The organism is Roseivirga echinicomitans (assembly GCF_001592935.1).
GTDB classification, from domain to species: Bacteria; Bacteroidota; Bacteroidia; order Cytophagales; family Cyclobacteriaceae; genus Roseivirga; species Roseivirga echinicomitans.
Window position 1 is genome coordinate 1 of the sequence record NZ_LRDB01000012.1, and the last position, 230,686, is coordinate 230,686.

The window sequence follows — 230,686 nt, forward strand, 5'->3', positions numbered from 1 at the left end:
AATGTCATCAGGGTTAATCCTATTAATGTTTCCGCTAAAAGGAACACCATCAACGACTATGAAAGGTTCGTTACTTCCGTTAACTGAACCAATACCTCTTAATCTGATGGCAGGGCTAGAACCAGGCTGACCTGTTGCTGTCGTTACTTGAATACCAGGGCCAGAACCACCAAGTGCAGAAATTGCACTAGTAATTGGTCTGTCTTTGATTTTCTCAGCTGAAAGCGATGTCACAGAACCTGTGATACTCTTTGCGTCTTGAGTTCCATAAGCAACTACTACTACTTCACCTGCGTCAATAATGTCAGGTACCATTGACACGTTAATTGTGGTTCTGTTACCTACAGGTTCTTCTTTGGTTTTGTAACCTAAGTACCTGAATACAAGAACTGCATTCTCAGCATTCACTGATAGTGAGAATTTACCGTCCGATTCTGTGGTTATTCCAGTGGTTGTTCCCTTAATGGAAACCGTCACGCCTGGAAAGCTAGAACCGAATTCATCAAGCACAGTACCCTCCACGGTACGTTGCTGGCCCATTACACTGCTACTAACGAGTAGCAAAATGAGCATTAATTTTAGTTTAAATTTTTGCATTTATAAGTAATTCATTTGTTTGCGCGAATAACACCTAAACGGATATTGATGTTGCTTTAACGTACGTATAAGGATACATCATTTTATAAATGGTGATAATTCTGTTTTATCGGTATATATTTTAATTGTCATATTTAAATTTTTATTGTTCATATATGACCATATATGGCTCATTATAAAATTGTAAATATCTATGACAATATTGGTTTTATTAAATTATTGACGGTTATTGAGGTGTATTTGGTTCATCTTCAAATAATTACAAAAAATATTACTTGTCTGATGTATTATAACGTTATCGCGAAATTTATAATTTTTACGATCTGTCGATTTTAGTGTGATAATTACGAGGGGATACACGCTAAAATATTTCTGGGTACGTTTTTGAGATTTTGAACAAAAAAAACAGCCCTTTCGAGGCTGTTTCAATGTTTAATAGAGAACTGGTAGCCCTTAACTCAGTCCAGCTAGTTTTTCTTCCAATACTTTTATTTTTCCTTCTGCATCGGCTTGTTTAGCCTTCTCTATGGCTACTACTTGCTCAGGAGCACCAGCCACAAAACGTTCATTACTCAGTTTTTTCATTACGGAGTTCAAAAAGCCTTTAGTGTATTCTAGCTCTTTCAATATTTCGGTCTTTTCTACTTCAATATCAATCGCGCCTTCTTCCATAGGAATAAAGAATTCATCAGATTTAATGACAAAGCCTAGCGTGCCGCTTACTTTCTCATCCGTATAGGTTAGTTGATCGATGTTGGCTAACTTCTTAATGATATTAATGAAAGGCTCGTAAGCCTCAGGGTTGCCTGATTTAATCGCTAAGTCCAAAGCCTTGTTCGGGGAAATTCCTTTTGACAATCGCAAGTTTCTAAGGTTAGAAACCAAGTCAAAAACGATTTCAGATTGCTTGTTCAGTGCTTCATCAGCACCGCCAATGATTGGCCAAGTAGAAACAATGATGTCTTGTCCTTCGGCTCTTTCTCTTAATTCACTCCATATTTCCTCGGTAATAAAAGGCATAAACGGATGAAGCACCTTCATGATTTTCTCGAAGAAATTAAGTGTTACCTCGTAAGTAGGTCTGTCGATAGGCTCTCCAAACGGAGGCTTAATCATTTCTAAATACCACGAACAGAAGTCGGTCCAAATCAGCTTATAGGTGGTCATTAGTGCATCAGAAATTCTGAATTTGCTGAAATGATCCTCGATTTCAGCAAGGGCTGCATTGAACCTAGAATCGAACCAACGCACTGCGGTTTGGTTTTCTTGACCGTTTGAACTGCCACCAACTTCCCAACCTTTAACTAAACGGAAAGCATTCCATATCTTGTTGGCAAATTTTCTTCCTTGCTCAACAAGCTTTTCATCGTAAAGCAAATCGTTGCCTGCTGGCGAAGAAAAAAGCATTCCAGTACGCACGGCATCAGCGCCTAGTTCTTTAATTAAGTCCAGTGGATCAGGTGAGTTACCCAAAGACTTCGACATTTTTCTTCGCTGTTTGTCGCGTACAATTCCCGTTAAATAAACGTGCTTAAATGGTTTCTCTCCAGTGTACTCATAGCCAGCAATAATCATTCTGGCTACCCAGAAGAATAAAATTTCTGGTGCGGTAACCAAAGTGGTGGTAGGGTAGAAGTAGTCTAACTCAGCATTCTTGCCTTTAATAATCTTACCTGTCTCTCTATCAAAGCATGAATCATCAAAGCCATTGAAAACTGCCATTGGAAACAACCATGAAGAAGCCCAAGTGTCGAGTACATCTTCATCTTGCTTTAGGTCACTGGCAGTGAGTTGAGCATTGCCTGATTTCTCTTTGGCCAATGCCAATGCTTCATCTGCCGATTCAGCGACAACAAAGTCATTTTCACCTTCACCATAGAAGTAGGCCGGAATTTGTTGTCCCCACCAAAGCTGACGTGAAATACACCAGTCGCGTACATTCTCCATCCAGTGGTTGTAAGTGTTTTTGAATTTAGAAGGAAGAATCTCCACTTCGTCATTCATCACCACTTCATGCGCTGTGCGCGATATTTCTTTCATTTTGATGAACCATTGCAAAGAAAGCTTTGGCTCTATCACTGTATTTGTTCTTTCTGAACGACCGATTCTGGTTGTAAACTCTTCAAAACCGATGTAATAACCAGCTTCTTCTAAGTCTTTCACCATTACCTTGCGCGCTTTGAAGCGCTCCATGCCCATATATTTCGGCACACCACAGTTTTCATTCAAATTACCATCAAAGCCGATGGTGTCAATCACTTCTAAATTATGACGCAAACCAATTTCGTAGTCATTCGGGTCGTGGGCAGGCGTTACTTTTAGGCAACCTGTTCCGAATTCTATTTCTACATAGTCATCCGCAATGATTGGAATTTCACGGTTAACGAAAGGCACAAGTGCAGTTTTACCAATCAAATGTTGGTAACGCTCATCTTTTGGGTTTACGGCAATAGCGGCATCTCCTAAAATAGTTTCAGGGCGCTGCGTAGCAATAATTACCTTTTCGTCTGAATCTTTAATGCTGTACTGAAATTTGTAAAGCTTCGATACTTCATCTTGGTCGGCATAAATCACCTCTTCATTCGAAACCGTAGTTTGGGCTTCAACATCCCAGTTGACCATGCGTAAATCGCGGTAGATGTATCCTTTATTATATAGGTCTACAAAAACACGGAGCACAGCCTTGTGGTAGCCTTCATCCATGGTGAACGCGGTGCGGTCCCAGTCGCATGAGGCACCAAGTTTCTTCAGTTGTTCAAGAATGATCCCGCCATATTTTTCTTTCCATTCCCAAGCATGGGTCAAGAATTCCTCCCGACTGAGGTCAGATTTTTTGATGCCTTTTTCGCGAAGCATCTTCACTACTTTGGCTTCAGTGGCAATCGAAGCGTGGTCGGTACCAGGTACCCAGCAAGCTTCTTTGCCTTCCATTCGGGCTTTTCTGATCAGCACATCTTGGATGGTATTATTCAGCATGTGGCCCATGTGGAGCACACCCGTTACGTTTGGCGGAGGGATGACAATAGAGTAAGGCTCTTTTTGAGGGTTTACCTTGCCATGGAAATATCCTTTATCCATCCAGTGGGCATACCATTTATCTTCTATCTCGTTCGGGTTATACTTCGTTGAAAGCGACATGTAATTGTTTGAATAAAATTAGGCTGCAAAAATAGGTGGAATAGTCGGAACACGGAAGTTAGAAGGCAGAAGAATGAAGCTAAGAAGAGGAAGTGCTTATTAATTCCTCAATGATCGCTGTCATTATACCTCTTCTCTAAAAACTAAATGCCGTAGTGTGTATGTTCTTGGAGAGCACAAATGAGCTTTGTACCTGTCCCAAATTTGCTGTGGTAGAGAGTTTGGTGAGAATAAAGGTTTCATATGATTCCATGCTCTTTACCACCACTTTTAAGAGGAAATCAAAGTTGCCAGCAATGTGGTAACATTCCATAACTTCAGGATAGGCCTTAATTTCATTTACAAACTTCTCTAAGTACATACGGCTGTGTTTCGTAAGCGAAATTGAAATAAACACAGTGAGCATTAAATCTAGTTTTTTTCCATCGAGTAGTGCCGCATATTTTTTAATAACTCCTTCTCTTTCTAAACGTTTAATCCGTTCAAAGATTGGTGTGGTGGAAAGGTTGAGTTGGTCGGCAAGGGCTTTTGTGGTGATACGCGCATCTTCTTGCAGAATCTCTAAAATGCGAATGTCGGTGGCGTCTAATTTCATAGAAGTGGAATTTTCTAAAGATACGTGTTTTTGGATAGCTTTTAAGTGGAATACTCTGTTGATTGATTATTATTAATTTGAATCAGCTAAACATGAAAATCATTTTGGGTGAAAGGTATTTTGAACAAATTGTAAAAAGTATATTTGTTAGTATTTGACCTTAGTAAAAAGAGATATGGAAGCGCTATTAGCGAAATTTGAAAATAAGAGACCTGAAATCGTTTTTGAGTGGAAAGATTCTGAAACCGAGGCCGAAGGCTGGGTGGTGATTAATTCGTTGCGCGGAGGAGCTGCTGGTGGCGGTACTCGTATGCGTGTGGGTTTGAATAAAAGAGAAGTAGAATCGCTTGCCAAAACTATGGAAGTGAAATTCACCATTTCTGGTCCGGCCATTGGTGGTGCCAAATCTGGCATCAACTTCGATCCACAAGATCCAAGAAAGGAAGGGGTATTGAAAAGATGGTTTGCTGCGGTAAGCCCACTTTTGAAATTCTATTATGGAACGGGGGGTGATTTAAACGTAGACGAAATTCACGAAGTAATTGCCATGACCGAAGAAGCTGGTATCTGGCATCCACAGGAAGGCGTTTTCAATGGTCACTTTAAACCAACAGAAGCACAGAAGATCAATCGTATAGGTCAGCTTAGGAATGGAGTCATCAAAGTAATTGAGAACCCGGAATACACACCAGATTTAAGCAGGAAGTACAAAGTAGCCGATATGATTACTGGTTATGGAGTAGCAGAAGCCATTCGCGGCTATTATCAAATTTGGGGTGGCGACTACAAAGTGAAAAGAGCTGTGATCCAAGGCTGGGGAAATGTAGGCGCTGCTGCGGGTTACTATTTGGCTCAAATGGGAATGAAAGTGGTGGGTATTATTGATCGCGAAGGTGGGGTGATGAAACAAGAAGGTTTCTCTTTGGAAGAGATTAAAAACTACTTTTTAAACAGGAAGGGGAACCAACTTGTTGCAGAAGATATGATCCCTTTCGATCAAATCAATGAAGAAATTTGGGGCTTAGATTTCGAAGTTTTTGTTCCTGCTGCAGCCTCTCGATTAATCACAAGGCCACAGGTTGATCGTATGATCGAATCGAAGTTGGAAGTGATTTCGTGTGGAGCAAATGTGCCGTTCAATGATCCTGAAATTTTCTTTGGGCCTACTGGTTTATTTGCTGATGAGAATCTTTCAGTACTGCCAGATTTTATTGCTAACTGTGGAATGGCGCGTGTTTTTGCGTATCTTATGCAGGGCGGAATTGCCTTGACAGATGAGGCGATTTTTGAGGATACTGCCAATGTTATTCGAAATGCATTGCAGAAAGTATATGACCTTTCTCCAGAAAAAACAGGCATCTCGAAAAGAGCATTGGAAAATTCCCTTAAGCAGTTAATATAGTAAGTCACCCTGCCCCGAGAATTCGGGGTGTTTCAGGGGCTGTTTATAGTAAGCTCTTAGGTTTACGGGAGCTAAATAATTAAAACAAAGCGATATGCCGTTTTATCATCAATTGGGAAAGATCCCACATAAACGCCACACTACTTTTAAAAAGGAAGATGGTGGCTACTATTACGAGCAGCTTTTCGGAACTGTAGGCTTTGACGGAATGTCGTCATTGCTTTATCATGTGCATAGGCCTACACAGGTCAAGGAGGTACTTCGTTCATACGATGTTGCACCCAAAATCGCTGTGGAAAAGAATATGCTTTCGCTTGGGTTGAAAGGCTTTTCGGTGCCTCCAAAAGTAGATTACTTGGAAAGCCGAACACCAGTCTTGGTGAACAGCGATTGCGAGATTATTCTGGCCGCACCTACAAAATCTCAAACGGATTATTTCTATAAAAACTCCGATTGCGATGAATTGATTTTCATCCATCAAGGTACAGGGCGGTTACGCACTTTGCTCGGTACTTTAGAGTTTGGTTATGGTGATTACCTGATGGTGCCACGTGGAATGATTTATCAAATCGAATTTGATGATGAGAAAAACCGCTTGTTCATTGTAGAATCACACCGCCCGATTTATACACCAAAACGTTATCGTAACTGGTTTGGTCAGCTTTTAGAGCATTCGCCTTATTGCGAAAGGGACATTAGAAGACCGCAAAATTTAGAAACGCACGATGAAAAGGGCGACTTTATCATTAAGGTGAAAAAGCAAGGTATGATTCACGAATATGTCTATGCCACGCATCCTTTTGATGTAGTGGGCTGGGACGGTTATAATTTCCCCTATGCCTTTTCAATTCACGATTTCGAGCCAATTACAGGTCGAGTTCATCAGCCGCCTCCAGTTCACCAAACTTTCGAAACCGATGCTTTTGTGGTATGCTCATTTGTGCCAAGGCTCTACGATTACCATCCAGATTCAGTGCCTGCGCCTTATAATCACAGCAATATCGATTCAGACGAAGTGCTCTATTATGTTGATGGCGACTTTATGAGTCGTAATAATATAGAGAAAGGACAGATTACATTGCACCCAGCGGGAATCCCTCACGGTCCGCACCCGGGAGCGATGGAAAGAAGTTTGGGTAAAACCGAAACGCAAGAATTGGCGGTAATGGTCGATACTTTTAAACCTTTAAAAGTAACCGAAGCCGCAATGAAATTATTAGTAAAAGATTATCATAAATCTTGGTTAGAAGAATAAAAAATTATGGCAACAGAGAACGCAAATTATCCTGGAGAAAAAATATTTAAGGAAGCAAAAGATTTCCTTCCGATCAACGGAACCGACTATGTAGAGCTTTACGTGGGTAATGCTAAGCAGTCGGCTCACTATTATAAAACCGCATTTGGTTTTGAATCAGTAGCCTATTCGGGTCTGGAAACGGGCAATAAGGAAAGTGTTTCTTATGTGCTTCAGCAAGACAAAATTAGATTGGTGCTTACTTCGCCTTTAAAGAAGGATGGACCAATTAACGAGCACATCAATAATCATGGCGATGGTGTAAAAGTAATCGCCCTTTGGGTGGAAGACGCTACGAAAGCTTGGGAAGAAACTACATCTCGCGGAGCAGTATCTTTTATGAAGCCTGAAAAAACAGAAGACGAACATGGTTATGTAGTTCGTTCTGGAATTCATACTTACGGTGAAACCATCCATATTTTTGTGGAAAGAAGAAACTACAAAGGTGTGTTTATGCCTGGCTTCAAAGCTTGGAAAACGGACTTTAACCCAGCGCCAACTGGTCTTAAATACATTGACCATATGGTGGGTAATGTAGGATGGGGTGAAATGAACAAATGGTGTGAGTTCTATGCCAAAGTAATGGGCTTTGCTCAATTGGTTTCTTTCGATGACAAAGACATTTCTACCGAATACACGGCCTTAATGAGTAAGGTAATGAGTAATGGTACGGGTAGAATTAAATTTCCTATTAACGAACCTGCTGAAGGAAGGAAGAAATCTCAGATCGAAGAATACATCGACTTTTATAATGGTGCTGGCGTGCAACACATCGCTGTGGCAACCAACAATATCATCGAAACAGTTCGCGATTTAAGAAGCCGTGGCGTTGAGTTCCTTTATGTGCCTGAAGTATATTATGATAATATTTTGGAGCGAGTGGGCGAGATCGATGAGGATTTAGAGCCGTTGAAGGAAATGAATATTCTGATTGACAGAGATGATGAAGGTTATCTGCTTCAGATTTTCACAAAACCAGTGTTGGACAGACCAACCATGTTCTTCGAGATCATCCAGAGAAAAGGAGCGCAATCTTTCGGTAAAGGCAATTTCAAAGCATTGTTCGAGTCTATTGAGCACGAACAAGAATTAAGAGGAACGCTATAATTTTTGAGAAAATATGATTAAAGCAAATAATCCGTCACTTCAATCTTGGGTAGAAGTGGCTAAAGATTCAGACTTTCCCATACAAAATTTACCTTTTGGTATTTTCAAAACAGAATACTTGCAGCCGGGCGCTGGAGTGGCCATTGGCGATTCTGTTTTGGATTTGACCTACTTATACGAAAATGGCTATTTCGATGGTTTAGCTCTTCCTGCTGGCGTTTTCAACCAAGCTTTCTTAAATGACTTTATTGCTTTAGGGAAGAAAAAAACAAGTGAGGTACGCAACCGAATTTCCGAGCTTTTAGAAAAAGGCAATGAAGAACTTCGAGACAATGTAGCTGCCCGCGAATTGGCCTTAATTCCAAAGGAAGAAGTGGAGATGCTGATGCCTGTTCGAGTGCCGAATTACACAGATTTTTATTCTTCTGAAGACCACGCCCGGAATGTGGGTACCATGTTCAGAGGGGCCGATAATGCCTTGATGCCGAACTGGAAACATTTGCCAGTGGCTTATCACGGTAGGGCTTCGAGCATTGTGGTTTCTGGAACAGAATTTCATCGTCCAAAAGGGCAAACCAAAGCCGATGATGCTGAAATGCCATCTTTCGGGCCTTGTCGTTTGTTGGATTTCGAATTGGAAATGGCTTTCATTACTTGTAAAGAAAATGCGCTTGGTGATCCTGTTTCGGCCAAAGCTGCGCCAGACCATATTTTCGGTTTTGTACTGTTAAACGATTGGTCGGCAAGAGATATTCAGAAATGGGAATACGTGCCATTAGGGCCATTTTTGGCTAAGAACTTTGCTTCGCATGTTTCGCCTTGGATCGTTACTATGGATGCGCTTGAGCCATTTAGAGTCGCTGGTCCAAAACAAGACCCTGAAGTTTTGCCATACCTAAAAACCAAAGGTGACTTACATTATGACGTGAAATTGCAAGTGGCTTTAAAACCAGAAGGAGCAGACGAAACTGTGCTGAGTAATTCTAATTACAAATACATGTATTGGAATGTGAGCCAACAAGTGGCACATCACACTGGTAATGGCTGTAATCTTCAAGTAGGAGATATGTACGGTTCAGGTACCATTTCTGGCCCAAAACCTGAAGAGTTTGGTTCGATGTTAGAGCTTACTTGGCGAGGCGAAAATCCAGTCACTATGAAAGATGGAACTCAACGCAAATTTATCAATGATGGCGATACCGTAATTATGCGTGGCCATGCTGAAAAGGATGGTGTTCGCGTTGGTTTTGGAGAAGTAAGTGCTTTGGTACTGCCTGCCAAATAGAAACTATTAGCAGCCAGAAGCGTAATGGAGTCGAATTCGGTTATTTTTACGAAATTAGACCACATGAGAAACAAGAAATCAAAGAAGATTGTATCGTGGACCCTTAGGCTTTTGGCTACTTTAATTATGCTCCAAACGTTATTTTTTAAATTTACTGGGGCTGAAGAATCCATTTATATCTTCACGCAAGTGGGGATGGAACCGTGGGGCAGGTATATGACAGGGACTGTAGAATTGATCGCTAGTATCCTTTTACTGACAAATCGTTACGAATTAGGGGCGCTATTAGGATTGGGTACAATTTCGGGAGCCATCTTTTTTCATTTAACCAAACTTGGTATCGAAGTGCAAGGTGATGGAGGTTACTTATTTGCGCTGGCCATTGTGGCTTTTATGAGTTGTGCGATTACACTATTGATGAATTTTTCAGAGATCAAGGCCAAGTATTTACCAAACAAATAGAGGCAGTGCCTGTTAGTAGGGTGTTCTTCTACTGAATGAATAAATTTTTATACTTCAAGAATGATGAGAATCGATCCTAAAGAAATCCCAACCGGGAAATTGCACGGTTTGATGTTAGGCACTATTGGCCCACGTCCAATCGCTTTTGCAAGTACCGTGGACAAAACCGGAAATGTAAACTTAAGTCCCTTTAGCTTTTTCAATGTATTCAGTGCCAACCCTCCGATTTTGGTTTTTTCTCCAGCAAGGAGGGTGCGCGACAATACGACTAAACATACGCTTGAAAACGCCATTGAAACCAAAGAAGTGGTTATCAATATTGTGAGTTATGATATTGTAGAACAAATGTCGTTGACGAGCACGGAATATGCGCAAGGAGTGAATGAGTTTGTAAAGTCAGGGCTGACTGCGGTGGACTCTGAAATGGTAAAGCCGCCTAGAGTGGGAGAGTCGATTGCAGCTTATGAATGCAAGGTAAACGAAGTGATTTCTCTAGGAGATGAAGGCGGAGCTGGAAACCTCATTATATGCGAGGTGGTTTTGATGCACTTGAAGGAAGAAATTCTTAACGAACAAGGCATGCCAGATCCAGTAAAAGCTGATTTGGTTGGGAGAATGGGAGCAGACTGGTATTGCCGGGCCAATGGAGAAGCTCTTTTTGAATTACCAAAACCCAATAAGAATTTAGGAATTGGATATGATCAAATCCCTGAGATAATTCGAAATAGTGTAGTACTTTCGGGGAATAATTTGGGGCGTTTGGGAAATATTGAAAAACTTCCTGACCCTGAGGCCGTTTCGGCTTTTGGAACTCGCCCTGAAATAGAAGAGGTGAAATTACGTTTCAAAAATGATCCAGAGTCGTTGGAGTATCATTTGCATACAATGGCGCAAGATTTTTTAAGGAGCGATGAATTAGAAAATGCATGGTTAACGCTGTTGCAAGTCAATTGAATCTATAAATTAAAACTCTAAATAATTGAAAATGAGAAAGTTATTAATAATGGGATTAATGCTGGGTATGGTATACAGCGTGTCCGCACAGGTAAATTTTGGTCCAAGAGTGGCGGTTATCTCTTCTAACCTTAATGTAAAAGAAGGTGTAGCTAGCGTAAAAGAAGGTGATGCCGAATTTGGTTACCAATTTGGTGCTTTTTTGAGAGTGAAAGTACCCGTGATAGGATTGTATATTCAGCCTGAAGCCCTGTTAAGCCAGACTAATTCTACCATCACTTCGGGTACAAGTAATGTTGACTTAAGTTTCAACAGAGTAGACGTGCCTGTAATGATAGGAGGTAAAATCGGTCCATTGAGAATAAACGCAGGTCCAGCCTTTAGTTTTTTAACAAAAGCAGAGAGTGATGTTAGTGGTGCCGTTGTAGATATTAAGGATAACTATAGTAATACAACCGTTGGTTTTCAAGCGGGCTTAGGTGTAGATGTCTTGAAATTCGTGATTGACCTCAAATACGAAGGAGCGTTAAGCGAGAAATTTGGTGAAACAATTACTGCAGGAGGTAACTCTTTTCAAACTGATGAAAGAAGCAGCCAAATCGTATTGGCCGTTGGATTCAAATTGTTCTAAGAACTGATAAGCTAAAGGATAAACCTCTGGTTGAGGTGTAAAGTAAAAAAGGAAGGAGGCTATAATGCTTCCTTCCTTTTTTTATTGGCCTTCTTAGTGGCATCAACGTTCTTTTCGATCCTGTGTCCTGGGCGTGACCATTTCGCTTTTTCGGCTTCAGACGGAGTCATTTCGTCTGGGTTCACAGGAGTAGGCTTGGCACCTTTAGCATAAGGCTTCATTGGGTTCAGACCTAAAATATTGAAAAGCTCCATGTCCTCATTTACATCAGGATTTGGAGTGGTTAACAATTTATCCCCTGCGAAGATAGACCCTGCTCCCGCTAGGAAACAGAAAGCTTGACCTTCTTTACTCATTTCTGTTCTTCCAGCAGAAAGACGCACTGTAGTAGAGGGCAATACGATTCTAGTTGTAGCCACCATTCTAATCATGTCCCAGATAGGAATCACTTGCTGATCCTCCAACGGAGTGCCTTCTACGGCTACTAATGCGTTAATTGGGACAGACTCTGGCTGTGGACTCAAAGAAGCCAAAGCGATCAGCATTCCTGCCCTATCTTCAATGGATTCGCCCATGCCTATAATACCGCCAGAACATACAGTAACATTCGTTTTTCGAACATTTTTCAAGGTTTGAAGACGGTCGTCAAAACCTCTGGAGGAAATGATTTCTTTATAATACTCTTCTGAAGAATCAAGGTTGTGATTGTAGGCATACAGACCAGCTTCAGCCAAGCGCTGTGCTTGATTTTCAGTAAGCATTCCCAAGGTGCAGCATACTTCCATGTCCAATGTGTTGATGGTGCGCACCATGTCGAGCACTTGTTCAAACTCTGGCCCGTCTTCTACATTTCTCCAAGCTGCACCCATACAAACCCTTGATGAGCCTGTAGACTTGGCCCTTAAAGCTTGCGCTTTTACCTGGCTAACGGTCATCAAGTCATTGGTTTCAATATCTGTGTGGTAGCGAGCTGCTTGCGGACAATAAGCGCAGTCTTCAGGACAACCGCCAGTTTTAATAGATAGCAGGGTACTGATCTGTACTTCTCTTGGGTTATGAAATTTTCTATGAACCGTTGCCGCCTCATATACCAATTCAAGCAATGGCCTGTTGTATATTTCAACAATTTCCTCTTTAGTCCAGTCGTTTCTGATTTCGCTCATTCTCCAAATTTATGAACTGGCAAATTAAGGAGGTTCACTATCAACTCCAATAAGCAAATAGTATATTTGCCTACTATGAGCGACATCTACTTATTGTTAGGTACGAATTTGGGGGATCGAGAATATAACTTGCAAATAGCAAAGGAGCAGATCACTGCTCACCAATTGACCATCAAGAAGGAATCTGCTATTTATGAAACGGCTGCTTGGGGTATTGAAGACCAGCCTAGTTTTTTAAATCAAGTGGTGATTGTAGAGAGCGATAAGAATCCTGAACGTATCTTGATTATCATCAATATCATTGAAGGCTTAATGGGGCGGGTGCGAAATATGAAATGGGCACAACGCTTAATCGATATTGATATCCTCTATTATGGAGATGCTGTGGTTGATAAGCCAAGATTGAAAATACCACACCCTGAGATTCAGAATAGAAGGTTTACACTAACTCCTTTGGTTGAATTGGCTTCTGACTTTAAACACCCAATTAATGGGAAAACGCAATTGGAAATGCTGGAGGCATGCCAAGATAAATTAAAAGCTAAAATTTTTCTGGCTGAACTTTAAGATACACTAATCTGACCTGAAAAGGGGAAGGTCGTTTAAAAGAACTGTTTAAACACTTTAATCATGTCTGCTTCATCCCCCCATTTGAGCTTATTCTCTTTGACAAAATCTTGAATCTCATCGTACAAGTCACCCGAAGTCATAGTTTTAAAGCCTTTCTTGTTTATTGAAACATCTTCATATAAGTCAGCTCCTTTTTTGAAAAAATAGTTAACATCTACTCTGTATTTGTCTTCTGGGACAGATACGTATCTCAACTGGCTGTCTGCGGGGATAATTCGTTTTGTTTCTTGCTTAAGTATTGAAAAGCTCTCACTTTCATATAGTATTTCAAAAAATAGGAGCTCGTTTTTTAACTCTTTAAAGTCACTTGTATACTTCCGAATGAAGAATCTGTTTTCTGCGCCATAGAGTGTAAATCCCGCAACTTTTTCGCTTTCAACTCTAAAAGGATTGTATTCTTCACTAAGCTTGAAAACCAATGCATTTATATTAGCATCGATATTTAGCAGCATTGAATCAGCTTTCTGGTCTGTTTTAAAGCTAATGGTTCCGAACTGCCATTCTTTATAGACGAGTGGGCTTCTTTCAAAGTCTAAATCATATTGTGTCATTCCAACTAGTTTCTGACCTTTTAATGCGGCATTTTGTTGTGAAATCAAAGTGTTTTCGAGCTGTATGGCCTTAACTTCAGATGTGTATTGCGCAGAAGCGCCAAAGGATAAACATACAATTGAGAGGGTTAATAAATACTTTGACATAGCCGTAATTTTTAGATACAGTGGTTTCTTCTCTAATCTAAGCAAAAGCCTAGGTTTTGGAAAGGCTTTGGGTCGGACAGGGTTTTAAACGAAAAATTCCTTCATTGGTTTAATGAAGGAATTTTGGTGACTCTGAAGACTTTAGGGTAAGTTTTTTGCTAAATGCTTGACACCTCAGCTTCTCTATATATTTTTTTGACTAAGCCTTGAAGCACTTTTCCTGGCCCTGATTCTGTAAAGTGTGTTGCTCCATCGGCAACCATGGCTTGTACCGACTGTGTCCAACGCACGGGTGCGGTTAACTGAATCTTTAAATTCTCTTTGATTTCATCAATGTCTGATGAAGCTTTGGCCGTTACGTTTTGATAAACTGGGCATTTTGCGGGATTGAAATGAGTAGCATCGATTGCTTTCTCCAATTCTTCACGAGCGGGTTCCATTAAAGGAGAGTGGAACGCTCCTCCAACAGGAAGGGGCAGTGCTCTCTTTGCTCCAGCTTCAAGTGCTGCGGCACAAGCCAATTCAATTCCTTTATGTGAACCTGAAATAACTAACTGACCAGGACAATTATAATTGGCGGCTACCACCACTTCATCAATCGAAGCGCATATTTTTTCCACTTTTTCTTCCTCTAAACCAAGAATTGCGGCCATAGTAGAAGGATTGATTTCGCATGCCTTTTGCATGGCTAACGCCCTTTTGGAAACAAGTTTTAAGCCATCTTCAAATGACAAAACACCATTGGCTACTAATGCAGAAAATTCACCTAATGAATGACCCGCAACCATGTCAGGTTTGAAATCTTCTGAAATTAATGCCAATACTACGGAATGTAAAAAGACTGCCGGTTGTGTTACTTTGGTTTCTTTAAGCTCTTCGGCAGTGCCGTCAAACATAATATCGGTGATTCTGAAACCAAGTATTTCGTTGGCAGACTCTAAAAGCGATTTTGCTTTTTCCGAAGAAGAATATAGGTCTTTGGCCATTCCGGGAAATTGGGCACCTTGACCAGGGAAAACGTATGCGTTCATGGATGATCTGATTTTTTAAGAGGGTAAAACTAATTCTACTTTGGTTGTCAAACAAAAAATGATTGAATTAAGCGCTTGAGCTTAAATAAACCTCTGCTTTAATTCAGGGGTAGGCATTCGACAGGAATCCTGCTTTCCAAACCATTTGTAGCGATTTTTACCAATAATATCGTACACTCCGTTTCGGATGAATGGAGGGATAGCAATGAAGATATACAGTAATGGCCAGAGTCCTTTTAACTTTTTAGCGATGCGTAATGCGGCCGAACTTTTTCGGTAAACTTTGCCGTTGCTTAATAATACTAAGCTATCGAACTCTTCTTGACTAAAACCCAGTTCCTTCAGTTTGGCTTGACCGAAATCAGATTGAAGTGCTGCAAACTTGAAATGTTTCTTTGGATCTCGGTCAATTATGAAATTGACTGAACTGTTACACAGGTTGCAAACGCCATCGAAGAGCAATATATCATGTTCTTGACTATTTGAAGTTGATTGCATGTGAACTAGACATTTAGATTGCCATAAAAGTTTCAGCCATTATCTCACAATTTTCACCCAGTTCTTAAACTCCATGGTTTCTTTCCTTGGATTGAAAACATCAAAAGTGACAATTGCTTGGTAGTAATAGGTGCCTTCTGGCAATTCTTTCCCATTACTATCTCGTCCGTCCCAATCAATAAAGTAGTTTGGTTCAATGCTACTTTTGGTGCTATAGCTATAAATTTCTTTGCCGCCCCAACGATTGAAGACTTTAAACTCAATAGCTTTTACAAAGCGTGGACATTTTCCATTTGGTCTGTCAAAGGCCCTAAAGGTGTCATTTAATCCATCTCCATTCGGAGTGAAAGTGTTTGGCAATTCATAATTAGGGCAGTTATCGAAACAGACTGCTGCACTCAAACTACTTTCGTTATTGGAGCGATCAATAGAACTAATCTTGTAACAACCTTTGAATGAGCTTAGGCCAGTATGCGTGAAAGTTGCATCTCTTGAGTTTCCCACCAGTTTGAATGTGCCTTCTGCTCCAGTTGGAGAAAAGTAAATGTTATAACTGGCAATATCACCGTCAACATCATCTGCCGTCCAACTCAGTGTGTTTGAGAAATTAACGAATGCACAACCTAGATTTTCTAGGGCGGCACAGTTAGGACTATCCAATATAATTAAGCCGTTTACCTGCTCAGCACCATCAGGTATATCTATTTCTGGCGTTTCTGGTGCTACACTGTCGTTAGGCTGAACACACAGCTTTTGCGAATCATTAATAAGGGGGGTAGGAATAAGGTCGTTACCATAACTCCCTTGAGTAGTTACTATGTAGCAATATTCCCGATCATCGAGCAATGGTGTATTGTTAAAGCTTCCATCGTCAAAATAAATAAAGCCATGGTCAGTAACTTTTACGCTGTCAATCAAGACGAAATTATTTTCATCATTTGCCGCTGCATCGGTGCGGTTTCTCATAATATAATGGTAGGGGTATGCTTGCACCTTGTTAGTCCAAGGCACACTGGCTTCCCATTTTAATTCAACAGCCTTTACTAAGCCTAGGGCACTAAGCCAAACAGATGAAGCTACAGCGGAGCTATCAATTAGATTGTCACCAGAATCATAAAATCTAACTTGGTAGTGATAAGGGATATCTCTAGTGTCTAGTTCAGTATCGGTGTAAGATGTATCAGTTGTAGAAGTTACAAGTGTGCGCCCTGCGGTACCCGTATACCCCTCGTATCTTACTAATTCGTACCTGAATGGAGGTGGGAAAAGGGCTTGGTCTATCTCAAGTGGCGATGTCCATTTCACGAACATTTCGCCATTGGTTGCATTGGTTTCTTTTACAGAAACATTTGTGATGACAGGCACATCAATGGGGATTAAAGTACAAGTTTCAAAAGAGGCGTAACTCGTGCCTCCCTTTGGGAGTGGAAATTCAGCAACAATTCTATAGCAATAGTTTACGCCAGGTCTTACATTATTAGTGTCAACATAACTGGTTTGATTGATAGGTACCTGATCAATTAGTTCATAACCCGATCCATCTGGGATTCCAAGGTTACAATTCTCTGGATCAAAATCAAAGGTGTCTACCCGTCTATAAATTTTCATAACAGGACTCAAGTTTCTTCCTAGGTAATTATCCCAAGTCAGTTGTATAGATCGAGCATCTGCAATTGCAGATTTTAACCCTGTAGGAGCCGGAGCCACAACGGTGACATACCAAGTTGCATATTCGGTTAACGAAGGGGCATCAGGGTCTGTAGGTTTGTCTGATACTTTAAATTGAATTTCATATGGTCTTTCTCTTACATGAGAAAAATCAGTTTGCCATCTGAATAATTGATCGACTGGTTGAGTTTTAAAGGCTGGCTCAGGAGTAAACTGTGCAGCATTTGGGTTGAAATCAAAAACACCACCAAAGGCTTCCACTAAAACTTTGTTATTATCAGGGTCTGTTCCTCTGATCACAGCCTCCAATAGAGTACCCGCCTCAATGCAGGTGTCTGCTGGTATTTCTAATTCTGGCCTTTCATTATCACAGTCTTCTATAAGAATCTGCATGTCACGGGTCACATAGCCAAGTAATTCATGCTTCCCGGTGATTTCGGAAAAACGCCATTCTTCTACTATAAATGCAGCATTGTATTCTCCTGCAATCATAGGAGCATCCCAAGTGAAAGTACCGGTAATCGGGTCAATCTCGAACTTGGCTGGGCTCCCCCCATTTTCTCTCATTGTAGATATTGATGGATCGTTTAGGGGCACATAACCGTTCACCTCCACGCCCCTGTCTTGTAATAAAGGAACCATTCTGTAAGCAAGGCTGTCTCCATCAGGATCATATGCTCCTGGGTTATGAACAAATCTGAAACCTATACATCCACGGTCAATTGGGGGGACTGTTAACTGAGGTGTAGCGTTGACATCTAAGCCTGGGTCTATCCTAAGTACGGTCTCAATATGAAAAGGAACCTGTTTAGAGCTTCCTCCATTGATATTTAAAATTTCATCATTTCGGTTTTGTTCAGTGTAACTGACCACATAAACTCCAGGCCCATCAAAAGTGTGTTCAAATTGGAAGATGGTCATGGCTGTTTTATTCCCTATGAATTTTTCTTCAAAGAAAACTGCGGCTTCAATAAACTTCTGGCGATTTCCGCCTTTCAATGAACCAATAGTCCGACCTTGTCCAAAATCAAGCATCCCTCCGTCTGCTACTTGTACCCCAGAATCAGTGTCGGAATAAATTACTATTGTGAACCTAAATTTTAAGCTAGTTTGTGAAATTCTAACGGCTGTAATCTCACCCGCTCTAATGTGTGTTGCCCAAGCTTGGGCTCCTGCCAGCAATAAAAACGAAATAATAAAGAATGACTTTCTCATTAACCCCATGCAATACCTTGGTTTCTGCTTTAACGCAATATCACGAATAACTTATACTTACGAACAAAAAAACTTTACAATCTGTTTAATCCGTGACTTTCTAATTTAGAATGCATTCAAATAAAAGAGCCATTTGATTACTAACGATTGCAAACTTAACTTTGGCTACCAAATTTAATCTTTAATAAATTAATGAGCTGGTTAAAACAAACCTTTACGAGTTCCATCGGTAGAAAATATGCCATGGCACTCTCAGCCCTTTTTCTTGTTGTCTTCTTACTTCAACACTTCATTATCAATTTCACCTCAGTTTTGAGTGAAGAAACTTTTAATGAGATTTCTCATTTCATGGGAACCAACGTGTTGGTGCAGTTCGGTCTTCAGCCGGTACTTATTTTCGGTGTGATTTATCACTTCGTAATGGGCTTTGTCTTGGAGATTCAAAATAGAAATGCACGTGCGATTAAGTATGCGATGAATAAAGGAAGCGAAAACTCTACTTGGTTTTCGAGAAACATGATTTTCTCAGGCCTTGTAATCCTTGGTTTCATAGGACTTCATTTCTATGATTTCTGGATTCCTGAAATTTCACATAAATATATTGAGGTGTTGCCCGAAGATTCTACAAGGTACTTTGGCGAAATGGTAGAGAAATTTCATGAGCCATGGAGAGTAGGAGTATACGCTTTGTGTTTCGTATTTCTGTCACTCCATTTAATGCATGGTTTCCAATCTGCATTTCAGTCGGTGGGAGCAAGGCATAGCAAATACACGCCTACCATTAAGAAATTGGGTACGCTATACGCTATCATAATTCCTGCGGGTTTTATCTTCATTGCGCTGTATCATCATCTAACTGCTCTTTAATTCATAAGTAGCCATGACGAAATTAGATTCTAAGATTCCAAAAGGTCCTATTAAAGACAAATGGACGAATTATAAAAATAATATTAAGCTTGTAAACCCTGCGAACAAACGATCTATCGATGTGATTGTAGTGGGGACTGGGCTTGCTGGTGGTTCTGCTGCTGCAAGTTTGGCCGAACTGGGTTACAATGTAAAAGCATTCTGCTATCAAGATTCACCTAGAAGAGCACACTCTATTGCGGCTCAGGGTGGTATTAACGCAGCAAAAAACTATCAAGGCGATGGTGACTCTACTTACCGATTGTTTTACGATACCGTTAAAGGTGGAGACTACAGATCGAGAGAGGCTAACGTTTACCGTTTAGCAGAGGTTTCTGCCAATATTATTGATCAATGTGTGGCCCAAGGGGTTCCTTTTGCAAGGGATTACGGTGGGTTGCTTGATAACCGATCTTTTGGTGGTGTTCAGGTGTCAAGAACATTTTATGCCAAAGGTCAAACAGGTCAGCAACTACTTTTGGGTTGCTACTCTGCCATGTCTCGCCAAATTGGTAAAGGAAAAATCAAAATGTACAACCGTCATGAGATGTTGGACATTGTGAAAGTAGACGGAAAAGCCAGAGGTATTATTGCAAGAAACTTAGTGACAGGTGAGATCGAAAGACACTCTGCTCACGCGGTGGTAATTGCTTCTGGAGGTTACGGAAACGTATTCTTCCTTTCTACCAATGCAATGGGCTCTAATGTTTCTGCAGGTTGGAAAGTACACAAGAAAGGAGCATTCTTCGCTAACCCTTGTTATACTCAAATCCACCCAACATGTATTCCTCAGCATGGAGATCAGCAGTCTAAATTGACTTTGATGTCTGAGTCGTTGAGAAATGATGGAAGAATTTGGGTGCCGAAAAAGAAAGAAGATTCCGAAGCGATTAGAGCAGGCAAGTTAAAGCCAACTCAGATTGCTGAAGCCGATAGAGATTATTACTTAGAAAGAAGATACCCTTCTTTCGGTAACCTAGTGCCAAGAGATGTAGCTTCAAGAGCAGCGAAGGAACGTTGCGATGCTGGTTACGGTGTTGGTACAAACGAAACAGGTGAAGCAGTTTACTTGGACTTCTCTTCAGCCATTATGCGCTACGGACAGGAACAAGCCAATATTCAACATATCCACAATGCTTCTGATGCAAAAATCAAGGAGCTTGGTGTTGATGTGATCGAAAAGAAATACGGTAACCTTTTCCAAATGTACGAGAAGATTACTGCCGATGATCCATACAAAACACCAATGAAAATTTACCCAGCGGTACACTATACCATGGGTGGTGTTTGGGTTGATTATAACTTAATGACCACGATTGAAGGTTGTTACGCCATTGGTGAAGCAAACTTCTCAGATCATGGAGCTAACCGACTAGGAGCTTCGGCCTTGATGCAAGGTTTGGCTGATGGTTATTTTGTATTGCCTTACACCATTGGTGATTATTTGGCCAATGACATTAGAACAGGCGAGATTTCTACGGACTTACCAGAATTTGTAGCGGCAGAAAAAGAAGTAACCGATCAAATTGAATTCTTTATTAATAATAAAGGAACAAAATCGGTGGACTACTTCCATAAGCGCTTGGGTAAAGTGATGTGGAATAAAGTAGGGATGGCCAGAAATGCCAAAGGCTTAACTGAGGCGATTGCTGAAATCAAAGAAATCCGTGAGGAGTTCTGGAAAGAAGTGAAAGTACCAGGTAGTGCCGACAGTATGAACCCTGAGCTGGAGAAAGCAGGTCGTGTGGCCGATTTCCTTGAACTGGGTGAATTATTCGCTAGAGATGCGCTGTTGAGAGAAGAATCTTGTGGAGGTCATTATCGTGAAGAGTATAGCACGGAAGAAGGTGAAGCGATGCGTGATGATGAGCACTTTACTCATGTTTCGGCTTGGGAGTTTAAGGGAGAACCAGCAGACGCTGTGTTGCATCAAGAAGCTTTGAATTACGAGAACATCGAGCTCAAAACCCGTTCATACAAATAATTAAGAATTTAAGAATCAGAAAATATGTCAACAGCAAACGGATTGAATCTAACACTGAAAGTTTGGCGACAAAAGAACGATAAGGCAAAAGGCCAGATGGAAACCTATCAGGTATCTGATATTTCTCCAGATAGCTCTTTCCTTGAGATGATGGATATTCTCAATGAAAAATTGATCAACGATGGGGGCGACCCTGTTGCTTTTGATCATGATTGTAGAGAGGGTATTTGCGGTAGCTGCTCAATGTTCATCAATGGCGAAGCCCACGGACCAGGTAGAGAAATTACTACTTGCCAATTGCACATGCGTGAGTTCAAAAATGGAGAAACGATTTATATCGAACCATGGAGAGCAAAGGCATTCCCAGTAATCAAGGATTTGGTGGTGGATAGAGGTGCTTTTGATCGTATTATGGCTGCTGGTGGTTTTGTGAGTGTGAACACTTCAGGGAACACCCAAGATGCCAATGCGATTCCAATTCCAAAGGCAGATGCTGATAAGGCTTTTGATGCCGCTACTTGTATTGGTTGCGGAGCCTGTGTAGCGTCTTGTAAAAACTCTTCAGCCATGCTGTTTGTTTCTGCCAAAGTATCGCAGTTTGCGCTATTGCCTCAGGGTAAAGTAGAAGCGAAAGAGCGTGTACTGAACATGGTACAACAAATGGATGATGAAGGTTTTGGTAACTGCTCTAACACAGGAGCCTGCGAAGTGGAATGTCCTAAAGGCATTAGCCTAGAGAATATCGCCCGCATGAATCGTGAGTACATGAGTGCCAGCTTTACAGCCGACAAACAATAAAAGATAATTTATAAAATCATTAATCCCCAGTCTAGCAATAGGCTGGGGATTTTTGTTGTGTCCTAATGGAGTCTGTATTGTATTTATTGCGCTCTAGTTGAAATCCTTAAATTTCACCCACATTAAAACTGGGTTTTCATTTGACTCCAGCCCTTCAAGTGTTGTTCCTGTTCTATATTCAACTTGCCCTGGCGCTAACTTCTCAATGATCTCAACAGCATCATAGGATGCCATAGAGGCAAGCAGTTTGTCGCCTTCCCATTTTATAGGCGTGAACGTATAGAGCTCCTTTTCTGATTTAGAAATATTCAAAGCAAATTGAGCCCCAGTTTCACGGTCGACAATACTCCTAAGATCGCCTCCGATTCTAAAACTAAGGCTCGACCATAGATATAAATACCTTTCGCCCACCAAATGAGAATAAAGCATCCATACTTTTTCTTCGGTATTAAGCAACCCCATTGCTTTATCAAAGTCAGCTAATGATGCTGGGTCTTTCCAAAGCCAATTATCGCCAAAATCCAATTTAATCAGAGGCCTTACTTGGCCTCCCTCTACCAAAAAAATAGTATCACTCATTACTGTCCTATAATCTACGTTTCCTTTATACTCATTGAAAGTGTTGTAAGTGAATTGCATAAAATCTTGTCTCGCAAAATGCGGAAGCGCAGTGGATCTCCTTTTGAAATTTTCATCCAGAAATACGAGCCTGTCATCTAGGTCATCCGTATTGAGGTTTGCGACATAGCCATTCTTTTGAGGGAAGACATTAGTGTAGGGATACTCCATTTTGAAAGAAGAAATAAAGTTTCCTTCACTATCATACTTTAAGGCTCTATTATCTATACTACTGTAAACAACAATATGATCTCCTTCTTGCCATAAATTTAAAATAGGCTGATATTCTTCTGGTCCATTCCCCTTGTGATTAAAATCCCTAATAAACTTACCTTGTTTATCAAAAATAAAAACTGTTGAATAACCCCTACTTACAATAACGAAGTGTTCGGCAGACTCACTCAATAGATTGACCTGATCTATAAGGCCTTCGCTTCCCTCTTCAAACTGCATTATTTCTACGGCTTCAATGGCCGAAGCTAATTTCACCTCTTCTGCATCAAGGTGGATGGGGATCGATTTAAAATCGTCAGAAGGAATGTTTGTTGCTTTTGACGATTGTCTTTCTTGTCCTGCTGAGCAGGAGCTGAGCAGGACAGATATTGCGAAAACATATATGGTATACTTCATGGATTTACATTAAGAATTATGGCTTTATAAGATTGACTAAAAATTGAGTGACAAAAAATCACATCGGATTGATTGTTTTTGAAAAGCCCTAGAGCGGGCCAATAAACGAGGCGTCTGATATATTATTCAGCGGACGCTTTATTAGCCTGTGCCCTTAGAGAAAGATAAATGAGTAATGACAAAGCGTAAATCATCAGTCCGTAGATAGTCGGGATGAAAGTGAGTTTCAAACCTCCAGCCAATACAGCTGGGTGAATATCTCCTGCCGCCTCAATGGCCTGAAATGCACCTGTTAAATCAAGAGCGCTGGCGAGTAAGCCTATAATGAGGGCAAATAAACCAACCTCTTTTATAAGGCTTATCTTTCGATGTGAATTCTCATTCACCTGATTTGCTAAAACGTTTTTAGCACTAAAAATCGACATAACGATCATGATTACGGCAACGGTCGTTTGTATGCCCATGAACAGCTTACTTCCTAAAAAAAATAACTCTAGCATAATTTGAATATTTAAGGGTTAAAACTTGCTTTCAAAGCTATTAAGGAAGCTCTACAATGTGTAAGTCATATCCATCTGTATACCTGTCGTTAGTCGATATTTGGGTTAAAATAGTAAGAAAGGAGTGGAATTAGTTAAGGTTTTACTTAATCTTGGATAATGATCAAGTATTCTCGTCAAGTCATATTCTGGGTATTGGTGTTCTTTTTCTTGAACCTCCTGTTTGGTTTAAAATGGAGTAATTATCTCGATTCCTTTTACTTCACATCCATGCTTATGCCAGTAGCAATTGCCACTTCATATTTTTTTAACCTGTTTCTTGTGCCTCGGTACCTCGAAACCAAAAAGCACTTTTGGTTTGTACTCTATACTTTTTACACGGTTGTGGGCTCTGTTTTTTTAACTGGGCTAATTGCCATGGGGGCATTTATTTTTCTAACTGACTTCGATAAGAATCGGATGAGCCCAATTGCTGGCGATGTAATGCAGCTAGGAGTCATTATTTATTTTATTGTGATTTTATTCTCTTTCATACGGGTATATCGATTAAACCTTAAGCGTGAGGCTAGGATTACTGCCTTGGAAGAAGCAAACCAGAAGAACCTCTTGCAGACCATAACAGTAAGGTCAAATCGCGAAGCTGTTTCAATTTCAATTGATGATATCCTCTATGTGGAAAGCCTCGCGGATTACGTCAAAATCAACACCGATGCTGGAGTGGTCATTACCAAGGAAAAGATAAGTGGCTTAGAGAAAATGCTTCCAGAATGGTTTATTCGAATTCACCGTTCATTTCTGGTGAATAAAAATAAAGTTCAAGCCTTCGGTCATGATTATGTTAAAGTTCAAGCCCAACAAATCCCTATTGGAAGGAAATACAAGAAAGAGGCCTTAGAAGGTATGAAGAGTGACAATATACTGTCGCAGTAAAAATGTCAGGTTTTAGAACTTAACACGTTTTTCTTCTTCCAAGAATGAACCATTCAAAAAATCAAACGTCTCTTGCTGCGAGTTATTTATAATTTATAGAATAATGGAAGCAGATCACAATCAGGGAGGTAACGAAATCCAAGAAGAGTTTTGGGTTTTACGTTGTCAGGCTGGTGATGAGACAGCTTTCCGACAATTATATTCCCGATACAAACCCAGAACCTTTGCTTTTTTAAAGGGCTTGGTGAAGAGTGTTGAGGCGGAGGACTTGAATCAAGAGGTGTGGTTGACGGTTTACCGCAGAATTGCTTCCCTGACCAATGCGACAGGCTTTAGAATGTGGCTGTTCCAGATTGCCAGAAATAGGGCATTAGACTACTTCAGACAAAACAAAAAACTAAGCGAATTACAAGAGGCCACCCAAGTGTCACCAGAAGTGGGGAGTGAAGGGCAGCCCTTTGATGCTGGTGAAGATCAAGAATTAAAAATGAGGTTGAGGGCATGTTTAGAAAAGCTTTCTCAACGGCACAGAGAGGTTTTGATCCTGAGTTATTTAGAGGGAATGGATTATGAAGAGATCGGACTGATTACTGGTTGTTCGATCGGAACAATAAAGTCTAGAATGCACCATGCAAAAATGAAACTCAAATATCTGATAAACATAAAAATAGAAAGCTATGACAAAGATGAATGAACAATCAAAGGACGCGATCTGGGAAATGATTGACCGCGAAAAGAAGAAAGATGTTTTTGTAAAACGCATAAGCAAAATAGGATGGACTGGTACAGTAGTCATGCTGCTTTTTTTCCTCACAATTACCTTAATTGACCTGAGTAGAATGGTGGGGCTGTACGGTCAAGGCGTAGTGTCACGCCAATCTGTAATCAATACTGTGGTACCATTTGCTATAGTATTAGGAGGCTTATGTCTCATTATAGCCATACTTAGTACAATAGGTGTGTTCTTAAGAATGCGAACTACAAGTTTGCTGGAAATTCAACAGCGATTGGCCAATCTTGAGCAGATGGTAGTTGCTAAGCAGTAGTAGTTCTCTACTGTCATACTCAACGTGTCAGATTTTCAAAACCTGACACGTTTCTGCTATTTAATCGTTTTTTCAAAATGGGATTAATGTCTATTCTTCCACTTTCACACCTCGCCAAAAAGCCACGTAGTTCTTTATGCCTTTGGCCATTTCTTTGGTTTCTGGGTAGAACCAAGCTGCATCTGGATTTTCGCTGCCATTTACTTGAATGTTGTAATAACTGGCAACCCCTTTCCATGGGCAGGTAGTATGTGTGTCCGTTTGGGTAAAGTATTCTTTCTTGATTGAATCGTGGGGGAAATAATGGTTTCCTTCAATCACAATGGTGTCGTTACTTTCTGCAATTACTTCTTCGTTCCAAATGGCTTTCATAGGCTTAAAATTAAAATTGAGGTAAGCTATTCCAGTTTTAGGAAGCTTACCTCAATTTAACCCAGCATACTGGCTGCTGGTTCAAAGTTTATTCATCAAATGTCGGGGAGTGAACAATCGCACAAATCCCGCTACATAGGTTTAGCCTTTCAATTTGGCTTCTTCTCTCTCAATTTCTGCTTCTAACTCTCTTTCATGATATACCGCTTGCTCTACCGCATTGGCGACAACATCAGCCAAAGAAGTATCTAGCGCAGAAGGAATCACCTGATCTTTGGTAGGATGCTCAACACTTTTTGCAATAGCAAAGGCAGCCGCTAACTTCATTTCGGTACTAATGGTTTTTGCACGTGCTTTTAACGCCCCCTTGAAAATACCGGGGAAAGCCAAAACGTTATTGATCTGGTTAGGATAATCACTTCTGCCTGTACCTACAATGGCTGCTCCACCTTCAAAAGCTTCTTCTGGATGAATTTCAGGCTCAGGGTTGGCCATGGCAAAAATGATAGGGTCTTTGGCCATGTTCTGAATGTCTTCTTTGGTAAGTACATCTCCTTTACTTACCCCAATAAATACATCGGCACCCTTAATGATTTCATGAATATCTCCTTCAACATCTTGGAAGTTGGAGTACTTCAAAAGTTCAGTTTTGGCTGAGTTCAGTTCGTGTCTTCTTCTGTGAATAGCACCTTGGCTATCGGCAACAATCAGCTGTTTAATCGAAACACAAAGTTCAGACTCTACATTATAGCAACGCAAAAGCTTGGCAATCGCAATTCCCGCAGCACCAGCTCCGTTAATCACCACCTTCATATCTTCTACTTTTTTACCCACCACTTTAGCGGCATTAATTAAGGCAGCAAGGGTTACAATGGCGGTTCCATGCTGGTCATCATGAAAAACAGGAATGCCAAGATCTTGTAATTTCTCTTCAATAATAAAGCTTTCAGGTGCCTTAATGTCTTCTAGATTAATACCTCCAAAAACTGGCGCTATTCTTCTAATGGTCTCTATGATCTCATCAGTATCATTGCAGTCCAGACAAATTGGAAACGCATTAATTCCTGCAAATTTTTTGAAGAGCATGGCTTTTCCTTCCATTACAGGAAGCGATGCCAATGCGCCAATATTGCCTAAGCCTAAAACTGCTGTTCCGTTAGTAACCACGGCAATGGTATTGCCTTTAATGGTCATGTCGTAAGCTAATTCTGGATTTTTCTCTATTTCTAAACAAGGTTGGGCAACTCCTGGAGAGTATAGCAAAGAAAGATCTTCCTTGCTATTTACATCCATTTTATTTGTGATTTCGATTTTACCTTTAAGGTCGTTATGTAGGGTGATGGATTTTCTATAAACTTCTTTCATATTCGTGTTTCCGCTTTTTCATTTGTTTACCCCCATTGGGTAAACGGTCGCAAAGTTAGGGATATCATCGCGATTAGCAGCCAAATATTCTTCTTCTAATTTATTAAATATTGACTATTGTTGATTTTGGGAGCACCTTATTTGGGTTTTGCGTTTGGGTACCTAGGTTGCGTTTTAGAGATAAGATCAGTTCAAAACATGACGTACATCATCAAAATTATCTAACCATTTTCGGTAATTCATAGTTGTGAATAAGTAATAAATAAAACCTAAAGCCATGAAAACCATTCTAGTACCCATAGATTTTTCGGAACAATCGAAACACGCTTTGAATTTCGCTGCTCAGCTGGCCAGAAAAGGCAAGCTTCAAATTCAAGCCATTAATATTATTGAAGGGCCTCAAAACCACACTTTTAATACCATGGGCGATGGCTTTGCAAATGAGTCAGAGGATTATTTTTTTCTGAAACAGCTGCTTGAGAGAACCAAGGAAAACATGGCCAATCTAATAGGGAATGATGCTTATTCCGGGATTGATATTGCCGGATCTGTGGAGATTGGTAATCCATACCAGAGTATTTCAAAGGCCATTGCTGACCATAAGGCGGATTTGGTTGTGATGGGCTCCAAAGGGGCAAGCGGAATCGATGAAGTTTTAATTGGGTCGAATACAGAAAAAGTAGTGCGCTATGCTAAATGCCCTGTAATCACCATCAAGTCAGAAGTGAAGCTACATGCCATTCAAAATATAGTATTGGCCACGAGCTTGCGTGAAGAGCAGTCAAGGTTGTTTGTAGAACTTAAAAAACTGCAAGCTTTAACGGGGGCAAAATTACACTTGGTTAAAATCAACACCACCAATGATTTTCATACACAACGTCAAATGCAAGATGAATTTGTGAGGTATATCAACGACCACCAATTGGCCAATGTGCATACCGCAATTTATAATGAGACTTCTGAGGAAGAAGGAATTTTGGCCTATGCAGAAGACGTTAATGCGGACATGATAGCCATTGGCACACACGGTCGAACTGGCTTACTACATTTATTGAGCGGGAGTATTGCTGAAGATTTGGTGAATCATTCTCAAATTCCAGTATGGACGCTCTCTAGAAAGAAATAGAGATGAACTGATTCAAAATCAGAATTTTAATACATAAAGCCCGAAATTGCTCGGGCTTTCTTATTTTTGAAAATGGCCAAGAAAAGTAATCGAGATAAGGGACGTTCTGGTGTGGTATATTCTACCAGCGATGATTTTCAATACGAATATGACAATGACTCCACCCAAGAAACCCTAGAGATCAGTGCTCAAAAGTTGAAGGTGATGTTAGACAAAAAAAGCCGTGGAGGTAAGCAAGTAACCCTTGTGGAAGGCTTTGTCGGAACAGATGAGGATTTGAAAGAATTAGGCAAACTGCTCAAGCAAAAATGTGGTGTAGGAGGGTCGGCCAAAGATGGTGAGATTCTAATCCAAGGTGATTTTAGAGATAAAATACTCCAGTTGCTCCAATCGGAAGGCTACAATGTCAAAAGGGTAGGAGGTTAGCAGAGAATTGTATTGTTAATTGACCAAGGAACTCCTAGCTTAAATATTATTCAGGAAGTTTGCGCTCACCGTTTTTCATCCTGAGGAACGAAGGATCTAGTTTTAATGATTTTTTTATGAGAACCCTACTTTTACTCGCTATTTCTTCTGTATTGCTTGGCTGTCAGCTCAGTAAAACGGAAATCCCCACTACCTCAGGCTTTCTAGAAATCAACGGTTCTCAGGTGTATTATAAAACCATGGGGCAGGGCGAACCACTGGTGATTGTGCATGGCGGTCCTGTGATGGATCATTCTTATTTACTCCCTCATTTAGAAGAACTCGCCAAAGACTACCAACTTATATTTTACGATCAAAGGGCTTGCGGTCAGTCTTCCGTAGAGGTGCAAGTTGCTACCATGAACTTAGCAGGATTTGTGGAGGACATAGAGCAAATCAGACAAGCGCTGAAGCTAGAGAAAATCAATTTGTTCGGCCATTCTTGGGGTGGGTTGCTGGCCATGAAATACGGAATCAAGTACCCAGAAAATTTAAATTACCTTATACTCTCCAACTCCATTGCACCCAGCGTGGCCGATTGGGAATTGGAAGGAGGACGTGTTTCAGAAAGGGCCACCAATAAAGACCGTGAAGATAGGCAAGCCATCATGGAGTCTGGGGCATTGCAAAACGCGAATCCGGCTAAGGCAATTGAAAAGCTCTTGCGCATCTCATTCCGTCCGCAAATGTACGACACCATGAACTTGAATAAACTAAACCTCTATGCGCCAGAAGATTATATGCAACGTAGTCAAATTTTTGGCTTACTAGGGCCAGATTTAACGGACTTCAATCTTTATTCAGACTTAAAGAAAATCAATTGCCCTACACTTATTCTTTATGGCAGTGAAGAACCAGCCGCAAGCCTCCATGCTCAAAGAATGACGGAAAGCTTCCCCAATGGTCAACTGTCCATCATCCAAAAATCTGGTCACTTTCCTTTTATAGAAAACCCATCAACTTTTAATAAAGAGATAAAAGAATTTTTGAGGTAAGCTTAATTAGAATGAAAGCCGGCTTGATTGATTTCAAGCTGGCTTTTTTATAGGGGAAATTGTTCTGTCTCTTGAACACAATCAGTTTTGGTTAGGCTTACTTATTGAGAGAAATTATTTTTTTATCAATCTCTTTATCTGTGAGTTGGCTTTCTTCTTTTACTATAATAACTCCAGAAGCTCCTATTGAACCACCGAAATCATTATAAATCATTTCTTCAACGGGTGAGATGTTGTTGAAGCCGTTTTCGATTGGATGTATAAGCAAGTAAATATTACTCATCTTGATATTGGAATTACAAACCTCTTGTAAAAGCAATTTCCCAGAGTTGATTGCTATATCGGAGTTGGCAATAAGGAGTCTTTCTGAACTGAAATTAGCTACAGCCTTCCTTGACTCTTGTGAATAAGCGTTCATTCTATTGTGAAACTCCAATTGGTTATGTGAAATGAGACAATAGATATATGTTCTGGGCTTAAGCCTTCTTATGATCCAGAAGAATACAGAGGCAAGGTCTTGGAAAATGGGGCTCAAAATTATTTGTTTGTCAGTTATTGTCGGGCTATTGAAGACTTCATTCAAGTGCCTTGTGTAATCACCATGTAAGTTAATTGAAAGCTACTTCAAAACACTAATAGAGTAAATCTTGACCTTCTCTACTAGGTATTGATTCTTGTCTTCTTTTTGTTGAATTTTTTTAACGATATCCATGCCTTTTGTCACTTTGCCAAAGGTGGCAAAACCTTGTCCATCAGGGTTTCTCTTTCCTCCGAAATCCAGTGAAGGTTGGTCTCCAATACAGACAAAAAATTCGGCAGTAGCTGTGCCTGGCCCAACGCGTGCCATGGATAAAACACCATCAGTATGTAGAATGCCAGTTTTCTCAGTGGTTTCGTGCGCAATGGCAGGAAAAGAAGTCACCGAACGATTGTATGAAATTCCACCTTGGATTACTTCAATCTTCACATCATTATTGGGTTGATTGTCCATTCTTACCGTGCGGTAAAAACTGGCGCTATCAAACTTATGGTTCTCAATGTACTTAATGAAATTCGCTACAGTAATAGGCGCCTTGTCGGGGTAAAGCTCTGCCATAATAGACCCCAATTCCGTTTTGATTTCAATATTCACCACTTGGGCCTTAAGACCGAAAAATGAAGTCAGCATTAGAAATGCGAAGAGGAATGTTCTTTTCATGATACTATCGTTTGATAGTATGAAAGATATGTTTTTTAATAATTAACCTACCTAAGAATTTGGCCAAGCACTCACTCGGCCATTTGAATGGCGAAGAAAACCTAAATACAATTGGCTAAAACCTCGGCAGCCTTAGGGTTCAACCTAAACCAAAGCTCTGGCTCAATCATTTCTAATTCGATAATGGCCAGTTCATCATTGTTATCGCGAATAATATCAACACGGGCTAATGAAGGGCTTGGGCTACAAACCGACACCGCTTTTTCAGCGAAATCCATTTCGGCTTGAGTGGGCTGGTAGTTGTGGACACTGCCGCCAAAATCATCCTGCACGCGGAAATCACCCGGTTTGGCGACTTTCAGCACCGCATGAGTAAACTCACCACCCATGACCATTAAGGATATTTCGCCTTTAAAAATATTCTTCTGAAAAGGCTGAAGCATAAAGGCTTCGTTCTGAATTAATCCTTGAAAAATAGCCTCGTGTGCTTCAATATTGCCCGCATTGAGTTTGTAAGTGTGGCGAGATGCACCCGATACACAAGGTTTTAAAATGGTTTCTTCCCAACCCGTTAGTGTATGCAGTTCTTTTAAAGAAGTGGCAGTGCCCTTTTCAATGTAGTGCGTTTCGGGAATGTTAATGCCACGCTTTTGCAGATCTCCCAAATAATGCTTGTCCATATTCCAGCGCACCAAGTCTACGGGGTTGATCAGTGTGCTTTTCTCTGAAACCAAGTCTAACCACTGCTGCCATTCCTCGAAGCGCTCAAAGTAATCCCATGTAGTTCTGATCAATACCTTATCCGTGCTGTTCCAATCAAAATCAGGATCTGACCATGATTTACGCACTGCTTTAAGCCCTTTCTTTTCGAAAGCAGAAAGCACGAGTTGATCTTCGGTAAGCACATTCTGTATGTAAGGGGTAATGTTTTCAGGAGTTACATACTTATCGCAGGTAGCGATTACAATATCGAATTGAGCCATGGTGATTATTTGGGGCAAATATAATTTCATTCAGTACACCGCAAAGGTTTTTCTACTGTAAATTATATGCCTCTGCAACTAGAGAAAACCTTGCTTTCGAGTTTGATAGCACAGCTATTGCCGAATGATTTAAGGGATTGTGGTGACTGTTTTTGTGGAGGGTTAATTACTCTTCCTTTTCAGGATTAACGAAAGTAAAACCTCGAGCATCTGCTCCTTCATAAAAATCGACTTCTAAACCTAGCAAGTACATGGTTTGTCGCTTTTCAACGTGCACATTCACTCCGTCTACTTGATAAGTAATGTCTCCCTCTTTGGGCTTGTCGAAGCCCAGTAAGTAGCCCATGCCACCGCAGCCAGAACCGCCTTTAACGCCAATCCTCAGCCCATATCCTTCAGGAATACTCTTAGTTGACATAATGCTTTTCACCTCTTTCAAGGCTTTGGGTGTAATGCTAACGGGTTCTAACACTTGCGACATAATCAATCGTTGTTTGAAATGTAAACTTAGTCAGAATTGAGAATGTTCCATTCCTTCCTTTAAGTTGTTGAATATCTTTTTGATTTAAATTTTCTCTTGTTCATTAGTGTTCGGATTATGTCAATATTAGTGCTTTTGAGCCTTTATTTCGGTAATTTCAATTTTCCTGAATTCGGCACTCACAAAACCCGCTGAAAATAAACATGCATTCTAATCACTCAAATAGCCTTGGCACTTCGCCATTGGTGTCCATTATTATGGCCGTCAAAGATACTGCACCCTACTTACACGAATGCATAGATTCTATCCTTGCTCAGTCATACACGAACTGGGAATTGATTGCGGTAAATGATCATTCTTCTGATGATACGCCTGAAATTTTGGAGGCTTATGCTCAAAAAGATGAACGCATCAAGCTCTATCATAGCGAACGCAATTTCTTGATCCCCACCTTAAAGCATGGCTATGCTTTTGCACAAGGTGAATTAATCAATCGGATGGATTCGGATGATATTATGCCTGTCGACAAACTTCAGGTTTTGGTGGAGGAATGGCAGAAGTTTGGAAAGGGAACCGTGGTAGCTGGAGGCACTGCTCACTTTGTGGATGAAGGCCAAGTGGGCGAAGGTTTTCTGCGTTATGATCGCTGGTTAAATGAAATTGCGACAGATGACAATCATTATCAGGAGATTTATAAGGAGTGCTCTATCCCTTCTCAGTGTTGGTTAATCCACAAGGACGATTTTGATGCTGTCGGGGCTTTCAATCCAGAGGTTTACCCAGAGGACTATGATTTGTGCTTTCGCTTTTACAAGCATGGATTAATAGTAATTGGCTTAAACAAAGTGATGAATCATTGGCGAGATCGACCAGACCGGATTTCAAGAACTTTGGAGGTGTATAAAGATAACCGCTACTTCGACTTGAAACTGCGCTATTTTTTCGAGCTCGACCGTGACGAATCTAGGCCTTTGGTGCTTTGGGGTGCGGGTACTAATGGAAAACAAATGGCGAAGCTTCTTCAGGAAAGGAATCAGCCATTTTATTGGGTGTGTAACAATCAGAAGAAAATTGGTTTAGAAGTGTATGACGTGCTAATGAGGCATGTAAGTTTTATACAAGAACTAGAGAACCCTCAGATCATGGTGGTTGTAGCCTCACCGAATGGTAAAGCTCAGATCAGAAAGCGATTAGCGGACTATGAAAAACAGCCAGTGACCGACTTTTGGTTTTTCCTTTGACAGGATGACCGTTGTTTCGGGCAATGAAAAAATGAAAATCTAGTTAGATCAATGGCTTTGGATAATAATCTCATTATTTTCACTCACAATTTCCGACAGCCTAACAGAATGTCGCTTTAAAAATGAATATGGAATACCTCACCGATTTAATTCAAATTTTAGTCCCAGCAGGTTTAGTGCTTTATGCTGTATACTTAATCGTCAGAAGTTTTCTGCAAAAGCAGTTTGATGCTCAGCTGATTGGACTTAAAATGAAGACCACGGACACCCTTCTGCCTATTCGACTTCAAGCCTACGAGCGCACCTGTTTGTTACTGGAGCGCATTTCACCTAATAATATGTTGCTTCGCTTGAGCAACCCAGACATCAATGCTTTCGAGTTCCAGCATTTATTGTTGAATGAAATTGGGGAAGAACTAAACCATAACCTCTCTCAGCAGGTTTACATGAGTGATGAGGCGTGGAAGCGAGTACGAGATACGGTGAACATTATCATTGCGGTTGTTCAGGATGCTTCCCAAGAAATGAAGGCCGAAAACAATGCCATTGATTTATCGCAGGCAATTTTTGATAAAATGATGAAATTAGAGCGTGACCCTGTGGGCGATACGCTCTCTTTTGTGAAAAATGAAATTAGACAAGTTTTTTGATCGTGTATGAGTAAAGAGAAGGATTTAAACGAAAGAGAAGAGCGATTTTTTGGCAAAATGAAGGCCAAAGCGGGCAAGATTGTGAATGACCGCGTAAAGCTGAAGGAGCTATTGGCAGACACCCAGAAAAAGATGGAAGCCAGTAGTAGTGATGATTCGTTGAAAGATAAAATCGTTGAATTTCTTTCCTTGATTATGCGTATGATTTCAAGCTATGTAAAAGGTGTTTATACCGAAACCCCATGGCAAACCATTGTTATGTTTGTGGGTGGCTTGATTTACTTCATTACCCCAATCGATGCGATCCCCGATTTTATTCCAGTTGCTGGACTTATCGATGATGCTACTGTACTGGTTTGGCTGGGAAAAAGCTTTAGAGATGACGTTTCTCGCTTTAAAAAATGGGAAGACGCGAACGATTCTGAATAGCCTTTGGTTTCCATATTGTCATTCAAAAATCATGACTTATGGAAGCTGTTATTACCAACCAATTACTTGAAAATGCGATCAGCTACGAGCAATATTTAGGCTTGCTCAGTGGCTTATTAATGGAAGAAAAAACGACTGGAGAAAATCAGTCGGAGGCCATGCTTAATTATGCGCGAATGAACGATAAGCGCATGAAAAAATGGACGAAAATTGGAAAGCTAAGTCCCGAAACTCAAGAGCGCCTGCTCAACATTACTTCTCCGCTTACTTTATTGGTGATTACTGAAGGCTGGTGTGGCGATGCCGCTCAAAATTTACCATTTATCTACAAAATGACGCAGTTGAATCCGCTTTTAGAAATGAAAGTGATTTTGCGCGATGAGCACCCAGAAGTGATTGATCAATTTCTTACCGATGGCGGTCGCTCAATCCCGAAAGTTATTGCGGTGAACCCTGAGGATTTAACCATATTGGGCGATTGGGGCCCAAGACCCACCGTAATTCAGAACGAATTTTTAGAAAATAAGAAGACGCAAGAGCGTACTTCGGATGAATTTGCAGTGTATTTACATTTATGGTACGCTCAAGATAAAGGCATAACTCTACAGAATGAATTTTTGGCTAAATTAGGGTTATGGAACAAAAAACAGCAATCGTTGCCGGTGCAAGCGGACTGATTGGCCGGTCACTCACTCAGAATTTATTGAACAGCAACCAGTATGCTAAGGTCATAGCGCTGGTTAGAAAACCCTTGGGAATTTCGCATGAGAAATATGCCGAACTCAACATTGATTTCGATCAGCTAGAAAGTATGGGGGACTTTCCGAAAGCAGATGATATTTTCTGCTGCTTGGGAACGACCATAAAGAAAGCGGGTTCGAAGGAAGCTTTTTACAAGGTGGATTTCACTTACCCTTACAATTTGGCAGAAAGGGCATTAAAGTCTGGTGCCGAAAGGTATTTCTTGGTGTCGGCCATGGGCTCAGATAAGAACTCAAGTTATTTTTACAATCGAGTGAAAGGAGAGTTGGAAGACAAGCTCTCCTTTCTCGCTTACCGAACCATCTACATTTTTAAACCAAGCCTACTTCGTGGTAACCGCAGTGAAAGCCGTCCGGGAGAAAAGTTTGCACAGCTCATTACCCGCATCATTCCTTTTGTCGGCCCATGGAAAAAGTACCGCCCCATCCATGCCGATAAAGTAGTGGACGCCATGATGAAAGTAGCCCAGCAGCACGATAAAGGCTGCTATTATTACCAGTCTGAGATTATGCAGAAGATGTGATGAGCAGTAGTTTAGGCGTTTTGAAGCCAGGAAAGTCTTGGCCTTTCTATGTGACCTTGTTCTGTACACTGGTTTTATGGGCAGCCGCTTTTGGTATCTATGGTGATACTTTAGATTTTCAGCTTTATGACACCTATTTTGTGATGAGTTCAATTTCATTTGGACTTATAATGGCCATAATCATAAGTCTGATTTTAGTAACGATATATCAGGTAATTCATAAATTCAAACCGTTGGTATCTGCCATCTTTATACTCGCTGTGGTGGCTTTTTCCATTATTCGAATTGCTCAAGTTTCAAAGTCATTAGAATTTTTTGTGAGCGGATCAGAAGAACCATACGTTTCAGATAATCCGATTTTTCAATACCTGGATTACGCTCTAATTCCTCTTTTTGTTTTGCTCATGATTAACCTATTCATTGTTGTGAAAAGGGTCTTTCTTCGAAAGAGAATTTAGTGGTATGAGGTTTCTATTTTACTATATCTCAGTCCCATCGGGACGACACTTTTGTAGAATAAAGGATTTTAATAATCATGTTTAGAGCTCCGTAGGAGCGGTCTGATTAAAACGATATGCAATTAATGTCGCAATGCCCCCATAGACCAAATACATCAACACAATGCTGATATTGGCAAACTCAGGGTACCAGCTTTCCCATAATTCCATTTGAAAAGCGGGGTCGGGGATGTGCTGGTGAAGCATCATAAGCGGAAGGGATAAAAGCCCAAGAATCAACAATGACTTGGTTTTTATTTCGCGAAGCTCATACATGATCCAAGTGGTAATGAAAGGAAAACCGAGATAGATAATGCGCGTCATATCGCCACCCGCTAAAATCCCGAAAGCTAAATAGGTAAGTGTAAAGATCAGAAGCACATTTCGCTTGTTGTCATAACGATTGGTCAACGCATATTTCCTTCCAGCCAAAAACAAAGCAGGGCCAAAAGCCACGAACATGGCCACCAACCAGCGCACAATCTCAAAAGGGTGGAGAATGGTTTCTTTGGCATGGTAAAGCAAGGTGATGATGGCTCCCTTTCCTTCTTCAATGGGAGGGAAATAGTGAGCAATGGAGAACTTGGCGATCAAGGAAAGCGCAACAGCCGAAATTAATATTGGAATCGGATAATAGCCTTCTTCTGTTTTTCTGTTGTGCCAAATGCCATAAGCCGTGAGTATAACAACTAAGGCCAGGAACGATTCTTTTTGAGCCGTTGCAAAAGGAGCCAGAATCAGTAACCACACGAATTTTCTTTTCAGAATAATGAGTAATAGCAAGGCCTGAAAAAGGTAGAGCGGAAGATCAACGGTAACCGGATCGAAGGCATTCAGGCGGATGATACCCGTCCAATGGAAGAGCAGCCAGAAAAAGCCAGCGATAAACCATTTTAGCTCAAAACCCATTTGGCGCCAAAGTGCAAATAGCGCGATTATGGAAGCCAGCGTAAAAAATAAGTTCACCCATTGGAAATCCTGAATCATATCCCCAGAGTCAATTTGGGCGGCCAGCCAAGGCACTAAAATTCGTCCGTTAAAAGGAAAAGGAACTTGATAATTTTCTTCTAAACCCACAAAATAGTGGTAAATATGCGTGTAGTCGTTTCCGTCAAAAGCAGGCGCTAAACCATAAGTGATGGGCGCTTGTGTGTTTTTATAGAAAAGGAAGGCAGCCACAGTAATGCTTAAAAAAATGGCCAGCCAAAATAACCTAATTCGCATAATTTGAAATTTAACTAAATTACTTGAATCCTATTTTATTAATGGGGTTTTTTGCATTGATATGATCGCAGTTATACAACATGTTTCCGAATCATCGGTAACCATAGACGGCCAAGTGAAGGCTGCTATTGGAAGAGGTTTAATGATTTTAATTGGCATAGAAGAAGCCGATAATCATGAAGATATTGAATGGCTCAGCCGTAAAATAGTGAATATGCGCATTTTCGAAGATGAAGAGGGCGTAATGAATAAAAGCTTGATTGATGTAGATGGAGAAGCTTTGGTGATTAGTCAGTTTACGCTGCACGCCAGCACTAAAAAGGGCAATCGACCATCTTACCTTAAAGCGGCTAAACCGGATGTAGCCATTCCTCTATACGAAGCGTTTAAGGAGCAATTGGCAATGGATTTAGGAAAACCCATTGGCGCTGGTGAGTTTGGTGCAGATATGAAAGTGGCCTTGGTAAACGATGGCCCGGTAACCATAATAATTGATACTAAAGACAAAAAATAATGACTGAGCAATCGAAAGGAATTACTGCCCTTCAAAAAGAAGTTGACAATTGGATCAAGGAGTTTGGTGTTCGCTATTTCAATGAGCTCACCAATATGGCACAGTTGACCGAAGAGGTAGGGGAGGTTGCTCGCATTATTGCACGTAGGTACGGGGAACAGTCTGAAAAAGAGTCAGATAAGAATAAAGACTTGGGCGAAGAATTGGCCGATGTAATGTTTGTGTTGGTCTGTTTGGCCAATCAAACAGGAACTGATTTACAGGCCGCTTGGGATTTGAAAATGGCTAAGAAGACAGAAAGAGATAAAGACAGACATAAAAACAATGAGAAATTAAATTGATAAATGCTAAGGTTGAACAATTGAAGGAGAAATAGGGTTGAACTTTTTGTAAGATGCCAGTGTAGACTGGTTGAGCTTTAACTACTTTTTTAATTAAAATCACTACTAAGTCATGATCGTTTTACAGATTTTGGGCATAGTTATATTGGCCTTTATTTTTTTAAATGTGATTCTCTATTTTGTAGAGCCCAGCCTTATCGCTGTTACATTTTCATTGGTGTTACGTGTTTTTAAAAAAAACCCACCCATTGTTGATCTGGATGAATTCTTTCCCGATCACCAAATTTTAAAAGACAACTGGAAAGTGATTCAGGAGGAACTTATGGAAGTGTTGAAGAATGAAAATAACATCCCTAAGTTTCATGAAGTAGATAAAATTCAGCGGTTTGTTTCCGACAAAGACAAGGCAGCGTGGAGGGTTTTTATGTTTAAAGCCTATGATAACTGGCAGGCAGCGAATTGCGAGAAAGCTCCCAAAACAGCTGCGTTATTAAAGCAAATCCCAAGCATTACTACTGCTATGTTTTCTATCATTGGCCCAAGAAAACACATTCCGCCACACAACGGCTTTTATAAAGGCGTATGGCGCTATCATTTGGGGCTGGTTATTCCTAAAGAAGGGGAATGCTACATCATTGATGGCGGGCAGCGCTACGACTGGAAAGAAGGGGAGGATGTGCTCTTCGATGATACCTTCCAACACGCAGTTTGGAACAAAACCAATGAAACCAGAGTGGTATTGTTTTGCGATGTTTTCCGTAACGACCTGCCGAAGATTTTCCAACCCATCAACCGTTGGGTATATGGCTTGAGAGAAAGAAGCAACAGGCTTAAAAATGTACTCAAGAACGCAGAAGTTCAAGTGGACCTAGACCCTGAAGAAATTGATAAGCCTTTGGCCAAACAGGCCTAGTCAGTGCTTACACAGTGAGTTCTGAACCGATTAACTTCGGAACAACATTGAACTCGTTCAGTCTTGCGCAATACTCAATGTCTTCTTTTACATTGAATTTAGAGAGCCTTGCCGCGTGATTACTTCTGTTGATGTAATAAGCAAGATCGGTAGCCATCGACTGATATAAGAAAAAAGCACATAATGCTGAATCGCTTTCGAGTTCAGCATTTTGCTTTAATGCATTACAAACCGCTCCGGCAAACAGCGTATCCTCCAAATTGTACCTTCCTTTCCAACCTGCGCAGAAAAGCAGTACATCATTTTCTGATTTCATCATGTGACTAACCAAAGCATTGAGGTTTAGGAAAGACCCAATTACTACTTCTTTCGCGTTTTTTGAAAGCTCAATAGCATGTGTGCCATTGGTAGTGGTGGTGGCTACTTTTTTACCTTTCAATTCAGGTTTCATGTAGTCGAATGGAGAGTTGCCAATATGGAATTGCTCTACTTTCTCTCCACCGCGTTCACCCGCCATGATATAGCCTTGTTTGCCCAGTGCCTCACATTCTTCAATGGTGGCGACAGGGGTGATTGATTGTATACCCGAACCCAATCCGGCCACCATACACGAAGTAGCCCTGAGGATATCAATGACTACTACGGTTTTATTTTCAACCTCAAATTGATGGATAAGGTCAGGGGTATAACAAACGTCTAATTTCATGTACGGGGGCTAAATGGAGCTACAATTAAGCTTTATAAAAGGGAAGTTTAATCACTTCGGCCTTAAGCTTTCTATTTCTTATCGCTACAAAGATTTCAGTTCCTACTTTTGAGTTTTCGAGTGTTACATAGCCCAATCCAACTCCGTAACCTAAAGAAGGTGACATAGTGCCAGAAGTTACTTCTCCTATGTTATTTTCGTTGGCGTCTTCAAGTGCATAGTGGCTTCTTGGAATACCCTTGTCGATCATTTTGAAAGCAACCAGTTTACGTGTAATGCCTGCTTCTTTTTGCGCTTGAAGGTTTTTAGAATTGGTAAACTCTTTGGTGAATTTAGTTACCCAACCCAATCCCGCTTCTAATGGAGAAGTTTCGTCTGTAATGTCGTTTCCGTAAAGGCAATAACCCATTTCTAAACGCAAAGTATCTCTAGCGCCTAAGCCAATTGGCTTAATGTCATAAGCAGCGCCTGCTTCGAAAATGGCATTCCAAACTTGCTCTGCGTGGTCGTTACTCACATAGATTTCAAATCCTCCAGCGCCAGTATAACCGGTAGCTGAAATGATTACGTACTCTACGCCCGCAAGAGGCCCAACTACGAAGTTGTAAAATTTAATATCAGATAGATTTACCGAAGTAAGTGATTGAAGTGCTTCAATGGCTTTAGGGCCTTGAACAGCAAAAAGTGAATGACTGTCCGACACGTTCTTCATAATCGCGCCTTTCGTATTGTACTTGCTGATCCAGTTCCAATCTTTTTCAATATTGGAAGCATTTACGACCAGCATATACTTCTCGTCCTTGAACTTGTAGACCAAAAGATCGTCAACCACACCACCATCTTCATTTGGCAAGTAAGAGTACTGCGCTTGGCCATCTACTAGCTTAGAGGCATCGTTACTCGTTACGCGCTGAATAAGGTCAAGGGCTTCAGGGCCTTCTAAAACAAATTCACCCATATGAGAAACGTCAAAAACGCCAACGCCATTTCTCACAGTGTTGTGTTCCTCTAAATCAGATGAATAACGAACAGGCATGTTATAACCTGCAAAGGGTACCATTTTAGCTCCAAGCTTTTCGTGGAGATTGTTAAGGGCGACTTTCTTCAATTCCATTTCCATAAGGCGATTTAATTTGTTGGCAAAAGTAACAATTAGAAGATAAAAACAACGCCAATAATAGAAGGTATCGTGGGTTTCATCCTTCGATGGTAAGTTGATGATATGATTGGAAGCAACCTTTGTTCTGGTTTGCGCATCTTCAAGTCACTCAAAACAAAACTCAAGGTCATGTTCAAGAATTTTTTCAAAGTAACCCTTCGCAGCTTACTCAAAAGCAAGCTATTTGTCTTCGTTAATATTTTAGGGCTGGGTTTAGCATTGGGCTGCTGCATTGTCGCGTACCTTAATTATGATTTTGCTAAAACATTCGATGATAATCACCTAAATAAGGATGAGATTTATCAAGTCAGCATGAAGCGGCAGATTCAAGGAAATCAGGTGCCCTATAACTTTGTGCCCATGATGGCGGGAGAAGTCATTAAAAGTGAGATTTCTGGCCTCAAAGCCGTTACTCGATTTGAAGGCAGAGGAATTACCGTAAAAAGAGGTGACCAAGTTTTCAACAGGGGTATTTCATTCGCAGATGATAATTACCTAGATGTTTTTACTTATCCTCTCAAGTGGGGTAATAAGGAAAGTTTAAAGGACCGCAGTAAGGTCATGCTCTCTGAACCTACCGCCATTGCCCTTTTTGGAGATGTGAACCCCGTAGGTGAGACTGTCGAGTTCATCAATAATAACGGTGCTAATTGGCTATATACTGTGGGCGGTGTTTTCGAATCTATTCCAGAGAATACGCTGATGCAGTTTCAAATGCTGATGAATTTCGAAAATATCTATACCATGTTTCAGATAGATAGAACGGATTGGGGTGTTTTTTTAGATGCCATTTTTATCCAGTCTGAAGATCCCGCAGTGGCAAATTCTATCCCTAACGCCATTAATAAATACGTTGCGGTTCAGAATGAAAAGCGGCCAGATTTTATGATCTCTGATTTTTGGATTCAAACAATGGCCGAAGCACCGGAAAACCAAAGAGATTTGAACGGTGGGGGATTATGGCAAGCCATGAACCCTGCTGCTATTGTTGCGCCTAACGTTATGGCTATTCTGATTTTGCTTTTGGCCTGTTTTAATTTCACCAATACAGCCATCGCCATGTCGAATAAGCGGCTTAAGGAAATCGGAATCCGAAAAACAGTAGGGGGTAGCAGAGGTCAGTTGGTATTTCAATTTTTGGGCGAAAACCTTATTCTCTGTTTTCTGGCTTTGATTGTTGGTTTGACTGTAGCCACTTGGCTCGTGCCCATATATAGTGATTTATGGCCTGGAATTACCCTTGAGCTGGCTTTGTCTCAGAACCCAGGACTAATTCTGTTCTTAGTTTTAGTGTTGCTCATTACAGCCTTTATGGCTGGTGGTTATCCTGCGTTATTCGTGAGTGGTTACAAGCCTGTTTCTATTCTTAGAGGTACTTTGAAAGTGGGGAGCTCTTCCGTTTTGGCCAAAGTGCTACTTTCATTTCAATTCTTGATTTCGGTAATGGCCTTGGTGTCAGGAGTCGCTTTTGTTCAGAATGCACGGTACCAAGAAGGTCTGGATCAAGGTTATGATAAGAGCAATTTAATAGTGGTAGCCACTGCCAGTAATACCGAAGCGCAGCAACTTAAAAATGCCATTGCATCCAATCCAATGATCGAAAATATTGGAGCCATGAATAACCACATTGGCTGGGGCTATGGTGAAAGGCCGGTGAAAAATGGAGATACTGAACTGGAGGTTGGAATCTTAGATTTTGGAACAAACTATATAGAAACCACAGGTATAAAAGTATTACAAGGGCGAAGTTTTAATTTGGAGAACCAAGAGACAGACCGTCAAAACTCAATTTTAGTCAATGAGAAAATGGGCTCTTCTTTCGGCTGGGCACCAGAAAATACGGTAGGGCAACAAATAGTGCTATACGATACCATACGCTATACCGTGGTGGGGCTGATCAAGGATTTCTATCTCAACGGAGTTTGGGGTAGTATAGAGCCTGCGATGATCAGGTACAGAAAAGATACAGAAGTGACTAACCTGATCGTAAGGTCAAATCCTAAAAACGTGAGCGCTGTAAATGCATTCATTGGCGAAAAATGGAGTGAAATCATTACTGATCGCCCTTACGAAGGTTTTTTGCAGGAAGAAAACGTATTGGGCGAAGCGCGAGAAATCAATGGAAATATTGTGAAAATTTTTCTATTCCTTTCTGTCATTGCCGTAATTCTATCGGCCGTGGGCTTATTTACGCTGGTGTCTATTAATATTCAAAGTCGGACTAAGGAAATGGGCATTAGAAAAGTATTGGGGGCCTCAGTAGCACGTATTACCACTATCATCAATAAACCTTTCCTGATTATAGTATTTATTGGGGCGATAATTGGTGCTGGAGCAGGGTATGCTGTTACTGAACAAATGTTGATGCCGATGATCTACACCTATTACATTAAAATGAATTTCTGGTCATTCTTTATTCCAATAGCCTCTATTCTAATCATCTCATTACTTTCAGTATCTAGCAGAGTGATCAATGCGGCAAAAAGAAATCCAGTGGAGTCATTAAGGTACGAATAGCAGCAAATAATTTGTGTTAGAGAAAATAGTGTAACCTAAAACTATAAAATCAGTTATAGTTAGGTAATCACTAACGCAAATTACAACTATGAAAAAAGGTCATTACTTACTGGTTATTATTTGTCTCTTGAGTTTATCATCTTTTGCTTTTATTACACATGAAGCAAAGGACAGGGCTGAAGAAGAGGCAATCAAAGATTTAGTACTCAAATCGTATGTGCATGGAGCATTCAATGAATTGAATGCGGAAGCCATGAAAAAGGGCTTTCACGAAGACTTTGCTATCTATTCAGCCAAAGGTGAAAGCATAAGCAAATATCCCATTGCTGTTTGGGCGGATGGTGTTGCTAAAAGAAAAGCCAATGGCTATGATGCCAAGGATCCAAAGAACAAATGGGATCATAAGTTTGCTTCTGTGGATGTCACCGGTGGGGCTGCTCAAGTGAAAATAGAGCTTTTTAACCAAGGTAAGCAGGTGTATACAGATTACCTCAGCTTATTGAAGTTTGATAGTGGTTGGCGTATTGTTGCCAAGGTGTATAACCAACATTAGAAAGCGCATATAACCCGAATCTACAAAGGTTCGGGTTTTTCATTACTTCTCTGGCCCAGCAATACAAGTGTAAAAGCTGTCTGGTTGAAGGTGGGTATTTACCATTTGGGAAATGTCTTCGCTGGTAACTTTGTATACCGAGTTTAAATACTGCTCGTAAAAACTCATGTCCATACCTTGAAAATAGACTGCCTTGAATTTCTCCATAATGGCAAAAGGCGAATTTACAGAGCCAGCAAAAGAGCCTGCCATGTAGTTTTTTACTGTTTCCAATTCATTTTCGCCAACAGGCTCTTGTTGTAGCTTTACAATTTCTTTGAAAATCTCGTCAATAGTCGCTTGTTCGTTTTCGCCATTTACATCTGTACCAATACTGAAGTAGCCTTCCTGATTAAGGGAATAGAGATGTGAATGAATACCATAAGTAAAGCCTTTTTCTTCACGAATATTCTTCATCAAGCGCGAGCCAAAGAACCCTCCAAAAAGCTCGTTGGCTACCGTGAACTTCATATAATCAGGGTGGGTACGGTTGAAGAGTACTTTTCCGATTTTTATTGAAGACTGAACAAAAGCCGGTTTACGGATTTCATTTAAGTGACCTACCGTGTTTGTGATTTTGTACTCAGGTAAGCTTACTTTTTTTACTTGGCTTTTGCCGAAGTTCAATTCAAGCACTTCAAGGAAATTACTTGGTAGTTTTCCAGAAACCATGATATCGAAATCGCTGAAATTTGAAGCGAAAAACGCTTTTACTTCTGAGAGTTCAACGGCCTGTATTTTTTCTACACTGTTACTTTTTCCATAAGGATGATCAAGTCCAAAAAGTGAGCTTCTTAAAGCTACAGAAGATAAGTAACTGCTTTTTTCGAAGTTCAATTTTAAACGTTGAACCTCTTTTTTCTTTAACGTTTCAAACTGCTGTTCATCAAAACTAGGGTTGCTTATTACTTCGGAAAGAAGGGCTAAATTCTTATCAAAGAACCTAGAAAGGCCATAAAATGAGATTGTGCTTTGGTCGAAACTAGGAGAGAATTCAGCAAAACTTCCAATGAAGTCAATGGCTTCGGCCAACTGATGAGCGTTACGCTTTGTGGTACCCTCATTCAGCATTTTAAGCGCGAATGAGATCAGGTTATAATTTTCGGTAAACCAACTTCCGCAAGGAATTACCAAATCAATTTTAAATACCTCTACAGCTGGATCATTCAAAAAGAAGATTTTCCTTCCATTTGAAAGTACTGATGAATCAACTTGAGGAATAGTAACTTTTTTGATGGGGTTAAAACCCGGAGCGATTGTTCTATCGAGCATTCGGTTTATTTGGCTTTTTTGTCAAGGTTGTAAGTAAGTCCGAAACGCAAGGTTTCGGCCAAAGGGTGCTCCTGAAGTGTTGGAACTAAATAAGCAAAGTCGATTCCTAATTTTTTAACTTTAAAGCCTACGCCCATGGTGAAATACTTTCGGTTGCCTTTGTTTTGGTGCTCTGAAAAATACCCAGCCCTTAATGCAAAAGCTTCTTTGTATTCGTATTCAGTCCCAAAAGAAATCATAATCTCTTGAAGCTCCTCATTAAAGCCATTTGGCGCATCGGCAAAGGAACCAAACATACCTCCAATCAAGGACTTATCTCTGTGACTACCGTCTGCCTGAGGGGTTGGTACCATCAATTTATTAAAGTCTAAGGCGAAAGTGATTTTGTTGTAAGGGTCAAGGAAACTGGCTAGTGCAGCTCCTAGTCTTAAATTAGTTGGAATAAAATCTTCTTCATCGGCTGTGTTGTAGGAGATTTTCGCACCAATGTTTGAAATAATACCACCAAACGAAAGCTGGCTTTGCTTGTCTAAAACATTCATTTCCGTTTTATAATATACTCCAATGTCAGCGGCAATACTGGTGCCTGGCTTAGGGTCCATTACTGGACTCGTGGTTATGTTTCCAGAAAGGTTAGAGTGAATGAATTTACCTGTAACCCCAATACTTAAATCGTTACTTAATTTTCTTGAGTAGGTTCCAGCAATGGAAAACTCTCTCGGGTTAATTACCTGAAGATTATTACCTACTCCATCAGTAAGCTGAATGTCTCCCAAATCAAAATAGGTAAGGGCCATTCCAAAAGCCTGATTGTCATCTATCTTTTTGTAGCCTGACAAGTAAGAAATCGACATGTCGTCTACAAACTTGCTTAACCAAGGCGTGTATGAAAAAGCAAAACCATAATCATTGTTAATGAAAGCAAGTTTTGCGGGGTTCCAGTGGATAGTATTGGAATTAGGCGCAGTGGCTGCTCCAACATCCCCCATCGCTCCCGAAATTGGGTCTGGCGCAATAGTTAGAAAAGGAACCGCGGTAGTGATTACGTTCTTCTTGGTGTCCTGTCCTGAAATTACCCCAGAGTTTTGGGCGGTAACTGGAAACGAAAAAATGACGGCTAATACCAGGATTGCTACGATCCTAATGTTAATTTTCATGTAATTTTTTTTCAAAGATACTATTATAAAACTAATATGAAATAATAAGTTTTTTGCGCTTGGTGTACGTTTTTCCGTTGTTTTTAGACATTAAAACAACATTGTAAACGTAGATTCCTTTACCCAATTTAACCCCTGAATTGTCTAAACCATTCCATGAAATACTTTCTGTATTTGAGCCCACTTCAATGTCTGAATGGATTGAAATAACTTTCTCTCCTTGAGCATTTATGATTTCAATCCGTAAATCCAATGGTTCGCCTGCGCTGTTATGCGAAATATTGAAAGTGGTATTCTCTATCAACGGGTTAGGGTAGCTGTTTATTTCTGTAATGATTGTAGAATTTTCATTTGTCACTGTAAATTCGATCATTTTCTTAGTCAGGTTATTGTAGTTGTCCCAAGCTCTAACCTCTAAGATGTTGATACCTAAAGGTAAGTCTCGCATTTGAAAGAGGACTCCTCCTTTTCTGAAATTATCTTTATCAGCATTATAAAGACTATTTAAATTGTAAGTCACCGAATCGTTTAGCGTAACCGAAAGGTTTTGACCAATACCATTTTCTGAAATATTGATGCCGCTTTCATCGAATAATTTAAGAATGAGCGTTGCATCACGTTTTACCACTGGTGTTGTGACACGGGTGGAGTCATTAATAAAAGTCCTGATACTAGGTGGAATATTGTCTTCGTAAAGATTTTTGGCTGTACCTCCGAGTATGAAATCGATTTTAGCACCGAAAGCATCTTCTGGATTACTGTTATTCAAGGCATACATGCTCATTTTCCCACTTCCATATTGATAGTTGATGTTTTTCGGTACCACAAATTCCACGGTGAATGTCCCATTAATTACTGATGCTTGCCCATTAAAAAGTTGACTATTACGCTCCAGATATACAAACTTATCACTTTCAGTACCAATCGTTTGTAAAGGGTTTCGCTTGTCGAAAAGACTAAAAGTGAGTTCACCATTAAAGGGTTCTATTTTCTGACCATTGGATTCAATTTGTCCTTGAATTCTCACCCTTTCTAGCGCACTTAGCGTATCTGCTTTGGCAGCAGGTGCTTTTCCATTGATACTTGTGATTGTGATTTCATTTTTAGGGTAAGCCAAGCGCATGCTTGGGTCGCCTAAAAGGATGAAGTTTCGGTTGTTTGCTCCATTCAGGGCATTATTTTTTGTGAATCGAATGATATCGCCAAGCCTTTGAAAATTACCATTAGGCTGTTCCAGAATGGTCTTGTAGAGCGCAAGATTCAAGGCGTAATTGGAAGAAGAAAATACGGGACGCGCGGTGGCTACCAAAGCAATAGCACCACCATCTTCTTTGAACATTATCTTTTCAGCACCAGAAAAAATGGTGGGATCATCGTTTCTAGCAAATTCACAAGTAGCGGTTACTAATAAAGGTAGTCGGTGAATGTTTTTCCAATCGTCAATGGACTGGGTGGTTAGAATTCGCTCTTGCATCCATCCCGTTTCTGCGCCATGGCCTGTGAAGTTCATAATCAAAACGCCTTGCTCAACAGCGTCTAGTAAGGCCTTCTCAGCTTTTGGCGATGACTCACCATTGGGCGATCTGATTTGCTCATAAGCATCGAGGTAAATTTTGCGCACATTAAAGCCCGCATAAGTAGTGTCAACCAATGTAGCCAATTGGTCTGCATCGCGCTGGTGTAAATTGTTATCACCATCATCGGCAACAAAAACCAACCTGCGCCTCCAATCTCCTATGCTTTCTGCGGAAGTTTGATAGTTAATAATTTTATCAACCGCGGTTTTGGCTTGCGCTAAAGTGGTGCTCGGAATTCGACCTATTCCAATGTCTGAGGTGTGATCACCTGCTCTGCTTTCAGTCCACTCTCCTTCATCATCTTCCAAAAAGCCAAAATAGTCATCTGAAGAATATGAGGTTAATGGGTGGATCGAACTTCTGGATTCATAAGTGGGAACCAAGTTAGAGTTGCCTTCAATTCTACTTTTGTAATCATAAGAGCCTTTACCAAAAAGAAGTAAATACTTGAGTTGATCATTTTGTAACTTTAAGTGACGCATGAAATCACGGATGGCCGTTATGTCTTGCCTGCCTGCTGAAAACTCGTTGTATACCTGTTGTGGAGTGGCTACTAAGATTGTAAGATTATCTTCACTTCTTCTAAAGGCTGCTAGTCTTTCCGCTTCGGTTAAAAACTCTGGAGCGGAAATTATTACCATATCTGGCGTTGAACTTCCTTTTAAATCTTGATTGGCCAAAACCTCAAATTTTGTTGGAAGGGGTTGTAATGCTGCCTCAAACATAACATATTCATGAAGTTGATCTGAAAAAGCACCAAATCGAATTTCTGAACCACTTAAACTATACGCTTGACTTTGAACAGCCAATGGGGTGGTAATGTCCCAAACCATCAGGTTCTGATTCGCTTCAGAAATTTTGAAAGTGGTTAAGGCTTGATCTAAGGACTTTGTACTTCGAAATAAAATGGAGCTGCCTGTATATTGAAGTTTGGTTGGAATATCCAATAGGAAACGATCCAAGTAAGCCACAGCTTTATTGGAACCTCCTTGGTTGAAGGTGAGCTTTAAGCTAAGCTGATCTACCCCAGAGAAATTAGAAGAATTGATTTCGAATACGTCCGATGCTTCATTCCCCTTAATGCCATAGCGCGTATCTTGAATAGCCGAAAAGTCAAGTTGCCCTATGGATTGACTATTGAGGCTTGCGCTGATCGAAGTAGTATTGAATGCTTGGGTCAAAGCATCTAACTGCACTTTGATTTGCCCGTTGGCAGTCAAGCTAGAAAGCGGGAAGTCGAAGGTTAACTCATTATTTGTATTGAAGCTTTCTCCAAACCATTGTCTTCCAGAACCAAGAATGTTTTTGATATCCGTTTCGTGCCGAATAATTTTGTTGTAGATGCTTACCTCTGGCAGACTGATGCCTAAGCTCGGAAGGTTAGTGATTCGCAGGCCTTTGCCATTATTTTTAACTGTGATAAAGTAATGAACTTCATCTGCATAGAGGTTTTGAATAGATTCAAAGTTCTTCGTTGCTGGGTTGAACTGGAGTTCATTGACTCGATCTACATAAAAGAGAACGTAGTCATCTGAGTTGAAAGTAGCATCGGCCTCCCCCGAAACAAAAATGGAGGTTTCTTTAAGTCCTTCTCTTTGAATCGAAATGGCTTGAGGAAGCATTCCTCCCTTACTTCCATAAATAGCAATGTTCTGAGGGTTTATAGAGCCGATGTCAAAACCCATTTGGCTTAGGGTATTCTGATCAATGCGGTAAATGCCTTCCTTCGCAAAGCTCATTTTCACCCATTTGCTGGTGGCTAAAACGCTAGAGGTTTGAGCAATCGCGTTCCCAACAAATACCTGAATAAGAAAGGCAATGAGCAAGATATGTTTTGATCGTAATCGACTGGCCATTTCTTGGAACTCAACGTTATTTAAGCAATTTTCTTATGTGCGGGCTGAGTGAGCAGCGAAAGCAAAAGATAAACAACAATGATTAAGGGGACTGCAGCAGTTTTGAAAATTACAATGAGCACAATGCTCAATAAGATAAGTAGAAAACGCTGCCAGTTGTCTTTTACGGTAAAGTTTGAAAATTTGAAAGAAAGTAAAGTAACGGGGGCTACCATGAGTAAGGAAAAGACGATGGCACAAGTGAAAAGCACCCATTCGTTTGCCAGAGAGCCACTCATAAAAGTATCTCCCACAATGATTAAAGGAAGTGTGCTGGTGAATATTCCGTTTGCTGTGGTGGTTAAGCCCGTAAAACTCGTAGTTTGATTTTCGTCAACATTAAACTTAGCCAAGCGCAGGGCAGAAAAAACGGCAATGAGTACCCCCGCGTATTCTAGAGGCGAGTCTATTTTACCTACAAGCATATGGTAGTACAAAATGGCTGGCAGTAAACCGAAAGTGATCAAATCAGCTAAAGAATCCAGTTGCTTACCTATTTCGGATTGTGCCTTGAGGATTCTAGCTAAAAAACCATCGAGGAAATCGAAGCCAGCAGCCAGCCAAATAAGATAACATGCAGTTTCAATTTCTCCCTGAAAAGAAAGAATAATACCGACTGTTCCACAGCTTAAATTAGCGAGGGTAAACAGGTTTGGGATGGCTTTTTTGATGGGTTCCAATGGTTATTTTTTAATAGCACAAAATGGGTTGTTGGCTTTTTCATCTCCAATGGTTGTTGGGCCGCCATGCCCAGGGTATACCACCATATCGTCATCCAATTTAAAGAGTTTGGAATGAATGCTGTCAATAAGGGTATCCAAATCTCCACCGGGTAAATCTGTTCTTCCAATACTCCCTTCAAAGAGCACATCGCCACCAATACAAATGTTTTCTTCTTCGTTTACAAAAACAATATGGCCGGGGGCATGGCCTGGAGTGAAGTATACTTTTAGTGCACTTTTGCCAAATTTCACGGTATCTCCTTCCTTTAAGAATTTGTTAGGTTGAGCAGGCGTATAATTCTGGAAACCATAATTGGCAGCGTAGACACCTACAGATCTAAGTGTTTCTTCATCATGTTCACCGATAACGAGATCAACATTGAATTTCCTTTTCACGAAATCATTGCCTAAAACATGGTCTATATGACCGTGAGTGTTTAGGAGTGATTTCACCTTGAGACCTTCGCTTTCAATAAATTTAACCAATTCGGCCTCTTCCTCCTTCTCATAACATCCGGGATCTATGATTACCGCTTCCTTTGTTTCGTCAAACAAAACATAGGTGTTTTCCATAAAGGGATTAAAGGTGAATGGCTTGATCTTGATCATAAAATACTGTTTTGCTCAAATTTCATTTAATAATAGCCATTATTCAAAAAATGTTGGTTTAAATTCGGCCAATGTTAGTGGATTATATTCTGGTAGGGCAGGGGTTGGCTGGAAGTATCTTGGCCAATCACTTGATAAATGCGGGTTGTAGTGTGATGGTTTTTGACGATCCATTGCTTTCCAATTCATCAAAAATTGCAGGAGGACTTTATAATCCCGTGACTGGTCGTAAGATGGTCAAAACTTGGAATGTAGATAACCTATTCGGTTACCTGACAGACTATTACCCTAAATTTCAACAGCAGTTAGAAGCCGATTTTGTCAATGATATCCCTATTTATCGACCATTTATTTCTCCTGAAGAACTGAATGAATGGATGGGTAAAAGCGCTGACATTGATTATTCTTCGTATGTAAAGGCAGTTCATAATAGTTCGGCCTACGGAAATCAAGTCAACGATGACTTTGGAGGAATTCTGTTAAATCAATCTGGCTTTGTGGATACGGGTAAACTTTTGGATGCTTCAAGAATATTTTTGGAAAAGAAAAAGAGTTTAACACAAACGTATTTCAATCCTGCCGATTTAAAGTTGAATGAGGGTTTCGCCAGTTATCAGGGTATAAAATGTAAGTCAGTGATTTTCTGCAACGGTCATAAATCGCTTGAGCAACAATATTTCGGGTGGATGCCGTTAAGGCCTGTAAAGGGCGAACTCTTGATGATTAAGACAGAGGAAGATTTAAGGGTAATTCATAACAGAGGTGTTTTTGTTATTCCTTTAGGAAACGGAATTTGCAAAGTAGGCTCAACCTATGATCATCAAAATTTGGATGAAAATCCAACCATTGAGGCAAAAAATGTGTTAGTACATAAATTGAACGAGCTGGTCAAATTTCCTTATGAAATTGAGTATCAGTTGGCTGGCGTCAGGCCCGCGACAAAAGATAGAAAACCAATAATTGGTCAACATCCTGAATTTAAAAATTTGATTTCTTTTAATGGATTTGGCACAAAAGGGGTTTCTCTCATTCCGTATTATGCTATGCAGCTCACGCAGCTTTTAACAGAGGCTGGCAGTATAGATGATGAGGTCAATATTGAGCGATTTTTTTCGTTATATTAACAGTCTTTTCTGAAAAGAAGATATATGCTTAAATCTCTACGTTACCCAATCATATTAGCCTTTTTAACCATTGGCTTTTTATCGACTCCTTTTTCTTCTGAGGCGCAGGTGTATCGTGAAGAGTATGGGCAGAACAGAATTCAATACAAATACTTCGATTGGCAATATCTAAAGTCGAATAATTTTGAAGTTTATTTTTATGAAGGCGGAGAAGACTTAGCCAAGAAGTCGATTGCCTACTTAGAGTCTGATTTCAGTCGAGTGACCGAAACCATTGGTTTTTTTCCATATTCTCAAACTAGGGTATTTTTATATAATTCCATTGCAGAAAAACAGCAGAGTAATGTAGGTGTAAGAGGAGACGATTTTACGATTGGTGGTCAAACAGACTTTGTTAAATCTCAGGTTGAGATTGCTTTTTCGGGTGATTACACTTCATTTAAAAAGGAGTTGACCTTCAATTTTACCAAAATGTTGGTGGAAGAGATGTGGTTTGGAGGAAACCTTGCGGAGATGTTTCAATCTTCTTTTTCATCACCAATTCCCAATTGGTTTATCGATGGTATTTCCGCCTATGTAGCTTATGGATGGACGAAAGAGGCTGACGACATGGCCAGAGAGTATGTCTCCCAAGATCAGCCAGTCAAATTTTCAAAATTGAGCAAGGAGGTTAATTTACTATTGGGCCAGTCCATTTGGAGCTTCATCGCCCAAACCTATGGTAAAAGAGATATTTCGAATATTCTGAACTTAGCTAGAATAGTTAAGGACGAAGAGAGCAGTATTTCCAAAACATTGGGAGTTCCTTATAAAGATTTCATGACAGGGTGGAAAGCCTATTATTCCCAAATGAATACTCGAATTTTAGAGAGTTATAAAAGGCTTCCAGAAACACAAGTCATTTCTAGCAGTCGATCCAAAACATCGGTTATTAGTCATTTGAAATTTAACAGTGAAGGCTCGTTGTTGGCCTATGCTGTCTTTGACAAAGGGAAGTATGAAGTTCGAGTGATCAATATGGATTCTCAAGAAGAGGAGGTGATTTATAAAGGAGGGATTAAACTATTAAGCCAAGAAGTAAACGATAATTACCCCCTCTTGAGTTGGGTTGATGAATTTACTTTGGGCATTGTGGCCAATACTGAGGGTAGGAATACAGTAACAATTAAGAGAGTTGGTACAAAAGGACAACAGGTTTTGGCCATTCCTACTGTGGGGCAAATTCAAAGTTTTGAATTTAAGCAAGGAGGGAGACTGGCCGCTTTAACTGGAGTGGTCAATGGCAAAAGTGACGCTTATTTGTTTTTAGTGAATAGAGGCACAATCAGAAGAATTTCCAATGATAGCTATGACGATCGAGATATTAGCTTTCTGCCTGAATCCAATGTGGTATTATTTGTTTCAAACCGACCTAGTGACAGTGTCTATGTAGAAGGGCCAAGTGCTTTAAAAGATGTTGAATCCAACCAGTTTAATGTGTTTACTTATGATTTGGACTTGGTAGATAGTGTTTATGGTAAGTTAACCAATTCTCTTTCGGTTGAATCGAATCCTGTTGCCAAGAGCCTAAATGAAGTTTATTATTTGAGCGATCAACAAGGAGTCAATAACCTCTATTTACATACGATCAACGATTCGATCAGTAAGCAAATGAGTAATTATAGCTTGGGAATTAAGGAGTTCTCTCTCGACCCCAATAATAATCGAATCGCTTTTATTTCTACTATTGACTCTAAGGATGTTATTTACCTTGAAAACTTGAGTAATATTCAGCATGTATTTACGCCTGTAACTCCTAGAAGAGAACTTGAAAGTATTCGTATACTTACTGAAATCAGGAGAAAGAGATTGTTGAATACAGAAAATATTGATAGTCTTGAAAAGACCCTAAAAAGTTCAGAAATACCAAAACAGCCACAAATTGATTCTTTAAAAACTGGGGCAATTGATACAGAAAACTATGTATTCAAAAATGAGTCTAAGGTAAATTCTAAGGATTATAAGTTTGAAACACCAGTGTCTGATGACCAGGGATCGAGTAGGTCTTTTTTGAGCCTTTACCAAAATAGGGGAGTAAAAAATACAATAGAGGGTCCAAATGTGTACGAATCACGCTTTCAAACCAATAATATAGTGACATCATTTGTAATTGATGAACTGAGGGCTTTTTCTCAGCTATTGGAAATTCAAATGAATGACTATCTAGAAAATCATAGGTTTCATGGAGGAGCATTGATTCCATATAATTTTAATAGTGGATATGATGTTTTTTTGGAATATGATTATCTCAAAGAAGCCATTGACGTAAAAGCTAAATATTATCGAAAGTCTATTGTCCTAAGGGACAATACTACTCCCCAGTCGCAACGCTATAACCTCAATAGGTTTGAGCTTGGAGCCGCTTTGCCTTATAGTCCTTACCTAAGGTTTGAAGTCACTCCATTTTTTGAACAGACTAGGTATATTGATTTAGATTATCTGTTGTTACTTAATGCACCTGCCGGAATTCAGGCAGAAAAAACAGCGAATTATTTGGGATTGAAGACGAGTGTTGTTTTTGATAATAGCTTAACAGGAGGTGTCAATATACACGAGGGGACAAGAGCTAAACTTAGCTTTGAGTCTCATTCAAAGCTGAATAAAAATGCGGTAGGCTTTAATAAAATTGAAGTGGATGTTCGCCATTATGAAAGAATTACCAAGGGAGTTTATTTGGCAGGAAGGTTATTCTTTGGACATTATGGTGGAAATGCACCTAAGGCTTACTTACTAGGCGGGGTAGATAACTGGGCGTTTAATAAACGTGAAGCTGTAGAGGGTACCGAACCTGATCCTTTTATTCTACAAAGTCTTAATGACAACAGCGATATTCTATTTAACCAATTTACTAACCTGAGAGGTTATTCCTATAATACGTTTCAGGGAAGTACCGTTTTGACTTTCTCAGGAGAGCTTAGGCTACCTGTAAATCAATTTTTAGCTACAGCTGAGACAAAATCAAGTTTTATTAGGAATCTTATGTTTCTTGGCTTTTATGACGTTGGGTCAGCTTGGTACGAAATTTCTGCCTTTAACGCCCGAAATGATGTGAACACCGAGGAGATAACACTTCCTGGCTCTCCTTTTTCTGGCGTAATTAATGATTTTAGTAATCCATGGTTGCAAAGTACTGGGGTAGGAATGAGAACTATGCTTTTTGGCTTTTTCTCAAGGCTGGACGTGGCTTGGCCGATCCGAGATTTCGAAGTAGGAAATCCTAAACTTCAAATATCAATAGGTTACGATTTCTGATTCCTTTTTGAGATTGACTGAATAGCTTTAACTTCGCGAGTTGTTTAAAACAAATTTCCATGCTTAAATCAATGACGGGCTACGGCCTATCTAAGGCGCAGAAGGGCGCTATGCAAGTTTCAGTTGAAATTCGCTCACTCAATTCTAAATTTCTTGATGCACAAATTCGTTTACCACGACATTTGCAAGACAAGGAACTTGAAATCAGGAATATGCTGAATTCGGAGTTGGTTAGAGGTAAAGTGGCGGTGAGTATCGAAATGAGCTCAGATGATGCTGAAGCCTCAAAACAAGAAGTGAACCATGTCTTGTTTAAATCATACTATAATGAGTATGACCAACTGGCTACTGAAGTTGGTGCTGAAAAAAGAGATCTTTTTAGGTTGGCTTTGCACAGCCCAGAAGTGATGTCTGGCTCTGGTGTTAGTGAAGAACTCATTGCTGAGCAATGGGATTTTACCAAAGAGAATATAATTGCTGCCATTGTGCATTGTAACGAATTCAGAGAACAAGAAGGTGCGAAACTTCAGTCAGAGCTTGAATCTTATATCAAGAATATTGGGAGTTACTTGGATAACATCAAGGCAGTAGAAGCTGAACGATTGGTGTCTATTAGAGAGAGAATAGAAAGTCACCAAAAGGATTTGGTTGGCTCTGATCAGTTTGACGTGAACAGGTTTGAGCAAGAGATGATCTACTTTATTGAGAAACTGGACGTAAGTGAAGAATTTGTTCGTTTGAACGCGCATCTTGATTACTTTTTAGAGATATTAAAGGAAGCCAATTCGCAGGGGAAAAAATTGAATTTCATTTCTCAAGAGATTGGAAGAGAAATTAACACCATTGGCTCTAAGGCCAACTACGCGCCTATGCAGCGTTTCGTGGTATGCATGAAGGATGAGTTAGAGAAGATCAAAGAACAGCTCTTAAACATCATCTAAGCCTTGATGTAACAGCGTTGTATGAGTTATAGACAAAAGGCCTGCTTTCACAGCAGGCCTTTTTCGTTGTTTGAGGTTAATTGAGTTTGAAATTAATGGTTACACGCCTTGGTGATTTCACTGGAACCCCTCTCTGTTGACCAGGATTCCAGCGTGGCGATTTGCTGAGTACACGAATGGCTTCCGCATCGCAGTCTTTACTAATGCCTCTCAATACTTTTAGATCAGAAATATCTCCATTGGCGGCTACAAAGAAAGTCAATACTACCTTTCCTTCTATTCCCATCCTTTGAGCGTTTCGCGGATACTTGAAATTCTTATTTAGGAACTTACCCCATGCTTCGGCTCCCCCAGGAAAGGAAGCTTGCTTTTCCATTACAATAAATGGGTCCTCAGCTTTTTCTGGTTTTTTGGCAATAACTTCAGTGGACTCAATATTTAGAAAATCTAATGGGTGTACTTCATTAATAAATATGACTGTTTCATTGAGTTCCTCTTCATTTGGAATCTCTAACAATACTGGCTGTTGAATAATAGGCTTTGGTGGTTCTATAATTGTGATTGGAGGCTCATCAAAACCATGTAGACTATCTGTTTCGTATGATATGACTGGAGGCGCTGCTGGTATGGTCTTGTACTCAAAAGCGGCTAGGCTAAGTCCCGTGCTAATGCACAATCCAATGAAGAGGAAAAGAGGTCTTTTTTCTTGAGTATCTAATTGTGCGTTTTTTTTCACTTCCATGTTATGACTGTTTAAAATTAAAATGAGTACAAATTCTATAAATGGGTTTATAGTTTACTTTAAACCAAACTTGATCTGAATGGCCATTCTTGACTTTACTGCAACCCCTCTTTGTTTTCCAGGGCTCCATTTTGGCGATGATTGAAGTACTCTTATGGCTTCTTCATCACATCCGCCTCCAATGCCTCGGGTTACGACTATGTCGGAAATGACACCATTTGCATCAACTACAAATGATAAGTGTACAGTACCTTCAATCCCCATTTTCACTGCTTGACGAGGATATTGAAAGTTCTTGTTTAGAAATTTACCCCATTCACCCCAACCACCAGGGAACTTGGCATTCTCTTCGACAAACAGAAAAATTTCATCAGCCACTTCTGCTTCGGGTTCCGCATCAAAAACTAGGTTCTCGACCTCTGTATCTTCTGTAATGTCTACATCTAAGTTGATTTCAATGGTTTCATCGATTTCCTCATCGTCTGGAATGGGAACGATTTCTGGTTGTTGAAGAGGAGGAGCTTTCGGAGGTGGCTGTTCTGTAGGTGGAATCTCTATTAAATCGTCAAAATCAGTCATGGCCATGCCCAGGTCCATTAGTTCACCTTTTTCATATACCCTCCATTCAAATGCGATAAAGGTAAGGCTGAGACTAATGAGCAGGCCGATGGCTAAGAATAGAGTGGACTTTTTATTCAAGTCAGCCGAAGGAGTCTTTTTTGTTTCCATAATTTATTTGTTTTTCATTAGTTAAAACTAAAAGCGTAGTTATTAATGATCTGAAAAAGCCCAATGTACTTGGGCTTTAAGTTATTTTAGTCTGAACTTAATTCTGATGGCCATTCTTGATTTAACCGCTACACCTCTTTGTTTTCCTGGAATCCATTTCGGAGAAGCTTTAAGTACTCGAATGGCCTCCTCATCACATCCACCCCCAATGCCTCTTATTACTTCAATATCTGAGATCGCACCATTAGCATCAACTACAAAGGCAAGGTCTACAGTCCCTTCGATTCCCATTCGTTGTGCTTGACGAGGGTATTTCAAATTGTCATTTAGGAATTTGTTCCATCCATTTCCTGGGAATGTGGCTGGGTCCTCTACGATTAAGAAGGGCTCATCTGAAACTACCTCATCAGCTTGATCTTCAAAAACGAGGTCCTGGATTTCAGTTAGTTCCGTAATATCCACATCGATATTGATTTCAATATCCGCATCAATTTCCTCGTCATCTGGTATTGAAACAATGACTGGTTGTTGAATAGGAGGGGCTTTTGGTGGTGGTTGTTCGGTGGGTGGGATTTCGATTAGGTCATCAAAATCGTTTAAGGCCACACCTAAGTCCATAAGGTCACCTTTTTCGTGCTGCTTCCATTCGAAGGCAGCAAATGTGATTCCAAGGCTGGCTAACAGGCCAATAGCAAGAAACAGGCTTGATTTCCTGTTGATATCTGCCGAAGGAGATTTTTTAGCTTCCATAGTTTTATAATTTAAGATTGAACATGTCTTCTCACTTTTCTTAAAAGAGTAGCCTTTCAAGAACAACTAACTAAAGATACTCAATATAAAACTAAAAAACTAGTTAATAAATAACTAAAAAAGCCCAATTAGATTGGGCTCTTTAATATTATTTAAGTTTGAAGAGAATTCTGATTGCCATTCTTGACTTCACAGCTCTTCCTCTTTGTTTTCCAGGTGTCCATCTTGGAGATGATTCCAATACTCGAATTGCTTCAGCATCACAGCCTCCACCGATTCCTCTTGTTACAGTAATATCTGACAGTTTACCTTCCTTGTCCACAACAAAGGATAAGAATACTGACCCTTCAATTCCCATTCTTGAAGCTGAACGAGGGTACTTCAAATTTTTCTGTAAGAATTTATTCCACTCAGCATCTCCGCCAGGGAATTCAGCATTGTCTTCAACGATTAGGAAAATTTCATCTCCTACTTCCTCTTCAGGCTCTTCTTCAAAAACAATTTCTTCTACCTCTTGCTCTTCGGTGATTTCCACATCCAAATTGATCTCGATTTCTTCTTCGATCTCCTCTTCATCAGGAATCTCAATAATTTGAGGTTGCTGTTTTACGGGAGGTGGGGGAGGTGGTTGTTCGGTTGGTGGGATTTCAATTAAATCTTCAAAATCGTCAGTTGCCATACCCAGGTCCATCAACTCACCTTTTTCAGTTTTCTTCCATTCAAAGGCAGCGAATGTTACACCAAGGCTCACAAGCAGGCCTATTGCTAAGAATAGGCTGGACTTTTTGTTCAAGTCTGCTGACGGAGTCTTTTTAGCTTCCATAATCTCTTTTAGTTACACTTTTTAAAACTATAGCATTAGTTTGGTATTCGCAAACTAATATCTCATAAAAGTAGAAAAAACTACGACACCTACAATAGCTCCAATTGTATTTGCGAGCAAATCGTATATATCTGTCATTCTACCAGGAACAACGGACTGCAATGATTCCAAAATCAATCCATAAACTACGCATATAGTTAACGAATTCCATAGGTATTTGTTTTCAAGTCGAACTTTGCCCTTGTTATTTCTTTTACCCCAAAGGACTAAAAAACTTAGAATTCCAAAGACACCCAAATGGGCTATTTTGTCATAGGAAAGTAATTTAGACTCGGGAAAAGAATCTTGTGGCAACAACATTAATACTGCCAAAACTATGGCCCAAGATACGCTGGCCCAATATTGTTTTATAAACGAGCGCATCAGGCAAATTGGATCTATTGACCAATTAATGCTTTATAACTAGCGGCATCCATCAGGCCTTCAACTTCCGAAGGATCACTCATGGTGATTTTGATCATCCAACCTTCTCCGTAGGGATCAGAATTCACTATTTCCGGAGCATCTTCAAGCTGGCTATTAAATTCTTTTACTTCACCCGAAAGCGGCATGAATAAATCAGAAACGGTTTTTACAGCCTCCACTGTACCGAATACTTCTTCTTTGTCAAGCGAATCTCCTTCTGTTTCAATTTCAACATAGACGATATCGCCTAGTTCGCTTTGCGCAAAATCAGTAATCCCAACTGTTGCTTCATTTCCTTCAACCTTTATCCACTCGTGATCTTTGGTATACAATAAGTTTTCTGGTATGTTCATTTCTCTAAAATAAATTCGATCAAAAATAAACGGAATATTGTGAAAAGTAAGCGTTTATTGAGACAAACTAAACCTAACTCTTCCACCAAAGGCAGTTCTAGCATTTAAGAAGCTCGTAGTCACTCTTGGTTCGTTTATATTTTTTTCAAAATAGAAGGCAACTTGAAGCGCATCGCTCACACTGTATTCTAATGTTGGACTTAGTTGGAAGATTTTTATTCCTTCGGTAACAATGCTTGATTCGCCAATTCTTCGCTGAACGGTTTTGTTATCGCGTAAGCTAAAAGTCATGTTAAAGCGCAATTCGTTAGGAAGGGTTTCTTTTCTTCCTCTAATCCTGAAAGGAATTTTTACCCCGGCTTTGGTATAGCCCAAGGTTACACTGATATCATTTGCCGATCGTTCTGTAACTTGAATATTGGACAGGTTAAGCGCAATGTTTCTTTCTTTGGAGTAATTGACGTCTAGGTTCCAACTACTGGTAGTCTTCAGGTTTATTCCTACAAGCGGAGAGAATTTCTCTGTAAGCACCACTTGCTGCGAAGTGAAAATAGGCACCAAATTACCGTCTTCATTGAACTGATCTGCCAAACCATAATCGTTGAGTTGATTCTCCAAAGTAAGGTTGGATGTATACAGGGCTGAGTTGATGTAATTACTCACACTGTACTGACTGCTGTAGGAATGGCTAATACTCACTGTACTGAAGAGTTCTTTTATGGCATCAATTTTTGTTAGACCACGGTAGTTCAAGGCCCAGCCTGGAATGGGAAGCCGAGGGAAGGCTGAGGTCTTGATTTCATCTGGGCTTTGGCCTGAATAGGCCGCTAAAAATGCTGGAATCACAACGTCCTGCGAATTGACATCATAATTTCCTGTATCATTAGATTGATCTAATCTCGATTTTAAAATATTCCTGTAGGTTTCAAAATTGGCAAATAGAGGTGAGTCATCATTGTTATTATCTTTTTCAAAAGATGTTTTGAACATATTGTAAGACACAATATAAGTACCTGTTCGATTTGGATTGATGCTTAAGAACTCACCTGCTACATCATCACGCCTAAATATTTCCTGATAGTTTTCGGAATGTGTTTTTCTTCCTGTTAGCGTCACCCTAAAATCGCCAAAAGGTTCTAATACCGTAGAGTAGTTGAAGCTCATGTTTTTATCTTGGGTGAATGGAGCGGTCAGGAATGTACTCTGAGCATATAGTCCATCTCTAGCAAGTTGTGTACGAATGGCAGCGTCTTGGCTACCTACAATGAAGCCGAGACTTGGACTCGTCATCTCTTTATCTAGCCCAAAAAGGAAAACATCAGGCATATAACCAGGCAAAACCGTTCCTTGGGCTACTGAGTAATCAAATGTGGCACTTCTCACCATCATTACTGCCCTGAGTAAGGCCTTGAGCGCGGGCATCTGATCAATGGTCTTTTTTTGTTTGATTGAGTCGTTTGTTGCTAATCCAGTAGGGCGGGACCTGCTTCGGGTAGGGGAGTTGATTTTCTTTAACAGCCCAATGTTGTTGTATATCTTCTGAAAATCAATCTTACCATTCAACTTGACAACGCGTGTGTTACCTGCGTAATTGCCTAAAGTATCGGCTTGACCAATGGCGCCAGCTTTCCAATTGTAAGTGGAAGCATAACTTAGGGTAGAGTTTAGCCAGTTCGTGACTGGAATTTTCTCAAAGGGTAGGGTATAGCTTGAATTGATGGTGTGCGTGTAATTCTTTATTCTTCCAAAGTTTTTGAAGTTGGTCCAAACGGAGTCCTTTTTTATGTCTGTATTAATATCACCCTCTGGTTCATCAATAATGGCATTTACGTTGGCAAAGTAATCCAATGTTAAAGCTTTAGTCAGGTTCCAGTTTACGGCATAACTTCTATCAAAAGTGAATGATTTTTCAAAATATGGGTCTATTCCGTCCGTGTTGAGGTCGGAGTTTCTTAACTGGGTTTTGAGGAAGCTTCGGTTTACATTTCCATTGACGGTAATAGAGTTTGGTACCACATTGAAATTGACATCTTTAATAACTTGAAGCCATTTGGAACTCAAGAACCCTATGTTTTTAAACGGTTCAATAAACCACTCTTTAGGTTGATAACTGTAAGTGACAGCTCCCCGGTAGTTTTTGTAATCATAAGAAGCGGTGTTGATATTGCTCCTAGTTATTTCATTGTAGGCGTAAGTGAAACTCAAGTTTTCTATATCATAAATGCGCTTTGGTGCATCTGCGTCTACTCTTCTTTTTCGGACATTAGAGAAGTTGAAACTCCTTCGTTTAGATTGATCCACCACCTTGTCATAGTAGGTGTCTCGTTCTTCCTTAGACTCAAAAGAGTTAAGCACATCTTCAAGAGGCAAATCAGGGTCGAGAGGGTCGTATTGTGGTACGGCCCGTGAATTCTCTAAACTGAGATAGGCAGGAAGCTCAATTCCCCAATTTTCTGGAAAGAACTTGCCTAGTTTAAGACTAGTAGAGATATCATACTGCGTAGTGTTTTCTCTACTTCTTTCAGAAATTTTATCTGCGATTCCGCCAAAGCCAATAGATGAATGTCTTACTGATGCTGAGACGTTCCCGAAATCGGCCAACTGAGCATCGAACCTTGCATTAGCTGCGATTCCTGATTTTGAGTCAAAATCTGTTACCCGAAGTTCGTTGGCCCAAATACAGAAACTCTTTGGTTCCAAATCTGGTGAACTTGGGTTTCTGACCCCAATCATTAGGGTTTGAACAGAACTTAAATCTGGTCGGCCAACTACTGTAATGTTATAGCGATCTACCATTTCGGTATAGGGCAAACTTAGGTTGGCATTGCTGGCATTTCGTCTTGACTTCACTTCGTATAGGCTACTGAAGGCTAAGTCGATTTCATTTTCTTCTGGCCAAATATCGAGTGGAGAGAGCATTCCTGAAGGTGTCATCGTCAAAGGCACTTCGATTTCATAGTAGTTTTCAGTAAAGTCAGTGCCTAGTCTTAGGAAGGCGGTAACTTCTCCTGGCGCAAGGTTGTCTTGGCTATCTGCATGAAGGAACATTTTGATTCGTCCGTAGTTCACCATGTCTTGACTGACGTTTTTGAATACGGCTCTCGCATCCTTATCTCTCAAGTCTTCCACGCAAAGCTGTAATGACTGCTCATTACGTCTTCTTTCTACGGCAGAGGTATTATCTCTATCGCGCTCTATACCAGGAGGCAACACATAAGGAGGTCTGCCCTGACTGCCTTGGCTGTTTTCTTCAATTCCAACTACAGAAACCGTGAAGTTAGGGTCTGATGGTTCTGGAATTTCATTCAAACCTTTTTCGAATAGGCTTTCTTGGAATGTTCTCCACTGGCTTCCTACCAATCTGAAATTCACGAACCTAAGGACCACAGGTTCTTCAAAATCCGTAAAATAAGTTCGCATATAGCGAATAGACTTAAATCCATTGATATTTCCTTGGACATAGTCTGGTTTCCTTACAGGGATCCTGAAAAGATACCAATTTACAACATCTCCATTGTCTCCAACAGCATTCGAAACCTTGTCGACAATATTGTTTTTGCCCACTTCCAGTTGGCCAGGTTTTAAGTTTAGCTCATACCCATAATATTCTTCAAGGTCGTTTAGGGTATTGTCTCTATTCAAATCCTCGTTATCGGGTAAATTGGTGGATGATGGGGTGTAAAGTTGGCTTCCGTTGTTTACGGGGCTGTTACCTTCAAGCCCGTTGAAATTTTTATATCGTTCCAGCACTTTGGCATCTCTTACGTCCAATTCGTCTCCCAAGTAATATTGAAAATTATCGGCCGAGGGATCGGCTTCAATTTGCTGTTTGACGTTTCCATTGACATTCAGCGAACTCAGATAATTAGCGAAAAAATCAAGTTCATCTGAAGATTTTAATCCGTCAAGCCCTACGTCTTGGTTGGCCCTAGCGTCCCCTGAGTTATCAAAGGCGGGGTTCAAATAAGGCTGGCGTGTTACTCGGCCCCATTCATTTTCCACCACGTTTTCAATGCTTGGGTCTCCATTGGCTGGAAGTCCTTGCTCAAAAGCGTGTCGCTCATCTTTCATCAAATCCTCAGAAATACTACCGAGGTTCAGAATGAACTTACCACCCGTTGTATTTGCCTTAGGAGCATTTATCCCGTCATCAATAAGTCCTCTTGGGTTACCTGGCGTACCATTCGTTGAATTAATAAAAGGATCCATCATCCAGAATTCGATGTACTCAATGTTGGTTTTATCAAAATCTACTTCATTAGAAATGGCACGGGTAATGGCACCAAAATTCGACTTCGGGTCAGGTAGAAAACCTTCTGAGGTTAAGTTTGGGTTATAGTTGTAAATACCTCTTTCCGATGGGTAGTAGGCCAGATCGAAAGAAGGTTCATTCACAATAATTTGTTGGGCATCTCTTTTAATTACCTCATTCTGACCAACAGAACGTACATAATGGTTCTCTAAATCTATTGCGGTAATGTTCTCTGGTCTCGATCTCCCTGTGTTCCTGTAGATCACATTGTCAATGGTGTACCAAGCCACTTTGGCCCTTTTATAGTTGGCGCCAAGTCGATCGGCCGTTTCATTGCTTTTGTCGAACCTGTTGTCATCTGTTTTAGGAGTGGCTCCGAATTTCCAACTTGTCGGGTTATTTAAACTGAATGGTGTGACAGTGGATTCAAAATCGTCAATATAAGAAGTACCCACTCCGTCCACTTTGTTGGAAGTGCCTGGGATAAGCTGCGCCATTTCACCACTAAAGGTAATGGTAGAAGGGGCTTTGGTGTCAATAAAGGGTAACGCATCCACCATTCGGGTAAGAAAACGAGATTCATCACTATAGTTCACGTCAAGTCCCCAAACAGTGTTGTTTACAGGCTCATTACCAATGCCTACTCTGGTCATTTGCGGACGCTCATTTAGGTTGAGGAAGGTAAATCCAAAGTTGGTTTTTGGATTGAGTACATAGTCCAAGCGTGTACCTACCAATGTGCGCGACTGAAAATTAAACAGGTCGGCTTTTTCATAATTCACTCTAATTTTCTTTCCTGAATTTAAAATGGAAGGATTAATAATATTCACTTTCCCCAATGAGTAATCTACAGTAAAGTCAGTGTTTTCTTGCAATGGCGTGTTCCCAGCGGATACCTGCACACTACCGGGTGCTATTTGGAAAGCATTGAGATTGATTTCGTTTGAGGAGCCCGATTGTAGACTTCCTTTGATGTAAAATTTATTGAGTCGAGAGACCAATTCAGCATCTGCTTTTGTCGTGCGATAAAGGGTGTCATAGACATATTTATCTACCAAAAATTGCTCCCCTGCTGCGAACTTACTCTCTAATGTTCGTCCAAAAGGCTCCAGTACCGGGAATAGCATATAGCCACGATCCGTGTTGATTGTAATGTTTTCGACAAAATCAAAATTGGCATCTGGCTGAGGGTCTCCACTTTGATTGAGTTTGTCCAACCCAAATGTTCTGATGAGTGGAACATCTTTGGTGTTCGCCCCTTCATGAAGACTAGGGTTGTCAATTCCCGTTTTGTCGTCACGGTAAATTACCCTGAGTTGAAAAGCTTCCTTGCTAATATTAGAAGCATTGAGGTTATAGATATTTTTCATCATCAGATCCCATGTGGGTACTCGGGTATTGATTTTACTTGGACGAAGTAGCTTCAGAAAGATGGCTTCGCTTTCTGGTCTGTTTTGGTAGTCTTCCGTCAGTTCTCCAACTTTATACCTTCTCCCTTGGTAATTATATTCGTAAGAAACGGCCAATACTTCATCACTTTGTAATTGCCTGCTCAATGAAATAAAGCCTAGCTGACTGTTAAAGTAGTATTCAGATGGATCAAGTTTTCTTGCACCTGTCACCCTTTCAAAATCCAGCGCTTTCTCAAGTCCTTTTTCATTTTCTAACACAGAACTCAGTTGGTCGGCTTGACGCAAACGAGGGTCGGTTACTAAGTTTTGGTACAAGCCGTTGGCCGCGTTGGTAGTAGGAGAGTTTGGGGTGCCATTTCCAACAAATGCATTATTTTCTCTATAGACCCTGTCACCTTCCCCCAAATCCATGAAAGCAGCAAAATTTCTAAGTGTCTGTGTATTGTTGGTTCGGTTGAGTACATAAACTTCAACCCTTGTTACTTGCAGGCCAGAGATTACCGAAGGAATACTTCGCAGCCAGTTTTCATAATTATCTCTAAAGAACTGACCTAAGAAGAAGTGTCTGTTTTCATCATAGTCTGAAGCCCTGATTTCAAATTCATTTCTTTGAATTCCTCCTTCAATTTCGATAGACTGAGATTGGCCACGCTGTGTGGCTGCCAAAGTTGTGACATATAACCGTCCAAATTGTAATTGGGTTTTAAAGCCAAAAAGGTTTTGAGCGCCACTGATCAGACTGTTGGCTACTGGTAAACTCACATCACCTAGCTCAATGGTTTTGATAATATCAGATTCTAACCCCGCGAACTCTACTTTTAGCTGATTTTCAAAATCGAAGGAGTTACTGTTATCAAAGTTAGCTCCGATTTTTAGCTTGGAACCGATTGTTCCTTGCAAGCTCATTTCAATATTCTGGTCAAATTCGAACCCACCCGTTCGCTGTTGTCTGATGGGGATTGCCGGGTTATCTACTCTTTGGAACTGCCCGCCAAAATCTAACTGCACAAAGCCACTGGTTTGAATATTGATTTCGTCCCCGCCAAACAGCCGATCAAAAAACGGACTTAAGGCAATAGGAGGGATGAGTTGTCCTCGGTTGCTTACTGCGCTTTCTCCATCCTGTGCCTTTGCTTTTTCGGCCAGAAATTCTCTTGTCCCCTGTTCTTCTCTTTCTTGTAGCGCAACATTAAATGGAATGAGTGTAGGAGGACCTAAGAACTGACTGCCAAATTTTTCACTATACATTAAAGATTTACTTGTATCTAATTTGTATTCTCGATTGTAAAAATCGAGGTTGTTAAAAAATAGTGGCGATTTTAATCTCCTCTTAGTGAGTGGATCACCAACTCGGAACCTTAATCCAAAGTTAGGGTATGATATTTTTTGGTATTGAGTGGTGTCTGAGCTAATTCTAGTTGTATCCTGAGTTTGCTGTTCATAGGCATAGGTTTGAGTAGCGCCACCTAAAAAGGGGACCCCAATAACGATCAAGAGTAATATTTTGATGGTTTGGTTGATCAAGTCTTCCTAAAAATCAGGCAGCTTTCAGTGCCAATTTGATCAATTCTTCAAGTGAAATTTGGCCTTCGGAATTTTTCAAAATTTTGTCAATACTTTTTTGTGCAGCCACCTTGTTGATGCCTAGAGTTACTAACGCAGCCAAAGCTTCATTTCTTATAGTATTAATGGAGGAAGAAGTAATATTTCCGCCACTCATATCGGTCGACTCTTTTCCGACTTTATCTTTAAGTTCTAAAATGACCCGTTGAGCCGTTTTTGCACCTACACCCTTCACACTTTGAATAGTGACCACATTCTCAGTGGCAATGGCATTCACGATTTCAGTTGGGCTTAATGATGATAGAAACATGAGGCCTATGGATGGGCCAATACCTGAAATGGAAATCAATTGAGTGAATAGTTTTTTTTCAGCCTCATCGGCAAAGCCGTAAAGCACTTGAATATCTTCTTTTACATGGAAATAAGTAAAGAGTTTGCACTGTTCTTCATCCTTAATGTGGGAGTAGGTATTCAGTGATATTCTAATCTCATAGCCAACTCCTTGAATATCAATGATTACAAAAGTTGGGTCCTTATAGGCAAGCTTACCTTTTATATATGCAAACATAGATTCTGATTGTACTTGAGTATAAAAAAAGGCAAGTTGAACCTGCCTTCGCTTAAATTTAAGAATATTCAAGTAAAATCAATGTCGACAATCCTAAAATAGCCGATTTAAGCTGGATTATCTATCGCTCTGAATGTGGTCAATATCGATTCCATTTGGCGAATCAGTTCACGGTGCTCTTCGTTTGGATGGATGATAAAACCCTCGATGTAATACAGTCTGTTCGTCTTCTCGTCCACAAAAGTGTAACTGATAAAAGTACCTCCAACAGAATAATTATTTGTTTTCCATGCACCACGCATCTCAACAGTGTATTTTCCATCGAAAGTAATGTCTCTGAAAACCGGTCTCATGAATTCCGTTTCGGTAATCATGAAGGATTCTTTGTTATCAGGATCTCCATAGATGTACTTCTTTCCAACTTCGTTTCGGAGTTTTATGACGTTTTCATGGGTGAATTCATCCTGAGATTTGTAGTCTTTAAAATAGACGAAAATATTTTTACTTGGCCCTCTGGAAGGTAAATAACGCGACCACATAAAGTCATCAGCGGTTGTGGCTAATTCAAAACCAACAGGGATTTTAATGTAATAATTAAATTTGTTTTTAATTTGATCAGAAATGGCCCTTGAATCAATTGAAGCACGAATGTCAGTGGCCAATCTTTCTCTTTCGGCCATATTGAAATAATTCCTGATAATTTCTCCTTTTTCTTTCAAATGATTGATCAAGTCCTGATCAGTCTTACCGAAAAGGTTAAGTACTTTTTGTCCCTTGGCATACTGGTTGTCGGATGTATTCATGAACAATTCTGGTTCATTCGCAATACGCTCTTTGAAACTATCGGGAAGAATGCCTTTGAGGTATTTGTCCGCAGGGGTGGTGCCATCTAAGGTGGTTATATACACCACATTTCTAGAGAGCTGAAAAATTCTATTGTACTGAAAGGGCTCAATTACACGCGTAGTGAATGACGGCTCATTTCTGTTTAAACCTGGTACAGGGGCATGAAAAACTTCTTGTAAGGCTTCTCCGAGTGGGCCTTCCCACTTCTCTTTGTTCATCACAATCACCAATTCCCCAGCTTGCCCTGTAGCATCAGGTAAAAGGTTGGGGTTCATTTTCTTTGATTCCTTGTCTTCTTGATCTGATTTGCTACCGCAACTCGATATAGAAAGGAGAATCAGTGCTAGAAATAAGAGCTTTTTCATAAACTATTAGTTTAGTTGTTTGTGTCAAGAAAGGTAATATGAAATGGATTTGCAAACAATATCTACTAAATATTTAGTTGTTAATTCACTTAGCCTATTTTCAGCTTCATTCCAGGTTTTAGGCTGCTAGTGTTTAGATCATTTAACTCTTTAATCCGCTCAATTGTTAAGCCTTCATACATTCTTGATATATCCCACAATGTATCTCCTGGCTCAACCGTATACTCCTTCGAGCTAGGGATGGGCTGATTCAATACTCTTTTTGAAGAGATTACTGTGTTGTCTGAAAGAAAATCTGGACCTGTGTAGATGTCCAGTCTTTGGCCCACTTTGATCATTGACCCCCTAATATTGTTCCACGCCCTGAGGTCTTCAATCCGAACTTGGTGTTTTCTGGCAATCGTACCCAATACATCACCACTCGATACTCTGTAGCTCACTTTTTCTTTACCAAAAGTACTACCTGGCATATTTGAAGCCATTTTTTCGAATTCCTTTCGCCCTTCTTCAGCCTTTACTAAGATGTTTTCACGATTGGTTTCGTATAAAGCCATTCCATCTCTAGGGATTTTTAGTTTAAAGCCTTTCGCATTGGCGGGAAGGGCTCCTTTCTTGATGGCTGGATTTAGTTTTTCTAAGGTATTCAAATCCATTCCGCTTTCTTCTGCGAAGGCCTTCAAATATACGAATTGGGTTACTTCAACTTCTTCAAAGTCAATAGGGTATAGCATGTCGTCAACAAATAAATTATGTTCATCTGCATATTCCATGGCATATAGGATGGCTGCAAACTGTGGTACATACGATCTTGTTTCTCTTGGTAAGTATTTATAAACTTCCCAAAAATCGTCTTTGTTAGATCGCCTCATGGCCCTTTGCACATTACCGATACCACTGTTGTATGCCGCTAAGGTCATTTTCCAATCTCCTAAAATGCCATATAACCATTTGATATACTGACAGGCGGCCTCGGTTGATTTTTCTGGGTCCATTCGCTCATCAATGTACCAGTCAATCTGTAATCCTTGCTGTTTTGCTGTAGGGGACATAAACTGCCATAAGCCAACAGCCTTAGGGCCAGAAGTAGCTACAGGGTTTAGGCCTGATTCAATGATTGGCAGGTACTTTAGCTCTTCTGGGAGGTCGTATTTTTTAAGGTACTTTTCGAAAATGGGGAAGTAGATTTCTCTGCGTCTAAGCATTTCACGCGTGTACTCTCTGTTTCTCACCGTAAAGTAATTAATAAAGGCCTTGACCTGATCATTGAAAGAAATGTCGATTTCAAGGTCTAGGTTGTCATAACGGCTTTGTAATTCTTCATAAGAAAAATCAGGAGCGTAGTCATAGCTAGGCTTAAATTCTTTGGGTATGGTATCGTTGGTTGCATGGCTCTTTTGCACAAAGGCAAATGAGGTGATCAGCAGTAATAATGCCCAGTATATTCGCTTCATTGTATAGCGTCTGTTCAAATGTTTTGTATCAAGTTTTTCGAAAATGCAAAAAGTTTAGCTTCTTGAAAAGCCGCGGATATAATTTGTAGCCCAATGGGCATTCCATCTTCATCTTTTCCAATAGGAATAGATATCGCTGGAAGCCCAGAAATGGAGGCTTGTACAGTAAATAAATCGGCCATATAGACTTCAATCGGACTTTTAGTGTGTTCTCCCAATTTGAACGCAGTAGTCGGTGTTGTTGGTATGATAATAAAATCATATTCCGAAAGAATTTTTTCGGTGGCCTCTTTTATTAGTTTTCTTGCCTTTTGTGCTTTCGTAAAATAAGCATCATAATAATCAGCACTTAATACAAAAGTACCTAGCATAATTCTTCTTCTTGCCTCTGCTCCAAAGCCTTCCGTTCTAGAGTTTTTATAGAGCGATTCTAGGTTAGAAACGGCTGAACTCCTATGCCCATAACGAACGCCATCATAACGGCTCAAGTTTGAACTGACTTCTGCTGTAGTAAGAATATAGTAGGTCGGCAAAATATAATCGAGTAAAGAGAAGCTCACGGGCTCCACCATATGTCCCGCTTCTTTGAGACTAGCAATTTGGCCTTCGAAAGCAGCTTTAATTTCTGGCTGAAGTGCTTCCGTTTCAAGTGCTTCTGGTAAATAGGCAATTTTGAATGTGCTTTTGTTTCCTAAGTCTTGGCTATAGGCTGGTACTTCTCTGGAAGAAGAAGTTGAGTCTTTTTCGTCTTTTCCAGCAATAACCTCCAATACTCTAGCATTGTCTTCAATACTTTTCGAGAAGATGCCGATGCTGTCGAATGAAGAGGCATAAGCCAATAATCCCCAACGCGAAACTCTTGAATAGGAAGGCTTGAGCCCTACAATACCACAAAATGCTGCGGGTTGCCTTACAGATCCTCCTGTATCAGTGCCAAGGGAAATATGGCACATGTCGGCTTGAACAGCAACAGCAGAACCTCCTGAAGAGCCTCCAGCCACTTTGTTTTGATCAAGAGCGTTTTTAGTGGGGCCATAAAATGAATTCTCATTGGATGATCCCATTCCAAATTCGTCACAGTTTTGACGGCCTATTAAAATGGCGTCTTCCTGCAGGAGTTTTTCAACGGCTGTGGCTGAAAATTGAGATTCAAAATTTTGGAGAATTTTACTTGCGCCACTGATTTTGTGGTCTTGGTAGCAGATTAAATCTTTAATGCCAAAAATTAAGCCGGCAAGTTTGCCGGCTTTCTTTTCTTTAATCCTTAGATCTATAATATCTGCCTTTTGCAAGGCTTGTGTACCGTAAACTTCTATAAAAGCATTTAGATCCGAATGAACCTTAATGTTACTTAAATAGTGTTCTACAAGCGCTTTGCAAGAAGTTATTCCAAGTCTAATGTCTTTTTGAATCTCATCAAGGGTATGATAAGATTTCAATTTTTAATTAGCTTGTTTGTCGATTTCTTTACCTGCATCGTCTACCTCTTTCTTAATTTCTTTGGTAGCATCTTTAAATTCTCTGATGCCTTTTCCCATTCCTCTTGCGAGATCTGGAATTTTCTTAGCACCGAAAAGAAGTAAGATAACAAATACGATGAAAATCATTTCTGGAGTTCCTGGCATACCTAGTGCGAAAATTGTTTGCATGATTACCTACTTTAAAATTTAGACTTCAAAGATAGCTAAAAACTATCTAGGAAGTAAAGGGATTCGTGTTTGTTGTGTAAACGGAATTTAATTGCTAGGGTTAAAATCTGTCAACTCTATTTTTTGATACGCGAGCAAGTTCTATTTAAAAGGACATTATGGGCGCTTTATTTTGTTCGTTTTTGAAGCCAAATTTCTGGGTTTACAGTGCCTTTTTTATCATGCACCCTGAATTTGACCTGAGAAATATTGTCTTTATCAGTAAGTACTTGTCCTAGCGTTTGTCCAATCTGAACCTGTTCTCCTTTTTTAACAACGACAGTTTTTAACTTCGAGTATACAGTGAAATATTCTCCGTGCTGAATCAGTACACTGTTTCCTAAGCCGGGGATAGACAATACTTGGCTTACCTTACCTGGGAATACAGCTTTTACTGATGCATTTTCAGAAGTTTGAATATCTACTCCGAGATTGTTGATGGTAATGGTTTTAATGGTAGGGTGGCGATGTTCACCAAATTTAGAAGAAACAAAACCTTCATCTACAGGCCAAGGTAGTTTCCCTTTTTCTTTGGTAAAGGCCTCAGTTAGTTTGGTCATATCGACCGAACCCAGCAAAGCAGCCTTTCTTTCTTCCTCTATAATGGCCTCGATACGTTCTGAAAGTTGTTTTTCAGCCTTTTTTTGTTCTTCTAGTTCCTTCTTAATCCTTTGCTCGTCTTGAGTAAGCTTGGTAATTAAATCTTTTTGATCTCCTCTGAGCTCCTCTAGTTTATTGCTTTCTGTTAGCTCATCGTTAAGCAGAGATTGCTTGCTTTTTCTTTGGTCTTCAATTTCCGCGATTTGCAAACCGATACTGCTTTGAACAATCAGAATTTGTTCAGCTTGTTTCTTACGAGCTTCAGAATACTGTTTTATGTATTTCATTCTCATAAACAGCTGATTGAAGGTGGAAGAGGCAAAAAGGAAAGTCATCTCATTAAATCCTTTGCTGGTTTTTTGAGTGGTGTAGATCATTTCCGCATACTCTTTTTTAAGCTGAGAGAGGTCATTTTCCATCGCTTGGATAATCGACAGATTTTCAGAAATTTCGCTATCCAGTAAACTCACTTCGCCTTTGATGGCTCCAATTAAGGAGGAGCGGGTTTGGATCTGCTCATTAAGTGCTCTTAAGCGTCCTATACTGCTGTTTTTCTTGGTGGAAGTTTGAGAAAGAATACGCTCGGTTTCCTGTATTTTCTTTAAAATTTCACTCTTCTGGGTTTCTAATGTCTTTCTCTGGTCTTGAGCTGTGCTGTCAAAACCTGTAAATAGAAAAAATATAGAAAGGGTTAAAAATACCCTATTTACGCTCATAGCTCTCTGGTATACTAAAGGGAAAGGTAAGTGGTTCGTTTTCAATTCTGGCCCTGTTGTGCTCAATATCTATCGTAATTTCGCCTTTTTTATTGTCTTTAAAGTATTGTAATACCATATCTGCCTTAAAGGCAAACACAAATTGCTCTAACATATTGAAGTCAGTGTATTTCAATTCAAGAGTATTTTTACTCTTTACTGTACTGGCTGTTAGTTTTTCTAGCTTTTTGGTTTTGTTACCAATTTGGTTCATTAGAGTAAGTTCTCCAATTCTTTGAACAATGGTGAACTGATTGGCTTGGGCAACAATATCGTCTTCTGCACTTTGGGCAATTGGCATGTCTCCAATGAGTACCGATTGAAAAAGGTCGTAATTTAATTCGAAATTAAATTTTTCGCTTAATCCTTGAAAGCTGAAAGCATAATAGCTTTTGTTTACCCTGTCGATCATAATGAGCGAATCTTGGGTAATTATTCCTCTGGCACCTTCAATTCCCAAGCCTGGTGTTAGCCTGAACCATATCAAACTGTCTTTTTTTACACGAATATCTGCAGTGGCTTTGGTCTTCGATTCCCCATCCTTAAACTTAAACTTAGTTTTGGTAGAAAAGTATTCAAAAGGGATTTCAGCTACTTGAAATTCTTCTTTAACGCGTGTATTTGTGCCTAAGAAAGTGCTTTTACATGACTCCAAAAAGAAAGCCGAAAACACAATGAGAAAGAGCAATAAGGCTCTGTTAGTAGTACTTTTTGTCTGCAATTTTTTTATCGATTTTATCGGAAGTGTTCCCAGTGTTTTTTGCTTTTTTCCATTGCTCAACAGCCGCATCAATTTGGTTTAACATAAAAAGGTTATCACCATAAACTTCTAGAAGCCCCCCTGAAATATTAGCTGGTTTTTGCCTTATGAAATTCTCAATCAGCTGTTTTGCATCTGCAAATCTACCTAATTGAAACAAAACCTTTGCTTTCAGATGAAATAAATCACCATCTCTTGGATATTCCTTGATTAAATCATCTACAACTACAAGTACATCTTTGATGATTTCCTGCTCTCTATGGTCATTGAGATAACGTAGCATAAGATTAATTGCTTCACTATCAGCTTTACCTGAAGCAACGGGGATTTCAAATGCTGTTCGAATTTCTTTCGTGTTTCCTTCCTCCAAAGCAAACTCTAGTTTCTTAGATTGGATCTTGCTCGTCAAGAATTCGTCATTTCTGGCCAATTTTAAAGCCTGATCAAAAGCCATGTTTGCCTCTTCTTTATCACCATTGCTGCTGTAAAGTTGAGCGTTTCCGTAGTAATAATAAAATAGGCCTTGGTTGGGGAAGTAGCTCAAAGCATCTTCACTGTTGGTGAGTAGGGTTTCCCAAGATTTCTGATTGTAAGCCCTTGTCAGTAGTTGGTTCCAAACTTCGTAGTCAGATGGATTAAGGTCCTTTAGCTGATTTAATGCAGTGAGCGCTTGCGTTTCATAGGCTGCCTTATCTTGCGAATTCGCCTTTTCAGCCAAAGTGCTATAAACCTTCTCTCCGGTTTTAATTACTTCAATATCGTTGGGATAAATGGAATACAGCGTTTTTTGCTGCTGATCTAAAAAGGAGAGTGAAATTTTGTCTGATCCAGCTGCTGATAAATTAGACATTAGTAGAAGCTTTGCCCCAAGGTCTGCTTCTTTGTTTGTCATGATTTCTGTAATCATGGGTTTGGCCGCTTCAAAATCACCTTCCTCTAATTTTAAGTTGATTAAGAGGAAGTTGGAGGATGAGGACGTAGCTGTCGATTTAAGAATGTCTGCCGCTTCTGTTTTTTGACCTGTTGAAGACAATAAATCAGCGTATTCTAATTTGTAACTTTCATTTGTAGGAAAGTCTTCGGTTAGCTTTTTTAGCATGTCCAATGCTTCTTTTTTCTTTCCTGCCTGAATTAGCAATTCCTTTTTTTGCGTGGTGAATTTATTTGGAATGTTGTATTTGTCTTCCGTTAACTCAAGCATTTTGATGGCTCCATCATAATTGCCCAAGCCAACATATACGTCTGCGAGGTCTAATAAATACTCACGGTAGTCCGTGGAGTTTTTAAGCATCAATTCATATTCTGAAGCAGCTGCTTGGAGATTGCTCTGCGACTTATGCAGTTGTGCTGCAAGGATATAATAGAATTTATTGTCTGGCTTGATTTCTTGCGCCTTCTTAATCGCCTTCAAACCCTTGTCGTACTTTCTTTGGATGAGATAAATTTCCCCCAATTTGAAGTGAGCGGCATGGTTGTCTTTATCGACTTCTAAAGATTGTTCTAGAAAGGCGATGGCCCTTTCATAGTCTTCTAATAGGTAGAATTTTTGGGCATCAATCATCAAATACTCAGCATTGGCCCTCTCATATTTAGAAACCTCTTTGCTCTCTTTTTCCTTTTTTTCTTGGGCAATCGCTTCCGTACTGCTGCAAAACAGCAAAAAGGCAAAAATGAAAGGGGAAAGCTGGAGATATTTCTTCACGAGATTCTTCAATTATTCAAGAAACGCATTTTAAGCGGGCTATGTTTAAGCTTTCTGATGAATGTAAGAACAGTGATTTCATTGGCGTTTTTCAACGGTTTTGTGTCTAAAATTCCTTCCTTCCAAAAGATAAATAGCAACAAAAAAGGCTGCTGTGACAAACAGATCAACGCCATACTGACCCCAAGCATTGGAAATTGAAATTAGATTTGATCCATAAATCACCCCTACTGCAATGATCAAATACAGAAATAATTTCTTGAAATTGTAAGGTACTGGGAAGACTTTTCGGCCTTTATAATAACACATAGCGCACATTACGGCATAACAAACCAAGGCTGAGATGGCCGATCCGAAATAGCCTATGGATGGAATTCTAACTAACCACAAATGCCCGACAAGCGTGATTATTGCCCCAATGGCCGTAAAATAAGTGCCATAGATAGTTTTGTCTTTGATCTTAAACCATACGCTGAGGTTTACATATACACCAAAAAAAAGTTTTCCAATGAGTAATACTGGTAATACATACAACGCGGCTTTGTACCCTGGCCGGCCTAAAAAAACATCTGCTATTAGTTCAATATTTACTGCAATGGCCACCATAATGGCGATATTGAATACCACAAAATAGTGCATGACTTTGGCAAAGAGTGTTGGCGCTTCCTTATTTTCAGCATGAGAGAAGAAGAAAGGCTCACCAGCATAGCGAAAGGCTTGAATTCCAAGCATCATCAATACACTCAGCTTGAATGCACTTCCATATATTCCTAACTCTGTTTCCGGATCATCGAAGAGGAAACTAAAGAGGATGGTGTAACCCTGATCATTGAACATGGCTGCTAAACCCATTAAGAAGATGGGGAAGGAGTAAGCCAGAATAGGCTTGAATGCCGACCATTTAAATCGGATTCTGATTTGCCCCAATTCTTTGAATAGCATGGGGATGTACAAGCTGTTGGCAATGAGGTTGGCTACGAAAATATAACCAATGCCCATCTCTGGATTGTATATTTTTTGAACTATGGGTTGAAGGGCACTTAAATATTCTCCTTCAGCAATAGCGGGGAAGGCCAGTAAAAACAACAAGTTCAAACCAATAGTCACCGCAATAACAGTGAGTCGGATGACCGCAAATTTTATTGGGCGATCATCCAGCCTCAGTTTTGCAAAAGGAATGGAGACAATAGCATCTATAAATACGATGGCGGCCAAATACTGCAAATACTCTGGATGTTCGGAGGCTGCAGTGAAATTGGCCAGCGATGCAGCATCGAAATAGATGAAACCAGAGAAAAGGATACTGGTGAAAAGAATAGCTGTTGCCGTATAATGGTAGGCATCAATGGACTTGTTTTTCGTGGTAAATCTGAAAAACGAAGTCTCTAAACCATAAGTGTAAATAATATTCAAGAAAGCGGCAATACCATACAGGTGGATGACCACACCATATTCTTGTTCTGGAAGAATTCTGGTATAGAACGGCACCAAAGCAAAATTGAGCACTCTGCCCAAAATGCTACTGATGCCGTAATAAGCCGTTTGGCTCGCCAATTTTTTGATTTGACTCATAAAGCGAAGCTACAAGGATTTATGCTTTGAGCCATAAATGAATTTACGATTTTGGATTTTTTATTGAACGCCAAATCATGTGTAATGTTATGGCTTCGTGTTAAACCCTCTATTTTGAATTAGCCTCTTATTCTCCCTTAAAATCTGGCTTCCTTTTCTCTAAGAATGCTTTTGTACCCTCATTAAAATCTTCGGTTTTCACGCAGTTGGCAAAACTATTGGCCTCAGCCTGATAGCCATCAATTTCATTCGTATAAACTGCGTTAATACACTCGATCACCATGCCAACAGCTAAAGGGGCTTTGCTTGTGATTCTGCCAAGAAGTTCTTCTGCCTTTTGAAGGCCAGCAGCTTTACTTTCAACTACATGATTTACTAAGCCCAAGGTTTTTGCTTCGTCAGCTTTAACCATGTCGCCAGACATAGCAAGTTCAAACGCCTTACCCTTACCCACTAATTGAGTAAGTCTTTGTGTTCCTCCAAAGCCAGGAATGATACCAAGATTTACTTCTGGAAGTCCGAATTTCGCGTTTTCAGTGGCAATGCGGATGTGACAAGCCATGGCCAATTCACAACCTCCGCCTAAGGCGAAGCCATTCACTAAAGCAATAACAGGCTTATGACAGTTTTCGATACTGGCAAAAACCTCTTGTCCTTGTTCTGAGAATTTTCTTGAGTTTAATTCTGAAAGTTCAGCTATTTCTGAGATGTCAGCGCCAGCCACAAAGGCCTTTTCACCCTCTCCAGTAATGATTACAGCCTTAATATCGACTGAATCGTAAATTTCCTGGAAGGCCTCTCCAATCTCTTCAACAGTCTGGATGTTGAGTGCGTTTAGCTTGTCGGGCCTATTGATGGTGAGGTGAACGACCCCGTCTTTATTTTCGAATTTTATATTCTGGTATAAGTCCATTGCTTAGTTGAGTAAGGTGCAAAGATAGTAGCAATGTGAGAAAACTAAAAAGACTAAAGCAAGGTTAAGTGTTCGGCTCAAAATATCTGATGAGTGGAAGGCGATAAATTTGGCTTTTAATTCCTTTTAAAACCTTCCTTTAATACCTTTGCAGCCATTCAAGAAAAATACATTCAAGCACTTATGGAAACACAAAATAGAATTACAGTCGCTTATGGTGATGGAATTGGTCCAGAAATTATGGACGCCACCATTCGTATTATGGATGCCGCCAATGTTGGTTTGGGCTATGATGTGATTGAAATCGGTGAAAAAGTATACAAAGCAGGACATAAATCAGGCATCAGTCCTGAGTCTTGGGATACACTTCGAAAAAATAAAGTTTTACTTAAAGCGCCTATTACCACACCTCAGGGTGGAGGTTATAAGAGTTTGAATGTAACCATCAGAAAGTCACTTGGTTTATTTGCCAATGTAAGACCATTCAGAGCTTACCCCCCATTTGTGCCGTCACACTTCCCTCATATGGATTTGGTGATTGTTCGTGAAAATGAAGAAGACCTATACGCTGGAATCGAACATCAGCAGACGAGTGAAGTTGTTCAGACTTTGAAATTGATTTCAGAGCCGGGTTCTGAAAAGATTATCAGATACGCTTTTGAGTACGCCAGAGCATACGGTAGAAAGAAAGTGACCTGCATGACCAAAGACAATATTATGAAGCATACCGATGGTATGTTCCACAGAATATTTAATGAAGTAAGACTTGAATACCCAGAAATTCAGTCTGATCACTGGATTATTGATATCGGGTCGGCTGTAGTAGCGGCTCGTCCAGAATCTTTGGACGTAGTGGTGACTTTGAACTTATACGGAGACATTATCTCTGACATTGCTGCGGAAGTAGCAGGTTCAGTAGGGATGGCAGGTTCTGCCAATATTGGAACGAATTATTCTATGTTCGAAGCCATTCATGGCTCAGCACCAGACATTGCTGGTCAGGACATGGCCAACCCATCTGGTTTGTTGAACGGTGCATTTATGATGCTCGTTCAGTTGGGTAAAGCCGATAAAGCTGAGTTAATCCAAAATGCTTGGTTGAAAACTTTGGAAGACGGAATTCATACAGGTGATGTGTACCGACTGAATCGTAGTGTGAAAAAAGTAGGTACCAGAGAATTTGCCGATGCGGTCATCGAAAGGTTAGGTCAAGTACCTGAGAAGTTGAAGCCTGTAAAGTATAACCAGAATGTTAAAATTCAAGTGGTGGTACCTGAAAAACCAGCCAAGAAGAAAGAGCTGGTAGGGGTTGATGTATTTATTGATTGGAGAGAAGGTACACGTGACGCCAATGAAATTGGAGATCGATTATTGAAAAACGTTTCTACCGATCAATTAAAATTAGACCAAGTGTCGAACCGCGGTGTGGTGGTTTACCCAAATGGAATGGACGAAATTTTCAAGTCTGATCATTGGAGGTGTAGATTTACGCATCCAGAAGGAGGAACGTTAGATAACGCGGATATTATTAAAATTTTAGAGCGTGTTCAAAAAGAAGGTTTTGACTTTATTAAAACAGAACATTTATATCACTTTGATGGAGAAAGAGGTTACTCTTTAAGCCAAGGTGAATAAGAAGATTTTATCTTGATTAATTTTCACAAATGTCTTGGGCCTGCTTTTGGCTCAGGACATTTTTTTTGAACTCCTGCCTTATTAGAAATACTCATCAGTATTTATGTTGTATTTGCCATTGTCCTTTAGTGGGTATAATTGGTCGTGCTGACCTTTGAAGATGACATCGAAAGAAATGTGCCATTCGCTTTCATTGATTTTTGAAGCAGAGATAATGGCTTTTTCTAAAGTGTATTCACTGAATCCACAAAAACAAGACCTGCGATAAGCCGCGTTGATCGACCCATTCTCATCTGTATTAGTGCCGTTATAGGTATATGAGGTACTGCCCTTAGGTATTTCTAAATAGAACATTTCTGCCAGTTCATCATCAGCGATGTTTTCATCCTCTTCGTGTGCATAAGTGTATTTAAAAACAAGGTTTTCTCCATCCGAAACCACAGGCACTTTAGGATCATCTACATTATCCGAAATAAATTCTAGTTTACGTCCCGCCTGGAACGCTCTGTATATTTGTGATGGGTTTTCGTTTCCACAAGAAGAAAGAATAAATACGAGTAAAGAGAAGGCGATTAGATTTTTCATACCTGTTTAGACACAGAGAGCTTGGATTAGGTTGTCCGTAGGAGTCCTCTTGTGTTTTTTAGTCAATTCATTTACCTAACTAAACTAGCGTTAAGTCATCCCGTAGGGATCTTTTTCAGTTGAGCAGATAATGGTGTGGTTCTTAATAAAACGGACGGAGTCCTTGTGTTCATAGGTAGTCACAGGTCCTGCCTAAGGGCAGATAAATCAGAGAACCTGCGATAGTGACTTTGGGTAGATAAACCGGAGGGTCTGCTACAGTGGTGACCAATTACCAATTAACTAATGAACGAACCCCTAAAACTTATCTAAAATTGGAGGTAGGTTTTCAAGGATGTCTTCAGTCATGGCGTCTAAGCTGAAATCGTGTTTCCAACCCCAGTCGCCTCTCGCTTGAGAATCGTCAATGGTGTTTGGCCAGCTATCGGCTATGGCCTGACGGAAATCTGGCGCATAATCAATTTCGAATTCAGGCATTTGCTTTTGAATAGAAGTTGCCATTTCTTTAGGCGTAAAGCTAATGGCTGAAAGGTTGTAGCTAGAACGTACTTTCACTTGCTCTGCGGGTGCTTGCATTAGGTCGATGGTGGCCTTAATCGCATCCGGCATATACATCATTGGCAAGGCCGTGTCTTCCTTTAAGAAACAGGTGAATTTCTCCCTTTTTAATGCTTTGTGATAAATTTCTACTGCGTAATCCGTGGTCCCACCACCTGGCAAAGATTTGTAACCGATAAGTCCTGGGTATCTGATACTTCGAACGTCCACTCCGTATTTGTCGAAGTAGTATTCGCACCATCTTTCGCCAGCAAGTTTACTGATGCCATATACCGTGTTGGGGTCTTTCTCACAGAACTGAGGAGTATTGTCCAGAGGCGTGTTGGGTCCGAAAACGGCAATGGAACTTGGCCAGTAAATTTTGTCTAGTTTTTTCTCTTTGGCCAATTCCAACACATTCAATAAGCTGGTCATGTTCAAGTTCCAAGCCCACTGAGGGTTAGATTCGCCTTTGGCAGAAAGGATGGCCGCCAAATGATAAATCTGAGTGATCGAATGTTTTTCAACAACTTCCTTCAGCTGAGCCGCATTCATTACATCTAGTTTTTCGAAAGTAAAACCAGCAATGTTGGCGTGAGGTGAAGAAATATCAGAAGCAATGATGTTTTCGTTTCCAAAAACCTCACCGAGCGCAATAGTCAGTTCCGATCCTAATTGTCCACTCGCTCCGATGATAAGTACTCTAGTCATTTGCTTCTTAGTTTTAGTTGTAATCGTTGAATCAGAAATCTATTCTTCTTTTTCTGCTTAAAGAACAGAAAGTTTCTGAACGGTAGGAACCTCTTGAGGAGGTTAAGTCCTCAAAAGGCGCTACCATTTTGTGCTGCAATATTAGCGAATGCAATAGAATAAGTAAAACCTTTGCCGACACGAATAGTCGTTCGGAACCCATATTTTTTATATTTGCATTGCAATGGAAATCAAGGACTTTGAAACTTATTTAAAAGACAAGAAAATTGACTCGGCTGCCTTTCAAAAAGGGGAGCCAGAACAATGGGGTAAATTCAAAGCTTTGTATGACCAAATGCATCCAAATAGCTTTACAGCTCAGAAATTATACCTGATCAATCCTATTAGGCGAGCATTTCCATTAAAGGAAGAAGTGCTGGAAAAGGCAGCGCCAACAGCGCAAGCCCGACCTAAAGTGATGATGAGACCCAAACCGAAAACAAATTAATTATGTTCGATACACTCCAACCCAAACTTCAGGCTGAACTAGCAGAAATTAAAGAAGCCGGACTTTATAAAAAAGAAAGAATCATTACCACTCCCCAAGCGGCCGACATCAAAACTGCTGATGGAAGAGAAGTAATCAACTTTTGTGCGAATAACTACTTAGGCTTATCATCTCACCCAAGGGTGCTTGAGGCGGCCAAGAAGGCCATTGATACGCATGGCTTCGGTATGTCTTCTGTTCGTTTTATTTGTGGAACACAAGATATTCACAAGGAGCTAGAGCAAAAGATTTCAGAATTTTTGGGCATGGAAGATACCATTCTTTATGCCGCGGCTTTCGATGCGAATGGTGGTGTTTTTGAGCCATTGCTGGGTGCTGAAGACGCCATTATTTCGGATGCGCTAAACCATGCTTCTATTATTGATGGTGTACGTTTGTGTAAAGCGATGCGTTTCCGTTATGATCATAATGACATGGACAGCCTTGAGCAGCAATTGAAAGATGCTGACGCTAAGGGAGCGAAGAATAAGATCATTGTGACTGATGGTGTTTTCTCAATGGATGGCACTATTGCACAATTAGATAAAATCTGTGATTTGGCCGATAAATACAAAGCTTTGGTAATGACAGACGAATGTCATTCAACAGGTTTTATGGGCAAAACGGGTAGAGGCGTTCATGAATTCAGAAACTGCATGGGTCGTGTAGATATTATCACTGGCACATTGGGTAAAGCCCTAGGTGGTGCTTCTGGTGGGTTTACCTCAGCTAAAAAAGAAGTGATTGAAATCCTTCGTCAGCGCTCAAGACCTTATTTATTCTCTAACACTTTGGCGCCTTCTATTGTGGGTGCGTCCATCGCGGTATTCGATATGCTTTCTGAAGCCACCACCCTTCGCGATAAATTGGAGGAAAACACCAAGTACTTCAGAAGTAAAATGACTGAAGCTGGCTTTGATATTAAGCCGGGCGAGCACGCTATTGTGCCTGTAATGCTTTACGATGCTAAATTGGCCCAAAAAATGGCCGATGCACTTTTAGAAAAAGGCATTTACGTAATTGGCTTCTTCTTCCCTGTAGTGGCGAAAGGCCAAGCCAGAATTAGAGTTCAAGTTTCTGCGGGGCATGAAAGACATCATTTAGACAAAGCCATTCAAGCCTTTACCGAAGTAGGTAAAGATTTAGGGGTGATTTAATAAAATCAGTCCGTTCATCACTATTTGAATATGCCCTATAGTCTGTTGTAGATTATATTGGTATATGAAGAAATTTTATGATCAAATAAAGCTAATTCGAAGTATACAAACCTTAGTGATCATGTGCCTTTTCTCTGCTCAAGTTATTGGGCAGGGAAAAGTCTCGGACTCCTTCGTGTCCTATGACCTGAGCAAGAATGACAGAAAAATTAAGCTCACGAACCTTATTGAAGAAGTTGAATTTATTCGACTAGAAGAAACATCAGAGTCTTTATTAGGGAGTGTTGGAGATGTCCATGTAGTCGGAGATAAGTTCGTCTTTATGGGCAATAGCCTCAAAGGCGATATCTTCGTATTTAACGATCAGGGTAAGCTCATTAATCGAATCAACCGACAAGGAATTGCTCCAGAAGAATATCCTGCTATCAAAGACATTTGGATAGAAGGCAACTTAATAGCTGTCCATACTTCATTAAATGACATCAAACGCTATCGGCTCAACGGTGATTTCGCGAGTAGCAATAAACTAAAATTGACTACGGGGCATGCTTTGGGTAATTCTGAAAACTATTTCCTCGATATGAACTTCAACAGTCTTGAAGATCAGTCCAAGTATAAAGTGGTAAGACTTGATGGGAATATGGGCATTACTGGAAAGTATTTGCCATTTACGAAAGCTCCCGTTGCCACCATGTTTTCACCAAGTCCACTGTTTGAGTATAAGAAGTCAATTGGCTACTATAGAGCGTATTCTGATACTGTCTATTTTTATCAGAATGATAGATTCGTTCCATTTATACATTTCGAATTTGGCAACAATTGGCATTGGGACGATTACGATCCATTTGGCCCTGATGTGATCAAAGGCTTAAGAGAAGGAGAGAAGGTTTGGTCAATTAAGCCTAAAGTAGGTTCACGGTATATTATTACCTCATCCCTTTATGGTAAAAGTGGCAAGCTAAGGCTGGAACATGTCATTGACAGAAGGGATTCTGAAATCATTCTCATTGATCTTGAAAGGTCCTCAAAAAAAGAACCCTTCGATTTACAGGTGAGCCATTGGGAGTCTGATGATACATTTTATGCCTTTCTTCCTGCACTGGATGCCGTTGGATTGGTGTCTGAAGCCAGTTCAAAGTTTTGGTCTTTCCGTGGAGGTACCAGTTTAGAAGAAATAGCATCGTCCGAAAACCCAGTTTTGGTGCGCATCAGTATCAAAGACTTTTCAAAAAAATGAAAATCTCTTATGGTTTTTAGTGAAGAAGCCATTGGGTTCAATCCAATGGCTTTTTTATGTTACTTTTTTGCTGGACAGGTATTGATTCCCACAAGCGTATAAAGTGGGCAAAAACTCAACAAGCTGGTCAGAAGAAATACTGCAGCCACCACCAATAATACAATGCCCAAAGTGCCCGTCACTATGTTGCCAAAATAAAGTATCGCAATAGCAACGATTAGTAAAATTCTTACTGCTCTGTCTGCACTTCCCATGTTCTTTTTCATAATTTCAATAGTTAGATGGTTTCGAATAAAAGCACAATCCCTGTGATGATTATCAGACGCAATCCGCAAACGATCAGCAGCTTAAAATGCTTTTGCTTTCATATCATGAAGTTAGTGGGTATCCCTTTACCGAATACTGATATAAGTCATGTTGAAAGGAGATTTAATCACTGGTTTAGGCCTTGCGAGAAAATGACAATGGGCGTCATTTGGCTATAATGTCACTTGGGGTCGCTGTTGTGTTTTTTTTCTTATTCCAAGCTGAAAACTATAGAATACACAAAATCAAATTTGATCTGTTATTCTTTTGAAACGACTATTCTTTTAGTTATCCTTGTTAGTGAATGTTTGATTTATTAATCAAGCTCAAACTTCCTTCAATCTCAAAAAAACTATGAAGCAGTTCATCCTATTTTTGTTTATTCTGTTGGTCGCATTTTCATGCTCAAAAAACACGACCAAAAAAGAAAGTGAATCCGTAGTGGTTACGGATGACTTTAAGTCTTACCGTTTGGATATTGACCTCCCTGTAGAGCGTTTTTCCGATTTAATTGAATCGGTGGAGTTGGTGCGGATGGAGGAAACCGATAACTCATTATTGTCTTATATCTATGCCATCGATCATACGAAAGGCGAATTGGTGTTCACCAGTGGAAGAGAAGATGATGTATTTGTTTTTGACTTGAAGGGAAATTTTGTTCGCAAGATCAATAGGAAAGGAGAAGGCCCAGAGGAATACTTAGACATTACCGACCTGTGGCTTGAAGGTGATACTTTGGTGATTTATTCGAAGAATCAACTTACGGTTAAGCGCTACAAGTTAGATGGTGATTTTATCCGGTCTGAAAGGTTGCCGTTGTCTCCTGGTCACATCTATAGTTATAATGGGGGTTATGCAATGGAGATGAATTACAGGTTAATAAACGACTCTTTGCGCTTTAGATATGCCACACTGGATAAGGACTTAAAACCAGATGGCATGTATTTAACAGTGGACAACCGACTGTCAGTTGGTCTTGCATTAAGTACCAACGCGGTAGTCCCTTACAAGGATGGGGTGACGCTGCATAGAGCAATGAGCGACACCGTGCATTATTTGAGCGATAAAGGCTTTACTCCACTCTTACACTTGAACTTTGGTAACGATTGGTACTGGAAAGAGAGCCGAGATGTTACAGAGCAGTTTGTTTCAGAAATGGGAAACACTGAGAAGGTTTGGTCTGCCGATGCCAAGATTGGAGCAGATCGAATTTGGGTGCTACCATATACAGGTTCCGTTGAAGGGAGGGTATCACCAAATTTTTTTATTGACCGTGGCACAGGAGCTGTTCATAATGTGGATATGAGAAAGGCAGATAAGTCTAACAGTGTGGCAATCGCCCTACGTTGGGACAATGAGCAAATGATATTTACCATTCAATCTCCAGACGTAGCCTCTTTTCTCTCCGAACTTAACGAAGACCAAATCAAATACCGCCAAGGCACTACCTTAGAAGAAATAGAATCCTCTGAAAACCCGGTGCTGATGTGGGTGAAGTTTAAGGAGGAGTAGTTAGTACATAGTATTTAGTAGCTAGTTTTTAGAAATGAAGAATAAATTATTCGGCTTTTTGATGCTTGTGATTGTTGTTTTAGGCTGCGCTGAAAAGGGAGGTACTAGCGACAAGGAAGCTGTCAATCTGGATGAATTCAGGTCTTATCATTTGGATATAAATCAACCCAAAGAGCGCTTTTCAAACCTAGTAGAATCGGTCGAAATTGTAAAACTTGAAGAAACGGACAATTCACTTTTGTCTGACGTGTCAAACCTTAAAAAAACTGATGACTATTTGGTGTTTTTGAGCGGAGGAGGGGCTAATGCCTATGTATTTGATTTGGCTGGAAACCTAGTTAATAAAGTAAATAGAAAAGGAAATGGGCCTGAAGAATATACTGGAATAGATGATATGTGGTTGGTGGGTGACACACTATCAATTTATTCTAAAATTGACACCAAGGTGAACAGGTATACCATTGATGGAAGCTTTATTGATTCGAAAAAATTACCATATCAGGTTGGTCATGTTCTTGGTCATGTTCTTGGTTATGAAAATGGTTATGCCATGGATATGAACTATGAGTTGATAGATGATTCTGCTAGGTTTAGATATGCATTTTTAGACGAAAATTTAAAAGTAGATGCAACCTATTTACCTTATAAAACTTCGCCTTCCTTCACTATCTACAAAAACTTTCAGACCGTCTCTCCTTATAATAATGGGGTGCTGTTTTTTCGAATGCTAAGTGATACAATATATTTTTTAAAGGATCAGGAGTTTGAGCCTATTGCTCATTTAGATTTTGGTAAAGAATGGTTTTGGAGAGGTAAGGGGGAAGTTAGCGCTAAATATATTGAAGAGCTTCAAAATCATGATGGCATATGGGATGCCATTATGTATATGGGAGAAAAGTACATTTATGTCATGGGACTAGGGAGTTTTGGAAGCACAACTAGCTCACCATTTTTTTTGATCAATAGAGCTACAGACGAAACACATAATCTTGATTTTCGAAAGCAAGGAGATACTAAATTTAGCATAAAGGCCGAAGGCTGGGATAAAGAAAAAATGATTTTCTCAATTCAATCTACGCAAATAGCCTCCTTTCTCTCAGAACTGGAAGACAGTCAAATCAAATTTCGCGAAGGCACCACTTTAGAAGAAATTGAGTCTTCAGAGAACCCGGTATTGATGTGGGTGAAGTTTAAGGAGGGGTATTGAGAAGAGCGTATTTAGTACATAGTATTGAGTAACTAGATTTTAGAAAGATGGCAAGTCATCGAATATAGAGGGCATCCTGAAAATCCTTCCAAATTGAGTTTGATGATTAGATAAATGACAATGAGAACGAGCAACATATTTTTACTTCTTCTATTAGCTGTGTGGAGCTGTTCTGACGGGAAGTCAGAGGGTTTAGATGAATCTGGCTTGGACATAGATGAGTTCCGGTCTTATAAAATAGACATGGATATGTCTCAAACTAAACTGGCCGACTTAATAGATACCGTTGAAGTGATGAGGCTTGAAGAAACGCCAGGATCACTGCTTGGTTATGCAAGTCGTTTACAAGAGTACAGCGATGGGTTCGTCATGGCCAGTGAAAAGGTTGGAGTCCTTTTTTTTAATAAGGATGGTAAATTTAAGCTCGGTTTCAATCATAAAGGATCAGGGCCAGATGAGTATGCTGACATTTATGATTTTTGGATTGAGGGAGATACCATTGCCATTTTTTCTAAAGCAAGTCAGCATATTAAACGATATGATTTCAACGGTAACTTCATCAGTTCAATTAGAATTCCCTATTACGCTCATCATGTTTATCCCATAAAAAATGGTTTCGTGTATGACTTGAATTATGGGGTCATTGAAGATTCACTCAAGTATAGGGTAGTAGTGGTCAATTCAGAACATAAGTTGGGAAAAGCACTTTTGCCCTTTAATGCTTTTCCCAAAATGCATTACTTCTCTAATTCTCCTTCATTAAAGCCCTATGATAATGGGGCTACTTATTTAGGGGTAATGAGTGATTCGTTGTATCTGGTCCAGAATAATCAAGTCAGACCACTGGCTCATTTTGATTTTGGTGAGCAATGGCATTGGACTGAGGAGGCTAAAATGAACACTAGCATGTATATGGCGAGCAAGGGTAAAAAGGTGGATAATATTAACTCGTTCATTGGAGAGGGGCATATTTGGCTAAGTGCCACTTATATAATGACGGATATTCAGTCATTTCTCATAGATAGACTTACTGGGGCAGTCGTTTCAATTGACCTGCGGAACCAAGGCGATGGGCGATATACAATTTCTCCGATAAAATGGGAAGGCAATTCTTTTTTTGGCTCAATTCAATCTAACGACTTAAGTACTTTGATCAGTGAGCTGGATCAGTCTAGAATAAAGTTAAGAAGGGGTACCACCTTAGAAGAAATTGAATCCTCTGAAAATCCAGTGTTGATGTGGGTGAAGTTTAAGGAGGAGTAGGTAGTACATAGTATTTAGAAATTAGACATGAAACGTAATTTATTCAGTTTGTTGATCCTTACACTTGTTTTTAGCTGCGCTGAAAAGGGAGGCGTTAACGACAAGCAGGTCACTAATTTGGATGATTTCAGAACCTACGCCATAGACGTTGAGAGCAAAGCCACTCCTGTTTTTGACTTGATTGAAGAGGTGGAGGTAATGCGATTAGAAGAAACGGAGGAATCTCTTTTGGGGGATGTCTATAAATTAGATGCGCTAGAAGGGGAGTATGTTATTACATATCCGCGAACGGGGGATAACCATTTCTTTGATCGCAATGGAAAGTTTTTGAGGGCTTTTAATAATTCTGGTGGTGGTCCAAAGGAATATAACCTGGTTTTGAATTCATGGATTGAAAATGATGACCTCTCAATTTTTGATTCCCAAAGCATGCGCGTCCATAAATATACCAAGTTTGGCAATTGGATTGAATCTAAGCGCATACCCTATTCAGCATTTTCCTTGGCTTATTATGATAGCAAGTATTTTTTGGATGTGAGTAGAAATCCCGTTGAAGATGATTTTCATGCCGTTGCTGTACTCAATACTAAAATGGAATTGATAGAAACAACCGTACCTTTTAATGACAGAAAGGCGATTTCCCTTTCGTGGGGAGTAGATAATTTTAAGCCTTATAAAGATGGATTGGTCTACAATGATGTCATAAATGATACCGTCTATGTGTATGAAAACGATTTATTTAGGCCACTGCTTTCAGTAGACTTTAGGGATAAATGGATTTGGAGTGATAGGGCAGTGTACAGTGATTTTCAAAAGGCTCAATCCATGATGCAACGAAATGATGTTGTGTATTCTTTTGGGTCATTTGTTGGCGAAAGATATGTCTATGTACAACACATTTTAAACTCCAGAATCTTAAACTATTTGATTGACCGAGAAACTGGAGAAGTTCAAAAGATTAAATCGGTTAGGAATGGCGCTGATAAAAACTTGCTTATTCCCATTCGTTGGGAAGGTGACAGGCTGCTTTTCAGTATGCGTTCTACTGCTGTTAAAGAATTTCTAACAGAGTTAGAGGAAGGGCAGAAAGAATTTAGAGAAGGCACCACTCTGGAAGAAATAGAGTCTTCTGAAAATCCGGTGCTGATGTGGGTGAAGTTTAAGGAGGAGTAGATAGTACATAGTATTTAGATTTTAGAAATGAAGAATAAATTATTCAGTTTTTTGATGCTTACACTTGTTTTAAGCTGTTCTGAAAAGGGAAGCGTTAATGACAAGGAGGCCACGAGTTTAGACGACTTCAAATCATATCATCTCGATTTGAACTTGCCTAAGGAGAGTTTTATAGATATGATTGAATCGGTAGAGTTGATGCAATTTGAAGAAACCGATGAGTCGCTTTTATCTACAATCCGCAAAATCAATAGGCTCGATGATGGCTTTGTCTTTCATACAGATAAAAAGATGGGGACGAATGAACATACAACAATCTACTTTTTTGATAAAAATGGAAATTTTAAGAATAAAATAAACCGTCAAGGACAGGGGCCAGAAGAGTACATTTCAATCGAAAGTTTATGGATGGAGAACGGTTTGGTCGCAGTGTATTCAATGCCCAAATCGGTGATTTATCGGTACACCACTGAAGGTGAGTTTGTCGACTCACGTAAATTACCTGATCAAGTTCGCGTTGGAGATATTCGGCCTTATAAAGATGGCTACGTTGCTGAAATGAATTACCTCCCTATCAATGACAGCTCTTATTACAAATTCGCGAAGCTGGACAAAGATTTGAAACTGGAAAAAGCATTTCTGAAATATAAGGATGCACCTAATGGAATGTGGAGGCCTACTAATTACTCCACTGTGATTCCATATCAAGATGGAGTGCAGCTTTTCAGGGTTTTTAGTGACACCATTTACGCCTATACAAATGATAAACTCGCCCCTTTGGTGCATTTTGATTTTAAGGAGAATTGGTTTTGGGCAGACAAACCTGAACCTACTTCTGAGGTTTGGCAGAAAGTAGAAGCCGAGAATAAAGCTTGGGTAATAGGCATGGCGATTGGTCAAAAACACATTTATGCAGATGCCTTGATCGGCTATTCACATTGGGAGTATTTTTTAATTAACAGAATGACTGGTAAGGTCAAGCGAATGGGAATGCCGAAGGGCAAATCAGTGAGTGAAGAGTTTTTATACTTGGGCTGGGAAAAAGATCGGCTGATGTTTTCTGTCACCACAGCCGATGTTCCTAAACTCTTATCAGCGCTGGATGAAAATCAAATCAATTACCGTGAGGGCACTACTTTAGAAAAAATTGAGTCCTCTGAAAATCCATTGGTGATGTGGGTGAAGTTTAAATAGTGTTTTACTATCTGATTTTGAGTACAGGAAAACAAGGATTGAATACATCAATTATGTTGTTGAAGGCATACAATTATAATGTTGAGCTTTGAGTACTTATTTTAAAGTATGAAAATATTCTATATAAGACTTACCGCTTGTTACGCCTTGTTTTTTTTCGGTTTGATGTCCTGCTCAAGTAATAGGGAAAAGGAGAGTGTTTCCACTTCTGATATTGATGACTTTAAATCTTACAGTATAGATCCAGAGAAAGCACCCACCTCTTTTTTTGATTTGGTTGAAGAAGCGGAGGTGATGAGGTTAGAAGAAACTCCTGAATCTTTATTAACGAATGTGGCCTTTATTGGCCATTCTCAAGGTCAGTATGTTTTGGCTGGAATGTCTAAGCCGGATATTCATGTTTTTACAAAAAAAGGAGAGTTGGTCAGAAGGATCAACCATAAAGGGGAGGGGCCCGAGGAATATCCAGGGTTTAGTAATTTTTGGGTGACAAATGGGCATATTGGGTTATATTCTGTAGGTCGTTTTATTATTCAGTATGATTTAGAAGGGGCATTTTTAGCCAAAGAGAAGCTCCCAATTTCTCCCTTTCACGCTTACGCTTATGAGGGAGGTTATGCATTGGACTTAAGTCAAACGTTTACGGAAGGGCCTACACATTATAGCATTATGTTGCTTGATTCAGCCATGAGGCTTAGGTCAATGATGAATCCATCAAAACGGCATGAAGTTGGCCTTATTGGAGCCAATAGTTTTGCGGACTATAAAAATACAATAGTCTACCATGACCCATTCAGTGATACTGTTTTTGTTTTGGAGGATAAGGATGCCAGACCTCTGTTCAACCTTGATTTTGGAAGTAAGTGGGGCTGGAAGGATGACGCTGATCGTTTAGATCGGGTTAAAAATAGGGAAGTAATGAGGAACAAAGAATTGGTATGGACAATTAAGCCTTACGTGGGTCCAGAAACTATATTAGCCTCTTATAGAAACCGCACAGGTTATGTATGGATTGATCGAAAAACTGGTCAGTATGAGATCATCGATTTTTCAATGGCGAATCAAGAAACACTTGGCCTAAGGCCCGTACAATGGGATGGAGATAGAATACTTTGCAGCTTACCATCTGAAAGTGTAGCCAGTATGATTGAAGAATTAGGAGAGGGTAAGGTCAAATTCCGCCAAGGCACTACTTTAGAAGAAATAGAATCATCAGAAAACCCGGTATTATTGTGGGTAAAGTTTAAAGAATTGAAATAAGAAATCAGAATATATGAAACGAGTTTTTCCAGCGCTACTTGTTGCTGCATTTTTTACGGCCTGTGGCAGTCAAAAAGAGAGTATTACTGAAGAGAAAAATCAAACCAATGACGAGTTTAAGGTCATTTCTCTGTCTATAGAATCAGAGAAACGAAAACTCTCCGACATGATTGAGTCCATTGAAATAATGGGCTTGGAAGAAACGGATGAAGGATTGTTGAGTGGGGTTTATGGTCTTTCTGAAGTAAAAGGCAGAATAATTTTCCCCAGCGGGTCGGAAGGGAATGTGTTTGTTTATTCCGATCAAGGAAAGTTCATTTCGACTTTCAATAGACAGGGAGATGGCCCGGAAGAATATGGTCGTATACAGCATCTTTGGATAAAGAAAGATACATTGTTCATCCATGATGGCCAGAGGGGAAACATAAATAAGTATGATTTTGAAGGAAAATACCTTGGACAGATAAAACCAAGTATTAAGCCCACCCATTACTATCCTTATCATGATGGTTATGTTGGTGATATGAACGGAAGGCCAATAAACGACTCACTCAAGTTTAATGTTGTTTTTTATGACGATCAGCTGAAGATGACCGGAATGAAAAACCCTTATAAAAACGTGATCCCTTTTCCGATTGTCACTACCGTAAACAGTTTAGCGCCTTATAATGATGATTTGTTGTACAGAGAGATCTTCAGTGACACCGTTTTTCTCATTCAGGATAATACCGTCAAGCCATTGTTAAAGCTAGATTTCGGTACTGAATATTTATGGAATGATGAAGAAATGAGGGCTGATGGGCAAAAGGCGATGAATAGTATAGAGAAGAGTGGTTTGGTATGGATTTTTAATTCTAAAGTGGGGAATTCAAAAATTTATATGAACTTCAATACAAGCTTCTCGGAGGCGTTTTGGCTGTTGATCGATAGAAATTCAGAAAGTTATTATCAAATAGACAATAAAAAGAATGTGGAAGAAAGTTATGCTTTTGCACCTATTAAATGGGAGGGAGACGTATTGCTTGCTAGTTTGAATTCTTACGATTTGGCCGAATTAATTAAGGAAATTGGCCCAGGGAATGCCACTTTCAAGAAGGGGAGTACGCTAGAAAGTATAGAATCTTCAGAAAACCCAGTATTATTGTGGGTGAAGTTCAAGGACTTTAACTAGTCAGTACAAAGAATTTAAAGATGAAATTGAAAGTAAAAGCAGTAATAACATTCGTTTTAGTTGGCCTGTTAGCCATTTCGTGTTCAGATAACAAGTCTGAAAATACCACAACAGTTGCGGTCAATGATGACCAGTTTCGCGCCTATCCGATTGATGTGGAAAACAAACCCACCGCATTTACAGATTTAATTGAGAATGTTGAAATCTTGGCTTTGGAAGAAACTGAAGAGGCTAAGTTGAGTGATATATTATCGTTTGAAAGAGGAACGGATGGTAAGCTTCACTTCTCCACCGCTCGTAAGGGAGAAGTGTTTACATACACGAAAGACGGGGAGTTCATTAGTGAATTTAGCCACAAGGGTAATGACTTAAATGAGTATCTGTTTGTTCAAAATTTCTGGACCAATTCTGATTCGGTTACCATCTATTTCAACAAACGATTGTTATCATATGATTTTGAAGGCAATGGGCAGAGCAAAAGAGACCTTTCCTTTAGACCTACACATATATACCCATACCAAGATGGGTACGTGGTTAATATGAATTTCTACCCCTATCAGGATAGCCTTTTTTACAACGTGCTTTTCTTAGATAAGGAGTTTAATGTTGAAGCCATGGCAAACCCAAACACTGGGCTTTTAAGAGTACCACTGCTCTTGTCGATCAACAGTTTTAAACGCTATAAGGAGGACTTGACATACCACTCTATATTGAATGATACTATTTTCTATTTGAAGGACAAGAAGAGTAAAGCCATAGCCCAAATTGACTTTGGCAAGGATTGGCTTTGGGGTGGAAAAGATGTTGCAATGCAAGATCCAAGTGTGATGGGACGTATTCACGAAGAAGGGTCCGTTTGGGCTATGAACCCTTTTGTGAGCAATGAATTGATTTACCTTACCTACTACACTGCTCCAGGTAAATATTCTCAATTGGTGCTCAATAGAAGAACAAGAGGCTATGAGATTTTGGATTTAAACATGGAGGGAGGTAAACAATATTCTCTATACCCTTTGGCTTGGGAAGATGATAGAATGCTGTTTAGTATTCTACCTCAGGATATCCCCCATTTGCTTAGCGGACTAGGTAAGAAGCAATACAAATTACATGAAGGCACAAGGCTTGAAGAAATTGAGTCTTCTCAGAATCCAGTGCTTCTTTGGGTGAAATTTAAAGATTTTTAGTAGGGAATTTAAACCAAAGTAATGTAACAGTCTCTATGCATTACTTTGGCCTGATTAAGAAACGGCTTCCAAGTTTTCTTTTTTGTCGCTTTCTGGAGCTTCCTCTTCTTCCTCGCTTAGGTATTTGTTTAGCTTTTTTCGAATTTCAGGCGCTGAAAGGTTACTGTAGATCTTGCCATTTCTAGCAATGGACATTTGTCCGGTTTCTTCAGAAATGATAAGAATAAGTGTATCGGTAGCCTCAGACATTCCGAGCGCAGCCCTGTGTCGCAAACCATATTGAGCAGGCAGGTTTTCGCTTTCGCTTACTGGTAAAAGGCAACGTGCGGCCTTAATTTTCCCTTCATACAAAATCACAGCTCCATCGTGTAGTGGGCTATATTTATTGAAAATTGAAATCAATAATCTTTTAGAAATAAAGGCGTCTAGAAGATCACCCGAATCGGCATAAAATTTTAATTCAGTATTTCTGGAAAATACCATCAAAGCTCCAGTGTTTGAACCTGATAGATTTTTTGAAGCCTCAATAACGGCAGTGAGGTTCATGTTAATCTTGGGCTTCTTCTTTCGCCATATCAAAAGCGATTCAAAGACTCCATTTTTTCGGAACGAAGTTTTACCTAGAATAAGTAAGAATTTTCTGATCTCTTGAGAGAAAATAATAATGGCAGCCAAAACCCCCACGCCCATAAACTGGCCTAAAATACCAGCGAGCAATTCCATTTGGGCAGCCCTTACGACCAGATAAATAAGGTAGAGTGAAAGAAAACCTATTAGAACCCGCACAGCGACACTTCCTTTTAAGAGCTTGTAAACCTGATATAGCAATACGCTTACAAGCAGGATGTCAATAATGTCGACATAGCGTACGTCCAGAAATCCTATTTTAAAGGCGTAAATCAAGGATATATTGCTTTATATAATTTAACAGTTTCTACAGCGGCTTTTACATCGTGTACTCTGAGCATAGAAGCGCCATTCATAAGGGCGACCATGTTCAAAGCTGTTGTGCCGTTGAGTGCTTCCTTAGCCGTAATGTCTAAAGTTTTATAAATCATAGACTTTCTGGATAAGCCAGCGAGTAAAGGTAACCTCATTCCTTTAAAATAATCCAAATTTTGGAGAATCTCATAACTCTGTTTTGAAGTTTTTGCAAAACCAAAACCAGGGTCAAGAATAATGTCCTTCACACCCAGAAATCGCAGTTTTTCAACTCTTTCACTAAAAAATATAGTAATGTCTTTTAATAGATTCTTGTAGTTGGTCTGTTGGGTCATGTTTTGAGGAGTACCCTTCATATGCATCATAATGTAAGGCACATTTAGTTCTGCTATTGTGTGAAACATTTTAGCATCCAAGGTTCCTCCAGAAATATCGTTGATGATACAGGCGCCTTGGTCGATAGCCACACTTGCTACGGAATTTCTAAAAGTGTCGATGGAAATATAAGCTTCTGGAAATTCTTTAATGACAAGCGCTATGGCTTTACTGATTCGCTCTGTTTCTACTTCGATACTTATATCTTCGGCATTAGGGCGAGAAGAGTAACCGCCAATGTCAATAATGAGGGCGCCATCTGCTAACATGGTTTCCGCAGCATATAGAATTTCTTTTTCACTGTTCTGCCTGCTAAGCGAGTAAAAACTATCTGGGGTGATGTTTAAAATACCCATTACTGCTGGCGTATCGAGCGAAACTAGATTTCCACGTAAGTTCAATGTCTTTTTAACCTGAAATATTTTATCTTTCGCTTTCAAAAATTCCCTTTAGCAATTAAAATCACTCAACTTGAAGGAGCAAACGGTAGGCGAATATAAGCAAGTTATAGAGGCCTGTAAAGACATATTTCTTAAGAAAACCAAAGACTACGGAACGGCATGGAGAATCCTCAGGCTGCCATCTATCACCGATCAGATTTTCATCAAGGCCAAACGCATTCAATCTATTCAAAACAAAGGAAACCAGAAAGTAGTGGATGATATCGCTGGAGAGTTCATTGGGATTATAAACTACTGTGTTATTGCCTTGATCCAAATGGAATTGGGAGAGGATGAGCCTTTCGAAGTAGCGGTAGAAACTTTGGAGCCACTATATGATGAAAAAGTAGAAAGTACTTTTAATCTGTTAATGGACAAAAACCACGATTATGGTGAAGCTTGGCGCGACATGCGCGTAAGTTCTATGACGGATATTATTCTAATGAAATTGCTTCGGGTGAAGCAAATTGAGGACAATCAAGGACAAACCATTATTTCTGAAGGAATTGATGCCAATTATCAAGACATGATCAATTACGCAGTGTTTTGTTTGATCTTAATGAAATTTTCAAAATCATGAAACTATTGACCACAATTTCTAGGTATTTGGTAGGCGCACTTTTTATTTTCTCTGGCCTTATTAAGATTAACGACCCCGTTGGCACACAAATAAAGTTGGAAGAATATTTCACCGTTTTCTCGGTCGATATCGCTCCATTTTTTGAAACCCTAAAACCAGCGGCACTGTTCCTCTCGGTTTTGCTTTCCACTCTTGAAATTGTACTCGGACTGGCTGTTTTGTTAAAGTATAAACCACAACTTGTAACCAAGCTGCTTTTCGCGATGATCGTGTTTTTTACCTTCCTTACTTTTTATTCTGCGTACTTCAATAAAGTAACCGATTGTGGTTGTTTTGGAGACGCCATAAAACTTACCCCTTGGGAATCGTTCACTAAAGATATTATTCTGTTGGCCTTAATTCTAGTGCTATTCTTTAATCGGAAGAAAGAAGAAATTACTTTGGCCTTTAAGAATAAGTCGATAGTCCTGGCTGGAACGCTTGTGTTTTGCTTGGTAGTTTCATTTTTGGCCATTGCTCATTTACCTTTTATCGATTTCAGGGCCTATAAGGAAGGTACTCATATTCCAACCGAAATGCTCCCCCCACCGAACGAGCCAAATGAGGTGCCTAAGATTTCCAACTTTGCCATGTGGAGTGATACCGCAGATGAAACTCAGAGTATCTTGACTGGAAGGAAATTGTTGGTGGTAATTCATGAAGCTGAAAAAACTAATGATAAATCGTATGTCGATTTAAACTCCTTGATCAGTGCGTTAGGAAATCAAGTGGAGGTAATAGCCCTTACCTCATCATCAGGTGAACAGTTTGAAACATTAAGACACAGCGTTCAGTTGGCCATTCCTTATGTTTATTCTGATGCGACTTTACTTAAAACTATGGTGCGTTCAAACCCAGGTTTAGTGCTGGTGGAAAACGGGACTATATTGAAAAAATGGCATTATAACGACATCCCATCGGCCAGCGATTTAATGTCGAACTTTAGATAAATGGGTCAAGTCCAGCGAATTTACTTAGTGGGATTGCCAGCCTCCGGCAAAACAACAATAGGTAAGCAATTGGCCGAACACTTAGGTGTCCAGTTCATAGATTTGGATACCGAAATTGAAAAAGTGGTGGGTCAATCTATTCCCGAATACTTCAGTTTTCAAGGAGAAGGGAATTTCAGGATTATTGAGAAAGAAACCCTCAGAAACCTTGGCTCAACAAACGACCAGTTTGTGATGGCTACTGGAGGAGGAGCGCCTTGCTTTCACTTTAATATGGATCACATGAATGAAATGGGGATTACTGTATTTTTAGATGTGAGTCCTGGAGATTTAGCCTTAAGAATAATAGATCAGGGCGTTGAAAAAAGGCCATTATTCAAAAGTTATGATCAGCAAGACTTGATTCAGGAAGTACGCGATTTGGCTGAAGGTAGACTCTCTTTTTACAATGAGGCTAAAATAAAAATGCGAGACAATCGAATCACATTGGATAAGATTGTCTCGCATTTAGAGCCTTAAACTGAGTTTAGAAATTCAATCCGAAAGTCAGTTTAGCATTTGTGAAATTATGTTTGATTGTTGTTAATGGCGAATCCTCAAGTACCGCCATTCTGTAGCTTCTAAATGACTCATCGTATTTGGTATTGACAAGAGCAAAGTCAAAGAAGTATTTGCCCATATTGATCCCTAATCCCCCTGAGACGATCTTTTTTGATCTATCTAAATCTACTTCGTCAAAATTACTTTTATAGGGGTCACCATAATTTGCATAGCCCACTCTAAACCTGAACATTTCATAGCGGTATTCACCGCCTAGTTTGACATTAGTTACAGAGTTGTAAATATTTTCTATTGTTCTGTTGTCGTTTCCCGAAAAGAAATCACTTGACGATACATTCGCATTTGCATAATTTAAGTGCTCAATATCGGCAGTGATAAAGCCATTTTTGTTGAAGAAAAAGGCCAACCCAGCGTTAAGCTTTGCTGGTGTTCTCAAATTGAAGGTGGAAATGAAGATGTCGGTGGCCGTTTGTAAGGTGTTCAACACGGTGTCCTCCAAGATCAAACGGTTATTCTGATCATCTCTGAAATTTGAAACATCGTAATTGTTCCATTCGGAAGTGTAAACATTATCTCCTTCCTCATTGAAATTATAAAAAGTAGGAGAGGTATAAGACAAACCGATTCTTAATACATCTACTGGACGAACAATAGCGCCAATATTGAAATTTATTCCGGTGCCATTTAATTCAAGTCTTTCATCAATTTTAAAGGTAGAAAGTGGTTCATTATTGAAGCTTTCAGTATAAATTCTACTGTTCGAATAGCTAGAAGATGTAATCCCCATTCCGGCACCTAAATATATTTTATCATCAAAATTGGTTCCGTAAGCGATGTTCACTTGATCGGTGTAACCTTTGGTTCTAATCGTTTCAGTTTGTGTTGGGAAGCCCAGTACAGGGGAGTGGTAAAGTGTCTGATCATTTGGGTTGGGATTAATGATGTAATGATCGTATCCGGTTTGTGCAATACCATTGAGCTCATCAGGAAAAAAACCGTCCGCCTGCTGAAGCATATTGTCGATAATGGAGTTATCCCCATTGTAGCCACTCGATAGCACATTTCTATTAAAGTCGTTGATTCTATTATAAGTGATGGCCAATGAACCACCTCTAAATGAACCCGGGATTAAATCTCCTTTATTGAAATTGATCACTACGCCTAAATTGGCAATGGAGAACTTATTGGCTTCATCTTTATTCGTGGAGCCAAAGGAGTTTCCTTCTGTTTGTAGAGAAGAAAAGCCAGGGGTGAAAGTAAACTGTGACCTATTAAATACACCTAGCCCTGCGGGGTTATAAATGGCGGAACTAATATCGCCCCCTAACACCGAGCCTGAACCAGCCAAAGCTGAGAACCGTGCCGTCCCGAAATTTTGCAACTGACTATACCTTAAGGCATCATTATAGTAGCCAAAAGATCCTTGTTGAATCTGTGCCTGAGAGGTTTGAAATAGGCAAACCACGCCCAGGCTTATCATAATAAGCTTTATTCCAAGTTTCATGTTTTGTGAGTTTTTTGTGAGTATTATTAATTACCTCTTCCGCTTCTTGATGAACTACTTTTAGTTGAGCTCGAGCTTGAACTGCTACTATTACCAGATCTACTGCTAGAGCTTGAACTTGAATTTCCACTTCTTGAAGAAGAACTGCTAACCGTTCCAGATGACCTACTAGAAGAAGAGTTATTGCTGCTGCTTCTATTGGATGAGACACCACTACTTCTACTAGATGAGCTTGAAGAAGACCTGCTGCTTGAAACGCCTGAATTTCTACTGCTGCTACTTGATGATCGGCTATAGCTTGGTGTAGCAGACCTTGTAGAACTGGATCTACTAAACAGGTTACTGCTTGAAGAACTGCTTCTTCCTGAAACAACACTAGAACTGGATGCTGACCTTGAATCTGCATAAGTCTGTGATCTGCTGCTTCTCGCGTTACTACTTCTTACTACGTTTGACCGTGTTAATCGGCTATCATTTGAAAACTGATAAGCATTAGTGTTTACTCTAGAGCTTCTTGCGTTACCAGATGAAGTAGCTGTTGAGCTATTTCTTCCACCAACTACTTGGAAACCATCTGCCCCCCCTGCTCTTGATCCTTGGGCCCCTAAATTACTTGCATATCTAGACGAACGTGTATTAGGAGTTGAGCCATTGATAGCATCAGTTCTCACGCTGCTTACAGAAGTTGAACTTATCCTACCGCCTCTCGTGATATCTCTGTCATCTCTACTTCCTTCTTTATTGTAGTAATAATTGTGGTAATAATTACCAGTGTAATATCTGCCAGGGTTTCTATTGTTTATATCCCACCACCCGTAATAATTCACGTAGTATGGTGAATAAAAATCTCTATAACTCCATGGCGAGCCATAATATGGTGACCTGATGAAGAAATTTGATGGTCCGTAGAAGTTGTTTAAAGTAACATAAGACATACTTACATAGAAGCCAGGGTAAAAAACACTCGACCCAAATATATCTAGGCCAACTCTAGGGACAGTCAATCCATTCCTTCTCTTACCATATCCTCCTGATAGGTAGGTGTTCATTCTAGAATCTCGGTTTAGATAATATTGTTCGTACCAAGCCAATTGAAACTGAAAGTCATTTACCATTATCTTATTAAAACTCCATTTATCCCAATCTGTATTCCAATCCAAGGGAAGTTCATAATAGGCCAAATTTTCGTTTTCATAATCATAAATAAAGTCATCGTAGTTCAAGTCTCTAGCTTGCTTAACAATGGGGCCTTCTTCAAAATAAACTACTTCTCCATCTTGGCTATTGTTGTATTTACTTACCAATGTAGGGTCTACCGATTCGCTTGAATAATCGCCTAACGAAAATGCTTTTTCGTTAGATGACTCAATTTCTTGTGTCGATTCAATAATCGTTGGTTTACTAGTCCTGTCTGCTGATGTAAAATATACATCATCATACTCTTGAGAAGATTGAAATTGGTCTGGTGCGCATGCAAACACGGCAAGCATACTGAGTGGTGCCATTAAAATTCGGATGTAGTCTCGTTTTTTCATGATGTTTCCTCCTTGGCTTTTTTAAGTTAACGTGTATTTATCAAAATGGGTCGATAAAATAATCGAATGATATATCTTTGTAAGAACTATTTTAACAACCGTTAACAAACAAGATTCATACCAAACAACTGATATGAGCAAAGGATTACCAAAAAGAAGTGAAGATTACTCATTGTGGTACAATGAACTGGTAAAAAAAGCAGATTTAGCTGAAAATTCACCCGTTCGTGGTTGCATGGTGATTAAGCCCTATGGCTTTTCCATCTGGGAGAAAATGCAGGCTGAAATTGATAGAATGTTTAAAGAGACAGGGCATGTGAATGCATACTTTCCTCTTTTCATTCCGAAATCATACCTGAGTAAGGAAGCAGATCACGTAGAGGGGTTTGCCAAGGAATGTGCCGTAGTCACTCATTATCGATTGATGAAGGACCCTAATGGAAAGGGAGTGGTAGTTGATCCTGATGCTAAATTAGAGGAAGAGCTCATCGTGAGACCGACTTCTGAGACGGTGATATGGAGCACTTATAAAAACTGGGTTCAGTCTTACAGAGATTTACCGCTCCTTATTAATCAATGGGCAAATGTTGTTCGTTGGGAAATGCGTACACGCCTTTTCTTAAGAACTGCCGAATTTCTTTGGCAAGAAGGTCATACGGCTCACGCTACTAAGCAAGAAGCCATTGACGAATCTGTTCAAATGATGAATGTTTATGCTCAGTTCGCTGAAGAGTTTATGGCCATGCCTGTGGTAAAGGGTATAAAATCCGAAAGCGAAAGATTTGCGGGTGCTGTAGAAACCTATTGTATCGAGGCTTTGATGCAAGATGGAAAGGCACTTCAAGCAGGAACTTCTCACTTTTTAGGGCAGAATTTCGCAAAGGCTTTTGATGTAAAGTTCGCCAGCAAAGAAGGAACACAAGAATACGTTTGGGGTACTTCATGGGGCGTGAGCACTCGATTAATCGGAGCACTTATCATGGCCCATTCAGACGATCAAGGCTTGGTGCTTCCGCCAAAATTGGCTCCAATTCAGGTGGTCATTGTGCCTATATATAAAGGAGAAGAGCAGCTTCAAACTATTTCCGATAAAGTAGCAGAGTTAACTAAATGCTTAAAGGCCAAAGGTATTTCTGTCAAATTCGATAACAGAGATACTTACAAACCTGGTTTCAAGTTTGCTGAATGGGAATTGAAAGGTGTGCCTGTAAGGTTGGCCATTGGTCCGAAGGACCTAGAGAACAATACTGTTGAAATTGCCCGAAGAGACACCGGTGTCAAAGAGCTTTTTAACTTAGAAGGTAACTTGGCTGATAAACTAGAGGCTTTGTTGGACGAGATTCAGAGTTCTATTTATCAAAAGGCATTCGATTTCAGGGCAGAAAATACCACTGAAGTTGATACTTATGATGACTTCAAAAAGGTACTTGAGGGGCAGGGTGGTTTTGTTTCTGCCCATTGGGATGGCACTTCTGAAACGGAAGATAGAATTAAGACAGAGACCAAAGCGACTATTCGTTGTATTCCTTTAGATAGAAAGGAAGAAGCTGGAGTTTGTATCTATTCTGGGAAACCATCAACAGGCCGAGTACTTTTTGCAAAGGCTTATTGATGTGGTTAAATAATAGTATATTCGAACAAGTTTAAACAGAGTTCATGAGCGATTGGATAACAATAATATTACTTGTCGTAATTGGGTTAGCATTAATCTATGTGGAACTACTTTTTGTTCCCGGAACTACCATTGTTGGAGTTGTAGGTTTTTTGTTGACTTGTGTGGGAGTGTATTTAACCTATGAAAATCATGGGTCAACCGCTGGAAATTATGTGCTTGTTGGCTCTTTTGCCGTATCAGCTATAGCTATTTACTTTAGCTTTAAGTCAAAGGCATGGGAACGCTATTCACTCAAAGGTTCAAACAACACAAAAGTGAATGATGGTTATTCTGAGGGGCTTGCACTAGAAATGGCTGGTGTTGCCATTTCGGATTTGAAACCCATTGGTAAGGCTGAATTTGGCGAAAAAACTTATGAAGTAACTTCTCCAGGTTTTTACATTGAATCAGGAAGCAAAATTAAGATCATCCATTTAGTGGGTAATCGTATTACAGTAGATTTATTAAATAATAACTAGATATGCAGGATTACATTGTTTTGATAGCGGTTGGAGCGGGCATAATTGTCTTCTTCTCCTTTTTTTATTTTGTACCAGTTGGACTCTGGATTACTGCCAGATTCTCTGGTGTAAGAGTGAGTTTATTGGCGTTAGTGTTAATGCGAGTAAGAAAAGTGCCGCCAAGAATTATTATTGATTCAATGATTACTGCAACTAAAGCAGGGCTTGAATTGACAACTGATGAACTGGAAACGCACTACTTAGCAGGAGGTCATGTGCCATCAGTAATTAAAGCATTAATCTCTGCAGATAAAGCAAATATTACATTAGGCTTTAAACAAGCCACAGCAATTGATCTTGCTGGTAGAGATGTATTTGAAGCAGTTCAGATTTCTGTAAACCCTAAAGTAATCACTACCCCTAAAGTAGCTGCTGTAGCTGCCGATGGTATTCAGTTGGTGGCAGTGGCAAGAGTAACGGTGAGAGCAAACATCCAACAATTGGTGGGGGGGGCTGGTGAAGACACGATCCTCGCTAGAGTAGGAGAAGGTATTGTAACCTCAATTGGTTCTGCAGCTTCACATAAAGAAGTATTGGCCAATCCTGATAAAATCTCAAAACTGGTATTGAGCCGTGGTTTGGATGCTGGAACAGCATTTGAGATCCTTTCAATTGATATTGCAGATGTAGATGTAGGAGTGAACATTGGAGCGATACTTCAAACGGACCAAGCACAAGCTGACTTGAAAGTAGCTGAAGCTAAAGCGGAAGAGAGAAGAGCAATGGCTGTGGCCGAAGAACAAGAAATGAAAGCCAAGTCGCAAGAGGCAAGAGCTAAGGTAATTGAAGCAGAAGCGGAAGTACCTAGAGCGTTGGCCGAAGCTTTCAGAAGTGGTCGTTTAGGAGTGATGGATTATTATAAAATGGAAAATATTCAGGCCGATACTGACATGAGAGAATCCATAGCTAATCCAGAGCAAAAGGCGACTACAAGAAGAAAGCCAGACGATAAGGATAAAAAATAAGAACTTCCTTAAGAGAAAATTTAAATGGGCTGTCCTTTCGGGTGGCCCATTTTTGTTATACGCTTATCAAAACAAGGGCTACGATAGCGAGAACAATCCCTATAATATTAAGCTTGCTGGGGTATTCTCTGAAAATGAATGCGGCTAAAATTGTTGAAGTAATGATGATTCCGATGTTCAATACAGGGTATAGTACTGCGCCATTGTTGTCGAAAGCAGAAAGGGCTTTGATTTGGAAGTAAATGGAAAAGTAATTGGGAATACCGAGATAAAGACCTCCCATAATCTCTTTTTTAGTCACCTTAATTTTCTTTACCAAAATCACAATGCTGCCAATAATAAATGCAGTACCAAAAGTGATTATAGGGTAGATACCTTCTATATGGACTTCAATTAAGTTTTCACTGGCGTAATTTAACCAAGTGTCTAATGCGCCTCCCATTAAGAATACAACAAAAGGTAGGGCTACATAGCCAATAGATAAGGGTTCTTTTACTTCTAGTGATACCTTCTTCTTAGACACCAAGAATATGGCCACAAAAGCGGTAACAATACCGATGTAGTTCCAAGGGCCTAGTTCTGAAGTGCCAATTTTCAAAATGAACAAGCTAAACAAAACTGGAATGGCCAGCGACATTTTGGTCGCTACCGTAGCTACTGCAACACCCCTTAATTGGGTAGTTAAAGCCATGAGGTAAAATGTCCCTATAAATAATAAACCCAATGCTGAAGCACTATAGAACCAAGGTTGGTCGAAAGCGATGTTTGACTTTATATTTCCAAAACCAACATAAATGCTTCCAGTGATTACGCAAATCAAGTAATTGGTAACAATGGCGGGGAAGGTGTTAATTTTAAACCTTGTAAACGATCTAAAAGATAGAAAAACTGCAACGTTGCCCAGTATAGCGAGTAGAAGGTAAAGCATAACGCGCGAAGATACAGAATAGATTAATTGTTACTTTAGTGATTAAATAACTGCCGTGAAAAAACCTGAAGTGTATACGTTCGATTCGAATCCTGATTTAAGGGGCAATCTTACTTTTTTAGAAGAGTTGAAAAGCATTCCCTTCGAAATAAAGCGAGTGTATTGGCTGTATGATTTGCCAGAACAACAGGCGAGAGGCGATCATGCTCATAAAACGGGTGAGCAAGTCATTGTTGCGTTAAAGGGTAAAATCGAAGTTCTGCTAGAGTCGAAAAAGGGAGACTTATTTAATTGCACTTTAGACAAAGCTGATAAGGCACTTTACATTCCGCCCATGTGGTGGGGCCGAATGATTTTCAGCAAAAATGCCATAATGATCGGACTTGCTTCTGATGAGTTCGATGAGAATGATTACATACGAAAACGCTCTGAGTTCAAATGAGAAACCTGAAAGTGGTTGAGGAATTTTCAGAGAAGTCCAAAAAGGGATTTTCTGAATTACTTTATACACAGCCTAATTTTCTTATTGGCAACAATCAATTGCCGCAAATTCATTTCTATTTACTTGACACCACAGCGAATATTGGATTAGGCCATATTGGTTTTTCTTTGGAAGAAGGAACTGTATTCAGCCCTTATCGAGCTCCGTTTGGTGGCTTTGCTTTAGCCGATGATTTGACTAGCCTAGAAATCACTTTCTTTATTTTTGAAGTACTTAGAAAACTCCAAGTGCAAGGAGTGAATTCCATCCAAATGAAATTGGCTCCCAATTGCTATTTCAGCAATACATTCTTGCTCAAGGAGAACTTAGTTTATGCAGGTTTTGACTTGGAAGAACAGCTAGAATATCAAGCTATCTCGATTACTGACCAAGCCTTTGAGTTAAACTTAGCTTCAATGGAAGTCCGAAAATTGAAGAAATGTAAAGAGGCTGGTTTTGAGTTCAGTAGGCTTCCAAAACATAAGTTGGCCGATGTATTTGACTTCGTTAAAAAGCAACGCCAGGAAAAGGGCTATGAATTGTCAATGGAATGGCCTCAAATGAAATTGGCACAAAAGGTAAACTCCGAAGCATATATTCCCTTTGTAGTGAAAGATGGTAAACGAATTATTGCGGCCACCATCGGTATTTTAGCCTCTGACTGTGTGCTTTATAATTTCTCTCCTGCACACCATGCTGAATATGACCCGTTGAGTCCCAATGTATTGCTTACAGAAGGCCTTTATGACTTTTGCAGAGCGGAGGGATTAAACTACCTTGATTTAGGTACGTCTTACCTCAACGGTGAGGTAAACGAAGGGCTTTGGCAGTTTAAGTCGCACTTAGGTGGACAAAGCTTTTTGAGCTACAGTTTTAGGAAAGCCGTATCTTAGCATTAAATCTTTTGCTGTTGGCGTCTCAATTCTTTAAAAGTTCTCGGTGGTCGTTTCTTGCGGTGGTGTTTCGCGCCATTGGTGGCCTAACCATTAATAAACTCTTTGCCGTTTTCTTCGGGACCAACGGTATCACCCTACTTTCTCACTTTCAGAATCTAACTTCATTATTTACACTGCTTCCTTCAGAAGGAGTTAACAGAGCGGTAATGAAACATTGGTCCGACCCTAAAGCCAGTGAAGAGAGCAAACACAAGTTATGGCAAACTGGCTTTTGGATAAGCAACCTGATTTTCATAGTGATTTTTGCCATACTCTATTTTTGGTGGAAGGATTACTTTTTTGGTCGATTTGTGGAACATTACAGCATTGGTCAGTTCCTGATAATTTTTCTGCCCGCCATTTTTTTAATGCTGATGACGGGTTTGCTTAATTCAGTGATTCTTTCGTTTCGTGATGTAAAGGGCTATGCCCTTGTTAGTATTTCTGGAATCCTACTTTTAGTAGCAGTAGTGTTTTGGTCGGTAAATTTGGGAAACCTCGATCAAGCACTCCTTAGTTTTGTGGTGGGTTACGCACTTATGTTCTTTTGTTCGTTGGTCTACTTTATTCTTAACAAGGATAAGATTAAACTTTCCATAGGTGTTCCTGATAGCGCTTCGTTAAAGAAAATCAGCCAATTTGTACTTATGGCCATCAGTTCCATTGTCTTTGGCAAACTGTTGGATTTTATGGTTCGCGATTATGTAATTGAACTCTATGGTTTAGACCGAACTGGTCTTTGGCAGTCCGTGACAAAAATGTCGAGTAGTTATTTGCTTGTGTTTAGTGGGACTGTGGGTGTAGTATATTACCCTAAAATGGCTTCGCTCATTCATGATGAAATAGCCTTAAGAAGCTACGTACTTAAAGTAATGGGCTTTGTCGCGTTTATAACAGTTATCTGTTTAGGTATTTACTATCTAAATAGTGAGTTTGTATTGAATCTATTTTTTGCCAAAGGTTTTGATAGAGCCGCATACCTGGTTCGTTTTCAAGCAATTGGTGACTTCTTTTGTGTTCTTTCTTATCTCTTGGCGTATTTGCTTTCGGCTCGGGTGCAAACCGTAAAATACATTGTGGCACAGCTATTCTCAGCACTCATATATATTATATTGATCTATGCACTCATGGACAGGTTTAATTTGGAGGCCCTTACATTAGCTTACTTATGGCGCCATATTGGCTTCTTTCTTATCCTCATTCTGCTTAACAGGAAATTCTTATTTAAATGAATCCACTCGTTTCGGTAATATGTATTTCCTATAATCATGCTCCTTATATAAAAGAGGCTTTGAATTCGGTTTTTGGTCAAATCCATACCGAAATCGAAGTGATAATTTTGGATGACGGAAGTTCAGACGCTAGTGTTGAAGCAATCAAAAAGAGCATTCAAGATAAACCAGAAGTAGCCTTTATTGCCAATACTGATAATGAAGGCTATACTTGCACTTTCAACAAAGGTTTGAGGCTTGCAAAAGGGAAATACATTGTGGATTTTGCCTTAGATGATGTCATGCATCCCAATTTTTTAAGTGAAAGTGTAAAGCGGCTGGAGACTTTGGATGAAGAATACGGAGTAAGTTTTTCTAATGCTGACTATATCAATTCCGAGTCGAAGATTATCGGTAATCATAATAAAACGCTACTTGAAAAAAAGTTGATTCAAAAAATTCCTCAAGGCGATATTTTTGAAATGGTGCTCAAACGATATTTTATTTGTACGCCAACCATGATTGTCCGCAAAAGTGTTTTTGATCGAATGGGAGGTTATGATGAAAGCTTGGCTTATGAAGATTTTGATTTTTGGCTGCGTTCTTCCCGTCATTATAAGTACACTTTTATAGATGAGGTATTGATACAAAAACGCAAGCTGAAAAGCAGTATGTCAGCTGCGCGATATAAGCACAAAGAGAATGAATATATGCAATCGGTACTATCCGTTTGTAGAAAGGCATTCAGCTTATGCAAAAGTAAATCAGAGTTAGATTCACTCTATGAAAGACTGTCCTACGAACATCGTCAGTGCATTCGCTATCAAGCCTACGATATGGCTGACCAGTACATATTTTTGGTAAAGAATATCGGCAGAAGTGTTTTGAAGCTACAGTTTCTTGGTCTTTTAATTCGGTTAGGGCTCGACCGAAAGCGAGTGTAAATAGGTCTAATCTTATGGGTTTAGATCGAGATGGCTTTTATGATTTTCAAAATCATAATGGTCTATTCATAGCCGTTTATCACAGATTCTCTTATCTTACCTCTTAAAGACCACCCCTTATCTTTATGGATCCCAAAATCAATAAAATCAAAAAGCTGCTAGTCGCTAACCGAGGCGAAATTGCAATCCGTGTTTTACGTGCTGCTTCTGAACTGAAAATCAGAACGGTAGCCATGTATACCTATGAGGATCGATATTCTTTACACAGGTACAAGGCAGACGAAGCATACCAAATTGGAGATAATGAAGAGGCGCTTAAGCCTTATTTAGATATTCAGGAAATCATTACTTTGGCCAAAAACGAAGGAGTAGACGCTATTCACCCTGGTTATGGTTTTCTTTCAGAGAACGTACATTTTGTAAGGGCTTGTAAGGAAGCTGGAATCATTTTTATTGGGCCGGAACCAGAAGTAATGGAAAGGCTGGGGGATAAAGTTCAGGCTAAAATTATTGCTCGAAAAGCCCAAGTGCCTTTGATTGAAGACAGTCACGAATTGCTGGACTCATATGAGGTAGTACTAAAAGAAGCACGAAGGGTTGGTTTTCCAGTTATGGTGAAAGCTGCGGCAGGTGGTGGAGGTCGTGGAATGCGGGTAGTGCGTGAAGAAGTTGAATTAGAGAAATCATTTAACGAGGCTAAAAGTGAAGCCTCAAAAGCATTTGGTGATGACACGATGTTCATGGAAAAATTCATCGATAACCCTAAGCATATCGAAGTGCAGATTATGGGTGATAACTATGGCCATTTGGTGCATTTGTACGAGCGCGATTGCTCGGTACAACGGAGGTATCAGAAAGTAGTGGAGGTTGCTCCTTCCATTAATTTAAGTCAAGCCACTAGGGATAAATTGTATGAATATGCACTAAAAATCACCAAAGAGGTTAATTACAATAATGTTGGTACGGTTGAGTTTTTGGTGGATGCCGATGAGAATATTTTCTTTATTGAAGTCAACCCAAGGGTTCAAGTAGAGCATACCATTACAGAAGAAATTACAGGGATCGATATTGTTCGTTCTCAAATTGAAATTGCACAAGGCTATCCACTTTCCGATCCTCGAATCTTCATCAAAGATCAATCCGATGTGCAATGCAATGGTTTTGCCATCCAATGCAGGATTACTACTGAAGATCCAGAAAATGGATTCAAACCGGATTACGGCACCATTATAGCGTACCGAAGTGCAGGTGGTTTCGGAATCAGGCTCGATGCAGGAAATTGCTACGCAGGTGTAACCATATCGCCATTCTTCGACTCCATGCTGGTGAAAATTTCAGCGAAAGGAAGAACATTGAAGGGGGCTTCTCAAAGGTTACAAAGAGCACTTTCAGAATTCAGAATACGAGGCGTTAAAACCAACAAGGGGTTTCTGGAAAACGTACTAAAGCACCCTACATTCTATAATGGAGAGGCTACGGTGAAATTCATAGAATCTCACCCAGAACTCTTTGAAATGCCACGGTTTATGAACCGAGCAACACGCTTGTTGAATTATTTGGGAGAAGTAGCGGTAAACGGAAACCCGAATGTAAAACGGATCGACCCTTATGTTCATTTTAGAGAGCCAAAAGTACCTACCAGTGACAGGCTTGCTCCTCACCCAAGAGGCACCAAGCAGGTATTGACAGAAAGCGGCCCAGATGGCTTGGCGAAATGGATCAAGGAACAAAAACAGATATTATTCACAGATACTACTTTCCGTGATGCGCACCAATCACTTTTGGCCACTCGAATGCGGACTTTGGATATTCTAAAAGTGACGGATGGTTTTGCCAAAAATCACCCAGAGATTTTCTCTTTAGAAATGTGGGGTGGAGCTACTTTCGATGTTTCCATGCGGTTCTTAAATGAAAATCCTTGGGACAGGTTGAAGCTTATTCGCGAAGCAGCGCCTAATATCCTAACTCAAATGTTATTGCGTGGTTCTAACGGAGTTGGCTATGCGGCTTACCCCGATAATCTGATTGAGCGTTTTGTCGAAAAAACTGCTGAAAACGGCATGGACGTTTTCAGAATATTTGATTCGCTGAACTGGATTGAGAACATGAAGGTGAGTATTAGAACCGTGCGTGAAAGAACTAACTCTGTTGCCGAGGCTTGTATTTGCTATACGGGAGATGTGCTGGACCCGAACTCAAAATATAACCTTCAGTACTACCTTGATATGGCAAAGGCTTTAGAGGATGAAGGAGCGCATATACTTTGTATCAAAGATATGGCGGGCTTATTAAAACCAATGGCCGCCACTAAATTGATTACGGCACTAAAAGAGTCAGTGGACATGCCAATTCATTTGCATACCCATGATACCTCATCGATGCAGGCAACGACCTATTTTCAAGCCATTGAAGCTGGGGTGGATATTGTGGATGTGGCGGTGGCATCAATGTCTGGTCTTACCTCACAACCTAACTTTAACTCGTTGGTAGCCTGTCTGGAAGGTCATGAAAGGGACCCAAAAATCAACTTGATAAAACTCAACGAGTACTCCAATTATTGGGAAGATGTTCGTGAGTATTACTATCCATTCGAGAGTGGTTTAAAAGCGGGTACTGCTGAAGTGTATGATCACGAAATTCCAGGGGGGCAGTATTCTAATTTGCGTCCGCAGGCAGCAGCTTTAGGTTTGGAGCATAAGTTTGAAGAAGTAAAAAAGAATTATGCTGTGGTTAACGAGCTGTTTGGTGACATCGTAAAAGTAACACCATCATCCAAAGTGGTTGGGGATATGGCCATTTATATGACTTCAAATAACCTCACAGTCGAAGATGTCATGACCCGTGGCGAATCTCTTTCTTTTCCTGAATCTGTGGTAAGCTTGTTTAAGGGAGATTTGGGGCAAACGCTTGGAGGTTTTCCTCAGGCATTGTCGAAGATTATTCTTAAAGGAAAAACAGCCTATACTGATCGACCGAATGCTCACTTAAAGCCAGTGGATTTTGAAAAGGACTTTAAACAGTTTCAAACCGATTTTGATCAATACTGTGATGAACTGGACTTCCTATCTTATAAACTCTACCCAAAAGTATTCAGAGATTTCTATGAGCACTGGCTGACTTATGGAGAAGTACGTCATCTTCCAACAAAAGCCTTCTTTTATGGTTTAAAAGAGAATGAAGAAGTTTTTGTCCAAATAGGAAAGGGCAAGCACATTATTGTGAAAATGTTGCACAAGTCTGAAGCTGATGAAGATGCCATAAGGAAAGTGTATTTTGACCTGAATGGACAGACTAGGGTCATTGAGGTGAAAGACCTAAATGTGAAAGTGACTAAAGTTGCGCACCGTAAGGCGGTATCAGAGAATGAAATTGGGTCTCCATTACAAGGACGATTGGCCGAAATCAAAGTAAAGGAAGGCCAAGAAGTAAAAGTGAATGCTGGCTTGTTTGTCATTGAAGCAATGAAAATGGAAACTACCGTTTCAGCTCCCAAGGCAGGTAAAGTGAAGAGAATTCACCTACAGCCTGGAACAATGCTAGACCAAGAAGACTTGGTAATAGAAATGGAGTAGCTAGGCCAAGATGGCTGATTAAATAGTTTTATACCAAAATGTGTACTAATATAATAGGGTTGGGGAATAGCTTTAAGTTATTCCGCCAGTTTATTATGTTATTTTTGCAACAAAATATTTATTCAACCTGTTCGTCTCTTTTTGAGAGAATTGGACTTACAGGGGATGAAATCTTTCAACCTATATGCCCATTAAGAAGAAGGAAAAAATCAATGTACTCCTAATTTCAGAAGGTACCTATCCGTTTTACGGTGGTGGGATTTCTACTTGGAGTCACATGCTCTGTGACAGGGTTTCGAATGTGGATTTCACTCTTTATTCTATCAATGCAGGATTTGAAAAAGAACCCATTTTTGAGTTGAGTGAAAATGTAAAAAAGATAATTCAAGTCCCCCTTTGGGCACCAGACGAACCTCAGGATTATGTGAGCTTCAGTAAGGAATATTATAAGGTGGTGAGTAAGAAGGAGAATACTTCTCCTGAAGTTATTGAAGAGCATTTCGTTCCAGTTTTTAGAAAATTTCTTGATCTGCTATACAGTGGCTCCGAGGATATGAAAGCCTTGGATTTCGTGTTCAGAAGTATGTGGGAATATTTTAAGAATTACGATTACAAAGAGACCATGAAAAGTGAAGAGGTTTGGTTAGTTTTTCAGGAAGCTGCCATTCAAGAGGCTGATAATAATGGTATAGATGCTACTCTCTTTGATTTGACTGTTGGTTTACGTTGGTTATATAGGTTCTTGATCCCTTTTTCTATTCCAATCGAAAAAGTAGACGTCTCTCATATCACGCTTTCAGGCTTTCCTTTAATTCCAGCTTTGGTTTCAAAATACAGGTATGGTACTCCGCTGATCATTACCGAACACGGTGTTTATGTAAGGGAGCGCTTGTTGTACATCAACCGTTCTGACTACTCTTATTTTATAAAAGTATTTTTAATAAAGCTAACAGAATGTATTACTCGACTTTCCTATTACAAGGCGGATAAAATACTCTCTGTAAATAAATTCAATATCACTTGGGAATTGATGTATGGGGCTGATAGAGAAAAAATTGAGATCACCTACAATGGTGTGGACCATGAGAGGTTTGTGCCTAGAGAAAAACCAGAGCATTTGAGAGGTATTCCCACAGTAGTAGCTGTTGCCCGGATATTTGAGCTTAAGGATGTACTTACCATGATTCGTTCTTGCGCTGTGGTAATGAAAACGATACCAGATGTTCAATATTTGGTTTATGGGGATAAGAATGCCGTACCAGAGTACACTGAAGAATGTGAGGCTTTGATCGAAGAGTTGAGTTTGGTAAATAACTTCTTTTTAAAGGGGTTTCACAGTCAGCCGCATCTGATTTTTAGTGAAGGAGATATTTCAATTCTTACTTCCATTTCTGAAGGCTTTCCATTTACGGTTCTGGAGTCTATGAGTTGTGGCATTCCAGTTGTAGCTACTGATGTTGGAGGAGTTAGCGAAGCAATTGATGAAGAATCGGGTTTTGTATGTAAACCGAGGGATCCAGAGGCCATTGGATCCAAGGTGATTGAATTGTTGACCAATGACGAATTGAGAGATGAAATGGGGAAAAGTGCCCGTCAACGTGTGATAGATAATTTTACACTAGATATTTTCATCGAGTCTTATGAAAATATATATGAATCCGTTTACACAAAGAGTTTAAAGAAGAAAAAACAATCAAGCTAGATTGTAGTGATTTGATGAAGGAATTTGAAAGTAAAATAGAGCGACTAGGCTTGGATGTTTACGACAAGGTGGGTAAGCCTGTTAATGTAAATGTAGCCAGAGCTATGCTCGAATCTATGAGTATCAGGGCAATTGATGCCAAAACCGATTATGGTGTGGCTGATTTACAGGATTTGGCCAAAATGGTTTATGCACAAATTACAAACCCCGATTTTATAGCGGCTCATCCAAGTAAATTGAAGGTCAATGATCAATTTAAGAGTGAGGTTACTTCAGCGTCAGATTACCTTCGTATCAAGACAAAATATTTCTTTTATTACTATCCATTGGGGCTTATTCTAGGGCTTCCGGTTTTTAGTCAAATCCTGACGATTATACTTTTTGGATATTCATTATGGACCTATGTAGGCTTTAATCAACTGCAATCAACAGCCGTAGTACTTGGCGTTATTTTTGGACTGGTGGGAACAGGAGGTTTTGTTCAGGTCATTGGCCGGCAAGTGTCACATTATTGGTCTCATAATGATTTTGTGATGGCCAAAAAAAGCACCATCAAGGTGATTAAGGATGGATTATTGTTTATGTCGGTACTCAGTGTGCTGTTCCTGGTGGTTAACTTTTTCGCCAATATTTACCCCTATCGCTTCCTGTATATTGTATATATCTACTCTTTCTCCATTGGTATTTTGTTATTAATTTCTTCAGTATTTCACCCTTTAAAACGAAGATGGATGATAACCGTGGCATTTGTTGTCGCCACAGCGCTGGCCGTCAGTTTAAAGCTTTTTACTACGATTAGTACTTATTTAACCCACTGGATAGGTATTTGGGTAGCCATTATATTATTGGTGATTTATTTGAATTATTTCTTCAATAAGAAAGTAAAAGCGACAAAAAACGTGAGTAGGGCTACCTCTAAAACCGTGGTGATGATCTACCGTAATTATCGCTATTTTTTTTACGGTCTGTTGTCTTTCGTTTTTATTTTCATCGACCGGATTTTAGCATGGTCTACCTCTGCTGATGGCTTGTTGCCGTATGCAGTGTATTATGAAAAGAATTATGAGGTTGGCATGGATATCGCAATTCTAATTTTCTTTCTGCTGGTAGGAGTCTTAGAATTTAGTATAGCCTCTTTTAGTACATTGAGTGATTTATTACAAAAACAGATTCCTTACAACCAGCCCGAACTCTTTAACCGTAAGTCATTGGCAACCTATTGGCAACATGTACAAATACTTTTAATCACAGGGGTAATAATGGCTGCATTGCTCTATACTGTGATATGGGTTTGGTTTGGCTATGAAAAGGCGTTTGGTCAGGTACTGAGCCCTATTAGTATTAGGGTGAGTATTTTGGGTGGTTTGGGGTATATTCTATTGGCTTGGGGAATGCTTAACTCGCTTTATCTGTTTACATTAAACAAGCCTACAAAACCATTAAAGGCAATTATGATTGCCTCGGTTGTAAATTTAGTAGTGGGGCTCTTTATGAGCAGACTTGTTTCTTATGAGTATAGTGTGGTAGGAATGCTGATTGGTTCAACAGTCTTCATGCTTCTGACTTTGAGGTCAGTGACAGAGTTTTTCAAAAACCTAGACTATTACTATTATGCGGCTTATTAAAACTTTATCCCTTATCATGGCTATGTTCTCATTTTCGGGGCTATTCGCTCAAAAAAATCAGCAGAGTACAGTCCTTATTTGCTATGGAAAGGTTAATCCTGATCAAATCAGAGGGTATAAGTATGTGATTTTAGAGTCAGAACACTATACCGCCTTCGATGTAAAGTTGATTAAAGAAAACAATGAAAATGTGATTGGCTACATAAGTGTGGGGGAAGTGAGTGATGGTCGCTTTTACTATGATGAATTAAAGGAAAGTACGCTAGGAAAGAACAAGATTTGGGAAAGTTATTACCTGAACCTTGAGGATAAAACTACTCTGGATGTATTAATCAGTTTTGTTGATAAAATGGTTGAAAAAGGATTTGATGGTCTATTTTTGGATACAGTAGATACTTTTGCAAAATGGGGTCCTTATCCCAATATGGGTGATGATTTGGTTAATTTATTGAAGCGAATCAAGGATAAATACCCAGAAATTCACCTGATGCAGAACGCTGGGCTTTCCCTAGTTCCAAAATCGGCCAAATACATTGATTCAATTGCGATTGAATCAGTTGCCACTAATTATTCATTCGATAATTCTGAATATCGCATGCACAGATGGGACGAGTTTTATAAAAGGGTAGAAGAACTGCAGGAGATTAGAAAGAAATATCAATTACCTGTAATTCTCATAGAATACGCAGACAGTAAAAAACTGTATCAAAAAGTAATGCAGCAAATAGCCCCATTAAAGTGGGATTATTTTATTGGCAGTATTGGTTTACAAAGCATTCCAAAGTTTAAATAGGAATAGAGGAGATGAGCATTCCATATACCGACTCTATATTTACAGGCCTCATCAGGCTGTTCCTTTGGATTTTCTTCTTGTATGCAATGAAACGGTTGTTTTTCAAGGGGAAAGGGTCCAAAAATCAAGTCAATTCCATGGCAGGAATGTGGGCTTTCTTTGTGAGTATTATCATCGTTGGAATCTTCCTTTTGGTTCAAATTAATGGGTATGACCTAATGACTTGCCTCTTCATTATGGTTATTTTTTTTGGGGTGAGGTTGGTGGGTATTCAGAATGTCCTTTCCGACTCGGCTAAGTTTAGGCGACAAAGGAAAATGATTTTATTGAACGTTCTTGAGAAGTCAGAAGATAAAGAACTCTTGATCGATACGGTGGAAGAGAAGCCAACCAAGAGGCTATCTATCAATTTTCCTTTCGTAATAATGGCCCTTACTGGTTTTGTCGCCATGGCGGTGAGGTTTTATTTACTCAAGTATGACAACTATCAACTCTCCGAATCGTGGTTTAATGAAATCGCTATTCTTAAGGGAGTTTCACAACAAAATTGGTTGAGTAATGATACCGGAGTAGTTGGACAATATGCCCTAATGACTTTCTATGAAAAAATGACGGGAATCAGTCCCGAAATCACCCTTGAATCATTCGGGATTCTTCAGGCTTTTGTTTTAAGTTTTATTATTTTCTGGTTTATGAATACGATGACGGGGTCTAAGATTACCGTTCCGTTGATGACCACCTTGAGCTTTGCTTTTTTCTTCAATTTTGTGCCTATTAACCTTTCTCAAATCACCCATGGGAAGGAAACATTAATGGCACTTACCTTAGTGTTGCCAGTCATGGTCTATATAAAGAAACCATGGCTGCTTTATGCTAGGTCTACCCGAAGCTATCGCTATAAAATTTTTGTCATTTTTACCGCCATCGCACTGATCGATGTCTATTCACTTCTTGTCCTAATCCCCCCATTTTTTTTGGTGGCTCCTTTTTTTATTAGTAAGAAACGCATGCGTTTTTACTGGCTTGCACTCAAGGCATATCTGTTGGCAACAGGTATTGTGTTGGGGATTTATGCCTTTTATTTATATCGGGAAGGTGCAGATTTTCTTCAGTTTATTATGTCTAATCTCTTGTCGGTAACTTCCTCTACCTATACAAGCAATATGATGCTTCCATATGATGATCTAATGAGGATTATTCAGATTGTTTCCTTGGTTGCTGTTTTGGTAATGTTTCTAATGATGAAGAAGAAGGACAAATGGGCAAGTTTAATAGCTTTTATAGTCTATGTAAACGTCTTAATTCTAATCAGTTTTCAGGATTATCGGTATTTTGATCATGATCTGTTAAATGAGATATTACCAGTATTTATATCTATCGTTTTGGGGATCACTTTTTATTTGATCATGTATTTATTTGTGACCAAGGTGAAAAAGGTGTTTATGCCAGAGGGCTTTGCTGTTGTGCTAATTTTCGTGCTTTTTGCCTCAGCCGCTTTCTTTGGTCAAAAGGATCTTTTTAGTAAGGAAGAACCCACTTCAAGGTTATCTAAAGATGTAATTGCGGCCTATCAAGAAATTTCATCTGGCTTTTTACCCTATTCTTATGCGGTAGTAAATAGTAATACACTCCGACCACTCAGTACCGATTCGCATAACTTTCTTACTTATCGAGATTTTCTTGGTGAGTATGCGGTTCGTGATTCTGTCTATTTTGCTAATAAAGAGGATAAAGAATTTTTGAGGGCCAATACCCAGTATATCATTCCAAATAGTCTACTCGTTTTTATTTATGACTTAACAAACGAAGACGATTTTATTCAGCTTGCCGTGTATTTAGACTTGACGGACGAAGTAACAGAGCGGATGGAAAAACTTAGAAGCGAAGGAAGAACGATACGGGTGTTTTTCCAGAAGGGAGACCTTACTGTGTACGAAATTGTAAACAACCCAGGGCAGGCGAAAATTAACGAATTACTATAGTTTGAATTACGGAAGAAACACATATGGCCCGAAGGTATTATTGATCATAATGTTCATGATCACTCTTGTTGGATGTGGTGACTTTAAAGAAAATAAGAAGGAGTTGGAGGAACCACCAACTGAATTTAACCCCATTATCGAGCCTTTGGTGGTATTTATCCATCTGGCAGGAAGCGAGCTTAGCGACTCTTACTCAGGCCATATTGGAAAAATTATGGACTATACAAAAATACCCTTTAAAGAGGTAAGTTTAAAGAGCTTTAATAATGCGCCTACTTTCAAATCCACTCCTAAAGTGATTTTGATTGATGGTACAGGGACCAGTCGGTTAAACGGGGAGGCAATTGATTACTTGGTTAAATTTGTCGGGCAAGGCGGCACACTTATTTTCACAAGTGTTAATGAGGACCAAAGAATGGGCTTCCTTTCAGGTTTGAAACAAGATGCCTCTTTTGCCTACGATTTGGAAGCTAAAGGCTTTGATTTTATAAAGAATGTGCTTCCAGGCCTGAGCAGTGTTAAATTATACATCAATAGGAACCATACTTCATTAGCCAAGGAAAATTTTAAACCTAATTTAAATGTACTGGCTACGGCAGTGAGTGATGATGAGCTTCCAATTATTTTTGAAAACATGGTCGGCAATGGCAAAGTTATAAACTTTAATACAACCATCGAACTAGAGAGATCAGATAGAGGGTTGTTGTTTGCTGCGATTTTGAGTGCATTAGAAGGGGTACCTTATCCAATTGTGAATACGAGTACTATTTTTATTGATGACTTCCCTAGTCCTACGTATGATATTAAGTCAGAGCCCATTAAATCTGAATTTGATATTTCCCAGTCTGAATATGTGACGGATGTTTGGTGGCCTGATATGCTCAAACTCTCAAAGAGGTTTGGCATTGAATACTCCGCATATCCAATTTTTAACTACAACGAAATAAAGGATTCTCCATTCCTTTTCAATGAATGGGACTTGCAGAAAACCGTGAGAAATGGGAGGCAATTAAGTACTTCTGTTTGGATGAGTAAGGAAGTCCTTCGGAATAAATTTGAATTGGCAATTCACGGATACAACCATGAGTCATTATTGAAGGAGGTTTGGAGAGACCCAGAAAGTATAGAGTCATCATTTAGGGCGGCCAGGAAAAAATGGACAGTGGATCGACTTGGAGACTACCCTACAAGTTATGTGGCACCATCTAATTATATTGATAGCACGGGCTTGGTACACCTAAAAAGAGCTATGCCTGAGGTAGAGTTCATGAGTACAACTTATGGAGGAGAACTTATAGAAGGAGGGGGGAGAGATTTTGATCCCGACCCATTTGAGCCTAGCCTTTTTGATTATCCAAGAATAACTAGTGGATATGTATTTACCGATAGAAAGGAGTATTTCCATCAGTCCCTCTATTTATACACTGGAATTTGGACACACTTTATTCACCCAGATGATGTTTTTCAGCTGCCAACTGAAAATAATAATTCAGCAGGTGAATTCGCTTATAGAAACCAAGAGAGGCTTAACTGGTATAGAAACTCAGATAATACACAAGGGATGTATTCGCGCTGGACATCCTACCTTGAGAAAGTAAAGACCATACATCCTACCACAAGATTTCTTACCGCTACGGAAGGAGGAACAATTACTAGAAACTGGAGAAATTCTGATTATGAATATGGCAAAAGTGGGGATTTTTATTCAGTAAGAAAAAGTAGTGCCAACAACTGGAATGACAAAGAATTCTACTGGTTTGTTTTTGCCAAAGAGGAAAATGCAGAGGCTATGGAAAATGCTTTTTCAAATGTGGTAGATACCTACACCAAGACGGCTTTCTTTGGAGGAACTTTGTTCACCCTTAAAACCTCAAAACCTGAACTATTATTTGAAGATATAAAATGGAAACAAGATCCCTTGTTTGATCTATCAGAGGTGAAGGCGATAGTAACAGAAGACTACCAGAACTATGTACAAGAAAGAGCAGCCATAGCCAGTGGTTATTTGGCCGAAGATAGTGAACTAGAAATCTCAGAAGAGGAGGTTTTAGCCCAAATGACAACAGCTGAGGACTCGGTGGCTTGGTTTGTGGCTAATGATCAGTTGGGTTTAGCAACGGACATTTTGCTAAAAGAACTAATGAGGGGAGATGTTCAAGATACCAGTATTTTCAATAAGTATGTTTTGTACAAGGGTTATCAAGATCGGTCTATGGATGTTTGGACTTTTATGGAAGAGATCTACCAAGACCGATCGAAATCTTTGGCCTTGGATTATTTGAGTTTGTATTTAAAGAAAGAGACCTTCCCAAATGAAGAACTCACGGAAAAATGGCTCAACAGAAGAATCTTCTTCGATGCCAAAGATGAGACCGCTATTAAAGATTACTTCACCTTCTTTTATTCAACAGAATATGTTTCTCAAGTCAAAAGGGTATTGGCTGAGCTGAATGAAAAGAATCCTACTCCAGAAAATTATGCTAGATACATTCAGTTCATAATTGATTTTGAGCTCGAGAATCTAAGTGAAGAACTGAAAGGAAAAAACCCGGAAGAGCTTCCTTTGCTTTGGCCAAAGGCCACCACAATTGCCTACACATATTCAGATGAAAGCAGGATTCAAGAAGCATTGTTATGGTCTGATTACTCAAATGAAATCCCAATGATTACAGTGTTGCAATGGTGGATTGAACTGGAGGCCTTCAATAAAATGGAAAGCGTTTATGCTGAATACATTAAGGAGCACCCAGAAGATCAAGCGGTAAAGGCATTTGTGAGCTCCGCTTGGTATGATATAGCAGAATATGAAAGGTCGGCTTTGGTGGCCAATCAATTACCAGAGGGCGATGAAAAGAAAATTGAAATTGAGAAACGCTTTAATCCAGACGTGATTTACTTCGATGCGGATGTCCAAAAGTTTTTGATTGATCGAACCCCAGAACTTTTTAGTTCAGAAACACTTCATATCCTAAAGAAAGAATTGCGCTACAACGAAAACAATTCTATTGAAGTAAATACGGCCTATGTGGAGGATAACTTCAGTCAATCTGTTTGGGAGAGTGATGCTACGTTTAATCTAAGAACCGCAAAAGGAAGTCAGCATAGTTTTTCGATCACTCATGCAAGCGTGTCTGACTTGGTACTCACCGACATAGATCCGCAGAACTTGGCACATGAACTTTATGGTTTGCGATACCGCTATCAAACGGCTAATAACCCAGAAAAGCCATTGTTTAGTATTGGAGCAGGCTTACAGCAGGATAATTTCAACAAAATGTTCGTGGATTTGGCCGCGAGTATTTCGAAGTCAAAGGAGAATGTATTTAAGTCTTTGTCCTTTGATTTTGCGACTGTGAAAACGGGTGTGGGTATTTCGAAAGAAGTATATAAGTCTGAAATTATAGGCTATTACGAACGTGGTTCAACCAAGTTTTGGCAGTCCAGCTTTGCACTTGTGGGCAGTTACTATACCGATGGAGGTGCGGAAGCCGCTTTGACTTCTCGTCTTTTTGCAAATTTCAAAATAGAGAATAAATCAAGGTTTTCACCTTTTGCAGAACTGTTTGTGTCTGCCGCCAATAGAAGTCAAGAGAACGGAAATCCATACTGGATGGTTGACAGTAGGCTTTACGGTGGAGGAGGTTTGGCTTGGACTTATGGAAAGGACGAACGAAAACTAAAGAGCAGGATAGAAGCTGGCTATTTCTTTGATAGCTATACTGAGGGGTTCTTAAGGGTAACAGGTAACGTATCCTTCCCAATCAAAGAATTTACCTATGTGACCACCCAATTTGAGCTGTTCAACCAGTCACTTTACTATTCTAATGGCATTCAATTCGGCATCAAGCATTTCTTAGATCGAAAGAGAAAATACACTTACAAGCCTAGATCTTATTAACCAATTCATTTCCTTTCCTGACTCCGAGACTTCGGAGGAAGGATCTAAGCTATTTTGAGTCTCGTCACGCGCTTATTTGTTTTACAAAAATAGATGTTATAGATTTGATCTATGTTTGTAGATTAAATCTAAGTCATATGAAGGGCGATAACATTGGTGAACTAGAAGAGATTGTACTGCTACTCGTAGGAGTGCTATACGAAGACGCTTACGGGGTTTCTGTTTTGAAAGAAATGAAAGAGCAGATCGGACGTGAAGTCAACATCAGCGCCATTCATGCGGTTTTGAATCGCTTAGAAGAGAAAGGGCTGCTCACTTCTGATATGGGAGGGGCGTCACAAGTTCGGGGCGGGAGAAGAAAACGCTACTATACACTTACATCAACAGGTCGTGCCGTTTTGGATCAGGTCAAATCCATGCGCGACAAACTCTACAATCAATTACCTGCACTCAATTTTTCAGCATGAAAGATTTAGAGCAACCAAAACCACCACGCTGGGCAGACCGCTTTCTGGAGTGGTATTGCAGTCCTAGACTATTGGAGCAAATTCAAGGCGATGTGCATGAACTATTTTTCTGGCGATTAGAAGAAAAAGGAGTGCAAAGTGCCAAACGCGCTTTCGCTTGGGACATTATTCGCCTCTTCAGGTGGAAGAATATCAAAAGAAAGTCAAGTCAAACAACTCAATTTAACAACATTGCTATGTTCAAAAACTATTTTAAAATCGGTTGGCGAAATATTCTTCGTCAAAAAATGCCCTCGTTTATCAATATCACTGGGCTGTCTTGTGCCATAGGCTGCTGTTTAGTGGCCTTCATGTTCATCGAACCACGTGTCATCAAGGATCAATTTCATGAAAACGGTAAAAACATTTACCTGGTCGCTCACGAAGCATTTGTGGAGGGTGAGCTGGGCAAGTATGGAACTTTTGATTCCGGCTTGGCGGAAGACTTGCTTGATCATTTTCCTCAAGTAAAGCGCATAAGCCGATATAAAGGAGCTCAGAATGTTTTTCGGATTAAGGATAATATTTTCAGAAGCTATGTCAATTATGTGGACCCCGATTTCTTAATGTCCTTCTCTTTTCCTATGGTTCAGGGAAGTAAGAATGTACTGGAAGATCCCTCCAAGATTGTCATAGACCAATCCACTGCTGTTAGGTTTTTCGGAGATGAATATCCGATTGATAAATTAGTAAAAGTCATTTTTGGAGAAGAGGAAATAACCTTTGCGGTTGGTGGAGTGATGGAGGATGTCCCAACCAATTCTAGTTTGAGACCTAGTTTTCTGTTGAATTATGAAGTGTTGGAGGGCCGAGGGGTGCCAACGCAAAACAATGATGTAACATTTATAGAATTGAAGGACGGAGTAGATGCAACCGAGCTGGAAAGTTCGTTTCAGTCAATGGTCGCCCTGCAGAATGGATTGAAACCAGATGCACAATATGAGTCCATTTTTCTTGTGTCTTTAGAGACTATGTCGAATCGAGACTTGTTGGGTGCGCCAGGAGGGTCTCTGCCAATGGCTCCAATGATTCTTCTAATTTCAATTGCGACATTTATGTTGTTGCTGGCTGTTTCTAACTATGTGAATATTGCCATTCTGATGGCAACAAAGCGTGTAAAAGAAATAGGGATTAGAAAGACAATAGGTGGTAAGCGACAGCAAATAATCATTCAATTCTTAACAGAGAACCTAATTCTCTGTTTTATTTCTATTTGCCTTGGCCTGTTTCTTGCAAAAGCCTTTTTTCTCCCTTGGTTCAATGAAATATCTGGCGGAACAGTTGCAAACGATCCATTTTCAAACTCAAATATCTGGTTATTCTTAAGTGCACTTTTGGTAGTGGTAACACTATTTTCAGGATTCTACCCGGCATTTTATATTTCGAAATTTAAACCTTCTATAATTTTTAGAGGTAAAGAGAATTTGGGACGCGAATGGGGCTTTTCTGGCACCCTGATTACATTCCAATTGGTACTATCAATTATCACAATAGTTGCAGGTATTATGTTTGTCAAAACGAACAGCCTGATTGAGAATTTAGAGTGGGGTTTTGAAAAAAACGATAGAATTTTAGTGAATATACCTGAATCTGGTACATATCGATCTATTGTAAATCAGATGACTGCGTTATCGGGGGTTGAAGAAGTGGCTGGTACATCTGATATTTTTGGAGACGCTTATGAGAGCATTTCTTTCTATTTGGATGAAAACGGAAATAATGCAAATATTATTCGCTCAAGCGCGATCTATCCAGAGTTTATGGGTTTGAAACTGAAGGAAGGAAGGTTTTTCGATTCTGAATTAGAAAGTGATGTCCAGTCTTCGGTGATGGTAAATGACTACTTCATTAGAAGATATGAATTGAGCGTGGACGATTATATTCAAATTGACAGCTTACCCCATAAAATTGTTGGTGTGCTTGAGGATTTTCATTACCGAAGTTTAGAAGACAGGATTGAGCCGGTCATTATAAAAGCTATGCCCGATTCCGTTATGAAGTATCTTACGATTAAAGTAAGTAATGGGAACGAGGCTGAGATGGAACCAAAGATTAAAGAAGCTTGGTTGGGAATAGTTCAAAACAGGCCATATAATGGACAGGTTCAATCGAGAATTTTTGATAGAGGCTTTGAAGATAGCAGAGGACTAAGAAATACGCTTCTATTTACCGCTACTTTGGCCACCTGGCTTGCGGCCATGGGTATTTTTGGATTAGCATCTTTAAGCATGTCAAGCAAAATGAAGGAATTCGGAATAAAAAAGGTGCTAGGGGCTAATCTGATGCAGCTTACTAAGTCGGTCTATATTAGATTTATAATTATGCTGTCCATAGCAATTGTCATTGGAAGTGCCTTGGCTATACTGGTGATAGGCGCTTTGCTTGATCAAGTTTATGGATATCACGATCCTGTCAATTTGGTGCCATTGGTGTCTGCGTCTGTAATTCTTGCTGTGGTGGCTTTTACAACGATAACTTCACAAATAGGAAAGGTAAAAAAGATGAACCCTGCTGAAACCTTAAGAATGGAATGATGTAACAAAAACGAGCTTTGACCAGTGTATGATCAAAGCCCGTTTTAATTCACCTGTTAAGTGAAGTAAGTTATTAACCCTCAATAATTAAACATCAAAACGAATCGTCCCGATAATTTATTTGTGCTATTTTTTCTGATTCATGCAATAAATTCATCTTTCTTAGTTATCTATTTGGAGCGGTAATTTTTATATTGAGCCATCAGCGTTCCGATCTCTTACTGTCTTAATTAAATTGAAATGCCATTGTCCAAAACTTCACTTTTGGGTGCCTTATTGTGCCTCGTGTTTATCACTTCCTGTGGTGATAAGAAAACCCCAATAGATCAGCTAAATAAGCAGGCCGATGAGGCCTTTTCGGCTTATGTTTCATCCTATACATCTGGTAAAGTCTCCACTCGTTCGACCATTATGGTTCGATTGGTTGAGTCTGTAACCGATGCTCAATTGAACACGGATCCAACTTCACTTTTCCAGTTTACGCCAGATGTTTCTGGGAAGGCCCGTTGGGTGGGGAATAATGTAGTGGAGTACCAGCCTTCATCTCCTCTCAAATCAGGCACTTTGTACAACGGAACGCTAAAGTTGAGCAACCTGAAAGAAGTAGAAGAGGAGCTCAAGAATTTCAATTTTGGTTTTGAAACCCTCAGTCAGAATTTCGACCTAGACATAGAACAAATTGCCTCAGATGCTGAAGATGCCATGCGCAAGCAAGTTATCGAAGGGCAGTTCAATACTGCTGATTTTGTCGATTCTGCTGCTGTGGTAAGAGCGGTGTCGTTCAAACAACCGGGCAGTAATCTTTCGGTACAATGGGAAATAGACAAATTAAACGGAACGGCTCACAAATTTAAGGTACAGGGAATTGAAAGAAAGGAGAAAGCTTCGGGCGTTGAAGTGTTCGTTGATGGCAGCAGTTTAGGGGTAGATCGTGATGCACGCACTGTGGTGCCGGTGGCTATTTTGGGCGATTTCAACGTGTTGGATGTTAAAGTGGTGAAAACAGGTGATCCGTATGTTCTCGTGAGTTTTTCAGATCCACTGAAAGAAAATCAAGACCTGACGGGCTTAATTACAGTAGAAGGCCAAAATAACCTTCGCTATTCGATTGATGGTAATAACGTAAAGGTATTTGTGACATCTGATATTTCTGGTGTCAAGGCGGTAAAAGCATATCCTGGAGTTCGTAATCTCCTAGACTTTAAAATGAAGGAGCTTTATCAGAATGTTGTCAATTTTGAGCAATTGAAGCCTTTATTGAAGCTCAATGCAAAAGGTACAATTCTTCCAAGTACCGATGGCCTCATCCTTCCCTTCGAAGCGGTAAATTTGAATGCGGTTGATGTAATCGTCATCAAAGTATTTGAGCGCAATGTGCTCCAATTTCTTCAGGTAAACGAATTCAATGGAAATCAGCAATTGCGCAGGGTTGGGAAGCCAGTTTTGCAAAAGCGTATTCCGCTCAACGAATCAGGAGTATTTGATTTAGGGAAATGGAATCGTTTCACTTTAGACTTAAACGAACTCATTCAGACCGAACCGGGAGCAATTTACCAAGTGCGAATTAACTTCAAAAGAGCATATTCCACTTTTGGTTGTGCTGCACCAATGAGTGAAGCGCCAGCCTTAATTGGAGAAATTCCTGAAGATAATTGGGATGCTTATTCTGGCGACAATGACGGTGAGTACGATAGTTATTATGACTATAACTACGGAAGAAACTACAACTGGCAGGACCGTGATGACCCCTGTACGGATTCCTATTATGTGGGCAATAACAGGACGGTAAGCAAAAACATTTTAGCATCGGATTTAGGGATGATCGCTAAAATTGGGAATAACAGAAAACTGACGGCTTTTGTCACCGACTTGAAAACTACTAAGCCTGTTTCTGGTATTTCAGTAGATGTTTATGACTTTCAAGAAGAAAAAATCGCAACAGTTACAACTGATGGTCAAGGTAAAATAGAAACTCATTTATTGAGAAAGCCATTTCTATTGGTAGCCAATAGAGGTGCGGAGCGTGGCTATTTAAAACTCTCTGATGGTCTCTCACTCTCTATGAGTAATTTCAATACAGGCGGTGCACGAGTAGAAAGAGGGTTGAAAGGGTTTATGTATGGCGAAAGGGGCGTTTGGCGTCCGGGGGATGATATTTATTTGAACTTCATTTTAGAGGATAAAGAAGACAATCTGCCAAATGACCATCCTGTAGTTTTTGAACTGATTGACCCATCTGGAAATACCAAGCAGCGCATCGTAAGAACGCAGTCCGTAGATGGTTTTTATGATTTCAAAACCCAAACTGCCGACACCGACCCAACAGGCAACTGGACAGCAAAAGTGAGTTTAGGTGGTGCAGAGTTCACCAAACGCGTAAAGGTGGAAACAGTCAAGCCAAACCGCCTCAAGATTGACTTAGATTTTGGAGTAGACAGGCTAACTGCTGCCACTACGTTTGTGTCGGGTGATTTGAATGTAAAATGGCTCACGGGTGCTGCTGCCAGAAACTTGAAGGCCGAATTCGACCTCTATTTGAATCCAGTCACGACCACTTTCAAAGACTTTCCTAACTATTCATTTGATGATGATGCGAAGAACTTCAACCAACAACCCACTCAGGTTTTTTCAGGTGAAGTAGACGCTTCTGGTCACTCAAAAGTGAACTTGAAAATTGGTTCAGAACTAAATTCTCCGGGGGCTGTGATGGCCACCTTTAAAGGTAAGGTATACGAGCCAGGAGGTGATTTCAGTATCGATCAATTCAGTATTCCTTTCTATCCCTACACTTCATTTGTGGGCGTGAAAAAGCCCGATGGCGACAGAAGAGGCCAGCTGGTGACGGGCAAGTCACATCAGTTGAGTGTGGTTACTGTGGATTCCAAAGGAAATAGCATCGACAGAAAGGGGTTGATATTTGAAGTGTATAAACTCGGTTGGCGCTGGTGGTGGGACGGTGGTCAAAACGATATTGCCAATTACATTGGTGCCAACTACAACAAACCAGTAACGACCAAAACGTTGAGTACCACGGGCGGTAAAACTACCGTGGATGTGAATATTGGTGATCGTGAATGGGGACGCTATTACATTCGTGTGACAGACCCTGTTTCTAAACACTCCACTGGGACAATAGCCTACTTTGATTGGCCAGGTTGGGCAGACGATAATAACCGTCCAGGAGGTGCATCACTTTTGGCCTTTTCAACCAACAAGGAGGATTATAATATTGGTGAAAAAGTGAAAATCAATATTCCATCAAACTCAGAAGGAAGAGCATTGGTGAGTGTGGAGAATGGCAGCAAGGTAGTTACTTCCTATTGGGTGGAAACCGGTAAAGGAGAAACAGCATTTGAATTTGAGACCACGGAAGAAATGGTGCCAAATGCTTATGTGAATACCACCCTTTTGCAGCCCCATGCACAAACCAGAAACGATTTGCCGATCAGGCTTTATGGGGTGGTTCCGATCAATGTAAGCAACCCAAAAACCAAACTGAATCCTGAAATTTCATTGCCAAACGTTCTCGAACCAGAATCGGATGTAACGGTGAAGGTGAGTGAAAAGGATGGCCGTGCAATGACTTATACCATCGCAGTGGTAGACGAAGGCTTGCTTGATATCACGCGTTTTGGTACACCAGACCCTTGGTCGAATTTCTATGCACGTCAGGCTTTGGGTGTGAAAACTTGGGACTTGTTCGATGATGTAACAAATGCTTACAATGGAGAGCTTACGCGTTTATTGGCGCTTGGTGGTGATGGCACGAATGCTAAACCGGAAAGTGCCAAGGCCAATCGTTTCAAGCCAGTGGTCAAACACTTGGGGCCTTTCAGGTTGGAAGCCGGGAAGACCGCTTCGCATACTTTTAAAATACCAAATTATGTAGGTTCTGTGCGTACCATGGTGGTGGCAGGAAAAGATGGCGCTTACGGGAAAGCAGAAAAAGCAACGCCAGTACGTAAACCGTTGATGGTGTTGGGTACGCTGCCAAGGGTAATTGGTCCAGGAGAAAAAGTGAAATTGCCAGTCAGTGTTTTTGCCATGGAGCCATCGGTGAAAGATGTGAAAGTTTCCGTAAAGGGTAACGCCTTATTGAAAACCGTTGGTGCCACACAACAAACTTTGACCTTTAATGAAATTGGTGATAAGATCATCGATTTCGAACTAGAGGTAAGTGAAACACTAGGCATAGGCACGGTTGAAATAGTGGCTACATCAGGAAATGAAACCGCAACTTATAAAGTGGAAATTGATGTGCGCAGTCCTAATCCACCTGCTACCGATGTAATTGCCAAGGCACTTCAGGCGGGCCAAAGCTGGAATCAGTCTTTTGACCAAATGGGAATGGCAGGCACGAATAAGGTACAACTTGAGCTTTCTGTAATTCCTCCTATCAACCTTGGGAAACGCTTGAATTACTTGATTGGCTATCCGCATGGCTGTATCGAACAAACCACTTCTGCAGTTTTTCCTCAACTCTTTTTAGGAGATATTATGGAATTGACGGCTGATAGAAAAACTGAAATAGAAAGAAACATTAAGGCGGCCATTGACAGAATGTCGAAGTTTCAAACGAGTGAAGGAGGATTCTCTTATTGGCCGGGCCAAAGTGATGATAACGATTGGGGTACAAATTACGCTGGTCATTTCTTGATGGAGGCCATAGATAAGGGCTATAATATTCCTTCCAACTTACTTAGAAACTGGACGAAATTCCAAAGTAAAAAAGCCAAGAATTGGATGCGCTATGATCGATACAATGATGATTTGATGCAGGCTTATCGACTCTATACTTTGGCTTTGGCGCAAAGCCCTGAGTTAGGTGCTATGAACCGCTTGAGAGAAGATAATAGCCTTTCGCTGGAAGCGAAATGGAGATTGGCGGCAGCTTATGCAGTGGCAGGAAAGGTAAATGTGGCGAAAGAGTTAATTGCTTCAGAACCTAAGGTGTCTAAAGCAAAATCGAATTACTACTATTACGGTTCTCAAACCCGAGACAATGCCATGATATTAGAGACATTGGGCTTACTTAAAATGCAAAACGAAGGCATGACTTTATTGAGAACTGTAGCTGATGATCTCGGTGCCGATCGTTGGATGAGCACACAAACAACGGCTTACTCGCTGCTTTCAGTCATCAAGTTTTCAGGAGTGGATAAAACCTCAAAGGGCTTAGAAGCCTCTTATGTTTTGAATTCAGGTTCGAGCCAAAGTATAGAGACGGCCAAGCCTGTGAAGTTAATCGATGTGCCTGTGGATGGAGCAAAAGCTGGTGCCATTAAGGTGGAGAATAAGGGCGAAGGAGTGCTCTTTGCCAGAGTCATTAAAACGGGTCAACCTTTGGCTGGAAATGAAACTGCTGCCTCGAATGGTCTGACAATAAAAGTGACCTACGTAGATAGAAACGGGCAAAGTGTAGAGCCGAGCAGTTTGAGCCAAGGCACCGATTTCTTTGCTGAAGTTTCGGTATTCAATACTGGAACAAGAGGGATTTATGAGAACCTCGCTTTGAGTCAGGTTTTCCCTTCAGGTTGGGAAATCTTGAATGATCGATTGAATGAAATCCCAGGTGCTGCCACTTCGCAGAACTATACTTACCAAGATATTCGGGACGATAGGGTTTATACATATTTCGATTTAAAACCGAACGAGAGAAAGCTGTTCAAAGTAGCCCTGAATGCCACTTATGCGGGACGTTTCTATCTGCCGGCCGTTGGAGTTCAGGCCATGTACGATAATACCATCAGTGCACGTGTTCCTGGTCAATGGGTGGAGGTTAAGCGCGTAAATTAGAAAGAATAGCAGACCTGACAGGTTTCAAAAACCTGTTAGATCTTACCACACCGAATGAAAAAACAGATCAAGAAATATCGTTATCCAATCGTGGTGCTTTTCGTGCTATTGTCGGCTGCGTATTATGTCTGCTTGCCCGAAAATCTATTTAAGGACCCATATGCCACGGTGCTGAATGCCGAAAATGGAGAAATGCTTTCTGCCCGAATTGCCAGAGACGGCCAATGGCGTTTCCCAGAAGCGGACTCTATTTCGGATAAATACGAGAAGGCCTCACTTACTTTCGAAGATCAATATTTCTATAGCCATCTCGGAGTAAATCCTTTAGCCATGGGCAGGGCCATGGTTCAGAATTTAAAGGCAGGGTCTGTTGTGAGTGGAGGCAGTACGTTGTCCATGCAGGTGATTCGCATGTACCGAAAAGGGAAGTCGCGAAACGTATATGAGAAGTTGGTGGAGATGATTCTGGCCACGCGACTTGAACTTCGATATTCCAAAAAAAGTATTTTGAAACTGTATGCTTCACATGCCCCTTTTGGAGGAAATACAGTGGGGATTGAAGCCGCTTCTTGGCGCTACTTTGGCCGAAGAGCCAACGATTTAAGTTGGGCCGAAGCTGCATTGTTGGCAGTGCTTCCCAATCAACCTTCATTGCTGTATCCCGGAAGAAATACGGCTCCCTTAAAAGCCAAACGCGATCGTCTTTTGGATAAAATGTATGCGGAAGGCTTTTTTGATGAAACAAGCCTTGAATTAGCCAAAGAGGAACTCATTCCTTCTAAACCCAATGATATTCCAATTGAGGCTTTGCACTTGCTGGACAAAGGCGTCAAGGATGGAAAGGAAGGCCGAAGATTACAAACTACGCTAGATGCACACTTACAGAGAAGAGTAGATCGAGTAGTGAAAAACCATAATGCACTATTGAGACTCGATGGAATTGAAAATGCTTCGGCCATTGTGTTGGATGTTCGCAGCAATACGGTGAAGGCCTATATAGGAAATGTGTATGAGGAAGGTACATCGTCAAACGGGCAGCAAGTAGACGTGATTCAAGCACCAAGGAGTACAGGGAGTTTGCTCAAACCCATACTCTATGCTTCTTTATTGGATGAAGGATTGATGCTGCCAAAGTCACTTTTGCCCGATGTGCCGGTGTATTTCAAGAACTTCGCCCCAAAGAACTTTACACGCGAATACGATGGAGCTGTACATGCTGATTTGGCCTTGTCGAGGTCGCTCAATATACCTGCGGTACATATGCTTCAAAACTATGGCTATCCGCGTTTCCATGAAAAACTGAAAGATTTTGGAATGACTACGCTTACCCAGCCCGCTAGCTATTACGGTATATCTATGATCTTAGGGGGCTCTGAAGGCACACTTTGGGACTTAACAAACATTTATGCGGGTATGGCTCGGACACTCACACAGTTTAATGGGCGGGCTCCAGAAAAGCGCTATGACAAGAGTGATTTTGACTTTGCGAATTATGATGTTGCAACTTCAAAAGTTCAAGGTTCATTGTTGAGTGAAAAAGATGTTTCTAAAAAACAGCCTACTGAAAACATTGAACTGAAGAACAATAAACAGTTGAGCGCTTCTTCTATTTGGTTCACCTTCAAAGCTATGTTGGAAGTCTATCGCCCGGGCGATGATGCTCAATGGAAACTGTATTCTAGCGCCAAGAAAATTGCTTGGAAAACAGGGACAAGCTTTGGTTATAGAGACGGATGGGCAATAGGAGTAACTCCTGAATATGTGGTAGGTGTTTGGGTGGGAAATGCCGATGGCGAGGGTCGTCCCGGCCTCACTGGAATTCAAGCAGCCGCACCAATTCTCTTCGATATTTTTGATGTGCTTCCAGAAACGACTTGGTTTAATCCGCCCATGGCCGAAATGGTTTATGCCCCAGTAGACCGTCAAAGTGGTTATTTGGCCTCACCTTATTCTATTCAAGTGGATACCGTTTTAATTCCAAAAGCTGGGCTGAATACCATGGCAAGCCCTTTTCACCAGAGGGTACACCTAGATAAAACTAGAAATTACCGCGTAAACTCAGATTGCGAACTAGTGGTAGATATGATCAGCACCAATTGGTTTGTGCTTCCGCCTAAACAAGCGCTGTATTATAAAAAGCGTAATCCAACCTATGAAGAACTGCCTCCTTTGCGAAGCGATTGCTTTGGTGAAAGTTTAGACATGGAAGTGATGGACATGGTATACCCAGAGCCTGATGCGCAGGTATATATTCCAATAAACCTAGAATGCGAGAGGGAACAAGTAGTGTTTGAAGTGGCCCATCGAAAACCCAATAGCGAATTGCACTGGCATTTGGATGATGTCTATTTAGGAACGACCACAGGCACCCACGTTTTAGGGCTTACTCCACCAGCCGGAGCACATATCATCACTGTGGTTGACGAAGAAGGACATCGGCTTTCACGGAATTTTACGGTGTTGGAGAAGGTAGGGGAGTAATAAAGGCTTCACTCGATAAAGTGAAGCCTCGGTATTTATACTTCTTCTTTCAGCCTGTCTTTAAACATGCTTCTCAATTTCTGAACTTTTGGGTCTATGATAGCCCTACAATATGGCTGCTGCCTATTCTCATTGTAATAGTTCTGATGATCTCCTTCGGCTGGGTAATAAGCTCCAAGCGGACTAATTTCTGTTACCACAGGGTCGTCAAAGTAATCTTTCATTTCTGCTTTTACAGCTTCTGCTATTTGATTTTCTTCTTCGTCTTGGTGGAAAATTACCGACCTGTACTGTGTCCCTTGGTCATAACCCTGTCTGTTCAATGTAGTAGGGTCGTGGGTAGAAAAGAAGATGCGCAACAAGTCGGCATAGGGTAGAATCTCTGGATTGTAAGTGATTTTAATCACTTCCGCATGTCCCGTTCTTCCCGTTCCAATTTCTCTATAGGTTGGGTTTTTAATGGTTCCACCTGAATAGCCCGACTCTACCTTTTCTACTCCTTTTACACGTTGAAAAACAGCTTCGGTACACCAGAAACAGCCACCACCTAAAATGGCAGTGGCCTCGGTTTTGTCTTCTTCAATCAATTTCATGGAAGCCGAATTAATACAGTAGCGCAATCCGCTTGGTGCAGGGCCATCTGGGAACACATGGCCTTGATGTGCATCGCAAGTATTGCACATCACTTCTACGCGCACCATGCCATAGGCAGTGTCTTTTTCGTACTTAATGGCGTTTTCTTTTACTGGCTGTGTAAAACTTGGCCAGCCAGAACCTGATTCGAACTTTAATCTGGAATCGAATAGGGGAGTGCCGCAACAAACGCAGCCGTATAATCCGGGTTCGTGGCGTTCACAGAATTCACCTGCTCCAGCCCTTTCGGTACCTTTTAATCGGGCAATTTGAAATTGTAATGGAGTTAAAATGGCCTTCCATTCTTCCTCTGTTTTTTCCACCCTTCTGTCGGGTGCTGGGCTGCCGTTGTTGGCAAATTTGATTACGTCAATCCAAGTAAGCATATATTCCTTTCTTATTTCGGGGGTAGAACACAAATGTCTACTGCGAGGTTTCAATATACTTCATAAGTTCTGCTTTTAGCACTTTGCTTTGGCTTGGCCTTGGCGCATTGTTGTTCACCAGTTTGCCTTTGGTGCCATATATCATGTACCGAGGAATTGAAGGAATATTGAGTTCTTCCATTTTAGAGGTATAGCCTGCGTTGTCTATTCTGAAGTGTAAACCTTCATTTAATTCAAGTCTTTCCATGGCCTTTTGCCAAGGCCGATCGGTTCTATCACTTGAAAGGTAGACGTAAACAATGTTTTCATTTGCTAAATCCTTTTGCAATTGCTTTGAACTTGGCATTTCGTTAATGCATGGCCCACACCAGCTTGCCCAGTAATCTATGTAGAGCACTTTGCCTTTATGTGATGCAATTAAAGCTTCTAGGGAAGTAGCCTTTCCTGCTTTGTCTACTAGTTCAAGATCGTCATCAATTTTGAATTTGATGTTGAACTTCTCCACCAGAAAATCAAACATTGCTGAATCTTGGTAATCGTTGTTGAACTTGTCCAGGTATTCCCAACGCTTTTCGATGGGAAAGTAACCGGCATCTTGAAACAGTTTTTCGATGTAGACGAATTGAAGTTTTTTCTTTTCGATGGGAGTTAGGCTGACCATCATTTGAATAGAGTCGTAGGCCTGTGGGTAATTCATGATGCTTCCACCCGAGACGCCTGTGTTATAATTATAGGAGCTCACTTTTTCTCTGACGTCTAAGCTGGTAGTATAGAGTAAGTACTTTATGTATGCGTTATTATAGACCAAGGAATCGCTTCTTTCAATGCCAATTTTTGGATAACGCTTGACTAAATTATCCATTGAGTTTTTTAGTGTTGAAGCTTTTTCATCTTCAACCTTGTTTTTGAGCAGTGGTGAAGCTTTTAACTTGGCCAATTGAAAGTAGATGTTTTGAATTCTATAATCTAGTTGCTTGTTTGTGATTTTACCTTCTATTTTTAACTGTTCAAGTAATTCATATTGACTTGCTAATTCTTCAGAGATATTTCTTAAGGCTGTTTCCCCAATTTCATCATAGAAGCTATTATATTGCTCACGGTCTAAATTCCTTCCCTTATAAGTTAGAAGTAATGGAAGGTCAGTTATGTGTAAAGCCGTATACTCATCAAGAGCTAAACTATCTCTTTCGACCAAACTGAAATTAGTCACTGTATAATCTTCTTGACGGTTTATGACCTTAGCAGTCGGTTTAATACCTGAATAATTAAAGACTACGGAATCTCCATTTTGAAATAAGTATTTCAGTTCGTCAACGCCTTTGTACATTAATCTTATTTCAACCAAATCCCGTTTACTTTTAACAATCACAGTGTCTGACTCTACCCCAATGTTAAGGTGAAGCAGTTGCTCAATCATATTGTCATCTAAGAATTGAATTTCGTCACCGTTAGGATTCCTTTCTTGTGATCTACCACCGCCATCTGGTATCAAATAATAACCATTTTGAACAGGCTTATGAAAAATAAGGACTATTTGATTCGTTGGCACTATCTCACCTTCCTTGGGGGTATTGGTAGGTGAGCAACCTAAAAACACAAATAGAGCAGAGAACAGTATGAGTTGTTTCATACTACAATATATGTAATATATTATATTATAGAATGCAGGTGTATGATTGTAAATAGATTATATTATTCTGTTTAATTATGAGTAGAGATAGAGAATAGTCTAGGAATAGTAGGGAAGAAATTGAATGTTTTAGTACGGATTGGGCTAATAGGTTCTTCAAGTGCTTCGAGAATTATTGTTTTATTCAGATTCATCCATTGTCTAAAGTCAGTTGACGCTGCTTTGTTTGTAGATAGGTGTTTTAGGAAGGGATCTAATACAAACTGATGGTTAGCGATTCCGGCACCGGCTTTTACGGCATCAAGTGCGTTACAGGCTTGCTCATATTGCTTTTCAACGGGCACCATCATTACTGGCTTACCCAAGTACATTGCCTCGCAAATGGATTCAAAACCTGCGGTAGAAACGTAGCCCAAACAGTCTTTCATAAAGCTCAAAAACTTTTGGTCATTAATATGGTGGAAGGTGATGTTTTTCCAAGGTGACCATTCGTCTTTTTGCGCTAAGTTGTCCCAAAAACAATGGAGGCGAATTTTCTTGTTCTGCTTGTGCCATTCCATTAAGTCATAAGCATAGCCGGGGTTTACTACATAGGCCAAAATGAAATCTCCTTTGCCCGGTGTCAGCTTGAAAATTTCTTCCCTGAGCAGTGGAGGAGCAATGGTGAGCGTTTCTGAATCAGGTTTAATATTTCGGAAGGATAAGGCAATTTTCTTATGTGTATTAAGTGATGTCAACTTGTTTGTTAGCAGAAAACATCGTTTTTGAAGTGGAGAGCCTTCGGCAAAAGGAAACGAACTGTCCTCGGCCAAATACTGGTGGCCAATACAGATTCTTTTCACTTTGGGTTTATATATCCCAAAGTACATGCCAGCCAGTATATCATAGAAATTAATGATTACATCTGGTTGATCGCTTTTTACAATCCTATTGATCTTGCTCAGTTGACTAAAGAACTGCGGAATGTTTAAGGTATTTACTAGCCCAGTTTTCCACAGATTGATGGACTTCTTTCCTTTATCATAAAAGAAATTTGGACTGACAACTGAATGGACTTTTGTGTCGGATTTTTGTTTGAAATAGGCAGGTACTTCACGTCTTTTGTTGGTGCCTATGATCATGGAGGTTACTTCATGGCCAGCCTCTGTCAATTTTTGCGATAAAGCCAAAGCTTGTGTCATATGGCCTCGGCCTTCACCTTGTATTATAAAGAGTGCTCTCATTTAACCAATTTCAGTTTTTGGGTTAAGCTCTACGGGTCCAAATAGGCCGTTTGTTTCTATAGACTTGCTTTTTAATGGCTTAGATTCTTTCTGTTTATTTTCTGCCTTTTGAGTTTCAGAGTAATAAACAAGGCTCCATTCTCCATTAAAATCTTCGATCAGGGCGGTGAGGGATTCTACCCAATCTCCAGAGTTGAGGTAAGAGATGCCGTCAATTTCCTTAATAGCTGGTTGGTGAATGTGGCCACAAATAATACCATCACATTCACGATATTTGGCCATGGTAGAAAGCTGCTCTTCGTAATCATCAATGTATTTAATGGCTTGTTTTACTTTTCCTTTTATCGCCTGAGAGAGGGAGAAATAGGGAAGCCCCTTTTTCATTCTACGAAAATTGTATTGGCGATTTAACCACAAAAGAAAGGTATAGCCCACATCGCCAAGTTTGGCGATCCACTTAAATTGGCGTGTTACAGAATCGAAGATATCTCCGTGAACGATCAGAAATTTTTTCCCAAAGGACTCATAGATCATTTCCCTCTTAATGGTCAAGTTGCCCATTGTGAAGGGAAGGATTTGATCTAGAAAATCGTCATGGTTACCACGAAGGTAGGTCACTTTAGTGCCTTCATTTTCAATCATTTTGAGGATGCAGGTAAAAAAGCGGGTGTGCTTTCTCTTCCATTGACCTGATTTTTTGAGTTGCCAGCCGTCAATAATGTCTCCGTTGAGTATCAAGTTTTCACAATGATACTGTTTTAGGAATCTGACGAGTTCTTTAGACTTTGAGCCTTTGGTGCCTAGATGAACATCAGAGATAACAATGGTTTTGCAATTATTCTTCACGGTTAAAGGGGTATGACTCAATTAACAAATTGAGTTTGACTCTATCGTCACCGTGGTTTTACTTAATTAATATTTAAAGGAGGGGTATGAAGAATTTCGGTAATACAGGCTTAATCTAGCTATAGATTAATTCTGATTTACCTTTTTGGTAATGTATTCTACGGCCTGCCCTACGGTTTGTAGTTGTTCAGCATCGCTATCCGGAATTCTAATTTCAAAAGTCTGTTCAAATTCCATTACAAGTTCTGCATAGTCCAAAGAGTCTATACCTAAATCTTTAATGAAGTTTGCGTCAATTGTAGCCTCAGTAGACGCTATGCCTATTTTGTCAACTAGAATTTTTGTGATTTTATCTTGAATCTCACTCATTGGTTGGTCTCTAAAGGAATATTTTCGGAAGATAGTCGATTTAGCTAAAATTTAAAACCTAAGGGTGAATTCAGTGCCTTCATTCATTACAGATTTTACTGTAATTCCGCCTCCGTGTTTTCTCATAATTTGTTTTGATAAACTTAAGCCAATTCCTGATCCTTGTTTTTTTGTGGTGAAGAAAGGAATGAAAATCTTGCTCAATGCTTCCTCGTCAATACCACAGCCGTTGTCTCTAATTACAATTGTAGGCCGGTTATATTCATTAACAAAGGCCCGAATTATGATGTGTTTTTCTTCTGTGTTTTCTTCCAGCGCATGAACCGCATTTTGGAGAATATTAATCAATACCTGATCAATCAACTCCTTGTCTATACTGATGGCTAGGTTGATAGGCTCAATGCTGCAACTAATTTTGATGCCTTTAGCAGCCAGCTCATAATTGAATAAGACTTGAATATGCTCTAATACCTCGGCTACACTTTCTGTGGCTACTTTTGGCTGAGGGATTTTGGTTAAGTTCCTGAAGTCGGAAACAAAGCGAATTAGACCTTGGCTGCGTCTTTCAATGGTTTGAACTGCCAAATAGATATCTTCCAACTCCTCCTTTTCAATAGGGACGTCATCTTCAATATTATCTACCAAGTTGTCTTTTACTGTTGCAGCCAAAGAGGAGAGTGGAGTTACGGAGTTCATGATTTCATGTGTTAACACACGAATCAAGTTTTGCCATGCATCCATTTCTTTTTCCTCAAGTTCAGATTGAATGTTTTGAACCGAAACGAGTTTAAATTCCTCACCTCTGAGGACCAGTTCAATAACATAAATGGAGAGTTGGATGTGCGTTCCGTCTTGCGTGAATTCAATAAGATCACTCCCCCCGGTTTTAAGCTTGACCAAGGATTCAACCAGTTTGGGGCTCACCTTACTGAGCTCAAAAATATTCTGAATGGCTTCTACACCGATCAATTTTTTTGCAGAGCTATTGATGATTTGGATGTCCCCTTTTTTATTGAAAGTGATGAGTCCAATTCCAACATGTTGAACTATCGTTCTGAAGTAATGATAATTGGCTTCTTTGTCTGCTCTGATTTCTCTGAACTTCTTAATTACATTATTGAATTCTTGGTACAGCCGATCAACCGATGCTGAATGCCCTTCGGTAGGATAGGTTGCGGTAAAGTCATCGTATTTTATGGAATTAAGAAAGCCAGAAATCTCTCGATTTGTTTTCTCAATTGCACGAATAAGCAAATAGACTTGAACGACAATTGCCATGCTAACAAAGAATATGTTGACTTGATTTTGCGAGCCATAGATCAAACTGGCCAGTAGCAAAGCACTGGCCGTAAGAAGTATTACTCGAGCAATAATGGCAAATCGTAGATTCTTAAAGCCCATGTTTTTCTAATCTGCGATAAAGCGAAGCTCTTGTGAGCCCAAGCTCTTTGGCTGCTTTAGAAATGTTACCCGAATGCTTATTCACCGCTTTTAGAATCACATTCTTTTCTACCTCATCAAGGTTGAAGTTTTCTGCTGCGTCATTTACGGAGTCTTGCTTCTGAACTAAAAAGAAGAAGTCGTCTGGCATTAAAGTATTGCCTTCCCCCATAATAATAGCCCTTTCAATGGCGTGTTGAAGCTCGCGAATGTTGCCAGGCCATGAATATTTCTGAAGCTTCTTCATAGTAGATGAAGCTACCTTCTTTCTGTCCTTGCGGTATTTGTCGCAATACACTTTAACAAAATGTTCTGTAAGAAGAATAATGTCATCCTGCCTTTCGCGAAGCGGAGGTAAATGCACTTCTACCGTATTGATTCTATAGAGTAAATCCTGTCTGAAGGTATTTTCGTGTACCATTTCATACAGCGGCATATTAGTCGCACAAATCAAACGGATATCTATAGGCATCGATTTATTGGAGCCAATCTTCGTTACTTCTCTGCGTTGAATGGCAGTGAGGAGTTTTGATTGAAGAGGAAGACTTAGGTTTCCGATTTCATCCAAAAATAAAGAGCCGCCATTGGCTACTTCAAAACGTCCTACTCGGTCTTCTTTGGCATCCGTAAAAGCCCCTTTTTTATGCCCAAAAAGTTCACTTTCAAAGAGGGTTTCGGTAATGGCCCCCATGTCGACCCCCACGAATACATTGTCTTTCCGCAATGATCGTTGATGAAGTGCTCTGGCGACAAGTTCTTTACCTGTTCCGTTTTCTCCTAAAATCAAAACATTGGCATCCGTTCCAGCCACTTTATCGATGATGGAAAAGACATTCTTCATGGAAGGACTGTCTCCAATAATGTCTTTAAAGGGCTTACTTATTTCGTCTTCAAGCTGTTTTTTAGCACTCTTGAGTTTGTCGACTTCAGCATAAGAGCGTTTTAATTTAACCGCTGTCGAGAGGGTCGCAATTAATTTTTCGTTCTGCCAAGGCTTAAGTACAAAGTCGGTAGCTCCTTCTTTTAGTGCCTTAACTGCCATCTCCACATCACCAAAAGCGGTGATTAATACCACCACAGCAGATGGATCGGCATCTAATATCTGTTCTAACCAATAATAGCCTTCCTTACCACTAGTAATGTCTTTGCTGAAATTCATGTCGAGCAAAATGACATCATAGGTGCCGTTGTTCATAAGAAAAGGAATTTTTTTAGGGTTCTTTTCTATAATGACCTCTTTGGCGTGTTTTTTAAGTAAGAGTTTGGCGGCAATGAGTACATCCTCATCGTCATCTATGATTAATATTTTACCGAGTTCGTTATCCACTAGTGTCTAATTTAAAGTACTTAATCTTCCTTGCTGCCTATAATAGTGCCAACTAACATTGTGGCCGCTGAGGCAACTATTTGGGTATTTGTGTGTCCGCTATCGTTCTGAAAATGTACTAAATACGGACAGTATAAAGCTAGTGACATTTTACCTTTTTACTAAGAAATTTGGGTAAACCCTTTCAAAGGGAGGTTTAAATGTTGGTCATCTGATGTTTCTGATACCGCTTAAACTAAAATTATGTCACACCACAAATTATTGGTGCCTTGGCTTTGTGAAATTGATTTATGTATCATATATTGCATACGTTGTTTTGAATTAATTTAAACGTTAATTCAGATATTTTGAGTTTTTGACCTTTGGGCTCGATTCTGACCAAATCGAGCCTTTTTTTATGCCCAATCCTCTGGGCTCAGTAATTACAAAACTGTTCGATTCCGATCAAGTCCTGTTCTAATATTGTACACCTTTACGCTTCTTGGTATATGTTAATAGTTGTTAAATGTCTATTATTCAGGTTATTGTGTTTGTGGCATCTTTGTTGGTAAAAGCAGGCCGGATAAGAAAACATCACTCAAAATGGCAATGGACAGAAAGATTAAAAAGAAGGTATGGACCGCAAAAAGAATTTTTACAATACTAGGTGTCACTGGGGTTGTCGCCCTAATCGCTTATGTATTCTTTTTTGCTGATAAATCCTCAAAACTCAATGTTGAGTTAGATAAAATTAATGTAGCCGGAGTAACTGAAGGCGCATTCCAAGAATTTATTCCTGTTGAGGGCACGGTCAACCCGAAAACAACCATATATCTAGATGCCATTGTTGGCGGGAATGTGGAAGAGAAATTTTTAGATGGAGGTGTTGAAGTTGAAGAAGGAGATACTATTCTAAAGCTTGTGAATGATAACCTTCAAATGAATTACATCCGAGAGCAAACGCAGGCTAACTTACTAAGAAATGATATAGAGAACACAAACCTTAATCTTCGTCAGCGGCTGTTTCAATCAAAGTCGAACATTATTAATTTGGACTTTGATATTGAGCAAGCAAAGGATGCTTATGCTAGAAACAAGCAGCTTTGGGAGGATAAAGTTATCTCAGAGAAGGAGTACTTTGACTCTAAAAGAGCTTACGAAAAGCTAGAAGCGAGAAGGGTCAATGAAATCGAATCAATGAAATTTGATTCACTAAATGCAGTGACTAGTACCAAGCAAAATGAAGAACGACTGGAATCTACGAAAGAGAGTTTAGAAATTGTAAAAGGAAACTTAAGCAATTTATGGGTAACGGCCAGAATTTCCGGATTGCTTTCTACTGTGAATTTTGAGGTTGGGCAAAACGTTAGCCCTGGTGTGACCATTGCTCAAATCGATGATTTGGATGGGTTTAAGATTGTCGCTCGCGTAGATCAACATTACTTAGATAGGGTGTATTTGGGGTTGAGAGGTAACTTCGACTTCGGTGGCTCAAACTATGGTTTAGTAATTCGAAAAATATTTCCTGAAATTAATAGTGGTCAGTTTAATGTCGAAATGATGTTTGAAGGGGAGGCGCCTGAGAATATTCGTAGAGGCCAAACTGTGCCAATCAAACTTCAGTTGAGCGAGGAGCGTCAAGCAATTATGATTCCTCGAGGAGCCTTCTTCCAAACTACTGGGGGTAACTGGATTTTTGTAGTAGATGCTTCAGGAGAATTTGCAGAGAGAAGAAGTATCAGCATTGGTAACCAAAACACAAGACAATATGAGGTGCTCGAAGGGTTGAAGCCTGGGGAGCAAGTAATTACCTCATCTTATGATGGTTATGAAGACAAAGATAAGCTAGTAATAAAAAAATAGTATAAATTAATTCACAACAACCTTTAACTTTTATTAAAATGGAAAACAGTAAGAATCTTATTACCACTAAAGGTCTTAAAAAATTCTATTACACTGATGAGGTAGAAACTACAGCATTGGGTAATGTGAACCTTGAAATCAAAGAAGGCGAATTTGTAGCCGTAATGGGCCCTTCTGGTTGTGGTAAGTCCACACTTTTGAACATCATTGGTCTTTTAGATAATCCTTCTGAAGGAGAGTTTTACTTCTATGAGGAGGAGGTTTCTAACTACTCTGAAAGACAAAGGGCAGAATTGAGAAAAAGAAACATCGGTTTCGTTTTCCAAAGCTTTAACCTTATTGATGAGTTAACAGTATTTGAAAACGTAGAACTTCCTTTGATCTACTTAAAATACCCAGCGGCAGATCGTAAGAAACGTGTTGAAGAAGTACTTGAGCAAATGCAGATCATGCACAGAAAAGATCACTTCCCTCAGCAATTATCAGGTGGACAGCAACAAAGGGTAGCGGTAGCCAGAGCGGTTGTAGCTAAGCCAAACCTAATCCTTGCGGATGAGCCTACTGGTAACTTGGACTCTACCAACGGTCAGGAAGTAATGACACTTTTGACTAACCTTAATGAGAGCGGAACTACCGTAATTATGGTGACGCACTCTGCAACAGATGCAGAATACTCACACAGAGTAATCAATCTATTTGATGGTCAGATTGTTTCTGAGAACATCAATTCGAAAGAAAACTCACTAGTTTAAAAATATAACTCAAAGTGTCTGAAAGGGCTCTGGATTTTTCCAGAGCCTAATTAAAAACATGCTTTAAGGCAGCATGATTGGTCAATAATGCCTTGTGGATAGAAAACTCGAACGATGAAAAAATTATTTTACACCCTTTTCTTCACTGTGTTTTTGGTTACTTCTCTAAGCGCTCAGCGAGTACTTACCTTAGATGAATGTATTCAAATAGCACTTGATAACAACTTGGATATTAAAAGAGCCAGAAACGAAGCTATTAGTGCTAGGGCTGGGTACACACAAAGTAAATTTAATTTTTTACCCGACTTAAGTGCTGGAGCAAGTCATCGATGGAGCGAAGGATTGTCTTTTGACCAAACTTCGGGAACCAGGGTTAATACAACCACGTTGGGCGGAAGCGCATCAATTGGTGCTTCAGTGACAATTTTTGGAGGCTTTAGTAAAAACTTAGAATTGAGTAGGAGTAAGCTCTTGTTAGAGGCTAATGAGCAAACAATAGAGAGTAATATTCAAACGATTGAAGGGAGTGTAGTAGGAGCTTTCCTTCAGGTTGTTTCTACTCAGGAAAACCTTAAGATTGCTGATCAGACTTTCGGTTTACTAAAGGAGCAGCTTGATAGAGAGGAAAAAAGAGAGAAGGCAGGTGTAGGTGATATGGAGCGCGTTTACAACTTCCGTTCGCAAGTAGCACAGCAAAACTTAAGGATTGTTGAGTTGAATAATCAACTTAAATCCAGTGAGTTGGTCTTGGTACAACTACTTCTTTTGGATCCCACTGAGGATTTTCGTTTTCAAGGTATCTCTGCCGAAGATGCCGATTTGGAAGCTCAAATCACAGATTTCGAGGAGGTTTCAGGGAAATCTTTAGCATATTCACCAGCAATTAAAGCTTCAGAGCTGAACTTAGAAGCTACCAAGAAATCATTCAAAATGGCTCAATACGCGTGGATGCCAAGGCTTAGTGCTTCTGCTAGTTATAGTTCTGGCTGGACTTCCAACTTGAGAAATCAAGATGGTAGCGTTGTGGACGTATCTACTCAAATGGAGAACAACGTAAATAAAGGGGCTGGTTTAAATTTGAGTATCCCCATTTTTAGTAATTTCCAAAACCGTACGAGAGTTCAACAAACCAAGATTCAGGTTTTAAACTCAGAGATTGGTTTGCAGCAAGTAAAGAATAACCTTACCAATCAGGTGCAAAGAGCATATTTGGATTTAGTGAATGCCAAAACTTCGTTTGTCGCTGCTAAAGAAAGCTTGGTGAATTTGGAAATGGCATTTGAATTTGCAAAAAGCCGTTACGAGAATGGGACAATTGATTTTGTAACTTATTTAACGAGCTTGAATGGAAAGAATACTGGGGAGCTACAACTGGTGCAGGCCAAATACAGTATCTTATTCCGCCAGTTAATTCTAGATATCTATACTGGCGAAATGAATAACCAAAACTAGTTTATCTCAAAAATATCGAGTGTAGTACTTGTAAAAAGAAACACTCGTTTGTTTTCCATTAGAACAAAAGTGTAAGAGGGGTCAGGTAAACTGACCTCTTTTTTTTGTTTAGTGTAGATATCAAAATATAGGACGTTCCCATTTTGAATACTTATTAAGGCGGAGTCCTTAAAGCTGAAGAAGTTGAGGCCGAATAGAGGAAGTGTTTCTAAGTAATTACCAATATTGTCGAAGACAAGCACCCCATTTTTATTGTCGCTAATGAAGAGTAAGTTTTGGTATTCCCTGATGTAGGAAAAGTCATGATTCTTGTTTTTAAGAACTAAGTTCAAATTGGTATCTGAAATTACTTCATTATTATTAGTATCTACTTTCTTTAAGCTAAGCGCCTGGGCGTCTAGTACCCAAATGTTATTGTCTGCTGCTATGGTAGAAAGACTGGAGTTGCTAACGACTTGCTGATTGCCAAATTTGTATCGCTCAGATTCAACAAGGAACCGGTTAAAAAACGAGTATTCTTGAAAGTCCTTATAGAAGGCAAAGACCCTAAGCCCTTGCCACGCTTCTATGATGCGGGGAGTAGACCTCTTGGTAGGAGAGTAGTGTGATTGAAACTCACCATTTGAGTTGTACTTGTCTATTGACCCGTTGAGAGAAGACACATAGAGGTTACTCTGGCGATCAATTGAAACTAGGTTTGCCGGATTTTTTAGTGTGACCGATTCTAATTTCTTCCAATCTTGCGTGTATGCAAGAGGGTGGGAAAAGATTAATATGAATAAGGTAAGCTTAAGCTTCAAAAGTATTGAAGTTGAAATTTTGGCCATCAAACTCTCCATAGGTATAGTTGTTGATCCATTCCCCCAAGTTAACATATCTACTGTTTTCTCCTACCTTTAGGTCAAGAGGTAAATGCCTATGTCCGAATAGGTATAGGTCTCGGTGTTTTTGCGCTTCTTTCTTTTTAGCATAAGCCCAAAGCCATTCTCCTTCTCCTAAGAACTCTTGCTCTTTCTCATGCCCCTGTGCTCGACTTTTTCTAGACCAGTAATTAGCCAAACCAATACCTAAATTAGGATGAAGTCTGTGAAAGCACCATTGAAAGAAGGGGTTAGTAAATATCTTCTTCAACGATTTATAACCTTTGTCATGAGGCCCGAGTCCATCGCCATGGCCAATGAGCATCGAATAATTATTGATCGTGATGTCGATGGGGTCTTTAACTACTTTAGCATTCAGCTCTTGCTCTAAATAACCAAACATCCATAAATCATGGTTGCCGGTAAAAATCACAAGCTCAATGCCTCTATCACTAAGTTCAGCCAATTTGCCCAAGAATCGGGTAAAGCCTTTTGGAACAACGGAATTATATTCAAACCAAAAATCGAAAAGGTCACCTACCAGAAATATTACTTGTGCATCTTTCGAAATAGAATCGAGCCACCTTACAATTTTTCGCTCCCTTTCAAGGCTCTTTTCAAATGAAGGAACCCCTAAATGGAAATCGGATGCGAAATAAGCTTTTTTGCCTGTGGCTAAGTTGATGTTCATGGCTACGTTAATGCAACTTCAAAATTGCAAAGTATTCATAAATAAAAAAATCAGGCACTATTGGCCTGATTTCAATTTCAAATTTTCTATAAAAGACTAATTCTTGTCTTCAGTACTTGGAGCGTCATCACTTTTATTTGAGTCTGCTTCAACCTCAGAGCTTGCCTTCTCAGGATCTGGGGCTAGTTTTTCTTTTTCCTGACCATTAGGAGAAGTATAAGCAGCATAAGTAGTTTGCTTTTCAAAAGGCCTTTTGCCTATCAGTCCCTCCAAATCGGATTGGAATATAATTTCCTTCTCGAGTAATTTTTGAGCAATGATTTCAAGTTTATCCTTCTTCTCTGTCAATAATTTGATTGCACGTTGGTAAGCCTCATCAATAATTTTCTTAACCTCTTCGTCAATTGTTTTGGCCGTAGCGTCAGAGTATGGCTTGCTATAGTTGTATTCCGATTGCTTTGAATCATAGTATGAAACATGACCAATTTTGTCATTCATGCCATACACGGTTACAATGCTGTAGGCCACTTTGGTTACGCGCTCTAAATCGCTCAGTGCTCCCGTTGATATTTTGTTGAAAATAATTTCTTCCGCAGCTCTACCACTTAATGTCATACACATTTCGTCCATCAACTGTTCAGTTTGATATAAGAACTGCTCTTTTGGTAGGTATTGGGCATAACCCAATGCGGCTACTCCTCTTGGTACAATACTTACTTTCACCAATGGATCGGCATGTTCCAAGAACCAGCCTGCCACGGCATGACCAGCTTCGTGGTAAGCCACAATTTTCTTTTCTTCTGGAGAGATAAGCTTGTTTTTCTTTTCTAAACCTCCAATCACACGGTCAATCGCATGCTGGAAATCATCCATATCAACAGCTTTTTTATCTCTTCGTGCCGCAATCAAAGCTGCTTCGTTACAAACATTGGCAATTTCTGCTCCTGCAAAGCCTGGAGTTTGGGCTGCTAGCTTCTTAGCATCAATGTCTTTGTCCATTTTGATTGGTGCGAGATGCACTTTGAAAATGGCTTCACGGCCCACCAAATCTGGCTTATCTATGCTTATCTGTCTATCAAAACGGCCTGGTCTTAAAAGGGCTTGATCGAGTACATCTGGCCTATTGGTGGCTGCTAGAATAATTACGCCTGAATCTGTTGCGAAACCATCCATCTCAACCAAAAGAGAGTTTAATGTATTCTCTCTTTCGTCATTAGAACCAGGCATCTGACCTTTACCTCTAGAGCGACCAATGGCATCAATTTCATCTATGAAAACAATACAAGGTGCTTTTTCTTTGGCTTGTTTGAAAAGGTCTCTTACTCTTGCTGCTCCAACTCCAACGAACATTTCAACAAAATCTGAACCTGAAAGCGAGAAGAAAGGCACAGCTGCTTCGCCAGCTACCGCTTTTGCCAATAAAGTTTTACCGGTTCCTGGAGGGCCAACAAGCAATGCTCCTTTAGGTATTTTACCTCCTAGCTTGGTAAATTTGGAAGGGTTGCGAAGGAATTCTACAATTTCTTGAACTTCTTCTTTTGCTTCGTCTAGTCCAGCTACATTGTCAAAAGTGATTTTTACTTTGTTATCGGCATCGAATAAAGCAGCCTTTGATTTGCCAATATTAAATATTTGTCCACCAGGGCCAGAGTTGCCTGTCATTCTTCTCATCATTAACCAGAAGAATAATACAATAATGATAAGAAAACCATAGGACCCAAGAAGTTCGAAAAACGTTGTTTTTTCATCAAACTGAACCCTAACAACTTCGTCTTCAGGGATTTTTTCTTTCTCAACAAAAGATATATAATCGTCCTTAAAATCTTCCGCTGATAGAATGTTTTTTATTATGTAGTGAGGTCCTTGATTTCCAAAACTGAAGAAATCTTGATTTTCTAATTCAGTTTTATATTTGGCATTTTGAAGGGCCTCATTCTTTAGAGTGACTTCAACTGTTTTTTGATTGGTAATAACCACTACGCTTTGGACATCCTTGCTCTTCACCATGTCCTCAAAGCGTTTCATAGTAATGATAACGCCTGTGCTTTGGTTACTGAAAATGGAAATGGAAAATACCACAATAATCAAGGAAATGAATATCCATACTTGATTGTTTGGCTTTTTGCCTCCTGCTTTTGGAATGATGTTCTTCTTTCTTGGACTATCTGGCATTTCTATTTTTTATAAAATTAAAATCTTTCTTTAAACGAGGACTAACCTATAAAGTTAAAACAACTTTTGATTATCCGATTGAGGTCACTTTTGCGTCACCCCAAAGATCTTCAAGTGCGTAAAAATCTCTTTTCTCTCGCTTGAAAATATGTACAACATTGCTTACGTAATCGAGAAGAATCCATTCTCTGTTAGTAAATCCCTCTTTGCGCCACGGGCGTTCGCCATGGGCCTCTTTAACCTCTTTTTCAACAGATTCGGCTATGGCTTGTAGTTGGGTATCAGAATTGCCTGAGCAAATAATGAAAAAATCGCTAATCGAGCCTTTCACTTCACGTAAATCAAGGACCTTAATGTCCTCTGCTTTACGTTCTTCCATTCCCTTTATAATAATCTGGCTCAGTTCTTCTGAAGTCATTCAGTTTTTTGTGTCTAAATTGTTATTTATTTGCAGTCAAAACTACGAAAATCTGTTGTACAAAATCCTTGCTAAAACTTTATTTCTAGGGAAAGAAGTGATTTACATGCCAAGTTGTCATTCAACGAATGATATTGCCTTGCAAATGCTAAAGAAACCTGACAATCGAGAAGGGTTGATAGTGATTACTGACCACCAAACTCAAGGCAGAGGGCAAAGAGGAAACAACTGGAAATCTGACTCGGGGTCTAATCTAACACTGAGTATTATTTTAAAACCTAGTTTTCTTCTGGCTTCTGATCAATTCTATTTGAATATCATCACTTCATTGGCCGTGAGAAGAATGATAGAGTTTTACGTGAATGAGCAAGGTGCAAAAGTAAAGTGGCCTAATGATGTACTTCTGAATGAGAAGAAAATTGCAGGGATATTGATAGAAAACACTTTGCAAAGAAGTTCTATTCAATGGTCAGTTGTGGGAATGGGTATAAATATCAATCAACAAGGTGTAGGCTTAGAAAAGGCAACCTCGCTTTTTGAAGTGACTAAATCAATGAACTCCTTACCTGAGCTTTTTGAAAAGCTAATCGAATCACTTGAGTATTACTATTTGAAACTGAAGTCTGGAAAGAAGGAAGAGTTAAAGGAAGAGTATTTGCAGCATCTTTTTGGCTTTCAGAAATTTAGAAAATATAGAACAGAATATCTCTTTAATGGTAAAATAATAGATGTCGAAGAAACTGGCAGGCTAGTAATGGAAACGGCAAAAGGGGTACAGTCCTTTGACTTTAAGGAGGTTGAATTTTTGTATTGAGTGCCATTAGTTTTGAAATTTATAAAGGCATGTGGTATCTTTGCAGCGCAAATAAAAAAACGATATGTTAGAAACGGGATTAGAGTACAAAGTAAAAGATATTTCCCTTGGTGATTGGGGTAGAAAAGAAATTGGATTGGCCGAGGCTGAAATGCCTGGTTTAATGTCATTAAGAGAAGAATTTGGTGCTTCACAGCCTCTAAAAGGTGCAAGAATTGCTGGTTGTCTTCACATGACAATTCAAACTGCCGTTCTGATCGAAACTTTGACTGCACTTGGTGCCGAAGTAACTTGGTCTTCTTGTAATATTTTCTCTACACAAGACCATGCTGCTGCTGCTATAGCGAAGTCAGGTGTTCCTGTTTTTGCTTGGAAAGGCATGAATGATGAGGAGTTTGACTGGTGTATCGAACAAACTTTGTTTGCATTTGAGGGCGGAAAACCTTTGAACATGATTCTTGACGATGGTGGTGATTTGACTAACATGGTATTGGATAAATACCCTGAATTGGTAAAGGACATTAAAGGCCTTTCTGAAGAAACAACTACTGGAGTTCACAGACTTTACGAAAGAATGAAAAAGGGCACATTACCAATGCCTGCTATTAACGTGAATGATTCTGTTACTAAATCTAAATTTGATAACAAATACGGATGTAAAGAATCATTAGTAGATGCCATCAGACGTGCTACTGATGTAATGCTTGCTGGTAAAGTTGCAGTAGTAGCAGGTTACGGTGATGTTGGAAAAGGTTCTGCAGCTTCATTGAGTGGAGCTGGTGTTCGTGTTATTGTTACTGAAATTGACCCAATTTGTGCTCTTCAGGCGGCTATGGATGGTTATGAAGTGATAAAAATGGCGGATGCTATTCCAAGAGCTCAAATCATTGTAACTGCCACAGGTAACTACAATATCATTCAAGGCAAGCATTTTGAAGCCATGAAGGATAAAACCATTCTATGTAATATCGGTCACTTCGATAATGAAATCGATATGGCATGGTTGAATAAAACTCACGGTGCCAACAAAATCGAGATTAAGCCACAAGTTGATTTATACAATATCAATGGAAATGATGTTATCGTTTTGGCTGAAGGACGTCTAGTAAACTTGGGTTGTGCCACAGGTCACCCATCGTTTGTAATGTCTAACTCTTTTACGAACCAAACTTTGGCTCAGTTAGAACTTTGGACAAACTCAGACGCTTACGAAAATGCGGTTTACACATTGCCTAAGCACTTGGATGAAAAAGTAGCAAGACTACACTTGGCGAAAATCGGTGTTGAACTTGAAACTCTTTCTACTGAACAAGCTGAATATATTGGTGTAACGGTTGAAGGGCCTTATAAGTCTGAACAATACAGATACTAAGTAAAATTTATATAGAATAAAAAAAAAGCTAGTTTTATACTGGCTTTTTTTGTTTCTGGACGGGTCAGAAGATTTTCATCTTTAAAAAGTAGCTCAATGGGTAAGGTTGGAAGTAAAGTTAGAAGGTATAGATCCCTTATCGGTAACTTTAAGAACTGGAAAGAATTTCTGGTTTTTAAATCATCTAAAAAGCCTGAGTTCAATTTTAAAATGAGAAATGGTTTTGATATAAATGTCAAGCGCCAAATGCTTCCTCCTTTTAAAGAGAGCTTTTTCGATAATATTTACTTTGATGGATTCCCGATAGATAGAGGACTCAAAAAATCCCCCTTAGTAATTGATATTGGAGCTAACGTGGGTTTTTTTAGCCTTAATATATTCTCCAAGTACCCTCAGGCCAAAGTGATAGCATTTGAGCCAATGCCTTTTAATTATGCTCAATTACTTACGTATCAACAGGAATATAAGAATGTGAATTGGGTAATTGAGAATAAAGCAATTGCCGACCATTCAAATGGTTTAACCTTATATACAAGTACTTTAGATGGGTTTTCGACCATGGCAGGTGTTTTTAAAGAGGGGGGAAAAGCCAGCGAAATTAATGTTGAAACTCTTACTTTATCTGATGTGATTAAATCTAACGATCTTGATAAGATAGATCTGTTGAAGTTAGACTGTGAAGGGTCTGAGTATTCTATTCTGTATACTATGCCCGATCAAGACTTAGCGAAAATTTCGATGATGAGTATTGAGACTCACTATGGCAATGACTTCTCAGAAAACCATGGCTCATTGGTTAAGTATTTGAAATTAAAAGGGTGGAATTTGAAAGAGGAAAGTAAGAAGGATACCGGTTACATTTGGGCCTGGAATTGAAATGCTCTTTGCCACTACTGGCGATAGATTAATTTGAAAATAGCAAAGTCAGAGTAGTCACCTTTTTCAGCCTTTAAGCTCGCTTTTATAAATTTGGCAAACTGAGACTCACTCGCAAAATCATATATATAGCCTTCCCAAAGAATTTCTGCGTCTGTAAATTCATTCATGTGCTCTTCCCTTATTAGGGCTAGAGTTGGTTTGGCATATTGAATAATATTATCCAGAGTGTCTTGTCTTATTATCTTACGCTCCGCATAAAATGGCATGTTGTGAATGAGTGTTCCGTCAATTTGAAGTGGAGTTTTTTCATCAATACTCTCATTTGATCTTATAATTTCCCCTATGCTTTTGTAAGGCCTAAATGATTCTAGAGGCTTTAAATAAGCACCTAAAAGAATATAGACCCCAATTATAGCATAGAATGGTATGGCAATCATTTGAGACTGAACCTTGTCTTCTCTTTTATTTCTTAAAAGATAGAATATGAGAATAGAGACTAATAATGGTACGATGTACCAGGCTACCGAAAGCGAGAATAAATAAACTAGAACAAAGGAAGCTCCTAAAATCAGCAGACTGGGCAGAAGAAAGGAATAGAGTCTTATAAAATTGAATGGCTTGCTGAGCTGAGGTTTGTTAATTAAAAAGGCAGTTAATATCAATGCCATTGGCGGATGAGCCTGAATGAAATAGGTAGGAATTTTGCCTTTTGCTGCAGTGAAAATAATGAACATCACTATGAACCACGAAAAGGCAAATCCAATTTCCTTTCTCATGCTCCTATAGTTGAAAAGATAATAGCCAAGCGCGACAAAGAAGGCCAAGGAATAGGGTAGAATGCTCCAAGAGATCACTTCGAGGTAAAAAAATGGGCGCATACTTTTTTCGTTTCGAGTGAAAGCGCGCTCAAACGTTTCATGTTGAAAAATTTCCCAAAAGTCTTGACCATAGGTGAAGTACATATAAATTACCCAGCTCAAACCTATTATTAAAACAATCGGGATACCGATGTGAAGCTTGATTTGAAGCAGTTTTTTAAACCATACTTTTATGTTGAATTGGCTGTCTAAAAGCAGATAAAGCCCTACAATACCTCCAATCACCACAATATATGGATAGCCTTTGGTGAGTGCTGTTAGGCCCAGCGCTACATATGCTAAATAATAGTATTTATTCCTTTTTTCAGTGTGGGCCCTAATGAACCAATACATAGTTAGCGTGAAGAAAAACGTTAAAGGCACTTCAGGTGAAGCGTACTGTTTAACTGCAATTAACTGTACACTAACACCCATTATACACATCGCGTAAAGCCCTGCCTTTGGGCCATATATTTTTTTCCCTAAAAGATAGGTGAGCCAAATGGAGCCTAAGGCCATGAGTATCATGGGTAGTCTAATTCCAAATTCATTTAAACCGAAAATGGATGAGCTTAAAGCTATGGCCCAATAGGTAAGAGGTGGCTTATTATACCTTGGTCGGTAGTTGTATTGAATGTCAACAAAATCCCCACTTTCAAACATTTCTCTTACCGATTCCGCGTAAAAGCTTTCATTTGGAGTCCAGATATCATTAACACTGAAATTGTAAAAATAGAACAGGGCAATTACTGTGATAAGAAATCGTAATTGTTGTTTGTGACTAGCTTCAAAAAAGAGCAAAGAGGTTATTTTTTTCATGCTAATCAATCTTTTTCCCCAAGTTGAGTTGTCTAAGGTATGCGTATTTCAAGAAAGTAGTGTAGCTATTTGTTGAGCAAATAATCAGACCGTAAAACCCATCCAGTATTCCCAATTTTAAAAAATAGTCTCGGGTAAACCTGAACAGAGGGCTGAAAATCATTTTATATGATGAAGGATTTTTACCCATTTCATGAAATGCCTTAGCTGCTATTTTGGCATACTTCGCTGACCTGACTATATGCTCTTCAATTGTATAATATGAGTAATGAAGCAAATCGCCATTGATGTGTTCAACCTTAACTCCATTTTCTAACTCGACTGAATCATGGGGATTAACTCCTCCCCATGCTCCTTTTTTCTTATTCCACAATCGTATTTTTGTGTCAGGATACCAACCAGAATGTTTTATCCATTTCCCACAATAATTAGTGAACCTGTTGAAAGATAACGCTTCATTATTCCAATTTGAAAGCGCTTGCTTGATCGACTTTTTTAGTTCGCTACTTAGCTCTTCATCCGCATCCAACGATAATACCACATCATTATTAGCTTGTGACACTGCGTAATTTTTTTGTTGAATGTGGCCTTCGAAAGGGTGTTCTATGAACTTGATATCAAAGGATTGACATATTGATTTAGTCTTATCAGTTGAATAAGAGTCGACAACAATGACTTCATCACATACTTCAATAAGCGACTCTAAGCATCTTGCTATATTATGCTCCTCGTTATAAGTGATTACTAAACCGCTGACTTTCGTATTACTTTCATTCATAGACTGCACAAAAATAGTGAATTGAAGGCTAATTACTTTCCTTGTATGGAAAATCAGGGAAGTTAAGTGTGAGTTGTCTTCTTATTATTTTGACTAAATTTGAATCTTGATTCTAAACCATAATTGATGCTCGATTTTTTCAAGAAGCGTAAGGCAAAAAAAGCTATTAAATCTACCTTCAAGGAGTATGGCCATAAAATAAAACAATTCGATATTGATGAATATGGTCGTGTCGAGTATGCTCAATGGCTGCACCCTTTTGAAGGACCGAAGTCTGTAACTAAATCTCAGGTTAATTTTTATAAGGAGTTTGCTGAGGAAGGGCAAATGATTATTGATATAGGTGCTCATACTGGTGATACCACAGTTCCAATGGCTTTGGCGGTTGGTCAAAAGGGTATTGTTCTAGGTTTGGAGCCCAATCCATATGTGTATAAGATACTAGAGGAAAACTCTAAATTGAATCAAGAAATCACCAATATTGTTCCGTTACCCTTTGCAGCAACGATAGAGGATGGAGAGTTTGTATTTAACTATTCAGACGCATCATTCTGTAACGGGGGGTTTCTCTCTCAAATAAAGAACAGAAAGCACAAACACAATTACGAACTGAAAGTAGAGGGAAGAGATCTCCAGAAGTTTTTGAATGAAAACTATGCTGATCGATTATCTCAACTGTCTTTATTAAAAGTAGATGCAGAAGGTTATGACAAGGATATCCTAAATGGCTTGAGTAATCTGATATCAACCTATAGGCCGAATATTATGGCAGAGTGTTATAAAAGATTAACCAAGGAAGAAAGAGAAGAACTGTATGACGCTATGGCAAAACATGGTTATACGGTTTACATGAATGATATTCATTATTTGTCGGATGGCTTTGTAGATACTGCAAAAAGAGTGAAGTTAACAAAAGACACCATGAGTATTAAAAAGCATTTCGAAATAATAGCCATTCCAAATTAATATGATCCTAGTAGAGAACGCGGTAATTAGTGACGACATAAAAGAACAACTTTTTGTATGTGATCTTGATGCCTGTAAGGGTGCATGTTGTGTAGAAGGAGACTTAGGTGCGCCACTTGAAGATCATGAGTTGAAGGAATTAGAAGATGCTTTTGAAGCGGTTAAGCCTTACCTAAGTGAAGAAGGTTTGAAAGCGATAGAAAAGGAAGGGCCATACATCATGGATTTTGAGGGTGATTATTCTACCACAACCATTGGTAATAAAGAATGTGCCTTTTCTATTTATGATGAAAAGGGAATTCTGAAATGTGGAATAGAGCAGGCTTACCGTGATGGAAAAACCACTTTTAAGAAGCCGATTTCATGCGAACTTTACCCAATAAGAATCACTAAATACGATCATTACGAGGCACTCAATTATGATCGTTGGTCTATTTGCTCTGCAGCATGCACATTGGGCGAAAAGCTCGGAGTACCCGTTTATAAATTCCTCAAAGACGCCCTTATAAGGAAATATGGGGAAGCTTGGTATAGGGAGCTCTGTGGAGAAATTGAAGGAAAATAAGCCCATAAAAAAGGTCACTTTTGAGAACAAAAGTGACCTTCAATAATACTCTTATGTTATACTGTTCCTACATTCCTGTAAAATCGAAGTTCTCTAAGAAGCTCGTAGTGAATTGACCTGATTTGAATTTAGGGTCGTCCATTAGTTTGATATGGAATGGAATGGTGGTTTTAACACCTTCAATTACATATTCTTCCAAAGCCCTCTTCATTCTCACCAATACTTCTTCGCGTGACTGGGCCGTTACGATTAGCTTGGCAATCATTGAATCATAATTAGGCGGAATAGTGTAGCCAGCGTAAATATGGCTATCAATTCTTACGCCATGCCCACCTGGGGTATGAAGGTTGGTTATTTTACCTGGGCTTGGTCTGAAGCCATGTGCAGGATCTTCAGCATTGATTCGGCATTCCATCGCATAGAGATTAGGGAAATAGTTTTTTCCTGAAATTTTTTCACCTGCTGCTACTTTAATTTGTTCTTTGATCAAATCAAAGCTGGTTACTTCTTCAGTAATTGGATGCTCTACTTGAATACGGGTGTTCATTTCCATAAAATAGAAATCACCATGTTTATCCAATAAGAACTCTACAGTTCCAGCGCCTTCATAACCAATAGACTCAGCCGCTTTTACAGCCGCAGCGCCCATTCTTTCTCTTAGCTCTTGATTAACCGCAGGCGAAGGGGTTTCTTCTACTAGCTTCTGATGCCTTCTTTGGATAGAACAATCTCTTTCTGAAAGATGGCAAGCACGTCCGGTGCTATCGCCAACTATTTGAATTTCAACGTGACGTGGTTCTTCTACATATTTTTCAAGATAAAGGCCATCGTTACCAAAGGCTGCGGCAGATTCCATTCTGGCATCGTCCCAAGCTTTTTGAAATTGAGAATCGTCTTTTACAATTCTCATACCTCTACCACCGCCACCAGCAGTAGCTTTTAAGATTACAGGGTATTTGACTTTGTTTGCAATTTTTAAACCTTCCGCCACAGATTTGAGCAAACCATCAGAGCCTGGAATGGTTGGTACGCCTGCCTTTTTCATGGTGTCTTTAGCCGTGGCTTTGTCACCCATTTTGTCAATCATATCAGGACTAGCACCAATAAATTTAATGCCGTATTCTTGACAAACCCTTGAGAACTCAGCATTTTCTGAAAGAAAGCCATATCCTGGGTGAATCGCATCTGCATTTGTAATTTCAGCAGCAGAGATAATGTGTGGTATTTTCAAGTAAGACTGATTGGAAGGAGCGGGGCCAATATTCACCGCCTCATCAGCAAACCTAACATGGAGACTGTCTTTATCAGCCGCAGAGTAAACTGCTACGGTCTTGATGCCCATTTCCTTACATGTTCTTATAATACGAAGGGCAATCTCGCCTCTGTTGGCAATTAATATCTTTTTAAACACTACAATAGATATTTTAGGTTGAGAAATAATTGAGGGCCTTTGAAGGCCCCTTAACCAAATTTTTAAGCAGGATCCACCAAAAATAGTGGCTGATCGTACTCTACAGGTGATGCGTTTTCAACCAATACTTTAACAATAGTACCTGAGATTTCAGATTCAATTTCGTTGAAAAGTTTCATGGCTTCTACGATACAAACTCTGTCTCCAACAGATACTGAATCTCCAACATTCACAAAGGAAGGGTCTTCTGGTTTTGGTGAACGATAAAAAGTACCAATCATTGGTGATTTGATCTGAATGTACTTGCTCGATTCATCATTAGCAGGCGCAGACGCTGCTGTTTCTTGTGGTGCAGGTGCTGCCGCTACAGGTGCTGCTGCTTGTTGAGGCATTGCTGGTGTAGTAATTACTCTACCTTCCGTGTCTCTTTTAACTTTGATTTTGAACTCTTCAGTTTCAATATTGACTTCAGCCAAACCTGATTTGGCAATAAAGTCGATCATGTTCTTGATTTCTTTCGCATTCATAACAATTCGATTATTTCGTTGGGATAGTGGGCTATTTTACACGCTCACCGTATGAATTTGTTCTAGTGTCTACTTTAATTTTGTCGTCTTGATTGATAAATAAGGGGACTTGGATTTCAGCGCCAGTTTCCAGTGTTGCTGCTTTTGTAGCGTTTGTAGCCGTATCTCCTTTAATACCAGGTTCGGTGTAAGTTACAACAAGTTCTACATAAGCTGGTAACTCAACACTTAGTACAGACTCTGTTTCCGCATGAAACAGAACATCAACTTCTTGTCCATCTTTCATCAGTTGCGGTGCATTGATTAACTCTTTAGGTACAGCAACTTGTTCAAAAGTTTCCGAATTCATTAGGTTATACCCGTAGTCATCGATGTAGAGAAACTGATGAGGTCTTTTTTCAATTCTTGCTGTTACTACTTTAACACCAGAGGTAAAAGTATTGTCTAATACTTTACCCGTTCTAATGCTTTTTAGTTTTGTTCTTACGAATGCAGGTCCTTTTCCCGGCTTAACATGCTGGAATTCGGTGATTGCGTAAAGGTCATGATTGTATTCAATTACAAGACCGTTTTTAAAATCTGCTGTACTTGCCATGCGTTTATTTCAAACTAATTTACAAATATACAATTCTGATCCTTCGGGATTATTATGATGGGTCGTATGCCCATTTTAAATAAATAGCGCCCCAGGTAAATCCGCCACCAAATGCGGCCAAAATAAGATTATCCCCTTTTTTTAATTGATTCTCGTAGTCCCAAAGACAAAGAGGAATGGTTCCGCTGGTAGTATTACCGTATTTATGGATATTCAACATTACTTTGTCTTCACCAATTTCCATACGCCTTGCTGTAGCGTCTATAATTCTTTTGTTCGCCTGATGGGGGACTAACCATGTAACGTCATCACCATCCAAGTTGTTTTTAGCCATGATTTCGGCAGAAACATCCGCCATATTGGTTACTGCAAATTTAAAAACAGCAGACCCTTCTTGGTAAACGTAATGCTCGCGGTTATCGATGGTTTCGTGCGAAGCTGGTTTGCGGCTTCCTCCGGCTTTCATATGAAGGTGTTGTGCTCCCGATCCATCAGATCGAAGAATAGAATCCATGACGCCAACATTTTCTTCGGTTGGTTCTAATAGAATAGCTCCACCACCATCTCCAAAAATAATGCAGGTGGTTCTTTCATTGTAATCTATAATAGAAGACATCTTGTCGGCACCGACCACGACTACTTTTTTGTATTTACCTGTTTCAATAAACTGACTACCTGTAACTACAGCATAAATGAACCCTGAACAGGCCGCTTGTAGGTCGTAACTGAAGGCGTTTGTAGCTCCGATGGCATCTGCAATAATATTTGCAGTGGCAGGAAACATCATGTCGGGGGTGGTTGTGGCACAGATCAGAAGATCAATTTCAGAAGGGTCGGTATTGGTTTTTTCGAGCAAGCCTTTTACCGCTTGAATCCCCAATACGGAGGTACCTTGACCTTCTCCTTTTAATATTCTTCGTTCTTTAATGCCAGTGCGGGAAGTTATCCATTCGTCAGTGGTGTCGACTATTGTTTCTAACTCTTTATTCGTGAGAACGTAGTCTGGCACCCAACCATTGACTCCTGAGATTTTAGCTCTGATTTTAGTCATCCAATGTTTTTGGAATGGAATACACCATCCTTATTTCTAAATAATCTGCCAATATAAGGGTTCAAGCTTCAGATTCAAATAATAGATTGAATGAAACCTTAGGATGGGCAAATGAAGTGTCTATAAATAAATATTGCTCCTGAATGTTGATTCAGGAGCAAATATTCAAAAGCCAAAAGTTGAACTTAGGCTAAAACTTCTTTTTCTATTACTACTTTACCTTTGAAGTAAAGTTTTCCCTCATGCCAGAAAGCTCTGTGAGGTAAGTGCATTTCTCCCGTAGTAGGGCAAATAGCCAAAGCTTTGCCATGTAATTTCTTGTGAGTTCTACGTTTGTCTCTTCTGGTTTTCGAGATTTTCCTTTTAGGATGCGCCATTTTTCTACAGTTTTATAGCTTTCGCTATTCTTTATTTTTTCAATTTCTTCAAAGAAGCCCAACGTGGGTCTATTGATTCTTCATTTTCCTGATCTTCATTCTCCTCATCATCTTCCGAAGAATATATCATGAGTACTTCTGCTTCACTATCATCGTCTTCTTCTTGAAAGCGTGGGTGAAGCTTTTTCATGGGGATTTCAAGTCCTATAAATTCAAACATTATGGAGGCCACGTTCAGTTGTTGGGTGTCGCGTGGTATTACCACTACTTCATCCGACAATTCCTCATGCTCGTTTCCAAGCTTATAGATGAACGGTCTCTCCAAGTCAATCGGAAAATCAAACAAATCTAGACTTCTGTCGCACTCGAGTTCTATAGAACCCTTGATGCGAAATATGGTATGGATCATTGTTTCAGACTTGTTCAATGAAATGTTAGCCGTCAGTTTCCCTTTGCTAATCATGTCATTGTCAAATAATTCAAAGAACTCATCATCTAACAGAAACTCAAAATCATGCAGCCCAGTGTTGAGCTTAAAGATCTGTATTTCGTATTTTCTGATTGGTTTCAAATATCTCCCCTCAAAATCAGGACTGCAAAGGTATGAAAATTCAATTGAATCATAAAACAGTGTTTGCTTATTTCCTTAATAAATATTGAACAAAAATTGGGCACTAGCTTATGCGCTTTAAATGGCATCCTTGAAATCGGGCTTAATTACTCAGAATGAGCTTATTCCCTTCTGTTTCTAATGATGTCAATGGCCATATAAAGTGCGGCCCTCATGCTGCTAGGGTCGGCTTCGTTTTTACCAGCGATGCCAAAAGCAGTCCCATGGTCTGGTGATGTCCTTACAATAGGTAAACCCGCAGTAAAGTTAACACCGTCTTCAAAAGCTATAGTTTTGAACGGAATTAAGCCTTGATCGTGGTACATGGCTAGTATTCCATCAAATTTTGCGTTGGTATTATTGCCAAAGAAACCATCGGCAGGGTAGGGCCCAAAAACCAAATGCCCCTTTTCTTTAAACTCGTTGATGACAGGTATAATCAATTCTTTTTCTTCCGTACCCAAAAGACCGTCTTCTCCAGCATGTGGGTTAAGTCCTAAAATGGCCACTTTGGGTTTAGTAATGCCAAAATCTTTTTTAAGTGATTTTAACATCAAATCAATTTTGCTGGTCAGTCTTTCAGCGGTCAACTCTTCTTTAATTTTCATTAGAGGAATATGGCCAGTGGCTACACCGATTCTCAGGCGATCGTTGCAGAGAAACATCAGACTATCTTTTGCGCCAAATGTAGTAGTGAAAAACTCGGTATGACCTGGGAAGGAGAATTCGCTACTTTGAATATTGTGTTTACTAATAGGAGCTGTTACTACGCCATCAATAACTCCATTCTGCAAATCTTCTACGGCCCTTTGTAAAGATGCTAAAGCGTACTTACCGCCAGTAGCATTTTCTTCGCCTGGCTTAATTTCAAAATCCTCTTCCCAGCAATTAATTACGTTGGCCTTTTTTTCATGAAGCCTATCGCCAGTATTGAATTGGTAAAAGGAGAAATTATCTAAGCCTAGAATTTTCTTATAGTGCGAAAAGGCTTTTCCGTGTCCGTATAAAATGATGGTCACGTAATCGTAAAGCTTTTGCTCTGAAATGGTTTTGATAATTACTTCAGGACCAATGCCATTAATATCGCCAATGGTAATTCCAATTACTGGTTTGTATGTTGTTTCGTCTTCCGAATGTAGATTCATGATCAAAGAATTTCCTGCTTTTGTAATCTTTAAAGAAAAGTTGAAGTAGGTTTGAATGTGAGAAGAACAATGAAGCTCTGCCCTGAGTAATCTTCAACAGAATTCTCATTTTGTGCAAATTAATGTTTTTTCTATAAGTTACTCCCATGTCAGCAGTCAGACCCAAGAAACATCTCGGCCAACATTTTCTAAAAGATTTAAATATTGCCAAGCAAATTGCTGATGGGCTTACGAGGCATGGCGGATATGATAAGGTGCTAGAGATAGGGCCAGGGACTGGTATGTTGACTCAATTTCTTTTACAGAATGAAGGGGAAACCTCAGTGATTGAACTTGATAGAGACTCCGTAGCCTATTTAAAACAGCATTTTCCTCAATTGGAAGGAAGGATTATTGAAGGCGACTTTTTAAAGCTCAATATGGAAGACTACTTTCCAGGTCAATTTGCGGTGATTGGTAACTTCCCTTATAATATTTCATCTCAAATATTTTTCAAAGTACTGGACCTAAAGCAGCAAGTGCCAGAAGTGGTTTGTATGCTTCAGAAAGAAGTGGCTGATCGCCTTATTTCTCCTCCAGGAAACAAAACCTATGGAATTTTGAGCGTGTTCTTACAAGCTTATTACGATTTAGAATATTTGTTCACAGTTCCTCCTAATGTTTTCAACCCTCCTCCCAAAGTAAATAGTGCCGTAATTCGGCTAAAAAGGAACAAAAGAGTGTCATTAGATTGTGATGAAGTGCTTTTCAGAAGAGTGGTGAAAGCAGGTTTTCAAATGAGAAGGAAAACATTGCGCAACGCGCTAAAACCAATAAATTTGCCAGAGGAACTGAATGGTGAAAAAGTGCTCGATCAAAGGGCCGAAACACTTTCTGTTGACCAGTATGTGGAACTGACAAATCTTATAACATCGTGTCGGGAGTAAAAATCAGCTTTGAACTTTCTAAAGAGTACCTCAGTGCGCTTGAAGTAGCCATTGAGGGGCAAGATAGTGTCTTCATTCGTGACACGATGGAGGGGGTGAATTCTGCTGATATTTCTGCGCTCTTAGATGAGGTGAGCAGCGAAAAGGCCAAATATGTCATAGACATTTTGGACAATGAAGTTGGTGCCGAAATTATTGAGGACCTTGAAGAGGCTACCCGAACCAAGTTCTTAGAAAACTTCACTCCCAAAGAAGTAGCCGATTATATTACGGAAATGGATTCCGATGATGCGGTGGATATTATTAATGAACTTCCTGCAAAAACTCGTGAAGAAGTAATCTCTGAAATTATAGACCCCGATACTGCTGCTCATATTCATGAGCTGATGCGGTATGTTGAAGATTGTGCGGGTGGATTGATGGCCAAGGAAATGATTGTTGCCAACCTGAATTGGGACATCGTTCAAACCATTGAAGAAATTAGAAGACAGCGCGAAAACGTTGATCGTATTTACGCTGTTTATGTTGTTGATGATAAGCATAAATTGTTGGGTAAGGTTTCAGTAAAGGATATTTTGCTGGCGAATGACAATACACATATCAGCGAAATTTATGATGAAGATGTCATCTCAGTTGAAACCTATATGGATGAAGAGGAGGTGGCCGATATCATGCAAAAATATGACCTCGATGTGGTGCCCGTTGTAAACCTTCAAGGCAAGCTGGTGGGTAGAATTACAATCGATGATATTGTAGACGTAATTACTGATCAAGCCGAAGAAGACCGACAGTTGATGTCTGGTATCTCTTCAGATGTTGAAGAAGATGATTCTATTTGGGTGATTCTGAAGGCCCGATTACCATGGCTAGTCATTGGCTTGGTGGGTGGAATCGTTGGGGCTTTTGTGATTCGCGGTTTCGAAGACCAGATTCAAACAATCACAGGTTTGGCCTTGTTTATTCCCCTCATTATGGCGACAGGCGGAAACGTAGGAGTCCAGTCTTCTACGCTAGTGGTTCAGAGTTTGGCCAATAAATCGGTGTTTACGGATAGTTTGGGGAAGCGGCTATTGAAAATGGTGGCGATCGCCATGTTTACGGGTTTGGTTTTGGGGTCCATCAGTTTCTTTTTTGTCTATCTATATGGAGAAGTTAAACTCGGTTTAGTAGTCGCTATTGCACTGCAAGCCGTTGTACTACTGGCCTCCTTTACCGGAACAGCAACGCCATTAATATTAGATAGGTTCGGGATCAATCCTGCATTGGCTTCTGGTCCATTTATTACTACCGCCAACGACATGTTGGGAATTACCGTGTATTTACTCATTGCAAATTTATTACTCTAAGCTCATGCAGAAAAAGTTTTTGATCGTTGACGACATGCATCAAAGTATCTGCGGATTGCTTTCAAAAATTGGAATAGATGCCAATTATCAGCCGCATATCTCAAGAGGGGAATTGCTCAATATAATAGGTGATTATGAAGGCTTGCTTATTCGTTCTAAAACCGATGTAGATCAAGAGCTTATTGACGCTGCCACTAAATTGGAAGTGATAGGAAGAGCAGGGGCTGGTTTAGATAAGATAGATGTACAATACGTTGAATCGAAGGGAATAGAAATCCTAAATGCCCCAGAAGGAAATAGAGACGCATTGGCCGAACACGCCATGGGTTTACTGCTTTCTATGTTGAATAATATTGTAAAGGCGGATGCCGAAGTAAGAAACTGGATTTGGGACAGAGAGGGGAACCGAGGCGATGAGTTAAGTGACAAAACCATTGGTATTGTTGGTTATGGCTACATGGGGCAGGCTTTTGTGCAAAGGCTTAGGGCTTTCGATTGCCGCGTGTTGGTGTACGACAAGTACAAAAAGGGTTTTGGAACCAAAAACGTAGAAGAAGTAAGCTTGGCTAAGCTGTATGATAAAGCCGATATTCTTAGCCTTCATGTCCCTTTGAATGAAGAAACACTCGCTTGGGTGAATAAAGACTTTATTCAAAATTTCAGAAAGGATATCTACCTTTTGAATACTGCCCGAGGCGAGATTTTACCCACTAAAGACCTTCTGGAATTATTAGACTCTGGCAAGGTAAAAGGTGCAGCGCTGGATGTTTTAGACAAGGAGAAGTTCGATAAACTGACCGAAGAAGAACGCAACCAGTTTACAGATTTATTTTCAAGAAAGAATGTAGTGTTTTCACCGCATGTAGGGGGCTGGACTTTCTCCTCTTACAAAAGAATTAATGAAGTGTTGGTAGGTAAAATTTCCGCCCATTATAATTTCTAGATTATCTCTACACTAATCTAGGTCTCTCAATTAGTTACAAGCTCATAAACATTATACTGGAAACCATCTTCAATCATCTGATCAGTCCGCTGAATATAGATTTTACCGTTGCCGAATATTGCTGGCTCCCTTACCCTAGCCTCAATTTCGATCTCTGCCACTACTTCAAGCCTTGGGTTGAGCACCATTAAGTACTTGAAATTGTACAGATCCCCGTTGGGTAACGGCCGAAGTTCGGAATGAATACGTGCGTAGTAGCCAGATTTATTGTCTTTAGACCATTTAGAAAATTTAGACCCAGACATTTCATACTCCAGCCACTTGCGACTTCTTTTTACTTCAGGGGTTGTAGGCTCTCTTAAATTCGATACGAAACTGGATTTGGTGTCCAGCACAGTGGTTTTGTCTTTTGATAATTGGTATACATATGTTTTCGCAGAAAAACGAAAACTGTAGATGATAGAATCATTTGAATAAACCATATCATGAAACGAGAAATCATTATAGTACCCTTGTTCAGGCACATCTACCAATGCTTCTTTTGGGGGATAAACGTTTAATTCATTGATAGTCTTTGTTTTCAAGTGAAAGGTTATGAATATATTTTGTGGGTTTTTAAACATGAATTTACTTCCAAAAGCTTGAAATGATACTTTGTTGAAGAGGACTAAATCGGGGTTGATTAACTCAAAATCAAAAATTTTGAAGTCCGTGTTCATCCCAGTAATATCATCTGATCCATAACGAGCAATAAGTTTACCTTCTAATGTGTAAACACTGAAAAAATTGTTGGACAAAACATATAGCCGTTCGCCTAGAATATCCATTTCACTCGTTTGTACATCAAAGGAATTTGGTCCGTCAAAAGAAACTCCAATATTGTAGACAGGGAGCTTTGTGTTAAGGTCAAATATTACCAGCTGTTTAGTAGCTTGGCTTAGGCTTAACAAACTGTCTCTACCTGTTATTTTACTCAACCCCGACCTATTGTTTAAAAGTAAATCTCCGTGACTGATTACCACCTCGCTTTTCTTAAGCTCTATCAATCCTTGGCTCTTCTCAGTAGAGTTTTTGCCACAACTTGAAATTACAAGTAGGCAAGATATGAGCCAGTAAATATTGTTCGATCCTTGAATTTTAGGCATAAAATATAATTATAGTTTAAATTCTTCTTGTTTCAAAGAACTTCTTTTCCTTAAAAGAGAACACTTTATGCGGTCTTAGTGAGGGAGAAGAATTAATGAAGTGATGGTTAGTTGAATACTATATAATGTGAGAAGGTAGATAGGGGCTAAATTGGGAGTAAGCAACTGTTGTTTTAGAGCCCCCAAAAACTAATAAATACACTTCAAATCTAATTTTAAGCCCTTTTCAATTACCTGAGTAAACCCATCGTTAGTAGGAGACTATAGATATTTTGCTTAAATTTGAAGCATACATCGCTTTTACGGGCGATTTTTGTATTTAAAGCAACGGTTTCTGTTAGGAGCCGTTCTTTGTTTTTTATAGCATAACAAAATAAACAATTAAAATTATGGCTGGAATTTCATATTACACGGAAGAAGGCTTGCAGAAATTGAAGGATGAGCTTCATCACCTTAAAACCAAAGGTAGAGCGGACATGTCGAAGCAGATTGGCGAGGCACGCGATAAAGGTGATTTGAGTGAAAATGCTGAATATGATGCTGCAAAAGATGCACAGGGTCTCATGGAAATGAGAATCTCTGAGCTGGAAGTAGTTGTGGGTGACGCAAGAATCATGAAAGATGAAAACGTGGACCTTTCAAAGGTGTCAATCCTTTCAACAGCGAAGATCAAGAACGTTAAAAACGGCATGGTAGTAAAATACACTTTAGTATCCGAAAAAGAAGCGGATCTGAAGGCTGGAAAAATATCTTATGAATCACCAATAGGCAAGGGACTCTTGAATAAAAAAATTGGTGAGATTGCAGAAGTAACGGCTCCTGCTGGCACTATGCAATTCGAAATATTAGACATCACATTAGAGTAATTATGCCAAGTATCTTCACTCGAATCATTAATAGAGAAATTCCCGGCCACATTGTGGCAGAAGACGATAATAACATAGCCTTTCTGGATGTCAATCCATTGAAAATAGGCCATGTATTATGCGTTCCTAAAAAGGAGGTGAATTATATTTTTGATATGGGTGAAGATGCTTACATAAACTTGCACACTTTTACCAAAAAAGTGGCCAAGGCAGTTGAAGCCGCTGTGCCTTGTAAAAGAATAGGTGTGGCTGTTATTGGTCTTGAGGTACCTCATGTACATATCCATTTAATTCCCCTTCAGAATATCTCTGATATTGACTTTAGTAAACCCAAACTAAGTTTAAGTCAAGAAGAATTGGCCGACACGGCCGAGAAGATCAGAGGTAAGTACTAATCTTAATTTTTAAAGGATAGCGTAAACTCTGTCCCTTCATTGATTTTACTTTCCACCGAAATATGACCACCTAAGTTGGTCATGTGTGTATGGACAAGATAAAGGCCTATGCCTTTGCTCTCTGGACGCGTGTTAAAGGTCTGGCTCAAACCAAAAATTCTATCTTTTACCTCATCTTTATTAAAGCCTATACCATTGTCGATAAAAACAAGGCGTTTCACTTCATTTACCATTTTGGACTGTATGGATATAATAGGCAGAGTGTCTGGTCTAGCATATTTAATCGAATTGGTAATTAGATTCAGGAATATGCTTTCTAGGTAGTCTTTATTGAAACTGATGGTTTGAAATGCAGTGAAATCAACTTGGAAAATTACTTTTGAGTTGTCGATCAGTGTGGCAATGGAATCTTGTACACTTTTCAATACTTCGGTCAATGATACATCTTCGATTTTAACCGAAACCTTAGCATTCTCACTGAGGGCGTCTAAGTGCCTGTTCATCTTCACTTCAAGTTTTTCAGAAGTTGTTTTTAACAGCTCAATTAGGTGTAGTGTTTCTGGGTTTTTAATTTCAGAAGTATCCAAAAGGTGAAGAATGCCAAATAGGTTATTTACAGGGCCCCTTAAATCATGTGAAGTTGTGAAGGATAGGTCTTTCAACTTCTTATTCATTACTGAAAGGTTGGCTAATAACGCATTTCGCTCTTCTTCTAGTTTCTTTTTATGCGTTATATCTTTGGCAATAGCATAAACTAAAGATTCATCATTCAAAGGCATTGAGGTCCACGCCAACCACACTATTTCACCGTTCTTTTTTATATAACGATTTTCATAATTGAGCAGTGGATTTCCCTTTTTAATGTTCTCTCGGTATTGAGAGGTAATGTTTTGATCTGAAGGATGAATAAAATCATCAATAGGACGAGACATTAACTCTTCTTCAGTATAACCCAAAAGATTTGAAACCGCTGGATTGATCCTTTTGAAGAACCCATCAAACCCGGCAATACAGAGTAAGTCTGGAGATAACTTAAAGAAATAGTCTGAATTGAGTCTGAGTTTATTCATATATGGGGTGTCCTTTCAGTGAATGCCTAAAAATCACGGGCGAATTATACATTAAGACATGTCGTACTCGTGTATCCTTATGAGTAAGTATATGTATTATAATTGAATGATGATATAAAATAATAAAGAAATTAGCCCGCCTTATTTTACTCGTCCGGGGTTGTCGGAGATAAAAGACTTCCAGCTTTTGTTGCCGCTTTGTTGGCTTCCTCCTTGAAAATGATGGCAGAGGGCTACTGCCAAAGCATCGGTTCCATCGAGTAGCTTGGGTAATGTTTCGATTTTTAATAGGGTTTTCAACATGGCTGCTACTTGTTCTTTAGAGGCATTGCCATTACCCGTAACCGATTGTTTAATTTTTTTAGGGGCATACTCAGTAATAGGAATTTCTCTAGCCAAGGCTGCAGACATCGCCACACCCTGCGCCCTTCCTAGTTTCAGCATGGACTGAACATTTTTTCCAAAGAAGGGAGCTTCCAATGCCATTTCATCAGGTTGAAATTCTTCAATGATAGAAGTAACTCTCTCAAAAATCTTCTTCAATTTCAGTTCGTGGCCTGTATATTTACTTAAGTGAATAACACCGAATTGGAGTAACGTGATCTTTTTGCCTGAAATCAAAATTAGCCCGTAACCCATTATGCTGGTACCGGGGTCGATACCAAGAATAATTTTTTCTTTAATGGGGGCTTTGGCTAAAGGCATATGCGCAAGATAAATAAACCTTCCATTTCTGTAATTTAAAACAGGGTTTTAAATCCAAAGGCTTTCCGCGTAATTCGCATATGGTTCTTATTGCCGCTGGTATTGTTGTCAGTTATTTGCTTCTACTGCTTTTCCCCATTGTCACTTGGCAACAGATACCGCTTGTTTTTTCTAAAAAGTATGGAGAAAAGGTGTCCGTAATTGTTCCTTTTAGAAATGAAGAAACAAACTTGAGACGATTGGTGAAGGCTTTGAAGGCCCAAACTCATTCGTCCTTCGAGGTGCTTTTTGTCAATGATCATTCTAATGATGATTCTTTAAAAGTATTGAAGGAACTTACGAAAGAAGACATGCCCTTCTCTTTCAGTATTATTTCTTTAAAGGAGACTCAAGGGAAGAAGGCTGGCATTGCCGCAGGTATTGCTCAGGCTTGTGGTGAAATTATTGTCACTACCGATGCTGATTGCTGGTTTGATAAAAACTGGCTATCAGCAATGACTTCAGGTTTCAATAATACAGAAACGCAAATAATTACTGGACCAGTAGTGTTGGAAGGAGCGGACTTCTTTCAGAAATTGCAGCGGATAGAATTTGGTGCAGTGTTGGCTTCTTCCGCAGCACTGATTGGTTTAGGCAAACCCACCATGGCCAATGGAGCTAATTTGGCCTATCGAAAATCGGTGTTTACTGAAGTAGAAGGGTTTCTTGGAATTGAACAAACCCCTTCTGGGGATGATGAGCTGCTGCTGATGAAAATTGCGAAGAAGTATCCTGAGGGTGTTGTCTTTGCCAAGAGCCCCGAAGCAGTTGTACATACTTTAGCACATACTCATTGGGCTGATTTTGTGCAGCAACGTAAGCGATGGGCAAGCAAATGGAAGGTAGGTATGCGATGGACTACTATAGTATCTGCCCTGTATGTTTATGTAGTACAGTTGGCTTTTGTTGGTTTATTATTGATGACGATTTATGGAGAACTGTCCTTTAAGTGGTTAGCAGGCCTTTGGCTTATAAAGTTGGCTTTAGAACACTTTCTTATTTGGAATTACTTTCATGATTTAAAACAGCCTTGCTCATTTTCCCACTTCCTATTGTTACAAACCTTTTATCCTTTTTACGTGCTTTATGTTGGTTTCGCATCTAACTTTGGTCGTTTCCAATGGAAGGAAAGAAGTTTCAAAATCTAGCGCAATATTATGACGGACATGGAGTTTGATGTTTTGGATGAGCTTTACTTTGTTCAACCTTTTGATGCCATTCTAGAAGAAATAGAATTGACGGAAGACGAACTTAAAAAAGTGCTCACAGAGTTGTTGAACAAGGGTTGGGTGAAATGCTATGGTGACCGCCAAGCAGAAATGCCAATTGCGCCAAAGGATTTGGGAAATGATCTCGCATCTTATTTTTATTTGGCCACAAAAGAAGGTTTATTAGTTCACAACGGTCGTTAGCGCTATGCAGGATACACTTCAACGTAAGTTTTACAGGAAGGAAATGGAGGTAAATGCACTCTTGGAAATTACCCAAGCAGTAAATAGTAACCTCCCCGAAGACGATTTATATAAAATTTATGAGTTCACTTTAAGGGCCAACCTGCAACTGTCAAGAATGGTGTTGTATGTTAAAGATGAAGATTGGGACTGTAAAGTGCAGTTTGGCACCAAGAAGGATTTCTCCAAAATACCACTTGACTCTGGCTGCCTCAATTTGAAAGAAATCGTTGAGGTCAATAAAGTCAACTTATCCATTTCTTGCTTCAACGAGTTTGACATCATAATCCCTGTAACACACAAAGAGAAGCTTCTCGCTTTTGTGTTCATAAAAACTTCTGAAGAAGAAAACGGAGCAGATACTACTTTCATTCAAGCCTTAAGTAATGTAATTCTCGTGGCCATTGAAAATAAACGATTGGCCAGGAAACAGCTTGAACAACAAGCTATTCAGCGTGAAATGGACCTGGCCAGAAACGTTCAGAATTACCTTTTTCCTGATGTTTTGCCCAATTCTGAGAAGCTTGAAATTAAGGCCTTTTATCAGCCGTGTAAGACGGTGGGCGGTGATTATTACGACTATATTCCTATCCCCAACGAAAATCAGTTTTTAGTTTGTATAGCAGATGTTTCTGGAAAGGGAATGCCAGCCGCTATACTAATGTCTAATTTTCAGGCAGTATTAAGGACCTTGAGCCGAAATGCGGAAAACCCTGAACAGGTAATTCATGAGCTAAATCACCAAACTTGGCACAATGCCAAGGGCGAAAACTTCATTACTTTCTTTTTAGCAGTTTACGATTTTGACAAAAAGAACCTACGCTACTTTAATTGTGGACACAACCATCCCGTATTGATTACTAAAGATAAGGTGATGATTTTGAGTGAAGGAAGTACTGTATTGGGCGCTTTTGATCCTCTTCCTTTTTTAGATAAAGGTGAAATTGAAAATCTTGACGAATTTTCACTGTTCATGTTTACTGATGGTCTCACCGAGACCTTTAACAGTGCAGGAGAAGAGTTTGGCGATGAAAGGTTGAAAAAATTCCTCATTGAAAACCAAAACGAGGATCTCCAGGTAACGCATAATGCCTTAATGAAAGAATTGGAAGGCTTCAAAAAAGAAAATGCCTTTGCCGATGACCTTACTTTCCTATCTTGTAGGGTAAATAATGCTACTCCATAGAACACCCATATTTGCCCATTGGCTTTATCCTAGCTTAATTTGGAAACAATCCAGTACAGAAAAAGTCATTTATTTGACCTTCGATGACGGCCCAATTCCAGAGGTTACACCCTGGGTGTTGAAAATCCTTGATGAGTTTGATGCAAAGGCTACTTTTTTCTGTGTAGGAGAGAACATTCATAAGCATCCAGGTATTTTTAAGGAAGTGATTAATAGAGGTCATTCAGTGGGTAATCACACCTACCATCACTTAAGTGGATGGAAAACAGAGGCTACCGGATACCTAAAAGATTTTCTAAAGTGTGAAGAAGAACTGCAAAATTTCGATCAAGGTGGGAGGCTTTTTAGACCGCCCTATGGTAAAATAACCTCCAAGCAAATCAGACAATTGTCTTCCCGCAAAATTATTATGTGGGATGTGCTCTCCGGGGATTTTTCAAAAAAACTATCTCCTGAAACCGTATTGAAAAAGAGTCTTCAGTATTCTAAACCAGGAAGTATTATTGTTTTTCATGATAGCTTGAAAGCATTAGATAACCTTCAATATGTACTGCCACGCTATTTAGAGTGTTTTCAATCGAAAGGTTTTACATTTAAGCCGCTATGATTGTTGGCGTATTACTTATTGCTTTTGCGCTCATCTTACTGTCGGAACTCTTTTTAATATGGAGTTTTAAAAACCACTTTATTAAAGCCGCTGAAATTGATTCCATTCAAGTCTGGCCAAAAGTATCCATCCTTATTGCTGCCAGAAATGAAGAAGAGAATTTAGAGGCATGCCTTAATTCTGTATTGAACGTGGATTATCCGCGTGATAAACTTCAAGTGTTAGTTGGGAATGACCAGTCTACAGACCGAACCCAAAGTATAATAGATCGCTGGATCAATAAAGGCCATAATGTTAAATCAATTCCTATTCAGCCCAATTTAAGAGGACTCATAGCCAAGTCGAATGTTATGGCACAATTGGCAGCAAAAGCGGATGGAGAGTTTTTTATCATTATTGATGCAGACGCCACAGTGACTGAACATTGGCTAAAAACCATGGTTGCTCAAGCAGTTCAGGGTTTTGGTATCGTGAGTGGCTATACTGAGGTGAAAGCCGAGAATTATTTTTCTTCCCTTCAGAAAATGGACTGGCAAAACAGCATTCATACCTTGAAAGTGTTTTCAGATCGAGGGAATACGCTTACCGCTTTAGGGAACAACATGTTGATTTCGAAAAAGGCTTATCAATCAGTAGGCGGTTTTGAAGCTCTGGGAGCAACCAAAGTGGAAGACTTGAAACTATTATTGGCCGCTAAGGAATTAGGCTTGAAGACCTTTCAATTAATAGAGAGCGAAAGAGTCATTACTGCTCCAATCGAAAGTGTTTTGGGGTATATTAATCAGAGAAAACGGTGGCTGAGTGGGGTGCTGAGTTACAGAACGCTCTCTGGTATCGGGTTCATTCTTTATCGGCTGTTGCTGATTGAAATGCTGGTTGTACTGCTTTTTCTATCAAGCCCAACAGTGCAAGTTCTGTTGATTTCTTCAATAGTATTAAAGCTGGTGATCGAAAATATCAAACAACATCAAATCAAGAGCGCTCTAGATCAAGTTGGTGTTAAGTTTAGCGTATTGAAACCATTTATTATTGCTCTTTTAGATACATTTGCTCTTGTTGCTTTAGTGCTTAACCCTAAGGTGAGTTGGAAGAAAAGAAAGTTTAAATGATGATTGAAACCCACGCACATATTTATGCCGATCAGTTTGAAAAGGACATAGATGAAGTGCTAGAAAGAGGAAGAGAAGAAGGGATTTCTAAGATTTACATGCCAAATATTGATCATACATCAATTGATGGAATGATGGAATTGGAGTATAAATATCCTGATTTATGCGTGGCTACGATGGGGCTTCACCCTTGTTCTGTAAAAGGTGATTTTCAAAAGGAGCTTTATATGATTGAAGAATGGCTTGGGAAGCGCGAGTTTGTAGCCATTGGTGAAATGGGCACAGACCTATACTGGGACAAAACCTTCATCGATGAACAAGTCGAGGCCTTTAAGATTCAAGTGGCCTGGGCAAAGCAATACGAAAAACCGATCATCATCCATTGCAGAGAATCCTTAGACATGACTATCGATTTGGTTGAACAGCTTAAAGAAGATAACCTCACGGGTGTTTTTCATTGTTTTAATGGTTCTTTAGCGCAAGCAGATCGTATCCATAAATTAGGTTTTTATATTGGCTTAGGTGGAGTAGTTACCTTCAAAAACAGTGGTATGGATGAAGTCATACCACAATTAAATATGGATCATGTGGTTTTAGAGACCGACAGTCCATATTTGGCACCTGTTCCACATAGAGGGAAAAGAAATGAGCCATCATATTTAAAAATGGTAGCACAAAAAATAGCAGATTTAAGGCAGGTTGGGGTGGAGGAGATAGAAGACATCACAACTGTAAATGCCAATTCATTATTCAAAGTACAGCCATGATTTCAACTTTAGAATTTTCTCCCAATCCAAAAGCATCTATACTAATAGTATACACAGGTGGTACATTAGGAATGGATTATGATGAAAATGGTTCATTGGTACCTTGTGATTTTGAACGAGTTGTAGCCAGAATCCCTGTATTAAAGGAGTTAAATATTAATCTATCTGTAATTTCGTTCGATCCTCCGATCGATTCATCCAATGTGAAAATTGAGCATTGGGTACAGATTGGGCAAACCATCAAAGATAATTATGATGCTTACGATGGTTTCATCGTATTACACGGTACAGATACCATGGCGTATTCTGCTTCGGCCTTGAGCTTTATGCTTCAAGGGTTGAACAAACCTGTGATTTTTACAGGGGCTCAATTACCTATCGCTTCACCTAGGTCAGATGGCCGAGAAAACTTTGTTACCGCCTTAGAAATTGCTGCAGATAGTAGGGATGGAGTGCCTGTGGTTTCTGAAGTTTGCATCTTTTTTAACCACTTATTGTTGCGTGGTAACCGTTCAAAAAAAGTTGAAAGCCGTCATTTCGATGCTTTCGAGACCGAGAACTATCCTGCACTGGCAGAAGCGGGCATCGTAATAGACTATAATTATGCCGCTTTAAAGGCATATGATCCCACATCAGAACTTATATTTTATCCAGAATTAAAGGATGATATTGTTATTTTAAAGCTGTTTCCGGGTATTAATGAACAGGTGGTAAGTCACTTATTGAATACACCTTCTATCAGGGGTGTGGTCATGGAGAGCTATGGTTCGGGTAATGTTCCTCACCAACCTTGGTTTTTAGACTTATTGGAAAGTGCTGTAAACAAGGGAGTTGTTGTATTGAATGTCTCCCAATGCAATGGAGGAAACGTTATACAAGGAAAATATGAAGCCAGTAGTGCTTTAAATCGCATAGGTATTATTAGTGGTGGAGACTTAACCACAGAGGCAGCTACAACTAAAATGATGCACTTATTTGGTAGAAGCACTGGATTAGATGAACTTAGAGAAAAATTGATCCGTGCTATTTCGGGCGAAATGAACTGATTTTTATTGATTGACAAAAACATAAATCAATTTGCATAAAGGTTATTTTATTGATTTATTTGTCACCTTGCGATAAGCGCATTCGTTGATAAAAGTTGAGGAGAGGTGTCCGAGTGGCTGAAGGAGCACGCTTGGAAAGCGTGTATACTCGAAAGGGTATCGAGGGTTCGAATCCCTCTCTCTCCGCATGATCAACTAAAAACTTAAGTATAATTTCTTTTAACAATAATTATTAATAATTTAGAAACCGTTTTAACCTTTATTAATCAAAACTAGACTATGAAAAAGTTATTCTCACTATTGATGATCTTAGGCGCTCTGTCGATTGGATTCAATGCTTACGCTCAGGACGATGCCCAAGATGGTGCAGCAGAGCAAGTAGAAAACACCATTCCAGAATCACCTGACTATTCAGATGAAATGGCAGATATGCCAGAAGAGTCTTTAGACCAAATCATCAAACAAAAATTTATTGAAGGAGATCCTAAGTTTATGTCTCCTGTATTAATCTGTTTAATTCTGGGACTTGCTATCTCAATTGAAAGAATTATCAGCCTTAATATGGCAACTACCAACACAAACAAACTTTTGAGCAAAGTAGAAGACGCTCTTGAGTCTGGAGGAGTTGAGGCTGCTAAAGAAGTGACTAAGAACACTAGAGGTCCAGTCGCATCCATCTTTACTCAAGGTCTTATGAGAATGTCAGAAGGAATTGAAATGGTTGAAAAATCAGTGATTGCTTATGGCTCTGTAGAAATGGGTAGGTTAGAAAGAGGTCTAGTTTGGATTTCATTATTTATCTCATTGGCTCCAATGTTGGGTTTCATGGGTACTGTAATTGGTATGATCGGTGCCTTCGATGCTATTGAAGCAGCTGGTGATATTTCTCCAGGATTGGTTGCTGGTGGTATTAAAGTGGCCCTTTTAACAACAGTTGGTGGTTTGATCGTTGCGATTATTCTTCAATTGTTCTACAACTACTGTGTTTCTAAAATTGACTCAATTGTTAACTCAATGGAAGACGCTTCAATCTCTTTGGTTGATTTGTTAGTAAAACACAATTTGTCTAAGTAATTAACCTGAAAACAAATTATTATGGATCAGGACCAATTAATTGATTTAGGATTATACGCATCTTATATTCTGCTTATTGTAGCAACGGTTGCTGCTATTGTAATGAACCTCGTGAACTCTTTTGGTAACCCTAAGAGTTTGGTGAAAAGCGGTATTGGGATAGTCGTATTGGGATTGATATTCTTTATTGGGTATTCAATGGCGCCTGCCGAGATAGATCTTGTTAGTCAAAAAGCTTTTGAAGCTAACAAAATTGACCCTTCTGCAGCATCTACTTTAACTACCTATAGATTAATAGGTGGAGCAATGACCACAACTTTGGTACTACTTGTAGTCGCAGTTGTAGGGTTAGTTTATTCGTCAATCGCTAGAGTCGTTAGATAATTTATTATGGCAAGAAGTAAAAACAGAGGAAGTCAGGAAGTGAATGCGGGCTCAATGGCCGATATCGCTTTTCTATTATTGATATTCTTTCTGGTAACTACTCAAATCGCCACCAACAAAGGTTTGACTTTGTTACTTCCTCCTAAACAAGAGGAAGACATTCCAGACCCAGTAAAACAACAAGAGAGAAATATCTTTAAAATTCAGGTAAACTCTCTGAATAAGTTGATGGTGGAAGGAGAGACACTAGATGACCCATCTTTGATAGGAGATATGGTTTATGACTTTATTTTGAATTTCGGTAATATTTCTGACGTTGAGAAAGGTCCCACAGGTGCAAAAGTGAGTGATAGACAAACCTATGAGTCTTTGCCTGCAACTATGAAAGCATACATTAATAACAGTTTGAGGTCAGACAAATCGTCTGATGGCCCAAATGCTGCTATTGTATCGCTTAAAGCGGATAGAGGAAGTAGTTATGAGATTTTCATTCAAATTCTAGATCAGCTAAATGCTGCCTATAACCGAGTATACGGTGAAAGGGTAGGCTTAACTGATGAGGAATTTAGAAAATTGAATAGAAACGATCCAAGAGATTTGGATTTATATGAGAGAGCTCGTTCAGGAATTCCTAAAGCGATCTCAATTGCAGAACCAAGTAAAGTAGGAGGGTAATATGTCAAAGTTTAAGAAAAAAAGTGAATCGACTCAGGAGATTCCAACTGCAGCATTACCTGATATTATCTTTATGCTTTTGTTTTTCTTCATGGTAACTACTGTAATGAGAGAGACAGAGGTTTTGGTAAAACAAGAAATTCCAAGAGCGGAACAGTTAGTGAAGCTTGAAAAGAAGAAACTTGTAACTTATCTATATGTAGGAGAGCCTAAAGAGCCAGAAATTTTCGGTACTGAATCATTGGTGCAAGCCAACGATGCATTTATCGCTATTGATGGTATTGTTCAGTGGGTGAACCAAGAGAAGGATTTACTAAGTGAGGTTGAACGTGATCAAATCACGATTTCTCTAAAAGTAGATAAGGATACCAAAATGGGGATTATCGTTGATATTCAGACCGAATTGAGAGAAGCAAATGCTCGTAAGATCATTTATGCTGCTCCTAAAAAGACAGATAACTAGTTTTGAGAACTAATTTATATAAAAAGGCTACCATTTTGGTGGCCTTTTTTTTGCCTAATCATAAGTGCTATTTATTGTTAATGACTTAACGGTCTATCATTCTAGTATCTCTGGTATGTACGATGTCTAGGTTTACTTATTATTAATTAAATCATTTGATATTCTTAGAATAGGTTCGGTCTTAAATAACAAAGGGGTTCTCTTACATAAGAGAACCCCTTTGTTATTAATAAGGTAGTGCTTTTCTTAATACACCTTCTGTCCATTCAAATAAGTCGCTGTAACTTTTAAGTTTCTCAATTCTGACTCAGGGGCTTTCATCATGTCCTTTTGGGTGAAGATGAAATCGGCAAATTTACCTACTTCAATACTTCCCTTTTCGTTTTCTTCAAAATTGGAATAAGCGACCCAGATGGTCATGCCTCTTAAGGCTTCTTCTCTGCTTAGTTTGTTTTCAGCTTGCCATCCACCTTCTGGCCAGTTCTCAGCGTCCTGACGGGCAACCGCAGCATGAAATCCGTACATCGGGTTAATGTCTTCTACTGGGAAGTCACTACCTAGTGCTATGTAACCGTTTTGGTCAAGTAAGTCCTTATAGGCATAAGCAGTTTTCACTCTGTCCTCTCCTAGTCTTTCAACAGCCCAATACATATCTGAAGTCGCATGTGTGGGCTGAACTGATGGGATAATATTGTACTTCCCGAACTTAGGAACATCTTCTTTAGAAACGACCTGAGCATGTTCAATCTTCCATCTTAAATCGTTGCCTTCAGGAAGGTATTTGCCATAGATATCTAGAATAACACGATCAGTCCTGTCGCCAATACAATGAGTGTTCATCTGAAAGCCCATGTCATAAATGGTTCTCGCTAACTCATCATAGTTGGCCTCAGTTTCTAAAAGGAAACCTGAATTCCCTGGATCATCTGAGTAGTCGCTTAAAAGGTTTGCGCCACGAGAACCTAAAGCACCATCGCCATACACTTTAAAAGAGCGCACATTGAGGTAATCAGTTTTGATCTTGCCTTTCTTTTTAAAGTAGTCTATACTCTGTTCCGAAGGAGCAACCATGGCATAAAGCCTCATTTTTAATTCACCTGATTTGTTCAGTGAATCGATTAACTCAATTGTGCTTACTTCTAAGCCAGCATCAACAACACCCGTCAGTCCAACTGCAAAGCAGTTCTGTTGTGCCATGATAAGTGCTTCTATTTGGTCGGCACGCGTTTGCTCAGGAATGTATTTGCCAATCAGGTCCATGGCGTTGTCCACCAACAGACCAGTTGGCTTTCCGTCTTTATCGAAATAGATTTTACCTCCGGTCACTTCTTTTGTATTACCGAAAATCTCGCTTTGGCTCATCGCAGAAGAGTTTGCCAAAGCCGCATGACCGTCAACTCTTGAAATGAATACAGGAACATCAGGAAATAGCTTGTCTAACTTTTCTTTACTAGGGAATTCTTTGTTCTCCCAGTCATTTTGATCCCAACCACGTCCTACAATCCATTCATCGTCTGGGTATTTTTCGCGGTGTGCCTGAAGGATCTCCAGAATTTCATCGAAGGATTTTGTGCCGACCAAATCAGCATTTTTCAAGCCTAAACCATAGCGGTAGAAATGCGCATGTGCATCAATAAGTCCGGGGTAAACAGGAGCGCCTTCTAGGTTAATGGTTTCGTCAGACTCAAAGTCTTTCAGAATGTCTTCGTCCGATCCAACTCCGATAAACTTTCCATCCTTCACGGCAAAAGCTGTGGCTACTGTAAATTCATCGTTTACGGTGTAAACAGTTGCATTATGAATGATCAGGTCGGCTTGTTGTTTTCCACCACATGACCACAGTAAAAATGTCACTGCGGCAATCGCTAATAATTTCTTCATTATTCGAATCTTAAATGTTTTACAGAATCACCTGAGTCTCTGAGTTCTCGGAGTGAATCAATTCCTATTTCTAAATGGTCATTCACGAAGTTTGAGGTGACTTTTTTGTCACTTTCTTCCGTTTTAACTCCTTCTGCAATCATTGGATTGTCAGAAACCAAAAGGAGGGCGCCATGCGGGATCTGATTTACAAAACCTACTGTAAAAAGTGTAGCGGTTTCCATATCAACGGCCATCGCTCTAATTTTACGGAGGTATTTTTTGAAAGCTCTGTCGTGCTCCCAAACCCTACGGTTGGTGGTGTAACAAGTGCCTGTCCAGTAATCGCGTTCGTGCTTCTTGATCATTGAAGATACTGCACGCTGTAAACGGAAAGAAGGCAATGCAGGGATTTCAGGAGGCATATAATCGTCACTAGTACCTTCGCCACGAATGGCTGCAATAGGGAGTATTAAATCGCCAATGGCAGTTTTCTTTTTTAATCCGCCACATTTACCTAAAAACAGAACAGCTTTAGGGGCTATAGAAGAGAGCAAATCCATCACGGTGGCTGCCATAGCACTTCCCATCCCAAAGTTGATAATGGTGATGTTTTCTGCCGTTGCAGACTGCATTGGACGACCTACGCCATTGATTTCAACCCCGAACTTATCGGCAAACATTTCTACATAAGTAATAAAGTTAGTCAGTAGAATGTACTCTCCGAAATCTTCATTGGCAACACCCGTATAGCGGGGGAGCCAGTTTTCAACAATTTCCTGCTTAGTTTTCATGTATAAGTTTTGGGTTCAGTTACATTTGTTCGATGGATTCACTCAACCTGCCGGCCTATGAATATCGCCTCGATAAACGGGATGGCAAATTAGTTATTTTTGACCCTATACGGAAGAAGTTTGTTGTACTTACCCCAGAGGAATGGGTACGACAACATTTTATTCATTTCCTCACTGGTAGTTTGGGGTACTCTATGAGCCGAATGAGTGTAGAGACGGGCAATAAATACAATCAGCTGCAAAAACGTTCTGACATTTTGTTTTATGATGAATTCATGAAACCTCTTGTCATTGTAGAGTGTAAGGCACCTTCCGTCAAAATCACTCAGAATGCTTTTGATCAAGTGGCGGTGTACAATAAAACGCTCAAAGCTAAATTGTTGATCGTTACCAATGGTATGGCACATTACGCTTGTTGGTTTGATGAAGAAAAACAGAAGGTGAGTTTCTTAGAGAAAATACCCAGCCTTCAGGAGTTGAAAGCCATGATTTGATTTCGTATTTTTCAATATGAGTTGGATCAAGCGAATCGGTTTTCTTACTGCTTTTATAATTCCTGCGCTTGCCATCCTAGGTTTTTACCTTGGTGGCTGGTGGAATTACCTCACCATTTGCTTTGTGTTCGTATTGATTCCTTTGGCTGATTCTCTTATTGGTGAAGATCCCGAAAATATGGAGGATACCGATGCTTTAATCATTTCTGAACAATTCTATTATCGTTTTATCACTTACATCTGGGCCATTTTTCAATTGGCTTTCTTGGTTTGGGCATCGGCTCAAGTGGCTTCTACTACTATGGAAGTTCACGAATGGGTTGGTTTTGTGTTGAGCTTCGCTTTAGTAACAGGTGGAATTGGTATTACAGTGGGACACGAGCTAGGGCATAAAAAATCGGCTTTGGAGCGTTTTTACTCTAAGCTTATTTTAATGACCGTTTGCTATATGCATTTCTATATCGAACATAATCGCGGTCACCATGTGCATGTAGCTACTCCTAAAGATCCTGCTACAAGCAGAAAAGGAGAAGGCTTTTATCGTTTCTGGTTTCGCTCGGTTTTAGGGAGTTACCGCAGTGCTTGGAATATTGAAAGGGCAAGCTTGAAAAGAAAAGGAGAGAAGGTATGGTCACTCAAAAATGAAATGATTTGGTTTACCATACTTCCCGTTTTATTGGCTGTAACTTTAACATTGTCGGCAAGCCTCTGGCAAGGAAGACTGGTTTGGGAAGTGCCTGTTTTCTTCTTTACCCAAGCCATTTTGGCCTTTAGCCTTTTAGAAATAGTGAATTACATTGAACACTACGGCATTGTAAGAAAGGAGATTTCTCCTGGACGTTACGAAAGAGTCAACCCTATGCACTCCTGGAATTCAAACCATCGGTTGAGCAACTTCTTTCTGTTTCAGTTGCAACGTCATTCCGATCACCATGCGAATGCGATTAAGCGCTATCAGGTATTAAAGCATTATGAAGAATCTCCTCAGCTGCCTTCTGGTTACCCGGCTATGATCTTAATGGCCGCATTTCCTCCCTTGTGGTTCAAACAAATGAACCCTAAACTGAAAGACTGGGAAGAGAAAGTGTATTTGAAAGAATGTTGATTAAGACTTTGTGCTTAGATAGTAAAGCGCCATATCGTAACCCATCAAACCAAATCCAGTAATCATTCCTGCACACTCTTTAGTGATTAGGCTTAGGTGCCTGAATTCTTCTCTCGCATGAATATTGGAAATGTGAACTTCGGCTACGGGAGTATTAATAGCGGCTATTGCATCTGAAATAGCCACAGAGGTATGTGTATAACCACCACCATTGAAAACAATACCGTCATAAGAGAAGCCTACTTTATGTAGCTTGTTAATCAATTCGCCTTCTACATTGCTTTGGTAGTATTCTAGTTCAAGGTTGGTGAATTTTCCTTTCAGCTTTTCAAAGTAAGTCTCGAAGCTTTCATTGCCATAAACGGTTTTTTCTCGGATGCCCAGTAAATTTAAATTTGGGCCATTGATGATGATGATCTTCATTTTGTCGAGTGGTTACTTATCTTTAGCCGTGGCTTGGGAAATATATATTCAGGAATACGAAAACTACTTAAAACTGGAACGGTCGCTGTCCGAAAATTCGGTTGAGGCTTACGTTCATGATGTGGTGAAGCTAAAACAGTTTCTGGAAATATCCAATCTAGATATTACGGCACAGCAAGTTCAAGCTAACCATCTGCAGAATTTTATAGAATACATCAACGAGTTGGGCATGAGTGCGCATTCACAGGCACGTATAATTTCTGGGCTCAAGTCTTTTTATAAATTCATGATGTATGAGGGAGAGATAGATGTGGATCCTACTGCTCTATTGGAAGCCCCTAAATTAGGCAGGAAGCTACCCGATACGCTGGATATTCATGAAATAGATAAAATTTTGGCGGCTATCGATCATTCCAAGGCAGAAGGAATGCGCAATAGGGCCATGCTCGAAACGTTGTACAGTTCAGGTTTGCGGGTGACCGAACTTATTAGTCTCAAGATTTCCAATATTCATTTCGAGATTGGGTTTTTGAGAATTCTAGGAAAAGGAAATAAAGAGCGTTTGGTGCCTATTGGGAGAGAGGCACTGAAACACATTAACATGTACAGAGAAGAGGTTCGGGTGCATTTAGATGTCAAACCTGGGCACGAATCATTTCTATTCTTGAATCGCAACGGAAAACAACTTTCCCGCCAAATGGTATTTATTGTAATCAAGGATTTGGTAGCCAAAGTTGGACTTCATAAAACAGTGAGCCCACATACTTTTCGGCATTCTTTTGCTACCCATTTAATTGAAGGCGGAGCTGACTTAAGAGCCGTTCAGGAAATGCTCGGTCATGAATCGATTACTACGACCGAAATTTATACGCACTTAGATCGGGATTACCTGAAGCAGATTATCAAAGATTTTCATCCAAGAAGCTGAGACTATAGCCAGCCTTTCCTTTTGAAATAATAGATCATCCCTCCAGCCACGGTTAGTAGTGCTCCCCAGAAAATGGGGTAGGCATACCTATAAGAAAGCTCAGGAAAGTATTCGAAGTTCATTCCGTAGATTCCCGCCATAAAAGTGAGGGGAATAAAAATAACTGAAAAAATGGTGAGCACTTTTAAGATGTCATTCAGCTTGTTGTTCATCTGGTTATTGTAATGATCCATCAAGTCTTTCAACTCGTCCATATACAACTCCACATTTTCTGTTAGGTGAGTAGTGTGGTCCAGTAAATCTTTTAAGAAAGGGGAAGTCTTTTTATCGATTAAACTGGTTTGAGACTTATTGAAATTAATTACGCTTTCCTTGATTGGGCGAACAGTTCTGCGTAGCCAATTCACTTCCTTTTTTAAAGTGCTTAGTCGATTAATGAAGCTAGGGGTGGGTTTACTTCTTAATTCGTCTTCTAGATCATCAATTCTGTCCGCATACATTTCGATGATAATGAGGTAATGATCTACGATTACATCCATTAAAGCGAAGGATAAGTAATCGGGCTTACGCGTACGTATTTTGCCTTTGGCGTTTCTTAGTCGATCACGAACACCATCAAAAACATCTCTCATATCCTCTTGAAAGGTGATGATAAAGTCTTTACCTACCACCATGGCGAACTGCTCATGCTTAATCATGTCGTTCTGTGTCATCACCATTTTACAGATTTGGAAGAAATAGTGATCGTATTCTTCCCACTTTGGCCGTTGACCAAGATTCAATACATCTTCCAATGTAAGGTTATGGATGTCAAAATGCTCCCCAATTTCTCGAATCAACTCTACATTGTGCAAGCCAGTAACATTGAGCCATAGGTTTTTACCTTTTAGATCAAGCTCTTTTAATTCAGCAATAGATTGGAGTTCCTTTTCTTCGCAAGACTCACCGTTATAGGCCATTGCTTGGAGAAGGATCTCATCATCTCTCTTTTTACCAGTGTACAGCAAAGACCCTGGCATTAGGTTGGATTTTTCTTTGGATACCCTCGGTCTTCTTATAATGTCCAAAGGGATTAACCTAAAGAGGTCTATTGGGTTTCTGGATTTAATCTTTCGCATTTTATTATCAATAGTAGGCTGAAAAAGAGAGTTGGATGCTTTTTATTCCGTTTTACTCAGGTTTAAGGTAAGTATAGGGATGTTAGACTTGGTGATCAGGTATTCAGTAATGTTGCCCATTAATAATGTTTTTATGTTTTCTCTATGGTAAGAAAAAAGAGCAATCATATCGCTTTTAAAGAAGTCTGCCGCATACAAAATACCTCTATTTATCGACTTTGCATTGAATACTTCAACAGAATGATTGACTAATCCGTGTTTCTCTAAGAATTCAACCCTCAGTTTGTTGATCTGTAATGTCGTTTTAAAATGGGCTTGCGTATTGATATAGACAAATAAGAGTTCTGCATTGAATGATTCTGCAAACTTCATCAAATCGGGCATTGCTGGCGAATAATCATCCGTCAAGTTGGTAGGGATTAGAATTCTTTTGATCTCAAAACGTTCCAGTGCATTATTAATGGTCAGTACCGGGTTTTTGGCCAGTGCTGCAATTTTTTCTGGATGTGTTCTTTTAAAGACCTCATCAAATCGTTCATGCTCGTAATTGCCAACAACAGTTAAGTCAAAAGCTTCTTCTGCAACCAACTTAGCGATTTCATTTGGGGTGTCATGTACCTTTAGTTTAGAGTGAATAGTGATTCCACGGTCTTCATATTTTTGAATGAGCCGCTTCATTTTCTCTTCATTAAGGGATAGTATATCATCTAAAAACTGCTGTCCTGTTGGTGTTTTGCTTTTGTATTCGCCCAACTCGTCTAAATAGACAGAAAGTGCAGCTTTCACAATGTGCATCATATAGACTTCACTATTGAGTTTTTTTGCTATTTGGCAGGCAACCTCTAAAGCCCTGTGCGATTTTTCAGTAAAATCTATTGGAACAAGAATTCTGCTGTACATGGTTTTCGTATTTGGAGCAACGATTTATCAATTCTTACATAATCTTCCAAAAAATGAGATTGGAAAGCAAGCGATAAGACCGATAGTAAAGTTAATTCAGCTAAAATCTTAATTCCTTTTCATCGTTCCCTACGAAGCCGTACTTTTGATAAAATTTTCAGCTTTGTATAAATCAGTTATTCGTCCCTTTCTTTTTGCTAAACCAGCAGAAAATGCGCACCACTTTACTTTTGGGTGGCTTAAACGTCTTTTTAAAATCCCAGGAGCCGCATCCATCGCTAAATCACTCTACGACTTTGAAGATAGTAGACTGGAGGTTGAAGCCTTTGGGCTGAAATTTAAAAACCCAGTAGGGCTTGCTGCGGGCTTCGATAAGGACGCCAAACTTTTTGATGAGCTTTCAGCTTTTGGCTTTGGTTTTATTGAAATAGGCACTTTAACCCCTAAGGGGCAAGAAGGAAACCCTAAGCCTAGACTTTTTAGGTTACCGAAAGACCAAAGTTTGATTAACCGAATGGGCTTCAACAATCAAGGAGTTGAAGTTGCAGTGGAACGACTGAAGCGTAAGAAAACCACAGTGCTGATTGGTGGGAATATTGGTAAGAACAAAGTAACCCCTAATGATGAGGCGGTCAACGATTATCTATCGAGCTTCGAAACGCTTTTTCCACACGTAGATTATTTTGTGGTGAATGTGAGCTCACCTAACACGCCAAATTTAAGAGAGTTACAAGAGAAGGAGCCCCTCAAGTTGTTGCTTATGACGTTGGAGGCAGCCAATAAGTTAAAGCAAATTAGAAAGCCAATTTTGTTGAAGATTGCGCCAGACCTTACGCCTGAACAGCTCGATGATATTGTCGAGATTGTAGAGGAAACAAAAATCGATGGTATCATCGCTACAAACACTACTATTTCAAGGGAAGGTTTAGTGACCGAAAAAAGCGAAATTGAAAAAATAGGAGCAGGGGGATTAAGCGGAAAGTCGGTAAGAGATCGTTCTACAGAAGTGATTCGTTATCTTCATCAAAAATCTGGAGGTTCTTTCCCTATCATTGGGGTAGGAGGAATAAATACAGGAGAAGATGCGATTGATAAGTTAAAAGCGGGAGCAACTTTGGTTCAGGTGTATACCGGATTCATCTATGAAGGCCCTGCAATGATCAAAAAAATCAATAAAGCCATTCTGAAATGGAAGTTTGGCTAGTGATGTTAAGATGTTTTAGTCAATCAGTCTAAAGGATTCATAAAATTCATTTATTTTCGTAACTATAAGGGAAGTACTTTTTCATGGCCAAAAACACCTACAAGTCCAATACATTTAAAAACACCAAACAAGAAAAAAAGGAATCCAAAGGATTTAGCCTTAAGGGTAAACTACGGTTGGGTTTCTTGAAAGACCGAAGAATTCAACTCACAGTAGGTTTGTTTTTACTGCTTTCCGCAGTCTTCATATTTGTGGCTTGCGTTAGTTACTTGTTCACGGGTAAGGCAGATCAAAGTGTGATAGAGTCCATAGGAGAAACTGGTATGATTGCTTCCGGAAAGGAAGCTGCCAACTGGATGAAGCTTTGGGGTGCATATGCTTCACACTTCCTTATTTTTAAATGGTTTGGAATAGCAGCTTTCCTTATCCCTCCATTCTTATTTGTTGGAGGGTACAGAATCGTATTTGGAAAAGCCCTTGTCAATATTCAACGTGCTTTTATTTTTGTCGTATTCTTCCTTTTGTGGATCAGTCTACTGATGGGGTCTATGATTAAAGGAGGTTCTGGTGTATCTGAATGGAGCTTCTACAGCGGGGGGCTAGGTTATGAACTTGCTGTTATATTTGATAACCTCATGGGCTTTGGAACGCTGCTGTTATTAGTGTTTACTTTTCTGGTTTTCATTATTTTCTTCTTCGATATCAAGCAAATTTTCTTGACCAAAAACACTTTGTCTGATTTGGATAACGCTGATGAAGAAAAAGAAACCGTTGTTACTGAAACAAGAGAAACCATAAAAGCGGAGAGTTTAGGGGAAGATCTAGATGATGACCTTGAGCTATCCAGCGAGGCAGATCTTGAAGATTGGGTGATTGAGTTGAAAGGGGAAGGGGAAAAGGCCTCAGAAGATAATTCCATCGAACTAGAATTGTCTAGTGAAATAGAGGAGAAGCCTGAGCCTAAAGAGTTAATTGTTGAAAACCCTTTTGTAGAAAATCGCCCAATTGTACCAGTAGAAAAGAAGGACGAACTTTCGTTTGAAGTTGAAATTAATCATTCGTCAGAAGAACTGGTTGAGAAAGCTGGGAATTATGATCCTACACTTGATTTGGCCAAATATAAGTATCCAACCATTGACTTATTGAAAGAATATGGTCCAGCAAAAATTCAGGTGACAAAAGAAGAACTACAAGCCAATAAGGATAGGATTGTAGAAACACTTACCAATTTCAAAATTGGAATTTCGAGTATTAAGGCCACTATTGGCCCAACGGTTACACTTTACGAGATCATTCCAGAAGCAGGAGTTAAGATTTCTAAAATCAAAAACCTTGAAGATGATATCGCCTTGAGTTTAGCCGCTTTGGGCATTCGTATTATTGCGCCAATTCCAGGGAAAGGAACTATCGGTATTGAGGTGCCGAATAAGAATAAAGAGATGGTTTCTATGCGATCTGTAATCGCAACGGATAAGTTCATGAACAGTGATAAGGCGCTTCCTATTGTATTAGGGAAAACCATTTCCAACGAAGTTTTTGTTACAGATTTGGCTAAAATGCCTCACTTGCTTATGGCTGGGGCGACAGGTCAAGGTAAGTCTGTTGGATTGAACGCCATTCTAACCAGCTTACTCTATAAGAAACACCCTTCTCAGTTGAAGTTTGTTTTGGTGGATCCGAAGAAAGTGGAGCTCACTATTTACAATAAAATTGAAAGGCACTTTTTGGCCATGCTGCCTGATGGCGAGGAAGCGATTATTACCGATACTAAAAAAGTAATCAATACACTTAATTCTTTGTGTATTGAAATGGATCAGCGCTATGATTTACTGAAAGATGCCGCTTGTCGTAACATAAAAGAGTACAACCAGAAATTCGTAGATCGAAGACTAAACCCAGAAAAGGGACATCGTTACTTGCCGTACATTGTTCTTGTTATAGATGAGTTGGCGGATTTGATGATGACAGCTGGAAAAGAGGTGGAAACTCCTATAGCGCGTTTGGCGCAGTTGGCCAGGGCCATTGGTATTCACTTGGTAGTGGCCACACAGCGACCATCCGTAAACGTAATTACAGGTATTATTAAAGCCAACTTCCCAGCGAGGCTTTCCTTTAGAGTAACTTCTAAAATAGACTCAAGAACTATTCTCGATACTGGCGGTGCCGATCAATTGATTGGTCAAGGCGATATGTTGCTTTCCATGGGATCTGAAATCACTAGAATTCAGTGTGCATTTGTAGATACGCCAGAAGTAGACGACATTTGTGACTTCATTGGAGGTCAACAGGGCTATTCATCTGCCTATGTGCTCCCAGAATTTACGGGAGATGATGCAGATAGTAGCTCGAGCTCGGTCGATTTATCAGACCGGGATGCGATGTTCAATGATGCGGCTCGACTAATTGTATCGCATCAGCAGGGGAGTACTTCCCTGATTCAACGTAAGTTGAAATTGGGTTATAACAGAGCAGGGCGAATTATTGACCAGCTGGAAGCAGCTGGAATTGTCGGCTCTTTTGAAGGCAGTAAAGCAAGAGAAGTTTTAATTTCAGACGAACATAGTTTGGAACAGTTATTGAACAGCTTGGACAATAACTAATTCCTTAGAATAAGATACGATGAGAAGAATACTAGGATTTTTGATAGTGATGATGGTTTTCAGCAGTACGCTGATGGTGGCGCAGGATCCAAAGGCGGTTTTAGATAAAATGAGTGCAACCTATAAGGCCATGCCTGGTTTTGAAATAGAGTTTGTACAGAAAGTGATGAGTGAGGCGGAGGTGCTAGATAGATTTTCTGGTACTGCTGCAGTTTCAAAAGAGAAGTTTATGATCAAGTTTAGGGATCAGCATATTTATTGCAACGGCCCCGTACTTTGGACTTATTTGGTTGAGGCGCAAGAACTGACCATTACCAATTTTGAACCAGAAGAGACCTTTATCAACCCTACCAATATTTATGATATTTATAAAAAGGGTTTTACGTACACTTACAAGCGTTCCGAAAATATGGGAGGCTCATTAGTAGATGTAATTGAATTGGTTTCTACAGATGAAGACAGTGATTTCACGAATATCATTATGTACATAGACAAAAAGACCAGTTACCTTAAAGCTTGGGATTTGATTGACTATGATGGCATTAAAACGGCCTTCGAAGTGGCCAATTTTAAGCCAAATCAGACTTATGCTGCTGGCTTTTTTGAATTCGATCCAAAGAAAAACCCGGTGCAACACACCGAAGACTACAGGAACTAAATGACCAGAGCAGAGCTTTTTGGCCAAATTCAGAAAAAGAAATCCTTTTTGTGTGTTGGCTTAGATACCGACCTGAATAAAATACCTAAGCATTTACTAGATACCGAAGACCCCATCTTCGAGTTTAATAAACAGATTATAGATGCCACGGCCCAATATGCTGTGGCCTATAAACCCAATATTGCTTTTTATGAAGCTTATGGTGTTAAGGGTTGGCAAAGCTTAGAAAAAACGATCGCATATATTCCTAAAGATATTTTCATTCTGGCCGATGCCAAGCGTGGAGATATTGGTAATACTTCTAAAATGTATGCCAAGGCTTTCTTCGAAAATATGGATTGTGATGCGCTTACCGTGGCACCTTATATGGGAGAAGATTCAGTAAAACCTTTTTTGGAATTCAAGGACAAATGGGTGATTCTGTTGGCGCTAACTTCCAATACAGGCGGAAAGGATTTTCAGAATTTAGATCTTACTCAAGGAGGAGAGCTCTTTGAAGAAGTGCTTAGAAAAAGCCAAGAATGGGGTACTGCAGATCAGTTAATGTATGTGGTTGGGGCTACCCGGGCAGAGGTATTGACGAGAATTCGTAAGATCGTACCTAATCATTTCCTGCTTGTTCCAGGTGTTGGAGCACAAGGCGGAAGTCTGAAAGATGTAGCCCAATATGGGATGAATAGCCAATGTGGTCTTTTAGTAAACTCTAGCAGAGGAATAATTTATGCTTCTCAAAAAGAAGATTTTGCTGAGATTGCTGGGGAGAAAGCGCAAGAGTTACAGTTGGAAATGCAACAATATTTATCTGATTTTTGTAATTTAAGAAGCTAAAGGGCTTTTTAATGTTACCAGAATCCTTTCTTCATTTCGTTTGGCGATATCAATACTTTAATACTTCTACGCTAGAGCTAGTTTCTGGTGACCAGTTGAATATTATAAAAACAGGCCATCTTAATCATTTGGCTGGCCCAGATTTCAAAGAAGCCCAGGTCGATATTGAGGGAATTCAATGGCACGGCTCAGTCGAGATTCATGTGAAAGCTTCCGATTGGTACGCACATAAACATCAAGATGATCTCAATTATGATAATGTGGTGCTTCATGTGGTTTGGGAGAATGACAAACAGGTGTTTAACAGTGAAGATAATCCAATTCCTACATTAGAACTGAAAGGCTTGGTCAAACCAATGGTATTGGAGCGTTATCAACACCTTATGGATAATGAAGACTCAGTTCCGTGTGCCCGACATTTAAACAATACTAAATCCATCACAAGACTTTCAATGTTGGAAAGGGCCTTGGTGGAAAGGGTGGAAGAAAAATCTCATGACTTCAATTCCATTTTGGAATCCAACGCACATGACTGGGAAGAGTCGGCTTACCATTGGCTAGCCAAAGGTTTTGGTTTTAAAACAAACGCGAACAATATGCTGCGTTTGGCGCAAAGTGTTCCATTAAAAGTGCTCACAAAACATTCGAATCAGCTTTTTCAGATTGAAGCATTACTTTTTGGGCAAGCGGGTTTTTTGGACGTTGATGTATCGGACGAATACGCCTATCAGCTTCAGAAGGAATACAGGTTTCTGAAAGCCAAATATGAGTTGAAACAAAAAATAGGCTATAATGAGTGGTACTTTTCTAAAGTGAGGCCCGCCAATTATCCAACTATAAGAATTGCTCAATTAGCTGCCTTGGTGATTACCTATCCGCATATTTTTTCATTCTTTTCAGAAATCGAGAATCGGAGGGAGGTCATAGATAAGTTAGATGTCCTTCAATCGGATTACTGGTGTACTCATTATGCCATAGACAAGAAGCTGAGCAAGCGTCTAGGGGGATTGACTAAGAAATCGAAGGAGAATATTATCGTAAATACCGCAATTCCTTTTCTAGCCGCATTGGCTAAATACAAAGATGATAACGCTTATCTAGATAAAGCACTGAACCTGCTTTCGTCAATGAAAGCAGAAAGCAACCATATCACAGAATTATGGAAAACCTTGGGCTGGAATGTGTCTTCTGCTTTCGATAGCCAAGGATTGATCCAGCTCCATAACGCCTATTGCCTTCCAAAGAAATGTATTGAGTGCAATATTGGGATATCGTTGGTGCGCAATCCAGTATTTTAGTTTGCTTAGAATTTCGCTCAAAAAAAGTTAACTTTGCCGCCCGAAAAAGGAGGAAATTATGGACAATCCAGTAATCATATTTGGTGCGAATGAAATGGGCAAAGCTGCTCTCGAAATATTTGAGAGTAACGGAGTTGTGGTGTATGGCTTTTTGGATGACGATGCGGCCAAACATGGCCAAGAATTGAGCGGAGTATCCGTTTTAGGGAAAACTGATGACGATGGCTTTTTAAAACTGATTGGCAAAAAATGCGAAGGCTTTATTGCAGTGGACGACCGTGAACTTAGAAAAGGCTTGGTGAAACTCATGGTTGAGCGCAGAAAGAAAATGCCAGTGAATGCTATTCATCGTAATGCGGAAATAGCTACTTCGGCACACATCGGCCATGGCAACTTTGTAAATAACGGAGTGGTGGTAGGCTCGAATGCTAAAATTGGCAATCATTGTTTATTGAACACCAACTCAACTGTTGATTTCAGTGCCACACTAGGTGATCTAGTACAAGTGGGTGCGGGGAGCGTAATCGGAAACGAAGTTGAAATTGGAGACAATGTGTTTATTGGCTCTGGCGTTACGATTGTTTCAGGTATTAAAATAGGTAAGGGGGCAAGAATTGGAGCAGGTTCTGTGGTAATAGCAGAAGTAAAAGCCAATGCTACCGTATTCGGCAATCCAGCCAAAGAAGTTTAAAGTACAAGTTTTATTATTAATTCACCCTACTTGAAATAGGGCACGAGCTATGGGAAAACAATATTCAATTTTATTGTATTACTGCTATGCCGATATCCAGGATTATGAGGCATACAGAGAAAAACATCACTTATTTTGTGTTGAAAACAATTTACGTGGTAGAGTCATCATTTCACCAGAAGGCCTTAACGGAACCGTTTCAGGACTAAAGGAGGATTGTGAAAAGTACATGGCTTATGTACAATCAGATGCCCGCTTTGCAGACACAGAATTCAAAGTAGAAGCCCATGATAAAATGGCTTTTGCGAAACTGCACGTTAGAGTTAAGCCCGAAATAGTACACTCTAGCTTAAGGCACATTAACCCACGTGAGAAAACGGGTACTTATGTTGAGCCAAACGAATTCAAAGAGATTCTTAGAAATCAACCCGAAGACACGGTAATACTTGATGTTCGTAGCGACTACGAGCATAGCGTTGGTAGGTTTAAAAATGCGCTTACTTTGGACATCGAAAACTTTAGAGATTTCCCTGAAAAGGTGAAAGAAATAGAGGGATTGAGAAATAAGAAGGTAATCACTTATTGTACTGGAGGTATTAAGTGTGAAAAAGCCAGTGCTTATCTATTGGAGCAAGGTTTTGAGAACGTTTATCAGCTTCATGGTGGAATCATCAAATATGGTATTGAAGCGGGCGGAGAAGATTTTGAAGGAAAATGCTATGTTTTTGATAACCGAATTACGGCCGATGTTAACTCTGTGAACCCTTCGGTGATTTCAAAATGCCATGTTACCGGTGTGCTTACAGATAGAATGGTAAATTGCGCCAACCCAACTTGTAATGCACATATTCCAATGTCAGAAGAAGCTGGTTGGTTAATGGATGGGTGCTGTTCAGATGAATGTCGCCAAAACCCGGAAAGAAGGCCTTACGATGGAACGGGTTACTATCAAAAGAACACCAATCATTATAACCCTTTAAAAGGGGTGAAGAGAGAGCCTGCCAAAATCGACTAAAGTGGAGAAAAGGACTATCCCAGAATCAGAACTTATTTTGACCAACGAAGGCGCAATTTATCATTTGGGCTTGCAGCCTGAAATGGTAGCCGATACGGTCATCGTGGTGGGTGATCCAGATCGGGTTGCCAAAATCAGTAAATACTTTGATCGAATAGACTTTCAAGTCACCAATCGAGAGCTTGTTACGCATACGGGAGAGTTAAACGGAAAACGGATTTCGGTGATCAGCTCAGGAATGGGTACCGATAATGTTGAAATCCTCATGACCGAGCTGGATGCGTTGGTCAATGTAGATTTGAAGAAACGTCAGGTTAAGGATAAGCTTAAAGCCCTTAAAATCATCAGAATTGGAACTTCAGGCTGCATGCAACCCGATATTCCATTGGACTCATTTTTAGTGTCGAAGGCAGCTTTGGGGATGGATTCTCTGATGTCTTTTTACCCTTGGGTAGAATCAGAAGATGGGCAAGTGATTGGCAACAAAGTGCAAAGAACATTGGGCTTACCCATTAGACCATATTTGTCGGAAGCTTCCCCTTTGTTGTTGAAAGAGTTTCAAGGCCCTCAAATGTATAGTGGAGTAACAGTGACCGCCCCAGGTTTCTATGCTCCTCAGGGTAGGGAAATCAGGCTTAGACCATTTCTTCCAGACTATCTCGATAGACTTTCAAAAATAAACACCTCGTTTGGGCAAATCACCAATTTTGAAATGGAAACGGCAGGCTATTATGCCATGGCTAAAATGCTGGGCCATGAAATGATTAGCTTCAACGCGCTAATTGCGAATAGACCCAATAAACAGTTTTCGCCCAACGCAGAGAAAACAGTGAATGATCTAATTCAATGGGTTATTGAGAGGCTTTAATGCCTTAAGTAAACTATTTTTTGGGCTTTAATTTACCTTGAAGCAATAAGTTAAACTCTTCGCAAGTTAGAATTCCATTGGTAGAGTAGGGGCATTTTTTGTAAATGGTTTCGCCTATCCGATCCCTTGAACTAATGATGTCATCACCTTTGCAAACGGGACAAACTATATTTTCATGCCCAGAGCAACTAATCGTGTTCTGGTAAAAGAACTTCGTATTAGTTTCTACAGTTTCTCCTGTACTTCGATTCGCCCTAAATTCTTTTTCAGATTGATCTAAGAGCGCAATTACCTCATCTGAATATTGCCCTGATGAACCTTTAAGTTCCAAGTACTTGCTGAGCCAATCTATACTCTGGCTATAATATTTTAGATAGAATGAGTTCTTTCCAAAGTAGTAACAGAAATCTGAAGAAAGGACAGTGATTTTATCCAATGCCACCATAAAGTATTTGTCGGCTTCCAAATACTTCTCCTGATTCATGTAAGTAACGGCCGTATCGATATACCTTCTGGGATCTTGAAATAGATGACTCTCTTTTTCCTGCCCTAAAACATTTTGAATAAGGATAAAAAGAAAGACGGTAGAAATGAAGAGTTGCCTCATAGTGAATATTTAAACGCCTAAATTAAGAAAGTTTAGACATTAAAAAGCCTCGGAATTACCGAGGCCATATGTTTTAACAGTTTTTGTGAACTGTTAGAATTCAAAAATGAATTCTACTTCGTGCTTTTCTTCAACTTTGGCAGGGCAAATTTTTTGCTGGCCAATGTCGCGATGCCAATTCCCGTGGCAACAATTGCGGCTGTGAATAATAATGTTTTAGTTCTCATGTTCTTTTATTTGGGGTACTTATACTCCTAAGACAACCATTGTGCCAATAATGTTCCTGCTCTAAGAATATTATTTTTTTGTCTTTCGTTTACATCCAAATAACAACTGGCAATGGTCTTCTCCCTTACCCTAACTTCATTTAAATTTTAATTTACGCTTTGATTTTTGAGGCCATAATCTTTTGCTTGAAAAATTAGTTTTCCATTGATCAAGTATTGCTTTTTATCCCGAGCAAATGATCTTTATATTTCAATAATCAACCTGTTATCTTATGAAGATTAGAAATTATTTATTTGTGCTTTTGAGTTTTGGCTTCTTTTTGAATCCATTGGCGGCTCATCAAACCGCTCCTCCCCAGACTGATGCTAGATTTTACGACATCGTTCAGTCTGCTTCTCCAGAAAGAATTGAAACTGACATTCGTAAGCTGATCAGCTTTGGTACCCGTAATACTTTTTCTGATACCGTTTCTCAGACCCGTGGAATTGGTGCTGCTAGAAGATGGATCTTCTCTGAATTCGAAAAAATATCAAAAGAATGTGGAGGCTGCCTTGAAGTTTTCTATCAGAAAGATTTTGTGGAAAAAACTGAAGGAAGTCGTGTTCCTCACTCAGCTTGGATAGTGAATGTTGTCGCTGTTTTGAGAGGGACCGAATACCCAAATAGTTATGCAATGATGTCTGGCGACATTGATTCTCGCTCATCTAATACCATGAACTTTGAAATTGATGCCCCTGGCGCTAATGATAACGCCTCAGGTATGGCTGGAACAATTGAGGCAGCACGTGTGCTCTCAAAATATAAATTCAAACATAGTATTGCCTTTGTAGGGCTTTCTGGTGAAGAACAAGGTTTGTTTGGTGGCGCTGGTTTGGCCAAATATGCACGGGATAACAACTGGGAAATTGTCGGGATCTTGAATAACGACATGATCGGGAATATTGAAGGCGTTGATGGTGTAATCAGTAACCGCGATTTTAGAATTTTCTCTGAGCCCACTCCAGCCAATGAAAGTGAAGGCTTGAGACGTACGAGAAGAACCGTTGGTGGAGAAGTAGATGGAAACTCAAGACAACTCGCCAGGTTCATTTATAAGCAAGTACAGACTTACATGCCTGAAATGAATCCAATGATGATTTACAGGTTAGATAGATTTGGTCGTGGAGGCCATCACCGCCCGTTCAACGATCTAGGTTTTGCTGGAGTACGTATTATGGAAGCCCACGAAAACTATGTGCGTCAACACCAAGACATACGAACTGAAAATGGAATTGAGTACGGAGATGTGATTGAAGGTGTAAATTTTGATTATGCCGCTAAACTCACTGCCGTTAATGCGATTTCATTGGCAGGTTTGGCTTGGGGCCCAAAACTCCCCGAGGATGTAAGAATTGGCGGAGCTGTTCAGCCTTCTACAACCTTACAATGGAAAGAATCAAACGATCCGAATATTATTGGATACAAGCTTTACTGGAGATTGACTACTTCACCTACATGGGACAATTCAAGGTTCGTTTCTGGGGTGAATGAATTCACCTTAGAAGGCATCGTGATTGACAATTATTACTTTGGAGTGGCTGCTGTAGCGAAAAACGGTAGTGAATCGCCAGTGGTATTCCCATATCAGCAGATAAGAAGAAGATAGAAGGTGTTATGACCAAATGAATATAGAATGAAAAGCGGCCACTGGCCGCTTTTTTTATGATTCAGTAATTGTGAAGCTGGCAGTTAAGCCCACACTGAAGTTTCTAGGAAGAGATTGAGCGCCAAAAATTGCTCGGCTGTGGGTGCCTTTTTCTTCCAGAATTTTGACAAAAAGATCAGAAGCACCATTCGCAACTTTGGGTGATTCATCCCAGTTATTACCTGCTTGAAAGTAAATGTCTATATGGTTTAGGCCCACTAACCTGTCAAAACCTACTTTGCTGTTGATTTGAGCCAAGACATTCAGGGTGCACAATTCCATAGCATGGTAGCCATCTTCTGTACTGAGCTCATCTCCTAACCGCCCTTGATATAGAAATTCTTCATTCAGAATTGGAAATTGTATGGCCACATAGGCAATGTTTGCTCGGATATTAACCGACACATAGTTGCCACCAGGAGTAGAAACCTCTGGAAGGCTAAGGTTGAGTTTTTGTAGGTTTTCTAGTGGGGTCATCGTAGTTGGAAGCTCTGATTGATCATTTGGAATTAAGAATACCGATCCATATCCTTCATAAAGCGCCTTCTGTCTTTACGTTGGTTTCTGTTTATGATAAAGAATAGGAGTGGGCCTATTAAAAAAGCAGTGAATAATGGGAGTTGAAACACTCTTGATTGATTACTCTTACGAGCCGATCGCTGTTTTAGGAATTGCAGAAAACTGATGGTGTAAACCACCATAATTAGAACGCAAATAAGAATCCATGCCGCTGTGCTCATATCCAAAAATACAAACTTATTGTAATTACAAACTAGACCAGTACTGTTGGGCTTACGTACTCTAAGGAATAAACTTTATGACTTCCTTTCTTGCCCTTCACTTCTATTTCGTATTCTGCATTTACCACGCAACAAGTCTCAAATTTTTTAAAGAGTGCTTCAGAAATTAGAAAATCTGTATTTAATGTTTTGTTGGCTTGTTCGATGCGCGAAGCGAAATTCACGGTATCGCCAATGGCAGCTTCTTTTTGCATGCCTTCTATACCAATGGTGCCCCAAATTACTTTGCCAGTATGCGCTCCTAAGCGAATTTTGAAAGAAGAATTCACTAAATCGTGTACTTCAGTATCGAATTTTTTAATGGCTTCTTGAAGTTCGAAACCTGCACTGATCACATTTTTTGTATGATTCGGCTGGTGATCTAAACCAAAAATGGCCAAGAAACCATCACCGTAATAGTCGAGAATTCTGCCATTATGTTTTTTGATGATATTGCCTGCAATGTAGAAATAGCGGTTGAGCACATGCACCACATCATAAGCCGGGGTACGTTCGCTAAAGGCAGTATAATCGGCAATGTCCACAAAGAGTACAGAGGCATCAATTACTTCTCCCAAACTTCGAGGTGCGCTTGACATGCCTGAGCTTAGAATAATGTTCTCGTCTATTTTATCGAGCACTAGCCTACGTGCTTTTACGGGGCCGCATACCGTGGTTTGACATGCTAACCTTATTTCTGGCCCGAATTTAAGTACGTCTGCTAATTTCTGTTCCTTCTCGTTTCTAGGGTTTACGTTTTCTAATCCTTCATTAATATAAACCCGGCAGGTAGAGCATTTGGCTTGCCCGCCACAAGCGTGCGCATGATTGATACCCATTTTAAGCGAGGCGTCCAAAATGGTTTCGCCATGCTCGCAGTCTACTGTTAGTTTATCTGAATTGAGGATTAGTTCAGCCATAAATTAGATTACATGTATTCGGAAAGCTCAAGCCAGCGCATTTCCTTCTCCTCTAAATCGTTATTTATCCTTTCTAGTTCCGTTGCCCACTCAGTTAATTCCTCATGATTAGTAGAACCCCCTATTATTTTTTCATTCAGGACTGCTTTTTGCGCTTCCAGCTTGGCCATTTCTTTTTCTATCGTATCGAATTCTAGTTTTTCTTTGTACGATATTTTTCGCTGTTCTTTTTTAGGGGCTGGAGCAGCGGGCTTCTCAACGATCTTAGGCTTTGGTGCATCTTTGGCGGCTACTTCTTCTAAACGCCAATCGGTATAATTACCGTTATAATCTCGGATATCGCCTTGGCCATCAAAAACGAAGAGGTGATCGACTAATTTATCAACAAAATACCTATCATGAGATACAAGCACCAAGCAACCTTCGAAATTCTCAAGGAAATTTTCTAAGGTGTTTAATGTAATCAAATCAAGGTCGTTGGTCGGCTCATCCAGAATCAAGAAGTTTGGACTCTTGATCAAGATTTTAAGCAACTGAAGTCTACGTTTTTCCCCACCACTCAATTTACCTATGGGTTTGTATTGCACTTCGGGCGGGAAGAGGAATCGAGTCAAGAATTGAGAAACTGGAATGCTCTGGCCTTTTCCGTACTCTACAAACTCAGCAATTTCTTTCGCAAATTCAATGACGGTTTGGGCATCGTTGAACCTTAGTTCTTGCTGACGGTAGTAACCGATTTTAGTCGTTTGGCCTAAATCAATGGAACCTTCATTGGCTTCTAAATCACCGACGAGTAAACGAAGGAAAGTTGTTTTCCCACTTCCGTTTGCACCAACAATTCCTACACGATCCTTTCTTGGAAAAACATATGAGAAATTATCGATCAATTTCTTGTCGCCAAAACCATGGCTGATTTTTTCAATTTCCAGTACTTTTTTACCCTGACGTGAAGCCGTGGCACCCAATTCCATACCTGTGGTTTTTGCACCAGAGAAGGCCTTTGATTTGGTTTCTTCGAAAGCATCTACTCTGTACTTGGCTTTTGTGCCTCGGGCTTTTGGTTGCCTTCTGATCCAGTCGAGTTCTTTTCTGTAGAGGTTTTGAGCTTTCTCTATTGAAGAAGCTTCGGATTCATGACGTTCAGCTTTCTTTTCTAAGAAATGCCCGTAATCACCTTTATAACGATAGAGTTTTCCTTGCTCGAGCTCTACAATTTCGTTCGTTACTTTTTCTAAGAAATACCTATCGTGAGTAACAAGAATCAAGGCCATATTGGCTTGGCTCAAATAACCTTCTAACCATTCAATACTGTCAATGTCCAAGTGGTTGGTAGGCTCATCCAGAATTAGTAAGTCAGGTCTTTGGATAAGGACCTGCGCCATGGCGACTCTTTTTTGCTGCCCACCTGAAAGTTTGCTTACATCTGCTTCTAGATCTTTCAAGCCCAGTTTGCCTAAAATCTGCTTTACCTGACTTTCTTGATCCCAAGCATTCAAAGCGTCAATTCGTTCGATAACGGTTTGCATTTCTTTGTCATCGTAGTCACCACGTTCAGCTTTCAGCATTACTTTTTGGTAACGATTTAAAAGCCTTAGGGCTTCGTCATCGTTATCAAACACTGCATCAAGTACGGTTTGGTTGGTTTCGAACTTTGGGTTTTGCACCAATGAGCGCACCGCAATGTCATTTCGGAAGACTACATCTCCGGCATCTTGTTTCTCAACACCTGTGATAATTTTGAGGAGGGTAGATTTTCCTGAGCCGTTTACGCCTACAAGGGCAATCTTTTGGCCTTGATCAACACCAATGGAAATGGCGTCAAGTATTTTTCTGTCACCAAATGTCTTGGTGATATTTTCTAACGAAAGGTAGTTCATTCTTGAATGGAATTCTTAGTGGCGCAAAAGTAACCAAAGAAATGGGTAACGATGTGTTTTCTAGTTTTCTAACTGGAATAAAGTCGGTCAATTCTTTAATTACTCGTCATTTCGGTCCGATGACCACATCGGCCTTTTGCTATCAAAAGGCTGGTTAAAACTATTTGGTCAATCAATTCATCTTAATTGATAAAGTGAAAGCTCAACTGTTGGTCTTTAGCAGGGTAGTGCCTTAGTTTTTATTAAAGCGTAATAAGTGTTGACTTAACAAGTGTTATCTGTTATTAAGAAAAATTAACATTCAAAAAGTAATATTTTGAACTATGTTTACAGTTCAAAAGGTCAGTCAAAATAACAACAAAATGAAAAAACGTAACCTGATAATCGTTATCGGCATTTTTGTCGCGGTACTTATTTTTTTTATCACCAAAGTAAACAAGGGGTCCACTGATTCAACCGAGGTCTTTGCCAAAGTTCAACGAGGGCAATTCAGGTCCGAAATTACAGCATCGGGCGAATTATACGCCAAGAGTTCGGTCGATATCCTAGGGCCTGGTGGAATGCAAAGTGCAGGCATATTCCAAACTACATTAGAGCACATTATTCCTGAAGGAACGGTAGTGAAAGCGGGAGATTATGTGGCCCGTTTAGATCAAACGGAACTGGGGACAAGGCTTCAACAAAGACAAAGTGATTTTACCGTCACCTCTTCTGATTTTACGCAAGCAAAGCTAGATACGGCAATAGAGCTTCGCAAAGCCAGAGATTTAATGGATAATCTGCTTTATGAAATTGAAAGGAAGAAATTAGTATTGAAAAATTCTCAATACGAACCGCCTGCAGTCGTGGCAGAGAAACGAATGGAATTAGACAGGGCGGAAAAACAGTTCTTGGTTGAAAAGGAGAATTACGAGCTTCAGCGACAAAAATCTGTGGCAAAAATGAAAGGGGCTGCAGCAAAAATGCAGGACGATAAAGTCAAACTAGATAACCTAATGGCATTGCGTTCTCAGTTTACCATTATGGCACCCGAAGCTGGAATGCTTATTTATAAACGCGACTGGCGTGGGAGTAAAATGGGAGTAGGGGCACAAGTTGCTGCTTGGGATCCCGTAGTGGCGACATTGCCTGACCTAACTCAGATGGTGTCAAAGACCTTTGTGAATGAGGTCGATATTAATAATATAAAGAAAGGGCAGCGGGTTGAAATAGGGTTGGATGCCTTTCCTGATAAAAAGCTGACAGGTCAAATTTTGGAAGTCGCCAACATGGGGCAGCAACGACCTAACTCCGACTCTAAGGTGTTTGAGATTATGGTGGCGGTAAATGAATCGGATACCACCTTAAGACCGGGCATGACAACAAGCAATAAGGTAATAGCCGAAGTTTTAGAAGACGTTCTTTTTATCCCAGTAGAAGCAGTTCATAGCCAAGGTGATACCATAACTTATATCATTGCCAAAGATGGACTGAACATTACTAAGCATGAAGTGAGGCTCGGTAAGTCCAACTCAGATGAAGTGGTTGTTCTTGGTGGAATTGACGAAGGGCTTACTGTTTATTTGTCTGACCCTAGTGGCATAGAAGATAAACCCATTAAACGTATTTCTGAAGGGGTAAAGGCAATCGCTAAAAAGGACTGATATGTTCCGAAAAATCCTTTCAAATTTGGCTATTGCTTCAGAAGCAGTACTGTCAAATAAAATCCGTAGCATCCTCACTGCTTTGGGGATCATATTTGGCGTAGCCGCAGTAATTGCCATGATGGCCATTGGTTCAGGTGCTCAACAGGAAATTCTTGAGCAAATAGAATTGGTGGGGGTGAATAATATCGTTATCACTCCGATTATTGAGCAGAGCGAAGGTGAATTGGATGAAACTGCGGGGGCGGTAGGTACCCAAAAAGGGAAAAAGAACCTTTCATTAGGCCTTAATTTCATGGATGTGGAGAGCATCAAAAACATGATTCCGGGCATAGACATGGTCAGTCCAGAGATTGTTTTAGAAACCGAGGTGTCCAGACAAGGTTTCAGGCGTTCAGCAAAACTGGTGGGGGTAGAGAATACTTATTTTGAGATCTCTGGCTTCGAGCTCAGTGAAGGTGAATACTTCAATAAAGAGCATTTAAAGAAGGGCGTTCCGGTTTGTATTATAGGGAAGTCCATCAAATCTAAATTTTTTAGTAGGGAAGAACCAATAGGCAAGTACATTAAAGTGGGCCGTCACTGGCTCAAGGTAATTGGGGTATTAGAGGAACGGATTATTTCAGACAAGAGCATGTCTAACCTTGGTATCCGCGATTATAACATGGACATCTACACGCCTCTAAGTACAGCTTTGATGAGGTACGAGAATAGGGCAATGGTAACGAATGCTCTCATTCAACAAGCCCGAATGAACAATGCACAAAATGAAGGCAACACGGATGTTAACTATCATCAACTCGATAGACTAGTACTTAAGGTATCGAATACGGAGCAAATGAATTCAATTGCCCAGGTGGTTTCAAAAATGTTGAAGCGCAAGCACAGCCAAGTGGTAGATTATGAAATCAGTATTCCCGAACTGCTCTTAAAACAGCAACAACGCACCAAGAACATCTTCAATTTTGTATTGGGGGGGATTGCAGGTATTTCGCTACTCGTAGGAGGTATTGGTATCATGAATATTATGCTGGCTTCCGTAATGGAAAGAATTAAGGAGATCGGTTTACGTATGTCGCTTGGCGCTACAAGGTTGGACATCATCTTTCAGTTTCTTTTAGAAGCCGTAATGATCAGTTTTTCAGGGGGAGCCATAGGAGTGCTATTGGGCTTGGGTGCTGCTTTTGGTATAGCAGAACTGGCTGAAATACCCACCATTGTTAGTCCATTCTCTATTTTACTGTCGTTTGGGGTTGCAGTGACTGTAGGGATTGTATTTGGAATAGCACCAGCCAAAAGAGCCGCAGAGCAAGATCCTATTACCTCGTTGAGGTACGAGTAATCCATAGAAAGGAATAGACATAAAGAAAGGCTACTGGAAAAGGTAGCCTTTTTGATTATTTTTCATCTCTATTTTTAGACAGAAAGGCTTTAGATTTTATAATGAACTCACCTTTGGTTTCTCCTTCATGAGCGCCATGGGCAACGTTTGGCAATATCCAAAGGTCAGATTGGGGAAGGTTTTTCTTCACCCTAGCGACTTCTGATAAATCCATACCCTCATCATCATCGCCCACCATGATCAATACTTCAGGCTTTATTCTTTGTAATTCCTCGTCACTTAGCCTGACTGTATAATTCTTGAATTGCTCCATGAGGGCTTTTATTTGATCGTCTGAACGATGGTCCGTAGCGAGCCAAGGGAAATTGTCCTTATTCTCAAAAGTGAATATTTTCTGGTACTCAGGAAAATCATTTATCGTCCAGGTGCCCACTGCACCGATTGTTATCATTGATTCTATCAGGGGTGGATTAAGCAGAGCAAGTTGATATAGAATGTCTCCACCAAAGCTGAACCCAATGGCATTTATTTTTTCTAATTCAAGATGCTGAGCTAAAGCGTTAATGTCCTCAGCCACCGACTTTATGGACAATTCTTGCTTGAAGGCCTCAGATTTTCCGTGCCCAGTTAGGTCAATTAAGTATACCTCATATTCTTGCTCAAAATCTTCGACATAAGGTCTCCACGATTTGGAGGATTGTGTATAACCATGTAAAAGAAAAAGTGGCTCACCTTCACCGTAAACTTCATAATAAATGCTCTTTCCATTGACTACAGTAGAGGCAGATCTTTTGGCTTCTTGAGAAAATATATCGGTTGATATGGAGAGTAGGACTGGTATTATAAAAGCAATCTTTTTGATTGTGCTTAAGGAGTAGGACGTATTGGAATTTATCATTTGAATTTCAAATATGGCTTTTCCCTTGAAGAGAACCAACTTTCATTTTGGTAGGGATTGATTTTTGTCATCGTCAATCGGCTTGGCATTTCTGTAAATTATAAAACTCACATCGTAGGGTTTGGAGTATCAAGTATGAATTCACACAAAAAAAGGCTACCGTTTCGGGTAGCCTTTCAATTTTATGTTTTGTTGAGTTTTAGTTTAACTCAGTCACCACTTCAGTAATGTCTACTGCTGGGGCTTCAATAATAATTTCTTTTACTTCCGCTTTGCTGTCGTCATTAGACTCTCCATGACCTGCTACCAATAGCGGAGCGATCACCAAACCAATCAAACAAGTAAGCTTAATCAAGATGTTCATTGATGGGCCAGAAGTATCTTTGAATGGATCACCAACAGTATCTCCAGTAACAGCTGCTTTGTGAGCTTCTGAACCTTTGTAAGTCATTTCACCATCAATCATAACACCAGCTTCGAAAGATTTCTTAGCGTTATCCCAAGCACCACCAGCGTTGTTTTGGAAAATAGCCCAAAGCACACCCGATACCGTAACACCAGCCATATAAGCGCCAAGCGGTTCAGCACCCATGATAAATCCAACAAGGATAGGGAAGATGATCGTAATAGCGCCAGGCAACATCATTTCTTTGATGGCTGCTTTGGTAGAAATGTCCACACATTTTGCGTATTCTGGAGTGGCCGTGCCTTCCATAATACCTGGAATTTCTTTGAACTGTCTTCTTACTTCTTTTACCATTTCCATGGCCGCTTTACCTACAGACTCCATTGCTAAAGCAGAGAAGATTACAGGAATCATACCGCCAATGAACAAGGCCGCCAAAACATCGGCTTTAAAGATGTTAATTCCATCAATGCCAGTGAATGTAACATAAGCAGCGAAAAGTGCTAGGGCTGTTAATGCAGCAGAAGCAATCGCAAATCCTTTTCCGATGGCTGCAGTAGTGTTACCCACAGCATCTAAAATATCTGTTTTCTCACGTACGTCAGAAGGCAATTCACTCATTTCGGCAATACCACCAGCGTTATCCGCAATTGGCCCGAAAGCATCAATCGCTAATTGCATAGCAGTTGTTGCCATCATTGCAGAAGCAGCAATAGCTACACCGTAGAAACCAGCCAATTCGTAAGCACCCCAAATGGCACCTGCAAAAAGAATAATTGGTCCGAAAGTAGATTTCATCCCTACAGATAAACCTGCGATAATGTTAGTAGCAGCACCTGTAGAAGAGTTTTGAATAATGCTCATTACTGGTTTTTTACCAATAGCAGTGTAGAATTCAGTAAGGAAAGAGATTAAACCGCCTACTACTAAACCTACCAATACAGCTCCGAATACGCGGATAGAAGAAATTTCAAGAATGCCTTCACCGAAGAAACTCATTTTCATGGTTTCAGGTAAAAGTAGATCGATTAAGAAATAACAACCGATAGCTGTCAATACAATAGAAATCCAGTTACCACGGTTTAAAGCAGATTGAACCTCTGCTTCTTTAGCGTTATTGTTTGATACTTTAATAAAGAAAGTGCCGATCAACGAGAAGATGATTCCTGTACCAGCGATTACTAAAGGAAGCAAGATTGGGCCAATGCCACCGAAAGCGTCATCAACCGATCCACCCATGTCTCTAATGATGTAGTTACCTAACACCATTGAAGCCAATACTGTAGCCACATAAGAACCGAAAAGATCGGCACCCATACCAGCAACGTCACCTACGTTATCACCTACGTTATCGGCAATAGTAGCAGGGTTTCTAGGATCATCCTCAGGAATACCAGCTTCAACTTTACCCACAAGGTCAGCGCCAACATCGGCTGCTTTGGTATAGATACCACCACCTACACGGGCAAATAAGGCAATTGACTCAGCTCCTAAAGAGAAACCAGCAAGTGCTTCTAATACGATTGTCATTTGGTAAACACCACCATTCGCCATGTCGCTATCCATAAAGAAAGCAAACAATAGAATGAAGAGCATACTTAGTCCAAATACGGCTAAACCAGCAACACCAAGTCCCATTACAGTTCCGCCAGTAAAGGCAACTTTTAAGGCTTGACCTAGGCTAGTTCTAGCAGCTTGGGTAGTTCTTACGTTGGCAGCAGTAGCGATTCTCATACCGATGTTTCCGGCCAATGCTGAGAAGAATGCGCCAATAATAAAGGCAAAAATTATGAAGTAGTGGGTGGTTTCAACTAGGGTAGAAATCACTCCTAAAAGGATACCAGCAATCACCACAAAAATAGCGAGTACTCTGTACTCAGCACTGAGGAAAGCCAAAGCTCCTTCACGGATGTAATTGGCAAGGTCTTGCATTTTCTTATCCCCTGCATCTTGCTTGTGTACCCATTTCGATTTAACGATCATTACTAACAAGCCGACTAGCCCGAGAATTGGGACTAAATAAATCAGATTTGACATTTTTAATTATCAGTTTTATAAAAGACGTGCAAAGATAGTAGATGCCTTTACAAAAAGAAAAACTAAATCAATTAAAGAAAAGAAGCGCTAAAGGTGCTTTGAGCCCACTGAGTTGTGATTTTTTGAAGATGGAGGTTCTTTTATGAAAAAGCCCAATGTAAATCTTAGGCTTAGAAGGGCAAAGCTTTAGAGGGAGGTAGCCAAAGAGGACTTTTTTGAATTGAGTTAAAAAAAGAAGGCTGTCTGAAAAGGCAGCCTTGATATTGTATTCTTTAAATGTAGTTCAACTCAGTAAAGACTACTTGATATATTTCAGGAACTCACTTCTCGTGGCTTCTTCTTTAAACTTGCCATGAAACTGAGCCGTTACGGTACTGCTGTTTACGTCTTTTACACCTCTAGATTGAACACAAAGGTGATCCGCATCAATAATTACAGCCACATCTTCTGTGTCAAGTAAGGTTTTGAGTTCGTTTGCAATTTGAACAGTCAGCCTTTCTTGAACTTGTGGACGTTTTGCATAATACTCTACAATTCGGTTGATCTTAGACAGACCAATCACTTTTCCGCTGGAAATATAGGCCACATGCGCCTTTCCAATAATCGGCACAAAATGATGCTCACAATTAGAATGGAAAGTGATGTTCTTCTCTACCAGCATCTCATTGTACTGGTATTTGTTTTCGAACAAGGTCACTTTGGGCTTGTTGGCAGGGCTTAGTCCGCTAAAAATTTCTTTGATATACATTTTGGCCACGCGCTTTGGCGTTCCCGAAAGACTGTCATCGCTTAAGTCAAGGCCCATGATTTCCATGATCTCCTTGAATTTCTTTTCAATGAGTTCTTGTTTTAAATCATCGTCCATATCGAAAGCATTCGGAACCATTGGTGTTTCATAAGAAGTCCCCACGTGTTCATCTCCGATTTCTTCTATACTACTATATACGTTAAGCGGGGTACTCGACAAAGTTCCGTTCTGTTTCATAGAGTCTTATTTTCAATTCTAATTTTTGGTCAATTTCTGGGCGCAGTAAGTTGTAGATCACCACTGCGATATTTTCAGCCGTTGGATTCAGATTTTTAAATTCGGTTACATCCAAATTTAAATTTCTGTGATCGAATTTATCGGTTACGTGGGCTTTAATAATGTCCTTGAGGATTTTCATATCGCATACATACCCTGTTTCTGGATCTTGCTCGCCCACGACTTTTACAATGAGCTCATAATTATGGCCATGGAAAGAGGGGTTATTGCATTTCCCGAAAATCTCATCATTCTTTTCTTCAGTCCATTTAGGGTTATGAAGTCGATGAGCAGCATTAAAATGCTCTTTACGATAAACAGCTATTTTCATTTTGGTAATTTAAAACGAGTAAGAAGTGTGCTTACTACTTTTTATTCTCGGCTTGCCAACATTGGGTTCACCGATTTTGTTCAAAGAACGATAGAAATTACTTGAACAAAAAATCTAAATGTTAATAAATGAGTCAGTTAGAGAAGTTGACCTGTTGATGTACCTAAGCCTTGAGCTTTAGCTCTGGAGCCAATTGCATGCTGTCGGCTCGTTTAGCGTGGTTTTTTCGCTGAATATTTCCTACCATATTGGTCACTCTATTACGGCTGAGAAGCCTTGGTAAAAAAGCGCTCAATTTATTCCAAACACCAGGAACCGCCACCGGATGACCTTTGATCATGCTTGAAAAGGCAAAGTAGGCCACCTCTTCGGCTGTGGCGATGTTGAATTTTATATTTGGATCTTCATTACCATTCGCTTTTGCAAAGCCTGTTTTCGTCATGCCAGGGCATAATACGGTAGCTGAAACGCCAGTCCCCTTTAGTTCGTTGGCCAAGGCTTGGGTGAATGAAAGTAAATAAGCTTTTGAGGCATGGTAAGTCGACATCAATGGACCAGGCACAAAAGCGGCCACAGATGCATTATTTAAGATATAACCTCTTTTTCTGTAAGTCATGCCAGGAAGCACGAGTTTAGTCAGGTGGGTTGTCGTCACCATGTGCACATTAAGCATGGCCTCATCCTTTGCCCAGTCGGTTTCCAGAAAGTGCCCAAAATTGCCAAAGCCAGCATTATTGAAAAGAATTTCAATAAGCAGTTGCTCTTCAATAATGCGTTGATGAATTTTCTCTGCAATGTCCTTCTCTGCCAAGTTGCAAACCATAAGGTGAATGTCCGTTTGAGGGAACATGATAGAGATTTCTGCTTTCTTTTCGGCCAATAATGTCTCATTTACATCAATCAGAAGTAATGAATAATTGGCTTGGGAGGCTATTTTTGCAAATTCAAATCCAATTCCACCGGCAGCTCCGGTAATTAAAGCAGTAGTTTTCATACGGTCAATCCTTTGCCAAACGGCACGGGTTAGAGAGAATAATAGTCAGCAAGAATAACCATTTTCTTTTTTTTAGTCTAAAATTTTGCTGTTTAATTGTTTGGGAAAGGATTGATCTCTCTTCTCAAAAGAGGTTGTTGTGCAGCGTACTGTGCGTATCAGTTGTGAGACAAATTCTGGTGTTTTGTGTGTTATTGTGGGTTCCCTTTGTCTGATCGGTTTTATTTGACAGGGTGAACCGAAGATTCACTTCCGTTTGAAGGAGCTGCAGGTTAATTGTTTGTGTTTTATAAATATGTTATTAGGTGATTTAATTATGTTTACAGAGGTTGTCTTATTGTTTTTAGTGTAGGTTCTTTCCTTTGAACTCTTTGTGGCTCTCAAGGCTCCACGACATGTATTTGTTAACCAACCAATTCTGGAGTGATTTGTGTTGTTAGAGGATTCGTCTTTGAGAGAGGGGATTAAAAAACGCAAGATGATTGTGGTGATCTTGAAGGCGAGGTCTGTTGGGTTGGAAACCCCGAGTGTGGGGTAAAGACTTAGGACTACCTCGGAATTAATTTTTGCGGTTGCTTGTGAAGCGACCACTTTTTTGGTATAAAGCTTTAATGATATGTTTATGAATAGAATAATACATGTTGCATTTTTTGTTTTGATATTATTTTCATGTTCGAAAGAAAAGAATCCGGAGTGGGAGAAGTTTTCAGATGGAATTGGCGAAATCAAGAAGGTTTCGTTTGCGAAAAGGGATATAAAGTCAACACGGCAACTTAAAGGGGAACTTTTAGAGCTTACCAATTATCTATCCTTTCCTAGAACACTTGTTGTGAATAACGGGACTCTAATTATAACAGATATAAATAATAATGCAATGATTCACATTATTGATTTGAAAACTAATCAGTATTTAAAATCATTGGGTAAGAAAGGCTATGGGCCAAATGAAGTAATGAGTGTGGGCCATTCATTAAGCTTAAAGCCAGGTGAGATAAATGGATTCTGGACCTATGATATGACTCAACTTAGAATGTCGTTTTTTGACTACACTAAACAGGACACTATAAAGGAAGCCATGAAACAATTTGTGTTTAGGACTGGTGAATTTAAGAGTTTTAGAGTTACATGGACTAACAGAAATACTTTGCTAGGATTACCATATGACGGTGGGCCGAGGTTGATAGAGTACGATACTACTGGGGCTGTTTTAAATGAAATTGGCGACTACAAGGGAGTACTTGATGATAAATACAGGTCGGGCACCTTAGCACAGCTTTTTCAAGGGGTTGTTCGGGCTAATCCAAAAGGTGATAAATTTATTCATTCGAGTATTTATGTTGATAGGTTGAACTTATATGATTTGAACGAAGATAGAATTCTAGAAATAACAGGCCCTTTAAATATTGACCCCATATTTGAGGAACATATTATTCAGAATAATTCTACATTGGGTATAAATACTGAAGAAGCATACCAGATGTATTCTGATTCCTATTTGAGTAAAGATAGAATTTATGGGTTGTTTTCTGGTAAAAAGTGGATGGGAAGTCCGTCAGGTGTCGAAAATAGTAATTTGATATATGTGTTTAATTTGGAGGGCGAAATATTGGAGGCGCTAGAATTAGACTATACAATTAGGGCTTTCACTATTGATCCAATGACTAATACCATTTATGGAGTCTCATCGAGTAAAGAGGCTGATATTGTTAAGTTTTCATTTTAATAGTCTTGATGTGAAGCTTTAGGGATGTATTTATACTTGGAGTAATGGGGGGAGTATTTTGAGTTTTAATATTTGATTTTATTAACATCAATATCTCTTCCGCATTTAAAGTGTCCTTTCGGGCATTCTTTAAAGCCATGGAGTCCGCAAGGTCGGCAGTCTAACTTTTCAGAAACTTCAGCAATTCTAGCATTTTCAGCCAAAGGCCCAAAACCGAACTCAGGAACAGTAGAGCAGTAAATGGCAGTGGTTTTAGCATTCATAGCTGAAGCCAAGTGCATGGGGGCGGAGTCGTTCACATAATTCATTACCGCATCTTTCATCAATGCAGCGGACTGAAGTAAATTCATTTTTCCACACAGGTTCTGCGCTTTTGAATTTCCGCCTTGGGCAATGATTTCATCGCAAAGCACCATATCATTAGGGGCTCCAATCAAATAGATCTTGCCTGAGAAATTGAGTGCTTGAATTAATTCCACCCATTTCTCTTTTGGAAATTGCTTGGTAAACCAAACCGAGGCTGGTGCCATGCAGACAAAAGGTTCGGTTTTATAAGCGGCTACTTTTTCAAAATCGGAAGTGGAAGGGTAAAGTACTGGACGCTGAAGCTGGTCATCAGTAATGGCTTTGATCAGCTCATTGTTACGCTCCACTTCGTGCGTTCCCTCTTCAATTGTATGACTTACCTTTTTCGTAAAAGACCAAGCGAAAGGGTTTTTATCAAAACCGATTTTCTCTTTCGCTCCACTAAAGGCAGTAAGCATTCCTGAATTGGCAAAACGCTGAACGTTCACCACCAGGTCGTAGTTGCGCTTTCTAATTCTGCCAAGGAGCTTAAAGAGGTTACGGTATTTCCCTCCTTTTTTATCCCAAACCAACACCTCTCCAAGTTTCGGATGATTGTTCAACAGGGCTTCATTGCCCTTGCGTAACAGAAAGTCTATTTTGGCTTCTGGGTAGTACTGATGCAGCTTTTCGATCAGCGAGGTTGCCAGAATTACATCACCAATAAAGGCCGTTTGAATGATAAGGATCTTTCCGTAGGTCATACTATTGGCAAATATAGTGCTTTCTTCAACTCTCCAAGGGTTCTGAATCTTTGGAGAGTTTTGATAGGCTTGAAGTGAAAATCAGCGGAACTTAACTTCTATCAAATAAATGAGGACAATACTGATGATCACTGTCAAAAGTGAAACAATAGACTCAATACTTACCCGCTCTTTGTTTTTATTGCGGAGTGCAATTACCAAGTATTTGTACCTCTTATTGAAGACATACGCCATAAGGGGAAATAGAACTAAGTACATGTACCTAATGTGAATATAGAGATAATCTTTTTTTTGTTAAAAGTTGATTTAATGTTCTTAAAAATAAACAATTAAAACCCCCATTTTGGGTTGGCTAGGTGTTCACTAAAATCATTTAGACTGCGAGCTAAATACATGGGAGATCGCATTGAAGTAGGACTCATTTAGTGGTTTAATGCCTCTAATGGGGACAAATGTATGGTTGACAATGTGATTTGAATTAATGGTGAAATAGTAAGGTGCATTGACCTCGTCTACAGGGAGTTTTAATTCTCCATAATCAATAGTGAAAATAGGTATGCCAGACCCTGAAAGACCGTTGGTCATAAGTTTTAAATTCCTCTCGGATTTAAATGTTGCAAATACGGCAATCTGATTTGTGCCTAATTTTGTTTTGAATGATAGAATTTCTTCAAGCTCAACTTCAATACAAAGACCACAATTACTGTCGTTAATTCTTAAAATGGCTAGTTCATTATGTGCTCTCAACAATGAATCAAACCTAATTTTATGATCAACGGACTCTAAACTGTCTTTGACATTTAAAATCGAAGAATTTGTTTTTTGTTCAAAAAACAAATTGCTATTGTCTCAATTAGGCCTGATTCTGCTGAGTTGACCGTGTCTTCGTTGTTATTCGAAGTACAAGCAACTAGGCAAAAGAACAGAAGGACAATGGTTTTGTTATTGATCATTTATATTATTGAAATCAGGTTCTACAAATACCAAAACTGGGTTGTCGTCTGGGTCTAAGTTTTTTGCTAAGTCCAAGTAGTTAAAGCCGTTTTCTTGAATGTACTTGTTCAAGTAAAACGCATACTGTTCATCTAAGCTCATCTCTGGACGGCTTTTCCCGTTATCAGCAATTAGTGCTTTGCGTAAGCCTACAGTAATTTCTAGATATTTATCGACCGCGTTTTTTGGTTCCATTACATAAATAAGAGAGTTTCCTTCGTATCCAATTGGAGAATATGGTATTGCTCCAGCCACTTGCATATTGTCATCAATATCTCCAAAGGTGAATCCTTTTTTTAAATTCTTATTATAGAGTGTGTGGGTAAAAGCATTGGCGGTTTCTAAAGAACTAACGGTGTATATGTAATCTTCAGTTTCAAAAAAAATATCTGGATAAGGAAGCTGTCCAAGGCTTTTCTTCCTGTTTATTTCCCTGATATCCCCATTTTGGAATAGATCTTTTGGGATTGCCCATTTTCCGTAGTCTATAACATATTTTGGATGGACTCCCTTTTCGCTAAATGAATATATGGTGTCATTAAAAACCATATTGATAAGAAAGTCATTATCACTTCCCTCTGATAAATTCTGACGGGCTCCAAAGTTGAGTACTTCTGTATTCGGGATATGAGGTAGATGTTGCGATATTATTCTTACTCTATTGTATTCAACTTCTTCAGCAACCAGTAACTGGTGCCCGAGACCATCGACTTGCCCGTATCGATCTTCATTAAAAAGATATGACCCTACAAAGAATAAGTATTTATTTTCATCTAGTGGTGTGAATGCCTTGAGAAGAAAGCCAAGTTTAAGGGTAGATTGGTAAATCCCAGTATTAGCATCGTATCGTTGAATAATGCCCCTAGTATTATCAAGTATTTCTATCGTGTTTTTGGCTTTATTAAACCCGATATACTTTATAGATCGATATTCTTCAGGGCCACCGCCTGATCTGTCAATTTTAAAGTCAAATTTCCCATCATGAAAAAATACCAGAACAGAATTGGTACTGCGGTCTGCAATAATATACCGAGAATCTGTCAAGATGAATTCGTCTATTTTTCCAAATAGTGATTCATCAGTAGTTTCCAAAGGAGTAAAGCGAATGTTTTTTTTGAATATGTCTTGACTTTTGATTTTTGGTGAATTACCATCTACTTTGATAGTGCTAGGGTCAAGGTAAATATCCTTATATATGTTTTCCTCGAGGCTATTCAGGTCTAGCTGATAGATTAACAACTTCTCATTATTTGATTTACATGATGAGAGGTAACAACAGAGGAAGAGTAGGAGGATTTTATGTTTCATAAAGGGACATTTAAAGGATGAGGGTAAAAACACAGCACTTAATTATCTGTTTCGATTTCACCTAAATACTAAGTGCCGTGTAGTTGTCTTTAATCAGTTTATCCTTTTGTACCCAGGGTCAATTTCACAATGAGTTCGGCATGCGTACCAAATAGAAGCATCTAAGCAGCCACCTTGGGTGCCTTCAAAGAGTATTTCATAATCCCCACTTTTAAACCGAAACCCTGTTCTGTCTACGGCAATCTCTTCTTCACCTCGTACTCTTTGAGTTACGATACACCTCTCATTATCACCACCCTCATTTGCAAACCACTCTATCTTGGCATCAGCTTGGTTGATGAAGTTTAATCCCAAATAGGGGATTGATAAACAGGTTACAGTTAGTAACGCAATGACTAAAATGATTCTTTGTTTGATCTTGTTTTTCATGGCTTTGTTTTTTATGTTTTACATATTGATAAACTAAAGTTTTGTTTGTGTTTTTACGGTTTATGGATAATAATTCTTCTTGGCTATCGGTAGAAACTATCTTTATGTGTTATAAATATTATTAATTATTGTTATATGTAATAAAATAGTACATATCTATTATATTAATGATTTAAAAGATTAAATGTCACCCTTGAAAATTGATTTTTTTATTAATAAAAAAATATCTGATGACCTACCTCTTGCGTTAGCTTTGATTTTTGATTGGTTATAAGTGCCTGATATTTATAAACTTGAGTTTAATTGGGTAATGTTACTCTTAGTAGGAGCTCAAGCGTGAATTCTTGCAATAAAAAAATGATGTTGGTTGACTGAAATTTAAAGTACTACTCAATATGAGTTTTGTGTGCATGCCAACAGTTGGCCTATCTAGGGCAAAGTCAATCTGTTTTGAAAACCCCGCTAAGGACTTAGATATACTGCCGTTTTCACTTACTGAATAAGTGATCTATCACAGTATTTTTGTCTAGTAAAAGCTGTGGCCTTATCTTTAATATTCTTTTCTATTAAAACTTATACCTTTGTCGTTTTAAGGAGATGCTGCGATGGTCGATTATAATGTTTTTACTTTACCCAATGGCATTCGTGTAGTGCACAAAGAGGTGAGCAATACCAAGATTGTCCACTGCGGATTTGTGTTGGATATTGGTAGCCGCGATGAGCGCGAAGACCAATTGGGGATTGCCCATTTTTGGGAACATATGGCCTTTAAAGGCACCAAAAAACGGAAGGCCTATCACATTCTAAATAAGCTTGATGCTGTTGGCGGAGAGTTAAATGCCTACACTACCAAAGAGAAAATCTGCTTCTATGCTTCTGTATTGGACAAGCACATGGAATCGGCTTTTGAGTTATTACAAGATATCACTTTCGACTCTATTTTCCCTGAAAAGCAGATTGAAAAGGAGCGCGGGGTAATTTTGGAAGAAATGTCCTTGTACCACGATAGCCCAGAGGATGCTATTCAAGATGAATTCGATCGCGTGATTTTTGGTGATCACCCGCTTGGGAAAAATATTTTAGGCACTTCCGATAGCGTGAAATCTTTTCAGCGAGAAGATTTCAAGGCTTTCTTGAAAACCAATCTCAATACAGAACGAATCGTTTTTTCCTGCGTGGGCAATGTATCATTAAAGAAAATTCAGAAGCTAGCCACCAAATATTTCGAACCAATTCCACACCATATTGGACAGAGAGAACGTGTGCTTTTTGGAGAGTATGTAGCCAATAGCGAAATCATTACTAGGAATATTACTCAGGCCCAATGTGCCATTGGTTGTACTGCCTATCCAATTGGTCATCCCAAAAGACTTCCTTTTTATATGTTGATGAACGTTTTGGGCGGCCCTGGCATGAACTCTAGGTTGAACTTGGCGCTACGCGAAAAGTACGGCTTCGTCTATAGTATAGATGCCAGTTACCATCCTTTTTCAGATACAGGTCTGTTTTCCATTTTCTTTGGCACAGAAACGGGGCAAGTGGAAAGAGGAAGGAAATTGGTGTTGAAAGAATTGCTGAAACTAAGAGAAGTGCCTTTGGGTACGATGCAGTTGCACATGGCTAAAGAGCAAATACTAGGTCAATTGGCCATGGGCGAGGAAAATAATACTGGCTTAATGCTAATGATGGGCAAAAGTATTCTGGATAAAAACAGAATTGACAGCCTAGAGTCTATCTTTGATAAAATCAGAGCGGTATCGTCATCAGATCTTATTGAAGTCGCCAACGAGCAACTGAATGAAAATCAATTGAGCCATTTAACCTTTTTACCAGAGCACTAATGGAGTTTATTCCCGAAGATATTCAACGTTATGTTGAAGCCCACACCGATGCAGAATCGGAGCTTTTGTTGGACTTGAACCGCGAAACCCACGTCAAAGTAATGATGCCGCGTATGCTTTCAGGTCATTTGCAAGGCAGGGCTTTGTCGATGATCAGTCATATGATTAAACCGTCTAGGATTCTAGAAATTGGTACCTATACTGGCTATTCTGCTCTTTGTATGGCGGAAGGTTTGGCAGAAGGAGGGAAGCTAATTACGCTTGATAAGAATGAGGAGTTGGAAGAAATGGTGCGTGGCTATTTCGAAAAAGCTGGATATTCGAATGTGATAGATTTCAGGCTAGGGAATGCCATTGAGCTAATCCCTGAGATAGAAGGGCCCTTCGACTTGGTTTTTATTGATGCCGATAAAGCTAATTACTACAATTACTTTAAATTAGTGTTTGAAAAAGTTCGCCCCGGAGGCTTCATAATAGCCGATAATGTGCTTTGGAGTGGGAAAGTCATTCAAACGGAAAAGAAAATCGACAAGGATACGCAAGCAATCTTAGATTTTAACCGTTTGACCCATGAAGATGATCGCGTTGAAAATGTACTTTTGCCGATCAGAGATGGGTTAATGATTTTAAGGAAAAAATAAAAGTGATAAAATACATAGCGTCAATCATCATCTTTTTGATGGCTTCGTTGAGCACATTCGCGCAAGCCCCAATGGTTGTCCCCTCTGAAATGGAGTTTGCAGGTGTCAAACTCAAAATCACTAGCAGCGCAAAAAAGGAGATTGAAGAAACGCTTGATTTGCTTACGCGAAGTCAGTACCACTTTCAACTTTTGGTAGACCGTTCGAATCTCTACATGGGTATGGTGGAGGAGGTATTGAAAAAAGAAGGAATTCCGGACGATTTCAAGTACTTGGCCATTCAAGAAGGCCAGTTTGTTTCCGATGCCGTGTCCACTGCTAATGCCGTGGGTTTTTGGCAGTTTAAAAAGGCTTCAGCCCAAGAACTTGGCCTGAGGATAGATGGTGTTGTGGATGAGCGAAAGCATATCATAGCCTCAACTGTGGGCGCAACTAAGTATTTCAAAAGAAGTAATTTCGTTTTCGATAACTGGCTGTGGTCCATGCAGTCCTATTTGCAAGGCTTGGGAGGAGCTCAAAGAACCATTCCTGAGAAGGATTATGGGGCGAAGAAGGTTGAAATTAACGCCAAGACACATTGGTACATCAAAAAGTATATCGCACATAAACTGGCCTTTGAGGGCTTTGTTGGTGAAGGGCGAAAGCACCCAGAGTTGCAGTTGGCCACCTATGAAGGTCGGGGCAAAACTTTGCGCGATGTGAGTAAGGAAGTCAATGTTGATATAGACGAACTCAAAAACTTAAATAAATGGCTGGTGGGTTCCAGAATACCCGATGAGAAGTCCTATAAAGTAATCTACCCTGTTAAATCTGGTAGTCGCCCTATTGCTCAAAACACCGAGAGGCCTAGAAACGAAGAATCGAAAGTTTCAGAGAGCACCAAATCAGCAGAAATAAAACAACCTGAGAAATCAAACAACAATCGGAGTATTTACGCTGGTGTTAGGCCAGTTGAAGGAAATATAGGCGCATTTCCTCATGTGACAGGAAATATCAGAAACGAATATGAACCCGATCAAATTGAGATGAACGGAATTGATGCCATACGGGCAAAACCAAACGACAATATTGAAACGCTGGCGAATAGGGTAGGCAAGAGTGATTCGAAAATTAGAAAGTACAATGACCTTGGTGAGAATGGTAAGCTGAGAAGTGGAGCGTATTACTATTTAAAAAATAAGAAAAACAGTGGGAAGGTACATTACCATATTGTTGAACCAGGAGAAACCCTTTGGAGCATTTCGCAGGACTATGGTATAAAATTTAAAAAATTGCTTCAGAAAAATAGGATGAGGGAGGCTGAAGAACTTAAAGTTGGAAGGGTATTGTGGTTACGTTTTATTAGGCCAGCCAATATTCCAATTGAATATACCGATGTGATTCTGCCGAAAAATAATCCGATCCCTGAAGATAAGATGATTAAGGAGGTGAGTTCGCCAGAGCAATCGACTGGAAAACAAACTCAAACAACCCCTGAGAAGAAATCAGATTTTGAAGAAGAGGAATCGGTCGAGGATATTGAAATTGGTGTTACACGTAAAGTATTGATGGCTACCGCTGCAGACACCATAGTTACTCATGTTGTTCAGCCAAAAGAGTCCTTTTTTGCGATTTCTCAGAAGTATGGCATTGAATTGGATGACATCATTGACTGGAATGGCCTCAATGTAATGGATGGCCTTCAGGTAAATCAAGCGCTCAGATTGGTGGTACCTAAAGCTTATTTTTCAAAACAAAAGGAGGCGACAAAGTCAGTCATTAAAAGGGAGGTTTTCCACGAAGTACAAAAAGGGGAAACCCTTTGGGGGATTTCAAAAAAATATAATGTTACCATTGAAGACATTCTGAAATGGAACAATAAAACAGACAATAACCTTGATTTAGGCGAACGCCTTAAAATTCTGCAAGACAACTAAGGACTAATAGAATCATTGAATAGTTTTGTGCGGATTTTGGAGATGAAGAGAAGAATGAATCGTTACCTACTAGTTATATTTATTTTACTGACCTCTATTTCGATTGTTAACGGGCAAGACGAGATTGATTTCTTGTTGCCGCCCGATTCGGAGCCACCACCAGCGGACACGATTAAATACTGGAAGAATGGGGGTAATTTCAATTTCAACCTTCAACAAGTAGCACTGACCAACTGGGCTGCCGGAGGGGAGTCTTCAATTGCTATTGGGACAAAATTCGAGACCTTTGCCAATTATGAGAAGGAGGGGGCGGTATGGCAAAACCGTTTTAAAATTAGTTATGGTTTAATCAGAAATGGTGATGCTAAGAGCCGCTTTGTTAAAACAGATGATCAAATTCTCCTGAATTCTAAATACAGCCAGAAGTTCACTGAAAAGGTGCTTTTGACAACTTCTATTAACTTCCAAACCCAGATGGATGAAGGGTACAAGAATAAAAAGATAGCAGGAACAGGTGAGATAGAGCGTATATTGATTTCAAACTTTATGGCACCTGGTTATTTGCAAGCTTCTCTTGGGCTTTCGTATAGAGAGATGAAAAAACAGTGACAGCTACTTTGGCCCCCTTTACAGGGTGTTTTACCTTTGTGCTGAATGATTCTCTTTCTAATGCGGGTGCTTTTGGTATTAACCCAGGGGATCAAATCAGACCCGAAGCAGGGATAAGTTTAGCAGGTACCTATAAGAAAGATGTGCTGGAAAATGTATCCTTTTTGGGGAACTTCAACCTCTTCTCTAATTATGAGAAATTCCCAAATACCGTAGTTAACTTGGAGGCTTCTTTTAAACTAAAGGTGAATAATTACCTTTCTACCAATATCAGTTCTCAGTTGATTTATGATGATGATATCACACTTACCCGTAATGATGGAACCAAGGGGCGTGATATTCAGATCAAGAATGTAATCAACGTGGGGGTTACGCTGGGCTTTTAAAACTCGGGGTCTAAACCTAACCGTTCTTGAAGGTCTTTTAAAGCAGGGTATTTCTTCTTTAAGTGTTCGAACTTCTCTTTATCAGTGTAAAGCATTTTCTCTCGAGCTACATCAACTACTTCTGATTTTAGAATTACGCTGTCATTTTCAAGCCCATCTCTCAAAGCCATCAGTAAGTCACCTCTGAATTTCTCAAAACTAGATTCAGCCGCCCCATTCGATATTTTTATGGTAACAGTATTGCCTTCCAGTTCATAGGGTTCTTGCAGAAGAAGCAATTCCAACTTGTTATCCTCTTCTTCTCTTTTAGCCTTAAAAATATTCCAAATGCTGTCTAAATTTTCAAGAGTAAAGTCCTTGTTTCGATTTGAAACGGGCTCTGCTGGGACTTCTCCTTCTGTCGGTTCTTCCTTTTTGTTGAGTTGATTTTTTAAGTCAGAAAGAGAAGGGATACTAATGGTTTTAGAAGGAGCTCTTGATGGAGTTTTAGTCTCAGGCTGAGGTGTTGGGCTCACTTGTTGAGCTAGTGCTTCACTTGGGGTCTCTTTAGCTTCCTCAACTATTGGTGTTGCTAGAACAGGCTTTATCTCTGGCGCTTCTTCCTTAGGGGCTAGCGGTGCTTTTGTTTCCTCGACCTCTTCAGTTAGGATTTTTTTTTTGAAGCGTCTTCTGGTGCAACCTGTGCCAAACGAATGGCGGACGTAAGGTGCGCCATTTTCACTAGAGCCAGTTCAACGTGAAGTCGTTGGTTTTTGCTGCCTTTATAACTTAAGTCGCATTGATTGGCAATGTTGAGGGCCGTAAGTAAGAACGATATCGGAGTGACATCGGCTTGGGCTTTGTAACGCTGCTTAATATTGTCAGAAACTTGGAGCAACTGAATGGTCACATTGTCTTTGCAGACCATTAGATCTCTTAAATGGCTGGCCAGTCCCACAATAAAATGGTGGCCGTCAAAGCCATTTCTCAGAATTTCATCAAAAGTCAACAACACGTTAGAGGTGTCTTCTTTTAAAAGAAACTCCGTCATTTTGAAGTAATAGTCGTAATCTAGAATGTGGAGGTTCGAGATTGTGTTTTGATAAGTAACCTTCTGTCCGTGCGAAAAAGTAACGATAAGGTCGAACAGAGAAAGCGCGTCACGCATTGCGCCATCGGCTTTTTGGGCAATGAGGTGAAGTGCCTCCTCTTCCGTATCAATTTTCTCCTTATCAGCAATCATTTTGAGCTGAGTAGAAATGTCGCTGACTTCAATTCTGTTAAAATCGAAAATCTGACAACGGGAAAGAATCGTAGGGATTACCTTGTGTTTTTCAGTGGTAGCCAAAATGAAAATGGCATAGGATGGAGGTTCCTCCAATGTTTTCAAAAAAGCATTAAACGCTTGATTCGAAAGCATGTGAACCTCATCTATAATATATACTTTGAATTTCCCTTGTTGAGGAGGGTATCGTACCTGATCGATTAGATTTCGAATATCATCTACCGAGTTGTTAGATGCTGCATCAAGTTCATATATATTAAAGGTGTCGTTGCCTTCTAAAGGATTGTCAATGTTTTGATCATTGATCATTCGGGCAACGATTCGAGCACAAGTGGTTTTGCCGACCCCTCTTGGTCCGCAAAAAAGCAAAGCTTGTGCTAATTGATTATTATCGATCGCATTTTTTAGTGTAGTAGTAATATGCCCTTGTCCAACTACTTCTTCAAAGCCAACGGGTCTATACTTACGTGCGGAGACAACAAAATTTTCCATCGCTGCAAGATATAAATCTTCGTTAAGATGTTTCAAAAAATGACTTCAAAGATTTCTCGACTTTTCCATTAAGTTTGCGCCCGGATAAATAAGAGGTAGGTAAGTCTCTTTTTTCTTTCAACCGAAATATGTTTCAATAGTCCATTCAAGTGCCAATCAGGGCGAAATGTTAGGGTGAAAAGAAATATGGGGCGAAAACTGCTAATTTATTTACATGGCAACGTTGGAATTAAAAAAGCAAACTTCTATCTTTGTGTCCCTTTTCAAGCTAAGGAAGAGGTAAAGTATTAAAAGTCAATTAAATATACCGAAGTGGATACACTAAGTTATAAGACGGTTTCGGCTAATAAAGCTACTGTAGAGAAAAATTGGATAATCGTGGATGCGAGCCAAAAATCGCTAGGTAGATTATCAAGTGAAGTTGCAAAAATGATCAGGGGAAAACACAAGCCTGGTTATACCCCAAATGTAGATTGCGGTGATAACGTGATTGTAATCAATGCCGACAATGTAAAGTTGACAGGTAAGAAATGGGATGATAGAGTGTATCTACGATATACCGGTTACCCAGGAGGTCAAAGAGAAACAACTCCGAGACAACTAAAAGCCAAGTCATCTAGATTGTTAGTTGAAAGAGCAGTTCGCGGTATGTTACCAAAAACAAGATTGGGAAGAGCACTTTTCAATAACCTATATGTTTATGAAGGTGCTGAGCATGTACATGAGGCTCAAAAGCCACAGGAAGTTAAATTATCAATAAGCTAGTTAATGGAAATAGTTAACAAAATTGGAAGAAGAAAGACCTCTGTTGCAAGATTGTACATGGAGTCTGGAAAAGGTGAATTCAATATCAACGGAAAAACATTGGAAAATTATTTTCCTTCTGATGTTCTTCAGATTATTGTAAAACAACCTTTGATGCTCGTGGAGCAAAATGGGAATTTCGATTTCAAAGTAAACGTTAATGGTGGTGGACCGAAAGGTCAGGCTGAAGCGATTAGACTTGCCATTTCTAGAGCACTTTGCGAAATTGATGCTGAAAACAGACCTCCTTTGAAGAAAGAAGGTTTCCTTACTAGAGATCCTAGAATGGTTGAACGTAAGAAGCCAGGAAGAAGAAAAGCGAGAAGAGCATTCCAGTTCAGCAAGCGTTAATACGAATTATTATCAAACTTATATATGTCTAACAAATTAGAGTACAAAGACTTACTTGATGCTGGTGTCCACTTTGGTCACTTAACGAGAAAGTGGGATCCGCGTATGGCGCCATACATCTTCATGGAGAGGAATGGTATCCATATTATCGATCTTAATAAAACTCTTAATTGCCTCGAAGAAGCATCATCTGCAATTAAGAACATTGTCCGCTCAGGAAGAAAGGTAATGTTTGTAGCCACTAAGAAACAGGCCCAAGGGATTGTTGCTGAAGAAGCTGCAAGATTGAATATGCCTTACGTAACCGAAAGATGGTTAGGTGGTATGTTGACCAACTTCGCAACGATTAGAAAATCGTTGAAGAAGCTTCAGGGTATTGACAAAATGATGAAAGAAGAGTCTTATAAAAACCTTGCGAAAAGAGAAAGGTTGATGAAGACTCGTGAAAAAGAAAAGTTAGAAAGAGTATTGGGCGGTATTACTGACCTTACTAGACTTCCTGCTGCCTTGTTCATCGTTGATATCAAAAGAGAGCACATTGCGGTGAATGAAGCTAAAAAGCTAAACATCCCTGTATTTGCGTTGGTTGATACGAACTCTGATCCAAACAAAGTTGACTTCCCAATCCCTGGTAATGATGATGCCTACAAGTCTGTAGAAACTATCACTAAGGCTATTGGTAGAGCTATTGAAGAAGGATTGCAAGAGCGTAAGAATGAGAAAGAAGAGAAGGATAGAGAGAAGGCTGAGCAAGAAAAAATAGCTGCTGATAAGGCAGAAGCGAAAGCAGCTGACAAGACAGAGGCGAAAGCCGAAGACAAGTCAGAATCTAAAAAAGAAGAAGCTTAAATCGATTAAGATTAACTCATATAAAAAATTGAACATTGAAGCTTTTTCGGTGTTCAATTTTTGTTTTAAACCGATAAGCTTGAGGTGAATACACTGATCAAAGCTTGAGGTTCTAACTGATTTTAGGAATAATATTTAAAATATATACAAATGGCTATCACAGCAAAAGAGGTTAACCAATTAAGACAAATGACCGGTGCCGGCATGATGGATTGTAAAAAGGCATTAGTTGAATCTGAAGGAGATTTCGATAAAGCAATTGAAATTCTTCGTAAGAAAGGTCAAAAATTATCTGAAAAAAGAGCGGACAGAGCAACTTCTGAAGGTTCTGTTTATGTAAGGTCTAGCGAAGATGGTTCTGAAGCTATTCTTATTGCTTTTACATGTGAGACTGACTTCGTAGCGAAAAATGGTGATTTCCAGGCTTTAGGAAATGAAATCGCTGATGCTGCAATTGCTAACAAACCAGCCGACCTTGAGGCGCTTAGAGCACTTAGCTTAGGTAACTTAACTGTACAAGATAAAGTAACTGAGCTTTTGGGTAAAATTGGTGAGAAGCTAGAGGTTTCGGTTTACGAAAAACTTTCTGCTGACCAAGTGGTTTCTTACATTCACTCTACGGGTAAATTGGGTGTTTTAGTGGCTTTAACAGGCGTTGGTAGTGCCGATGTAGCTGAAGCTGGTAAAGACGTTGGAATGCAAATCGCAGCCATGAATCCAGTTGCTGTTGATAAAGATGGTGTTGATTCATCTGTTATCGAAAAAGAAATTGAAATTGGGAAGGATGTAGCAAGACAAGAAGGCAAGCCAGAGGCTATGCTTGATAAAATTGCTGAAGGTAAGTTGAACAAGTTCTTCAAAGAAAACACTTTGTTGAGCCAAGCTTTTGTTAAAGATCCAAAAGTAAACGTTCAGCAATACCTTGATTCAGTAAATAAAGGTTTAACTGTGTCTACTTTTAAAAGAGTGGCTATAGGTTAATCCCTACTACTTATATAAAATTAAGAAGGCCCATCATTTGATGGGCCTTCTGTTTTTAATACCACCTATTGAGGCGACTATTTATTTATGTGCTCTTCTACCGTTTCGAGTAATTCATTGAGTCCAAAAGGCTTGCATATGTAAGCGTTGGCCCCATGTTGTAGACCATGAAGTAATTCCTGTCCGTGATTCTTTACGGAAAGAAATATAATTGGGATTTCATGAATCTCTGAATCCTTTCGTATTTCATGAAGCATCTCATAGCCATTCATTAAGGGCATATCAATATCACTTAAAATCAACCCTGGCCTCTCGGTTTTAGTAAGCTCAAGGCCTTCTGCACCATTTTTTGCTAAGACTGTTTGATAACCTTCTAATTCTAATATCTCACTGAGATTGTCAAGAATCATAGCATTATCTTCTACTAGTAGTATCTTTTTCATATTCCTGCGTGTTGAATTTAAGCTTTTTGGCTTTAAAACCTTCACGTTTATTGTACTTCAATATTCGAAATTCTAATTGTCTAAAAATCTCATAAGGTTTACTTGTGTTTGTACAAATAATTAGGTGATCTTATTGCGTAAATCACATGCGGGTTTATCCTGCTAGAATGGAGGTTTTGTTAAAAAAGTAGGGCCATGGGGTATCAACGCTTTGGTTTAGAGCGCTGCCTTGACAGGGCAGAGGTCACTGGTTCGCCCCGAAGCTTCGGGGCAGTATTTCCCACAAAACGTATTTTTAGATCGAGAACCTCCGAAATGCAGATGAGTGTTTTGAATCTCAAGAAAAGTGATTATCGATTTTTCTAATGCCTTCAAATCCTGATTAAATGAATCTTTTTATTAATATTGCAGACCCTTGGGGTATTAGCTCAGTTGGTTTAGAGCGCTGCCTTGACAGGGCAGAGGTCACTGGTTCGAATCCAGTATATCCCACTTGAATGTGACTAATTTAAATGGTCATCGGTTCGCCCCGAAGCTTTGGGGCAGTATGTCCCACCAAAAAAGAAACCAGTCACTCTTTTGAGTGACTGGTTTTTTGTTTAAAAAAGAACAATTTTTTACTCACTCCTCAAAGCGTCCACTGGATTATGCGTAGCGGCTTTAACTGATTTAATGATAATGGTAAGGCTCGTTAAGGCGAACATTGAAACCATCACCAATAGAGCCAAACCAAATGAGAAATTGGTTTTATAGGCGAAATTATCGAGCCAGCGATTGATAAGCCAATAGGCTGCAGGAACACCCACAAGACAAGCCAATAGTATTAGTTTGTACACCTGTCCTGTAAACAAAAAGAGAATTTGCCCTACTGAAGCACCCATTACCTTTCTAATGCCCACCTCTTTGGTTTTCGACTCAGTAATAAAGCCAATAAGCCCTAAGAGACCTAGGCAAGAAATAAACAAAGCGACTCCAGTGAAGAGATTGAAAATGTTTGCCAATCGGGTTTCAGCTGTATAAAGCTGATCGAACTTCGCATCCATAAACTCAACTCCAAACTTAGAGTTGGGTATAAACTCATTCCATTTGGTCTCGATTTTATTGAGCGTTTCTGAAATGTCCGTTGTACTCACTTTAATCATAACTCTAGCTCCAGAGGAACCGGCAAAATCATGATAGAACAGTGCCATAGGTTGTATTTCATTATGGAACGAGCCCAGATGGAAATCCTTTACTACTCCGCGAATTTTCGTTGGGATAGCCAGAAATGAATATTTTCCAGAGAGCGGGTCCTCAAGATTCATAGGGTTTTTCGATCTGATGATATTGGCCAATGTCTCATTGATGATTACACCTTGGTCGATATCTGAAGTTGAGTTACCATCGAAGCTTTCCCCTTCGGTAATTTCAAGTTTGAGCATGTTAATATAATCTCCATCAACCTGATGGTAATAGCCTCGAATATCCAGCCCGGCTATTGGGCCAGAAGCGTAAAGATTTTCGCCTCCAGGAGGACTAGAAGTAAGGCTAGATATAGAAATTTCTGGTATATCTTTTAATGATTTTTTAAAGTCATCTAGATTGGAAGAAATCGAGCGTTCGACAATAAGAATTTGCTCAGGGTTGTAAGTTAAAGTTTCGTTTTGAATATATCGCAGCTGTTTTTGAACCATGACCGTACCAAGTGTTAAAATTATTGAGATGCTGAATTGGAAAACCACTAGCCCTTTTCTAAGCATATTGCCTTTTGTTGATGACATAGCCTTTCCTTTGAGGAATTCGCTAAACCTAAACCTCGATACCACCAAAGCAGGATAGAGTGCTGAAAGCAGCGCCAACAGAATGATTAATCCAAAGTAAACTAGAAAGAATGGAAGGCTGGATTTATAGTCGAAATGGAGAGGGTTACCAAGAATTGATTCAAAATAGGGCAATGAAACTTCCAGCACTAAGAGAGAAACCAACATTGATATTGTGCAGAAGATGAGTGACTCCGTCAAGAACTGGAAAATAAAGCTGCCTCTGCCCGCTCCAATTATTTTTCGTATTCCAGCTTCTTGTCCTTTTTGAAGAGCGCGAGCCGCAGTGAGGTTCATGTAATTGAATAAAGCTAAAATCAAAATAAGGAAAGCAACAATGGTAAAGAGTATAACTGTGCTTTTGCTCATGGTTTGTACAACATCATCGGTAGCTTCAGTATCAAACTT

205 protein-coding genes and 2 tRNA genes (1 of these 207 cut by a window edge) are annotated in these 230,686 nt (G+C 39.8%); 113 read left to right on the top strand and 94 right to left on the bottom strand.

The window, feature by feature from the left end:
- The 3 genes from AWN68_RS08900 to AWN68_RS08910 all read right to left on the bottom strand — a co-directional run.
- The coding region (locus AWN68_RS08900; protein ID WP_157716145.1) for a carboxypeptidase-like regulatory domain-containing protein at positions 1-597 on the bottom strand (597 nt) is incomplete at its 3' end.
- Between the two features lie 453 nt (positions 598-1,050).
- Positions 1,051-3,735 (bottom strand): valine--tRNA ligase, encoded by a 2,685-nt coding sequence (locus tag AWN68_RS08905; protein WP_068414263.1) that lies wholly within the window; start codon positions 3,733-3,735, stop codon positions 1,051-1,053.
- A 136-nt stretch (positions 3,736-3,871) separates the two neighbouring features.
- Entirely contained in the window at positions 3,872-4,330 is a 459-nt protein-coding gene (locus AWN68_RS08910; protein WP_068414266.1) for an Lrp/AsnC family transcriptional regulator, read from the bottom strand.
- A 175-nt stretch (positions 4,331-4,505) separates the two neighbouring features.
- Between AWN68_RS08910 and AWN68_RS08915 the strand changes: the two genes are divergently transcribed.
- From AWN68_RS08915 to AWN68_RS08945, 7 genes are all read left to right on the top strand, one after another.
- Positions 4,506-5,732, top strand: coding sequence for a Glu/Leu/Phe/Val dehydrogenase dimerization domain-containing protein (locus tag AWN68_RS08915; protein WP_068414267.1), 1,227 nt, complete (start codon positions 4,506-4,508; stop codon positions 5,730-5,732).
- 94 nt (positions 5,733-5,826) lie between these two features.
- The gene (locus tag AWN68_RS08920; protein WP_068414268.1) at positions 5,827-6,987 is read left to right on the top strand and encodes a homogentisate 1,2-dioxygenase; all 1,161 of its coding nucleotides are present in this window, start codon (positions 5,827-5,829) and stop codon (positions 6,985-6,987) included.
- 6 nt (positions 6,988-6,993) lie between these two features.
- Entirely contained in the window at positions 6,994-8,133 is a 1,140-nt protein-coding gene (gene hppD / locus AWN68_RS08925; protein ID WP_068414271.1) for a 4-hydroxyphenylpyruvate dioxygenase, read from the top strand.
- A gap of 13 nt (positions 8,134-8,146) precedes the next feature.
- Positions 8,147-9,418, top strand: coding sequence for a fumarylacetoacetase (gene fahA, locus AWN68_RS08930; protein WP_068414273.1), 1,272 nt, complete (start codon positions 8,147-8,149; stop codon positions 9,416-9,418).
- Between the two features lie 63 nt (positions 9,419-9,481).
- A complete protein-coding gene (locus AWN68_RS08935; RefSeq protein WP_068414276.1) occupies positions 9,482-9,880 on the top strand; it encodes a DoxX family membrane protein in 399 nt (132 codons plus the stop codon).
- Between the two features lie 60 nt (positions 9,881-9,940).
- Entirely contained in the window at positions 9,941-10,834 is an 894-nt protein-coding gene (locus AWN68_RS08940) for a flavin reductase family protein (protein WP_068414278.1), read from the top strand.
- A gap of 31 nt (positions 10,835-10,865) precedes the next feature.
- Complete coding sequence (locus tag AWN68_RS08945; protein ID WP_084362812.1) at positions 10,866-11,465, top strand: outer membrane beta-barrel protein; 600 nt, start codon at positions 10,866-10,868, stop codon at positions 11,463-11,465.
- 59 nt (positions 11,466-11,524) lie between these two features.
- On the opposite strand, the gene bioB is transcribed toward AWN68_RS08945, so the two are convergent.
- Positions 11,525-12,628, bottom strand: a complete 1,104-nt coding sequence (bioB, locus tag AWN68_RS08950; protein ID WP_068414285.1) for a biotin synthase BioB — start codon at positions 12,626-12,628, stop codon at positions 11,525-11,527.
- Positions 12,629-12,703: 75 nt separating this feature from the next.
- On the opposite strand from bioB, the gene folK reads away from it, so the two are divergent.
- Positions 12,704-13,195, top strand: a complete 492-nt coding sequence (folK, locus tag AWN68_RS08955; RefSeq protein ID WP_068414286.1) for a 2-amino-4-hydroxy-6-hydroxymethyldihydropteridine diphosphokinase — start codon at positions 12,704-12,706, stop codon at positions 13,193-13,195.
- 35 nt (positions 13,196-13,230) lie between these two features.
- On the opposite strand, the gene AWN68_RS08960 is transcribed toward folK, so the two are convergent.
- The 4 genes from AWN68_RS08960 to AWN68_RS08975 all read right to left on the bottom strand — a co-directional run bounded on the left by AWN68_RS08960 (position 13,231) and on the right by AWN68_RS08975 (position 18,368).
- Complete coding sequence (locus AWN68_RS08960) at positions 13,231-13,956, bottom strand: hypothetical protein (protein WP_068414287.1); 726 nt, start codon at positions 13,954-13,956, stop codon at positions 13,231-13,233.
- Positions 13,957-14,114: 158 nt separating this feature from the next.
- Positions 14,115-14,987, bottom strand: coding sequence for an ACP S-malonyltransferase (gene fabD, locus AWN68_RS08965; RefSeq protein WP_068414288.1), 873 nt, complete (start codon positions 14,985-14,987; stop codon positions 14,115-14,117).
- Positions 14,988-15,068: 81 nt separating this feature from the next.
- On the bottom strand, positions 15,069-15,485 hold the full coding sequence (locus AWN68_RS08970; protein ID WP_068414289.1) for a thiol-disulfide oxidoreductase DCC family protein: 417 nt from the start codon (positions 15,483-15,485) through the stop codon (positions 15,069-15,071).
- Positions 15,486-15,524: 39 nt separating this feature from the next.
- Positions 15,525-18,368, bottom strand: a complete 2,844-nt coding sequence (locus tag AWN68_RS08975) for a T9SS type B sorting domain-containing protein (protein ID WP_157716146.1) — start codon at positions 18,366-18,368, stop codon at positions 15,525-15,527.
- 192 nt (positions 18,369-18,560) lie between these two features.
- Between AWN68_RS08975 and AWN68_RS08980 the strand changes: the two genes are divergently transcribed.
- The 3 genes from AWN68_RS08980 to AWN68_RS08990 are packed head-to-tail and all read left to right on the top strand — an operon-like array spanning position 18,561 to position 22,056.
- Positions 18,561-19,235 carry a succinate dehydrogenase cytochrome b subunit gene (locus tag AWN68_RS08980; protein WP_068414294.1) on the top strand — a complete coding sequence of 225 codons (675 nt, stop codon included), beginning with the start codon at positions 18,561-18,563 and terminating at the stop codon, positions 19,233-19,235.
- A gap of 13 nt (positions 19,236-19,248) precedes the next feature.
- The gene (locus tag AWN68_RS08985) at positions 19,249-21,258 is read left to right on the top strand and encodes a fumarate reductase/succinate dehydrogenase flavoprotein subunit (protein ID WP_068414298.1); all 2,010 of its coding nucleotides are present in this window, start codon (positions 19,249-19,251) and stop codon (positions 21,256-21,258) included.
- Positions 21,259-21,300: 42 nt separating this feature from the next.
- Positions 21,301-22,056 carry a succinate dehydrogenase/fumarate reductase iron-sulfur subunit gene (locus AWN68_RS08990; RefSeq protein ID WP_221405717.1) on the top strand — a complete coding sequence of 252 codons (756 nt, stop codon included), beginning with the start codon at positions 21,301-21,303 and terminating at the stop codon, positions 22,054-22,056.
- A 93-nt stretch (positions 22,057-22,149) separates the two neighbouring features.
- Here AWN68_RS08990 and AWN68_RS08995 read toward each other — a convergent pair whose 3' ends face one another.
- A complete protein-coding gene (locus AWN68_RS08995; RefSeq protein ID WP_068414302.1) occupies positions 22,150-23,304 on the bottom strand; it encodes a 6-bladed beta-propeller in 1,155 nt (384 codons plus the stop codon).
- Positions 23,305-23,426: 122 nt separating this feature from the next.
- Positions 23,427-23,804 (bottom strand): MotA/TolQ/ExbB proton channel family protein, encoded by a 378-nt coding sequence (locus AWN68_RS09000; protein WP_068414303.1) that lies wholly within the window; start codon positions 23,802-23,804, stop codon positions 23,427-23,429.
- A 159-nt stretch (positions 23,805-23,963) separates the two neighbouring features.
- Here AWN68_RS09000 and AWN68_RS09005 point away from each other — a divergent pair, with 159 nt between their 5' ends.
- The 3 genes from AWN68_RS09005 (at position 23,964) to AWN68_RS09015 (ending at position 25,780) form a co-directional block, all read left to right on the top strand.
- Positions 23,964-24,734, top strand: a complete 771-nt coding sequence (locus tag AWN68_RS09005; RefSeq protein WP_068414305.1) for a LytR/AlgR family response regulator transcription factor — start codon at positions 23,964-23,966, stop codon at positions 24,732-24,734.
- A 103-nt stretch (positions 24,735-24,837) separates the two neighbouring features.
- A complete protein-coding gene (locus AWN68_RS09010) occupies positions 24,838-25,428 on the top strand; it encodes an RNA polymerase sigma factor (RefSeq protein WP_068414306.1) in 591 nt (196 codons plus the stop codon).
- On the top strand, positions 25,412-25,780 hold the full coding sequence (locus tag AWN68_RS09015) for a hypothetical protein (RefSeq protein ID WP_068414309.1): 369 nt from the start codon (positions 25,412-25,414) through the stop codon (positions 25,778-25,780). The genes AWN68_RS09010 and AWN68_RS09015 overlap by 17 nt, the downstream gene beginning before the upstream one ends.
- Positions 25,781-25,870: 90 nt before the next feature.
- Here the strand turns inward: AWN68_RS09015 and AWN68_RS09020 are convergent, their stop codons facing one another.
- On the bottom strand, positions 25,871-26,152 hold the full coding sequence (locus AWN68_RS09020) for a DUF427 domain-containing protein (RefSeq protein ID WP_068414312.1): 282 nt from the start codon (positions 26,150-26,152) through the stop codon (positions 25,871-25,873).
- A gap of 141 nt (positions 26,153-26,293) precedes the next feature.
- Positions 26,294-27,517 carry an NAD(P)-dependent malic enzyme gene (locus AWN68_RS09025; protein WP_068414315.1) on the bottom strand — a complete coding sequence of 408 codons (1,224 nt, stop codon included), beginning with the start codon at positions 27,515-27,517 and terminating at the stop codon, positions 26,294-26,296.
- Positions 27,518-27,794: 277 nt separating this feature from the next.
- On the opposite strand from AWN68_RS09025, the gene AWN68_RS09030 reads away from it, so the two are divergent.
- From AWN68_RS09030 to AWN68_RS09040, 3 genes are all read left to right on the top strand, one after another.
- On the top strand, positions 27,795-28,643 hold the full coding sequence (locus AWN68_RS09030) for a universal stress protein (RefSeq protein WP_068414318.1): 849 nt from the start codon (positions 27,795-27,797) through the stop codon (positions 28,641-28,643).
- Between the two features lie 72 nt (positions 28,644-28,715).
- Positions 28,716-29,069, top strand: coding sequence for a translation initiation factor (locus AWN68_RS09035; protein WP_068414322.1), 354 nt, complete (start codon positions 28,716-28,718; stop codon positions 29,067-29,069).
- A gap of 116 nt (positions 29,070-29,185) precedes the next feature.
- Positions 29,186-30,103 (top strand): proline iminopeptidase-family hydrolase, encoded by a 918-nt coding sequence (locus AWN68_RS09040; RefSeq protein ID WP_068414324.1) that lies wholly within the window; start codon positions 29,186-29,188, stop codon positions 30,101-30,103.
- A 97-nt stretch (positions 30,104-30,200) separates the two neighbouring features.
- Here AWN68_RS09040 and AWN68_RS09045 read toward each other — a convergent pair whose 3' ends face one another.
- The 4 genes from AWN68_RS09045 to AWN68_RS09060 form a co-directional block, all read right to left on the bottom strand.
- Positions 30,201-30,638, bottom strand: a complete 438-nt coding sequence (locus tag AWN68_RS09045) for a hypothetical protein (RefSeq protein WP_157716147.1) — start codon at positions 30,636-30,638, stop codon at positions 30,201-30,203.
- Between the two features lie 84 nt (positions 30,639-30,722).
- Positions 30,723-31,301, bottom strand: coding sequence for a peptidylprolyl isomerase (locus AWN68_RS09050; protein ID WP_084362813.1), 579 nt, complete (start codon positions 31,299-31,301; stop codon positions 30,723-30,725).
- Positions 31,302-31,402: 101 nt separating this feature from the next.
- A complete protein-coding gene (locus AWN68_RS09055; protein ID WP_068415190.1) occupies positions 31,403-32,284 on the bottom strand; it encodes an ATP-grasp domain-containing protein in 882 nt (293 codons plus the stop codon).
- Positions 32,285-32,450: 166 nt separating this feature from the next.
- Positions 32,451-32,756 carry a HesB/IscA family protein gene (locus tag AWN68_RS09060; protein ID WP_157716168.1) on the bottom strand — a complete coding sequence of 102 codons (306 nt, stop codon included), beginning with the start codon at positions 32,754-32,756 and terminating at the stop codon, positions 32,451-32,453.
- Positions 32,757-32,968: 212 nt separating this feature from the next.
- Here AWN68_RS09060 and AWN68_RS09065 point away from each other — a divergent pair, with 212 nt between their 5' ends.
- The 6 genes from AWN68_RS09065 to AWN68_RS09090 all read left to right on the top strand — a co-directional run bounded on the left by AWN68_RS09065 (position 32,969) and on the right by AWN68_RS09090 (position 36,828).
- Positions 32,969-34,006, top strand: coding sequence for a glycosyltransferase family 2 protein (locus tag AWN68_RS09065; RefSeq protein WP_245657991.1), 1,038 nt, complete (start codon positions 32,969-32,971; stop codon positions 34,004-34,006).
- Between the two features lie 128 nt (positions 34,007-34,134).
- A complete protein-coding gene (locus tag AWN68_RS09070; RefSeq protein ID WP_068415196.1) occupies positions 34,135-34,656 on the top strand; it encodes a DUF7935 family protein in 522 nt (173 codons plus the stop codon).
- Positions 34,657-34,662: 6 nt separating this feature from the next.
- Complete coding sequence (locus AWN68_RS09075; protein ID WP_068414333.1) at positions 34,663-35,085, top strand: YkvA family protein; 423 nt, start codon at positions 34,663-34,665, stop codon at positions 35,083-35,085.
- 38 nt (positions 35,086-35,123) lie between these two features.
- Positions 35,124-35,762, top strand: a complete 639-nt coding sequence (locus tag AWN68_RS09080) for a thioredoxin family protein (protein WP_068414336.1) — start codon at positions 35,124-35,126, stop codon at positions 35,760-35,762.
- Positions 35,720-36,370 (top strand): oxidoreductase, encoded by a 651-nt coding sequence (locus AWN68_RS09085; protein WP_068414338.1) that lies wholly within the window; start codon positions 35,720-35,722, stop codon positions 36,368-36,370. Before AWN68_RS09080 ends, AWN68_RS09085 begins: the two co-directional genes overlap by 43 nt.
- Positions 36,370-36,828, top strand: a complete 459-nt coding sequence (locus AWN68_RS09090; protein ID WP_068414341.1) for a hypothetical protein — start codon at positions 36,370-36,372, stop codon at positions 36,826-36,828. Before AWN68_RS09085 ends, AWN68_RS09090 begins: the two co-directional genes overlap by 1 nt.
- 81 nt (positions 36,829-36,909) lie before the next feature.
- Here the strand turns inward: AWN68_RS09090 and AWN68_RS09095 are convergent, their stop codons facing one another.
- Positions 36,910-38,091, bottom strand: a complete 1,182-nt coding sequence (locus AWN68_RS09095; protein ID WP_068414347.1) for a hypothetical protein — start codon at positions 38,089-38,091, stop codon at positions 36,910-36,912.
- 61 nt (positions 38,092-38,152) lie between these two features.
- Between AWN68_RS09095 and dtd the strand changes: the two genes are divergently transcribed.
- The 3 genes from dtd to AWN68_RS09110 all read left to right on the top strand — a co-directional run bounded on the left by dtd (position 38,153) and on the right by AWN68_RS09110 (position 39,859).
- Positions 38,153-38,605, top strand: a complete 453-nt coding sequence (dtd, locus tag AWN68_RS09100; RefSeq protein WP_068414349.1) for a D-aminoacyl-tRNA deacylase — start codon at positions 38,153-38,155, stop codon at positions 38,603-38,605.
- Positions 38,605-38,946 (top strand): nucleotide pyrophosphohydrolase, encoded by a 342-nt coding sequence (locus AWN68_RS09105; protein ID WP_068414351.1) that lies wholly within the window; start codon positions 38,605-38,607, stop codon positions 38,944-38,946. The genes dtd and AWN68_RS09105 overlap by 1 nt, the downstream gene beginning before the upstream one ends.
- Before the next feature lie 112 nt (positions 38,947-39,058).
- Positions 39,059-39,859 carry an aspartyl/asparaginyl beta-hydroxylase domain-containing protein gene (locus tag AWN68_RS09110; RefSeq protein WP_068414352.1) on the top strand — a complete coding sequence of 267 codons (801 nt, stop codon included), beginning with the start codon at positions 39,059-39,061 and terminating at the stop codon, positions 39,857-39,859.
- Positions 39,860-39,866: 7 nt separating this feature from the next.
- On the opposite strand, the gene AWN68_RS09115 is transcribed toward AWN68_RS09110, so the two are convergent.
- Both AWN68_RS09115 and gcvT read right to left on the bottom strand, forming a co-directional pair.
- Positions 39,867-40,565 carry a 2-phosphosulfolactate phosphatase gene (locus AWN68_RS09115; protein WP_068414355.1) on the bottom strand — a complete coding sequence of 233 codons (699 nt, stop codon included), beginning with the start codon at positions 40,563-40,565 and terminating at the stop codon, positions 39,867-39,869.
- Positions 40,566-40,590: 25 nt separating this feature from the next.
- On the bottom strand, positions 40,591-41,685 hold the full coding sequence (gene gcvT, locus AWN68_RS09120; protein ID WP_172796052.1) for a glycine cleavage system aminomethyltransferase GcvT: 1,095 nt from the start codon (positions 41,683-41,685) through the stop codon (positions 40,591-40,593).
- Positions 41,686-41,853: 168 nt separating this feature from the next.
- Between gcvT and AWN68_RS09125 the strand changes: the two genes are divergently transcribed.
- Positions 41,854-44,241 carry an ABC transporter permease gene (locus tag AWN68_RS09125; protein WP_172796053.1) on the top strand — a complete coding sequence of 796 codons (2,388 nt, stop codon included), beginning with the start codon at positions 41,854-41,856 and terminating at the stop codon, positions 44,239-44,241.
- Between the two features lie 88 nt (positions 44,242-44,329).
- Positions 44,330-44,794: a nuclear transport factor 2 family protein gene (locus tag AWN68_RS09130; protein ID WP_068414360.1), complete on the top strand. Its 465-nt coding sequence runs from the start codon at positions 44,330-44,332 to the stop codon at positions 44,792-44,794.
- 42 nt (positions 44,795-44,836) lie between these two features.
- On the opposite strand, the gene AWN68_RS09135 is transcribed toward AWN68_RS09130, so the two are convergent.
- Genes AWN68_RS09135 through AWN68_RS09155 form a run of 5 tightly spaced genes read right to left on the bottom strand, consistent with a single transcriptional unit; the run spans position 44,837 to position 52,065 of the window.
- The gene (locus tag AWN68_RS09135) at positions 44,837-46,105 is read right to left on the bottom strand and encodes a M16 family metallopeptidase (protein ID WP_068414363.1); all 1,269 of its coding nucleotides are present in this window, start codon (positions 46,103-46,105) and stop codon (positions 44,837-44,839) included.
- A 5-nt stretch (positions 46,106-46,110) separates the two neighbouring features.
- Positions 46,111-47,262 carry a type IX secretion system outer membrane channel protein PorV gene (porV, locus tag AWN68_RS09140; RefSeq protein WP_068414366.1) on the bottom strand — a complete coding sequence of 384 codons (1,152 nt, stop codon included), beginning with the start codon at positions 47,260-47,262 and terminating at the stop codon, positions 46,111-46,113.
- 31 nt (positions 47,263-47,293) lie between these two features.
- Positions 47,294-50,695, bottom strand: coding sequence for a type IX secretion system sortase PorU (gene porU / locus AWN68_RS09145; RefSeq protein ID WP_068414369.1), 3,402 nt, complete (start codon positions 50,693-50,695; stop codon positions 47,294-47,296).
- A 20-nt stretch (positions 50,696-50,715) separates the two neighbouring features.
- Complete coding sequence (gene pssA / locus AWN68_RS09150; protein WP_068414372.1) at positions 50,716-51,414, bottom strand: CDP-diacylglycerol--serine O-phosphatidyltransferase; 699 nt, start codon at positions 51,412-51,414, stop codon at positions 50,716-50,718.
- A gap of 3 nt (positions 51,415-51,417) precedes the next feature.
- Positions 51,418-52,065 carry an MBL fold metallo-hydrolase gene (locus AWN68_RS09155; RefSeq protein WP_068414377.1) on the bottom strand — a complete coding sequence of 216 codons (648 nt, stop codon included), beginning with the start codon at positions 52,063-52,065 and terminating at the stop codon, positions 51,418-51,420.
- 71 nt (positions 52,066-52,136) lie between these two features.
- Here AWN68_RS09155 and AWN68_RS09160 point away from each other — a divergent pair, with 71 nt between their 5' ends.
- From AWN68_RS09160 to AWN68_RS09170, 3 genes are read left to right on the top strand one after another with little or no spacing between them, the layout of a single operon-like run.
- Positions 52,137-53,189, top strand: coding sequence for an NAD(P)/FAD-dependent oxidoreductase (locus AWN68_RS09160; protein ID WP_068414380.1), 1,053 nt, complete (start codon positions 52,137-52,139; stop codon positions 53,187-53,189).
- Positions 53,190-53,213: 24 nt separating this feature from the next.
- Positions 53,214-56,480, top strand: coding sequence for a TolB-like translocation protein (locus tag AWN68_RS09165; protein WP_068414384.1), 3,267 nt, complete (start codon positions 53,214-53,216; stop codon positions 56,478-56,480).
- A gap of 59 nt (positions 56,481-56,539) precedes the next feature.
- Positions 56,540-57,421, top strand: coding sequence for a YicC/YloC family endoribonuclease (locus AWN68_RS09170; RefSeq protein WP_245657992.1), 882 nt, complete (start codon positions 56,540-56,542; stop codon positions 57,419-57,421).
- A 76-nt stretch (positions 57,422-57,497) separates the two neighbouring features.
- Here AWN68_RS09170 and AWN68_RS09175 read toward each other — a convergent pair whose 3' ends face one another.
- From AWN68_RS09175 to AWN68_RS09255, 17 genes are all read right to left on the bottom strand, one after another.
- Positions 57,498-58,163, bottom strand: coding sequence for an energy transducer TonB (locus tag AWN68_RS09175; protein ID WP_068414391.1), 666 nt, complete (start codon positions 58,161-58,163; stop codon positions 57,498-57,500).
- 54 nt (positions 58,164-58,217) lie between these two features.
- Positions 58,218-58,892, bottom strand: a complete 675-nt coding sequence (locus AWN68_RS09180; protein ID WP_068414394.1) for an energy transducer TonB — start codon at positions 58,890-58,892, stop codon at positions 58,218-58,220.
- 81 nt (positions 58,893-58,973) lie between these two features.
- Positions 58,974-59,642 (bottom strand): energy transducer TonB, encoded by a 669-nt coding sequence (locus AWN68_RS09185; RefSeq protein ID WP_068415202.1) that lies wholly within the window; start codon positions 59,640-59,642, stop codon positions 58,974-58,976.
- A 148-nt stretch (positions 59,643-59,790) separates the two neighbouring features.
- Positions 59,791-60,465 (bottom strand): energy transducer TonB, encoded by a 675-nt coding sequence (locus AWN68_RS09190; protein WP_068414396.1) that lies wholly within the window; start codon positions 60,463-60,465, stop codon positions 59,791-59,793.
- Between the two features lie 54 nt (positions 60,466-60,519).
- The gene (locus tag AWN68_RS19280; protein WP_068414399.1) at positions 60,520-60,888 is read right to left on the bottom strand and encodes a VanZ family protein; all 369 of its coding nucleotides are present in this window, start codon (positions 60,886-60,888) and stop codon (positions 60,520-60,522) included.
- Between the two features lie 14 nt (positions 60,889-60,902).
- Entirely contained in the window at positions 60,903-61,283 is a 381-nt protein-coding gene (gene gcvH / locus AWN68_RS09200) for a glycine cleavage system protein GcvH (protein ID WP_068414401.1), read from the bottom strand.
- A 54-nt stretch (positions 61,284-61,337) separates the two neighbouring features.
- Positions 61,338-68,441: a T9SS outer membrane translocon Sov/SprA gene (sov, locus tag AWN68_RS09205; protein WP_157716148.1), complete on the bottom strand. Its 7,104-nt coding sequence runs from the start codon at positions 68,439-68,441 to the stop codon at positions 61,338-61,340.
- A 43-nt stretch (positions 68,442-68,484) separates the two neighbouring features.
- A complete protein-coding gene (gene ruvA, locus AWN68_RS09210; RefSeq protein ID WP_068415209.1) occupies positions 68,485-69,078 on the bottom strand; it encodes a Holliday junction branch migration protein RuvA in 594 nt (197 codons plus the stop codon).
- A 107-nt stretch (positions 69,079-69,185) separates the two neighbouring features.
- Entirely contained in the window at positions 69,186-70,289 is a 1,104-nt protein-coding gene (locus AWN68_RS09215) for a DUF4837 family protein (RefSeq protein ID WP_068414403.1), read from the bottom strand.
- An 89-nt stretch (positions 70,290-70,378) separates the two neighbouring features.
- A complete protein-coding gene (locus AWN68_RS09220; protein WP_068414411.1) occupies positions 70,379-71,740 on the bottom strand; it encodes a lytic transglycosylase domain-containing protein in 1,362 nt (453 codons plus the stop codon).
- A gap of 14 nt (positions 71,741-71,754) precedes the next feature.
- The gene (gatA, locus tag AWN68_RS09225; RefSeq protein WP_068414414.1) at positions 71,755-73,179 is read right to left on the bottom strand and encodes an Asp-tRNA(Asn)/Glu-tRNA(Gln) amidotransferase subunit GatA; all 1,425 of its coding nucleotides are present in this window, start codon (positions 73,177-73,179) and stop codon (positions 71,755-71,757) included.
- A 3-nt stretch (positions 73,180-73,182) separates the two neighbouring features.
- A complete protein-coding gene (locus AWN68_RS09230) occupies positions 73,183-73,389 on the bottom strand; it encodes a Sec-independent protein translocase subunit TatA/TatB (protein ID WP_068414417.1) in 207 nt (68 codons plus the stop codon).
- 167 nt (positions 73,390-73,556) lie between these two features.
- Entirely contained in the window at positions 73,557-74,744 is a 1,188-nt protein-coding gene (locus AWN68_RS09235; protein WP_068414420.1) for a murein hydrolase activator EnvC family protein, read from the bottom strand.
- Positions 74,731-75,471, bottom strand: a complete 741-nt coding sequence (locus AWN68_RS09240) for a DUF4292 domain-containing protein (RefSeq protein ID WP_157716149.1) — start codon at positions 75,469-75,471, stop codon at positions 74,731-74,733. Before AWN68_RS09240 ends, AWN68_RS09235 begins: the two co-directional genes overlap by 14 nt.
- A gap of 10 nt (positions 75,472-75,481) precedes the next feature.
- A complete protein-coding gene (locus tag AWN68_RS09245; RefSeq protein ID WP_068414426.1) occupies positions 75,482-77,245 on the bottom strand; it encodes a tetratricopeptide repeat protein in 1,764 nt (587 codons plus the stop codon).
- 78 nt (positions 77,246-77,323) lie between these two features.
- Complete coding sequence (locus AWN68_RS09250; RefSeq protein ID WP_068414429.1) at positions 77,324-78,817, bottom strand: lipopolysaccharide biosynthesis protein; 1,494 nt, start codon at positions 78,815-78,817, stop codon at positions 77,324-77,326.
- A gap of 127 nt (positions 78,818-78,944) precedes the next feature.
- Complete coding sequence (locus AWN68_RS09255; RefSeq protein ID WP_068414432.1) at positions 78,945-79,730, bottom strand: enoyl-CoA hydratase/isomerase family protein; 786 nt, start codon at positions 79,728-79,730, stop codon at positions 78,945-78,947.
- Positions 79,731-79,913: 183 nt separating this feature from the next.
- Here AWN68_RS09255 and AWN68_RS09260 point away from each other — a divergent pair, with 183 nt between their 5' ends.
- Positions 79,914-81,365, top strand: a complete 1,452-nt coding sequence (locus AWN68_RS09260; protein WP_068414435.1) for an NADP-dependent isocitrate dehydrogenase — start codon at positions 79,914-79,916, stop codon at positions 81,363-81,365.
- A gap of 81 nt (positions 81,366-81,446) precedes the next feature.
- Here the strand turns inward: AWN68_RS09260 and AWN68_RS09265 are convergent, their stop codons facing one another.
- Together AWN68_RS09265 and AWN68_RS09270 are read right to left on the bottom strand one after the other, a co-directional pair.
- A complete protein-coding gene (locus tag AWN68_RS09265; RefSeq protein ID WP_068414438.1) occupies positions 81,447-81,950 on the bottom strand; it encodes a hypothetical protein in 504 nt (167 codons plus the stop codon).
- Positions 81,951-82,247: 297 nt separating this feature from the next.
- Positions 82,248-83,198 carry an NAD-dependent epimerase/dehydratase family protein gene (locus tag AWN68_RS09270; protein ID WP_068414441.1) on the bottom strand — a complete coding sequence of 317 codons (951 nt, stop codon included), beginning with the start codon at positions 83,196-83,198 and terminating at the stop codon, positions 82,248-82,250.
- A gap of 223 nt (positions 83,199-83,421) precedes the next feature.
- On the opposite strand from AWN68_RS09270, the gene AWN68_RS09275 reads away from it, so the two are divergent.
- The 3 genes from AWN68_RS09275 (at position 83,422) to AWN68_RS09285 (ending at position 86,118) form a co-directional block, all read left to right on the top strand.
- Positions 83,422-83,685 (top strand): hypothetical protein, encoded by a 264-nt coding sequence (locus tag AWN68_RS09275; protein WP_317038920.1) that lies wholly within the window; start codon positions 83,422-83,424, stop codon positions 83,683-83,685.
- Positions 83,686-83,687: 2 nt separating this feature from the next.
- Positions 83,688-84,881, top strand: coding sequence for a glycine C-acetyltransferase (kbl, locus tag AWN68_RS09280; RefSeq protein WP_068414444.1), 1,194 nt, complete (start codon positions 83,688-83,690; stop codon positions 84,879-84,881).
- Between the two features lie 64 nt (positions 84,882-84,945).
- Complete coding sequence (locus AWN68_RS09285; protein WP_068414446.1) at positions 84,946-86,118, top strand: 6-bladed beta-propeller; 1,173 nt, start codon at positions 84,946-84,948, stop codon at positions 86,116-86,118.
- 59 nt (positions 86,119-86,177) lie between these two features.
- Here the strand turns inward: AWN68_RS09285 and AWN68_RS09290 are convergent, their stop codons facing one another.
- Positions 86,178-86,384 carry a YgaP family membrane protein gene (locus AWN68_RS09290; RefSeq protein ID WP_068414449.1) on the bottom strand — a complete coding sequence of 69 codons (207 nt, stop codon included), beginning with the start codon at positions 86,382-86,384 and terminating at the stop codon, positions 86,178-86,180.
- Between the two features lie 394 nt (positions 86,385-86,778).
- Between AWN68_RS09290 and AWN68_RS09295 the strand changes: the two genes are divergently transcribed.
- From AWN68_RS09295 to AWN68_RS09330, 8 genes are all read left to right on the top strand, one after another.
- Positions 86,779-87,936, top strand: a complete 1,158-nt coding sequence (locus AWN68_RS09295; protein ID WP_068414451.1) for a 6-bladed beta-propeller — start codon at positions 86,779-86,781, stop codon at positions 87,934-87,936.
- 34 nt (positions 87,937-87,970) lie between these two features.
- Positions 87,971-89,143 carry a 6-bladed beta-propeller gene (locus tag AWN68_RS09300; protein ID WP_068414454.1) on the top strand — a complete coding sequence of 391 codons (1,173 nt, stop codon included), beginning with the start codon at positions 87,971-87,973 and terminating at the stop codon, positions 89,141-89,143.
- Positions 89,144-89,263: 120 nt separating this feature from the next.
- Positions 89,264-90,406: a 6-bladed beta-propeller gene (locus AWN68_RS09305; protein WP_068414457.1), complete on the top strand. Its 1,143-nt coding sequence runs from the start codon at positions 89,264-89,266 to the stop codon at positions 90,404-90,406.
- Positions 90,407-90,433: 27 nt separating this feature from the next.
- On the top strand, positions 90,434-91,579 hold the full coding sequence (locus AWN68_RS09310) for a 6-bladed beta-propeller (RefSeq protein WP_068414460.1): 1,146 nt from the start codon (positions 90,434-90,436) through the stop codon (positions 91,577-91,579).
- Positions 91,580-91,606: 27 nt separating this feature from the next.
- Positions 91,607-92,773 carry a 6-bladed beta-propeller gene (locus AWN68_RS09315; RefSeq protein WP_068414463.1) on the top strand — a complete coding sequence of 389 codons (1,167 nt, stop codon included), beginning with the start codon at positions 91,607-91,609 and terminating at the stop codon, positions 92,771-92,773.
- A gap of 108 nt (positions 92,774-92,881) precedes the next feature.
- Positions 92,882-94,033, top strand: coding sequence for a 6-bladed beta-propeller (locus AWN68_RS09320; RefSeq protein WP_068414466.1), 1,152 nt, complete (start codon positions 92,882-92,884; stop codon positions 94,031-94,033).
- 13 nt (positions 94,034-94,046) lie between these two features.
- Entirely contained in the window at positions 94,047-95,204 is a 1,158-nt protein-coding gene (locus AWN68_RS09325) for a 6-bladed beta-propeller (RefSeq protein ID WP_068414469.1), read from the top strand.
- Positions 95,205-95,224: 20 nt separating this feature from the next.
- Positions 95,225-96,388: a 6-bladed beta-propeller gene (locus AWN68_RS09330; RefSeq protein ID WP_068414472.1), complete on the top strand. Its 1,164-nt coding sequence runs from the start codon at positions 95,225-95,227 to the stop codon at positions 96,386-96,388.
- 54 nt (positions 96,389-96,442) lie between these two features.
- On the opposite strand, the gene cdaA is transcribed toward AWN68_RS09330, so the two are convergent.
- Together cdaA and folP are read right to left on the bottom strand one after the other, a co-directional pair.
- On the bottom strand, positions 96,443-97,291 hold the full coding sequence (cdaA, locus tag AWN68_RS09335; protein ID WP_068414475.1) for a diadenylate cyclase CdaA: 849 nt from the start codon (positions 97,289-97,291) through the stop codon (positions 96,443-96,445).
- Positions 97,288-98,145, bottom strand: a complete 858-nt coding sequence (folP, locus tag AWN68_RS09340; RefSeq protein ID WP_068414478.1) for a dihydropteroate synthase — start codon at positions 98,143-98,145, stop codon at positions 97,288-97,290. The genes cdaA and folP overlap by 4 nt, the downstream gene beginning before the upstream one ends.
- Positions 98,146-98,176: 31 nt before the next feature.
- On the opposite strand from folP, the gene AWN68_RS09345 reads away from it, so the two are divergent.
- Genes AWN68_RS09345 through AWN68_RS09355 form a run of 3 tightly spaced genes read left to right on the top strand, consistent with a single transcriptional unit; the run spans position 98,177 to position 100,233 of the window.
- The gene (locus AWN68_RS09345; protein WP_068414481.1) at positions 98,177-98,725 is read left to right on the top strand and encodes a DUF1599 domain-containing protein; all 549 of its coding nucleotides are present in this window, start codon (positions 98,177-98,179) and stop codon (positions 98,723-98,725) included.
- The gene (locus AWN68_RS09350; protein ID WP_068414483.1) at positions 98,722-99,714 is read left to right on the top strand and encodes a DoxX family protein; all 993 of its coding nucleotides are present in this window, start codon (positions 98,722-98,724) and stop codon (positions 99,712-99,714) included. Before AWN68_RS09345 ends, AWN68_RS09350 begins: the two co-directional genes overlap by 4 nt.
- On the top strand, positions 99,715-100,233 hold the full coding sequence (locus AWN68_RS09355) for a shikimate kinase (RefSeq protein WP_068414487.1): 519 nt from the start codon (positions 99,715-99,717) through the stop codon (positions 100,231-100,233).
- A gap of 7 nt (positions 100,234-100,240) precedes the next feature.
- On the opposite strand, the gene AWN68_RS09360 is transcribed toward AWN68_RS09355, so the two are convergent.
- Positions 100,241-101,779 carry an OmpP1/FadL family transporter gene (locus AWN68_RS09360; RefSeq protein ID WP_068414489.1) on the bottom strand — a complete coding sequence of 513 codons (1,539 nt, stop codon included), beginning with the start codon at positions 101,777-101,779 and terminating at the stop codon, positions 100,241-100,243.
- A 26-nt stretch (positions 101,780-101,805) separates the two neighbouring features.
- Positions 101,806-103,314 (bottom strand): hypothetical protein, encoded by a 1,509-nt coding sequence (locus tag AWN68_RS09365; RefSeq protein WP_068414493.1) that lies wholly within the window; start codon positions 103,312-103,314, stop codon positions 101,806-101,808.
- A gap of 133 nt (positions 103,315-103,447) precedes the next feature.
- Here AWN68_RS09365 and proS point away from each other — a divergent pair, with 133 nt between their 5' ends.
- Genes proS through floA form a run of 3 tightly spaced genes read left to right on the top strand, consistent with a single transcriptional unit; the run spans position 103,448 to position 106,454 of the window.
- Positions 103,448-104,926, top strand: coding sequence for a proline--tRNA ligase (gene proS / locus AWN68_RS09370; RefSeq protein ID WP_068414496.1), 1,479 nt, complete (start codon positions 103,448-103,450; stop codon positions 104,924-104,926).
- A 44-nt stretch (positions 104,927-104,970) separates the two neighbouring features.
- A complete protein-coding gene (locus AWN68_RS09375; RefSeq protein ID WP_068414498.1) occupies positions 104,971-105,447 on the top strand; it encodes an NfeD family protein in 477 nt (158 codons plus the stop codon).
- Between the two features lie 2 nt (positions 105,448-105,449).
- Complete coding sequence (gene floA, locus AWN68_RS09380; protein WP_068414501.1) at positions 105,450-106,454, top strand: flotillin-like protein FloA; 1,005 nt, start codon at positions 105,450-105,452, stop codon at positions 106,452-106,454.
- A 55-nt stretch (positions 106,455-106,509) separates the two neighbouring features.
- On the opposite strand, the gene AWN68_RS09385 is transcribed toward floA, so the two are convergent.
- Positions 106,510-107,382, bottom strand: a complete 873-nt coding sequence (locus AWN68_RS09385; RefSeq protein WP_068414503.1) for a hypothetical protein — start codon at positions 107,380-107,382, stop codon at positions 106,510-106,512.
- 55 nt (positions 107,383-107,437) lie between these two features.
- Here AWN68_RS09385 and AWN68_RS09390 point away from each other — a divergent pair, with 55 nt between their 5' ends.
- The 14 genes from AWN68_RS09390 (at position 107,438) to pbpC (ending at position 135,842) form a co-directional block, all read left to right on the top strand.
- Positions 107,438-107,824, top strand: coding sequence for a sugar 3,4-ketoisomerase (locus AWN68_RS09390; protein ID WP_068414506.1), 387 nt, complete (start codon positions 107,438-107,440; stop codon positions 107,822-107,824).
- Entirely contained in the window at positions 107,821-108,756 is a 936-nt protein-coding gene (locus tag AWN68_RS09395; RefSeq protein ID WP_068414509.1) for a GNAT family N-acetyltransferase, read from the top strand. The genes AWN68_RS09390 and AWN68_RS09395 overlap by 4 nt, the downstream gene beginning before the upstream one ends.
- Before the next feature lie 17 nt (positions 108,757-108,773).
- Positions 108,774-110,030, top strand: a complete 1,257-nt coding sequence (locus AWN68_RS09400; protein WP_157716150.1) for an MATE family efflux transporter — start codon at positions 108,774-108,776, stop codon at positions 110,028-110,030.
- On the top strand, positions 110,027-110,953 hold the full coding sequence (locus AWN68_RS09405; protein ID WP_068414515.1) for a glycosyltransferase: 927 nt from the start codon (positions 110,027-110,029) through the stop codon (positions 110,951-110,953). Before AWN68_RS09400 ends, AWN68_RS09405 begins: the two co-directional genes overlap by 4 nt.
- A gap of 125 nt (positions 110,954-111,078) precedes the next feature.
- Positions 111,079-114,525, top strand: coding sequence for a pyruvate carboxylase (locus tag AWN68_RS09410; protein ID WP_068414518.1), 3,447 nt, complete (start codon positions 111,079-111,081; stop codon positions 114,523-114,525).
- Positions 114,526-114,709: 184 nt separating this feature from the next.
- Positions 114,710-116,227: a GT4 family glycosyltransferase PelF gene (pelF, locus tag AWN68_RS09415; protein ID WP_068414521.1), complete on the top strand. Its 1,518-nt coding sequence runs from the start codon at positions 114,710-114,712 to the stop codon at positions 116,225-116,227.
- A 14-nt stretch (positions 116,228-116,241) separates the two neighbouring features.
- Positions 116,242-117,852, top strand: a complete 1,611-nt coding sequence (locus tag AWN68_RS09420) for an MATE family efflux transporter (RefSeq protein WP_068414524.1) — start codon at positions 116,242-116,244, stop codon at positions 117,850-117,852.
- Positions 117,839-118,645 (top strand): endo alpha-1,4 polygalactosaminidase, encoded by an 807-nt coding sequence (locus AWN68_RS09425; RefSeq protein WP_068414527.1) that lies wholly within the window; start codon positions 117,839-117,841, stop codon positions 118,643-118,645. Before AWN68_RS09420 ends, AWN68_RS09425 begins: the two co-directional genes overlap by 14 nt.
- Before the next feature lie 11 nt (positions 118,646-118,656).
- The gene (locus tag AWN68_RS09430; RefSeq protein ID WP_068414530.1) at positions 118,657-120,627 is read left to right on the top strand and encodes a hypothetical protein; all 1,971 of its coding nucleotides are present in this window, start codon (positions 118,657-118,659) and stop codon (positions 120,625-120,627) included.
- A 55-nt stretch (positions 120,628-120,682) separates the two neighbouring features.
- The gene (locus tag AWN68_RS09435) at positions 120,683-124,525 is read left to right on the top strand and encodes a DUF2194 domain-containing protein (RefSeq protein ID WP_157716152.1); all 3,843 of its coding nucleotides are present in this window, start codon (positions 120,683-120,685) and stop codon (positions 124,523-124,525) included.
- Between the two features lie 137 nt (positions 124,526-124,662).
- Complete coding sequence (locus AWN68_RS09440) at positions 124,663-124,992, top strand: PadR family transcriptional regulator (RefSeq protein ID WP_068414536.1); 330 nt, start codon at positions 124,663-124,665, stop codon at positions 124,990-124,992.
- Positions 124,989-127,565: an ABC transporter permease gene (locus tag AWN68_RS09445; protein ID WP_068414539.1), complete on the top strand. Its 2,577-nt coding sequence runs from the start codon at positions 124,989-124,991 to the stop codon at positions 127,563-127,565. Before AWN68_RS09440 ends, AWN68_RS09445 begins: the two co-directional genes overlap by 4 nt.
- A gap of 240 nt (positions 127,566-127,805) precedes the next feature.
- Positions 127,806-133,361, top strand: a complete 5,556-nt coding sequence (locus tag AWN68_RS09450) for an alpha-2-macroglobulin family protein (protein ID WP_068414543.1) — start codon at positions 127,806-127,808, stop codon at positions 133,359-133,361.
- A gap of 54 nt (positions 133,362-133,415) precedes the next feature.
- Positions 133,416-135,842, top strand: coding sequence for a penicillin-binding protein 1C (gene pbpC, locus AWN68_RS09455; protein ID WP_068414546.1), 2,427 nt, complete (start codon positions 133,416-133,418; stop codon positions 135,840-135,842).
- A 35-nt stretch (positions 135,843-135,877) separates the two neighbouring features.
- On the opposite strand, the gene AWN68_RS09460 is transcribed toward pbpC, so the two are convergent.
- The 7 genes from AWN68_RS09460 to AWN68_RS09490 form a co-directional block, all read right to left on the bottom strand.
- Positions 135,878-136,861, bottom strand: a complete 984-nt coding sequence (locus AWN68_RS09460) for a bifunctional methionine sulfoxide reductase B/A protein (protein WP_068414549.1) — start codon at positions 136,859-136,861, stop codon at positions 135,878-135,880.
- 37 nt (positions 136,862-136,898) lie between these two features.
- Positions 136,899-138,491: a TlpA family protein disulfide reductase gene (locus AWN68_RS09465; RefSeq protein WP_068414552.1), complete on the bottom strand. Its 1,593-nt coding sequence runs from the start codon at positions 138,489-138,491 to the stop codon at positions 136,899-136,901.
- 71 nt (positions 138,492-138,562) lie between these two features.
- A complete protein-coding gene (locus AWN68_RS09470) occupies positions 138,563-139,714 on the bottom strand; it encodes a glycosyltransferase family protein (protein WP_068414555.1) in 1,152 nt (383 codons plus the stop codon).
- Positions 139,715-140,560, bottom strand: a complete 846-nt coding sequence (locus tag AWN68_RS09475) for a UDP-2,3-diacylglucosamine diphosphatase (protein WP_068414558.1) — start codon at positions 140,558-140,560, stop codon at positions 139,715-139,717. It abuts the gene before it with no gap.
- Between the two features lie 126 nt (positions 140,561-140,686).
- A complete protein-coding gene (locus tag AWN68_RS09480; protein WP_068414560.1) occupies positions 140,687-140,929 on the bottom strand; it encodes an acyl carrier protein in 243 nt (80 codons plus the stop codon).
- A gap of 51 nt (positions 140,930-140,980) precedes the next feature.
- Positions 140,981-142,330, bottom strand: a complete 1,350-nt coding sequence (locus AWN68_RS09485; protein WP_068414563.1) for a sensor histidine kinase — start codon at positions 142,328-142,330, stop codon at positions 140,981-140,983.
- Positions 142,320-143,696, bottom strand: coding sequence for a sigma-54-dependent transcriptional regulator (locus tag AWN68_RS09490; RefSeq protein ID WP_068414566.1), 1,377 nt, complete (start codon positions 143,694-143,696; stop codon positions 142,320-142,322). Before AWN68_RS09490 ends, AWN68_RS09485 begins: the two co-directional genes overlap by 11 nt.
- 588 nt (positions 143,697-144,284) lie before the next feature.
- On the opposite strand from AWN68_RS09490, the gene AWN68_RS09495 reads away from it, so the two are divergent.
- The 3 genes from AWN68_RS09495 (at position 144,285) to AWN68_RS09505 (ending at position 147,742) form a co-directional block, all read left to right on the top strand.
- Entirely contained in the window at positions 144,285-145,538 is a 1,254-nt protein-coding gene (locus AWN68_RS09495) for an efflux RND transporter periplasmic adaptor subunit (RefSeq protein ID WP_084362834.1), read from the top strand.
- A gap of 38 nt (positions 145,539-145,576) precedes the next feature.
- On the top strand, positions 145,577-146,290 hold the full coding sequence (locus AWN68_RS09500; RefSeq protein ID WP_068414571.1) for an ABC transporter ATP-binding protein: 714 nt from the start codon (positions 145,577-145,579) through the stop codon (positions 146,288-146,290).
- Between the two features lie 114 nt (positions 146,291-146,404).
- Entirely contained in the window at positions 146,405-147,742 is a 1,338-nt protein-coding gene (locus AWN68_RS09505) for a TolC family protein (RefSeq protein WP_068414574.1), read from the top strand.
- On the opposite strand, the gene AWN68_RS09510 is transcribed toward AWN68_RS09505, so the two are convergent.
- From AWN68_RS09510 to rsfS, 4 genes are all read right to left on the bottom strand, one after another.
- Positions 147,739-148,542 carry a hypothetical protein gene (locus AWN68_RS09510; protein ID WP_157716153.1) on the bottom strand — a complete coding sequence of 268 codons (804 nt, stop codon included), beginning with the start codon at positions 148,540-148,542 and terminating at the stop codon, positions 147,739-147,741. The two genes, AWN68_RS09505 and AWN68_RS09510, sit on opposite strands and share 4 nt — an antisense overlap.
- A complete protein-coding gene (locus AWN68_RS09515; RefSeq protein WP_172796054.1) occupies positions 148,532-149,293 on the bottom strand; it encodes a UDP-2,3-diacylglucosamine diphosphatase in 762 nt (253 codons plus the stop codon). Before AWN68_RS09515 ends, AWN68_RS09510 begins: the two co-directional genes overlap by 11 nt.
- 96 nt (positions 149,294-149,389) lie before the next feature.
- Entirely contained in the window at positions 149,390-151,465 is a 2,076-nt protein-coding gene (ftsH, locus tag AWN68_RS09520; protein ID WP_068414580.1) for an ATP-dependent zinc metalloprotease FtsH, read from the bottom strand.
- Between the two features lie 70 nt (positions 151,466-151,535).
- A complete protein-coding gene (gene rsfS, locus AWN68_RS09525) occupies positions 151,536-151,883 on the bottom strand; it encodes a ribosome silencing factor (RefSeq protein ID WP_068414583.1) in 348 nt (115 codons plus the stop codon).
- 55 nt (positions 151,884-151,938) lie between these two features.
- Here rsfS and AWN68_RS09530 point away from each other — a divergent pair, with 55 nt between their 5' ends.
- The 3 genes from AWN68_RS09530 to AWN68_RS09540 all read left to right on the top strand — a co-directional run bounded on the left by AWN68_RS09530 (position 151,939) and on the right by AWN68_RS09540 (position 154,945).
- Complete coding sequence (locus tag AWN68_RS09530; RefSeq protein WP_068414586.1) at positions 151,939-152,697, top strand: biotin--[acetyl-CoA-carboxylase] ligase; 759 nt, start codon at positions 151,939-151,941, stop codon at positions 152,695-152,697.
- Positions 152,698-152,761: 64 nt separating this feature from the next.
- Positions 152,762-154,069 (top strand): adenosylhomocysteinase, encoded by a 1,308-nt coding sequence (gene ahcY / locus AWN68_RS09535; protein WP_068414589.1) that lies wholly within the window; start codon positions 152,762-152,764, stop codon positions 154,067-154,069.
- Positions 154,070-154,279: 210 nt separating this feature from the next.
- On the top strand, positions 154,280-154,945 hold the full coding sequence (locus AWN68_RS09540) for an FkbM family methyltransferase (protein ID WP_172796055.1): 666 nt from the start codon (positions 154,280-154,282) through the stop codon (positions 154,943-154,945).
- A gap of 14 nt (positions 154,946-154,959) precedes the next feature.
- Here the strand turns inward: AWN68_RS09540 and AWN68_RS09545 are convergent, their stop codons facing one another.
- The gene (locus tag AWN68_RS09545) at positions 154,960-156,624 is read right to left on the bottom strand and encodes an ArnT family glycosyltransferase (protein WP_068414594.1); all 1,665 of its coding nucleotides are present in this window, start codon (positions 156,622-156,624) and stop codon (positions 154,960-154,962) included.
- 1 nt (position 156,625) lies between these two features.
- Entirely contained in the window at positions 156,626-157,402 is a 777-nt protein-coding gene (locus tag AWN68_RS09550; RefSeq protein ID WP_068414597.1) for a glycosyltransferase family 2 protein, read from the bottom strand.
- 126 nt (positions 157,403-157,528) lie between these two features.
- Here AWN68_RS09550 and AWN68_RS09555 point away from each other — a divergent pair, with 126 nt between their 5' ends.
- Both AWN68_RS09555 and AWN68_RS09560 read left to right on the top strand, forming a co-directional pair.
- Entirely contained in the window at positions 157,529-158,368 is an 840-nt protein-coding gene (locus AWN68_RS09555) for an FkbM family methyltransferase (protein ID WP_068414600.1), read from the top strand.
- 1 nt (position 158,369) lies between these two features.
- Entirely contained in the window at positions 158,370-158,933 is a 564-nt protein-coding gene (locus tag AWN68_RS09560; RefSeq protein ID WP_068414603.1) for a DUF3109 family protein, read from the top strand.
- A gap of 67 nt (positions 158,934-159,000) precedes the next feature.
- On the opposite strand, the gene accC is transcribed toward AWN68_RS09560, so the two are convergent.
- From accC to pdxA, 7 genes are all read right to left on the bottom strand, one after another.
- Positions 159,001-160,344 (bottom strand): acetyl-CoA carboxylase biotin carboxylase subunit, encoded by a 1,344-nt coding sequence (accC, locus tag AWN68_RS09565; RefSeq protein ID WP_068414606.1) that lies wholly within the window; start codon positions 160,342-160,344, stop codon positions 159,001-159,003.
- 62 nt (positions 160,345-160,406) lie between these two features.
- Positions 160,407-160,871 (bottom strand): acetyl-CoA carboxylase biotin carboxyl carrier protein, encoded by a 465-nt coding sequence (gene accB / locus AWN68_RS09570; RefSeq protein WP_068414608.1) that lies wholly within the window; start codon positions 160,869-160,871, stop codon positions 160,407-160,409.
- 31 nt (positions 160,872-160,902) lie between these two features.
- Entirely contained in the window at positions 160,903-161,466 is a 564-nt protein-coding gene (gene efp, locus AWN68_RS09575) for an elongation factor P (RefSeq protein ID WP_068414611.1), read from the bottom strand.
- Between the two features lie 52 nt (positions 161,467-161,518).
- Positions 161,519-162,517 (bottom strand): beta-ketoacyl-ACP synthase III, encoded by a 999-nt coding sequence (locus AWN68_RS09580; protein ID WP_068414614.1) that lies wholly within the window; start codon positions 162,515-162,517, stop codon positions 161,519-161,521.
- A gap of 185 nt (positions 162,518-162,702) precedes the next feature.
- Positions 162,703-162,894 carry a 50S ribosomal protein L32 gene (gene rpmF / locus AWN68_RS09585; RefSeq protein WP_084362819.1) on the bottom strand — a complete coding sequence of 64 codons (192 nt, stop codon included), beginning with the start codon at positions 162,892-162,894 and terminating at the stop codon, positions 162,703-162,705.
- A 31-nt stretch (positions 162,895-162,925) separates the two neighbouring features.
- Positions 162,926-163,465 carry a YceD family protein gene (locus AWN68_RS09590; RefSeq protein WP_068414622.1) on the bottom strand — a complete coding sequence of 180 codons (540 nt, stop codon included), beginning with the start codon at positions 163,463-163,465 and terminating at the stop codon, positions 162,926-162,928.
- Positions 163,466-163,626: 161 nt separating this feature from the next.
- Entirely contained in the window at positions 163,627-164,649 is a 1,023-nt protein-coding gene (gene pdxA, locus AWN68_RS09595) for a 4-hydroxythreonine-4-phosphate dehydrogenase PdxA (protein WP_068414625.1), read from the bottom strand.
- Positions 164,650-164,795: 146 nt separating this feature from the next.
- Here pdxA and rsmA point away from each other — a divergent pair, with 146 nt between their 5' ends.
- The 3 genes from rsmA to AWN68_RS09610 are packed head-to-tail and all read left to right on the top strand — an operon-like array spanning position 164,796 to position 167,864.
- Positions 164,796-165,575, top strand: coding sequence for a 16S rRNA (adenine(1518)-N(6)/adenine(1519)-N(6))-dimethyltransferase RsmA (gene rsmA / locus AWN68_RS09600; RefSeq protein ID WP_068414627.1), 780 nt, complete (start codon positions 164,796-164,798; stop codon positions 165,573-165,575).
- Positions 165,563-166,921, top strand: a complete 1,359-nt coding sequence (mgtE, locus tag AWN68_RS09605; protein ID WP_089082114.1) for a magnesium transporter — start codon at positions 165,563-165,565, stop codon at positions 166,919-166,921. Before rsmA ends, mgtE begins: the two co-directional genes overlap by 13 nt.
- A gap of 4 nt (positions 166,922-166,925) precedes the next feature.
- Positions 166,926-167,864 carry an NAD(P)-dependent oxidoreductase gene (locus AWN68_RS09610; protein WP_068415221.1) on the top strand — a complete coding sequence of 313 codons (939 nt, stop codon included), beginning with the start codon at positions 166,926-166,928 and terminating at the stop codon, positions 167,862-167,864.
- A 26-nt stretch (positions 167,865-167,890) separates the two neighbouring features.
- On the opposite strand, the gene AWN68_RS09615 is transcribed toward AWN68_RS09610, so the two are convergent.
- Positions 167,891-169,009, bottom strand: coding sequence for a hypothetical protein (locus AWN68_RS09615; RefSeq protein WP_068414630.1), 1,119 nt, complete (start codon positions 169,007-169,009; stop codon positions 167,891-167,893).
- 389 nt (positions 169,010-169,398) lie between these two features.
- Between AWN68_RS09615 and greA the strand changes: the two genes are divergently transcribed.
- Positions 169,399-169,875 (top strand): transcription elongation factor GreA, encoded by a 477-nt coding sequence (greA, locus tag AWN68_RS09620; RefSeq protein ID WP_068414633.1) that lies wholly within the window; start codon positions 169,399-169,401, stop codon positions 169,873-169,875.
- 2 nt (positions 169,876-169,877) lie between these two features.
- On the top strand, positions 169,878-170,270 hold the full coding sequence (locus AWN68_RS09625) for an HIT family protein (protein ID WP_068414636.1): 393 nt from the start codon (positions 169,878-169,880) through the stop codon (positions 170,268-170,270).
- A gap of 2 nt (positions 170,271-170,272) precedes the next feature.
- On the opposite strand, the gene AWN68_RS09630 is transcribed toward AWN68_RS09625, so the two are convergent.
- Positions 170,273-171,340 carry a PAS domain-containing sensor histidine kinase gene (locus AWN68_RS09630; RefSeq protein ID WP_068414639.1) on the bottom strand — a complete coding sequence of 356 codons (1,068 nt, stop codon included), beginning with the start codon at positions 171,338-171,340 and terminating at the stop codon, positions 170,273-170,275.
- 141 nt (positions 171,341-171,481) lie between these two features.
- Positions 171,482-172,045: a crossover junction endodeoxyribonuclease RuvC gene (ruvC, locus tag AWN68_RS09635; protein ID WP_068414642.1), complete on the bottom strand. Its 564-nt coding sequence runs from the start codon at positions 172,043-172,045 to the stop codon at positions 171,482-171,484.
- Between the two features lie 80 nt (positions 172,046-172,125).
- Between ruvC and AWN68_RS09640 the strand changes: the two genes are divergently transcribed.
- The 12 genes from AWN68_RS09640 to AWN68_RS09695 all read left to right on the top strand — a co-directional run bounded on the left by AWN68_RS09640 (position 172,126) and on the right by AWN68_RS09695 (position 180,846).
- A complete protein-coding gene (locus tag AWN68_RS09640; RefSeq protein ID WP_068414645.1) occupies positions 172,126-173,232 on the top strand; it encodes a glycosyltransferase in 1,107 nt (368 codons plus the stop codon).
- 9 nt (positions 173,233-173,241) lie between these two features.
- Complete coding sequence (locus tag AWN68_RS09645; protein ID WP_068414647.1) at positions 173,242-173,496, top strand: hypothetical protein; 255 nt, start codon at positions 173,242-173,244, stop codon at positions 173,494-173,496.
- Positions 173,497-173,500: 4 nt separating this feature from the next.
- Positions 173,501-174,721 (top strand): GAF domain-containing SpoIIE family protein phosphatase, encoded by a 1,221-nt coding sequence (locus tag AWN68_RS09650; protein ID WP_068414649.1) that lies wholly within the window; start codon positions 173,501-173,503, stop codon positions 174,719-174,721.
- Positions 174,708-175,328 carry a polysaccharide deacetylase family protein gene (locus tag AWN68_RS09655; RefSeq protein ID WP_068414652.1) on the top strand — a complete coding sequence of 207 codons (621 nt, stop codon included), beginning with the start codon at positions 174,708-174,710 and terminating at the stop codon, positions 175,326-175,328. The genes AWN68_RS09650 and AWN68_RS09655 overlap by 14 nt, the downstream gene beginning before the upstream one ends.
- The gene (locus AWN68_RS09660; RefSeq protein WP_068414654.1) at positions 175,325-176,437 is read left to right on the top strand and encodes a glycosyltransferase; all 1,113 of its coding nucleotides are present in this window, start codon (positions 175,325-175,327) and stop codon (positions 176,435-176,437) included. Before AWN68_RS09655 ends, AWN68_RS09660 begins: the two co-directional genes overlap by 4 nt.
- Positions 176,434-177,204 (top strand): TatD family hydrolase, encoded by a 771-nt coding sequence (locus AWN68_RS09665; RefSeq protein ID WP_068414657.1) that lies wholly within the window; start codon positions 176,434-176,436, stop codon positions 177,202-177,204. Before AWN68_RS09660 ends, AWN68_RS09665 begins: the two co-directional genes overlap by 4 nt.
- Positions 177,201-178,250 carry an asparaginase gene (locus AWN68_RS09670; RefSeq protein ID WP_068414660.1) on the top strand — a complete coding sequence of 350 codons (1,050 nt, stop codon included), beginning with the start codon at positions 177,201-177,203 and terminating at the stop codon, positions 178,248-178,250. Before AWN68_RS09665 ends, AWN68_RS09670 begins: the two co-directional genes overlap by 4 nt.
- 99 nt (positions 178,251-178,349) lie before the next feature.
- A tRNA-Ser gene (locus AWN68_RS09675) sits at positions 178,350-178,436 on the top strand.
- Positions 178,437-178,529: 93 nt separating this feature from the next.
- Positions 178,530-179,324: a MotA/TolQ/ExbB proton channel family protein gene (locus AWN68_RS09680; RefSeq protein ID WP_068414663.1), complete on the top strand. Its 795-nt coding sequence runs from the start codon at positions 178,530-178,532 to the stop codon at positions 179,322-179,324.
- Between the two features lie 21 nt (positions 179,325-179,345).
- Positions 179,346-179,708 (top strand): hypothetical protein, encoded by a 363-nt coding sequence (locus AWN68_RS09685; RefSeq protein WP_068414666.1) that lies wholly within the window; start codon positions 179,346-179,348, stop codon positions 179,706-179,708.
- 6 nt (positions 179,709-179,714) lie between these two features.
- A complete protein-coding gene (locus AWN68_RS09690; RefSeq protein WP_068414669.1) occupies positions 179,715-180,383 on the top strand; it encodes an ExbD/TolR family protein in 669 nt (222 codons plus the stop codon).
- Position 180,384: 1 nt separating this feature from the next.
- Positions 180,385-180,846 (top strand): ExbD/TolR family protein, encoded by a 462-nt coding sequence (locus AWN68_RS09695; RefSeq protein ID WP_068414673.1) that lies wholly within the window; start codon positions 180,385-180,387, stop codon positions 180,844-180,846.
- 246 nt (positions 180,847-181,092) lie between these two features.
- Here the strand turns inward: AWN68_RS09695 and AWN68_RS09700 are convergent, their stop codons facing one another.
- Positions 181,093-182,727: an amidohydrolase gene (locus tag AWN68_RS09700; RefSeq protein ID WP_068414676.1), complete on the bottom strand. Its 1,635-nt coding sequence runs from the start codon at positions 182,725-182,727 to the stop codon at positions 181,093-181,095.
- Positions 182,727-183,500, bottom strand: a complete 774-nt coding sequence (locus tag AWN68_RS09705) for an AMP nucleosidase (protein ID WP_068414679.1) — start codon at positions 183,498-183,500, stop codon at positions 182,727-182,729. The genes AWN68_RS09700 and AWN68_RS09705 overlap by 1 nt, the downstream gene beginning before the upstream one ends.
- Before the next feature lie 32 nt (positions 183,501-183,532).
- On the opposite strand from AWN68_RS09705, the gene AWN68_RS09710 reads away from it, so the two are divergent.
- Both AWN68_RS09710 and AWN68_RS09715 read left to right on the top strand, forming a co-directional pair.
- Positions 183,533-183,994 carry a type I restriction enzyme HsdR N-terminal domain-containing protein gene (locus AWN68_RS09710; RefSeq protein WP_068414682.1) on the top strand — a complete coding sequence of 154 codons (462 nt, stop codon included), beginning with the start codon at positions 183,533-183,535 and terminating at the stop codon, positions 183,992-183,994.
- Positions 183,995-184,010: 16 nt separating this feature from the next.
- The gene (locus tag AWN68_RS09715) at positions 184,011-185,099 is read left to right on the top strand and encodes an alkane 1-monooxygenase (protein ID WP_068414685.1); all 1,089 of its coding nucleotides are present in this window, start codon (positions 184,011-184,013) and stop codon (positions 185,097-185,099) included.
- On the opposite strand, the gene aroQ is transcribed toward AWN68_RS09715, so the two are convergent.
- On the bottom strand, positions 185,100-185,522 hold the full coding sequence (gene aroQ, locus AWN68_RS09720) for a type II 3-dehydroquinate dehydratase (RefSeq protein WP_068414688.1): 423 nt from the start codon (positions 185,520-185,522) through the stop codon (positions 185,100-185,102).
- Between aroQ and xerD the strand changes: the two genes are divergently transcribed.
- The gene (xerD, locus tag AWN68_RS09725) at positions 185,506-186,450 is read left to right on the top strand and encodes a site-specific tyrosine recombinase XerD (protein ID WP_245657993.1); all 945 of its coding nucleotides are present in this window, start codon (positions 185,506-185,508) and stop codon (positions 186,448-186,450) included. The two genes, aroQ and xerD, sit on opposite strands and share 17 nt — an antisense overlap.
- A gap of 2 nt (positions 186,451-186,452) precedes the next feature.
- Here xerD and corA read toward each other — a convergent pair whose 3' ends face one another.
- On the bottom strand, positions 186,453-187,568 hold the full coding sequence (corA, locus tag AWN68_RS09730) for a magnesium/cobalt transporter CorA (protein ID WP_068414691.1): 1,116 nt from the start codon (positions 187,566-187,568) through the stop codon (positions 186,453-186,455).
- Positions 187,569-187,610: 42 nt separating this feature from the next.
- Entirely contained in the window at positions 187,611-188,468 is an 858-nt protein-coding gene (locus AWN68_RS09735; protein ID WP_068414694.1) for a universal stress protein, read from the bottom strand.
- Between the two features lie 163 nt (positions 188,469-188,631).
- Here AWN68_RS09735 and AWN68_RS09740 point away from each other — a divergent pair, with 163 nt between their 5' ends.
- The 8 genes from AWN68_RS09740 to AWN68_RS09775 all read left to right on the top strand — a co-directional run bounded on the left by AWN68_RS09740 (position 188,632) and on the right by AWN68_RS09775 (position 197,630).
- Entirely contained in the window at positions 188,632-189,672 is a 1,041-nt protein-coding gene (locus AWN68_RS09740; protein WP_068415226.1) for a quinone-dependent dihydroorotate dehydrogenase, read from the top strand.
- A gap of 83 nt (positions 189,673-189,755) precedes the next feature.
- Complete coding sequence (locus tag AWN68_RS09745) at positions 189,756-192,272, top strand: FtsK/SpoIIIE family DNA translocase (protein ID WP_068414697.1); 2,517 nt, start codon at positions 189,756-189,758, stop codon at positions 192,270-192,272.
- 19 nt (positions 192,273-192,291) lie between these two features.
- Positions 192,292-192,930 (top strand): LolA family protein, encoded by a 639-nt coding sequence (locus AWN68_RS09750; protein ID WP_084362820.1) that lies wholly within the window; start codon positions 192,292-192,294, stop codon positions 192,928-192,930.
- Positions 192,931-193,758 (top strand): orotidine-5'-phosphate decarboxylase, encoded by an 828-nt coding sequence (gene pyrF, locus AWN68_RS09755; RefSeq protein WP_068414702.1) that lies wholly within the window; start codon positions 192,931-192,933, stop codon positions 193,756-193,758.
- 11 nt (positions 193,759-193,769) lie between these two features.
- Positions 193,770-195,056 carry a DUF2851 family protein gene (locus AWN68_RS09760; RefSeq protein WP_068414706.1) on the top strand — a complete coding sequence of 429 codons (1,287 nt, stop codon included), beginning with the start codon at positions 193,770-193,772 and terminating at the stop codon, positions 195,054-195,056.
- Positions 195,057-195,114: 58 nt separating this feature from the next.
- Positions 195,115-195,747 carry an acetyltransferase gene (locus AWN68_RS09765; RefSeq protein WP_068414709.1) on the top strand — a complete coding sequence of 211 codons (633 nt, stop codon included), beginning with the start codon at positions 195,115-195,117 and terminating at the stop codon, positions 195,745-195,747.
- Between the two features lie 49 nt (positions 195,748-195,796).
- Positions 195,797-196,762 (top strand): oxygen-dependent tRNA uridine(34) hydroxylase TrhO, encoded by a 966-nt coding sequence (gene trhO / locus AWN68_RS09770; RefSeq protein ID WP_068414712.1) that lies wholly within the window; start codon positions 195,797-195,799, stop codon positions 196,760-196,762.
- Between the two features lies 1 nt (position 196,763).
- Positions 196,764-197,630 (top strand): nucleoside phosphorylase, encoded by an 867-nt coding sequence (locus tag AWN68_RS09775; protein WP_068414715.1) that lies wholly within the window; start codon positions 196,764-196,766, stop codon positions 197,628-197,630.
- Between the two features lie 13 nt (positions 197,631-197,643).
- Here the strand turns inward: AWN68_RS09775 and AWN68_RS09780 are convergent, their stop codons facing one another.
- Positions 197,644-198,237, bottom strand: coding sequence for a hypothetical protein (locus tag AWN68_RS09780; RefSeq protein WP_068414718.1), 594 nt, complete (start codon positions 198,235-198,237; stop codon positions 197,644-197,646).
- Positions 198,238-198,736: 499 nt separating this feature from the next.
- Here AWN68_RS09780 and AWN68_RS09785 point away from each other — a divergent pair, with 499 nt between their 5' ends.
- Complete coding sequence (locus AWN68_RS09785; protein ID WP_084362821.1) at positions 198,737-200,110, top strand: M28 family peptidase; 1,374 nt, start codon at positions 198,737-198,739, stop codon at positions 200,108-200,110.
- A gap of 54 nt (positions 200,111-200,164) precedes the next feature.
- On the opposite strand, the gene AWN68_RS09790 is transcribed toward AWN68_RS09785, so the two are convergent.
- From AWN68_RS09790 to AWN68_RS09800, 3 genes are all read right to left on the bottom strand, one after another.
- Positions 200,165-200,626: a RidA family protein gene (locus AWN68_RS09790; RefSeq protein ID WP_068414721.1), complete on the bottom strand. Its 462-nt coding sequence runs from the start codon at positions 200,624-200,626 to the stop codon at positions 200,165-200,167.
- Positions 200,627-200,921: 295 nt separating this feature from the next.
- Positions 200,922-201,848, bottom strand: a complete 927-nt coding sequence (locus AWN68_RS09795; RefSeq protein WP_068414724.1) for an adenylate/guanylate cyclase domain-containing protein — start codon at positions 201,846-201,848, stop codon at positions 200,922-200,924.
- 8 nt (positions 201,849-201,856) lie between these two features.
- Positions 201,857-203,725: an ABC-F family ATP-binding cassette domain-containing protein gene (locus tag AWN68_RS09800; protein WP_068414727.1), complete on the bottom strand. Its 1,869-nt coding sequence runs from the start codon at positions 203,723-203,725 to the stop codon at positions 201,857-201,859.
- Between the two features lie 362 nt (positions 203,726-204,087).
- Here AWN68_RS09800 and AWN68_RS09805 point away from each other — a divergent pair, with 362 nt between their 5' ends.
- Positions 204,088-205,368 (top strand): efflux RND transporter periplasmic adaptor subunit, encoded by a 1,281-nt coding sequence (locus AWN68_RS09805; protein ID WP_068415232.1) that lies wholly within the window; start codon positions 204,088-204,090, stop codon positions 205,366-205,368.
- A 1-nt stretch (position 205,369) separates the two neighbouring features.
- The gene (locus AWN68_RS09810; protein ID WP_068414730.1) at positions 205,370-206,710 is read left to right on the top strand and encodes an ABC transporter permease; all 1,341 of its coding nucleotides are present in this window, start codon (positions 205,370-205,372) and stop codon (positions 206,708-206,710) included.
- Positions 206,711-206,765: 55 nt separating this feature from the next.
- Here the strand turns inward: AWN68_RS09810 and AWN68_RS09815 are convergent, their stop codons facing one another.
- The 5 genes from AWN68_RS09815 to AWN68_RS09835 form a co-directional block, all read right to left on the bottom strand.
- Positions 206,766-207,608 carry an alpha/beta fold hydrolase gene (locus AWN68_RS09815; RefSeq protein ID WP_157716154.1) on the bottom strand — a complete coding sequence of 281 codons (843 nt, stop codon included), beginning with the start codon at positions 207,606-207,608 and terminating at the stop codon, positions 206,766-206,768.
- A gap of 199 nt (positions 207,609-207,807) precedes the next feature.
- Positions 207,808-210,051 carry a sodium-translocating pyrophosphatase gene (locus AWN68_RS09820; protein WP_068414735.1) on the bottom strand — a complete coding sequence of 748 codons (2,244 nt, stop codon included), beginning with the start codon at positions 210,049-210,051 and terminating at the stop codon, positions 207,808-207,810.
- 298 nt (positions 210,052-210,349) lie between these two features.
- Positions 210,350-211,036, bottom strand: coding sequence for a GTP cyclohydrolase I FolE (folE, locus tag AWN68_RS09825; RefSeq protein ID WP_068414737.1), 687 nt, complete (start codon positions 211,034-211,036; stop codon positions 210,350-210,352).
- A complete protein-coding gene (locus AWN68_RS09830; RefSeq protein ID WP_068414739.1) occupies positions 210,999-211,406 on the bottom strand; it encodes a 6-pyruvoyl trahydropterin synthase family protein in 408 nt (135 codons plus the stop codon). The genes folE and AWN68_RS09830 overlap by 38 nt, the downstream gene beginning before the upstream one ends.
- 163 nt (positions 211,407-211,569) lie before the next feature.
- Positions 211,570-212,400, bottom strand: coding sequence for an SDR family NAD(P)-dependent oxidoreductase (locus AWN68_RS09835; protein WP_068414743.1), 831 nt, complete (start codon positions 212,398-212,400; stop codon positions 211,570-211,572).
- 616 nt (positions 212,401-213,016) lie between these two features.
- Here AWN68_RS09835 and AWN68_RS09840 point away from each other — a divergent pair.
- Positions 213,017-214,123 carry a BF3164 family lipoprotein gene (locus AWN68_RS09840; RefSeq protein ID WP_084362822.1) on the top strand — a complete coding sequence of 369 codons (1,107 nt, stop codon included), beginning with the start codon at positions 213,017-213,019 and terminating at the stop codon, positions 214,121-214,123.
- Between the two features lie 65 nt (positions 214,124-214,188).
- On the opposite strand, the gene AWN68_RS09845 is transcribed toward AWN68_RS09840, so the two are convergent.
- From AWN68_RS09845 to AWN68_RS09860, 4 genes are all read right to left on the bottom strand, one after another.
- Entirely contained in the window at positions 214,189-215,172 is a 984-nt protein-coding gene (locus AWN68_RS09845; protein WP_068414749.1) for a glycosyltransferase family 9 protein, read from the bottom strand.
- A 369-nt stretch (positions 215,173-215,541) separates the two neighbouring features.
- Positions 215,542-215,922 carry a hypothetical protein gene (locus AWN68_RS09850; RefSeq protein WP_157716155.1) on the bottom strand — a complete coding sequence of 127 codons (381 nt, stop codon included), beginning with the start codon at positions 215,920-215,922 and terminating at the stop codon, positions 215,542-215,544.
- 192 nt (positions 215,923-216,114) lie between these two features.
- Complete coding sequence (locus AWN68_RS09855; protein WP_068414755.1) at positions 216,115-217,473, bottom strand: 6-bladed beta-propeller; 1,359 nt, start codon at positions 217,471-217,473, stop codon at positions 216,115-216,117.
- A 93-nt stretch (positions 217,474-217,566) separates the two neighbouring features.
- Positions 217,567-217,902 (bottom strand): hypothetical protein, encoded by a 336-nt coding sequence (locus AWN68_RS09860; protein WP_068414757.1) that lies wholly within the window; start codon positions 217,900-217,902, stop codon positions 217,567-217,569.
- A 605-nt stretch (positions 217,903-218,507) separates the two neighbouring features.
- Here AWN68_RS09860 and AWN68_RS09865 point away from each other — a divergent pair.
- From AWN68_RS09865 to AWN68_RS09885, 5 genes are read left to right on the top strand one after another with little or no spacing between them, the layout of a single operon-like run.
- On the top strand, positions 218,508-219,743 hold the full coding sequence (locus tag AWN68_RS09865) for a M16 family metallopeptidase (protein ID WP_068414760.1): 1,236 nt from the start codon (positions 218,508-218,510) through the stop codon (positions 219,741-219,743).
- Entirely contained in the window at positions 219,743-220,384 is a 642-nt protein-coding gene (locus AWN68_RS09870) for an O-methyltransferase (protein ID WP_068414763.1), read from the top strand. The genes AWN68_RS09865 and AWN68_RS09870 overlap by 1 nt, the downstream gene beginning before the upstream one ends.
- Positions 220,385-220,386: 2 nt before the next feature.
- Complete coding sequence (locus AWN68_RS09875; protein ID WP_157716156.1) at positions 220,387-222,300, top strand: LysM peptidoglycan-binding domain-containing protein; 1,914 nt, start codon at positions 220,387-220,389, stop codon at positions 222,298-222,300.
- 54 nt (positions 222,301-222,354) lie between these two features.
- Entirely contained in the window at positions 222,355-222,909 is a 555-nt protein-coding gene (locus tag AWN68_RS09880) for a DUF3078 domain-containing protein (RefSeq protein WP_157716157.1), read from the top strand.
- Complete coding sequence (locus AWN68_RS09885; RefSeq protein WP_068414771.1) at positions 222,906-223,295, top strand: DUF481 domain-containing protein; 390 nt, start codon at positions 222,906-222,908, stop codon at positions 223,293-223,295. Before AWN68_RS09880 ends, AWN68_RS09885 begins: the two co-directional genes overlap by 4 nt.
- Here the strand turns inward: AWN68_RS09885 and AWN68_RS09890 are convergent.
- Both AWN68_RS09890 and dnaX read right to left on the bottom strand, forming a co-directional pair.
- Complete coding sequence (locus AWN68_RS09890) at positions 223,292-223,810, bottom strand: hypothetical protein (RefSeq protein ID WP_068414774.1); 519 nt, start codon at positions 223,808-223,810, stop codon at positions 223,292-223,294. The genes AWN68_RS09885 and AWN68_RS09890 overlap by 4 nt on opposite strands.
- Positions 223,811-223,938: 128 nt before the next feature.
- Positions 223,939-225,051 (bottom strand): DNA polymerase III subunit gamma/tau, encoded by a 1,113-nt coding sequence (gene dnaX, locus AWN68_RS09895; protein WP_068414777.1) that lies wholly within the window; start codon positions 225,049-225,051, stop codon positions 223,939-223,941.
- Positions 225,052-225,363: 312 nt separating this feature from the next.
- Here dnaX and rplM point away from each other — a divergent pair, with 312 nt between their 5' ends.
- The 4 genes from rplM to tsf all read left to right on the top strand — a co-directional run bounded on the left by rplM (position 225,364) and on the right by tsf (position 228,036).
- Positions 225,364-225,816: a 50S ribosomal protein L13 gene (gene rplM / locus AWN68_RS09900; RefSeq protein ID WP_068414781.1), complete on the top strand. Its 453-nt coding sequence runs from the start codon at positions 225,364-225,366 to the stop codon at positions 225,814-225,816.
- 3 nt (positions 225,817-225,819) lie between these two features.
- Complete coding sequence (rpsI, locus tag AWN68_RS09905; protein ID WP_068414784.1) at positions 225,820-226,206, top strand: 30S ribosomal protein S9; 387 nt, start codon at positions 225,820-225,822, stop codon at positions 226,204-226,206.
- Positions 226,207-226,230: 24 nt separating this feature from the next.
- Positions 226,231-227,055, top strand: coding sequence for a 30S ribosomal protein S2 (gene rpsB / locus AWN68_RS09910; protein WP_068414787.1), 825 nt, complete (start codon positions 226,231-226,233; stop codon positions 227,053-227,055).
- Between the two features lie 150 nt (positions 227,056-227,205).
- On the top strand, positions 227,206-228,036 hold the full coding sequence (gene tsf, locus AWN68_RS09915) for a translation elongation factor Ts (protein ID WP_068414789.1): 831 nt from the start codon (positions 227,206-227,208) through the stop codon (positions 228,034-228,036).
- A 77-nt stretch (positions 228,037-228,113) separates the two neighbouring features.
- On the opposite strand, the gene AWN68_RS09920 is transcribed toward tsf, so the two are convergent.
- Complete coding sequence (locus AWN68_RS09920; RefSeq protein WP_068414792.1) at positions 228,114-228,479, bottom strand: response regulator transcription factor; 366 nt, start codon at positions 228,477-228,479, stop codon at positions 228,114-228,116.
- A gap of 417 nt (positions 228,480-228,896) precedes the next feature.
- On the opposite strand from AWN68_RS09920, the gene AWN68_RS09925 reads away from it, so the two are divergent.
- Positions 228,897-228,971 (top strand) — tRNA-Val (locus tag AWN68_RS09925).
- Between the two features lie 125 nt (positions 228,972-229,096).
- Here the strand turns inward: AWN68_RS09925 and AWN68_RS09930 are convergent.
- Positions 229,097-230,686, bottom strand: the 3' portion of a protein-coding gene (locus tag AWN68_RS09930) for an FtsX-like permease family protein (protein ID WP_068414794.1). It continues 1,017 nt past the right edge of the window; 1,590 of the gene's 2,607 nt are visible here — the last part of the coding sequence; its start codon lies beyond the right edge, outside the window; it ends in the stop codon at positions 229,097-229,099.

Coding starts and splice junctions, on each gene's coding strand:
- AWN68_RS08905 (WP_068414263.1), bottom strand. CDS start 3,735: ATGTCGCTTTCAACGAAGTATAACCCGAACGAGATAGAAGATAAATGG.
- AWN68_RS08910 (WP_068414266.1), bottom strand. CDS start 4,330: ATGAAATTAGACGCCACCGACATTCGCATTTTAGAGATTCTGCAAGAA.
- AWN68_RS08915 (WP_068414267.1), top strand. CDS start 4,506: ATGGAAGCGCTATTAGCGAAATTTGAAAATAAGAGACCTGAAATCGTT.
- AWN68_RS08920 (WP_068414268.1), top strand. CDS start 5,827: ATGCCGTTTTATCATCAATTGGGAAAGATCCCACATAAACGCCACACT.
- hppD (WP_068414271.1), top strand. CDS start 6,994: ATGGCAACAGAGAACGCAAATTATCCTGGAGAAAAAATATTTAAGGAA.
- fahA (WP_068414273.1), top strand. CDS start 8,147: ATGATTAAAGCAAATAATCCGTCACTTCAATCTTGGGTAGAAGTGGCT.
- AWN68_RS08935 (WP_068414276.1), top strand. CDS start 9,482: ATGAGAAACAAGAAATCAAAGAAGATTGTATCGTGGACCCTTAGGCTT.
- AWN68_RS08940 (WP_068414278.1), top strand. CDS start 9,941: ATGATGAGAATCGATCCTAAAGAAATCCCAACCGGGAAATTGCACGGT.
- AWN68_RS08945 (WP_084362812.1), top strand. CDS start 10,866: ATGAGAAAGTTATTAATAATGGGATTAATGCTGGGTATGGTATACAGC.
- bioB (WP_068414285.1), bottom strand. CDS start 12,628: ATGAGCGAAATCAGAAACGACTGGACTAAAGAGGAAATTGTTGAAATA.
- folK (WP_068414286.1), top strand. CDS start 12,704: ATGAGCGACATCTACTTATTGTTAGGTACGAATTTGGGGGATCGAGAA.
- AWN68_RS08960 (WP_068414287.1), bottom strand. CDS start 13,956: ATGTCAAAGTATTTATTAACCCTCTCAATTGTATGTTTATCCTTTGGC.
- fabD (WP_068414288.1), bottom strand. CDS start 14,987: ATGAACGCATACGTTTTCCCTGGTCAAGGTGCCCAATTTCCCGGAATG.
- AWN68_RS08970 (WP_068414289.1), bottom strand. CDS start 15,485: ATGCAATCAACTTCAAATAGTCAAGAACATGATATATTGCTCTTCGAT.
- AWN68_RS08975 (WP_157716146.1), bottom strand. CDS start 18,368: ATGAGAAAGTCATTCTTTATTATTTCGTTTTTATTGCTGGCAGGAGCC.
- AWN68_RS08980 (WP_068414294.1), top strand. CDS start 18,561: ATGAGCTGGTTAAAACAAACCTTTACGAGTTCCATCGGTAGAAAATAT.
- AWN68_RS08985 (WP_068414298.1), top strand. CDS start 19,249: ATGACGAAATTAGATTCTAAGATTCCAAAAGGTCCTATTAAAGACAAA.
- AWN68_RS08995 (WP_068414302.1), bottom strand. CDS start 23,304: ATGAAGTATACCATATATGTTTTCGCAATATCTGTCCTGCTCAGCTCC.
- AWN68_RS09000 (WP_068414303.1), bottom strand. CDS start 23,804: ATGCTAGAGTTATTTTTTTTAGGAAGTAAGCTGTTCATGGGCATACAA.
- AWN68_RS09005 (WP_068414305.1), top strand. CDS start 23,964: ATGATCAAGTATTCTCGTCAAGTCATATTCTGGGTATTGGTGTTCTTT.
- AWN68_RS09010 (WP_068414306.1), top strand. CDS start 24,838: ATGGAAGCAGATCACAATCAGGGAGGTAACGAAATCCAAGAAGAGTTT.
- AWN68_RS09015 (WP_068414309.1), top strand. CDS start 25,412: ATGACAAAGATGAATGAACAATCAAAGGACGCGATCTGGGAAATGATT.
- AWN68_RS09020 (WP_068414312.1), bottom strand. CDS start 26,152: ATGAAAGCCATTTGGAACGAAGAAGTAATTGCAGAAAGTAACGACACC.
- AWN68_RS09025 (WP_068414315.1), bottom strand. CDS start 27,517: ATGAAAGAAGTTTATAGAAAATCCATCACCCTACATAACGACCTTAAA.
- AWN68_RS09030 (WP_068414318.1), top strand. CDS start 27,795: ATGAAAACCATTCTAGTACCCATAGATTTTTCGGAACAATCGAAACAC.
- AWN68_RS09035 (WP_068414322.1), top strand. CDS start 28,716: ATGGCCAAGAAAAGTAATCGAGATAAGGGACGTTCTGGTGTGGTATAT.
- AWN68_RS09040 (WP_068414324.1), top strand. CDS start 29,186: ATGAGAACCCTACTTTTACTCGCTATTTCTTCTGTATTGCTTGGCTGT.
- AWN68_RS09050 (WP_084362813.1), bottom strand. CDS start 31,301: ATGAAAAGAACATTCCTCTTCGCATTTCTAATGCTGACTTCATTTTTC.
- AWN68_RS09055 (WP_068415190.1), bottom strand. CDS start 32,284: ATGGCTCAATTCGATATTGTAATCGCTACCTGCGATAAGTATGTAACT.
- AWN68_RS09065 (WP_245657991.1), top strand. CDS start 32,969: ATGCATTCTAATCACTCAAATAGCCTTGGCACTTCGCCATTGGTGTCC.
- AWN68_RS09070 (WP_068415196.1), top strand. CDS start 34,135: ATGGAATACCTCACCGATTTAATTCAAATTTTAGTCCCAGCAGGTTTA.
- AWN68_RS09075 (WP_068414333.1), top strand. CDS start 34,663: ATGAGTAAAGAGAAGGATTTAAACGAAAGAGAAGAGCGATTTTTTGGC.
- AWN68_RS09080 (WP_068414336.1), top strand. CDS start 35,124: ATGGAAGCTGTTATTACCAACCAATTACTTGAAAATGCGATCAGCTAC.
- AWN68_RS09085 (WP_068414338.1), top strand. CDS start 35,720: ATGGAACAAAAAACAGCAATCGTTGCCGGTGCAAGCGGACTGATTGGC.
- AWN68_RS09090 (WP_068414341.1), top strand. CDS start 36,370: ATGAGCAGTAGTTTAGGCGTTTTGAAGCCAGGAAAGTCTTGGCCTTTC.
- AWN68_RS09095 (WP_068414347.1), bottom strand. CDS start 38,091: ATGCGAATTAGGTTATTTTGGCTGGCCATTTTTTTAAGCATTACTGTG.
- dtd (WP_068414349.1), top strand. CDS start 38,153: ATGATCGCAGTTATACAACATGTTTCCGAATCATCGGTAACCATAGAC.
- AWN68_RS09105 (WP_068414351.1), top strand. CDS start 38,605: ATGACTGAGCAATCGAAAGGAATTACTGCCCTTCAAAAAGAAGTTGAC.
- AWN68_RS09110 (WP_068414352.1), top strand. CDS start 39,059: ATGATCGTTTTACAGATTTTGGGCATAGTTATATTGGCCTTTATTTTT.
- AWN68_RS09115 (WP_068414355.1), bottom strand. CDS start 40,565: ATGAAATTAGACGTTTGTTATACCCCTGACCTTATCCATCAATTTGAG.
- gcvT (WP_172796052.1), bottom strand. CDS start 41,685: ATGGAAATGGAATTGAAGAAAGTCGCCCTTAACAATCTCCACGAAAAG.
- AWN68_RS09125 (WP_172796053.1), top strand. CDS start 41,854: ATGTTCAAGAATTTTTTCAAAGTAACCCTTCGCAGCTTACTCAAAAGC.
- AWN68_RS09130 (WP_068414360.1), top strand. CDS start 44,330: ATGAAAAAAGGTCATTACTTACTGGTTATTATTTGTCTCTTGAGTTTA.
- AWN68_RS09135 (WP_068414363.1), bottom strand. CDS start 46,105: ATGCTCGATAGAACAATCGCTCCGGGTTTTAACCCCATCAAAAAAGTT.
- porV (WP_068414366.1), bottom strand. CDS start 47,262: ATGAAAATTAACATTAGGATCGTAGCAATCCTGGTATTAGCCGTCATT.
- porU (WP_068414369.1), bottom strand. CDS start 50,695: ATGGCCAGTCGATTACGATCAAAACATATCTTGCTCATTGCCTTTCTT.
- AWN68_RS09155 (WP_068414377.1), bottom strand. CDS start 52,065: ATGATCAAGATCAAGCCATTCACCTTTAATCCCTTTATGGAAAACACC.
- AWN68_RS09160 (WP_068414380.1), top strand. CDS start 52,137: ATGTTAGTGGATTATATTCTGGTAGGGCAGGGGTTGGCTGGAAGTATC.
- AWN68_RS09165 (WP_068414384.1), top strand. CDS start 53,214: ATGCTTAAATCTCTACGTTACCCAATCATATTAGCCTTTTTAACCATT.
- AWN68_RS09170 (WP_245657992.1), top strand. CDS start 56,540: ATGCTTAAATCAATGACGGGCTACGGCCTATCTAAGGCGCAGAAGGGC.
- AWN68_RS09175 (WP_068414391.1), bottom strand. CDS start 58,163: ATGGAAGTGAAAAAAAACGCACAATTAGATACTCAAGAAAAAAGACCT.
- AWN68_RS09180 (WP_068414394.1), bottom strand. CDS start 58,892: ATGGAAACAAAAAAGACTCCTTCGGCTGACTTGAATAAAAAGTCCACT.
- AWN68_RS09185 (WP_068415202.1), bottom strand. CDS start 59,642: ATGGAAGCTAAAAAATCTCCTTCGGCAGATATCAACAGGAAATCAAGC.
- AWN68_RS09190 (WP_068414396.1), bottom strand. CDS start 60,465: ATGGAAGCTAAAAAGACTCCGTCAGCAGACTTGAACAAAAAGTCCAGC.
- AWN68_RS19280 (WP_068414399.1), bottom strand. CDS start 60,888: ATGCGCTCGTTTATAAAACAATATTGGGCCAGCGTATCTTGGGCCATA.
- gcvH (WP_068414401.1), bottom strand. CDS start 61,283: ATGAACATACCAGAAAACTTATTGTATACCAAAGATCACGAGTGGATA.
- ruvA (WP_068415209.1), bottom strand. CDS start 69,078: ATGTTTGCATATATAAAAGGTAAGCTTGCCTATAAGGACCCAACTTTT.
- AWN68_RS09215 (WP_068414403.1), bottom strand. CDS start 70,289: ATGAAAAAGCTCTTATTTCTAGCACTGATTCTCCTTTCTATATCGAGT.
- AWN68_RS09220 (WP_068414411.1), bottom strand. CDS start 71,740: ATGAAGCGAATATACTGGGCATTATTACTGCTGATCACCTCATTTGCC.
- AWN68_RS09230 (WP_068414417.1), bottom strand. CDS start 73,389: ATGCAAACAATTTTCGCACTAGGTATGCCAGGAACTCCAGAAATGATT.
- AWN68_RS09235 (WP_068414420.1), bottom strand. CDS start 74,744: ATGAGCGTAAATAGGGTATTTTTAACCCTTTCTATATTTTTTCTATTT.
- AWN68_RS09250 (WP_068414429.1), bottom strand. CDS start 78,817: ATGAGTCAAATCAAAAAATTGGCGAGCCAAACGGCTTATTACGGCATC.
- AWN68_RS09255 (WP_068414432.1), bottom strand. CDS start 79,730: ATGGACTTATACCAGAATATAAAATTCGAAAATAAAGACGGGGTCGTT.
- AWN68_RS09260 (WP_068414435.1), top strand. CDS start 79,914: ATGGAAACACAAAATAGAATTACAGTCGCTTATGGTGATGGAATTGGT.
- AWN68_RS09265 (WP_068414438.1), bottom strand. CDS start 81,950: ATGAAAAATCTAATCGCCTTCTCTTTACTCGTATTTATTCTTTCTTCT.
- AWN68_RS09270 (WP_068414441.1), bottom strand. CDS start 83,198: ATGACTAGAGTACTTATCATCGGAGCGAGTGGACAATTAGGATCGGAA.
- AWN68_RS09275 (WP_317038920.1), top strand. CDS start 83,422: ATGGAAATCAAGGACTTTGAAACTTATTTAAAAGACAAGAAAATTGAC.
- kbl (WP_068414444.1), top strand. CDS start 83,688: ATGTTCGATACACTCCAACCCAAACTTCAGGCTGAACTAGCAGAAATT.
- AWN68_RS09285 (WP_068414446.1), top strand. CDS start 84,946: ATGAAGAAATTTTATGATCAAATAAAGCTAATTCGAAGTATACAAACC.
- AWN68_RS09290 (WP_068414449.1), bottom strand. CDS start 86,384: ATGAAAAAGAACATGGGAAGTGCAGACAGAGCAGTAAGAATTTTACTA.
- AWN68_RS09295 (WP_068414451.1), top strand. CDS start 86,779: ATGAAGCAGTTCATCCTATTTTTGTTTATTCTGTTGGTCGCATTTTCA.
- AWN68_RS09300 (WP_068414454.1), top strand. CDS start 87,971: ATGAAGAATAAATTATTCGGCTTTTTGATGCTTGTGATTGTTGTTTTA.
- AWN68_RS09305 (WP_068414457.1), top strand. CDS start 89,264: ATGAGAACGAGCAACATATTTTTACTTCTTCTATTAGCTGTGTGGAGC.
- AWN68_RS09310 (WP_068414460.1), top strand. CDS start 90,434: ATGAAACGTAATTTATTCAGTTTGTTGATCCTTACACTTGTTTTTAGC.
- AWN68_RS09315 (WP_068414463.1), top strand. CDS start 91,607: ATGAAGAATAAATTATTCAGTTTTTTGATGCTTACACTTGTTTTAAGC.
- AWN68_RS09320 (WP_068414466.1), top strand. CDS start 92,882: ATGAAAATATTCTATATAAGACTTACCGCTTGTTACGCCTTGTTTTTT.
- AWN68_RS09325 (WP_068414469.1), top strand. CDS start 94,047: ATGAAACGAGTTTTTCCAGCGCTACTTGTTGCTGCATTTTTTACGGCC.
- AWN68_RS09330 (WP_068414472.1), top strand. CDS start 95,225: ATGAAATTGAAAGTAAAAGCAGTAATAACATTCGTTTTAGTTGGCCTG.
- AWN68_RS09350 (WP_068414483.1), top strand. CDS start 98,722: ATGAAACTATTGACCACAATTTCTAGGTATTTGGTAGGCGCACTTTTT.
- AWN68_RS09355 (WP_068414487.1), top strand. CDS start 99,715: ATGGGTCAAGTCCAGCGAATTTACTTAGTGGGATTGCCAGCCTCCGGC.
- AWN68_RS09360 (WP_068414489.1), bottom strand. CDS start 101,779: ATGAAACTTGGAATAAAGCTTATTATGATAAGCCTGGGCGTGGTTTGC.
- AWN68_RS09365 (WP_068414493.1), bottom strand. CDS start 103,314: ATGAAAAAACGAGACTACATCCGAATTTTAATGGCACCACTCAGTATG.
- proS (WP_068414496.1), top strand. CDS start 103,448: ATGAGCAAAGGATTACCAAAAAGAAGTGAAGATTACTCATTGTGGTAC.
- AWN68_RS09375 (WP_068414498.1), top strand. CDS start 104,971: ATGAGCGATTGGATAACAATAATATTACTTGTCGTAATTGGGTTAGCA.
- floA (WP_068414501.1), top strand. CDS start 105,450: ATGCAGGATTACATTGTTTTGATAGCGGTTGGAGCGGGCATAATTGTC.
- AWN68_RS09385 (WP_068414503.1), bottom strand. CDS start 107,382: ATGCTTTACCTTCTACTCGCTATACTGGGCAACGTTGCAGTTTTTCTA.
- AWN68_RS09395 (WP_068414509.1), top strand. CDS start 107,821: ATGAGAAACCTGAAAGTGGTTGAGGAATTTTCAGAGAAGTCCAAAAAG.
- AWN68_RS09405 (WP_068414515.1), top strand. CDS start 110,027: ATGAATCCACTCGTTTCGGTAATATGTATTTCCTATAATCATGCTCCT.
- AWN68_RS09410 (WP_068414518.1), top strand. CDS start 111,079: ATGGATCCCAAAATCAATAAAATCAAAAAGCTGCTAGTCGCTAACCGA.
- pelF (WP_068414521.1), top strand. CDS start 114,710: ATGCCCATTAAGAAGAAGGAAAAAATCAATGTACTCCTAATTTCAGAA.
- AWN68_RS09420 (WP_068414524.1), top strand. CDS start 116,242: ATGAAGGAATTTGAAAGTAAAATAGAGCGACTAGGCTTGGATGTTTAC.
- AWN68_RS09425 (WP_068414527.1), top strand. CDS start 117,839: ATGCGGCTTATTAAAACTTTATCCCTTATCATGGCTATGTTCTCATTT.
- AWN68_RS09430 (WP_068414530.1), top strand. CDS start 118,657: ATGAGCATTCCATATACCGACTCTATATTTACAGGCCTCATCAGGCTG.
- AWN68_RS09435 (WP_157716152.1), top strand. CDS start 120,683: ATGATCACTCTTGTTGGATGTGGTGACTTTAAAGAAAATAAGAAGGAG.
- AWN68_RS09440 (WP_068414536.1), top strand. CDS start 124,663: ATGAAGGGCGATAACATTGGTGAACTAGAAGAGATTGTACTGCTACTC.
- AWN68_RS09445 (WP_068414539.1), top strand. CDS start 124,989: ATGAAAGATTTAGAGCAACCAAAACCACCACGCTGGGCAGACCGCTTT.
- AWN68_RS09450 (WP_068414543.1), top strand. CDS start 127,806: ATGCCATTGTCCAAAACTTCACTTTTGGGTGCCTTATTGTGCCTCGTG.
- pbpC (WP_068414546.1), top strand. CDS start 133,416: ATGAAAAAACAGATCAAGAAATATCGTTATCCAATCGTGGTGCTTTTC.
- AWN68_RS09460 (WP_068414549.1), bottom strand. CDS start 136,861: ATGCTTACTTGGATTGACGTAATCAAATTTGCCAACAACGGCAGCCCA.
- AWN68_RS09465 (WP_068414552.1), bottom strand. CDS start 138,491: ATGAAACAACTCATACTGTTCTCTGCTCTATTTGTGTTTTTAGGTTGC.
- AWN68_RS09470 (WP_068414555.1), bottom strand. CDS start 139,714: ATGAGAGCACTCTTTATAATACAAGGTGAAGGCCGAGGCCATATGACA.
- AWN68_RS09480 (WP_068414560.1), bottom strand. CDS start 140,929: ATGAGTGAGATTCAAGATAAAATCACAAAAATTCTAGTTGACAAAATA.
- AWN68_RS09485 (WP_068414563.1), bottom strand. CDS start 142,330: ATGGGCTTTAAGAATCTACGATTTGCCATTATTGCTCGAGTAATACTT.
- AWN68_RS09495 (WP_084362834.1), top strand. CDS start 144,285: ATGGACAGAAAGATTAAAAAGAAGGTATGGACCGCAAAAAGAATTTTT.
- AWN68_RS09500 (WP_068414571.1), top strand. CDS start 145,577: ATGGAAAACAGTAAGAATCTTATTACCACTAAAGGTCTTAAAAAATTC.
- AWN68_RS09505 (WP_068414574.1), top strand. CDS start 146,405: ATGAAAAAATTATTTTACACCCTTTTCTTCACTGTGTTTTTGGTTACT.
- AWN68_RS09515 (WP_172796054.1), bottom strand. CDS start 149,293: ATGAACATCAACTTAGCCACAGGCAAAAAAGCTTATTTCGCATCCGAT.
- ftsH (WP_068414580.1), bottom strand. CDS start 151,465: ATGCCAGATAGTCCAAGAAAGAAGAACATCATTCCAAAAGCAGGAGGC.
- rsfS (WP_068414583.1), bottom strand. CDS start 151,883: ATGACTTCAGAAGAACTGAGCCAGATTATTATAAAGGGAATGGAAGAA.
- ahcY (WP_068414589.1), top strand. CDS start 152,762: ATGTTAGAAACGGGATTAGAGTACAAAGTAAAAGATATTTCCCTTGGT.
- AWN68_RS09540 (WP_172796055.1), top strand. CDS start 154,280: ATGAGAAATGGTTTTGATATAAATGTCAAGCGCCAAATGCTTCCTCCT.
- AWN68_RS09545 (WP_068414594.1), bottom strand. CDS start 156,624: ATGAAAAAAATAACCTCTTTGCTCTTTTTTGAAGCTAGTCACAAACAA.
- AWN68_RS09550 (WP_068414597.1), bottom strand. CDS start 157,402: ATGAATGAAAGTAATACGAAAGTCAGCGGTTTAGTAATCACTTATAAC.
- AWN68_RS09555 (WP_068414600.1), top strand. CDS start 157,529: ATGCTCGATTTTTTCAAGAAGCGTAAGGCAAAAAAAGCTATTAAATCT.
- AWN68_RS09560 (WP_068414603.1), top strand. CDS start 158,370: ATGATCCTAGTAGAGAACGCGGTAATTAGTGACGACATAAAAGAACAA.
- accB (WP_068414608.1), bottom strand. CDS start 160,871: ATGAATGCGAAAGAAATCAAGAACATGATCGACTTTATTGCCAAATCA.
- efp (WP_068414611.1), bottom strand. CDS start 161,466: ATGGCAAGTACAGCAGATTTTAAAAACGGTCTTGTAATTGAATACAAT.
- AWN68_RS09580 (WP_068414614.1), bottom strand. CDS start 162,517: ATGACTAAAATCAGAGCTAAAATCTCAGGAGTCAATGGTTGGGTGCCA.
- rpmF (WP_084362819.1), bottom strand. CDS start 162,894: ATGGCGCATCCTAAAAGGAAAATCTCGAAAACCAGAAGAGACAAACGT.
- pdxA (WP_068414625.1), bottom strand. CDS start 164,649: ATGAATCTACATTCGGAAGACGAAACAACATACAAACCAGTAATTGGA.
- rsmA (WP_068414627.1), top strand. CDS start 164,796: ATGTCAGCAGTCAGACCCAAGAAACATCTCGGCCAACATTTTCTAAAA.
- AWN68_RS09610 (WP_068415221.1), top strand. CDS start 166,926: ATGCAGAAAAAGTTTTTGATCGTTGACGACATGCATCAAAGTATCTGC.
- AWN68_RS09615 (WP_068414630.1), bottom strand. CDS start 169,009: ATGCCTAAAATTCAAGGATCGAACAATATTTACTGGCTCATATCTTGC.
- greA (WP_068414633.1), top strand. CDS start 169,399: ATGGCTGGAATTTCATATTACACGGAAGAAGGCTTGCAGAAATTGAAG.
- AWN68_RS09625 (WP_068414636.1), top strand. CDS start 169,878: ATGCCAAGTATCTTCACTCGAATCATTAATAGAGAAATTCCCGGCCAC.
- AWN68_RS09630 (WP_068414639.1), bottom strand. CDS start 171,340: ATGAATAAACTCAGACTCAATTCAGACTATTTCTTTAAGTTATCTCCA.
- ruvC (WP_068414642.1), bottom strand. CDS start 172,045: ATGCCTTTAGCCAAAGCCCCCATTAAAGAAAAAATTATTCTTGGTATC.
- AWN68_RS09640 (WP_068414645.1), top strand. CDS start 172,126: ATGGTTCTTATTGCCGCTGGTATTGTTGTCAGTTATTTGCTTCTACTG.
- AWN68_RS09645 (WP_068414647.1), top strand. CDS start 173,242: ATGACGGACATGGAGTTTGATGTTTTGGATGAGCTTTACTTTGTTCAA.
- AWN68_RS09650 (WP_068414649.1), top strand. CDS start 173,501: ATGCAGGATACACTTCAACGTAAGTTTTACAGGAAGGAAATGGAGGTA.
- AWN68_RS09655 (WP_068414652.1), top strand. CDS start 174,708: ATGCTACTCCATAGAACACCCATATTTGCCCATTGGCTTTATCCTAGC.
- AWN68_RS09660 (WP_068414654.1), top strand. CDS start 175,325: ATGATTGTTGGCGTATTACTTATTGCTTTTGCGCTCATCTTACTGTCG.
- AWN68_RS09665 (WP_068414657.1), top strand. CDS start 176,434: ATGATGATTGAAACCCACGCACATATTTATGCCGATCAGTTTGAAAAG.
- AWN68_RS09670 (WP_068414660.1), top strand. CDS start 177,201: ATGATTTCAACTTTAGAATTTTCTCCCAATCCAAAAGCATCTATACTA.
- AWN68_RS09680 (WP_068414663.1), top strand. CDS start 178,530: ATGAAAAAGTTATTCTCACTATTGATGATCTTAGGCGCTCTGTCGATT.
- AWN68_RS09685 (WP_068414666.1), top strand. CDS start 179,346: ATGGATCAGGACCAATTAATTGATTTAGGATTATACGCATCTTATATT.
- AWN68_RS09690 (WP_068414669.1), top strand. CDS start 179,715: ATGGCAAGAAGTAAAAACAGAGGAAGTCAGGAAGTGAATGCGGGCTCA.
- AWN68_RS09695 (WP_068414673.1), top strand. CDS start 180,385: ATGTCAAAGTTTAAGAAAAAAAGTGAATCGACTCAGGAGATTCCAACT.
- AWN68_RS09700 (WP_068414676.1), bottom strand. CDS start 182,727: ATGAAGAAATTATTAGCGATTGCCGCAGTGACATTTTTACTGTGGTCA.
- AWN68_RS09705 (WP_068414679.1), bottom strand. CDS start 183,500: ATGAAAACTAAGCAGGAAATTGTTGAAAACTGGCTCCCCCGCTATACG.
- AWN68_RS09710 (WP_068414682.1), top strand. CDS start 183,533: ATGGATTCACTCAACCTGCCGGCCTATGAATATCGCCTCGATAAACGG.
- AWN68_RS09715 (WP_068414685.1), top strand. CDS start 184,011: ATGAGTTGGATCAAGCGAATCGGTTTTCTTACTGCTTTTATAATTCCT.
- xerD (WP_245657993.1), top strand. CDS start 185,506: ATGATGATGATCTTCATTTTGTCGAGTGGTTACTTATCTTTAGCCGTG.
- aroQ (WP_068414688.1), bottom strand. CDS start 185,522: ATGAAGATCATCATCATCAATGGCCCAAATTTAAATTTACTGGGCATC.
- corA (WP_068414691.1), bottom strand. CDS start 187,568: ATGCGAAAGATTAAATCCAGAAACCCAATAGACCTCTTTAGGTTAATC.
- AWN68_RS09735 (WP_068414694.1), bottom strand. CDS start 188,468: ATGTACAGCAGAATTCTTGTTCCAATAGATTTTACTGAAAAATCGCAC.
- AWN68_RS09745 (WP_068414697.1), top strand. CDS start 189,756: ATGGCCAAAAACACCTACAAGTCCAATACATTTAAAAACACCAAACAA.
- AWN68_RS09750 (WP_084362820.1), top strand. CDS start 192,292: ATGAGAAGAATACTAGGATTTTTGATAGTGATGATGGTTTTCAGCAGT.
- pyrF (WP_068414702.1), top strand. CDS start 192,931: ATGACCAGAGCAGAGCTTTTTGGCCAAATTCAGAAAAAGAAATCCTTT.
- AWN68_RS09760 (WP_068414706.1), top strand. CDS start 193,770: ATGTTACCAGAATCCTTTCTTCATTTCGTTTGGCGATATCAATACTTT.
- AWN68_RS09765 (WP_068414709.1), top strand. CDS start 195,115: ATGGACAATCCAGTAATCATATTTGGTGCGAATGAAATGGGCAAAGCT.
- trhO (WP_068414712.1), top strand. CDS start 195,797: ATGGGAAAACAATATTCAATTTTATTGTATTACTGCTATGCCGATATC.
- AWN68_RS09780 (WP_068414718.1), bottom strand. CDS start 198,237: ATGAGGCAACTCTTCATTTCTACCGTCTTTCTTTTTATCCTTATTCAA.
- AWN68_RS09785 (WP_084362821.1), top strand. CDS start 198,737: ATGAAGATTAGAAATTATTTATTTGTGCTTTTGAGTTTTGGCTTCTTT.
- AWN68_RS09790 (WP_068414721.1), bottom strand. CDS start 200,626: ATGACCCCACTAGAAAACCTACAAAAACTCAACCTTAGCCTTCCAGAG.
- AWN68_RS09795 (WP_068414724.1), bottom strand. CDS start 201,848: ATGGCTGAACTAATCCTCAATTCAGATAAACTAACAGTAGACTGCGAG.
- AWN68_RS09800 (WP_068414727.1), bottom strand. CDS start 203,725: ATGAACTACCTTTCGTTAGAAAATATCACCAAGACATTTGGTGACAGA.
- AWN68_RS09805 (WP_068415232.1), top strand. CDS start 204,088: ATGAAAAAACGTAACCTGATAATCGTTATCGGCATTTTTGTCGCGGTA.
- AWN68_RS09810 (WP_068414730.1), top strand. CDS start 205,370: ATGTTCCGAAAAATCCTTTCAAATTTGGCTATTGCTTCAGAAGCAGTA.
- AWN68_RS09815 (WP_157716154.1), bottom strand. CDS start 207,608: ATGATAAATTCCAATACGTCCTACTCCTTAAGCACAATCAAAAAGATT.
- AWN68_RS09820 (WP_068414735.1), bottom strand. CDS start 210,051: ATGTCAAATCTGATTTATTTAGTCCCAATTCTCGGGCTAGTCGGCTTG.
- folE (WP_068414737.1), bottom strand. CDS start 211,036: ATGAAACAGAACGGAACTTTGTCGAGTACCCCGCTTAACGTATATAGT.
- AWN68_RS09830 (WP_068414739.1), bottom strand. CDS start 211,406: ATGAAAATAGCTGTTTATCGTAAAGAGCATTTTAATGCTGCTCATCGA.
- AWN68_RS09835 (WP_068414743.1), bottom strand. CDS start 212,400: ATGAAAACTACTGCTTTAATTACCGGAGCTGCCGGTGGAATTGGATTT.
- AWN68_RS09840 (WP_084362822.1), top strand. CDS start 213,017: ATGTTTATGAATAGAATAATACATGTTGCATTTTTTGTTTTGATATTA.
- AWN68_RS09845 (WP_068414749.1), bottom strand. CDS start 215,172: ATGACCTACGGAAAGATCCTTATCATTCAAACGGCCTTTATTGGTGAT.
- AWN68_RS09855 (WP_068414755.1), bottom strand. CDS start 217,473: ATGAAACATAAAATCCTCCTACTCTTCCTCTGTTGTTACCTCTCATCA.
- AWN68_RS09860 (WP_068414757.1), bottom strand. CDS start 217,902: ATGAAAAACAAGATCAAACAAAGAATCATTTTAGTCATTGCGTTACTA.
- AWN68_RS09865 (WP_068414760.1), top strand. CDS start 218,508: ATGGTCGATTATAATGTTTTTACTTTACCCAATGGCATTCGTGTAGTG.
- AWN68_RS09870 (WP_068414763.1), top strand. CDS start 219,743: ATGGAGTTTATTCCCGAAGATATTCAACGTTATGTTGAAGCCCACACC.
- AWN68_RS09880 (WP_157716157.1), top strand. CDS start 222,355: ATGAATCGTTACCTACTAGTTATATTTATTTTACTGACCTCTATTTCG.
- dnaX (WP_068414777.1), bottom strand. CDS start 225,051: ATGGAAAATTTTGTTGTCTCCGCACGTAAGTATAGACCCGTTGGCTTT.
- rpsI (WP_068414784.1), top strand. CDS start 225,820: ATGGAAATAGTTAACAAAATTGGAAGAAGAAAGACCTCTGTTGCAAGA.
- rpsB (WP_068414787.1), top strand. CDS start 226,231: ATGTCTAACAAATTAGAGTACAAAGACTTACTTGATGCTGGTGTCCAC.
- tsf (WP_068414789.1), top strand. CDS start 227,206: ATGGCTATCACAGCAAAAGAGGTTAACCAATTAAGACAAATGACCGGT.
- AWN68_RS09920 (WP_068414792.1), bottom strand. CDS start 228,479: ATGAAAAAGATACTACTAGTAGAAGATAATGCTATGATTCTTGACAAT.